The 227,155-nt window shown below is 56.9% G+C and carries 217 protein-coding genes and 16 pseudogenes (2 of these 233 cut by a window edge); 99 read left to right on the top strand and 134 right to left on the bottom strand.

Annotation, left to right across the window (positions count from 1 at the left end):
- The 3 genes from ACZ5FP_RS26440 to ACZ5FP_RS26430 form a co-directional block, all read right to left on the bottom strand.
- Positions 1 to 1,670, bottom strand: partial view of an acetolactate synthase catalytic subunit gene (locus ACZ5FP_RS26440; protein WP_464665416.1) — the 5' portion only. 49 nt of this gene lie to the left of the window's left edge; 1,670 of the gene's 1,719 nt are visible here — the first part of the coding sequence; its start codon is at positions 1,668 to 1,670; its stop codon lies off the left edge, out of view.
- An 18-nt stretch (positions 1,671 to 1,688) separates the two neighbouring features.
- Complete coding sequence (locus ACZ5FP_RS26435) at positions 1,689 to 3,026, bottom strand: aspartate aminotransferase family protein (protein ID WP_464664926.1); 1,338 nt, start codon at positions 3,024 to 3,026, stop codon at positions 1,689 to 1,691.
- Between the two features lie 103 nt (positions 3,027 to 3,129).
- Positions 3,130 to 3,816, bottom strand: coding sequence for a GntR family transcriptional regulator (locus ACZ5FP_RS26430; RefSeq protein WP_464665415.1), 687 nt, complete (start codon positions 3,814 to 3,816; stop codon positions 3,130 to 3,132).
- A gap of 282 nt (positions 3,817 to 4,098) precedes the next feature.
- Between ACZ5FP_RS26430 and ACZ5FP_RS26425 the strand changes: the two genes are divergently transcribed.
- The 5 genes from ACZ5FP_RS26425 (at position 4,099) to ACZ5FP_RS26405 (ending at position 9,638) form a co-directional block, all read left to right on the top strand.
- Positions 4,099 to 5,208 (top strand): ABC transporter ATP-binding protein, encoded by a 1,110-nt coding sequence (locus tag ACZ5FP_RS26425; protein ID WP_464664925.1) that lies wholly within the window; start codon positions 4,099 to 4,101, stop codon positions 5,206 to 5,208.
- A 43-nt stretch (positions 5,209 to 5,251) separates the two neighbouring features.
- Positions 5,252 to 6,121 (top strand): ABC transporter permease, encoded by an 870-nt coding sequence (locus ACZ5FP_RS26420; protein ID WP_464665414.1) that lies wholly within the window; start codon positions 5,252 to 5,254, stop codon positions 6,119 to 6,121.
- An 85-nt stretch (positions 6,122 to 6,206) separates the two neighbouring features.
- Positions 6,207 to 6,968 carry an ABC transporter permease gene (locus ACZ5FP_RS26415; protein ID WP_464665413.1) on the top strand — a complete coding sequence of 254 codons (762 nt, stop codon included), beginning with the start codon at positions 6,207 to 6,209 and terminating at the stop codon, positions 6,966 to 6,968.
- Positions 6,969 to 7,105: 137 nt separating this feature from the next.
- On the top strand, positions 7,106 to 8,110 hold the full coding sequence (locus tag ACZ5FP_RS26410; RefSeq protein ID WP_464664923.1) for an ABC transporter substrate-binding protein: 1,005 nt from the start codon (positions 7,106 to 7,108) through the stop codon (positions 8,108 to 8,110).
- A 31-nt stretch (positions 8,111 to 8,141) separates the two neighbouring features.
- Positions 8,142 to 9,638 carry a M81 family metallopeptidase gene (locus ACZ5FP_RS26405; RefSeq protein ID WP_464664922.1) on the top strand — a complete coding sequence of 499 codons (1,497 nt, stop codon included), beginning with the start codon at positions 8,142 to 8,144 and terminating at the stop codon, positions 9,636 to 9,638.
- A gap of 26 nt (positions 9,639 to 9,664) precedes the next feature.
- Here ACZ5FP_RS26405 and ACZ5FP_RS26400 read toward each other — a convergent pair whose 3' ends face one another.
- From ACZ5FP_RS26400 to ACZ5FP_RS26390, 3 genes are all read right to left on the bottom strand, one after another.
- A complete protein-coding gene (locus ACZ5FP_RS26400) occupies positions 9,665 to 10,177 on the bottom strand; it encodes a GNAT family N-acetyltransferase (RefSeq protein ID WP_464664921.1) in 513 nt (170 codons plus the stop codon).
- 37 nt (positions 10,178 to 10,214) lie between these two features.
- Positions 10,215 to 11,483: an 8-amino-7-oxononanoate synthase family protein gene (locus ACZ5FP_RS26395; RefSeq protein ID WP_464664920.1), complete on the bottom strand. Its 1,269-nt coding sequence runs from the start codon at positions 11,481 to 11,483 to the stop codon at positions 10,215 to 10,217.
- Between the two features lie 247 nt (positions 11,484 to 11,730).
- Positions 11,731 to 12,438: a response regulator transcription factor gene (locus tag ACZ5FP_RS26390; RefSeq protein WP_464664919.1), complete on the bottom strand. Its 708-nt coding sequence runs from the start codon at positions 12,436 to 12,438 to the stop codon at positions 11,731 to 11,733.
- Positions 12,439 to 12,744: 306 nt separating this feature from the next.
- Between ACZ5FP_RS26390 and ACZ5FP_RS26385 the strand changes: the two genes are divergently transcribed.
- Positions 12,745 to 13,038 (top strand): hypothetical protein, encoded by a 294-nt coding sequence (locus tag ACZ5FP_RS26385; protein WP_464664917.1) that lies wholly within the window; start codon positions 12,745 to 12,747, stop codon positions 13,036 to 13,038.
- A gap of 141 nt (positions 13,039 to 13,179) precedes the next feature.
- Positions 13,180 to 13,476, top strand: coding sequence for a hypothetical protein (locus ACZ5FP_RS26380; RefSeq protein ID WP_464664916.1), 297 nt, complete (start codon positions 13,180 to 13,182; stop codon positions 13,474 to 13,476).
- Between the two features lie 50 nt (positions 13,477 to 13,526).
- Here the strand turns inward: ACZ5FP_RS26380 and ACZ5FP_RS26375 are convergent.
- Positions 13,527 to 14,650 (bottom strand): IS3 family transposase gene (locus ACZ5FP_RS26375; RefSeq protein WP_464664915.1). Its coding sequence is split into 2 segments (ribosomal slippage): positions 13,527 to 14,401 and positions 14,401 to 14,650, totalling 1,125 coding nucleotides; the frame shifts between segments, so codons are not numbered across the junction.
- Positions 14,651 to 14,827: 177 nt separating this feature from the next.
- Between ACZ5FP_RS26375 and ACZ5FP_RS26370 the strand changes: the two genes are divergently transcribed.
- On the top strand, positions 14,828 to 15,031 hold the full coding sequence (locus ACZ5FP_RS26370; protein WP_464664914.1) for a hypothetical protein: 204 nt from the start codon (positions 14,828 to 14,830) through the stop codon (positions 15,029 to 15,031).
- A gap of 273 nt (positions 15,032 to 15,304) precedes the next feature.
- Here ACZ5FP_RS26370 and traA read toward each other — a convergent pair whose 3' ends face one another.
- Entirely contained in the window at positions 15,305 to 19,942 is a 4,638-nt protein-coding gene (traA, locus tag ACZ5FP_RS26365) for a Ti-type conjugative transfer relaxase TraA (RefSeq protein ID WP_464664913.1), read from the bottom strand.
- A gap of 219 nt (positions 19,943 to 20,161) precedes the next feature.
- Here traA and ACZ5FP_RS26360 point away from each other — a divergent pair, with 219 nt between their 5' ends.
- The 3 genes from ACZ5FP_RS26360 to traG are packed head-to-tail and all read left to right on the top strand — an operon-like array spanning position 20,162 to position 22,641.
- Positions 20,162 to 20,386 carry a TraC family protein gene (locus ACZ5FP_RS26360; protein WP_464664912.1) on the top strand — a complete coding sequence of 75 codons (225 nt, stop codon included), beginning with the start codon at positions 20,162 to 20,164 and terminating at the stop codon, positions 20,384 to 20,386.
- Between the two features lie 49 nt (positions 20,387 to 20,435).
- Entirely contained in the window at positions 20,436 to 20,699 is a 264-nt protein-coding gene (locus ACZ5FP_RS26355; protein WP_464664911.1) for a conjugal transfer protein TraD, read from the top strand.
- A 22-nt stretch (positions 20,700 to 20,721) separates the two neighbouring features.
- Positions 20,722 to 22,641, top strand: a complete 1,920-nt coding sequence (gene traG, locus ACZ5FP_RS26350) for a Ti-type conjugative transfer system protein TraG (protein WP_464664909.1) — start codon at positions 20,722 to 20,724, stop codon at positions 22,639 to 22,641.
- Here traG and ACZ5FP_RS26345 read toward each other — a convergent pair.
- Positions 22,625 to 23,032 (bottom strand): hypothetical protein, encoded by a 408-nt coding sequence (locus ACZ5FP_RS26345; protein ID WP_464664908.1) that lies wholly within the window; start codon positions 23,030 to 23,032, stop codon positions 22,625 to 22,627. The genes traG and ACZ5FP_RS26345 overlap by 17 nt on opposite strands.
- Before the next feature lie 48 nt (positions 23,033 to 23,080).
- On the opposite strand from ACZ5FP_RS26345, the gene ACZ5FP_RS26340 reads away from it, so the two are divergent.
- From ACZ5FP_RS26340 to ACZ5FP_RS26330, 3 genes are all read left to right on the top strand, one after another.
- On the top strand, positions 23,081 to 24,367 hold the full coding sequence (locus ACZ5FP_RS26340; protein WP_464664907.1) for a DUF1173 domain-containing protein: 1,287 nt from the start codon (positions 23,081 to 23,083) through the stop codon (positions 24,365 to 24,367).
- Between the two features lie 249 nt (positions 24,368 to 24,616).
- Positions 24,617 to 24,871, top strand: a complete 255-nt coding sequence (locus ACZ5FP_RS26335; RefSeq protein ID WP_464664906.1) for a WGR domain-containing protein — start codon at positions 24,617 to 24,619, stop codon at positions 24,869 to 24,871.
- Between the two features lie 152 nt (positions 24,872 to 25,023).
- On the top strand, positions 25,024 to 25,302 hold the full coding sequence (locus ACZ5FP_RS26330) for an HU family DNA-binding protein (RefSeq protein WP_464664905.1): 279 nt from the start codon (positions 25,024 to 25,026) through the stop codon (positions 25,300 to 25,302).
- Positions 25,303 to 25,794: 492 nt separating this feature from the next.
- Here the strand turns inward: ACZ5FP_RS26330 and ACZ5FP_RS26325 are convergent, their stop codons facing one another.
- The 14 genes from ACZ5FP_RS26325 to ACZ5FP_RS26260 all read right to left on the bottom strand — a co-directional run bounded on the left by ACZ5FP_RS26325 (position 25,795) and on the right by ACZ5FP_RS26260 (position 38,849).
- On the bottom strand, positions 25,795 to 26,103 hold the full coding sequence (locus ACZ5FP_RS26325; RefSeq protein WP_464664904.1) for a DUF736 domain-containing protein: 309 nt from the start codon (positions 26,101 to 26,103) through the stop codon (positions 25,795 to 25,797).
- A 689-nt stretch (positions 26,104 to 26,792) separates the two neighbouring features.
- Positions 26,793 to 27,086: a type II toxin-antitoxin system VapC family toxin gene (locus tag ACZ5FP_RS26320; protein ID WP_464664903.1), complete on the bottom strand. Its 294-nt coding sequence runs from the start codon at positions 27,084 to 27,086 to the stop codon at positions 26,793 to 26,795.
- Between the two features lie 109 nt (positions 27,087 to 27,195).
- On the bottom strand, positions 27,196 to 27,441 hold the full coding sequence (locus ACZ5FP_RS26315; protein ID WP_464664902.1) for a type II toxin-antitoxin system VapB family antitoxin: 246 nt from the start codon (positions 27,439 to 27,441) through the stop codon (positions 27,196 to 27,198).
- Between the two features lie 177 nt (positions 27,442 to 27,618).
- Complete coding sequence (locus tag ACZ5FP_RS26310) at positions 27,619 to 28,545, bottom strand: ArdC family protein (protein WP_464664901.1); 927 nt, start codon at positions 28,543 to 28,545, stop codon at positions 27,619 to 27,621.
- Positions 28,546 to 28,870: 325 nt separating this feature from the next.
- Positions 28,871 to 29,458 (bottom strand): hypothetical protein, encoded by a 588-nt coding sequence (locus ACZ5FP_RS26305; RefSeq protein ID WP_464665412.1) that lies wholly within the window; start codon positions 29,456 to 29,458, stop codon positions 28,871 to 28,873.
- 919 nt (positions 29,459 to 30,377) lie between these two features.
- On the bottom strand, positions 30,378 to 32,120 hold the full coding sequence (locus tag ACZ5FP_RS26300) for a ParB N-terminal domain-containing protein (protein ID WP_464664900.1): 1,743 nt from the start codon (positions 32,118 to 32,120) through the stop codon (positions 30,378 to 30,380).
- 393 nt (positions 32,121 to 32,513) lie between these two features.
- A complete protein-coding gene (locus tag ACZ5FP_RS26295) occupies positions 32,514 to 32,858 on the bottom strand; it encodes a RidA family protein (protein ID WP_464664899.1) in 345 nt (114 codons plus the stop codon).
- Between the two features lie 19 nt (positions 32,859 to 32,877).
- Positions 32,878 to 34,332 carry an FAD-dependent oxidoreductase gene (locus ACZ5FP_RS26290; protein WP_464664898.1) on the bottom strand — a complete coding sequence of 485 codons (1,455 nt, stop codon included), beginning with the start codon at positions 34,330 to 34,332 and terminating at the stop codon, positions 32,878 to 32,880.
- A complete protein-coding gene (locus ACZ5FP_RS26285) occupies positions 34,329 to 34,631 on the bottom strand; it encodes a (2Fe-2S)-binding protein (protein ID WP_464664897.1) in 303 nt (100 codons plus the stop codon). The genes ACZ5FP_RS26290 and ACZ5FP_RS26285 overlap by 4 nt, the downstream gene beginning before the upstream one ends.
- Positions 34,615 to 35,736: an NAD(P)/FAD-dependent oxidoreductase gene (locus ACZ5FP_RS26280; RefSeq protein WP_464664896.1), complete on the bottom strand. Its 1,122-nt coding sequence runs from the start codon at positions 35,734 to 35,736 to the stop codon at positions 34,615 to 34,617. Before ACZ5FP_RS26280 ends, ACZ5FP_RS26285 begins: the two co-directional genes overlap by 17 nt.
- Positions 35,737 to 35,806: 70 nt before the next feature.
- Positions 35,807 to 36,631 (bottom strand): lysine/arginine/ornithine ABC transporter substrate-binding protein, encoded by an 825-nt coding sequence (locus ACZ5FP_RS26275; protein WP_464664895.1) that lies wholly within the window; start codon positions 36,629 to 36,631, stop codon positions 35,807 to 35,809.
- Positions 36,632 to 36,658: 27 nt separating this feature from the next.
- Complete coding sequence (locus tag ACZ5FP_RS26270; protein ID WP_464664894.1) at positions 36,659 to 37,441, bottom strand: ABC transporter ATP-binding protein; 783 nt, start codon at positions 37,439 to 37,441, stop codon at positions 36,659 to 36,661.
- Positions 37,438 to 38,157 carry an ABC transporter permease gene (locus tag ACZ5FP_RS26265; RefSeq protein ID WP_464664893.1) on the bottom strand — a complete coding sequence of 240 codons (720 nt, stop codon included), beginning with the start codon at positions 38,155 to 38,157 and terminating at the stop codon, positions 37,438 to 37,440. Before ACZ5FP_RS26265 ends, ACZ5FP_RS26270 begins: the two co-directional genes overlap by 4 nt.
- Complete coding sequence (locus tag ACZ5FP_RS26260) at positions 38,154 to 38,849, bottom strand: ABC transporter permease (protein WP_464665411.1); 696 nt, start codon at positions 38,847 to 38,849, stop codon at positions 38,154 to 38,156. The genes ACZ5FP_RS26265 and ACZ5FP_RS26260 overlap by 4 nt, the downstream gene beginning before the upstream one ends.
- A 150-nt stretch (positions 38,850 to 38,999) precedes the next feature.
- Between ACZ5FP_RS26260 and ACZ5FP_RS26255 the strand changes: the two genes are divergently transcribed.
- Positions 39,000 to 39,905, top strand: a complete 906-nt coding sequence (locus ACZ5FP_RS26255; RefSeq protein ID WP_464664892.1) for a LysR substrate-binding domain-containing protein — start codon at positions 39,000 to 39,002, stop codon at positions 39,903 to 39,905.
- Positions 39,906 to 39,917: 12 nt separating this feature from the next.
- Here ACZ5FP_RS26255 and ACZ5FP_RS26250 read toward each other — a convergent pair whose 3' ends face one another.
- A complete protein-coding gene (locus ACZ5FP_RS26250) occupies positions 39,918 to 40,862 on the bottom strand; it encodes a LysR family transcriptional regulator (RefSeq protein ID WP_464664891.1) in 945 nt (314 codons plus the stop codon).
- A gap of 163 nt (positions 40,863 to 41,025) precedes the next feature.
- Here ACZ5FP_RS26250 and ACZ5FP_RS26245 point away from each other — a divergent pair, with 163 nt between their 5' ends.
- From ACZ5FP_RS26245 to ACZ5FP_RS26230, 4 genes and pseudogenes are all read left to right on the top strand, one after another.
- Entirely contained in the window at positions 41,026 to 42,633 is a 1,608-nt protein-coding gene (locus tag ACZ5FP_RS26245; protein WP_464664890.1) for an ABC transporter substrate-binding protein, read from the top strand.
- A 68-nt stretch (positions 42,634 to 42,701) separates the two neighbouring features.
- Positions 42,702 to 43,811: an NAD(P)/FAD-dependent oxidoreductase gene (locus tag ACZ5FP_RS26240; RefSeq protein WP_464664889.1), complete on the top strand. Its 1,110-nt coding sequence runs from the start codon at positions 42,702 to 42,704 to the stop codon at positions 43,809 to 43,811.
- A gap of 79 nt (positions 43,812 to 43,890) precedes the next feature.
- Positions 43,891 to 44,247 carry a RidA family protein gene (locus ACZ5FP_RS26235; protein WP_464664888.1) on the top strand — a complete coding sequence of 119 codons (357 nt, stop codon included), beginning with the start codon at positions 43,891 to 43,893 and terminating at the stop codon, positions 44,245 to 44,247.
- A 1,668-nt stretch (positions 44,248 to 45,915) separates the two neighbouring features.
- A pseudogene (locus ACZ5FP_RS26230) lies at positions 45,916 to 46,229 on the top strand (Tn3 family transposase); the annotation flags it as partial.
- Between the two features lie 135 nt (positions 46,230 to 46,364).
- On the opposite strand, the gene ACZ5FP_RS26225 reads toward ACZ5FP_RS26230, so the two are convergent.
- The 3 genes from ACZ5FP_RS26225 to ACZ5FP_RS26215 are packed head-to-tail and all read right to left on the bottom strand — an operon-like array spanning position 46,365 to position 49,431.
- Positions 46,365 to 47,330 carry a C-terminal binding protein gene (locus ACZ5FP_RS26225; protein ID WP_464664887.1) on the bottom strand — a complete coding sequence of 322 codons (966 nt, stop codon included), beginning with the start codon at positions 47,328 to 47,330 and terminating at the stop codon, positions 46,365 to 46,367.
- On the bottom strand, positions 47,327 to 48,109 hold the full coding sequence (locus tag ACZ5FP_RS26220) for an HpcH/HpaI aldolase family protein (RefSeq protein ID WP_464664886.1): 783 nt from the start codon (positions 48,107 to 48,109) through the stop codon (positions 47,327 to 47,329). Before ACZ5FP_RS26220 ends, ACZ5FP_RS26225 begins: the two co-directional genes overlap by 4 nt.
- Before the next feature lie 59 nt (positions 48,110 to 48,168).
- Positions 48,169 to 49,431 (bottom strand): MFS transporter, encoded by a 1,263-nt coding sequence (locus ACZ5FP_RS26215; protein ID WP_464664885.1) that lies wholly within the window; start codon positions 49,429 to 49,431, stop codon positions 48,169 to 48,171.
- A gap of 100 nt (positions 49,432 to 49,531) precedes the next feature.
- On the opposite strand from ACZ5FP_RS26215, the gene ACZ5FP_RS26210 reads away from it, so the two are divergent.
- A complete protein-coding gene (locus ACZ5FP_RS26210) occupies positions 49,532 to 50,206 on the top strand; it encodes a GntR family transcriptional regulator (protein WP_464664884.1) in 675 nt (224 codons plus the stop codon).
- A 546-nt stretch (positions 50,207 to 50,752) separates the two neighbouring features.
- Here ACZ5FP_RS26210 and ACZ5FP_RS26205 read toward each other — a convergent pair.
- The 5 genes from ACZ5FP_RS26205 to ACZ5FP_RS26185 are packed head-to-tail and all read right to left on the bottom strand — an operon-like array spanning position 50,753 to position 55,695.
- On the bottom strand, positions 50,753 to 52,216 hold the full coding sequence (locus tag ACZ5FP_RS26205; protein WP_464664883.1) for an aldo/keto reductase: 1,464 nt from the start codon (positions 52,214 to 52,216) through the stop codon (positions 50,753 to 50,755).
- A 2-nt stretch (positions 52,217 to 52,218) separates the two neighbouring features.
- Entirely contained in the window at positions 52,219 to 53,220 is a 1,002-nt protein-coding gene (locus ACZ5FP_RS26200) for a branched-chain amino acid ABC transporter permease (protein ID WP_464664882.1), read from the bottom strand.
- The gene (locus ACZ5FP_RS26195; protein WP_464664881.1) at positions 53,217 to 54,128 is read right to left on the bottom strand and encodes a branched-chain amino acid ABC transporter permease; all 912 of its coding nucleotides are present in this window, start codon (positions 54,126 to 54,128) and stop codon (positions 53,217 to 53,219) included. The genes ACZ5FP_RS26200 and ACZ5FP_RS26195 overlap by 4 nt, the downstream gene beginning before the upstream one ends.
- Positions 54,125 to 54,889, bottom strand: a complete 765-nt coding sequence (locus ACZ5FP_RS26190) for an ABC transporter ATP-binding protein (RefSeq protein WP_464664880.1) — start codon at positions 54,887 to 54,889, stop codon at positions 54,125 to 54,127. Before ACZ5FP_RS26190 ends, ACZ5FP_RS26195 begins: the two co-directional genes overlap by 4 nt.
- The gene (locus tag ACZ5FP_RS26185; protein ID WP_464664879.1) at positions 54,886 to 55,695 is read right to left on the bottom strand and encodes an ABC transporter ATP-binding protein; all 810 of its coding nucleotides are present in this window, start codon (positions 55,693 to 55,695) and stop codon (positions 54,886 to 54,888) included. The genes ACZ5FP_RS26190 and ACZ5FP_RS26185 overlap by 4 nt, the downstream gene beginning before the upstream one ends.
- Before the next feature lie 171 nt (positions 55,696 to 55,866).
- On the opposite strand from ACZ5FP_RS26185, the gene ACZ5FP_RS26180 reads away from it, so the two are divergent.
- The 6 genes and pseudogenes from ACZ5FP_RS26180 to cls all read left to right on the top strand — a co-directional run bounded on the left by ACZ5FP_RS26180 (position 55,867) and on the right by cls (position 61,862).
- The gene (locus ACZ5FP_RS26180) at positions 55,867 to 56,586 is read left to right on the top strand and encodes a GntR family transcriptional regulator (protein WP_464664878.1); all 720 of its coding nucleotides are present in this window, start codon (positions 55,867 to 55,869) and stop codon (positions 56,584 to 56,586) included.
- Positions 56,579 to 56,938: a TIGR04076 family protein gene (locus ACZ5FP_RS26175; RefSeq protein ID WP_464664877.1), complete on the top strand. Its 360-nt coding sequence runs from the start codon at positions 56,579 to 56,581 to the stop codon at positions 56,936 to 56,938. Before ACZ5FP_RS26180 ends, ACZ5FP_RS26175 begins: the two co-directional genes overlap by 8 nt.
- A 9-nt stretch (positions 56,939 to 56,947) precedes the next feature.
- Complete coding sequence (locus ACZ5FP_RS26170) at positions 56,948 to 57,994, top strand: aldo/keto reductase (RefSeq protein ID WP_464664876.1); 1,047 nt, start codon at positions 56,948 to 56,950, stop codon at positions 57,992 to 57,994.
- Position 57,995: 1 nt separating this feature from the next.
- Positions 57,996 to 59,261 (top strand): ABC transporter substrate-binding protein, encoded by a 1,266-nt coding sequence (locus tag ACZ5FP_RS26165; RefSeq protein WP_464664875.1) that lies wholly within the window; start codon positions 57,996 to 57,998, stop codon positions 59,259 to 59,261.
- A gap of 596 nt (positions 59,262 to 59,857) precedes the next feature.
- Positions 59,858 to 60,334: pseudogene (locus tag ACZ5FP_RS26160) on the top strand (transposase); the annotation flags it as partial.
- A gap of 106 nt (positions 60,335 to 60,440) precedes the next feature.
- Positions 60,441 to 61,862, top strand: a complete 1,422-nt coding sequence (gene cls, locus ACZ5FP_RS26155) for a cardiolipin synthase (protein WP_464664874.1) — start codon at positions 60,441 to 60,443, stop codon at positions 61,860 to 61,862.
- 1 nt (position 61,863) lies between these two features.
- Here the strand turns inward: cls and ACZ5FP_RS26150 are convergent, their stop codons facing one another.
- Entirely contained in the window at positions 61,864 to 62,139 is a 276-nt protein-coding gene (locus ACZ5FP_RS26150) for an FCD domain-containing protein (protein WP_464664873.1), read from the bottom strand.
- Between the two features lie 15 nt (positions 62,140 to 62,154).
- Between ACZ5FP_RS26150 and ACZ5FP_RS26145 the strand changes: the two are divergent.
- A pseudogene (locus ACZ5FP_RS26145) lies at positions 62,155 to 62,289 on the top strand (IS3 family transposase); the annotation flags it as partial.
- Positions 62,290 to 62,346: 57 nt separating this feature from the next.
- Here the strand turns inward: ACZ5FP_RS26145 and ACZ5FP_RS26140 are convergent.
- The 9 genes from ACZ5FP_RS26140 to ACZ5FP_RS26100 all read right to left on the bottom strand — a co-directional run bounded on the left by ACZ5FP_RS26140 (position 62,347) and on the right by ACZ5FP_RS26100 (position 72,351).
- Complete coding sequence (locus ACZ5FP_RS26140; protein WP_464664872.1) at positions 62,347 to 63,132, bottom strand: ABC transporter permease; 786 nt, start codon at positions 63,130 to 63,132, stop codon at positions 62,347 to 62,349.
- Positions 63,133 to 63,135: 3 nt separating this feature from the next.
- A complete protein-coding gene (locus tag ACZ5FP_RS26135; protein ID WP_464665388.1) occupies positions 63,136 to 64,314 on the bottom strand; it encodes an ABC transporter permease in 1,179 nt (392 codons plus the stop codon).
- Positions 64,311 to 65,378, bottom strand: a complete 1,068-nt coding sequence (locus tag ACZ5FP_RS26130) for an ABC transporter ATP-binding protein (RefSeq protein WP_464665387.1) — start codon at positions 65,376 to 65,378, stop codon at positions 64,311 to 64,313. Before ACZ5FP_RS26130 ends, ACZ5FP_RS26135 begins: the two co-directional genes overlap by 4 nt.
- Positions 65,379 to 65,551: 173 nt before the next feature.
- Positions 65,552 to 66,577, bottom strand: a complete 1,026-nt coding sequence (locus tag ACZ5FP_RS26125) for an ABC transporter substrate-binding protein (protein ID WP_464665410.1) — start codon at positions 66,575 to 66,577, stop codon at positions 65,552 to 65,554.
- 85 nt (positions 66,578 to 66,662) lie between these two features.
- Complete coding sequence (locus ACZ5FP_RS26120; protein ID WP_464665386.1) at positions 66,663 to 68,048, bottom strand: aspartate aminotransferase family protein; 1,386 nt, start codon at positions 68,046 to 68,048, stop codon at positions 66,663 to 66,665.
- Between the two features lie 121 nt (positions 68,049 to 68,169).
- Entirely contained in the window at positions 68,170 to 69,606 is a 1,437-nt protein-coding gene (locus ACZ5FP_RS26115) for an aldehyde dehydrogenase family protein (RefSeq protein WP_464665385.1), read from the bottom strand.
- Between the two features lie 28 nt (positions 69,607 to 69,634).
- Entirely contained in the window at positions 69,635 to 70,834 is a 1,200-nt protein-coding gene (lhgO, locus tag ACZ5FP_RS26110; RefSeq protein WP_464665384.1) for an L-2-hydroxyglutarate oxidase, read from the bottom strand.
- A 24-nt stretch (positions 70,835 to 70,858) separates the two neighbouring features.
- Positions 70,859 to 71,593 carry an SDR family NAD(P)-dependent oxidoreductase gene (locus tag ACZ5FP_RS26105; RefSeq protein ID WP_464665383.1) on the bottom strand — a complete coding sequence of 245 codons (735 nt, stop codon included), beginning with the start codon at positions 71,591 to 71,593 and terminating at the stop codon, positions 70,859 to 70,861.
- 83 nt (positions 71,594 to 71,676) lie between these two features.
- Positions 71,677 to 72,351, bottom strand: coding sequence for a GntR family transcriptional regulator (locus ACZ5FP_RS26100; protein ID WP_464665382.1), 675 nt, complete (start codon positions 72,349 to 72,351; stop codon positions 71,677 to 71,679).
- 603 nt (positions 72,352 to 72,954) lie between these two features.
- Here ACZ5FP_RS26100 and ACZ5FP_RS26095 point away from each other — a divergent pair.
- From ACZ5FP_RS26095 to ACZ5FP_RS26085, 3 genes and pseudogenes are all read left to right on the top strand, one after another.
- Positions 72,955 to 73,224, top strand: a complete 270-nt coding sequence (locus ACZ5FP_RS26095) for a type II toxin-antitoxin system Phd/YefM family antitoxin (protein WP_464665200.1) — start codon at positions 72,955 to 72,957, stop codon at positions 73,222 to 73,224.
- A complete protein-coding gene (locus tag ACZ5FP_RS26090; RefSeq protein WP_464665381.1) occupies positions 73,221 to 73,646 on the top strand; it encodes a PIN domain-containing protein in 426 nt (141 codons plus the stop codon). The genes ACZ5FP_RS26095 and ACZ5FP_RS26090 overlap by 4 nt, the downstream gene beginning before the upstream one ends.
- Positions 73,647 to 73,701: 55 nt before the next feature.
- Positions 73,702 to 73,821: pseudogene (locus ACZ5FP_RS26085) on the top strand (IS3 family transposase); the annotation flags it as partial.
- 285 nt (positions 73,822 to 74,106) lie between these two features.
- Here ACZ5FP_RS26085 and ACZ5FP_RS26080 read toward each other — a convergent pair.
- From ACZ5FP_RS26080 to acnA, 11 genes are all read right to left on the bottom strand, one after another.
- Positions 74,107 to 74,508, bottom strand: a complete 402-nt coding sequence (locus ACZ5FP_RS26080) for a RidA family protein (RefSeq protein ID WP_464665380.1) — start codon at positions 74,506 to 74,508, stop codon at positions 74,107 to 74,109.
- A gap of 31 nt (positions 74,509 to 74,539) precedes the next feature.
- A complete protein-coding gene (locus ACZ5FP_RS26075) occupies positions 74,540 to 75,838 on the bottom strand; it encodes an aspartate aminotransferase family protein (protein ID WP_464665379.1) in 1,299 nt (432 codons plus the stop codon).
- Positions 75,839 to 75,936: 98 nt separating this feature from the next.
- On the bottom strand, positions 75,937 to 76,707 hold the full coding sequence (locus ACZ5FP_RS26070) for an ABC transporter permease (RefSeq protein WP_464665378.1): 771 nt from the start codon (positions 76,705 to 76,707) through the stop codon (positions 75,937 to 75,939).
- A 44-nt stretch (positions 76,708 to 76,751) separates the two neighbouring features.
- Positions 76,752 to 77,537, bottom strand: coding sequence for an ABC transporter ATP-binding protein (locus ACZ5FP_RS26065; protein ID WP_464665377.1), 786 nt, complete (start codon positions 77,535 to 77,537; stop codon positions 76,752 to 76,754).
- Positions 77,538 to 77,668: 131 nt separating this feature from the next.
- Positions 77,669 to 78,730, bottom strand: a complete 1,062-nt coding sequence (locus ACZ5FP_RS26060; RefSeq protein ID WP_464665376.1) for an ABC transporter substrate-binding protein — start codon at positions 78,728 to 78,730, stop codon at positions 77,669 to 77,671.
- 41 nt (positions 78,731 to 78,771) lie between these two features.
- Entirely contained in the window at positions 78,772 to 79,506 is a 735-nt protein-coding gene (locus ACZ5FP_RS26055) for a maleate cis-trans isomerase family protein (RefSeq protein WP_464665375.1), read from the bottom strand.
- Between the two features lie 21 nt (positions 79,507 to 79,527).
- The gene (locus ACZ5FP_RS26050) at positions 79,528 to 80,694 is read right to left on the bottom strand and encodes an FAD-dependent oxidoreductase (protein WP_464665374.1); all 1,167 of its coding nucleotides are present in this window, start codon (positions 80,692 to 80,694) and stop codon (positions 79,528 to 79,530) included.
- A 22-nt stretch (positions 80,695 to 80,716) separates the two neighbouring features.
- The gene (locus ACZ5FP_RS26045) at positions 80,717 to 82,180 is read right to left on the bottom strand and encodes an aldehyde dehydrogenase (RefSeq protein ID WP_464665409.1); all 1,464 of its coding nucleotides are present in this window, start codon (positions 82,178 to 82,180) and stop codon (positions 80,717 to 80,719) included.
- Positions 82,181 to 82,309: 129 nt separating this feature from the next.
- Positions 82,310 to 83,023, bottom strand: coding sequence for an isochorismatase family protein (locus ACZ5FP_RS26040; protein ID WP_464665373.1), 714 nt, complete (start codon positions 83,021 to 83,023; stop codon positions 82,310 to 82,312).
- Between the two features lie 36 nt (positions 83,024 to 83,059).
- A complete protein-coding gene (locus tag ACZ5FP_RS26035; protein WP_464665372.1) occupies positions 83,060 to 84,436 on the bottom strand; it encodes a dihydroorotase in 1,377 nt (458 codons plus the stop codon).
- A 4-nt stretch (positions 84,437 to 84,440) separates the two neighbouring features.
- Positions 84,441 to 87,116 carry an aconitate hydratase AcnA gene (gene acnA, locus ACZ5FP_RS26030; RefSeq protein WP_464665371.1) on the bottom strand — a complete coding sequence of 892 codons (2,676 nt, stop codon included), beginning with the start codon at positions 87,114 to 87,116 and terminating at the stop codon, positions 84,441 to 84,443.
- Between the two features lie 213 nt (positions 87,117 to 87,329).
- On the opposite strand from acnA, the gene ACZ5FP_RS26025 reads away from it, so the two are divergent.
- The 3 genes from ACZ5FP_RS26025 to ACZ5FP_RS26015 all read left to right on the top strand — a co-directional run bounded on the left by ACZ5FP_RS26025 (position 87,330) and on the right by ACZ5FP_RS26015 (position 89,637).
- The gene (locus tag ACZ5FP_RS26025) at positions 87,330 to 88,016 is read left to right on the top strand and encodes a GntR family transcriptional regulator (protein ID WP_464665370.1); all 687 of its coding nucleotides are present in this window, start codon (positions 87,330 to 87,332) and stop codon (positions 88,014 to 88,016) included.
- Positions 88,017 to 88,045: 29 nt separating this feature from the next.
- On the top strand, positions 88,046 to 88,957 hold the full coding sequence (locus ACZ5FP_RS26020; protein ID WP_464665369.1) for an isocitrate lyase/PEP mutase family protein: 912 nt from the start codon (positions 88,046 to 88,048) through the stop codon (positions 88,955 to 88,957).
- 137 nt (positions 88,958 to 89,094) lie between these two features.
- Positions 89,095 to 89,637, top strand: coding sequence for a hypothetical protein (locus tag ACZ5FP_RS26015; protein ID WP_464665368.1), 543 nt, complete (start codon positions 89,095 to 89,097; stop codon positions 89,635 to 89,637).
- Between the two features lie 548 nt (positions 89,638 to 90,185).
- On the opposite strand, the gene ACZ5FP_RS26010 is transcribed toward ACZ5FP_RS26015, so the two are convergent.
- The 14 genes from ACZ5FP_RS26010 to ACZ5FP_RS25945 form a co-directional block, all read right to left on the bottom strand.
- Positions 90,186 to 90,395, bottom strand: coding sequence for a cold-shock protein (locus tag ACZ5FP_RS26010; RefSeq protein WP_464665367.1), 210 nt, complete (start codon positions 90,393 to 90,395; stop codon positions 90,186 to 90,188).
- Positions 90,396 to 90,624: 229 nt separating this feature from the next.
- Positions 90,625 to 91,044, bottom strand: a complete 420-nt coding sequence (locus tag ACZ5FP_RS26005; RefSeq protein WP_464665366.1) for a hypothetical protein — start codon at positions 91,042 to 91,044, stop codon at positions 90,625 to 90,627.
- Positions 91,045 to 91,394: 350 nt separating this feature from the next.
- On the bottom strand, positions 91,395 to 93,047 hold the full coding sequence (locus tag ACZ5FP_RS26000; protein WP_464665365.1) for an OFA family MFS transporter: 1,653 nt from the start codon (positions 93,045 to 93,047) through the stop codon (positions 91,395 to 91,397).
- Positions 93,048 to 93,623: 576 nt separating this feature from the next.
- A complete protein-coding gene (locus ACZ5FP_RS25995; protein ID WP_464665364.1) occupies positions 93,624 to 94,259 on the bottom strand; it encodes an HAD family hydrolase in 636 nt (211 codons plus the stop codon).
- 347 nt (positions 94,260 to 94,606) lie between these two features.
- Positions 94,607 to 95,185 (bottom strand): dihydrofolate reductase family protein, encoded by a 579-nt coding sequence (locus tag ACZ5FP_RS25990; RefSeq protein WP_464665363.1) that lies wholly within the window; start codon positions 95,183 to 95,185, stop codon positions 94,607 to 94,609.
- Between the two features lie 368 nt (positions 95,186 to 95,553).
- Positions 95,554 to 96,153 (bottom strand): Maf-like protein, encoded by a 600-nt coding sequence (locus tag ACZ5FP_RS25985; RefSeq protein WP_464665408.1) that lies wholly within the window; start codon positions 96,151 to 96,153, stop codon positions 95,554 to 95,556.
- Between the two features lie 105 nt (positions 96,154 to 96,258).
- Positions 96,259 to 96,930 carry a nucleotide exchange factor GrpE gene (gene grpE, locus ACZ5FP_RS25980; RefSeq protein ID WP_464665362.1) on the bottom strand — a complete coding sequence of 224 codons (672 nt, stop codon included), beginning with the start codon at positions 96,928 to 96,930 and terminating at the stop codon, positions 96,259 to 96,261.
- A 171-nt stretch (positions 96,931 to 97,101) separates the two neighbouring features.
- Positions 97,102 to 97,668 (bottom strand): HdeD family acid-resistance protein, encoded by a 567-nt coding sequence (locus ACZ5FP_RS25975; protein ID WP_464665361.1) that lies wholly within the window; start codon positions 97,666 to 97,668, stop codon positions 97,102 to 97,104.
- Between the two features lie 268 nt (positions 97,669 to 97,936).
- On the bottom strand, positions 97,937 to 98,911 hold the full coding sequence (locus tag ACZ5FP_RS25970; protein WP_464665407.1) for a cation diffusion facilitator family transporter: 975 nt from the start codon (positions 98,909 to 98,911) through the stop codon (positions 97,937 to 97,939).
- 245 nt (positions 98,912 to 99,156) lie between these two features.
- A complete protein-coding gene (locus tag ACZ5FP_RS25965) occupies positions 99,157 to 100,380 on the bottom strand; it encodes a mechanosensitive ion channel family protein (RefSeq protein WP_464665360.1) in 1,224 nt (407 codons plus the stop codon).
- Between the two features lie 115 nt (positions 100,381 to 100,495).
- Positions 100,496 to 100,573 (bottom strand): hypothetical protein, encoded by a 78-nt coding sequence (locus tag ACZ5FP_RS25960; RefSeq protein WP_464665406.1) that lies wholly within the window; start codon positions 100,571 to 100,573, stop codon positions 100,496 to 100,498.
- 38 nt (positions 100,574 to 100,611) lie between these two features.
- Complete coding sequence (gene cydB, locus ACZ5FP_RS25955; protein WP_464665359.1) at positions 100,612 to 101,616, bottom strand: cytochrome d ubiquinol oxidase subunit II; 1,005 nt, start codon at positions 101,614 to 101,616, stop codon at positions 100,612 to 100,614.
- 5 nt (positions 101,617 to 101,621) lie between these two features.
- Complete coding sequence (locus ACZ5FP_RS25950; protein ID WP_464665358.1) at positions 101,622 to 103,034, bottom strand: cytochrome ubiquinol oxidase subunit I; 1,413 nt, start codon at positions 103,032 to 103,034, stop codon at positions 101,622 to 101,624.
- A gap of 90 nt (positions 103,035 to 103,124) precedes the next feature.
- The gene (locus ACZ5FP_RS25945) at positions 103,125 to 105,392 is read right to left on the bottom strand and encodes an FdhF/YdeP family oxidoreductase (RefSeq protein ID WP_464665357.1); all 2,268 of its coding nucleotides are present in this window, start codon (positions 105,390 to 105,392) and stop codon (positions 103,125 to 103,127) included.
- A 496-nt stretch (positions 105,393 to 105,888) separates the two neighbouring features.
- Between ACZ5FP_RS25945 and ACZ5FP_RS25940 the strand changes: the two genes are divergently transcribed.
- Entirely contained in the window at positions 105,889 to 106,785 is an 897-nt protein-coding gene (locus ACZ5FP_RS25940) for a bestrophin family protein (RefSeq protein WP_464665356.1), read from the top strand.
- 175 nt (positions 106,786 to 106,960) lie between these two features.
- On the opposite strand, the gene ACZ5FP_RS25935 is transcribed toward ACZ5FP_RS25940, so the two are convergent.
- Positions 106,961 to 108,169: a molybdopterin molybdotransferase MoeA gene (locus tag ACZ5FP_RS25935; protein WP_464665355.1), complete on the bottom strand. Its 1,209-nt coding sequence runs from the start codon at positions 108,167 to 108,169 to the stop codon at positions 106,961 to 106,963.
- A gap of 642 nt (positions 108,170 to 108,811) precedes the next feature.
- Here ACZ5FP_RS25935 and dnaK point away from each other — a divergent pair.
- The 11 genes and pseudogenes from dnaK to ACZ5FP_RS25880 all read left to right on the top strand — a co-directional run bounded on the left by dnaK (position 108,812) and on the right by ACZ5FP_RS25880 (position 119,793).
- Positions 108,812 to 110,713, top strand: a complete 1,902-nt coding sequence (dnaK, locus tag ACZ5FP_RS25930; RefSeq protein ID WP_464665354.1) for a molecular chaperone DnaK — start codon at positions 108,812 to 108,814, stop codon at positions 110,711 to 110,713.
- A gap of 274 nt (positions 110,714 to 110,987) precedes the next feature.
- The gene (locus tag ACZ5FP_RS25925; RefSeq protein ID WP_464665353.1) at positions 110,988 to 111,893 is read left to right on the top strand and encodes a DnaJ C-terminal domain-containing protein; all 906 of its coding nucleotides are present in this window, start codon (positions 110,988 to 110,990) and stop codon (positions 111,891 to 111,893) included.
- 2 nt (positions 111,894 to 111,895) lie between these two features.
- Positions 111,896 to 112,171, top strand: coding sequence for a chaperone modulator CbpM (locus ACZ5FP_RS25920; protein WP_464665405.1), 276 nt, complete (start codon positions 111,896 to 111,898; stop codon positions 112,169 to 112,171).
- A 70-nt stretch (positions 112,172 to 112,241) separates the two neighbouring features.
- Complete coding sequence (locus tag ACZ5FP_RS25915; RefSeq protein ID WP_464665352.1) at positions 112,242 to 113,651, top strand: sigma-54-dependent transcriptional regulator; 1,410 nt, start codon at positions 112,242 to 112,244, stop codon at positions 113,649 to 113,651.
- Positions 113,644 to 115,689, top strand: a complete 2,046-nt coding sequence (locus tag ACZ5FP_RS25910) for a cache domain-containing protein (RefSeq protein ID WP_464665351.1) — start codon at positions 113,644 to 113,646, stop codon at positions 115,687 to 115,689. The genes ACZ5FP_RS25915 and ACZ5FP_RS25910 overlap by 8 nt, the downstream gene beginning before the upstream one ends.
- Before the next feature lie 236 nt (positions 115,690 to 115,925).
- Positions 115,926 to 116,069: pseudogene (locus ACZ5FP_RS25905) on the top strand (Clp protease N-terminal domain-containing protein); the annotation flags it as partial.
- 194 nt (positions 116,070 to 116,263) lie between these two features.
- Positions 116,264 to 116,518 carry a DUF2171 domain-containing protein gene (locus ACZ5FP_RS25900; RefSeq protein ID WP_464665350.1) on the top strand — a complete coding sequence of 85 codons (255 nt, stop codon included), beginning with the start codon at positions 116,264 to 116,266 and terminating at the stop codon, positions 116,516 to 116,518.
- Between the two features lie 448 nt (positions 116,519 to 116,966).
- Positions 116,967 to 118,025 carry a Dyp-type peroxidase gene (locus ACZ5FP_RS25895; protein WP_464665349.1) on the top strand — a complete coding sequence of 353 codons (1,059 nt, stop codon included), beginning with the start codon at positions 116,967 to 116,969 and terminating at the stop codon, positions 118,023 to 118,025.
- An 8-nt stretch (positions 118,026 to 118,033) separates the two neighbouring features.
- Complete coding sequence (locus ACZ5FP_RS25890) at positions 118,034 to 118,834, top strand: family 1 encapsulin nanocompartment shell protein (RefSeq protein ID WP_464665348.1); 801 nt, start codon at positions 118,034 to 118,036, stop codon at positions 118,832 to 118,834.
- A gap of 89 nt (positions 118,835 to 118,923) precedes the next feature.
- Positions 118,924 to 119,220: a hypothetical protein gene (locus ACZ5FP_RS25885; protein ID WP_464665347.1), complete on the top strand. Its 297-nt coding sequence runs from the start codon at positions 118,924 to 118,926 to the stop codon at positions 119,218 to 119,220.
- A gap of 156 nt (positions 119,221 to 119,376) precedes the next feature.
- Entirely contained in the window at positions 119,377 to 119,793 is a 417-nt protein-coding gene (locus tag ACZ5FP_RS25880) for a hypothetical protein (protein ID WP_464665346.1), read from the top strand.
- 167 nt (positions 119,794 to 119,960) lie between these two features.
- Here ACZ5FP_RS25880 and ACZ5FP_RS25875 read toward each other — a convergent pair whose 3' ends face one another.
- From ACZ5FP_RS25875 to ACZ5FP_RS25850, 6 genes are all read right to left on the bottom strand, one after another.
- Positions 119,961 to 120,758 (bottom strand): transporter substrate-binding domain-containing protein, encoded by a 798-nt coding sequence (locus ACZ5FP_RS25875; RefSeq protein WP_464665345.1) that lies wholly within the window; start codon positions 120,756 to 120,758, stop codon positions 119,961 to 119,963.
- 23 nt (positions 120,759 to 120,781) lie between these two features.
- Entirely contained in the window at positions 120,782 to 121,513 is a 732-nt protein-coding gene (locus tag ACZ5FP_RS25870) for an amino acid ABC transporter ATP-binding protein (protein WP_464665344.1), read from the bottom strand.
- Positions 121,500 to 122,150, bottom strand: coding sequence for an amino acid ABC transporter permease (locus ACZ5FP_RS25865; RefSeq protein WP_464665343.1), 651 nt, complete (start codon positions 122,148 to 122,150; stop codon positions 121,500 to 121,502). The genes ACZ5FP_RS25870 and ACZ5FP_RS25865 overlap by 14 nt, the downstream gene beginning before the upstream one ends.
- Positions 122,147 to 122,809 carry an amino acid ABC transporter permease gene (locus ACZ5FP_RS25860; protein ID WP_464665342.1) on the bottom strand — a complete coding sequence of 221 codons (663 nt, stop codon included), beginning with the start codon at positions 122,807 to 122,809 and terminating at the stop codon, positions 122,147 to 122,149. The genes ACZ5FP_RS25865 and ACZ5FP_RS25860 overlap by 4 nt, the downstream gene beginning before the upstream one ends.
- A gap of 66 nt (positions 122,810 to 122,875) precedes the next feature.
- Positions 122,876 to 123,547, bottom strand: a complete 672-nt coding sequence (locus ACZ5FP_RS25855; protein ID WP_464665341.1) for a 3-keto-disaccharide hydrolase — start codon at positions 123,545 to 123,547, stop codon at positions 122,876 to 122,878.
- An 8-nt stretch (positions 123,548 to 123,555) separates the two neighbouring features.
- Positions 123,556 to 124,491, bottom strand: coding sequence for a sugar phosphate isomerase/epimerase family protein (locus ACZ5FP_RS25850; protein WP_464665340.1), 936 nt, complete (start codon positions 124,489 to 124,491; stop codon positions 123,556 to 123,558).
- 123 nt (positions 124,492 to 124,614) lie between these two features.
- Here ACZ5FP_RS25850 and ACZ5FP_RS25845 point away from each other — a divergent pair, with 123 nt between their 5' ends.
- A complete protein-coding gene (locus ACZ5FP_RS25845; protein ID WP_464665339.1) occupies positions 124,615 to 125,562 on the top strand; it encodes a LysR substrate-binding domain-containing protein in 948 nt (315 codons plus the stop codon).
- 36 nt (positions 125,563 to 125,598) lie between these two features.
- Here the strand turns inward: ACZ5FP_RS25845 and ACZ5FP_RS25840 are convergent, their stop codons facing one another.
- Positions 125,599 to 126,483, bottom strand: coding sequence for a DMT family transporter (locus tag ACZ5FP_RS25840; protein WP_464665338.1), 885 nt, complete (start codon positions 126,481 to 126,483; stop codon positions 125,599 to 125,601).
- 249 nt (positions 126,484 to 126,732) lie between these two features.
- Between ACZ5FP_RS25840 and ACZ5FP_RS25835 the strand changes: the two genes are divergently transcribed.
- The 12 genes from ACZ5FP_RS25835 (at position 126,733) to ACZ5FP_RS25780 (ending at position 138,774) form a co-directional block, all read left to right on the top strand.
- Positions 126,733 to 127,470, top strand: coding sequence for an SDR family oxidoreductase (locus tag ACZ5FP_RS25835; RefSeq protein WP_464665337.1), 738 nt, complete (start codon positions 126,733 to 126,735; stop codon positions 127,468 to 127,470).
- Between the two features lie 387 nt (positions 127,471 to 127,857).
- Positions 127,858 to 128,883: a glucokinase gene (locus ACZ5FP_RS25830; protein WP_464665336.1), complete on the top strand. Its 1,026-nt coding sequence runs from the start codon at positions 127,858 to 127,860 to the stop codon at positions 128,881 to 128,883.
- A gap of 363 nt (positions 128,884 to 129,246) precedes the next feature.
- Positions 129,247 to 130,269, top strand: coding sequence for a 4-hydroxythreonine-4-phosphate dehydrogenase PdxA (locus ACZ5FP_RS25825; protein ID WP_464665335.1), 1,023 nt, complete (start codon positions 129,247 to 129,249; stop codon positions 130,267 to 130,269).
- Between the two features lie 204 nt (positions 130,270 to 130,473).
- Positions 130,474 to 131,169: an amino acid ABC transporter permease gene (locus ACZ5FP_RS25820; RefSeq protein WP_464665334.1), complete on the top strand. Its 696-nt coding sequence runs from the start codon at positions 130,474 to 130,476 to the stop codon at positions 131,167 to 131,169.
- 11 nt (positions 131,170 to 131,180) lie between these two features.
- A complete protein-coding gene (locus tag ACZ5FP_RS25815; RefSeq protein ID WP_464665333.1) occupies positions 131,181 to 131,828 on the top strand; it encodes an amino acid ABC transporter permease in 648 nt (215 codons plus the stop codon).
- Positions 131,829 to 131,831: 3 nt separating this feature from the next.
- On the top strand, positions 131,832 to 132,593 hold the full coding sequence (locus tag ACZ5FP_RS25810; protein WP_464665332.1) for an amino acid ABC transporter ATP-binding protein: 762 nt from the start codon (positions 131,832 to 131,834) through the stop codon (positions 132,591 to 132,593).
- A gap of 51 nt (positions 132,594 to 132,644) precedes the next feature.
- Positions 132,645 to 133,439, top strand: coding sequence for a transporter substrate-binding domain-containing protein (locus ACZ5FP_RS25805; protein WP_464665331.1), 795 nt, complete (start codon positions 132,645 to 132,647; stop codon positions 133,437 to 133,439).
- Between the two features lie 147 nt (positions 133,440 to 133,586).
- Positions 133,587 to 134,672, top strand: a complete 1,086-nt coding sequence (locus ACZ5FP_RS25800; protein ID WP_464665330.1) for a YncE family protein — start codon at positions 133,587 to 133,589, stop codon at positions 134,670 to 134,672.
- Positions 134,673 to 134,908: 236 nt separating this feature from the next.
- Positions 134,909 to 135,532 (top strand): triose-phosphate isomerase family protein, encoded by a 624-nt coding sequence (locus ACZ5FP_RS25795; RefSeq protein ID WP_464665329.1) that lies wholly within the window; start codon positions 134,909 to 134,911, stop codon positions 135,530 to 135,532.
- Positions 135,529 to 135,993 carry a D-erythrulose-4-phosphate isomerase gene (gene derI, locus ACZ5FP_RS25790; RefSeq protein ID WP_464665328.1) on the top strand — a complete coding sequence of 155 codons (465 nt, stop codon included), beginning with the start codon at positions 135,529 to 135,531 and terminating at the stop codon, positions 135,991 to 135,993. The genes ACZ5FP_RS25795 and derI overlap by 4 nt, the downstream gene beginning before the upstream one ends.
- Before the next feature lie 95 nt (positions 135,994 to 136,088).
- Positions 136,089 to 137,033 carry a sugar phosphate isomerase/epimerase family protein gene (locus ACZ5FP_RS25785; protein ID WP_464665327.1) on the top strand — a complete coding sequence of 315 codons (945 nt, stop codon included), beginning with the start codon at positions 136,089 to 136,091 and terminating at the stop codon, positions 137,031 to 137,033.
- A 13-nt stretch (positions 137,034 to 137,046) separates the two neighbouring features.
- A complete protein-coding gene (locus ACZ5FP_RS25780) occupies positions 137,047 to 138,774 on the top strand; it encodes a dihydroxyacetone kinase family protein (RefSeq protein ID WP_464665326.1) in 1,728 nt (575 codons plus the stop codon).
- A gap of 65 nt (positions 138,775 to 138,839) precedes the next feature.
- Here ACZ5FP_RS25780 and ACZ5FP_RS25775 read toward each other — a convergent pair whose 3' ends face one another.
- The 5 genes from ACZ5FP_RS25775 to ACZ5FP_RS25755 all read right to left on the bottom strand — a co-directional run bounded on the left by ACZ5FP_RS25775 (position 138,840) and on the right by ACZ5FP_RS25755 (position 142,282).
- The gene (locus ACZ5FP_RS25775; RefSeq protein WP_464665325.1) at positions 138,840 to 139,511 is read right to left on the bottom strand and encodes a GntR family transcriptional regulator; all 672 of its coding nucleotides are present in this window, start codon (positions 139,509 to 139,511) and stop codon (positions 138,840 to 138,842) included.
- 172 nt (positions 139,512 to 139,683) lie between these two features.
- Positions 139,684 to 139,908 (bottom strand): integrase core domain-containing protein, encoded by a 225-nt coding sequence (locus tag ACZ5FP_RS25770; protein ID WP_464665324.1) that lies wholly within the window; start codon positions 139,906 to 139,908, stop codon positions 139,684 to 139,686.
- A gap of 439 nt (positions 139,909 to 140,347) precedes the next feature.
- Positions 140,348 to 141,148 (bottom strand): class I SAM-dependent methyltransferase, encoded by an 801-nt coding sequence (locus ACZ5FP_RS25765; protein ID WP_464665323.1) that lies wholly within the window; start codon positions 141,146 to 141,148, stop codon positions 140,348 to 140,350.
- A 316-nt stretch (positions 141,149 to 141,464) separates the two neighbouring features.
- On the bottom strand, positions 141,465 to 141,644 hold the full coding sequence (locus tag ACZ5FP_RS25760; RefSeq protein ID WP_464665322.1) for a hypothetical protein: 180 nt from the start codon (positions 141,642 to 141,644) through the stop codon (positions 141,465 to 141,467).
- Positions 141,641 to 142,282: an SDR family NAD(P)-dependent oxidoreductase gene (locus ACZ5FP_RS25755; protein WP_464665321.1), complete on the bottom strand. Its 642-nt coding sequence runs from the start codon at positions 142,280 to 142,282 to the stop codon at positions 141,641 to 141,643. The genes ACZ5FP_RS25760 and ACZ5FP_RS25755 overlap by 4 nt, the downstream gene beginning before the upstream one ends.
- 476 nt (positions 142,283 to 142,758) lie before the next feature.
- On the opposite strand from ACZ5FP_RS25755, the pseudogene ACZ5FP_RS25750 reads away from it, so the two are divergent.
- From ACZ5FP_RS25750 to ACZ5FP_RS25730, 5 genes and pseudogenes are all read left to right on the top strand, one after another.
- A pseudogene (locus ACZ5FP_RS25750) lies at positions 142,759 to 143,088 on the top strand (transposase); the annotation flags it as partial.
- Between the two features lie 237 nt (positions 143,089 to 143,325).
- Positions 143,326 to 144,825, top strand: coding sequence for a nuclease-related domain-containing protein (locus ACZ5FP_RS25745; RefSeq protein WP_464665320.1), 1,500 nt, complete (start codon positions 143,326 to 143,328; stop codon positions 144,823 to 144,825).
- Positions 144,826 to 144,935: 110 nt separating this feature from the next.
- Complete coding sequence (locus tag ACZ5FP_RS25740) at positions 144,936 to 145,676, top strand: DUF6088 family protein (protein WP_464665319.1); 741 nt, start codon at positions 144,936 to 144,938, stop codon at positions 145,674 to 145,676.
- A complete protein-coding gene (locus ACZ5FP_RS25735; protein WP_464665318.1) occupies positions 145,657 to 146,751 on the top strand; it encodes a nucleotidyl transferase AbiEii/AbiGii toxin family protein in 1,095 nt (364 codons plus the stop codon). Before ACZ5FP_RS25740 ends, ACZ5FP_RS25735 begins: the two co-directional genes overlap by 20 nt.
- Positions 146,752 to 146,754: 3 nt before the next feature.
- The gene (locus ACZ5FP_RS25730; RefSeq protein ID WP_464665317.1) at positions 146,755 to 147,021 is read left to right on the top strand and encodes an NTP transferase domain-containing protein; all 267 of its coding nucleotides are present in this window, start codon (positions 146,755 to 146,757) and stop codon (positions 147,019 to 147,021) included.
- On the opposite strand, the gene ACZ5FP_RS25725 is transcribed toward ACZ5FP_RS25730, so the two are convergent.
- The 3 genes and pseudogenes from ACZ5FP_RS25725 to ACZ5FP_RS25715 all read right to left on the bottom strand — a co-directional run bounded on the left by ACZ5FP_RS25725 (position 147,015) and on the right by ACZ5FP_RS25715 (position 148,460).
- A complete protein-coding gene (locus ACZ5FP_RS25725; RefSeq protein WP_464665316.1) occupies positions 147,015 to 147,413 on the bottom strand; it encodes a hypothetical protein in 399 nt (132 codons plus the stop codon). The genes ACZ5FP_RS25730 and ACZ5FP_RS25725 overlap by 7 nt on opposite strands.
- Positions 147,356 to 147,742 (bottom strand): hypothetical protein, encoded by a 387-nt coding sequence (locus ACZ5FP_RS25720; RefSeq protein ID WP_464665315.1) that lies wholly within the window; start codon positions 147,740 to 147,742, stop codon positions 147,356 to 147,358. The genes ACZ5FP_RS25725 and ACZ5FP_RS25720 overlap by 58 nt, the downstream gene beginning before the upstream one ends.
- 2 nt (positions 147,743 to 147,744) lie before the next feature.
- Positions 147,745 to 148,460 (bottom strand): annotated as a pseudogene (locus ACZ5FP_RS25715) (hypothetical protein).
- Here ACZ5FP_RS25715 and ACZ5FP_RS25710 point away from each other — a divergent pair.
- Positions 148,413 to 149,091: pseudogene (locus ACZ5FP_RS25710) on the top strand (SOS response-associated peptidase). The pseudogenes ACZ5FP_RS25715 and ACZ5FP_RS25710 sit on opposite strands and share 48 nt — an antisense overlap.
- Before the next feature lie 87 nt (positions 149,092 to 149,178).
- Here ACZ5FP_RS25710 and ACZ5FP_RS25705 read toward each other — a convergent pair.
- Positions 149,179 to 150,302 (bottom strand): IS3 family transposase gene (locus tag ACZ5FP_RS25705; RefSeq protein ID WP_464664915.1). Its coding sequence is split into 2 segments (ribosomal slippage): positions 149,179 to 150,053 and positions 150,053 to 150,302, totalling 1,125 coding nucleotides; the frame shifts between segments, so codons are not numbered across the junction.
- Positions 150,303 to 150,481: 179 nt separating this feature from the next.
- Here ACZ5FP_RS25705 and istA point away from each other — a divergent pair.
- The 4 genes and pseudogenes from istA (at position 150,482) to wrbA (ending at position 154,684) form a co-directional block, all read left to right on the top strand.
- Positions 150,482 to 152,048: pseudogene (gene istA / locus ACZ5FP_RS25700) on the top strand (IS21 family transposase).
- Entirely contained in the window at positions 151,981 to 152,715 is a 735-nt protein-coding gene (istB, locus tag ACZ5FP_RS25695) for an IS21-like element helper ATPase IstB (protein ID WP_464665314.1), read from the top strand. Before istA ends, istB begins: the two are co-directional and overlap by 68 nt.
- An 868-nt stretch (positions 152,716 to 153,583) precedes the next feature.
- Entirely contained in the window at positions 153,584 to 153,976 is a 393-nt protein-coding gene (locus ACZ5FP_RS25690) for a DoxX family protein (protein ID WP_464665404.1), read from the top strand.
- A 110-nt stretch (positions 153,977 to 154,086) separates the two neighbouring features.
- A pseudogene (gene wrbA, locus ACZ5FP_RS25685) lies at positions 154,087 to 154,684 on the top strand (NAD(P)H:quinone oxidoreductase).
- 114 nt (positions 154,685 to 154,798) lie between these two features.
- On the opposite strand, the gene ACZ5FP_RS25680 reads toward wrbA, so the two are convergent.
- Both ACZ5FP_RS25680 and ACZ5FP_RS25675 read right to left on the bottom strand, forming a co-directional pair.
- On the bottom strand, positions 154,799 to 155,713 hold the full coding sequence (locus ACZ5FP_RS25680; protein ID WP_464665313.1) for a DUF5996 family protein: 915 nt from the start codon (positions 155,711 to 155,713) through the stop codon (positions 154,799 to 154,801).
- Positions 155,714 to 155,729: 16 nt separating this feature from the next.
- Positions 155,730 to 156,083: a UBP-type zinc finger domain-containing protein gene (locus ACZ5FP_RS25675; protein WP_464665312.1), complete on the bottom strand. Its 354-nt coding sequence runs from the start codon at positions 156,081 to 156,083 to the stop codon at positions 155,730 to 155,732.
- Between the two features lie 323 nt (positions 156,084 to 156,406).
- Here ACZ5FP_RS25675 and ACZ5FP_RS25670 point away from each other — a divergent pair.
- Positions 156,407 to 156,629 (top strand): annotated as a pseudogene (locus ACZ5FP_RS25670) (IS3 family transposase); the annotation flags it as partial.
- Between the two features lie 411 nt (positions 156,630 to 157,040).
- Here ACZ5FP_RS25670 and ACZ5FP_RS25665 read toward each other — a convergent pair.
- The 10 genes from ACZ5FP_RS25665 to ACZ5FP_RS25620 form a co-directional block, all read right to left on the bottom strand.
- Complete coding sequence (locus ACZ5FP_RS25665) at positions 157,041 to 157,586, bottom strand: TetR/AcrR family transcriptional regulator (RefSeq protein WP_464665311.1); 546 nt, start codon at positions 157,584 to 157,586, stop codon at positions 157,041 to 157,043.
- Between the two features lie 44 nt (positions 157,587 to 157,630).
- Entirely contained in the window at positions 157,631 to 158,167 is a 537-nt protein-coding gene (locus ACZ5FP_RS25660; RefSeq protein WP_464665310.1) for a dihydrofolate reductase family protein, read from the bottom strand.
- Positions 158,168 to 158,596: 429 nt separating this feature from the next.
- Positions 158,597 to 159,739: a PIN-like domain-containing protein gene (locus ACZ5FP_RS25655; protein WP_464665309.1), complete on the bottom strand. Its 1,143-nt coding sequence runs from the start codon at positions 159,737 to 159,739 to the stop codon at positions 158,597 to 158,599.
- 2 nt (positions 159,740 to 159,741) lie between these two features.
- Entirely contained in the window at positions 159,742 to 160,272 is a 531-nt protein-coding gene (locus ACZ5FP_RS25650) for a hypothetical protein (RefSeq protein WP_464665308.1), read from the bottom strand.
- Positions 160,269 to 161,945, bottom strand: coding sequence for a DEAD/DEAH box helicase family protein (locus tag ACZ5FP_RS25645; RefSeq protein ID WP_464665307.1), 1,677 nt, complete (start codon positions 161,943 to 161,945; stop codon positions 160,269 to 160,271). The genes ACZ5FP_RS25650 and ACZ5FP_RS25645 overlap by 4 nt, the downstream gene beginning before the upstream one ends.
- Positions 161,942 to 164,293 (bottom strand): ATP-binding protein, encoded by a 2,352-nt coding sequence (locus tag ACZ5FP_RS25640; RefSeq protein WP_464665306.1) that lies wholly within the window; start codon positions 164,291 to 164,293, stop codon positions 161,942 to 161,944. The genes ACZ5FP_RS25645 and ACZ5FP_RS25640 overlap by 4 nt, the downstream gene beginning before the upstream one ends.
- The gene (locus ACZ5FP_RS25635) at positions 164,290 to 164,724 is read right to left on the bottom strand and encodes a very short patch repair endonuclease (RefSeq protein WP_464665305.1); all 435 of its coding nucleotides are present in this window, start codon (positions 164,722 to 164,724) and stop codon (positions 164,290 to 164,292) included. The genes ACZ5FP_RS25640 and ACZ5FP_RS25635 overlap by 4 nt, the downstream gene beginning before the upstream one ends.
- A gap of 25 nt (positions 164,725 to 164,749) precedes the next feature.
- A complete protein-coding gene (locus ACZ5FP_RS25630; protein ID WP_464665304.1) occupies positions 164,750 to 165,697 on the bottom strand; it encodes an Eco29kI family restriction endonuclease in 948 nt (315 codons plus the stop codon).
- A gap of 74 nt (positions 165,698 to 165,771) precedes the next feature.
- Complete coding sequence (locus ACZ5FP_RS25625; protein WP_464665303.1) at positions 165,772 to 166,941, bottom strand: DNA cytosine methyltransferase; 1,170 nt, start codon at positions 166,939 to 166,941, stop codon at positions 165,772 to 165,774.
- Entirely contained in the window at positions 166,928 to 167,149 is a 222-nt protein-coding gene (locus tag ACZ5FP_RS25620) for a ribbon-helix-helix domain-containing protein (protein ID WP_464665403.1), read from the bottom strand. The genes ACZ5FP_RS25625 and ACZ5FP_RS25620 overlap by 14 nt, the downstream gene beginning before the upstream one ends.
- A gap of 491 nt (positions 167,150 to 167,640) precedes the next feature.
- On the opposite strand from ACZ5FP_RS25620, the gene ACZ5FP_RS25615 reads away from it, so the two are divergent.
- A complete protein-coding gene (locus tag ACZ5FP_RS25615) occupies positions 167,641 to 168,549 on the top strand; it encodes a TniB family NTP-binding protein (RefSeq protein WP_464665302.1) in 909 nt (302 codons plus the stop codon).
- 51 nt (positions 168,550 to 168,600) lie between these two features.
- On the opposite strand, the gene ACZ5FP_RS25610 is transcribed toward ACZ5FP_RS25615, so the two are convergent.
- Entirely contained in the window at positions 168,601 to 169,488 is an 888-nt protein-coding gene (locus ACZ5FP_RS25610) for a LysR family transcriptional regulator (RefSeq protein WP_464665301.1), read from the bottom strand.
- A 158-nt stretch (positions 169,489 to 169,646) separates the two neighbouring features.
- On the opposite strand from ACZ5FP_RS25610, the gene ACZ5FP_RS25605 reads away from it, so the two are divergent.
- Positions 169,647 to 170,543 carry a DMT family transporter gene (locus ACZ5FP_RS25605; protein ID WP_464665300.1) on the top strand — a complete coding sequence of 299 codons (897 nt, stop codon included), beginning with the start codon at positions 169,647 to 169,649 and terminating at the stop codon, positions 170,541 to 170,543.
- 18 nt (positions 170,544 to 170,561) lie between these two features.
- Here ACZ5FP_RS25605 and ACZ5FP_RS25600 read toward each other — a convergent pair whose 3' ends face one another.
- Together ACZ5FP_RS25600 and ACZ5FP_RS25595 are read right to left on the bottom strand one after the other, a co-directional pair.
- Entirely contained in the window at positions 170,562 to 170,744 is a 183-nt protein-coding gene (locus ACZ5FP_RS25600; protein ID WP_464665299.1) for a hypothetical protein, read from the bottom strand.
- 141 nt (positions 170,745 to 170,885) lie between these two features.
- On the bottom strand, positions 170,886 to 171,335 hold the full coding sequence (locus ACZ5FP_RS25595; protein ID WP_464665298.1) for an alpha/beta hydrolase family protein: 450 nt from the start codon (positions 171,333 to 171,335) through the stop codon (positions 170,886 to 170,888).
- Positions 171,336 to 171,522: 187 nt separating this feature from the next.
- On the opposite strand from ACZ5FP_RS25595, the gene ACZ5FP_RS25590 reads away from it, so the two are divergent.
- Together ACZ5FP_RS25590 and ACZ5FP_RS25585 are read left to right on the top strand one after the other, a co-directional pair.
- Entirely contained in the window at positions 171,523 to 172,050 is a 528-nt protein-coding gene (locus ACZ5FP_RS25590; protein WP_464665297.1) for an SMI1/KNR4 family protein, read from the top strand.
- Positions 172,051 to 172,133: 83 nt separating this feature from the next.
- A pseudogene (locus ACZ5FP_RS25585) lies at positions 172,134 to 172,532 on the top strand (FMN-dependent NADH-azoreductase); the annotation flags it as partial.
- A gap of 471 nt (positions 172,533 to 173,003) precedes the next feature.
- Here the strand turns inward: ACZ5FP_RS25585 and ACZ5FP_RS25580 are convergent.
- Positions 173,004 to 174,005, bottom strand: coding sequence for an SIS domain-containing protein (locus tag ACZ5FP_RS25580; protein WP_464665296.1), 1,002 nt, complete (start codon positions 174,003 to 174,005; stop codon positions 173,004 to 173,006).
- 207 nt (positions 174,006 to 174,212) lie between these two features.
- Here ACZ5FP_RS25580 and ACZ5FP_RS25575 point away from each other — a divergent pair, with 207 nt between their 5' ends.
- Positions 174,213 to 175,055 carry a PfkB family carbohydrate kinase gene (locus ACZ5FP_RS25575; protein WP_464665064.1) on the top strand — a complete coding sequence of 281 codons (843 nt, stop codon included), beginning with the start codon at positions 174,213 to 174,215 and terminating at the stop codon, positions 175,053 to 175,055.
- On the opposite strand, the gene ACZ5FP_RS25570 is transcribed toward ACZ5FP_RS25575, so the two are convergent.
- Entirely contained in the window at positions 175,037 to 176,143 is a 1,107-nt protein-coding gene (locus ACZ5FP_RS25570) for a LacI family DNA-binding transcriptional regulator (protein ID WP_464665063.1), read from the bottom strand. The genes ACZ5FP_RS25575 and ACZ5FP_RS25570 overlap by 19 nt on opposite strands.
- 312 nt (positions 176,144 to 176,455) lie before the next feature.
- Here ACZ5FP_RS25570 and ACZ5FP_RS25565 point away from each other — a divergent pair, with 312 nt between their 5' ends.
- From ACZ5FP_RS25565 to lhpI, 4 genes are all read left to right on the top strand, one after another.
- Complete coding sequence (locus tag ACZ5FP_RS25565) at positions 176,456 to 177,325, top strand: transporter substrate-binding domain-containing protein (protein ID WP_464665062.1); 870 nt, start codon at positions 176,456 to 176,458, stop codon at positions 177,323 to 177,325.
- Positions 177,326 to 177,400: 75 nt separating this feature from the next.
- Positions 177,401 to 178,342: an amino acid ABC transporter permease gene (locus tag ACZ5FP_RS25560; RefSeq protein ID WP_464665060.1), complete on the top strand. Its 942-nt coding sequence runs from the start codon at positions 177,401 to 177,403 to the stop codon at positions 178,340 to 178,342.
- Positions 178,339 to 179,109 (top strand): amino acid ABC transporter ATP-binding protein, encoded by a 771-nt coding sequence (locus tag ACZ5FP_RS25555; protein WP_464665058.1) that lies wholly within the window; start codon positions 178,339 to 178,341, stop codon positions 179,107 to 179,109. Before ACZ5FP_RS25560 ends, ACZ5FP_RS25555 begins: the two co-directional genes overlap by 4 nt.
- 28 nt (positions 179,110 to 179,137) lie before the next feature.
- Positions 179,138 to 180,091, top strand: a complete 954-nt coding sequence (gene lhpI / locus ACZ5FP_RS25550; RefSeq protein WP_464665295.1) for a bifunctional Delta(1)-pyrroline-2-carboxylate/Delta(1)-piperideine-2-carboxylate reductase — start codon at positions 179,138 to 179,140, stop codon at positions 180,089 to 180,091.
- A 129-nt stretch (positions 180,092 to 180,220) separates the two neighbouring features.
- On the opposite strand, the gene ACZ5FP_RS25545 is transcribed toward lhpI, so the two are convergent.
- The 8 genes from ACZ5FP_RS25545 to ACZ5FP_RS25510 form a co-directional block, all read right to left on the bottom strand.
- The gene (locus ACZ5FP_RS25545; RefSeq protein WP_464665294.1) at positions 180,221 to 180,349 is read right to left on the bottom strand and encodes a hypothetical protein; all 129 of its coding nucleotides are present in this window, start codon (positions 180,347 to 180,349) and stop codon (positions 180,221 to 180,223) included.
- Between the two features lie 415 nt (positions 180,350 to 180,764).
- The gene (locus tag ACZ5FP_RS25540) at positions 180,765 to 182,321 is read right to left on the bottom strand and encodes an indolepyruvate oxidoreductase subunit beta family protein (RefSeq protein WP_464665293.1); all 1,557 of its coding nucleotides are present in this window, start codon (positions 182,319 to 182,321) and stop codon (positions 180,765 to 180,767) included.
- Entirely contained in the window at positions 182,314 to 184,467 is a 2,154-nt protein-coding gene (locus ACZ5FP_RS25535; RefSeq protein ID WP_464665292.1) for a thiamine pyrophosphate-dependent enzyme, read from the bottom strand. Before ACZ5FP_RS25535 ends, ACZ5FP_RS25540 begins: the two co-directional genes overlap by 8 nt.
- 45 nt (positions 184,468 to 184,512) lie before the next feature.
- The gene (locus ACZ5FP_RS25530; protein WP_464665291.1) at positions 184,513 to 185,304 is read right to left on the bottom strand and encodes a cyclase family protein; all 792 of its coding nucleotides are present in this window, start codon (positions 185,302 to 185,304) and stop codon (positions 184,513 to 184,515) included.
- Between the two features lie 57 nt (positions 185,305 to 185,361).
- Complete coding sequence (locus ACZ5FP_RS25525; protein ID WP_464665290.1) at positions 185,362 to 186,663, bottom strand: cysteine desulfurase-like protein; 1,302 nt, start codon at positions 186,661 to 186,663, stop codon at positions 185,362 to 185,364.
- A gap of 60 nt (positions 186,664 to 186,723) precedes the next feature.
- Positions 186,724 to 187,398, bottom strand: a complete 675-nt coding sequence (locus tag ACZ5FP_RS25520) for an amino acid ABC transporter permease (protein WP_464665289.1) — start codon at positions 187,396 to 187,398, stop codon at positions 186,724 to 186,726.
- 86 nt (positions 187,399 to 187,484) lie between these two features.
- Positions 187,485 to 188,276: an ABC transporter substrate-binding protein gene (locus ACZ5FP_RS25515; RefSeq protein WP_464665288.1), complete on the bottom strand. Its 792-nt coding sequence runs from the start codon at positions 188,274 to 188,276 to the stop codon at positions 187,485 to 187,487.
- Between the two features lie 94 nt (positions 188,277 to 188,370).
- Positions 188,371 to 189,489 carry an aminotransferase class V-fold PLP-dependent enzyme gene (locus tag ACZ5FP_RS25510; RefSeq protein WP_464665287.1) on the bottom strand — a complete coding sequence of 373 codons (1,119 nt, stop codon included), beginning with the start codon at positions 189,487 to 189,489 and terminating at the stop codon, positions 188,371 to 188,373.
- Positions 189,490 to 189,805: 316 nt separating this feature from the next.
- Between ACZ5FP_RS25510 and ACZ5FP_RS25505 the strand changes: the two genes are divergently transcribed.
- Positions 189,806 to 190,480 carry a GntR family transcriptional regulator gene (locus ACZ5FP_RS25505; protein WP_464665402.1) on the top strand — a complete coding sequence of 225 codons (675 nt, stop codon included), beginning with the start codon at positions 189,806 to 189,808 and terminating at the stop codon, positions 190,478 to 190,480.
- Between the two features lie 10 nt (positions 190,481 to 190,490).
- Here the strand turns inward: ACZ5FP_RS25505 and ACZ5FP_RS25500 are convergent, their stop codons facing one another.
- The 4 genes from ACZ5FP_RS25500 to ACZ5FP_RS25485 are packed head-to-tail and all read right to left on the bottom strand — an operon-like array spanning position 190,491 to position 194,474.
- Positions 190,491 to 191,609 carry a DmpA family aminopeptidase gene (locus ACZ5FP_RS25500; RefSeq protein WP_464665286.1) on the bottom strand — a complete coding sequence of 373 codons (1,119 nt, stop codon included), beginning with the start codon at positions 191,607 to 191,609 and terminating at the stop codon, positions 190,491 to 190,493.
- A 16-nt stretch (positions 191,610 to 191,625) separates the two neighbouring features.
- Positions 191,626 to 192,459, bottom strand: a complete 834-nt coding sequence (locus ACZ5FP_RS25495) for an ABC transporter permease (RefSeq protein ID WP_464665285.1) — start codon at positions 192,457 to 192,459, stop codon at positions 191,626 to 191,628.
- Positions 192,460 to 192,468: 9 nt separating this feature from the next.
- A complete protein-coding gene (locus ACZ5FP_RS25490) occupies positions 192,469 to 193,368 on the bottom strand; it encodes an ABC transporter permease (RefSeq protein WP_464665284.1) in 900 nt (299 codons plus the stop codon).
- On the bottom strand, positions 193,365 to 194,474 hold the full coding sequence (locus ACZ5FP_RS25485) for an ABC transporter ATP-binding protein (protein ID WP_464665283.1): 1,110 nt from the start codon (positions 194,472 to 194,474) through the stop codon (positions 193,365 to 193,367). Before ACZ5FP_RS25485 ends, ACZ5FP_RS25490 begins: the two co-directional genes overlap by 4 nt.
- Before the next feature lie 220 nt (positions 194,475 to 194,694).
- Here ACZ5FP_RS25485 and ACZ5FP_RS25480 point away from each other — a divergent pair, with 220 nt between their 5' ends.
- The 4 genes and pseudogenes from ACZ5FP_RS25480 to ACZ5FP_RS25465 all read left to right on the top strand — a co-directional run bounded on the left by ACZ5FP_RS25480 (position 194,695) and on the right by ACZ5FP_RS25465 (position 198,428).
- Positions 194,695 to 195,708, top strand: coding sequence for a polyamine ABC transporter substrate-binding protein (locus ACZ5FP_RS25480; RefSeq protein WP_464665401.1), 1,014 nt, complete (start codon positions 194,695 to 194,697; stop codon positions 195,706 to 195,708).
- A gap of 49 nt (positions 195,709 to 195,757) precedes the next feature.
- Complete coding sequence (locus ACZ5FP_RS25475; protein WP_464665282.1) at positions 195,758 to 196,627, top strand: MurR/RpiR family transcriptional regulator; 870 nt, start codon at positions 195,758 to 195,760, stop codon at positions 196,625 to 196,627.
- Between the two features lie 111 nt (positions 196,628 to 196,738).
- A pseudogene (locus ACZ5FP_RS25470) lies at positions 196,739 to 197,225 on the top strand (DDE-type integrase/transposase/recombinase); the annotation flags it as partial.
- A 219-nt stretch (positions 197,226 to 197,444) separates the two neighbouring features.
- Positions 197,445 to 198,428, top strand: coding sequence for a Dyp-type peroxidase (locus ACZ5FP_RS25465; protein ID WP_464665281.1), 984 nt, complete (start codon positions 197,445 to 197,447; stop codon positions 198,426 to 198,428).
- A gap of 316 nt (positions 198,429 to 198,744) precedes the next feature.
- Here ACZ5FP_RS25465 and ACZ5FP_RS25460 read toward each other — a convergent pair.
- The 6 genes and pseudogenes from ACZ5FP_RS25460 to ACZ5FP_RS25435 all read right to left on the bottom strand — a co-directional run.
- Positions 198,745 to 198,870, bottom strand: a pseudogene (locus ACZ5FP_RS25460) (type II toxin-antitoxin system RelE/ParE family toxin); the annotation flags it as partial.
- 238 nt (positions 198,871 to 199,108) lie between these two features.
- Positions 199,109 to 199,819 (bottom strand): HAD family hydrolase, encoded by a 711-nt coding sequence (locus tag ACZ5FP_RS25455; RefSeq protein WP_464665280.1) that lies wholly within the window; start codon positions 199,817 to 199,819, stop codon positions 199,109 to 199,111.
- 25 nt (positions 199,820 to 199,844) lie between these two features.
- The gene (locus ACZ5FP_RS25450; protein ID WP_464665279.1) at positions 199,845 to 200,006 is read right to left on the bottom strand and encodes a Kae1-like domain-containing protein; all 162 of its coding nucleotides are present in this window, start codon (positions 200,004 to 200,006) and stop codon (positions 199,845 to 199,847) included.
- Positions 200,007 to 200,102: 96 nt separating this feature from the next.
- Positions 200,103 to 201,380, bottom strand: a complete 1,278-nt coding sequence (locus ACZ5FP_RS25445) for a GGDEF domain-containing protein (RefSeq protein WP_464665278.1) — start codon at positions 201,378 to 201,380, stop codon at positions 200,103 to 200,105.
- A gap of 71 nt (positions 201,381 to 201,451) precedes the next feature.
- Positions 201,452 to 202,129 (bottom strand): DUF924 family protein, encoded by a 678-nt coding sequence (locus ACZ5FP_RS25440; RefSeq protein ID WP_464665400.1) that lies wholly within the window; start codon positions 202,127 to 202,129, stop codon positions 201,452 to 201,454.
- Between the two features lie 198 nt (positions 202,130 to 202,327).
- Positions 202,328 to 203,101, bottom strand: coding sequence for an SDR family oxidoreductase (locus tag ACZ5FP_RS25435; protein WP_464665277.1), 774 nt, complete (start codon positions 203,099 to 203,101; stop codon positions 202,328 to 202,330).
- Between the two features lie 140 nt (positions 203,102 to 203,241).
- On the opposite strand from ACZ5FP_RS25435, the gene ACZ5FP_RS25430 reads away from it, so the two are divergent.
- A complete protein-coding gene (locus ACZ5FP_RS25430; RefSeq protein ID WP_464665276.1) occupies positions 203,242 to 204,138 on the top strand; it encodes a LysR family transcriptional regulator in 897 nt (298 codons plus the stop codon).
- Between the two features lie 173 nt (positions 204,139 to 204,311).
- On the opposite strand, the gene ACZ5FP_RS25425 is transcribed toward ACZ5FP_RS25430, so the two are convergent.
- The 6 genes from ACZ5FP_RS25425 to ACZ5FP_RS25400 form a co-directional block, all read right to left on the bottom strand.
- Positions 204,312 to 205,013, bottom strand: coding sequence for an ABC transporter ATP-binding protein (locus tag ACZ5FP_RS25425; RefSeq protein WP_464665399.1), 702 nt, complete (start codon positions 205,011 to 205,013; stop codon positions 204,312 to 204,314).
- Complete coding sequence (locus tag ACZ5FP_RS25420) at positions 204,946 to 205,779, bottom strand: ABC transporter ATP-binding protein (protein WP_464665275.1); 834 nt, start codon at positions 205,777 to 205,779, stop codon at positions 204,946 to 204,948. Before ACZ5FP_RS25420 ends, ACZ5FP_RS25425 begins: the two co-directional genes overlap by 68 nt.
- Positions 205,779 to 206,732: a branched-chain amino acid ABC transporter permease gene (locus tag ACZ5FP_RS25415; RefSeq protein ID WP_464665398.1), complete on the bottom strand. Its 954-nt coding sequence runs from the start codon at positions 206,730 to 206,732 to the stop codon at positions 205,779 to 205,781. The genes ACZ5FP_RS25420 and ACZ5FP_RS25415 overlap by 1 nt, the downstream gene beginning before the upstream one ends.
- A 46-nt stretch (positions 206,733 to 206,778) precedes the next feature.
- Positions 206,779 to 207,720 (bottom strand): branched-chain amino acid ABC transporter permease, encoded by a 942-nt coding sequence (locus tag ACZ5FP_RS25410; RefSeq protein ID WP_464665274.1) that lies wholly within the window; start codon positions 207,718 to 207,720, stop codon positions 206,779 to 206,781.
- Between the two features lie 135 nt (positions 207,721 to 207,855).
- Positions 207,856 to 209,010: a branched-chain amino acid ABC transporter substrate-binding protein gene (locus ACZ5FP_RS25405; RefSeq protein WP_464665273.1), complete on the bottom strand. Its 1,155-nt coding sequence runs from the start codon at positions 209,008 to 209,010 to the stop codon at positions 207,856 to 207,858.
- Between the two features lie 53 nt (positions 209,011 to 209,063).
- Entirely contained in the window at positions 209,064 to 209,741 is a 678-nt protein-coding gene (locus ACZ5FP_RS25400; RefSeq protein ID WP_464665272.1) for a GntR family transcriptional regulator, read from the bottom strand.
- A 185-nt stretch (positions 209,742 to 209,926) separates the two neighbouring features.
- Between ACZ5FP_RS25400 and ACZ5FP_RS25395 the strand changes: the two genes are divergently transcribed.
- From ACZ5FP_RS25395 to ACZ5FP_RS25345, 11 genes are all read left to right on the top strand, one after another.
- On the top strand, positions 209,927 to 210,463 hold the full coding sequence (locus tag ACZ5FP_RS25395) for a cupin domain-containing protein (protein ID WP_464665271.1): 537 nt from the start codon (positions 209,927 to 209,929) through the stop codon (positions 210,461 to 210,463).
- A gap of 121 nt (positions 210,464 to 210,584) precedes the next feature.
- Positions 210,585 to 211,337: an SDR family oxidoreductase gene (locus tag ACZ5FP_RS25390; RefSeq protein ID WP_464665270.1), complete on the top strand. Its 753-nt coding sequence runs from the start codon at positions 210,585 to 210,587 to the stop codon at positions 211,335 to 211,337.
- A gap of 7 nt (positions 211,338 to 211,344) precedes the next feature.
- The gene (locus tag ACZ5FP_RS25385; protein ID WP_464665269.1) at positions 211,345 to 212,160 is read left to right on the top strand and encodes an aspartate dehydrogenase domain-containing protein; all 816 of its coding nucleotides are present in this window, start codon (positions 211,345 to 211,347) and stop codon (positions 212,158 to 212,160) included.
- A 16-nt stretch (positions 212,161 to 212,176) separates the two neighbouring features.
- Positions 212,177 to 213,403, top strand: a complete 1,227-nt coding sequence (locus ACZ5FP_RS25380) for an NAD(P)/FAD-dependent oxidoreductase (RefSeq protein ID WP_464665268.1) — start codon at positions 212,177 to 212,179, stop codon at positions 213,401 to 213,403.
- 13 nt (positions 213,404 to 213,416) lie between these two features.
- Positions 213,417 to 214,418, top strand: coding sequence for a 4-hydroxyproline epimerase (locus ACZ5FP_RS25375; RefSeq protein ID WP_464665267.1), 1,002 nt, complete (start codon positions 213,417 to 213,419; stop codon positions 214,416 to 214,418).
- Between the two features lie 9 nt (positions 214,419 to 214,427).
- Positions 214,428 to 214,742: an NIPSNAP family protein gene (locus tag ACZ5FP_RS25370; RefSeq protein ID WP_464665266.1), complete on the top strand. Its 315-nt coding sequence runs from the start codon at positions 214,428 to 214,430 to the stop codon at positions 214,740 to 214,742.
- A gap of 2 nt (positions 214,743 to 214,744) precedes the next feature.
- Complete coding sequence (locus ACZ5FP_RS25365) at positions 214,745 to 216,526, top strand: cobalamin-dependent protein (protein WP_464665265.1); 1,782 nt, start codon at positions 214,745 to 214,747, stop codon at positions 216,524 to 216,526.
- Entirely contained in the window at positions 216,526 to 217,425 is a 900-nt protein-coding gene (locus tag ACZ5FP_RS25360) for a dihydrodipicolinate synthase family protein (protein ID WP_464665264.1), read from the top strand. The genes ACZ5FP_RS25365 and ACZ5FP_RS25360 overlap by 1 nt, the downstream gene beginning before the upstream one ends.
- Positions 217,426 to 217,428: 3 nt before the next feature.
- Positions 217,429 to 218,460, top strand: a complete 1,032-nt coding sequence (locus ACZ5FP_RS25355) for a proline racemase family protein (protein ID WP_464665263.1) — start codon at positions 217,429 to 217,431, stop codon at positions 218,458 to 218,460.
- Positions 218,461 to 218,470: 10 nt separating this feature from the next.
- Positions 218,471 to 219,265, top strand: a complete 795-nt coding sequence (locus tag ACZ5FP_RS25350) for an alpha/beta fold hydrolase (RefSeq protein ID WP_464665262.1) — start codon at positions 218,471 to 218,473, stop codon at positions 219,263 to 219,265.
- A 201-nt stretch (positions 219,266 to 219,466) separates the two neighbouring features.
- A complete protein-coding gene (locus tag ACZ5FP_RS25345; protein ID WP_464665261.1) occupies positions 219,467 to 219,760 on the top strand; it encodes a hypothetical protein in 294 nt (97 codons plus the stop codon).
- A 161-nt stretch (positions 219,761 to 219,921) separates the two neighbouring features.
- On the opposite strand, the gene ACZ5FP_RS25340 is transcribed toward ACZ5FP_RS25345, so the two are convergent.
- From ACZ5FP_RS25340 to ACZ5FP_RS25330, 3 genes are all read right to left on the bottom strand, one after another.
- The gene (locus ACZ5FP_RS25340; RefSeq protein WP_464665260.1) at positions 219,922 to 220,254 is read right to left on the bottom strand and encodes a hypothetical protein; all 333 of its coding nucleotides are present in this window, start codon (positions 220,252 to 220,254) and stop codon (positions 219,922 to 219,924) included.
- A gap of 73 nt (positions 220,255 to 220,327) precedes the next feature.
- Positions 220,328 to 220,591, bottom strand: coding sequence for a type II toxin-antitoxin system prevent-host-death family antitoxin (locus ACZ5FP_RS25335; protein ID WP_464665259.1), 264 nt, complete (start codon positions 220,589 to 220,591; stop codon positions 220,328 to 220,330).
- 98 nt (positions 220,592 to 220,689) lie between these two features.
- Positions 220,690 to 220,836 (bottom strand): hypothetical protein, encoded by a 147-nt coding sequence (locus tag ACZ5FP_RS25330; protein WP_464665258.1) that lies wholly within the window; start codon positions 220,834 to 220,836, stop codon positions 220,690 to 220,692.
- Between the two features lie 166 nt (positions 220,837 to 221,002).
- Here ACZ5FP_RS25330 and ACZ5FP_RS25325 point away from each other — a divergent pair, with 166 nt between their 5' ends.
- Positions 221,003 to 221,701 carry an IS6 family transposase gene (locus ACZ5FP_RS25325; protein WP_464665257.1) on the top strand — a complete coding sequence of 233 codons (699 nt, stop codon included), beginning with the start codon at positions 221,003 to 221,005 and terminating at the stop codon, positions 221,699 to 221,701.
- 221 nt (positions 221,702 to 221,922) lie between these two features.
- On the opposite strand, the gene ACZ5FP_RS25320 is transcribed toward ACZ5FP_RS25325, so the two are convergent.
- The 3 genes from ACZ5FP_RS25320 to ACZ5FP_RS25310 form a co-directional block, all read right to left on the bottom strand.
- Positions 221,923 to 222,246: a type II toxin-antitoxin system PemK/MazF family toxin gene (locus tag ACZ5FP_RS25320; protein WP_464665256.1), complete on the bottom strand. Its 324-nt coding sequence runs from the start codon at positions 222,244 to 222,246 to the stop codon at positions 221,923 to 221,925.
- Positions 222,243 to 222,467, bottom strand: coding sequence for an antitoxin MazE family protein (locus tag ACZ5FP_RS25315; protein ID WP_464665255.1), 225 nt, complete (start codon positions 222,465 to 222,467; stop codon positions 222,243 to 222,245). The genes ACZ5FP_RS25320 and ACZ5FP_RS25315 overlap by 4 nt, the downstream gene beginning before the upstream one ends.
- A 119-nt stretch (positions 222,468 to 222,586) precedes the next feature.
- Positions 222,587 to 223,438: an alpha/beta hydrolase gene (locus ACZ5FP_RS25310; protein ID WP_464665254.1), complete on the bottom strand. Its 852-nt coding sequence runs from the start codon at positions 223,436 to 223,438 to the stop codon at positions 222,587 to 222,589.
- Positions 223,439 to 223,701: 263 nt separating this feature from the next.
- Between ACZ5FP_RS25310 and ACZ5FP_RS25305 the strand changes: the two are divergent.
- From ACZ5FP_RS25305 to ACZ5FP_RS25295, 3 genes and pseudogenes are all read left to right on the top strand, one after another.
- Positions 223,702 to 223,971, top strand: a pseudogene (locus tag ACZ5FP_RS25305) (recombinase family protein); the annotation flags it as partial.
- A gap of 201 nt (positions 223,972 to 224,172) precedes the next feature.
- A complete protein-coding gene (locus tag ACZ5FP_RS25300) occupies positions 224,173 to 224,781 on the top strand; it encodes a hypothetical protein (protein ID WP_464665253.1) in 609 nt (202 codons plus the stop codon).
- Between the two features lie 729 nt (positions 224,782 to 225,510).
- Positions 225,511 to 225,804 carry a GYD domain-containing protein gene (locus tag ACZ5FP_RS25295; RefSeq protein WP_464665252.1) on the top strand — a complete coding sequence of 98 codons (294 nt, stop codon included), beginning with the start codon at positions 225,511 to 225,513 and terminating at the stop codon, positions 225,802 to 225,804.
- An 86-nt stretch (positions 225,805 to 225,890) separates the two neighbouring features.
- Here ACZ5FP_RS25295 and ACZ5FP_RS25290 read toward each other — a convergent pair.
- From ACZ5FP_RS25290 to ACZ5FP_RS25280, 3 genes and pseudogenes are all read right to left on the bottom strand, one after another.
- Positions 225,891 to 226,175, bottom strand: a pseudogene (locus ACZ5FP_RS25290) (DDE-type integrase/transposase/recombinase); the annotation flags it as partial.
- A 3-nt stretch (positions 226,176 to 226,178) separates the two neighbouring features.
- Complete coding sequence (locus ACZ5FP_RS25285) at positions 226,179 to 226,598, bottom strand: SMI1/KNR4 family protein (protein WP_464665251.1); 420 nt, start codon at positions 226,596 to 226,598, stop codon at positions 226,179 to 226,181.
- A gap of 269 nt (positions 226,599 to 226,867) precedes the next feature.
- Positions 226,868 to 227,155, bottom strand: partial view of an EF-hand domain-containing protein gene (locus tag ACZ5FP_RS25280; RefSeq protein WP_464665250.1) — the 3' end only. 579 nt of this gene lie beyond the right edge of the window; 288 of the gene's 867 nt are visible here — the last part of the coding sequence; its start codon lies beyond the right edge, outside the window — the gene reads right to left on this strand; its stop codon occupies positions 226,868 to 226,870.

The following is a 227,155-nucleotide window of genomic DNA, read 5'->3' as shown; positions in this document are numbered from 1 at the left end:
GCCCCCGGATCGGTCATGACTTCGAGCAATAGCGGGCTTTTACCCTGCAACCCACGCTGCAATTGCCGGGTCAGGTCTGAAGGGTCACTGATGCGCACTGAGGGGCAGCCGCAAGCCTGCGCGATAAGCGTGTGATCCACATTGCCGAGATGACAGGCCGTGGTGTATTTGCCAAACTTGACTGTTTCCGCATCACGCTGAAACCCCAAAATCCCGTTGTTGATCACGACGATCGTCACGGGAAGTTGTTCTCGCACCATCGTCTCGAGTTCAGCCCAACTGTGGCCGAAGCCCCCGTCGCCGACAATGCAGATCACCGGATCGTTTGGTCGCGCGGCTTTGGCGCCAAGGGCAAGTGGTAAACCCCATCCGAGCCCGGCCAGACCGCGGGGCGTTATGAATCGCATACCGGGCGCCAGGGCCCGCAATTGTCCGGCCACCCACATTGACGAATAGCTTGCGTCTGCAACGACCACGGTTTGCGGCGTAAGCAATGCCTGCAACTCCGTCATGATCCGTTCGGGCCGCACCGGGGAGGATGAAGAAAGTGCATTGCTCCGATTATCCGTTTCAAAATTGTCCCAGTAGGACGCAATCTGGTTGATCACCCTTTGACGTGACAGGGCACGCAATGTCAGGTCGCCATCAATTAGGATTGAGCGAAGCACCGTCAATGTCTCACGAATGTCACCTGCAAGACGCAGCGCCTCATAGGTTCGTCCAATCTCGGCAGGATCAATGTCGATGTGAATAATTTTTGTACCTTTCGACAATTGACGCCAACTGTCCGTGCCATTCTGGTTGGTGCGGGTACCTGCAAGAACCACGACGTCGGCATCGGCAACAAGAGCTGCGCTATGACGGCCCAAAGAACCGGGTCCGACCAAAGAGCCAAGCACCCCGGCAGAAAGGGGATGGTATTCATCGACAGCCCCCTTTCCCATATTGGTCGTCAGAACAGGAACGCTGCAATCTTGCTGAAGTGCGGCAAGCGCCGCTGATGCACCACTGCAATGAACCCCGCCCCCCGCAATAACTACCGGCGCGCGGGCTGCACTGATGAACGCCGCCGCTTCCAAAATCAGGGAATCCTGTGGACGAGGACGTTCGAGCGGCCAACTTCCCAATGCGAGGGTTCGCGCAAAGGTGGGTTCAGGCACATTCTCACGCAAAAGATCGGCTGGCAGAATGAGAGCTGTCGGACCCGGCCGGCCCGATCCTGCCACGGTAAACGCGGCATCGATATAATCATCGATCCGTTCAGCAACAACGACCTTTCGAACCCACTTGGTGCAAGGCTGAAAAAGCGCAACGTGATCAAGTTCCTGAAACGCATTGCGGTCTGCCTGATCGCGTTCAACGTCCTGAACAAGGGCAACAACAGGAATACTTGCCTTTAATGCCTCTGCCAGGGGCGGAACAAGCAAAGTGGCAGCCGGGCCATTTTGAGCGGCGACAACGGCGATCTTGCCGCTGCAACGCGCATAGCCGTCTGCCATGGCGCCACCCATATTTTCCTGGCGATAGGCGATCTGACGAATCCCCAGTTCCTCCGCGGCCAATATGACGGCAGACGGTAGGCTTTGCGCAAATATGTGTGTGACGCCATGGCGTTTGAGCGCGAGTGCAATGCGACTCGCAGCGGTATGCTGACTATTGCAATCCATCATCATTTCCCGGGGTGAGGTTCAACGAATGACACTGAGGAAATCATCAAAGGTTCTGATGACTTTCTCAATGTCGTCTTGCGTCATAACGGTCGACAGGCACGCCGCTGCTCCGTTGGGCAGAAAGATTCCCTGCTCGAGAAAAAATGCGGTAAGGCCTGTCATTGTCGCAGCTTCCTTTGCATCCATATACGCTTGCCGAAAATCCCTCGGGATTGCCGGTTTCGGATGTATACGGAAAAGTGAAGCATCGCCGCTGACAGAAAACGCGGCTTTGCGGCGCCTGATGACCGCGCCAAACCCTTCTCGCAACTGTTCGCCCATTGCTTCGAGCTGGTCGAACCTTGTTTGTGTCATGGCTTGCATCGCCACGTGACCGGCGATCATGGAAATCGGGTTGGCCGAAAAAGTACCGCCCTGCGGCAGAGATGGCTTTCCGTTGAGTGCGCTGAAGACATCCATGATCTCTTTGTGTCCGCCGATTGCACCAATGGGAAATCCGCCGCCGATGATTTTCCCCAGGGCGACAATATCCGGCTTCAGCCCGTGGCGGGCACTGGCACCCTGAAATCCCTGGCGCAGATTGAGTACTTCATCGGCAACAATGAGAATATCGTGCCTTTTGGCCACGCGCATCAGCATCTCCAGAAATTTAGGATCTGGACGCAATAACCCGGCTCTGCTTGGCATCGGGTCTATGAGAATGCAGGCGAGCCTGTCCGCGGCCTCGCTCAGACGTCGTTCCGTACCGGCAGTATCGTTTAAACGGCATACGACCATATCTTCACTGACACATTTTGGTGTGCCTCGATAGGTTGGTACCGGTGACGGTTTATCATTAGGACCCCAATTGGAGGGCGCATTGCCCTGCCCGGCCTCGGCCCAATCGTAGGCACCGTGATAAGCGCCTTCGATACGCGCGACACCGGGTTTGCCGGTAAATGCTCGTGCTGCCTTGATGGCAAACATCACCGCTTCTGTGCCGCTGTTGACAAATCTGAGGCGCTCCACAGCGGGAATGCGCCCCGTGAGCAGTTCGGCAAGTGCGATCTCGCTTTCCGTCGGATTGGCAAAACAGGTGCCACTTTCAAGCGCCGTCTTCACGGCGTTGATCACTGGCCTGAAACCATGGCCGTGAATGAGCGTCGTGAAATTGTTGTTTAGATCGAGAAATTTTCGCCCGTCGGCATCGATCAGAAAGGCCCCCTCTCCGCGCGCGGCATAGATCGGTTCGGGGTGCCTTTCTACAGTTGCTCTGGTGGTGCCATCGGGGAATACCCGCAGTCCGCGTCGATAAAGACGTGCCGATAAAGTGCGGTGTTTTAAAGCGCCTGTTTGTTTAACAGCCTCGCCAACCATGATTGTGGCTCCCGTCAATGCGCATTCTCACGCTTGCTCATTTGTTGCAACAAAAAGCATGAATATGACGATGATGCAACAAAAATGTCGCGAATGGATAATTTTAGGGCATTTTGTCGGGATAGTTTGCCTTTTTCAGTCTTCGGAATCCGTCGCGAATATCACTTTCTATCGCGGCACGCAGACTGGAACCGTCACGCTCGGCTATCGCTTCAATCGCAGCGCGGTGATTGTGAACGCCGTATTTGGCTTCCGCGAACTCAGGGTAAAGGTTGTTGAAAGATGCACCTATTCGAAGCCAAAGCGGCTCGATGATGCTCAGTAAGTGAGGCATATCCGCCATCCGATAGATGAGAAAATGAAATTCCTTGTTGTGCCAAAGGGCATCCGTGTAACGCCGTTCATCAAGGGCGGCATTGATCAGCGCTTGAATTGCTTCAAGCTCTGTCGCAATTTGCGCCGTACCATGCGCGGCAGCCTTTTCGGCAGCCAATCCCTCCAACGCCAGACGGATCAACGTAATTTCCTCGAGCGACCGCGCATCAAGGAATGGCACGATGACCGTTTTGGGACCCGTATAGACAAGCGCGCCTTCCAGTGCCAGGCGGTTAATCGCATCGCGCGCGGGGGTAGAACTCACCCCAAGCGCCTGCGCTGCGGCGCGAACAGTGAGCTTATGCCCGGGCTTGAACGCCCCCCGGATCAAACGCTCCTTCAGCGTGTCGTAAGCAATATCACCGAGGCGAGCCTGCTGCCTGCCCGCGCCCTCTAATTCCGGCGATGCACTCATTTCGATTTTCCCTGCGTTGACATTGTGAATATTTTGTTGCATCAAAATGACGAAATCATGTGATGCAACATTTGTGTGACATCACTTCGTCATACCACGTTCTGATACCTCCGTCGCTTTGGCCAGTAAAAATTTACAGACAAGCCGGTCCGAGATGACGTTTTGGTCTCATTTATTCGCCGATGAATACGAACCATCCGAAATTAGACCGCCCGCACGCTCTGCTCAGCCGCCCCATATTGACGACAAGGCGATCAAACATGCTGGAAGAAGGAGACAGGAATGATCGGACGCTCGCTTACCCTCAAGGGGCTGCGCAAACAATACAATCAAACTTTGGCGGTCGCCAATGTATCGTGCGAGATCAAACGTGGTGAGTTCCTGTCAATTCTCGGCCCATCAGGTTCAGGCAAATCAACGCTGCTGACAATGATTGCCGGCTTTGAGACACCCAATTCAGGTTCGATTGCAATCGGCGATGAAGATGTAACATTTCTTGCGCCTCATCGCCGCAATATTGGCATGGTGTTCCAGAAATACGCACTGTTTCCGCACATGACGGTTGGACAGAATGTCGGCTTTGCCCTGCGCATGCGGCGCTTTGGAAACGATGAGATTGTCCGGCGCGTGACGCACGCACTGCAGCTCGTTCACCTTGACGGTCTGGATAAGCGATATCCGAACGAATTATCAGGTGGACAGCAGCAACGTGTCGCCCTCGCCCGCGCGCTTGTTTTTGAGCCGCCCGTGCTTCTTATGGACGAACCGCTCGGCGCCCTCGACAAGAACTTGCGAGAAGCCATGCAGCTTGAAATCAAAACGCTTCAGGAACAAGTCGGTGCGACCGTCATCTACGTCACGCACGATCAGGATGAAGCACTGACAATGTCTGATCGCGTCGCAGTCATGACAAATGGCACAATTGCTCAAGTCGGCAGCCCACTGCAGCTTTACACACACCCGCAAACGACTTTTGTCGCTGAGTTTATAGGCAAGATGAACTTCCTTGAAGCTGAGTATCTTGGATGTGAAGCAGGTCTGGCCGCCATTCGCCTTTCGGACACATCCATAATCACAATGACGTCGCAGGATTGCACGATACAGGCACCCTTGCAAAGCGGCGACTTGGTTCGTGTCGCCGTACGTCCCGAAAGGCTGAAACTCGTCCAGCCGGAACAGGCAAAAAACGCCATAGCCGGGCACATTGAGGGAAGTATTTTCGTGGGTGCTTTTCGCACCATTCTTGTCCGGGTCGCGTCAAGAGGAAATCCTCTCCTGCATGTACATGTCTCGGCAGCCGACCCTTTGCCGTTCGATCGAGTTGGTGACGCCGTCGCTCTGGTTCCCGACGACGGTGCACTGCAAATCTTTCTGACAACAAGGAACGATTGACATGTCTGGAACCAGCAAACATTCAATGAAAATGGAACCCCCAATGCGACAACGCTGGTTTGTTCCACAGTCCTCCAGCCACTATTCGCCTGTCGTGGCACTGGCGCTCTTGCTGCCACTCTTCATTCTATTGTTCCTCGGCTTCGTCTATCCGATCGGCTATCTGGTAAAACTTAGCCTTTTCAGCCCCAACCTCGATTTTTCCCAATACAGACGAATATTTGCTGAGCCGCTCTATCTTGAAGTTATGCTCCGAACGGCAAAAGTGGCATTTGTCGTCATGTCAGCGAGCCTCTTTCTGGGCTATCCCGTCGCTTATGCGATGGCGCGCATCAAAGGACGACTTGCAACAGTTGCGACGGGGTGCGTGTTGGTTGCGCTTTGGTCTCCCGTCCTTGTACGATCTTATGCCTGGATTGTTCTGCTACAGCGCAACGGCGTCATCAATCGCGCCCTCAAAGCAACCGGCATCAGTGATACTGGCTTCAAGATTCTTTATACGGATGGTGCCGTCATGCTTGCTATGACGCACGTTCTCATGCCGTTCATGATCCTGCCCGTCTTTGCAACGTTGCGTTCGATTCCAAGCGAGTATGTACAGGCGGCACGTAACCTTGGAGCCAGCCCTGCCGAAGCTTTTCTTCGCATTACACTGCCCTTGAGTTTGCCAGGCGTATTTGCCGGATGTGTCATCTGTTTCATTTTGGCCCTGGGCTTTTATGTGACGCCAGCGCTCGTCGGCGGGCCCGGCTCATTGATGGCGGCAACGTTGATCGGCCAACAGGTAGCGGTTCTTTTAAACTGGCCCTTCGCCGCAGCGCTCGCAACCGTGCTTCTGCTTCTGACATTACTTCTCGTTCTCGTTTTCAGGCGGGTACTTGCAACCAACAGGGGGTTTCACGGTGTCAACTGAACAAGGCATAATGCCGGATCGTGATGACCACACAGGTGTGGCGGCCTCGATAGGTTCTGGCGGTGCACCAGGTCGCCAAGTGGCAATGATATTTGCCGCGAACTTCACAATCGGACTGATTCTGCTGTTTCTGGTGCTGCCTACACTCATCGTGGTTGGTATTTCACTTGGTACGGCTTCTTATATAGAGTTTCCGCCTACCGGAATAAGTTTACGCTGGTATCAGGCATATATCAGCGATCCTGCTTGGATGGCGGCGACATTCTTCAGCGTCAAAATCGCCTTGGCGACAACAGTTACAGCGACCTTCGTAGGAACACTGGCGGCTATCGCTCTGGTGCGCGGCAATCTACCGGGGACGTCCGCGATCCAGGCTTTCGTCCTCGGCCCCCTGATTATTCCGCACGTTGTGTTCGGTGTTGCACTTTATCTGGTTTTTGCACCGCTGCATTTGACCGGCAATCTCCTTGGTTTTCTGATTGCCCATACGGTGCTTGCTGTCCCCTATGTCGTGATCAGCGTTATGGCGGCATTGCAACGGTTTGATTCCGCACTCGAACGTGCAGCGATGAGCTGTGGTGCCAATCGGATGCAAACCTTTTTCCACGTCACATTTCCCAACATCTTACCGGCCGTTTCGACCGGTGCCGTGTTTGCTTTCCTGTCCTCGTTCGACGAGGCGACAGTGGCTTTTTTCTTGTCGGACGTCGGAGGCAAAACGATCAGCAGCAAAATGTTCGAAGATATCGACTTCAACCTGACACCGGTCATTGCGGCCATATCAACTGGACTGGTCGCAGTCTCCTTCCTGTTGATGAGCCTCATCCATCTGACAAAACGCCGCTGAACGGTTGAGGCGGTTCTCATTCATTCCGGTTCCAGCCAAACGAAAGGAAATCGTCGATGCTATCAACAATACGAATGAGGTCATCGGGGGCAAGATGGCGGCGGGCGCTGTTCGGAACGTGGCTGACATTTTGCGCAATGGCTGACAGCAAGGCAGCGGAAAATGGCCAAGTGATCATTGCAACAACCGGTGGTGCCTATGAACAGGCACTGCGCAAGGCCTGGTTTGATCCCTTCACCAAAGAAACCGGGATAACCGTCGTTACTGTGGCAGGGTCCAATACACAAATGCGCGCCAAGGCCGCCGCAATGGTGCTGGCCGGCAACGTAACGTGGGATCTCTATTTGCAGGGAGAAATCCAGGCAAGCTCCGAACAACATCGCCAATCGGCTCAAGACTTGAGTTCCTTTTGCAGGCAATTTTCTGAACGCAAGGATTTACCCGTCGATGCTTGTGTCGCAGCCGGCGTTCGATTGTTGTCGAATGCCACGCTGCTGGCGTTTCGCAACGACGCATTTGACGGCAGAGCTCCCGAAAGCTGGTCCGATATGTGGGACACCAAGCGTTTTCCCGGCGGTCGGTCATTTCCGAATTTTGATGATCCCTGGCGCGTCATGGCTGCAGCACTCCTTGCCGATGGGGTACCCCGTCAATCACTTTTCCCACTGGATATAGATCGCGCCCTTGCCAAGCTGGAACATATACGTCCGGCAATCTCATTGTGGTGGAAGAGCGGAGATCAAAGCGCTCAAGGGTTTCGCACTGGCGACTATGCCTTGGGGCAAATTTGGCTTACACGCGCCCAAGCGCTGAAGAGTGAAGGCCAGCCGATTTCCTGGACCTATAAGGCCTCGTTCCTTGTCGCAGACCGTATCGCACTGATCAAAAATGCGCCCAACCAGGAAAATGCATTCAAGCTTCTCGCCTATTGGCTGAATTCGCCTCAGGCGCAGGCAAACGTGTGTGAGGCACTGTCATGCACCCCTCCCTCCAGTATTGCTGTTGAAATGATGTCGCCGCGAGCGCGTGCAAGCATGCCCAGTCCTGAGGAAATCAAAGACTATATTGTCGTACCAGACGCCAAATGGATCAATGAAAATGCAGCCGAAATGCTGGAGCGCTGGAATGCCTGGATCCAGTGAAACCACAAACGAGATGAGGGAGATATGAAAAATGAACAACCGTACAGTCAGCGTTTTGGTTGGACGCCTCTGGCATGAGTCAAATGGTTTCAATCCCAACAACACCATGCGCGGCGACTTTCAAATTGTTGAGGGCGAAACACTTCTCAAAACCGTCGCTTCATCCAGGTCAACCCTTTCAGGCATCGTCACGCGCCTGCAGGGGCGGCCGCATGTGCGTGTTATTCCCAGCATATCAGCAATAGCCGCGCCAAGCGGACTTGTTGATCATGCCTTCTATGAGGACGTCAAAGCAAAGCTGATCGCCGACGTCAAACTCCACAAACCCGATGCCATTGCCTTGGAACTTCACGGTGCGATGGCAACGACGAAGCTTGACGACGCTGAGGGTGATCTACTCGCATGTTTGCGCGCCAGTCTGGGCAACGACATTCCAATCGGCATTGGCCTTGATCTGCACGCTCATGTCACGCCAACAATGCTTGAAGCCGTAGATATATGTATTGCCTGCAAGGAGAATCCGCATTCCGATGTTGTCGAATGCGGGCAGAAGGTTGCCGACTGTTTGCTGGCCGTTGTGGAAGGTATTTTGCGTCCCGTAACGACGATGGCCAAAATTTCGATGATCCTGCCTGGAGCAGCGGAAACGGCGACGGGCCCTCTTTTCGAAATTCATCAAGAAGCCAGACGGCTTGCCGACACAGACGAAACCATCTGGGATATCTCGCTTTTCAATGTGTTCCGGTATTCAGATGACGCCGATATCGGCCAAGCTGCCGTGGTGCTTACGAATGGTAAAAGTTTGGGCAGCGAGATCGCCGTTCCACTCGTCGAAGCCTTCTGGCACAAACGCGATCGCTTCCAAGATGATCTCAAGTCCATTGATGATGCGCTATCGATGGTTGCCGCGAGACGTGATCCACTTCCACTTGTTTTGGCAGATATGGGGGATCGTGTCCTGGCCGGCGCCCCGGGTGACAGTACTGCGATCCTCAAAGCCGCGCTGGACGGGTCAGCCAAACTGCGCGGCGCCATTCCTGTGACGGATCCCCAATCGGTCGAACGCGCTTTCCAAGTTGGCTTGGGTCAATCGATCTCCCTTCAGCTTGGCGGCAAGATAACCCCAAGCTTTCAACCTCTTTCCATCAAAGGACAGGTCATCAATCTTAGTGATGGCAACTTTATTCTTGACGGTCCGTTTCAAGGAGGAGAACCGAGTGCGTTGGGCCCAACAGCCACGATTCTGATTGACAAGCGTCTGAGCGTTGTTGTCACCTCAAAACCGGCTTTCAGCCACGATCCCGCAGTCTTTACCAGTCAAGGCATTGATATTCATGGGCAAGACTTCCTTGTTGTGAAATCCGGCTATCATTTCAAGCTCAACTTTGCGGGACGGGCCACTCCTCTTCTTGTCCGCAGCCCGGGCGTTGGCTACTATACCAAAGGCTCATTGACCTACCGAAAAGCTCGCTTTTGGCCAGAACATGATAGCGCTGATGTCGACGTTAGAACTCAAACCTTTGCATGAGAAGTACGATCTAGCGATGTTCCGTTTCATGCGGTTGGCGCCTGTAGTTCGTACCGGCGATACTCGACGCTGCGATGAACGGTCGTAGCCGCGTAATTAAAACCAAGCTTCTCCAGGACGCGTGAAGATTGCGTATTGGCAGGCCTCACCAAGCCGACCAGCTTGTCTATCTCAAAGTGTGAAAAAGCAAGATGGACAATCTGCTCGGCTGCCTCCGTCGCCAGTCCCCTGCCTGAGGCCAGTGCGGTAAAGCAATATCCGATTTCAACACTCACCTCATCAAAATAGCGCAAGCCGCAGCGGCCGACAAAGCCGAGATCACCTCCTGTTCCCTTTTCATAAACGATGAAAAACCCGAAACCATATTCTTGCCATTCGCGCAGGTAGAGTGCCAACCGTTCATCTGACTGGGCTCTCGACATCGCAGTGCCATTTGATGTCAACCGCACCACAAGAGGGTCGCAGTGAAGACAATAGAGGTCGGCCCCGTCAGATAAACGCACAGGGCGCAAATAAAGCCGTCTGGTTTCAATCAACAAGGTCTTTCCCCTTTGCTGGATACGGCTGAAACAGCCCTTACAAGCGATGCGGATTGTTCACCAGACTTGCAGCCGCCATTTGGACAAGGGCTTTGCCAAGCGCATTGATTTCCGCTTCTGTATGACCCGCTGTCGGACAGATACGAAGCCCCGCTCTTCCTTTCGCGACTGTCGGAAAGAATATGGCCGACGTGTAAAAACCCTGCTCCAGCATGAGTCTCGCTGCCCCGATCGTTGCCAACTCGTCGCCAATTTCCATCATCCTTATAGGCAAGTCAGAGCGGGTGATCGGCGTAGAAAATAGGCTATCCAGGAGCCTGGTTCTTTCTCGCAACCGTTTTTGCAGCACGTTCAGTTCGCTCGAGCGGTGCAAGGTCTCAGAGGCCATGGCCGCGCCAATTGCTGCCAGATTGAGCGAGGCGGAAAATGCGTGTGGCAGTGAAAATCGCCGAAAAAGCTCAGCCTGACGCGGCGTGCCCAACATTAATATACCGCCCGATGCACCAAACCCTTTGCCAAGGGACGCAGCAATAATTGTCCGCTCGCCAAGTGCGCCAGGGATGTGCGAACGCGCATAACCTTCTCCCCTTTCGCCAAACAGGGAAATTCCATGGGCATCATCAACATACAGGAAAAGATCATACCGCGCTTGCAGTTCAAGCAGTTGTTCGAGAGGCGCCGCCCCTCCCATCGAATAGACCCCATCGCATATGTAGACGACACAGCGATTTCCACGGCATATCGTCTCCAGCGCATCCAGATCATTGTGCTCGATTGTTCGAACTTCTGTTTCCTCGGCAATTGTTCCTTTATGAAATGCAAGAGTTGCGTGCGCCAAACGGTCGAAGACCATGATGGGCCGGTTGTCATTTGTAAGATGGCCGGAAGCCAATAGGGGCAATGCGCCCATATTGGCTGCAAGCACCGTTGAATAGGCGATGACATGTGCGGAAAAAAGACTCGACAGCGCTTCTTCAAGCTGTCCGAGCAGTTCAAAATTGAGACGCGTGCGGGCACATGACCAATGCAAGGCGCCAGATTCTTGTATTGCGCTCAGTGCGCCTTCAATAATTTTAGGATGGTTGTCCAGGCCAAGGTAGGAACACCGGACAAAATCCACAATCCGGCGGCCTTTACCCTGGCCAGTCGATAACTCCACCGCCCTGCCGGCGAGCGGTCGGGCGTAAACGGCCATCAATCCTGCAACATGTGCCGCGGCAAAATACGGTTCAGCGTAGTCAACCAGCTTCTTTGTATTGCGATGACGCGAGGCTGGTTGCAGCATATCGTTTTGTTGGTCTGCCATGTCTTCCCCCGAATTGGTTGACGAGCATGCGCATATCCATGAAAACACGCGCACCGGGCTGGTCGCGACCTCGGACTATAAGGCAGCTACCGCATACATAATCGAGGGATGGGAGACAAACTGCTATAAACTTCTAAAGAAATTATGTGAATATTTTATAACATACTCAACAACATACGTTTTAATCTATCCTTATTTCAGAATATTAACAAAAAAACTTTAACTATAAAACTAGATATTACTATTCTTATATCAAATTATCCATCGAATATCCTGCTGAGCGCACCGTACGAATATGATGCTTACCGGTTTCTTTTAAAAGTGATCTTCGCAATCTTCCAATGTGAACGTCTACCGTTCGCAGCTCAACATTTATGTTATTTGGCCATGCGGCACGGATCAGCGCTTCTCGACTAAAGACCCGGCCAGGCAGTCTCGACATCTCGCATAAAATCTTGAATTCTATGGGACTGAGCGGAATATCTTTGCCATCGGCTCCTTCGACGCGGTGCTTGTCTGCCAGTATTCTGATAGTCCCACACAAAATAATGTCCCCATCTTCCGGTTCGAAGCCGATCGTGACCGGTTGACGCAGGAGCATCGAATGCAGACAGGTATGTAGCCACTGAGGTGCGATCGGACGCAAAAAAGCTTCATCGACACCGGCTTTAAGCAGTTCAAAGTAGCAGTCTTGGCATCCAGGTGCGGCAATTCCGATAATGGGCACGCCCCTTGCAGTTTCGTTTGACTTGAGCTCGGAGCAAATTCCAGGTGCAAGGCTTGAATTCGGCTGACTATCAAGAATAACTGCCGAGATATCGCGGGCTTCGGCAAGTGTGACTGCCTCTTCGATGGTTTCAGCTATTTCACATTCAAAATTATCGCCTTCAAATATATGCTTTATTACCAGACAGAACTCTGCATCGCGCGAACAGATCAACATCAAACGAGACATATTTTCCTTCCTGTTTGGCTTGAAATGTCAGAGAAATTTAAACGTTTCAATGGCAATTCATATTTTGTTGCAACAAAATATCTTAATATGTAGTGTGTTAAAAGTTATATTTTACAAGGAGGACCACATTATACGCGTTCCGCGGCCTTGCGAAATACCGTTTCGTCTGCCTTGGACCTGAAATTGAACATCGTAAAGCAAAGGGTATTGTACCCACTTCCGCGTTTGAGCGGCTGAACACCTCGACCGCCAGGGACGACACGCAACGAACAGGGCTAATTCCCTGACGTGTCTCACGCAACCGTGATGGAGAACGTCCGGCAATCGAGAAAATCTGCCGGCTTCAAGCGGGAGCCCGACATGTTTAGATGTACTTCGTCACTGACCGATAATGCCAACTCGGTTTGGGACACCCATGATGCAGATGCGGCCGTGACGGCCGCCAGGTCACTGTATGGAAAAAATGCGAGCCTAGCAGCAGCCTGGTGCGCGTTGGCCGCGCGTGGCGATGGCCGCACTGCTGATTATCGGTTTTGGTTCGATATTTTTGAGCGAATCCGCAATGAGGATATTGCCGCACGTGACTTAGCAATGCACTGAGGTGGGACGGCCCGCACAGGAAACATTGGGGCAATTATTCTGCTTCTTCGCAAGTTTTGCAAAGTTGGCGCTGTATCACCGTAACCAGTGCGATAGCTGTGCATACTCGCCTACAATATCTGTGTCGTCGAAAGTCATACAATGCGCATTCTTCTAATTCTTGGGGCTCTCGTTGTTGGAACGATTGCAGGTGTTTATTTGTTTGGGATGATCTGGCGGACAACTGCTCCTGAGGGCGCATTGGCGATGACCGTTGGTGGGGGTACCCCGGTTGTTCTCGGCGCTTTGGCGTTTCTCGGCACAAAGACGGCCGACGGCCAGCGACCAAGCTTCCGCGATGTGCGGACATGGCTCGCTGTATTAGGTATAGCAGCGGCCGCAGCCGGGATTTTCGTGCTCTTGATCGTCGCTCTTTTTCTGGTGGTCCAGCGAGGCTAGAGAGCCCATCTCAAAGTGAAGTGCTTGGGAATTGTGGTCCAGGCCTGGCGTTAGCCTCCAGCTTGGATTCGAGCCTTTGAGGGCATCGAAGTTCTTGCTCCACCAGCATATTCTGCTGGCGTCAAATAGCCAAGGGCCGTGTGAGGCCGGCTCTCATTATATTCCTTTCTCCAGTCCTCAATCCGGGTCTTTGCTTCGGACATCGTTTCGAACCAATGCAGGTTCAGGCACTCGTCCCGCAATGAGCCATTGAAGGTTTCAATAAAGGCGTTGTCGGTCGGCGTGCCTGGGCGCGAGAAGTCTATTTGGACCTTGTGGTGATAGGCCCAAAGATCAACCAGACGGCCCGTGAATTCACTGCCATTATCGGCATAAAGCCGTTCCGGAGCCTTGCGGGAACGGCTCAATCGATTGAGCACGTCGACCACATGTTCTGCCCGCAGACGATGGCCGACTTCGATCGCCAAAGCTTCCCGGGTAAAGACATCGACAACTGTTAATGCGCGGATCTTCTGTCCGTTCGTGAGCTGGTCATGAACAAAGTCCAATGCCCATGCCTGATTGGGTTTCAAAGGCAGGACCTTTTCTTCCCGGTGCGTCGCCATCTTCCGGCGACGCGGTCTTTTCGTTTTTAAAACAAGACCTTCCTCACGATAAAGCCGATAGATCAGATTGCGGCCTGCAGGCCAGCCTTCACGCCGCAGCATGACATGAACACGTCTGTACCCATAACGAATGCGCGTGCGGACAATCTCATGCATGCGCTGGCGAAGCTCCGTTCGAGGATCACGCCGGCTGGGTTTGCGCTGGGTTGAACGATGCTGGCATGTCAGAGCACAGGCCCGGCGCTCGCTGTAGCCGTGATATGCCGTCACATAGGCAACAACCTGTTTCATGAGCGCTGGCCCGGGAACTTTTTTGACAGAACATCCTGCAGAACAGCTTTGTCCAAACTCAGCTCCGCCACCAGTTTCTTCAACCGCGCGTTCTCTTCCAGAACCTGTTTGAGTTCCCGCACCTGATCGGATTCAAGCCCTGCATACTGCTTCTTCCAGCGGTAAAACGTCTGTTCCGATATGCCGACATGCCGGATCAGATCGGCAACCGGCAGGCCAAACTCCGCCTGCTTCAGCACTGAGACAATCTGCGCAACAGAAAAACGAGGTTTCTTCATCGGTAGTTCTCCTTATCAACATCACAAACTGAACCGGAAAACTAACAACAAACATGGACCACTCTAAAAATGTCACCTCAAAAGGCCTTGGATTTCCGCGGCTCAAGCAATATTTCGCCTTTCTGTGGTTAAGCTGTTGGATCGCCTTTTCGAGAAATATAGCTGAGGAAACAACTGATGATCGCAACCTACATCGATGAATTCATTATGCTCTGCGCTGGACTGTGGATGACAGTGGTAGGCTGCGGATACCTGCCCTTTCCGACTTCAAATCAGGGCAACCAAAACGCTTGGCTCACAAGCCTAGTCGCTCATTTCAAATGGATGGGACCATTGTTGATAGCCATAGCTGTCATTCTGGCTATCGCCTCAACAACTTGAGTCACTTGCCCGTTGCGTCGAGCGGCTGGAGCGCACTTTGGCAAAGGGCACCCAGTGGGGTGCTGCCGTCGCCCCGCTGGTGGAGACCGCAAGGCAGAGGCTGCCGCTAAACAGAAGAACAAGCCGGACGAATTTGAGTCCGGGGCGTTCGCCCAAATCATTGCCGGAGCATCTCGCCGCCGACGGTCGCTTCCGTGCAGGCGGCGTGCTTGGCCGGGAACCCAGTTGAATGGTCGTCAGCCGGATCGGTCAGGCCGACCCTTTCATCTGTCGTTATCTGTTAATGCCTTTTGCCTGGCTGAGCGCCCGCATCTGGCGCTCGGCGATGATGTCCTGCGCACGGTCGGCGCGAACTGCCTGTTGCAGCACTTTCAGCTTGGGCTGCATTGCCTCGAAGATCTTGCGCTGCGCCCCCGGCACGCGATCGATGACAGCCTTGTCTCCGCGCCCAACGGCATTCGGCCCGAACCGTGCATCAAGCGCCTTGCTCGCGGCCGCGAACTCCGCCCGCACGCAAGCGTCGAGCCCGCGGACGAGCGATGTCATAGCCTTCGGCGATTTCCCGACGGCGGCCGTGAGGCGCGCAAGTTCCGTCTCGGCGCGCCGCGACAATCCGGGCACCGGCACGCTCATGCGGTTTCTGTCGGCTTCGACCGCGGTCTTCTCCGCATCGAGTGCCGTCCGCCAGGCCTGCCCCATCGAACGGACCCTCGCACCGACTGTTCCAAGAGCCTGCGCGGCCGCCTTGCGTTCCTTTCCGGGCGCCAGCAGGCGGTCCAGGATCCGATCGGAACCGCGCAGAGCCCCATAGGCGGACGGCTCGTTGGCAATCGCCCGCGCGACACGTTCGCCATCCACGCCCTTGGTGAGAAGGTCCTCGATCGTCGAAAGCGAAGTGGCCGGATCGCGCCAGATGCGCTGCGCCACCTCGGCCAGCGCTGCGCGCTGCTGCCTGTAATGACCAACCTCCAGCGCACGAAGCCTGGCCTCCTCATCGATCGAGGACTTGAACTCGGTCACGGCCGCGAGCATCGGCAATACCGGCGGCCTCGACATTTCCGGAGCGAGCGCCGGATCGTAGGCGGCCGGCGCGACAATGCGGGATGGGTCGCGCTTTTCGGCGAGATACTGCATTTCGGTGAAGCGCCGGATTCTCATGAACAGCGTCGCCAACTCGTCGCGGCGTTCCTGCGAGATGCCCTCCGGCATGCGCTCGGCCATCTGCTTTTGCGCATGTTCGTCAGCCTTTGCGGTGAAGGCGCTCCAGCCGAAACGGGCGGTCAATGCTTCGCCGACGGACTTCATTTCCTGCACCAGGGAACGCTCTTCGGCGGCATAGGCGAAGGCGGTCTTGTAGGCACCCTCCCCGCCCTTGTCGCGCACCGCCTCAATCTCGTTCAGCCGTGCCATGGCGTGCGGTGACAGCGCGGGCACCGACAATGACATTGCCGCCCGGCGTGTGTGTTCGCGGCTCTCAAAGCGGCTCTGATCGCGCTTGAAGCTGTCGGCGTGACCCCGCGCCAGCGGTATGAGCTCGGCCATGGCCGCGACGGCTCCGGCCCGTTCCTTGCGGGCCACCTGTCCGTCGACCAGGCTGGCGCTACCGCGCATGACGCCGAACATCGATGGATCGTACGCAAGATCGTCAACAAGCCGGCGCGGATCGATGTCGCTCTCCGACGCTCTTTCATTCAGCCGCGCGAGTGCCGCCTCGGGATCGCGATACATGCGCTCGAGCACGGGAAACAGGATCGCCTCGCGCTCCTTCCACCGGGCCGAGGCCAAATGCCGGAGGCGGGCATCCTCCTGCAGCGAACGGACAAACTTGTCCTGTGGCTCGAGCAGATATCGAGACGTGTCGGGAACAGTCGCAGCCTGCACAGACGCTTTCGCCCGCGTGAGCGCCTCGTCATCATAGGAGAGGTTGCGCTCCTTCTCGATGGCGAAGCCGAGCGCAACACTGGCGCGCTGCCACAAGGTCGCGACACGATTGCGCTGCGCGGCAACCCACGACAATTGCTGCTCCATCCCCGCTTCCATCCCGGCCGCAATCTCGGCGGCATGGTCCATGTTCCGCCGTCGCGCGAAATCGACAATCTGCGCCTGGTAGCCCTCTTCGCTTTCGTAATCGAGGGTGGTGGTCTTGGCGCCAGAACGCGACAGACGCTCAACCAGCTGTTTGAACAGGTCGGGGCGATGGGCTTCCTGCTCGATGCGCTCCTGCCGGGCTTCCGCGGTTTCGACCTGCTCGGCAGTCCAGACGTTGCGCTCGACCTCGCGTCTCTCGACCTGCTTCTTGCCCGTTTCGGGATCGAGGATCGGCACGTTGATGGTGATTTTCTCCACGCCGTCCTTGCGCAAGGTGACCGTATCGCCAATCTCGACGCCGCCAGCCAGGATCGCTTTCGGCAGACTGACACCCCAGACGCGATGGACCGCCCCATCATCGCACCGCACATCGGCGTAGGGACTTTCCTTGGCCTCGACGTCGCCGCGATAATGGGTCTCTCCAATCTCGACCAATTCGCCGGTGACGCCCGCGGCGTGATCGACACGCGACCTGTCGCCCCATTGCTGGCGCGGCGCAAAGTCGTCCTGCGCCATATAGAGATCGGCGCGATCGCGGTGACGGGACATCGCGACATAGGCGAGGTGCTGGTCCATCATGCCGGTGGCAAGAACGAACGTCCGGTCGACCGTCGCGCCCTGTGATTTATGCACCGTCGCGGCATAACCGTGATCGATGTTGCGATAGGTGCCCTGGCCGAATGTGACCTCGCGGCCTGCATCGAGCTTTACGGTCAGCAGCGGGTCACCGCGTTCGGTTGTTGTCGAAATGACCGTGCCGAGCATTCCGTTCTTCACATGCTGGACGCCCAGGTGCTCGGCGCGCCGCTCGAAGAAGCGGGCATTCTCGAGGAAGATCATGCGATCGCCAACCGCGAATTCGCGCACGCCCCGTTCCGTCTGGAACGTACGTTCGTCGCCGAGCGCTCCCTGTTCGGCCATGACCGTGCGGATCGCCCTGTTGAGTGTCATCACATCGTCATTGGTCTGCGCCAGAACGAGCAGCTCGGAACCGCTTAAAGCGCGGTTCCCGGCAGCGGCTTTCGATCGGTAGTCCTCGCGCGCCAATCCCCAGTCTGCGACGATCCGTTCGATCGCGGCATCACGGGTTTCGACGTCAACAACCCGGTCTCTCTGGGCATAGGCGTCGAGCGCCTCCTCGACCTTTCCGCGCGCAAACAGGCGCGAGGCATCGCGCGCCCATTGCTCGCGCTGCCGGCGCACGCCCGTCAACTCGGCGAACCCGATCCGCTCGACGATCGCCCGAAAGGCCGCACCCGCCTGGATCGGCTGCAGCTGCATTGGATCTCCAACCAGAACGGCCTTCGCGCCGGCGTCTTCCACGATTTTCAGAACCCGCGCCAGCTGCTCCGACGATACCATCCCCGCCTCATCGACAACCAGCACATCGCCTGTTTGCAGCCGGTCCTTTCCGTCGGCCCAGGCCAGTTCCCATGCGGCTAGTGTGCGCGATCGGATCCCGGAACTGTCTTCGAGACCTTCCGCGGCCTTGCCGGCAAGAGCGGCGCCAATGACGCGGCGGCCATTGGTCTGCCAGGCAATCCGCGCCGCGTCGAGAAGCGTCGATTTGCCTGCACCTGCAAGTCCGACCACCGCAGAAATGCCGCTGTCACCGGTCACGTGCCGAACAGCATCCACTTGTTCCGCATCCAGCTTGAACGGTCGTTCCGGGTCCCGCGTCTCGACTTTGCGAATGGCGCCGTCGACCTGTTTAGTCGCCACGACAAAGCCGGATCGCCGCGCCAGCGCCGAGGCCGACTGCGCCATGTCATATTCGGTCCGCAGCAGGGCGCGCGTCGTAAAGACCGCGACCTCTGCCACCTTGCCGCTATCAGGATCGATCTGTTGCGGCCTCAGCACGACCAGGTCGGACGACGCCATCAACTGCGCCCGGATATTTGCGAAGACCGTTGGATCCTCGACGCAGCGATGCAGCGCTTTCGCGATCTCACGCTCATCGAAGGTCGAGCGTTCGCGGCTCAGCTGTTTCAGCAAAAGGCCCGGCTCGTCAGCAAGACGATCCGCCATTTCCTGCCGGCGTGCCAGGGCCGCCGGTGCGAAGTACATCTCCCGGCCGCCTCTCGCCAAAGCCGCCTTGGCCGGTCCGAGGTGACTTTGCGCGATACCGTCGAGGCCCTGCGCAACATAACTGCGACCGTCGAGACGGATATCATGCCCGGCAAGCGCCAGATGCTTGGTGGCGGTTTCGGCCCAGCCGATCTTCCAGGCCTTCATGGTTTCCTTGTCGCCAGCCCAGAGCCGATAGACGATCTTGCCCTTCGGCCGATCGGGCGTGACGACGCGCAGCGGCTCACCGTCATCGCCGGAAACCGCTATCTTCTTCTGACCGAACCCGTCATCCGTCAGTGGCCGCAAGGTCGTCATCAGGTGGATATGCGGATTGCCATCCTTGTCGTGATAGACCCAGTCCGCCACCATGCCCTTCGATGTCAGGTGATCACGGACGAACTCCCGCACCAGGGCGATGTTCTCTGCCTTCGACAGTTCCTCCGGCAAGGCAAAGATCATCTCACGGGCAAGCTGCGCATCTGATCTTTTCTCAAAAACATCGACGGCGTTCCACAGCACCTCGCTGGCGCCGGCGATCGGCCGGCCATCGATCATGGTGCGCAGCCAGGCCGGGGTGTCATCCGGTAGCGCCAGTTCCTCATGGACCAGCTCGGACTTGCCCCCCTCATAGCGAAAGCTGGTGCCGGTCTGCTCGTCCACCATCCTCGTACGATGGCGATAGGCGGCGGCCGAGACGACGCTGCGCCCCGCCCCGCGACCGATCACCTGTGCCCGTACGAACATGATCGCCATGCGATCCAAACCTCTCCCAAGCATGTCGCGCTCCGCGACGTATATTGCGCCCTCGAACAGATCGGACCGCAGGCCCGATGCCGCCTTGCGGGATGCGCCCTTCCGGGCGCAGGCCAAAAGTGAGCCGCACGGCTAATGGAAACTAGCATCTTTTACTATGCGTTTATATACTGTATAACTGACCATTAGGAAGAATGCGATCGAAAGGGAAAACAGAAAATGCGCGCTAAATCATCACTTTCCGAGATCGATGACCAGATCGAGAAACTACGCGAAAAACGCCGGTCATTGCTGACAAAGGCCAATGAGCGATTTGCGCGCGCCGCCGCCAAGGTCGGATTGGCAGAGCTGGAGATTTCCGACAGCGAACTCGATGCCATCTTCGGGGAGATCGCCGCGCGATTTCGGCACGGCGTCAAGAGGGCGCCAGGGACATCTGCTTAGGCGCGTCGACCAACGCATCGTGGCCCTTGAGCGGAGGCGGCGGAAGGAAATGGCGGATGACCGGAAAAAGGACACGCGCCAAAAGATCGCGCTTGGCGGTCTGGTCGTGAATGCAGGTCTTCGACAGGCCGACCGCGCGTTTCTCCTTGGGGTGCTCATGGAGGCTGCGAGTATTCGCGTTGGATCGTCGGAGTACCATCGGCTGAAGGCCATGGGCGGGATGGCCTTCCAGGCGGACCGTCTCAAAGACACGCAGGCGAGGCAGCCGCTATCGCCTTCAAGAGACGATCACGAAAAGGCCGCGAACGAATAGCAGCGGATAGGAGGATCCCGGTATGGCGTCAAAGAGCAAGGTCAGGACGGCGCTGCTGTGGGCAATCATGCCCCTCGGCGTCACGGTGATCGCGCTGCTGATCACATCGCAAAGATGGTACACAATGGCGGGCGGCTTTTCACCGCAAACCGCCTATTGGTTCCTGCGCTCTGCCCCACTGCCGAACCTGCTCTTCGGACCCATAGCGGGCCTGATCACGGTCTTCGCGCTGCCGCTCCATCGCCGCCGTCCGGTCGCTATGGTGAGCCTGATCTGCTTCCTCGGCGTCGCCGGCTTTTATGGCCTGCGTGAATATGCGCGGCTGTCCCCATCCGTCGAGAGCGGCGTGGTGACATGGGATGAAGTGCTGTCCTATCTCGATTTCTTCGCCCTCATCGCCGCAGCCGTCGGTTTCGTCATCGTCGCCATATCGGCACGGATATCGGTCGTGGTGCCCGATCCCGTTAAGCGCGCGAGGCGCGCAACCTTTGGAGACGCGGATTGGCTCACTATGCCGTCGGCCGGAAAGCTGTTTCCGGCCGACGGCGAGATCGTCATTGGCGAGCGTTATCGCGTCGACAAGGAGTTGATCCGGGACGTGTCGTTTGATCCAGCCAACCGGGAGACCTGGGGCGGCGGCGGAACAGCGCCGCTGCTCACCTACAAGCAGGACTTCGATTCCACCCATATGCTGTTCTTTGCAGGTTCGGGCGGTTTCAAGACAACGAGCAACGTCGTGCCGACGGCGCTCCGATATACCGGACCGCTGATCTGCCTCGACCCGTCGACCGAGGTCGCGCCGATTGTTGTTGAGCACCGGAGTCAAAAACTCGGCAGACAGTGCATGGTGCTCGATCCGTCAACCCCGGTGACCGGGTTCAATGTTCTCGACTGGATCGAAACGTCCAAACACAAGGAAGAGGATATCGTCGCGGTCGCGCACATGCTGTTGTCGGAAAGCGCGCGTTTCGAATCCTCGACCGGCAGCTATTTCCAGAACCAGGCGCACAACCTGCTGACGGGATTGCTCGCCCATGTGATGCTGTCGCCTGAATATGAAGGCCGGCGCAGTTTGCGCAGTCTGCGCCAGATTGTGTCCGAGCCGGAGCCATCGGTCCTGACCATGCTCCGCGACATTCAGGAGACCTCGAAATCGACCTTCATTCGCGAAACGCTGGGCGTCTTCACCAATATGACCGAGCAGACTTTCTCGGGTGTCTATTCGACCGCGTCGAAGGATACGCAGTGGCTGTCGCTCGACAATTATGCGGCTTTGGTCTGCGGGCGGGCGTTCAAATCGAGCGATCTCGTCACAGGCGAAAAGGACGTGTTCCTGAATATCCCGGCGGCGATCCTTCGTTCCTATCCGGGGATCGGTCGCGTCATCATCGGATCGCTGATCAATGCGATGACGCAAGCCGATGGTACGTTCGCCCGGCGTGCCCTGTTCATGCTCGATGAGGTCGACCTGCTTGGGTACATGCGTGTTCTCGAAGAGGCGCGCGACCGAGGACGCAAATACGGCATCACGTTGATGCTGATGTACCAGTCCGTCGGTCAGTTGGAGCGGCATTTCGGGAAAGATGGCGCGACGTCATGGATCGACGGATGTGCATTCGCTTCCTATGCCGCGATCAAGGCGCTCGAGACGGCGCGCAACCTCTCGGCGCAATGTGGCGAGATGACCGTCGAGGTTCAGGGCAAATCACGCAATGTCGGATGGAGCAATTCCACCAGCGGGTCGCGACAGTCCGAAAGCCTCAACCTCCAGCGCCGGCCGCTGATCATGCCACACGAGATCACCCAGCAAATGCGCAAGGACGAGCAGATTATCATCGTGCAGGGTCACGATCCCATCCGCTGCGGACGGGCGATCTACTTCCGGAGAAAGGACATGGATGCCGAGGCCAATCCAAACAGGTTCGTCAAGACTTCCGCCTAGCGGAAGGACGATAGCGGTCAAATGGATCTTCCGCGCCCGGTGGCGCGAACCAGTCGAGAAACAGATTGTAGCCGACCGCAAAAGCGAAGAGGCCAAGTGCCGACAAAAGGATGAACCACCAGGGCATCGGTGCGGTGCTCGGCTCGATGAAGACGCCGAGCGCCAACAGCAGCATGACAATAGCGGCAACAAACATGAAAGCAGTGAGCGCCCGAAACGCGCAAGCGACGAAGTAGAGGAAATGCCATGCGGTATAGAAGCCGGCCCGGCCGATCGCCTCGAGCACGTTGAAGGGCAGTGCGATCAAAAAGGGCATCGAGCGCAACGTCGCCTGCGGTTCGCCAGGGGCAGCGTGGACGGTCTCTCTATCGCAGTGTGTGGGATCTCGCATCAATTACCCTTTCGCGGAGGTCTTCACTGTACCTGAAATCGGAAGAATTTGAATCGACAAAACCTGGCGGCGCAAAGCCGGTTAACGCGTGATGGGGAGGACGTCTATGATGACGATTGCTGGAACCGCGAGACGATGAGCCGCCACCTCAGCATCGGCGGGATCGATATTGACGTGGATGGGGCCGCGCTCGAAAAGCGGCTGGCGGATGCCTTTTCAAATCGTGAACATCCGCTTTGCCTTTGCGGGGCGCAAGGCGTGCCGATGTATATCGCGCGCCTTGGAGAGCGCCATATCCTAAAACGAATGCCGGGCACCGGATCTCGGCACGAGCCAGACTGTGAATCCTATGAGCCGCCGTCCGGCCTGTCGGGCCTGAGCACAGTCGAGGGTGAGGCGATCGTCGAGAACGTCGAAGACGGCACGACGGTACTGAAGCTTGGGTTCAGCCTGTTGAAGCTCGCGGGACGGACCGCGCCGGCAATCGGCGACAACACCGAGCCGGGTGACGTCGGGACCGATGGCGCCCGATTGTCGTTGAAGGCGATGCTGCATTTCCTGTGGGATCGGGCGCAGTTCAATCGCTGGCGTCCGGCGATGGCCGGTCGGCGCAACTGGGCGGTGATCCGAAAATTCCTGATCGAGGCGGCGACAAGCGCGAACGCAAAGGGAAAGCCGCTTTCGGAGGCACTCTATATACCGGAAATGTTCGACCCGGAGCGTGCCGACGGGATCGTCCAGCGGCGGCAGGCATTCCTGAGCAGAGCGGTTCATTCGCAGGGCAATCGCCGTTCACTCGCGATCCTGATCGGCGAGATAAAGGAAATCCAGCCGACGCGGGGCGGTTCGAGGGTGATCATCAAACACGCCCCGCGTTATCCTTTCATGCTTGCCGATGACGCCACCCGCCGGATGAACAAGGTCTTCGCCCGCGAGCTCGCGCTTTGGGACGCGAGCCCGCAATCGCATCTCATTGCAGCGGCGACATTCGGCGTTGGCGTCTCCGGCATCGCTGCAATCGAGGCGATTGCGCTGATGGTGGTCAGCGAACGGTGGATACCCTTCGAGAGCCACTACGAGGGCATCCTGCTCGACGCGCTCACGAAGAGTGGCTCGGCGTTCGTGAAAGGACTTCGCTACAATCTGCCGCCGACGCAGCCGATGGCAAACGTCATACTGACGCGCGCGAAGGCACAGCCTATCGCGATGTATATCGTGCCCGATGATGCGGACGGCGCCTATCGCGAAGTCTTCGATCTCATGATTTCAGAAAGCGGGATGGCTTCCTGGACATGGGACATCGCGGGAGGACCAATGCCCGATCTTCCCCTATGAGCGACGGCTGAACGCCGCGAGAGGTTCATCATGCCCATGCGCGCAGACCTCTTGGGGATTTCGGGAGCGCCTTGGGCGCGTGTACAGACGTGCTCCAAAGGGGTCTCGCCCAGCCCTTGCCTTCCAATAGCAGGCGACAATCCGTACTGAAACCGATGCACCGGATCCATCACTTTAATGAATCGGTCGAGCCGGACTGATTCATCAAAGTCGTTGGACCTCACTTCCAAAGGAAGCGAGACTCCAGCCATGGATCATGAGGAAGCACGCCCGGTTCACCTCAGACGTATCGACCCGACGCAGAACATGCGGCGCTTCTACACGCTCGAGATCCAGCCGACTCTGTTTGGCGGCGCATCGGTCATCCGCAACTGGGGCCGGATCGGCACGAACGGCCAGTCGATGGTGGAGACCTTCGATACCACAGAGGATGCCATCCGCTCTTCGACGCGGCTCGAACGGTCGAAGCTCCGGCGCGGATATCAGGACAGCAGCACGGACTGAAGCAGGCACACCATGTCGATCCAGCCGACTTCTGGACAATTCAGAAATTTTTGCTGGATACCGAGCGCCACTATCGCTTCCGGCCCTATTGGCGCCGTATCTTCATTGCCATAGAGAATGGATAGATCCACCAAACAGGAGACTTACTTTCTATGACGACAGCAACCGAGATTGCGGACAAGATCGCCGGTGAGCAGAACCTGGCCAAGGCGCAGGCGAAGACCATCGTTGACAGTGTGTTCAAGCAGATCACTGAGGCTGCGAAGGACGGGGCGGAGACGAACATCCCCGGCTTCGGCAAGTTCAAGGTCAAGGAGAAGGCGGCGCGCGAAGGCCGCAATCCGGCGACCGGGGCAACAATGCAGATCGCCGCATCGAAAGCACTGGCGTTCACGCCCGCCAAGGCGGTGAAAGACGCGCTGAATGGCTGATGCCGTCGAGCGCGTCCTAAGCGCGATGCCGCCTGGTGGGGCGGCTCGTTGTTGAAGATGCGTTCCTGCTCGTTCCAAATGGCTTCGCGCTCTACCAGCCCGAGTTCCAGTTCGGCCTCGACTTGCGGCGCCGCGACGGATCGAAGTTGCCCATTTCGGCGCGCAGTTCCTCAATGTGTTGATCGATCGATCATTAGTCATCTCCTTGACGTCGGTGAAAGACGACACCGGCGGTCATGGTGGGCGGGAGACGTCAGGGACCGCGGTAGCGACCGGCGGAGCCGGCGAGTGGGGGAGCCGAAACGCGTTAGCATTTTGGGGCACCACGAAATTCTTGAGATCTTCGGATCGCCATGGCATCCTCGGACGATCTGAGCAGACTTCCCCCACCCTGTTGGCACCAAAAAGCCGGGAGCAGGCTCGATGCCTGTTTCCGGCTTCCTCTTGCGCACGAGGAACCCCGCCTTGCGGCGGGGCCTCTTGCCGGGACGATCAGTCCCGGTTGGACCGGGACCAGATCAGTTGGAGGCCTTCCTCGCCTTCCACTTCGATCAGGGTGGCGTAGATCGGAGCGGGGAAGCTCGGGTCGTCCAGCTTGACCGAGAGATAGTCGCGGCCCTCGTTAGAGAGCTTCTGCCAGGCCGCGCCGAGTTCGACAGCACCGGAGAAGATGCGGAAGTGCGGGCCCTTGTCGGAGGGATTGTCGATGCGGACCAGCTTGGCCTTGACGTTGAGGTTGAGGGTCTTGATCGAACCGGTGAAGCCGTTGCCCGTGGAGGTGAAGGTGCCGATGGTAGCCATCTGTCTTGTTCCTTTGTTGCTCGGGCCGCGCCTATCGCGACCTCGATGACGGTTGACGGATCGGAGGCGATCGACTGGCACCTGAAAGGCTGGAACGGAGTGGAAGGCGGCCGGGAGAGACTTTGTTGGTCCGCGAGGAATGGCGGCGCAGACGCCAGGGGAAGAAAGTCGCGAAGGCCGTTGCCGGGACCAGATCGAGAGCCCCTTGCGGGATCGACCTTCGATCAGACCAGTCACATCGAGGACGCAGATGGACGTGGTTTGTTGCGGGAACAGGAATGAAGACGTGCGCTCCCTCGTCGGCGTTCGCGTCGTGCGACGGCGCCCGTTCGAGGTGTCCGTCTCCAGCGCATGGCAGGCAGCTTGGACACCCTCCCGGGCCAAGAGGCAGGCGCGTGTCCAGTTTCCCTCACGTCGACCTCGCGCAACAGGGACGTCATGGAAAGTCGGCAAGCGAACCGCGCGGCGTCAATTACCAGACTGGCCCAGGCATTGAAATCAAGATGCGACACGGGTGCACTGGGAGGGAAGTACCAGCAGTTGCACATCAGGCTCCCGCTTCAACCGGGATTGGCGTCAGGTAGACGCGACGGTACAGGCGGGGCGTTTCGGGCTGGCTTTTTCCGTCGAATGACGATCTACCGGGTTGGGAACATGCCCCGTCCGCCAGAAAAGCGGAGCGTGCCTCTTCAGGAGACCGTGTCGAGATCGGTTTTCCGAAATTCATCGGCTGTAGCCAGAATCGGGACCTTGAAATACTTCGCGCATGCGTAATGCAGGAAATCGCCAAGGTTGAGGCTGTGGCGGCCGAAGCGATATCGGTCGGCTGCGGACAGGGCGAGCCTAGTGGTATCGGGAGCCAGAGGCAAGTCGCGCACCTCGATCCCGCGTTCGTCGAGGAATTCGCCGACAATCGGCTGCACCTCCGAGACCGCAAGACCGAACTTGTCGGGGCGCGCGAGACCAAGGACCGCCTCCAGCACGACAATTGGCGAGGTGAAGGCTGCCGTCCGGGAAGCGATCGCGTCGGAGACCGCTGTGCTTCCGGCCCACCGGATAGCACAGCGATGATCGCGAACGCGTCGATGAACATCACTCCGTCTCCCACATCTTGTCGGAGGCCTCGCGCGGAAGCGGCTTCTTCGCTGCCTCGCGCAGGGACACGCCATGCTTTTGACGAAGACGCGCCGCGGTCTGAAGCGGACTCTCGGCATCACGGCACCGCTCGATCGCCTCCTTCACGGCAATGACGATGGCGTCGGTTATACTGACACCGGCCATGTGGGCGAACCTGCGCGTTAGCGCATCTGCCTCGGGATTGTTGACATTGATGGGCATGGAAGCCTCCATGTAGATTATGTTGGCCTTTAATGTAGATGCTTCCATCTACATTAAAGGCCCGGAAGCGGAGAGGCGGCTGCCGCCCCACCATTTTCAGGCACTCGATGAACCCCGCCTTGCGGCGGATCAGGGAGAGCGGTGCGCCCTCCCCGGCGTGGATCGGAGCATGCGGCATCACGCAGCCCCCGCGACTTGTACCGCTTTCGGCTGGAGATCATGCAGATAGTTCGCCGCACGCTGGGCATGAGCGGCGGCGGCAAATATGAACCGTTTCTCGTTGCGGAGAATTTCGAGCCAGCTCGCAAGGTAACTGGCATGGTCGGGTCGCGGCTCCAGTTCGGGCACGATGCCGAGATCGGCCGCCAAAAAGCAACCTCCGAGGTCGGCGACGAGCTCTTCGTGGGCGCGAAACGAGCGATCCTTATGATAGCGCGCGAGGTTGCGATCAAGTCGTTTTTCAGCGCCTACCCAATGAGTTAGCTCGTGTCCAAGGGTCGCATAGTAACTCGGCGCATCGCGAAAACTCTCGAACGGCGGCATTTGGACGATATCAAGGGCTGGGTTGAAATATGCCTTGTCACCGCCGTGACGGATGGAAGCGCCGGTATTCGCAAAAAAGATATCAGCATGTTCGATCCGTTCGACCGGATCGGCCACCGGCGTGCAATTCCCGTAATACTGCGCGGGAAGGTCCTCGATCTGGTCGGCGCAGAACACCGTATAGGCCTTGAGGAAGGGAATGCCGCGCTCGACTTCCTCACCACGCGCGTCGGTTTCGGTCCGGGTGAAGCGACTGACATAGACGACCATCGAGCCGGTCTCGCCCTTGCGGACGTGGCCGCCGAGCTCGACGCTCTGTTTGAACGTCATCCAGGTTGGGGAGACAAAACCCCTTGCAACCTTCTCGGACCAGAGAAGCAGCGTATTGATCCCCTGATATGGCAGTCCGTTGTGTCGAAGCGGCCGCGTGAGGCGGTCACCAGTGGTCGCCGCGCTCCAGGGCTTCACCCACGGACGCACGCCCTTTTCCATATCCGCGACGATGCGATCGGTGATTTTCGCGTAGATGTCGACGCGGGGCTTGTTGGTCTTCCTGTCCATTTTCATAACCTCCATTCGAGGCCGCGCCACTCGCGGCCGTCACGAGGTCCGCAGGCGCAGGACCGCAGGTCCGCGAACCCGCACGAGAACAAGGAAGGAAGGGAGATATCCATGCGGGCCGTAACGTCAGTGGAGGACGGCGCAGCCGTTTCGGGGAACGAGGACCGAAGCAGGACCAACATTCGTGACGGCCGCGAGTGGCGTGGCCTCTTTGACCGCTTGCTTTTGGTTCAAGTGCCTTGGCACACGCAAAGGAGCCGGCGTCCAAAAGGACGCCGGCCGTTGTGAGAAGATTGGGCGGAGCCGAGGCTCCGCCCAATGATGGTTAGCCGAGCGCCGCCATCTGGAGATCGGCTGCCTGCCGGCTGACGGTCTGGCCGGGGTTTTCGGGCAGACGCTCGTAGGGCTTCCAGCTCTCGCCGACGATGTGCTCGTAGGCGGCGACGGCCCCCTCTGCCGCCATGCGCAGCGCGTGTGCCTGGAGGCCCATGTCTGCGGCGAATTCGCGTTTGCGTTGGGCGTTGCTGTCGAAACCAACAGGGCCGTCGAGGTCCTCGTCGCGGATGTCGTTGGCGAGCTTGGCCGTGGCATCCCGGGCCTGGGTGACGGCTTTCGAGTAGAACTGGCCTGCCCCGTAGGCGGAGCCGACAAAGGAGCCGACGATCCTTTGCAGATGGATTTGCATGGCCTTTTCGGAAAGCCCTTCGGAGAGGGTGTCGGCGCCTTCGGTCAGGCTGCGCTCGTGGAAGTCACGGATGCCGTCGCTGTCGAGGACAGGAAGGCCGAAGCTCTCGGAGATGAGGGAGGACTGGTTGCCGTCCGGGCAGCAGAGCCGGACCATTTCGAGGGTTGTTCCCTTACGGAGCTGGACGACGCGAGCCTTGGTCTTGGTGGAGCGTGTTGAACTGGACATTGAGCTTACCTTTCTAGCGATGCCCTTCAGGTGATCCGGCCCTTTGCCGGTCTTCCCTGCGGGTGCGGTCAAAAGGAACCGGCGGTAGCTGGACATTTCAGGGTCCGGGATCTGCCAGGCGAGCAAGGTCGGCTTGCGGACAAGCTGGGGCCCGTTCTTCACTGGCCCTTGCGAAGGGCGCGGGCAGGCCTTGGCGAGATCGGCGGGTTCCGGCCGCTTCGCGGCGCGTCAGCGGCCTTGAAGAGGCCAGCGGCAGGTTCAGACCGCAGCAAATCCGCCGGGAAGACCGGCACGGGATGGTCAGGGACACCGGCATGCGGAAGACTAGGCGTCAGTTCGGCTCGCGCCGTCCCAGGGCCATGACTTGCGGCAGTGAACGGCGGGGCGCGGACGATCGGATGGTCCGCCGCTGGACGCGGATGTCGCCACTCCGCAACATGCCAGGTCTTTGGCAGAGTCTGCCGCTGCCATTACGGATCACGCACAAAGCGTTTCCGATTGAAGTCGCTCCCGCGGCACCGTTATCGCGCTTTCCTGCCGCGACAGCTTGCGCAACAAGGCGTCGATGTCCGGTTGCCGCGCGGCGGTAATGGCAGCGAGGTTGGCTCGATACCGTTCGAGGAATGCGCCTGGATCAGGCGCCTTTCCGCGACGCTATCCGCATTGCTTCCGGCCAAGCTGCGGTATCAACGCAGTCATGCGCCGAGTGATGTGCCAGTCTGCCAAGCACGGAGCTTGTTGCGATGCCGCTCGGGCGGACGGGGCGTCTCGTCCGACCAGGCGATGATGGATCCAGTTGGAATATTAAATATGAGATGCGCGGACACTTTATCCTCCATGAGCCGTTGTTGAAAACAGAACCGCCACCGGCATCGTGCCGGCGGCGGGATGATCGTTCGGAAGGAAGTGTTGGATGCGCCTATTCCGCGGCAACCTTGTAGGCCCCGACCTGCTCGTCGGGGAGGTTCTCTTGCCGTGGGGCGAGATCCCCGTCGACGAAATCATGCGAGGGCTCGATGACGGCATCGCCGTCGAGCTCGTCCTGGTCCTCCGGCGTGGCGCCGTCGGGCTGTTCGACCCGCTCATGCTTCTTCAGCCAGGAGCCGAGCTTTGCCGGATCAGGCGCGAACAGCCCTGCAGGATGGACGAAGCGGCCCTCCTTGTAGTGCTCGACCAGGGCCGCACGAGTGTCCTTGACCTTCTGCCGCGGCAGGATCGACATGTCCGCGCAGGACGCTTCCAATGCTGGTCGCGACAGGCACGAGAGGAACTCCTCGATGCCCATGTTCGGCAGGAAGGTGTTCGCGCCGATAACATCGCCGGCGACGCGCGAGACCACGCCGCTGTCGGAACGATTTTCCCTGCAAGACAGGACGTCTATCAAGAGCGAACGCACAGCGACCCGAAGCGTGTCCATATCGAATTCGAGCTTTCCGTCCTGGTCGAACAGGTGCGCGGCATGTTCGCCGAGACCCGCCGCCCCATGGCACGAGATGTCGCTGGTTCCGGATGCCACCGTGACGTTCTGCCCGGCGAATGCGAGGACCAACAACGCCAACAGCGTGTCATCCTCGATCGGTGCTCGAGAGAGCGCCTCGTGCAACGCATCGGTGCGCAGGTCACCTATCATCTCCATACCCTTGCGGGTGACGTCGGGCCGCGTGTTCACCACGATCGGAGCATCGTCACCCTCGACCGATGACGGCTCGCCGTTCTTGCCCTTCGGCTTCTTGGCTTCCGGCATCCGATAGGCCACCGACTTCACCTTGCCGTCGCGATCGAGATACATGGCGGTATGGTGGGATTTGCCGGCCTTGCCATGGACGCGTTCCGCTTTGGGCGGCAGCTTCGGGTCCCCCCACTGCCCAGCCTCGACAATCACGCCGCGCTTGGGCAGATTGTTCGCCATCCATTCCTGCTGCGCGCCGAGGAAAGCTTCGACATTCGTCGTGTAGCGGCTGTCCTCGTCGGCAGGCGCGAACAGGTCCTCGACCCATGCGATGCCATAGGCCTGCGCCAGGTCGTCGCCGAAGCTCGCCTCGCGCGCATACATGCGGATCTTCTGCAGGCCCTGCGCCACGCTCCACCAGGAAACCTGCGGGTCGGCCTTGGACGGCTTGTGCTTTTTCCAGACCTCTTTCTGCTCTTCCGGCGAGGCCGCGGCGATGGTGCGCAGCTGGCTCTCGTTGGGCATGTCGCCCTTGGCCATCTGGTCGAGCATCGCCGGCAAGACATTGGCGAGGAGACGCAGCTTCCGGATCCGGCGCACCGGCAGGGCCAGAGCGGTCGCGATCGCTTCCTCGGCCCAGCCAAGCGCGACGAGGCGTTCGATTGCCCGCCACTGATCGACGGGATTGAGCTGTTCATGCGCCAGCGTTTCGACGAGCGAGCGCATCGCCCCGCCATCCTCGGCGCGATCGATTACCAGAACAGCGATTTCTTCGAGGCCAGCGGCGATAGCCTGTTTCACCCGCCGATGACCGGCGTCGATGACGTAACCGTTGCCGCCCTCCGTTTGCGGAGCCACCACGGGCGGCTGGACGATGCCGACGGCGCGGATCGTCGCCAACAGCAACGCGTCCGCCTGCTGGCCGGACTTCGAGCGCCGCGCCTTGTCAGGGTTTTCGTTCAGCGCACGCGGATCGACAAATTTCAGTTCCATCGGAATGCTCCTTCAAGGGGTTAGCAGACGCCGCCACTCGCGGCGTCCTTTTTCATCTTCTTCTCGAAGACCCCTCCCGGCCCGCGGAGCGGACGGGCCGGTGCAACTGCGGCCGAGCATTCCTGCCGTGCCGATCAAGCGGGGCTCACGGCCCTGCGCGGAGCGAACGGCCGGGATCGCGAGCGGCGCGGTTGAGCGTCGGCGTCAGCGGCCTGCTCGATCTGTGAGCGAATTCTTCAATTCTCCTTCTCACGTCTTCCTTTCTTTTCACCAAATCCGACCGGGATGGCGAGCAGCACGATGCTCCTCAAGCGCTGCGGACGCTGCAGGCACCTCCTTCCAAGGCAGGTTGCCGGGCGAGAATCTCCGCCCGGCTCGACTTCCTGTCAGCCTTTATTTATGCGCTGAAACCACGATCTCGATAATCGTGTCGCCTCCCAAATCGGCAACGCCGACGGTGGCGCGGGCCGGCAGGTTTGCCGGCGACAGCCATTGCTTCCAGACGGCATCCATCTGCGGCTTCTTGCCGAGATCGGTAACGAAGATGCTGGCCGTCAGAAGCTTCGTCTTGTCCGTGCCGGCTTCCGCGAGATAGCGGTCGAGTTTCGCAAGGATCTCGCGGGTCTGCCCGGCCATGTCGAGGCTGTCGTCGTCGCAGGTCGTGCCCCCGACGTAGACGATGCCATTGTGTTCGACGACGCGGTGCATGATCGGGGTTTGAAGGAGACGTTGGACCATTTTTCGATACCTTTCTGGTTCAGTGTTCGGCATGACTGCCCGTCACGGCATAGACGGCCTCAGGCGTGTGGGGGAGCGCCGCGATTTCCGAGAGCGGCACGGGCTTGATCGGCGGGCGCAGGCGATAGGTGCCGACATCGGCCTGAGATCGCTGCTGCGCATCCGCGAGGAGTTCAGTGACGGTCGCCGCGCACATGCGGCCCTGGCAGGGGCCCATGCCACAGCGCAGCATGGTTTTCAGCTGGTTCGGCCCCGCAACCCCGCGGGCGGCGGCCGCGCGGATGGCGCCGACGGAAACCGCTTCGCACCGGCAGGCGATGACGTCGTCATCGGACGGCGCACGGAATGACAGGGCCGGCTCGTAGAGCACGTCAATGAAAGCCCGGCCGCGCAGCGATTTTTTCCGTTGCCGGGCATAGTTCTGCAGATCCTCGGACGGCTCTTTGTCCAGAACCTCCAGCCCCGCCGCAAGGCCGGCAATGCGCCCGTCCAGTTCCGCGACGACGGCTCCGCCGATGCCATTGCCATCTCCCGCAATGAAAATCCCGGGCCGCGTGCTGCGGCCCACTCCATCGATGACCGGTACAAAGCATTTCTGCCGATCGTACCAATCCATCTCGCATCCAGCGGCATTTGCGAGGTTCGTATGCGGAATGATCCCCTGATGGAGAAAGACGGTTCTTGCCGGCAGCGAGAGCGTCCTGCCGCCGGTCGTGAATGTCACACCGTCCGCCCGTTCCTTGCCGGTAATTTCGAGCGCCGCAACGGAGCGGAATATCCGAACCGCTCGTGTTACCTTGAACAGCAGGCCGAGCCCTTTCCAGGCATAGGGGGAAGCCAGAAACGAGAGAAGATGCGGCGCCGCCCGAAACCAGTTGCGGGGCGGCGTGGTGTCGAGGATCGCTTCGATCGTGCCGCCGGCGGCGAGGACCTGGGAGGCATAGAGATAAAGCAGCGGCCCGGAGCCGGCCAGCACCACTGGCCCTTCGGGCAGGAGGTCGGCGGATTTGAGCGCGATCTGCGCGGCACCGATGGACATGACGCCCGGCAGCGTCCAGCCTCGCACCGGCATCGGCCGTTCCGTCGCGCCTGTCGCAAGGATCACGCGCTTTGCGTGAACGATCCGGCTGCGGCCGGAAACGGAGACGTGCAGTGCTGCTTCTTCCCATTGTTGCTCCAGGCTCCAGACGCCAGCGGCGGGAACATAGGTTGCCGCAGTCGCGGAAAACCCACCCCAAAGGCCGCTGCCGCGCCAGTAGTCATCGCCGAGATAAGGGCGCGCAGCGCGCGTATTGCGGGTGATAGCGCGATAAATCTGGCCACCAGCTTCAAGATTCTCGTCGAAGACAACGGTGCTGAGGCCAAGGCTGACGCATTCCGTCGCGGCAGCCATTCCGGCCGGACCGGCGCCGACGACCCCGATGTCATAACGCGCGGCAAGATCGTCGACGTTGTGGATCATCTCAATTGTCATCGCCCGCCGCCCTCCATCGTCCTCGCCCCGCTTTGCGAGGAAATCGTCATGCCGTCGCGGACGGGAACCATGCAAGCCTGGCGGTTCTGCACGCCGTCGATGGTGACGAGGCACTCGAAGCAGATGCCCATCAGGCAATAGGGTCCCCGCGGCTCGTTGCCGACGACGCTGCGGCGTACCGCCGTCATGCCGGCGCCGAGAAGCGCGGTGGCAACGCTTGCCGTCGCATCCACCTCGACGGATTTGCCGTCAACGATGATCGTTGCCCGGTTCTCCGGGCTATCAATGCTGCGGAACATGGAACCTCCGGCCAGAAAAGCGGCTATCGGCAACCAATGCACCGCGGCCGGCAATTGCATCGGCGACCAGAAGCCCGTGATTGGCAGCCAGCGTCACGCCGGAATGGCACATGACCACATAGGCGCCGGGATGGGTGGGCGATGCCTCATAGATCGGCAGCCCATCGGGCGTCTTGACCCGGAAACCGGCCCAGCTGCGCAGCACGTTCACTTGGGCCAGCTGCGGAAAAGTGCGGACCGCGCGGCTTGCCAGCACGGTGCTGATATCCTGACGGGTGGCGATGAAGCTGGTATCAGCCTCCTGGCTGTCGCCGATCATCACGCCGCCCTCATCAGTCTGTCGCAAGGTGGTCGAGGTGTAAGGGAAGAAGGGCTTGCATTTCTCCGTCACGAGGATTTGTCCCTTGCTCTCAAGCGTTGGGGCGGACAGGCCGACCATCGGCGCGAGCTGCGTATTGCCGTTCCCGGCCGCAAGCACCACCCGCCCGGCGAACACTTCGCCCCACGCGCCTTTGAGCAGAAAGCCGCCGTCTTTCGGCAGAATTTCAGTGACGTCGCTGTGGGCGCGATAGTGAGCGCCGAGATTGATCATGCCGGCATGCAAGGCCCGGAAGAGACGCAGGGAATTGACGTCGCCATCGAGCGACGAATAGATGGAGCCGATGACATCCTTGCCGATGGAGGGAACCATGCGCGCCGTTCCCGCGTGATCGAGCAGCATATGCTCAGGCGCATCCTCGCCGAGTGCGGCGGAAACCGACTGGAGTTCCCCGGCCCACATCGCCATCTCGCTGTCGCAAAGCGCGAAAGTGAAACCGCCCCTTTGCCGGAGGCCGACATCAATGCCGGAAGTCTCACGCAGTTGCTGCGCGAAGGTAGGCCAAAGCCGGGCCGAGCCAATCGTCCAGCGGGCATAATGGGAAGCGCCGATGCCCTTGCCTTGAACCCAGATCAACGCGAAATTCGCCCGCGATGCGCGGTGCGCCAGGTCTTCTCCGTCGAGAACGAGCGGAGACAGGCCCTTGCGCGCCAGGCCCCATGCAAGGGCAGCGCCAACGAGGCCGCCTCCAACGACGACGATTTCCTGATCGGGTAGGTTTCGCATACCGGTAATCTGAGACATTGAAGGAAGGGAAAGAGCGTCCACCCGCAAAGCGGATGGACGTGTGAAATCGTCAGTCCTGCGGGCTGACGTCGAGCTTGAACCACTTCTTGGACAGGGTCTTGATCGTGCCATCCGCCCGAGCAGCTTCGATCGCCGTATCGAAATTGGTCTTCAGAGCGGTGTCTTCCTTGCGCAAGCCGATACCGATCATGCCGAACACCTTGCCGGAGAACAACGGGCCGGAGAGTTTTGCGCCGGCCATGTCTTCCTTTTCCAGCGCGGCGGAAAGCACCGTTGCGTTGGCAACAATGGCATTAAGACGGCCGGCGACCAGATCGAGATTATGCTCTTCCGTCGTCTTGTATTCCCTGACGTCCGTTCCCTTGAAATACTGCGTCATAAAGGAGGAGGCAGTGGTCGAGCCCTGCACGCCGACGGTCTTGCCGTCGATCAGCTTGGCGATCTCTTCGAGAACGGGCTTGGCGGCGTCTGAATCTACCGAAAGCGGCTTGCCGGCCATTGGCAGGTTGGCAAGATCGCCGTCGGCGAGGACGGCGAAGGAATTGATTGCGGCGGCATAGGGCTTCGAGAAGGCGATGACTTCCTCACGCTTCGGCGTGATGCTCATGCCGGCCATGATCGCGTCGTACTTACCGGCCGTCAGGGAAGGAATGATGCCGTCCCAGTTCTGGGCGACGATCTCGCAGTCCTTGTTCATGCGTTTGCACAGATCGTTGGCGAGATCGATCTCGAAGCCTTCCAGCGTGCCGTTGGGGCCGGAGAAATTCCAGGGGGCATAGGCGCCCTCGGTGGCGATACGAAGCTTGTCTGCGGCGTGGCTCGGCTGCAGCGAAATGGCAAGCGCCGTGGCAGACAGGATAAGGGTCAATTTCATGCGTTCACCTCTGTTTATTCTCCGGTCTCAATGGGCGTGCTTCGAAATGAACTGCCGGAAACGTTCACTGCGAGGATTGGTAAAGACCTCCGCCGGCGTGCCGTCTTCTTCGATATAGCCCTTGTGAAGGAAGACGACGCGGTTGGAGACATTGCGGGCAAAACCCATTTCGTGCGTCACGACGAGCATGGTGCGGCCTTCGGCGGCGAGATCCTTCATGACCTTCAGGACTTCGGCGACCAGTTCCGGATCGAGCGCCGAGGTCGGCTCGTCGAACAGCATGATCTTCGGATGCATGGCGAGCGCCCGAGCAATGGCCGCCCGCTGCTGCTGCCCGCCGGAAAGGTGGGACGGATAGGTGTTGCGCTTGTCGGCAATGCCGACGCGCTCCAGCAGCGCCTCGGCCTCGGCGATGCAAGCCCTGCGGTTGCGATGCTGGACATGGACCGGCGCTTCGACGAGGTTTTCCAGGATCGTCAGGTGAGACCAGAGATTGAAGGACTGGAACACCATGGTCGCCTGTGAGCGCAATCTTTGAAGCTGGTGCCGGTCGGTCACGCGTGCCGGGTGGTCCGGCCGCTGATCCAGTTTGTATTCTTCGCCAAAGATCGAGACCTTGCCGGCATTGGGCACTTCCAGCATGTTGACGCAGCGCAAGAGCGTCGACTTACCCGAGCCGGATGCGCCGAGGATGGATATGACCTCCCCCTGCTCGGCCTTCAGCGAGATATCATGAAGCACCTTGAGCGAGCCGTAGCTTTTTTCCAGGCGCGCGATCTCCACCGCCGGAATGCTTGTCTGAGCTGTCATGCTTGTTCTCCGGTGACGGCCTGATGCGGGCGTCGGTCGCGGGAAAGCTGGTACTCAAGAAGCCGCAGCAATCGCGTGATACAGAAGTTCAGAAGAAGGTAGATCGCGCCGGCCGCGATGAAGATCTCGACGGGCCGGTAGGTGGCCGAGATCAGCTTGGCAGCAATGCCGGTAACTTCCATCATGGTGATGGTGGAGGCGAGCGCCGTCGATTTCACCACGAGGATCAGTTCGTTCGAATAGGCCGGCAGCATTAAGCGAAATGCCTGCGGCGCGATGATCCGGCGCAGGAGCGTAAGCCGGCCCATGCCATAGGCCCTGGCCGCCTCGATCTGACCGAGCGGCACGGAAATGACGCCGCCGCGAATGATTTCGGCGCTATAGGCGGCCGTATTGAGGCAGAGCGCCAGCGATGCGCACCAATAGGGCTCGCGCAGGAACGGCCAGACGAAACTTTTGCGCAGCTCTGGAAACTGGCTGAGCCCGTAATAGATGATGTAGAGCTGCACAAGCAGCGGCGTGCCGCGGAACACGAAGATATAACCGCGCGCCAGACCATCGAGAACCCGGTTGCCGGAGAGGCGGAAGCTCGCCAGAAGCATGGCGAAGAGCGCACCTGACATGACCGAAAGCAGCGTCAGCTGCAATGTGAGCGGAATACCCCGACAGAGCGCCAGTACATTCTTGGCGAAGAAGGACAGGTCGAACAGGTTCATGACGCCCTCCGGATGCCGCGCATCGCGCGCGTTTCAGCTGCCCGGAAGGCTGCACCGGAAACGAGACTGATCAGCAGGTAGAGCACGCCCGCCGTCAGGAAGAAGGTGAAGGGCTTGCGGGTGGAGCCGGCGCCGATCTGCGCCTGACGCATCAGCTCGACCAGCCCGACGACGGAAATCAGCGCCGATTCCTTCAGCACCAGTTGCCAGACATTGCCAAGTCCCGGTATCGCAAAACGCGCTGCCTGCGGCAGAATGATGCGCCGGAAGCGGAGGAGCGGACCCATGCCATAGGCCTTTGCCGCCTCGATCTCGCCAAGCGACAGCGCCAGCACCGCGCCGCGAAAGACTTCCGCCTGATAGGCACCGGAGACGACACCGATTGCAAGCGCGCCTGTCAGGAACACCGGCGCGCTGACGAACCCCTCGGCGCCGAACAGGTGGCCGAGTTCGGTGATGACGGTGCTGCCGCCGAAATAGAACAGGTAGATGACCAGAAGATCGGGAATGCCGCGCAGCGTCGTCGTATAGCCATCAGCGAGATGGCGCAGCGCCCCGACCTGAGACAGCGAGGCGGCGGCTGAGAGCATGCCGAAAATCGAGCCCATAACGAAACCGGCCAGTGCCACCGCAAGCGTAACGACCGTGGCCCGGAGCATATCGATGCCCCAGCCCGTCTCGGCAAAGCCCATCAAGTTGAAATAAGCGCTCACGCCCTCACCCGTCGCTGGCGCCGGTGACAATGCCGGACGCGTCTATGGGCTTGACTTTGACAGCAGCGGCTCCATACCGTCAAATTCGAAATTCAGGCTAGAGAATAACTAAATATTATGGTGGTGCCGATGAACCTTCGACAGGTCGAAGCCTTTCGGCTGGTCATGCTGACCGGCAAGATGACCGCCGCAGCGGAGTTGATGGCGATTACCCAGCCCGCTGTGAGCAGGCTGATCCGCGATTTCGAGATCGATCTGAAGCTGAAGTTGTTCGAGCGGCGCGGCAATCAGCTCATCCCGACGCCCGAGGCCACGACGCTGTTGAGGGAGGTGGAGCGTGCCTATGTCGGGTTGAACCGGATCAGAGCTTTTGCTGAGGAGATCGGCCGGCAGAATGCAGGCATGTTGCGCATTGCCGTGATGCCGGCGCTCGCCAACGGCATCATGCCGCGCTATCTCGCCCGTTTCCTGAAGGACCGTCCGAACATCCATGTTTCCCTGAGCGGCATTCCCTCGACGATGGTGATCGAGGCCGTCGCCTCCGGTCAGGCCGATCTCGGCTTTGCCGATGGCCCGCTCGACCGGCCCGGTTTCCTGACGGAATCCCGTCCCGTCGCCGCTGTTGTCGCCATGCAGGAGGGTCACCGGCTTGCCGCCTCGCCAAGGATCAGACCGGCCGATCTGGAGGGCGAGCACATGATCACGCTGGAACCCGGTACCCTGTTTGCCATGCGCGTGGAGGTCGCCCTCGCCGGCATCCACCGGGCCTCGACGATCGAGACGAAGCTTTCCCATACGGCCCTGACGCTGGTTTCGGAAGGTGTCGGCATCACGATCATCGACCCGTCCTCGGCAAGTGACTACCAGAACCGCGGGGTCGTGGTTCGACCATTCTCGGAATTCGTGGATGCCGGTTTTCTCGCGATCCGCCGTAGCGACGGCACGGATAATCAGCTGGCCGAGCGCTTCATCAACGGGTTCTGGGATTACCACGAAACCCTGCTTGCGCGGTTTCAGGAGGCGAATCGGGTATAGGCGCGGCGGCAGTCAGTCCGCTCTGGATACCATCAGATCGTCGAGTTCGAGTGGTATGGACGACATCGGCATCTTGCCGAGCCGCAGAAACAGTGCCGTCAGCATGTCTGACAGAAGATCGACGACCAGCGGCGATTGCCGCTGCTTGGCGGTCAGCAGCCATAGATCGACCTCCTCGACCGGCTCAATCAAGCGTCGCACGATCCGCCTCTCGTCAATGTCGAAACCGACGAAGGGCGGGACGATCGTCACGCCCACGCCTTGCGCCACCAACATCGCGGCAGTTTCGGAAAAAGGCACTTCGATCCTGCCCTTGGTCGGTGCGCTGTGGATTTGAAAGACCCTTTCGGCCCGCGTGAACGAACAGTCGCTGGAGGGCAGAGAAATAAAAGTTTCCGAGCGGATGTCGCTGATATGCAACGCCTGTTTCTTCGCAAGCGGATGTCCCGCCGGCAGCATGCAAACGAGCGGAAAGGTGATGAGACGCCGGCTCGCTACATCGGGGTGCTCAACGGGGATGGTGGAGAGACCAAGATCGACCTGCTGGCTCGCGACCAGATCGATTATCTGCGGCGAGGTTCGCGACAGGACCTGGATGCGCAGATCAAGGCGGTTGATATTCCGCGCCAGAATGAGCGGCAGGAACCTGATCGAGAAGGCAGGCGGGGCCGCGATGCAGATTTCGCCCCATTCATGCTCGCGAATGGCCCGGGCAACCTCCTTGATCCGCTTGGCGCCGCTGAAGAGCTTCGAGACCTCCGCCGCAAGCGCCTGCGCCTCCCGCGTCGGCGCGAGCTGGCCACCCCTGCGCTGAAACAGCAGGAAGCCGCAATCTTCCTTCAAGGCCTTCAAAAGCTTGGAGATTGCCGGCTGGGTAATGCCGAGCCGATCGGCCGCCCGGGTCGCCGAACCCGTCTCCATCACCGCATGGAAGGCCTCGAGCTGGCGAATGTTCATCTCAAGGCTCCATGAGTTTTTGTTATAATAGTGCTCCGATTTGATATTTGACAATCATTTTGTTTCGCAGCCCTATAGGCTCGGGTCGAGGCTAGGACACAGCTGGCCGTTGCCATCCCGCAGCGACAGCGCAGGTCCCTGAAGCATTGGAGGAATGCGAAACATGAAGCGATCACTCTTTCTGGCTGCGTTGCTGGCGGGTCTTGCCGCATCGACCGCGATGGCGGCGCCGCTGACGGTGTGCATCGAAGGATCACCGGACACCTTCAATCCGCAGCTGACGAGCAGCGGCACGACGGCAACAGTGCTGGAGCAGATCTATGATGGGCTCGTGGCGGTCAAGCGGGGCGGTGCCGACATCGTGCCATCGCTGGCCGAAAGCTGGGACATTTCGCAGGACGGGCGCACCTACACGTTTCATCTGCGCAAGGGCGTCAAATGGCAAACCACGGCGGATTTCACGCCGACCCGCGAATTCAATGCCGACGATGTCGTCTTCACCTATGATCGCATGATGAAGCCCGACCATTCTTACGCCAAGGTGAACGGCGGCAGTTACATCACCTTCTACACCAAGCTTGCCGATGCGCTTTCGAAGGTCGAGAAGATCGACGATTACACCGTCGCCTTTGTTCTGAAGCAACCGCTGGCGCCCTTCCTCGGCATCATGTCGCACGGCTCGTTGATGATCACTTCGGCTGAGTATGCTGACAAGCTCCTGAAGGCGGGAACGCCGGAGCTCTTCGACCGCAACCCGGTCGGCACGGGCCCGTTTCAGCTGCAGGCCTACCAGACGGATTCGATCGTTCGCCTCGTACCCTTCCCGGAAACATGGGGTGCGTTGCAGCACATCGCCGAACGCACGCCGATGGTGGACGCGATCGTCATGGCGATCAGCCCGGACGCTTCAGTGCGGGTGCAAAGAGCGTTGGCCGGCGAATGCCAGATCGCCTATTTCCCCAATCTTGCCGACGCGCCGATCATTGAAAAGAGTGAGAATCTCGATCTCGAGCGGGTCAAGATTCCGTCGACGGGCTTCATCACCTTCAACTTCGGCATGGACAAGTTCAAGGATATCCGCGTGCGCCAGGCGCTGGCGCAGGCCATCGATATCAAGCCGCTGGTAGACGTGGTGTTCAACGGCATGGGGCATGAGACGGGCGCGCTCGTTCCGCCGGAGCTGTGGGGCACCGCTTCGGACCTGAAGCCCTATGCCCATGATCCGGCAAAAGCCAAGGCGCTTCTTGCCGAAGCCGGCTATCCCGATGGTTTCGAAACCAAGATCTGGGCCGTCCCGGTATCGCGCCCCTATATGCCGAATGGTCGCCGCGCGGCCGAGATGATCCAGGCGGACTGGGCGGCGATCGGCGTCAAGGCCGAGGTCGTCAGCTACGAATGGGCTGAATATATCAAGCGATCGCGCGAGCACGAACCGGAAGTCGGCATGTTCGGCGGCATTTACGATTTCCCCGATCCGAGCCAGATTCCGAACAACTATTTCGGCTGCAATTCCGAAGGCAAGCCGAGCCCGTCCAATATCGGGGCCTGGTGCAACAAAGATTTCAATGGTCTGATGCAGCAAGCCGGAACAATCACCGACAGGACCAAACGCACTGAGCTTTACGAAAAAGCCCAGCACGTTCTCTATGACGACGTGCCGGCCGTCATGTTCGGCAGCTCCGACCAGCTCATGGCCGTGTCGAAAAACGTCAAGGGTTTCGTACCTGCGATCTTCGGCACATCCCGCATGTCCGGGGTAACCGTCGAATAGACGCCCCATGCAGATCAAGCGACGGGCCAAAAGTCCGCCGCCTTGGCTCCACAAGTGAGGAAGACCGAATGCGAGCAATAGTCATTGGCGGCGGCATGTTTGGCGCGAGCGCCGCCTATCATCTGGCCCGAGGCGGCGCCGATGTCACCATTTTCGATCACGTGCATCCAGGCAAAGCGACACTGGCCGGCGCCGGCATCGTCTGCCCCTGGGCAACGCAGATCGAAGATCCCGAATGGTATGCGATGTATGCGGCTGGCGCTCGTTATTACGACGAGTTGATCGCCTATCTCACTTCGGTCGGCGAAACCGATCTCGGCTATCGCAAGGTCGGTGCTCTCGTGACCTCGACCAATGCGGATGACCTGAAAGCCGCCGGCGAGCGCATTGCGCGCCGCGCCGCGCAAGCACCGGAAGCCGGCGACGTCCGCTTCCTGACGGCTACGGAGGCCCGCGCCAAATTCCCGGTTCTGCGCGAGGATGTCGAAGCCTATTTCATTCCTGGCGGCGCCCGTGTCGATGCGCGGGTTCTTTCCGCCGCAATGATCCGCTCGGCGGTGGCCCATGGCGCGCATTATCACAACGACTTCGTGACCCTGGAGTTGACCGGCGACCGAGTTCGCTGCCGCAACGGGAAAGGTGAAACGCTGGCCGCGGATGAGATCATCGTTGCCGGCGGGGCGTGGGCCTCGCAGATTCTCGAACCGCTCGGCTTTGCCCATCCGGTCCAGCCACAGAAGGGGCAGATCATCCATCTGCGCCTTGCCGGTGTGGACACCGCCAACTGGCCGGTGCTGCTGCCGATGACCAGCCACTACATGCTGGCCTTCGACGACAGTCGCGTCGTCGTCGGCGCGACGCGCGAGACCGGTTCCGGCTTCGATTACCGCGTCACGGCCGCCGGACAAGCCGAAGTGCTGGCGGCCGGGCTCGATATCGCGCCGGGGCTGGCATCGGCCGAAATCATCGAAACCCGCATCGGTTTTCGCCCAGCCGGCCCCTCGGTCAAGCCGATCTTCGGGCGCGTTCCCGGCGTTGAGGGCCTGAGCATTGCAAACGGCCTGGGTGCAGGCGGCATCTCGATCGGCCCCTATGCCGGAAAGCTGCTGAGCGACATCGTTCTCGGCAGGACGCCGGAATTGCCGGTTGCCGCTTATGCGCCGCAGGCCCGGGCATAACCAGATCTAAAACCAAACCGGATCGAACGGTGTCCTTTGGGCATCCGTCGGCCGCCTATTGTCTGAAAGGTGAGACACAATGATCAAACGCCACAGAAAAGCCCGCATCATGCACGGCGCCGTCGAGCGCAACGGCCTGCTCTTCATCGGCGGCCACGCTGCCAACAATATCGATCAGGACATGGAAGGGCAGACCCGCGAAGTCTGCGCCAAGCTCGACGCCCTGCTGGCCGAATGCGGCTCCGATAAGAAACACCTCTTGCAGGCACGCATCTACATCACCGATATGTCGAAGAAAGAGCAGATGAACACCGCCTGGCTCGAATGGCTGGAGGATGACGATCTGCCATCGCGGGCAACAATCGGTGTTGCTGACCTGGGCGACCCCCGCCGCCTCATCGAGATCACCGCGATTGCCGGCGTCAAGGGAGCCTGATCCTCCCGCAATTGACCTCAGCGCGTGGCGACACACGTCAGCCGCCACCCGGCAGCAGTTTACGCAACATAAATGTAGCCATTATTCCTGCCGATCAGTGAATTAAGAACGACCAGTTCTCAAGCACACCATCCTCGTTGCAGGTGCTATGTCGATCAGCGTAAAGCATACCAATCTACGACATTTATGCACGGAATATAAGCATCATTCGAGGGGGCGCTTTATCCAATTCGGATATTCGTTTTGTACGCTGACTGTGAAAAGGTTGCATGATTAAACTCTTGTTTACAATGAAATGTCAGGCTGACTCCGCTGAGACCAAGAATCAGCAGCATAGTCCGGTCCGCTTTGGTATCGAGTAACTGGCGGGCCGGATTCTTGAAAATGTTGCGAACAACCCTCAGATTTTCGAGTTTCACTTTTGCTGGCTCGTCGGCGTGCTGCTTGATGCGGCGGAGATTTCTTCCCGCCGGATTTCATAGGTTGCCCCGGACCACGCCGCGTCAAGCATCCATCAAGATAATCCAGGAAGTGGGAACCAGACTTTTTGTTCATCGATTCACTGGTGTCGAACATGCATTGAACATGTTTCAAAAATGCGGTGTCACTAAGCAGACACGGGCCGTATTCTATTGTTCCGATCTGACTGGACTCTTTTCCAGGTATTTGTAATCGTTCATTCCTGTCGGGACGTGGGGTATCAAATAAAAAGAAATGATCCGAGATGGAATTTGTCGCGACCTGCTTCAATATGCAAATGACGTTTCGTCTCCTCTACTCGAGGACAAGAAAAATCTTCTTCTGGAGGCGGCGAGGTCAATCGCATGGGGCTCAAACCTGTTGGCTCTCTCTGGCGTGCGTATTGAAGAGAGCAATTTAGCGGTAAGGCTCGACAATTTCGCGTACGGCATAGAGTTTCGATATGGCGACGAAACAGCTGCCATAATGCAGGAGGCGGCAACAGCTTTAAGACGCCTACGCCTAATGCTCGGATTGAAGAATGAAGACCTCTGATACGCGACGGACTTTTGGATAATGAGTCCTACTGTTGCATTAAGTGAACTGCAGGCACGTCCGTCTTGCGTTATTAGTATTTTGCCTCGTTTACCTACCAGGCTGCGAGTCCCGGCACCCCACAATACTCTTTGCCGGGGCTCGTTCATTCCCGCCTTTGGCGGCCCTGTAAAGTGTTGCGCATGCAGCATGCATACCAACAGCATCCTTTGCCAAAGCGCCTATTATGCCGACATGTCTCATCCCGACGATGAACGCGATGTTGCCATATGGAGCGGGTGCCACTACTGCTGCCGCCAGAACCCGGCGCGTGACGGAGTTGTCCATTGAAAATCACGGGCCTCGGGATGTCGGGCAATTACCGCGATCGTTTCGTAGATTGCCAGACAGCGATCGAAGAAGTGTTTGTTTAACTTGTTAAAGAGCCTAAGCGCGCCAAGGGCACCATGAAGAAGTACTGGCTGCCATAAGTGCAGTGACCGACACCACGGCACTTGCCCTGGATACCAGAGTGTTGATTTCCACTGAGAAGTGACCCGGCATTGGTGTGCCCCCTGGAACTGGACCAACGAGGCGTTCCTAACTAAGCCGCCTATTGGGCAAGTTGGGTTTCAAATTTTTCCGGCGATCGATAGCCGAGCGCCGAATGGAGCTGCTGACCTCAACAAGAGCGAGGCACAGAACACCCTGGCCCGCGCCCTGTTCTTCAACCGCCTCGGCGAACTTCGCGGCAGAATATTCGAAAGCCAGCTCTATCGCGCCTCCGGCCTGAACCCGCTGATCAGCGTCATCGTCTACTGGAACACCCTGCATCTCGAACCGGCATTCGCAAATCTCAATCGCAATGGCGTGCCACTCCGCCGGAGGTTGTCAAGCATATCAGACCCACCGGCGACCCTATCTGGACCTCAACTGAAAACCTCGATCTCAGGCCGCTCCGGAGCGAAACTTCAATCCTCGCAGTTTGATCAGCCTATGTTTTCTAATGTCGAACAGCTTCGGCACTTTCGTGTCGTAACGCCGACCTGCAGCTATGCGAGAAAGCTCAGCCACTCAAGTCAGTTCAAATAAATGTCTCCTCAAAGCATATATTCGTTATCAATTCACGATACTCCAATATGATTAAAACTGTACTTTGGCTTCTCATTCTTCAAGACTGCTGCGACATCGGCAAAGACCTTGTTCCGGACTTCCGCATAGGACTGCTTCGAATAGTGCGCCGCATGGGGAGAAAGCAGAAGATTTTCGACCTTCAGAAGCAAATTGTCTGCACTTGGCGGCTCCTGCGCGAGCGTATCGATGCCTGCCGCGGATAGATGCCCGGACGTCAGAGCATCTGCGAGCGCTGCCTCATCCACCAGTCCGCCGCGGGAAACGTTAATAAGGATCGAACCCTTCTTCATGTGGGCGAGCACGTCTTTCGAGACGATATTCCTCGTCTCCGGCGTCGCGGGGATGTGAAGCGACATGATGTCGGATTGCGCCACCACCTCCTCGAACGATGCAGGTTCGGCACCGGCCTCGGCAATGCGTTCCTGTGTCATATAGGGATCATAGGCGATGATCTTGTAACCAAACGCCGCGGCCTTACGCCCCGTCATACGACCGATCTGGCCAAAGCCGATCAATCCGAGTGTCTGATGCGATGGCCGAATGATGCCCACGCCGTCTGCCATTGCCTGCCAGCGTCCGGCGCGCACGGCGGTGTCGTAGTGCTTCAGCCGGCGTGCGAGCGCCAGCATCATTGCGACAGCATGGGTGCTGACCTCATCCAGGTTGGAATCCGGCACGTAAGTGACTTGCACCCCTGCCCGCGTACAAGCCTCGACATCGATGGAATCCAACCCCACGCCAAAACGGCCGATAACCTTGAGCTTCGGCAACGCCCTGACGACACGCTCGGTCACAGGTTCACGAAGGATCATCAGTGCATCTGCGTCGTGGCAATGCTTGATCAGATCGTCTTCGGTCAGCAAGGTCTTTTCGACAAACTCCGCATCAAGGCCTGCAAGATAAGTGAGCTGTTCCGGCTCGACCGTGAGCAGGCCATCGCACTTGACGATCTTCATGCGGATTTCCTTGCATTTTCAGTGACAGCCGCACGCGCTTGCAGGATGCCTTGCGCCATGGCGGCCCCGAGAAACATCGTATCGCTTGCGAGCAGGTAAAATGAGATACCCTTGCGGCTCCACAAGGCGACATCGCCTGCATCCGGGCGAAAAATGCCGACAGCCTTGCCCGTCGAAAGCGCTGTTTCAGTGATTTTTTCGATCGCGGTAAAAAGCTTCTCCTGGCCATTCGGCCCCATCGCGTCGATGGAGACGGACAAGTCGCCAGGGCCGACGAATATCACATCGACGCCATCGATAGCGGCGATCTCTTCAATATTGGCCAGGCCTTCCGCGGTTTCGACCTGGATTGCCAGAGCGATCGCATCGTTCGCCCTGGTCAGGTAGTCCGGGATACGATAGCCATAGGCAGCGGCACGGCCTGGCCCCACCCCTCGTGCGCCGATCGGCGGATAGCGCGTTGCCTGGACGGCGGCGCGTGCCTGCTCAGCCGTCGAGACGCGCGGCACGAGAACGCCATGCGCACCGGCATCGAGCACTGCCGCAATCGCTTCCGGAGCATGTCCCGGAACACGCACCATTGCCGGAACGGCATGGACATCGCAGGCCCGGATCAGATCCTCGATGCGCTCGCGGCTGATTTGCGAATGCTCCCAGTCGATGCAGACGAAATCGAGGCCAGACGCGGCAGTCACCTCGACTGCGACGGGATGGGGGATAGCGGAAAACGTCCCCATCAGCGGTGAGCGTGCCTTGCAGCGCGCGCGAAAACTTTCCATGAATCTAATCCTTTAAAAGAGGCCTTCGAGAGCGAAGACAACTACCCCTCTGCGCAGGCTCAATGGGCAGCGGCGAGTTGTGCTGAGCGCTGCCGCGCCAGACGAATGTTGACAAAGCTCATCAGACCACCCGAGAGAAGAAAAGCGGCAGCGACGAACAGCGCATATTCATAATTGCCGGTCGTGTCGCGAATGATCCCGAACAGATATGGGCCAGTGAAGCCGCCGAGATTGCCGAGCGAGTTTGCCAGCGCAATTGCCGCCGCGGCCGCGGCACCCGATACAGCCGGTCGCGGCAATGCCCAATACGCGCTCCCACCAGCATAGATGCCTGCAGCCACGCAGCAGAACGCAAACATCGACAGGATCGGGTTTGCCGTCAGGGCACCGATGACAAATCCCATTGCGCCGACGGCACAGGGAATAAGCACGTAGAACAGGCGATCATCAGTATACTTCGTGTAACGGCTCCAGAAGTAGATCGCGAGAGCGGCAGCGACATAAGGCACGGCAACGACCCAGCCCACCATCGACGTCTTGACACCCAGTTCGCGAACGATCTGCGGCAGCCACATGTTGAGCGCATAACCGGTGGTGAGAATGAGAAAATACTGGAATGCGAGAGCAAGCGTCGGCAGATCCTTCAACGCAGACATCGGGGATGCATGCCTGGCAGCAGAATCACCTTCGGCCAGCAATTGTGCGCGCAATTCACTCTTCTGGCTTTCGTCGAGGAATGTCGCGTCCTCGACGCGATCAGGCAGCCTGAGGAAGACGATTATGCCGAGGATAATCGCAGGTATGCCTTCGATGATGAACATCCAGCGCCAATCAACGGCCTCGATCAACGCGGTCGACAGCGGCGCGCCAACCGCATTGGCAATGGGACCGAAGGCAAAAAAGATTGCCGTCGCGCGACCGATATCGCGTTTCGTGTACCACTGATTCAGATAATAGACGACACCAGGAACGAAACCGGCTTCGGCGAGCCCCAGCAGAAAACGGACAGAATAGAACGAATACGGTCCCTGCACGAATGCCATGGACATGGACAGGATGCCCCATGTGAGCATGATACGCGCGATCCATCGGCGAGCGCCGACTTTCTGTAGAATGAGATTGCTCGGAATTTCGAATGCGAAATAACCGAGGAAGAAGATGCCAGCCCCAAAACCGTAGGCGGCTGCTGAAAGACCAATGTCGGCATTCATTGTCAGTGATGCAAACCCGACATTCACGCGATCCAGGATAGACACGAAAAAGCTAATGCCGAGCAGCGGCATTATGTTGCGGGTCACTTGTCTGGTAATGTGCTCATTCATAATTTCCCCTCCATTGGGAATCGATTTTTCGAACTGTTCCCGATATAAAAGTGTCGACATTATTCTTATTACTGTCGACAGTTACAGAAAAGATGGACACATGTCTAACGAAATCGTGCTTGCAGATGACCTCAACAACCAGCAGTTGCGCACAGGCGACATGGTGCACAGCCTAGCTGCCTATCTGCGAGAGAAGATTCTGAGCGGACAGCTTCTCGCGGGTCAGCGAATTCGCGAATCAAGCATTGCGGCAGAGCTGAATGTCAGCCGCGCGCCACTGCGCGAAGCACTTAGGCTGATCGAGAGGGGTGGCCTGATCGAGAAGTCGCCGAACCGATCCTATGTCGTTGCCAGCTTCAACGACCGCGATATCTTCGAGCTTGCGACTTTGCGTACGGCACTCGAAGTGATGGGCGCGCGGCTGGCGCTTCAGAGAAGCTACACGCCATCCGCTCTGGCGGCAGCCATACCCGACATAGCCACAGCCGCCGACAAGCACGATCTTAAAGCATTGGCGGCGGCGGACCGGCGATTCCATGAAGTGCTGGTCGAATGCGCGGAGCACAAGCGTTTGCTGGAATCCTACCGCGCCTTGCAGGACCAGATCGAGCTTGCGATGCTTAACGTGCAAAAACACGAGCGCAACATCTCTGAAATAGCGGACCGTCATACTCGGTTGGTTGCCCATGCCAAGGACCCGGATCGGTTTGTGGAGGAACTCTCCCGCCACATTCGCGAAGGAATGGGCGTGAGCGATATCTCCGTTCTGACCTAATCAAATGCTTTGGCCGCCATCAACGTGCGTAGCGACCAAAACACCTTTTCCGGCGTCGTCTCGCAGAATGGACAAATGCACGCTTGCGCTGGGATACAGTTTTTCATCAAGGAAGCAGGCGACTATTGGTCCGCAGCCTACCACTACTTTGGCAGATTAACCGGCCATTAACGATGAAGCCATCTTTGGAGTGAACCCTTGGAGCTGGACCAGCGAGGCGATCGAAACTAAGCCGCTTGCTCGGCAATTTGGGTTTCAAATTCCTCTGGTGATCGATAGCCGAGCGCCGAGTGTAGACGCCTGGAATTGTAGCCCGTTTGATGAACAGCGGCGACGGGTGCAGGACGGGCGTTTCGTCGATCTTCTCTGACGGTTCCTGAAGGCAGGGCACACTGATCGTGGCCTGTTCACGGCCTCCAGCGAGAGTGTTCCGCAAGATTGCCTTCTGTTACCACTCCTAAGGTAACCGCATTTAAATTAGCTTCTCCATTTAACGTGTAACGGGTTTTGAGCCACTGCAACTGCTAAATACTTAGCCCTATCATATCATACGCAAATAGCCTCAACTTCTATTTCGACTTCATAGTCCCCAACCAGACTACCCGCCTGTAGCAGGGTGTTTGCCGGAAGAACATCAGAAAATACCCTGCCGTGCGCCCGCGATACCGGCTCCCATTTATCAACGTCCCGCAGATAGACACGGGTTCGAACAACGTCGTCGATTGCGCCACCCAATGCGGTAATTGACGCTGCTATCTTGTCGAGAATATAGGTCGTCTGCGCACCGGCATTGCCCGGCGCGATGCATCGATCCAAGGCGTGCGTAGCGGTCGTACCAGACACAAGAATTCTGTCGCCAATACGCACGGCACGGCTGTAGCCGGCCAATGGCTCCCAAATACTTCCCGACGATACCCGCATCCGACCCTGCTTGCCGGGAACAGGCTCAGCTTTGAATATTGATGGGATAGCATCCAGGTGATGGCTGAGATCACCCGACGCGGTTAAAAACGGCGGTTTCCTGTATTCATCACCACAATCACCGGGGATTGGCGACGTTGCAGCAAAGGCCACCTGGAGTAACGCCTTGTCTTCCTCATCCAGTACGAACTGAAAAACATTGAGATTATTGTCGCGATGCTCGCTTTTCCCCAATCGGGCGCCAATGATAGCTGCAGCAACTGCCTCATGCTCCAAGACCCAACGGCTTGCAACATTGGAAATCGAGACGCTATGTTTCCTCGCAATGGAAGCAACTGCTCTGAGAACATCCTGATAGGCTGCCCAGCCACCAGCCACGTCGATGAAACGCTTATATTTCGAGCCGCTCCAGTCTGGAATCGATGCAGGCTCGGGCTGATCCAGCCATTTCTCCGAGAGAAACCCACCGCACAAAGTGCCGTAAGCGAGCAGCTTGACGCCAGTGCTTGCACAAAGTTCAGAAAGAGCGCCTGACGCCCGACGATCAATGAGTGAGAAGGACACTTGATTGGTAGCAATCTTGATACCGTCAGCCAGGGCTACAGCCAGATGCGCCGCATCAAAATTGGTGAGCCCTAACGCTTCAATCTTGCCCTCCTCCCGCATCTTTTCCATCTCATGCAGGGCATCGATCCATGCGGGATGTTCGAAGGTCCACCAGTGAAATTGCAACAGGTCGATCTTTTCAACGCCAAGGCGTGACAGTCGCTCTTCGATGCCGTCGCGCACGATCTGGCGGGTCATCGGACCCGGCTCTGGACACCATTTGGTAAAGGCTACCGGTTTTTTATCAGCGCTTTTGTACCGGGACAGCAACTGGCCGGTTATCAATTCAGCACTACCGTAGTGATCAGCCATATCAAACGTATCAAAGCCTGCCTCGGCATAGGCTTGCAAAGCATCCGCTCCCTTGTCAGGATCGATGAGAGCGCCATCTTTCTCAATATCTGCAATCTGCCATAGGCCACAGACCAGCCGGCTGATTTCAAGCTTTTCTGTCAAGGCGGTGCGTTGTGAAATGGTGGTCATGTTCAATCCTTAGAACGCAAGCTTGAAGCTGGCTCAGCATTCTTGCTTTTGGTTATTTTCCCGATATGCCGCGATATTTGACGCACTTCGCCCAAAATGCCTCTGGGGCGAAGCAGCAGGATGAGGCAAAGCCCAACGCCAATCATGATGATCTGCAGTGAAGCTGCCCGCGCCTGTTGTTCTGGTGGAAAGAATGCGGAAACAGTAGCAGCCGATGACGCCCAGATACCCCAGACCAATATAGCGCCAAGTATGGCGCCACGGTTGTTGCCGGATCCGCCGACGATCAACATGGCCCAAACCTGAAACGTCAGGATGGGCATATAATTATCCGGTGCGATGAAGCCGATGAAATGCGCCTGCGCGGCACCCGCAAGGCCCATAATCGCGCCACCGATTGCAAAGGCCTGCAAACGGAACCGGGTCGGATTTTTGCCAAGCGCCTGCGCCGCTGTCTCGTCTTCACGGATTGCTCTGAGTACTCGTCCCCAAGGACTGCGGACGAGATGCTCCAGCGCCATATAGAGGACGAAGACGACAGCGACCAGAAGGCCCGCGTTGGAAAGTCCGAATGCAAGCGGATTACCCGCGAGGGTAGCAAAAGGTCGCGGAATAAACCCCATTCCAAAAGCACCGCCCGTCAAGCCTTCGAGATTAAGAACACAAAGCTGAATTGTTACAGCGACGCCGAAAGTTGCGATGGCAAGATAATCGGCGCGCAGCCGGATCGTCAGAGCGCCAATGAGATATGATATAACGCCGGCAGCAAGGGCTCCCCCAAACCACCCAACTGCGATCGGCAATTCGAATCCGCCAATACGTCCGACGGCTTCAGGCGTGGTGAGCAAAGCAGACGTATAGGCACCGACAGCGACGAAACCGGCGATCCCCACATTGAAAAGACCAGTTTGCCCCCACTGTACGTTCAGTCCAAGACCCATGATGGCATAGGTCAGGGCCATGGTCAGGAAGAAGGCGCCATAGGCGACGAGATCGAGGATCATGCTTGCCTCCCGAATAAGCCGCGCGGACGTATCAGCAGTACGGCGACAAGGATCAGGAAAGAAATTGCCGCACGCCATTCGGCCCCGATAAGTTGTACAGCGGCAGCTTCGGACAAGCCAACGATCAGGCCAGCCAGCATTGCACCAGGCACGCTGCCGATACCGCCCAATATGGCAGCAGCGAACAGTGGAAGCAGGAGATCATGACCGAGATACGGCCTGATCTGAACCAGAAGGCCGGCCATCATGCCGGCAATGCATGCCAAGCCTGCGCCCACAATCCAGACCGCCTGAATAACCTTGCGAACATCAATGCCGACAACACCCGCAAGAGCCGGATTCTCGCTGACAGCCCGCATCGAACGTCCAATGGCCGTGCGGGTCAGCAGAAGATGAATCGCCACAACAGCGATGGCTGTCAAAACCAGAGCGAGCATCTGGTCTGGCGTTATCCGCAGTCCGCCACCGATGCTGACCGCAATCTGCAAAGACTTGGTGAAGTATGCAGGTTTCGAGGTGAAGATGAACTCGAGCAGACTTCTCAACGCCAGAGAAGCGCCGAAACTCGCCATAACCATAATAATGACGGCACCGCGCTGCGCCCTGAGCCTTCCGAACAGCACCGCATCAAGCAGAAGGGCAAGCATACCCGTGAGCAAAATCGCCAACACTCCTGCAAGCGGAAGGGACCAACCAAAGGAAAAAGGGCCGACCGGCGTCTTCAACGCGCCGAAGAGAAATCCAAGGGCGGCGCTTAACGTATATGCGATGTACGCTCCCCAGGACAGCAATTCACCGTGGGCAAAATTGGCAAAGCGAAGAATAGAATATGTCAACGTAATGCCGATTGCCCCGAGACCAATCATTGACCCGGCGATCAATCCATCCACGAGGAATTGCGGGTTCACGATACACCTGCCTTTCGGGCCGCCGACCCGCCAAGGTAGAGCTTTGCCACGACCGGATCATCGGCAAGCGTCGCGGCAGGCCCCTCATGCCGGAGTTTGCCTTCAACGAGAATGATCGCGCGATCAGCAATGGCGAGCGCCGCTCGCACATTTTGCTCCACGAGAACGATCGTTACGCCGTTTCTGTTGATCTCTTGAAGCATCATGAAAACATCGGAGACGATCTTGGGCGACAGACCTGCGGATGGTTCGTCCAGGATAAGGATCGACGGATGCACAATCAGTGCACGCGCCACCGCAAGCATTTGCCGTTGGCCTCCGGAGAGCTGTCCGGCCAGACGTGATGGCCGGGCGGCCAGATCGGGGAATTGCTCATAAAGCATCGCGATGCGTCGTTCACGCTCTGCTTTCGGTGCCATTGCCGCAGCCAAGAGCAGGTTCTCGTGGATCGACATCGTTGCGAAAATATTCTCGGTCTGCGGAACGAAGGCAAGTCCGCGTCCGATCTTTCCATGAACCGGCACTGCCGTGATGTCTTGACCGCTCAGATGAACCGCTCCTGCATGAATGGAAACCAGACCCGCGATTGCCTTGACGAAGGTGGACTTGCCCGCTCCGTTCGGCCCTAGCAACACAACGAGTTCTCCCGCCATGACCGAGAGATCAACGCCGCGCACGATCGGCATATCAGGCTCATAACCGGCAACGAGGGATCGCGTCTGCAGCGCTGGTATTGGTTTCACGCCATCCGCCAAAATCATGCGCTTCCTCCCAGATATGCCTCGATCACATCAGGGTTGGACGCGACATCTTCGGGCGTTCCCTCGGCAAGGTGTTTACCTGCAGCCATTGCAATCACGCGACTGCAAAGACGCGATACCATATCCATGTTGTGCTCGATCAGGAGTATGGATTTCCCCTGTGAATTGAGCTCCTGCACACGCTCCATAATCGTTTCCAGTAGTGCCGGGTTGACCCCCGCGGCTGGCTCATCCAGCAGAATTGCGGTTGGATCGGCCATCAATATCCGGGCGAGTTCCAGAAGCTTGCGTTGTCCGCCCGAAAGCACCCGCGCCGGTTCGTTTTCCAATTGTGAAAGCGTAACGAATGAAAGAAGCGAACGCGCTTTTTCGACTGCCGCCTTTTCTTGACGGGCCACTCGCCGTGGAGCGAAGAAATTGGAAACCAGGCGTTCGCCGTCCTGTTTTTGCGCGCCGGTCAGAACATTTTCCAGCACTGTCATTTCGGCGAAGGGACGCGGAATCTGGAACGTGCGACCCACGCCGCAGGCTATTCTCAACTCTGGTCTATCTTGCGACACCTCCCGCCCTGAAATCCATATTGCTCCCGACGAGGGTTTAAGACTTCCGGCAATCAAATTGAAAAGCGTCGTCTTTCCAGCTCCATTTGGACCAATCAACCCGACCATTTCACCGCGTCGCAAAACGAGCGACATATCGGCGACGGCTGTCACCCCGCCAAAACGTTTACCAAGTTGGCGCGCTTCAACAACAGGGTCGCTGCTTGGGGAGAACCTTTGATGATGTGGTTCGGTGCGCGTCTGCATGAAATTCTTCTTGAACAAATATTTGATCGGTGATGTTTGATCAAACTTTACGGATCAACAAAAAGCAAGTAGAAATTATGGGAAGACCCAAACTACCTGACACAACGAGAAAGCCAGTGCCATGTCTGAAGATGCCCGCAACTGTTCCGCCACTTCGAACTGGATCGTGGCATGACTTTGGATGAAGGACTTTCACCCGTCGGCCGCGAAACGCTCCATGAGCGCGTCTATGCCCAACTGCGCAGGTCCTTGATCAATGGCATGTTCGACGCTGGAGATTTCCTGCGCATTGTTGATCTTGCCGAAAAACTCCAGACAAGCACGATGCCCGTTCGAGAAGCATTGCGCCGCCTTATCTCGGAACAAGCTCTTGAGGCCCTGCCCAACCGCACGGTTCGTGTGCCATTGATAACCCGGGAACGGCTCGACGATCTCGCCAATGCGAGAATAATGATTGAGGGCAAGATGGTCGCCCTTGCCATCCCTCATCTCACTGCAGAAGACTTTGATCGTCTTCGTCAGATCAACCACAACTGCGACAAGGCATTCGAGGAACACAGCGCAGATGTCGGATTTCTAACATCCGAACTCAATCAACAATTTCACTTCCATATCTATCACGCCGCGCGTTCGAATGTGCTTATACCCATCGTCGAAAGCCTATGGCTGCAATCAGGACCGTATATTCGCACAGCAGCCCACATTCATGAGTGCCAAGGGGGCAAAGCCGCCACCAATCATCATTGGGCTCTGATCGATGCCCTCGAACGCCGAAACGAAGATGCGGCTGTTACTGCACTTTCCAACGACATCGGCCGTTCATTTGATCTTATCCGCGGCACACTGGACACCAGCGCGGCATCAACAACAGAGGCTGCCCGATATGCCTGAAGATAAAAAAGCCATACACGATCTGTTCGAGCTCTATGACCTCAAAGTGGAGGTGGTCGTGCCGGATGGCGGTGTCATTTACTGCGGTGCAAATCCCGGCGATCATTTCGAATTGCGCGGGGAAATGCTTCACCTGCCTGCTGGTCAAGGCTTCTCCATCTACTCATTGTCGTCTGTTATGCCATTGCTCGCGGCAAAACAGCGGCAGACACACCCCAACGACTGGATGACAACCGACGCCGAGATTGCCTGCCCTGACCCGAACTGCTCAAGCAGGTTGCGCATAACGCGCCTTGGCTTACGGCGATTCAGCCATGCTGAAACCACGGCTGTCCCCTTAAAGAACGAATAGGTTTGGTTCATGCAACGCATAAAGCTTGCCGAAAACTATGAAATATCGCGCGTGATCCGCGGCGGCTGGCAATTGGCTGGCGGGCACGGCGCAATCAGCGCGGACGATGCCATCAATGATATGGTCGCCTTTGCCGATGCTGGCATTACCACCTTTGACTGTGCCGATATTTATACCGGCGTGGAGGAGCTCATCGGGCTCTTCCGGCTGCGTTATCGAGCCCTGAGAGGACAGGAAGCGCTAGACCACATCCGCGTCCACACGAAATTCGTGCCGGACCTTGAGGTGCTGCCACACATCGACAAGGCGTATGTCGAAAGCGTCATCGATACGTCGCTCAAGCGGTTGAATCTCGATTGCCTTGATCTCGTACAGTTTCATTGGTGGGACTATGATGTTCCAAAATGGATCGAGACGGCGCAGTGGCTGCTGGAATTGCAGACGGCTGGCAAGATTTCACAGGTCAGCGGTACAAATTTCGATAGCGATCACGTTCAAGCGATCATTGAATCCGGCGTGTCCTTTACCTCTATGCAGCTTCAATATTCCTTGCTTGACCGGCGGCCGGAGAAGGCAATGGCTGCCCTGGCAGCCGAACACGGTTTTTCGCTTCTCGGTTATGGCACCGTGGCGGGAGGATTTCTCGGTGATCGCTGGCTCGGCCAACCAGAGCCGCCCCACCCGCTCGAAAACCGATCTCTGACCAAATACAAATTGATCATTGATGATTTCGGCGGTTGGGACTTGTTCCAGCATTTGCTTGCTACCTTGCGCATCGTCGCGGACCGACATCACACAGATATAGCGACCGTCGCCAGCGGCTACATGTTGACGAAGCCTGGGGTTGCAGCCGTAATTGTCGGGGCACGCAATCGCGATCACCTGACAGGCAACCTTGCGATATCGGAGCTGAAACTCACAGCTCAAGATCATAAGGATATCTGTGCCGTGCTTGGACAGGCAAACGATCTGGATGGTGACGTATACACGCTGGAGCGAGATCGCGAAGGCCGCCATGGGAGAATAATGAAATACAATCTCAACAAAGGGGAATAAAATGCGGAAAACGCTACTTCTAACGACTTTTCTAATGACGGTATCCATATTGAACGCGCCTGCCCATGCAGCCGATTGTGCCATTACGGTCGGTCTTGTCATGGAACTTACCGGACCTGCCGGCGAGTACGGTCAGGCAGGTGCGAAGGCCGTCGAGATGGCCTTCAAGGATTTCAACGATGCCGGCGGCGCCAACGGATGCAAGCTCGTTGCTGACACGCGTGACAGTCAAAGTCAGGGAACTGTTGCCGTCGATCAAGCCACGCAGTTGGTCAATATCAAAAAAGTTCAGGTCATCATTGGCGGCATCATCTCTTCTGTCTCCATCCCGATCCTGACGTCGGTCACCGCACCCGCAGGAATTGTGCAGATCTCCCCCGCCTCCTCCTCGCCCACACTGACGGAGCTTGGCAAACAGGGAAAAACGAATGGTGTGTTTTTTCGCACCATCACATCCGACGCGCTGCAAGGAACAGCGGCGGCAAAATATGCGTTGGATCAGGGTCTGAAGAAGATAGCGATAATCCACGTCAACAACGATTTCGGCGTCAATATGGTTCGCGAATTCAACGCTGCCTACAAGGCACTCGGAGGGACGATCACCTCGACGACCCCGTACAACGAGAAACAGGCGAGCTACTCGTCCGAAGCCAGCGCGGCCATGGCTGGCGATCCGGATGCGCTTTATCTCGTCAGCTACCCCGTGGATGGCGCCACCATCGCGCGCGCATGGATCTCGGGTGGAGGAAAACAAACATTTCTGCTAAACGACGGTATGAATTCAAAGGATTTCATTGAGAGTGTCGGGGCGCAATATCTGGAAAACGCCTATGGCACGTCTTCAGGCACCAGCCCCACAGCATCCACGGAATACTTTAATACCCACTTTGAAACCTTTTCCGGCGGTATTGCGCCAAGCGCACCTGCGGCAGACAGATCTTACGATGCTGGCGCAATTGTTGCTCTCGCCATCGCCAAAGCAGGCAAGGCGGACGCCGCGGCAATCAAGATTGCTATTCCGCAGGTCGTAGCGGATGGCGGAGAGCCCGTTTCCGCTGGCAAAGAGCAATTCGTTAAAGCGCTGAAACTCATCAAGGACGGCAAGCCGATCAAGTATGAGGGCGTCATTGGTCCAGTCAATTTCGACCAGTATGGCGACATAACCGGCCCGTTTCGGCTCTGGAAAATCAAGGGCGGCGAAGTGACGACCGTCGGCGAAATGAGCGCAAGTGACATTGGAAAAATCAAAGCTGAAGCCGGGAAATAATCATTCCCACAAGCGCCGCTTGTAATGAACTGCAAACGGCGCTTGACCGGAACTCCGCCAACCCCAAACACCCCTCTGTGATGTTCTCTTCAGGCCCGCTTTATTGAGCGTATAAACCAATCCTCGGAACTAGTCGGAAGAGAATAATTGGAAACGACAGAGATTAGCAGCCGCAGTAATTTTGCGCTTTGGGCAATCCAGCGCGCACAGGAAATCGTAATGATCGAGGGCGCTTCCTTTGCAATCGCTGCACGCGATATGAACGAGGAAAAGCTCGCGGCAACCGCCTCAACGCTTGGCAAGGCTATCTGAGCGGTTGGTGTTCAGCGAGGTTTCGATGCTTTGACGGAATCGAGCGGATTTTGATCCAGGGGATTGCGCAGGGCTTTGGACCACTGTGTCTCGCAAGTCCACCTCAAGAATTTCCACGCCCCGAGCTGGGGAAGCGTATGAATGACACTCACAAAAAGAGCCTCAAGACCTTTCCGTGCGATGCCTTGAGCCAGTGCCGCATCGAGGACGGCAGCACCAATCTCTATCTGCAAGAACCTCGCGTCATCGGTGATTTCCTCAAAAACGTTGAGCCACGTTACAACGTGGACGCAGTGTCACTGCGGGCGGCAGAACGTGTCGTTGAAGTCCAGATCGAACGCGACGCACATTTGATGAGCGATGAGGCAAAGGCTTTTGTAGCGATTGGAACAAGTTTCGCCGAACACGACACCGTCAAACACTCCAGTGGTGAACATGTCCGTGAGAATGTCCACGTCAATTCGACCGAAGGCTTCAATTCACGTATCAGACACACCATCGCTGGCGTTTTTCATCATATCAGTGCAGGTCATGTGGATCTGTATTTTCATGAGATTGGTTTTCGTTGGTCACAGCGCATTGTCACGCGAAGTGCGGTACGAACATCACGCCACGGGCGGGAAATCAGACACATACATTGGTCACAGGTCCGGCCTGCTTTACAATTGCTGAACGTTTTTCGCTCCGCCACAGGGCGTCAAATGCCCCGCAGTCCAGATGGCGGTCTCATTATCAAATCAACGGTTGCTGTCTTTGGTTGATAAAGGCCGCGTGTCTGGGGGAACAGTTCTTGTTCTGCCCCCTTTCCCAAGGGGTTTCGGGATGGTACGGGATCGGTGACAGGAATGCGACGGACAGAGGTTCGATATGATGTTCATGGCCTTACATCTCATCGTCGTTGCGGCGGCCGCTACGCACATCCTCCTGCGCCCGCATCGCCAGCCGGAGTCGCGCGCGGCTTGGCTCGTGCTTGTCCTGACGCTGCCCTATCTCGGCGCACTGGCCTACCTTCTCCTCGGGCAGACGAGTGTCGGGCGCAGACGGGTGGAGCGGTTGAAGGCCGCCTTTTACGGCCTGCCCCGCCCGGAAGAGGCACCGGGCTGGCCCGCCGCGCCGCTGGCGCCGGACAAGCACGAGGCGCTCTTCACCGTCGGCCGGTCGATCAGCTTCTATGTTCCCGTCGGCGGCAACAGTGCCCGGCTGATGGAGAATTCGAACGCGGCCATCGATGCGATGGTCGCGGATATCGACGCGGCGACTGACCATGTCCACCTCCTGTTCTACATCTGGCTTTCCGACCACAACGGCACCAAAGTCGCCGAGGCGGTGCAGCGCGCGGCGCGGCGCGGGGTGGCCTGCCGCGTCCTTGTCGACGATCTCGGCTCGCGCGATCTGGTGCGCGGCCCGCTCTGGGAGGAGATGGCGGCGGCGGGCGTGGAGGCGCGCCGGGCGCTGGTGATCGGCAACCCGCTCCTGCGCGCGCTCACCGGCCGCATCGACCTGCGCAACCACCGCAAGATCGCCGTCATCGACAACCGCATCACCTATTGCGGCAGCCAGAACTGCGCAGATCCCGAATTCCTGCCCAAGGCGAAATTCGCGCCCTGGGTCGATGTGCTGATGCGCTTCGAGGGGCCGGTGGTGCGGCAGAACCAGCATCTTTTCGCCAGCGACTGGATGGGCAACGGCGGCGGCGATCTCGGCGATCTCCTGCGCCGGCCGATGGCGCAGGCAAGGCCCGGTTTTGCCGCGCAGGTGGTCGCGACCGGACCCACCTTCCGCAATTCGGCCATGCCGGAAATATTCGAGACCCTCATCTATGCGGCGAAGCGCTCGCTCTTCATCACGACGCCCTACTACGTGCCGGATGCTGCCATGCAGGCCGCGCTCTGCGCCTGCGCCAACCGGGGCGTCGAGACGACCATCATCTTTCCCGCGCGCAACGACGATTTCGCCGTCGCGGCCGCGAGCCGCAGCTATTATTCGGACCTCCTTCACGCCGGGGTGACCATCTTCGAATATGAGGCCGGGCTTCTCCACGCCAAGACGCTGACCATGGACGGAGAGATCACGTTGATCGGCTCGGCGAACATGGACCGGCGCAGCTTCGACCTCAACTACGAAAACAACATCCTCGTCGAGGACGCGGACCTGACCGCCACCCTGCGCACCCGGCAGGAGGCGTTCCGCGCGAAAAGCCGCCCGATCCTTCGGGAGGACGTGGAGGGATGGACCGCCCTGCGCAGGTTCTGGAATAACGGGCTGGCGATCGTCGGACCGGTTTTATAGGTTACCAGATCGGCGCCGCGCACAAGGGGAACCGAATTCGCTTCAGCCGGGACCGGATGGATTCGTGAGTTGAGGTCAGGCAGTCATTGGACGAGAGCCCGGCGATGGCAGAATGGATAGCCTGGTTGCGTTTGTAATATTCGAGGCGGTTCCCGGCCGCATAGAACGCCATCATTTCATCATGGAGCTTGCGGACTTTCGAAATGTCCTTGTCAGACGCAATCCGGCAAGCCAAACGCGCCGCTAGGGTCTCAAGGGCGATGAGGACATCGAGCATGTTTCGAACATCCCGCGTGGTCAGTACATGGACATCCGTCCCCATTCATCATTGGGTTACAGATCACCTGCACCCGAGGCCATCGTCTGGTCGCCCCAAAATGGGACAGCCTCAACGCCAGTGATGGCAATCAGACCAAGTCTCCACTAACATTGAACCCGGATCGCCTCATGGGGCAGGCCAGCAACGAAACTCAACAGTCTAGTGTCATTTTGGAATAGCGATCCTATACCGCCGCTTTAAAAGAACAGCGGCAAGTGCCAGTACCATCGTTCCAACAATAAACAAGAAGGCAGCAGCCGCAATTGCAGGGCTTATATTCTCGCGGATTGTTGAGAACATCTGCCGTGCTAGGGTTCGCTGATTAGGACCGGCGACAAACAGTGTCAGCACGACTTCATCGAGAGATGTGGCAAAAGCAAGGACCCCTCCCGACAGAATGCCTGGCAATGCCAAAGGCAGTGTCACCTGACGAAATACTCGTTGCGGTGAAGCTCCCAGACTTGCGGCGGCAAGTTCCACACGTTGGTCGATCCCTTCCAAAGCACTCGATACGCTGACGAGCACAAACGGCATGGCGACGACAGTATGAGCAACAATCACGCCGATGTAGCTGTTTGCAATATTCATGCGGACAAATAGAATCTGCATTCCAACGCCCAATACAACCGCTGGCACCACCATGGGTAGGAGAAACAGGGTTTTAACTGCTCCCGTGAAGGGAAGTATGCGGTGCCTCAGGCCTAGAGACGCCGTTGTTCCGAGAAACATTGCCAGCAGGGTTGTGGCACTGCCGACAATCAGACTGTTGAGAATGGCCCGACGCCAAGCATCGGCAGTCGCCAACTCCTCGAACCAGCGTGTGGAAAAAGCTGGGATCGGGTAGTTCAGGAAAACACTTGAGGTAAAGGCCAGGGGGAGGATTGCGATCAGGGGAGCGATCAGAAAGATAACCACCAATCCGCCAAATATGATTTTTGTCGTTCTGAACATAGATTATGACCTCCTCGTATTATCGGAAGACAACCGGCCATAAACGGCATAAAGCGCGATTGTCACGACCAAAAGGACAATCCCCAGCGCGCCAGCCATGCTCCAGTTTGCAGTGCCCGTCGCGTAGAACGCTATGACCGAGCTTATCATCTGATCACCGGGACCACCAATGAGCGCTGGCGTGATGTAGTACCCGATCGCCGACATGAAAACCAAAAGAGCGCCGGAGGCAATTCCCCTCAGGCTAAGTGGCAGCATCACCCGGACAAACGCCCAGATGGGCGGTGCGCCCAACGATGCTGCCGCAGGCATCAAATTGACGGGAATGGTTACCAGTACACTGTAAATCGGCAGAACCATGAACGGTAGGAGCACATGCGTCATCGCAATGACAACACCTGTCCTGTTGAAGATCAGCGGCACCGGCGTGTTCACGATACCAAGGGCAAGCAGTACCTCGTTGATCAGTCCCTTGTCCTGTAAAACTAGGAACCACGCGGCAGTGCGGACCAGAAGGGAAGTCCACAGAGGAAGCAGCACAGCGCCCAATAGCAGCTGGCGTTGCCAGCCACTGCAAGAGGCCATCAGCATTGCATAGGGAAAGCCAATGGCGATGCATGCGGCGGTCACGATCATCGCAATCCACAATGTACGCGCCATGATCGCACGATTGGCAGAGACCTCGGAAGATACGGTGGTGATATTTCCGGCGTCGTTTCGGGTCAGATCAACGGCGGCCAATAGATTTCGGTCGGTGACCGGAGACAAAGCCCCGACTATTGCGCGCCAAAACTCCGGCTTTTCCCACCGGGGGTCGATCTGCGCGAGGTCTCTTGTGTCGGATTGATCCTGAATGGCCGGTAGTGTTTTGGCCATCAACGTCCGGAAACCGGATTGCGCACTGTTCAAACGCCGCACCATATCCCCGACGGCCTGCGCATCCGTTGCATTTCGCAGATCTCTGATCAGTGCGCTCTTCATTTCAGATGACGGGGCGGATGCTTTATCCCATGTGCTGGATGCACTTGCCGTTTGCGGCAGCAATCGGAGCACGGCGGTATCGGACACCGCCTGGGACATCATCGTAACGAGAGGCCAGAGAAAGAACAGGAAAACAAATAAAAACAAAGGAGTGATCAATCCCGCCGCCCTGACCTTCGCAATAGTGCTCGATCCGGTCATTGTGCAATCATCCAACAGTCCGATGGCTGGAAACAGGCGACAACAGGGGCACCGGTCTCCCATTCAGGTGATCGACGATCAAGCCTTACGACAAAGCGGTGCGCATCCTCATTCAACTGCACCCGCAGATGGTCACCCTGGTAAACGCAATCGCTTATGGTGGCTGACAGTGCGTTTGATCCCGCCGCAGATTTGTTCAGCTCAATCCGTTCGGGTCTGATGGAGACGAGGATATTTTCACCAGGTTTGGTGATGCCGGACGATCCAACGACAATCGAACCGCCGCTTTTCAGCCGGACATGCGCTTCAAAACTGTCCACGCTTTCGACCACCCCCTCAATCAGATTTGTTTCCCCAACAAATTCGGCGACAAAACGGGTTTCAGGTTGATCATAAATCTGTCGCGGCGTGCCAATCTGCTCAATCCGGCCCTTGTTGAAAACCGCGATCCGGTCTGACATGGTCAAGGCTTCCGATTGATCGTGCGTGACAAACACGATCGTCAGCCCAAGCCGGCTATGCAAGGCGCGAACATCGAGTTGCATCTGTTCCCTGAGCTGTTTATCCAGAGCGCCCAGAGGCTCGTCCATAAGAACTACACGCGGTTCGAACACCAAAGCCCTCGCCAGTGCTATTCGCTGCTGTTGACCACCTGATAACTGGGATGGACGCCTGTCACGCAGGTTGGCCAGTTGCACCATATCGAGAGCCTTCGTTACCTTGTGAGTTATCTCCGCCCTTGATAGCCCCCGCATTTTCAGCGGGAAGGCAACGTTCTCGCTCACGCTCATATGGGGAAAGAGAGCGTAGTTTTGAAAGACGACCCCCATATCCCTTTGATAGGTCGGCACATCGTTGATAGGGTCTCCGTCAAGCAAAATCGTACCACTCGACGGCCTTTCGAAGCCTGCCAACATCATCAGCAATGTCGTCTTTCCTGACCCTGATGGCCCCAAAAGACTGACAAACTCGCCCTTGGCTATATCGAGATTCAAATTATCAACGACGCACAGCGCACCAAATGATTTGCTGATCTTGTCAAAACGAATACGGAAGTCAGTCACGGCTTTCTCCATATGGCTCCCGTGCGCGCAAATCTTTGCACGACAGAGAGGAAAGCAAACTGCGAACCACCCGAGCGATTGACGCGCTCGATGTCAGCATGGATGGTATCAGATGGATCATAAAATCCACAGACGGGTGCACAGCATCCGTCCGTGGATTCGAATACAAAATCTTATTTTGCCAACCACGCGTTGAAACGCTGCGTCAGCGTTTCAGAATTATCGATCCAAAAATCGGTATTCAATGAAATAGCATCGGTCATATTCGCGGGCGCGGTTGGTAACTCTGCCTGTTGTTCAGCGGACACGCTGGAAGCAGCTTTTTTGTTCGGCAGACCGTATGCAACGAACTGTGGCAATTTCGACTGGTTTTCCGGTTGGCTGGCAAACTGGATGAACTTCTGCCCGGCTTCCTTGTTTTCCGCATCCTTCAAAATGACCCAGCTATCGACTGCATATATACTACCAGGCCAAACGACCTTGAACTTACGCCCTTCCGTCTTGTTGATGCCGGTGATACGGCCATTATACGCTGAGGCCATTACCACTTCGCCCGATGCCAGCAATTGCAATGGCTGAGCTCCGGATTCCCACCAAACAATATCGGGTTTGAGTTCATCGAGTTTCTTGAACGCGCGATCAATACCTTCCGGTGTTGAAAGCACATCATAAACTTCTGCCGGTTTGACGCCGTCGGCAAGGAGGGCAAACTCAAGCGTATATTTCGGGCCTTTGCGCAATGAGCGCTTTCCCGGAAACTTTTTCACGTCCCAGAAATCCGCCCATGACTTTGGTCCGTCCGCAATTTTCGCGCCATCATACGCAATTGCAGTGGACCATACGATGGCACCCACACCGCATTCGCCAACGGCGGAGCGAAGAAAGGCATCCTTGCCACCAAGCTTATCCCAATCGATTTTCTCAAAGAGGCCATCAGCACATCCAAGTGCAAGCTCTTCCGCCTCCACTTGAACGACGTCCCAATTGGGTGAGCCAGCTTTCACCTTGGCCTGAAGCACCCCGATACCACCGTCCCAAGCTTCGTCCAGAACAGGTTTACCGAGCTTTTCGGAAAAGGGTTTGAAATAAATCTGGCGTTGGGCATCTTGATAATTACCACCCCACGAGACCACGGTGAGGTCTCGCGCGTTTGCCGGGAATGCGGACAGCCCTATTGTGGCCAGCAGCAACCCACCCATCAAAATTGTATTCTTTGCATGTTTCATTTTATTCCCCTTCTTGTTTAACCCGGGCTTTTGCCTCGGGGCATGCTTCAAAAACCAATTACTCCTTGATCGAACCCGCTGGCAGTCCCGCAAGTGTCTCATTCAACGCATGTTCAAACCGCGCGAGCAATTCATCAACTTCAGATTCATTGATGATAAGCGGCGGACAAAAAGCCAATGCATCACCCATGTTGCGACTGATCACACCAGCCTGCTGAAGCGCCGTGTTGGCAAGAACACCCAACTGTCCGGGAGCATCAAGTCCGCATTTTTGCCGCTTGTCAGTCACAAGCTCAACCGCTGCAATGAGCCCGACACCTCTCACCTCTCCCACGAGCGGATGCGTTTGCAGTTTCTGTAATCCCAACCGTAAGCGTTCACCAACGACGGCGGCATGTGCCACCAGATTATCGTCTTCAATGATACGGATGGTTTCAAGTGCTACAGCCGCCGGTACAGGATGACCACCGCCGGTGAAACCATGTCCGAGGGTCCCTATTCTGCCACTTTCTTCCATGATGGGATCAACCACCCTGTCGTTGACAAGAAGCGCTGACGCCGGGAGATAAGAGGATGAGAGCTGCTTGGATAGCACCATTATATCGGGCTTCAGATTGTAGGTCTGACTGCCAAACATGTTTCCGGTACGCCCAAAACCGCAGATAACTTCATCCGCTACCAGAAGAATATTATATTTCTGAAGGACGGTTTGGATTTTGTCCCAATACGTTCGTGGTGGCACCACGACACCGCCCGCCCCCATCACCGGCTCTCCAAAGAAAGCAGCAATCGTTTCCGGCCCTTCCGCAAGAATGACGCCTTCAAGCTCCTCGGCAAGCCTGCTTGCAAACTCTTCTTCTGTTTCCCCCGGCAGCGCTTCTCGCCAATAATGCGGGCATGTCAGCCTCAGAACCCCCGGAACGATAAGATCGAACGATAAATGATTACCAGGAAGGCTGGTCAGACAAGATGAGGCAATTGTGACGCCGTGATAGGCTCGATTGCGGACGATGATCTTCTTTCTGTTTGGCTCACCAAGTGCATTTGAACGATACCAGATCAATTTAAGCGCTGTGTCGATTGCCTCGGAACCCGAGCTTGTGAAAAAGGCCTTGCTCATAGGTACGGGTGCAATTTTGACAAGCTTCTCAGCAAGATCGACGACAGGCCCGTGCGATTTGTGCGTAAAGGTATGGTAGAATGGAAGCTTCTCCATTTGCCGGGTCGCAGCATCAACCAGCCTTCTTTCGCTGAAACCCAGGGCAGTGCTCCATAAGCCGGCCATGGCTTCGATGTAGTCATTTCCGGCGGCATCCCTGACGTAAATGCCTCTGCCGCTTTCAATCACCAGCGGTCCAACGTCCTTATGCTTGATTGCATTGGTGTAGCCGTGGAGATGATAGGCTATATCACGGCCTTCAATCGAATTGGGTGCGGTTTGCATTCTGGCTTTCCCCTATTTGCTCTCCACACTTAATGATGTTTGATGCATCATTTTTCCTAAAGGTGGATGTGTCAAGACATAATTTTTTCAACGTTGGTCATCAGTCCAATGACCAACCCGTTCAAGCGGATGTGTATGCGGTTTTAACGCTCGTGTAGAACTCGCGGGCATAGGAGCCTTGTTCTCTGGGTCCGTATGAGGAACCTTTACGCCCCCCGAACGGCACGTGGTAATCAACACCTGCGGTTGGCAAATTCACCATAACCATCCCTGCTTCCGAGCGATGTTTGAAATCTTCGGCATATTTAAGTGACGTGGTGCAGATTCCAGATGAGAGGCCAAATTGCGTGTCGTTAGCCGTCTCCACGGCCTCTTCATAATCTTTGACCCGTATAATGCTTGCAACAGGCCCGAAGATCTCTTCCCGATTAATCCGCATCCGGTTGTCAGTCTCAACGAGCAATGCAGGTGACATATAGTGTCCAGAATGGTCACGCGTAAGCCGCTCCCCACCAATCGCAAGCCGAGCGCCCTCTCCTTTCCCGATCTGGATGTACTCGATGTTCTGGGCCAGCTGCGCAGCGCTCACGACTGGCCCGATTTCGGATTGAGTATCCAAGGCGTGCCCAACTTTCAGCGCTCCAAGTTTCTCTTCTACGGCTTCGACAAAGCGATCGTGAATGCCATCCTGTACAATCAACCGGCTCGATGCCGTGCAACGCTGCCCGGTCGAAAAGAAAGCGCCGTTGACGGCGGTGTTGACCGCAAGTTCCAGATTGGCATCATTCAGGACGATCAGCGGGTTCTTGCCACCCATTTCGAGCTGGAATTTCTTGCCGCTCTCGAAACTTGCTGCACCAATACGGCGTCCGGTCTGAACCGATCCTGTAAAGCTGATTGCGCAAACTTTGGTTGAATCTACGAGTGTCTGTCCGACCGTTGAGCCCGAGCCAATAACGAGATTGAAGACGCCCTCTGGAAGTCCGGAACGTGATATGATCTCCGCCAGTGCCCAGGCGGATCCCGGGACAAGTTCCGCGGGTTTGAAAACAACGCAATTGCCATAAGCCAATGCCGGCGCGATCTTCCAGGCAGGAATTGCTATCGGGAAATTCCAGGGGGTGATCAATCCTATCACCCCCTCCGGTTCCCGAACGACATCAATGTCCACTCCGCTTCTGACGGACCTGACCCGCTCGCCATTAAGGCGAAGCGCCTCTCCTGCAAAGAACTTGAACACACGGCCTGCACGGACGACTTCGCCAATGCCTTCGACGAGTATCTTGCCCTCTTCGCGCGACAGAAGCGTTCCAAGCTCTTCCCGTCGAGCCAGAATTTCGGTGCCTATTCTATCGAGAATATCCGACCGAACTTCAGGATTTGACCGGGACCATGTTTTAAATGCCGTAGCGGCGGCGTCGATGGCAGCGTCTGCAGATGGACGATCGGCGGAAGCGTATTCGCCTATCACATCATTTGTATCACTGGGGTTGATGTTCCTAGTAGCAGCGCTGCTTTCCTCCCATGCACCGCCAATGAAATTCCTGTTCTGATTCAAGCCGATCCTCCACCGTTAAAATTGACGTTCAATTGATCTTCGTGTCGAAGAGTCGATCCGCGATCATACGGCCAATGGGAATAGCCGATGTAGCGGCTGGCGATGGTGCGTTGCATACATGCAGGATGCGATCGGAGGACTTAAAGAGAAAGTCATGAACAAGCGTACCATCATTCATAACCGCCTGCGCACGGATGCCGACGATGGGGCTCACAAGATCTTTGTGTTCAAGCTCCGGACAATATTTTTGACACTCGGCAAGATATCGCTGCTTCGATATCGAGTTGGAAAACTCGCCGAGAGCCGATCGCCAATTCTGCTTGGCCATGCGCCAGAATCCGGGAAAGCCAATCATCGCACCGATGTCTTTCAGGTCGATGCTTCCCTTCTCGTATCCTTCACGGGCAAAACCTAAAACCGCATTCGGGCCAACCGTTATCCCGCCATCGATAGTTCGCGTCAGATGAATGCCAAGAAAGGGCAAATCAGGATCAGGAACGGGATAGATAAGGTGTTTGACCACCTTCGCCTTGGCTTGCGGCAGGGCATAATATTCTCCGCGAAAGGGTACGATCCTGTGTTCAATTTTCTGACCGGCCAAACGCGCAATTCTATCGGATTGCAATCCCGCACATGCAATAAGTTTTCGGCAGGAAATTGGGATATCTCCTACCCGAATCTCAATGAATTGCTCGCCTTCGTTGATTGCCGTTACACGCGAATTGCAACGGACCTCGCCGCCATTGCGTGCAAATGCCAATGCCATCGCCTGAGATACCTTTCCGTAATCAACGATGCCAGTGGAAGGGACGAGCAATGCGCCCTTTCCCGTCACCCGAGATTCAATGGCCTGAAGCGCATTTTTGTTCAGTCGTGTCGCCGCTATTTCGTTTTGCACAGCGCGCTCTTCGAGCTGATTCAAACGGTCCAGTTCAATATCGTTCGTCGCGATGATAAGTTTGCCGCATTCATCAAATGTGATAGCATTGTCCCGGCAGAACTGCTTTATCGCTTCAGATCCTTCCCGGCACAAACGGGCTTTCAGCGAGCCTGGTTGATAGTAAACACCGGCATGAATCACCCCACTATTGTGCCCTGTCTGATGACCAGCAATTGCCGCTTCCTTTTCGAGAACCAACATGTTGGCGGCAGGCTCCCTTGTTTGAATGGCGAGAGCCGTGGCGAGTCCGACAATGCCGCCACCGATAACACAGAAATCATAGATCATGGCTATCAGCCTTCAAATATGGGATCAAACGTGTTGCCCGCCATTGATATGGATTTCCGCTCCGTTGATGTAGGACGAAGCCTCTGTACAGAGGAAATAAATGGTCTCGGCGACCTCTTTGGGATCTCCCAGACGCCCCATAGGAACTTCGCGGCTGACCAGATCGTCGGTACCGGGCGAAAGGATCGACGTCTCGATCTCACCTGGTGCAATCGCATTGGCACGAACACCTCTTGGACCAAATTCATGCGCCAGTTCCCGCGTCAGCAACCCCAATCCGGCTTTCGAAGCCGCATAGGCCACACCGGCAAAGGGGTGAACACGCGTCCCTGCAATCGAGGTGACATTGACGATCGACCCCTTCGCTGCCTCAAGTTCTGGCAACAGCGCACGGGCGAGCAAAGCTGTCGATACAAGATTGACATTCAGCACCCTTGTCCACGTTTCCGCATCGGAGCCAATGACGCCCAAACGGCTACCCTGCGGTCCTTTGGGCGATATGCCGGCATTATTGACAAGCGCGTGGAGTTTACCGTCTGGCAATCGCTCCCTCACAGCAGCAACAAGCGATGGAATATTGCCCAGATCGGCCAGATCAGCCTGGATATGACTTTCTCTTGCGGACGGCCATCTGCATTCCTCGGAGAAAGGCTGCCGCGAAACCGTGAGAATCCGCCAACCCTTTTCCTGAAACAGTTTTACTGTGGCATGGCCAATTCCCCGGCTTGCGCCAGTTAGCAACATATATCCCGCAGCCATTCCCAATCCGATCTCAATAAGATGTTTGATGCATCATATTTGCTTTTCAGCATTGAGCAAGCGATTTCTGCTTTTCTATCGCATCAGAGAATGGATTTTTCCTCGAACATCGCGATGTGCTTAAGAATGCAATGCGTGCCCTGCTCGATATCGTCCATAATAGCGCGGGCCGCAGCGCCACCATCGCGTCGCTTCAATGCATCAATGACGGGATAGTGATAATCAATCATGGTACGTCCGCCATCCAGGTATGCGTCAGCTATAAGAGGCCCCATCTGCAACCAGAGCCGTCGTAATATCCCGTAGAGTACAGGCAGTTCAGCAATGGTGGACAACTGAAAATGGAATGCCTGATTAAGCTCCGTTCCTCTGATCCTATCGCGCTCCGTCAAAGCCTTCTCATTTTGAACCAATATATCGGTCAGAAGTTCGATATCGGCTTTCGTTGCCAACTCAGCGGCAGTTTCGGCGGCTAATGCTTCAAGTTTAAGGCGGATAGCGCGTATCTCCAGATAGCGCGTCCTGCTCACAACCGGAATTCGAATATGGCGCGCGGATTGGAACTCGATGGCGTCGTCGTGGGTCAGCCGTATGATCGCATCGCGTACAGGCGTCACACTCGTTCCAAGCTGTTCAGCAATCTCCCGAATCTTCAAACGATCACCAGGCTGAAACTGGCCTTTGATCAAAGCATCGCATAGTGTGGCATAGACAGTGTTGCTCAGATTATCATGGTCCAGAACAGGTAAATCGGACATTGTGGGCGCCTTGGTACAATCACTCATTTCGTTATAAGTTGCACCTTATGACTGTATTTGATGCATCAAGCAACATAACCGCACTAAATGGGAGCCATATAGAAAAGTTGTAGGGCGGCAGGTGGCTGAACAACGGCTATTTGTAGATTTGCGCTGAGAAGTGACCCGGGATATTTCCATTGAGAATTGGCTCTGACTCATATGTGGAACGGCCCAGATGGCAAGGGATTGAGTGCGTGGATTCCTGTTGGGTGCGCGGTCATAGGTCCAACCTGTTGATGCGGTTCTCATGTGACCGCTGACCATGATGGTATCTGCGATGCCGAACGCATGATCAATTTTGCGCGCTCAATGGCGCACTGAGTCAGACGGTCTGATCGGCATCGAGGTGTCACCCCCAGGGTAATCACGCTTTCGTACTTGCTGCTCTATCCCGACGCCGAGACACCAGGAATTCTGTTCCTACACCTTCGCCATGATCGCCGGCGCTTGGTATGTGCCACCCTTGACGAGAAGCGCCAATATGGTGCGCGCCACCTTGAGTTGAAGTTGTTTCCATGCTACATAGTCATTATGGTCATAGTAGTCAAAGGAGTACCCGTCATGGGTCCGCAGACCAAATCATCAACGCCAGTCTGGACCGTTGCCGGCGCAAAGGCGCACCTTTCAGAGGTGATTGAACGAGCCCATCACGAACCGCAAACGATCACGCGAAACGGCAAGCCAAGCGTAGTTATGGTCTCTGTGGAAGAATGGGGACGGAAGACCGCTCGCAAAGGGAATTTAGCCGAGTTTCTGCTGTCCTCGCCCTTACGAGGTGCCGACATTGACATCGATCGCGAACGCGACGAACCCCGTGACGTGACCCTGTGAACCTTTTACTCGATACGAACATCCTTTCAGAAGTGCGGCGCCCGCAGCCCGAATTATCAGTTCTGAACTGGCTCGCCGAACTTGACGAAGATCGAGCATTCATCAGCGTCATCTCACTGGCTGAAATCAGGCGCGGAATTGCATTGTTGGAGCAAGGACGCAAGCGTGACGCACTGGCTGATTGGCTTACGAATGAGCTAACCGATCGCTTTTCGGGACGCTTACTTCCTGTTGATCAACAGGTAGCAGTCGCCTGGGGCGATCTGATGGCTGCATCCAAACAGCGGGGGTACGGTTTAGCCTCAATGGATGGATTAATTGCTGCTACAGCACTTATCCATAATTTGACACTCGCCACTCGCAACGTGAAGGACTTTCAGTCCCTTGATCTGCAGATAGTCAATCCGTGGGCCCTTTCCTGACTGCATACTGTTGATTTCCACTGCTCGCGATCTCTTGGTCCCAGATCACAATAGTCGCCGCATCACCGCGATTCTGCATCGTGCGGGTTGGGTAGTGAATGTGAAACGGGTAGAACGGATATGGAGGCGTGAGGGGCTCAAAGTTCCACACGGACAATTCAAACGCGGCCGTTTGTGACTGAATGAGTGTTCGTGCATCCGGCTTAAGCCGGAATATCCCAGCTTGATTCTCCGTACACGAATAGTTTCGCAGACTTAATGTCCGACCGAGCTTCTTTCGCCTCTGCCGGAGGCTCTTTGTTTAACACCCCGCGGGCTGGAGATTGCGAAGGTCCGCTTTGGGTATCCGGCGCATAGTAAGCGACAAGTTGAGGCCGTTCAGGGGCGTAGTTCCGAGGCATGCTGGCCTCAATTTTCGCTGCTGGACCATGCGTTACCAGTGATTTGACACGAGAGCGGATCAATCCCGACAGGGGATGAACGCAATCGCCTTGATTTCAACCAGCAGGTCGGGATGAGCGAGTTCAGCTACACCAATCCTTGTCCATGCGCAGGAGCCGCGGGGAAATACGCGGTTCTTTACTGTCCGAAACAGATCCATATGCTCGCTCATGCACACATGATAGGTGGTCATTTCAACCACATCCTGAAAACTGCAGCCAGCGGCAGCTAGGACTGCCGCCAAATTATCCCAACAGGCTTCAAACTGCCTTTCCGGACCCTTAATGACTTCCAGATCAGCTGTGCGTCCGATCTGTCCGGCACAGAACAGCACGTCGCCTGCCCGTACAGCCGGTGCGTAGCCAGCGCGGTCGACGAGAAGCCGCATGCGTTCTGGAATAATAACCTCATGCTTGATCATAGGCATCAACTCCGGGAATGTTACCAGTGGCTTATGCGCCAGACTTAAAGGACCGCAAGATGTGCGAGAACGCCTCCTTCGTGGCAGCGATCTGTTCTGGCGTATGGGAGGCAGACAGATACATGAGCCCACGCGGTAGCGGGTTGAGCCCGTTCAGAACGCATGCCTCGGTCAGTTTCACCACCTTGATCTTGTCGGCCTTGGCGAGGTCATCAATCCGATCGAGCCGCCGCATGCCTGCGAACAGTTGGATGGCCGAACCAATACGGTTCGCACAAAAATCAAGATCGAGCGCGCGGGCCTCGGTATTAAAATGGCTGGCGATGTCCTCACCCTGCGCCTCCATACGCGGGTAGATTTCCGCGGCATGCGTACGCAGATATTCCACGCAAGCGACGGCCGCGCCCACTGAAAGCGGATTGCCGTTGAAGGTGCCACGATGCAGAACTCGACCGTCTACCAACGGCGCCATGACGGCTCGATTGCCTGTGACGGCGCTGATTGGCAGGCCTGCGCCTAGTGCCTTACCCAATACTGCCATGTCGGGCGTAATGCCATAGACGGCCTGCGCACCGCCAAGCCCCAAGCGGAAGCCGGAGATCACTTCGTCGAAAATCAATACGGCGCCGTGCCTTCGCGTAAGATCGCGAGCGACCTGCAGGAAGCCTGCCGGCGGCGCAAAGCAGCCGGCGTTGATGGCCGCGGCCTCCAGAATGACAGCAGCATATTCGTCGCACAAAACCGACGCCAACGCATCGGAATCGCCCCAGTCGACCAGCGTAACATTATTCGCCGCCTGCGGGTCCTGCCCTGCCGAACTCGGCCCATCATTGCCTGGATTGTTGGCGATGTGAATATTGTCGAACCAACCATGATAATTGGAACGGAATTTGACGATTTTGGTGCGCCCGGTCACCGCACGCGCGATGCGCAGTGCAAGCTGCACCGCCTCTGTGCCGCTGCTCACGAACGATGTCATTTCAGCGCAAGGCACCGTCTCGGCGATCAATTCCGCGAGACACCCCTCGCTGGGGTGGACGCTCGCGGTGCGGAACCCTTTGTCTATTTCAGCTTTCAGCCGCTCGATCACCGGCACCGGACTGTGGCCGAGGATGAGTGGTCCATAACCCATCGTGTAGTCGATGTAATCATTGCCGTCGACGTCGGTGACGACAGCGCCGCGAGCATGCTCGATCGCCAGCGGTACAGGGCGCTGCGCAGCGCGGGGCGTTGAGGAGACGCCGTTGGCAAGATACTGCGAGGCATAATCGCGATAGCGTAGTGAGCCGGAATAGGCGGCTTCGGCGGAGGGAACGATTGCGCGGCTCATAATAGTCATTCTTTCATATCGTGGATTAGAACATGTCCGGAAGCGGTGCGCCTCGGGAGAGGTGTATTAAAGCCAGCGATCGAGGGGCCGAAGCCTCCTCAATGTTCGCCGGCCCAGAAGACTATGCGGCGACGGGCGATACCGACGATGGAATGCATGGTCATTCCGATGGTTGCCAGCACAACCAGAACAGCGAACATGCCTGCAATGTTGAACTGCTCGTTGAATTGCAGGATCATTTTGCCAAGACCCATCTGCGCACCGACGAACTCCGCAACAATGGCGCCAACCAGTGCAAAGACTACGCTCAGACCGAGACCGGCAAAGACATAGGGCATGGCATTGGGTACGCGCACCTTCATGAGGATCTGAAAACGATTAGCGCCAAAAGCCTTCAGCATCTGGATCTCGTCGCGCCCCGAGGCTTGAAGTCCAGCAATCACGTTAACCAACATGGGGAAGAAGGCGATCAACCCGGCCATAACGATCTTTGAAGCGAGCCCGTAGCCGAACCATTGCAGGAAGATCGGCGCAAGCGCCACGCTTGGAATTGTCTGAAAGGCGACAATGTATGGCATCAAGCTCAAGTCGAGCAATCGCACCTGGGAGATCAGCACACCCAGCACCACGGCGATGATGATGCCGAGGAGATAACCCATGAGCACTTCATACATGGTAACCCAGAAATTGGCCCAGAACACCGGGCTCCCCAGCAGAGACCAGAGTTGCGCGCCAACGACTGAAGGGGCAGGCAACACATAAGCAGGCGTGCCGCTCGCCCAGACATAGAATTCCCAGCCGCCTGTCACCAGGAGGAAGACAAGAATGACCAGAACGGCCTGTACCAGTTTGGAGCTATCGCTTTGCATCGGACTATCTCGCTGAAATGGGCTTGGTATGGTGGACCGACATGTCAGTCGATCATCGAACTGTCATTGAAGTGGCCGCGAATGCGGGCCAGCACGTCTCCGGCCCGCGAAAGATCACTTAACTTGCGTTCGCGCGGCAGCATCACCGGGATCACCTCGCTGATGCGGCCCGGCCGCGGGCTCATCACCACCACTCGATCTGCGAGGAATACAGCTTCCGGAATGGAATGGGTGACAAAGACCACGGTCTTACCGCTCCGCATCCAGATGCGCTGCAGTTCGGTGTTGAGAAACTCGCGCGTCATGGCGTCGAGTGCGCCAAACGGTTCGTCCATCAAAAGCACCTTCGGGTCACGCACCAGAGCGCGGCAGATACCGGCTCGCTGACGCATACCGCCCGAAAGCTCTCGCGGATATTTGTTTTCGAATCCTTTGAGGCCGATCATCTCCATTAGCTCTAAAGCACGTTCCGTGTACGTCTTGCGATCCAGCCGCATTAATTCCACCGGGAGAAGGATGTTCTGCAGGATCGTGCGCCAAGGCAAAAGCGTCGGTTCCTGGAAAACCACTCCGACCTCTGGCGCAGGCTTGATGATTGCCTTGTCGCCAAGACGCGCCTCACCGCCAAACCGACCTTCCAACCCCGCCAGTATTTTCAGAAGCGTGGTCTTGCCACACCCGGAAGGCCCAACCAACGCAATGAACTCTCCGTCAACAATGTCCAGATGAACCTTGTCGAGGGCCACCGTGACGTCGCCAGTGCGCGTGTGATATTGTTTGGTCAGCCCGTTGATCCGGATCAGCGGTGTGGAAATACTATTCATCGCCATGTCTTTCAGTCGATGTCTACGGCATTTGCGCTCAGGGTGCGAAAGAGACGTGCCGCAAAATGCGATCAAGGAGGAAAATGGAGCGGCCCCCCGGGACGTTTCCATCCCGGAACTGCTCCATGTCCGGTGTCTTACTTCTTCTCGACAATCGATTTTTCGTCGAAATCATAGATCTTCGGCATTAGCGAGCCGTCCCAGATCTGCGCCACCGTCAGCTTCTTGTCCGTTTGTCCGGTTTCGTGAGCAAAGCTGAGAACAGCATCCCAACGTTCAGCGGGCAAGTTGAGCCACTGACCCCAGCTCGCCGGATCCGCCTTGCCGGATGGAATTGAATCGCCCAACGCGATCTTCATGGCCGCTCCCGTATTCTTGGCATCCTGGCCGTTCGGGTCGCTCGCGCCAGCAAGCTGCGGGAATTCGGCAAAGGAAAGCTTCAGCGCGCTTTCCGGATAAAGCTTGGTGTAGATGATACCCTTATAGGCAGCGCGGGCAAAAGCTGCCAGTTCCGCCGGCTTATCCTTCAGCGTTTTGTCGCTCGTCACCATGGTCACGCTGAAGAGCTTGGTCATCTCGTCTGGGCGCTTCAAGAGATTGAGTTCGACGCCGTTCTGGCTCATCACAGTGAAGCTATCGGAATAGCTGTCGATGGCATCGACCTGATCGGCTTTGAGCGCGGCAGCAGCCCGCGCGCCCGCGCCGACCGGCACGATGGTCACGTCGGTTTCCTTGAGGCCGGCGAGCTTAAGATTGGCACGCAGGTCGGCATATGAGGCAGAAGCAAGGCTAATCACGCCGATACGCTTGCCCTTGAGATCGGTCAGCGACTTGATGGACGAGCTCTTAGGCACGCCGATGAAGTACGGCCACTGCACAGTAATGCCGGCGAAGGCCTTAAGCGCCACGCCCTTGTCGATGGCCGCAGCAATGCTGGCCGATGAGGCATAGCCGATATCGGCCGAACCAGAAGCAACCGCTTGAAGGGCCGCGGTTGAGCCATCGGTCTGCAGGATGGCCGGCCTCAGCTTTTCCTGATCGAAATAACCGAGCTGTTTCGGTACGGCGTAGGTGAATGTTTCCTCGCCGGCGGTGATGGTATTGCGCGCAAGCGCCAGTGTGAAATTGTTGTCGGCCGCCTGAGCGCCGGCCGCGATGGAAAGGCTAAACGCGAGAGCGCTGAGAATAGTGTGTTTCATGGCAGATGGTCCCCTTTTGGTTTCTTTGGGTTGGTATTTATTCATTTCAGCAGGGCCGGCGGCGTGACCGCCCGCATCCAGGAAGACGGCTCGCCCCAGTTCGCCGTCAGGCTCCATATGCTGCAAATGTTGGATGCAAGGACCGGAACCGCGATTTCGCGCCCAGTCGCGGCCAGCATATCGATGGTGCGCATTCCCGTGCCGCTCAGGATGATGGCGCCATCGGCCGCGGCATCCAAGCGCTTCAGCGCATTGCCTATCTCTTCCGGTGTTACGTGATAGGCAACGAGCTTGTCTTCGAATTGACTGACACTATGCACTCCATAGCCAGCATCTTCCCAATATCGGCAGGCAAGCTGGGTCTGATGGTTCGGATATGGCGACATCAGGCTCACCGTATTCACGCCAAGTCTCTTCAACGCCTTGTCGATGGCGATCGTGCCGGTTTCGACCGGAATACCTGCCTTGTCGGAGAGCCGATCACAGAGCTCGCGATCTCCCGTTGGCGACAGCCGGTATTGGGAACCGGTGAGCGCGATGGCGATAGCGTCGAGCTTGAGCGATCCAAAGCCCTTGATCATTTCAGGGAAACTGTCGACATAGCCGCGATTGCGGTCATCAAGATCACCTGGCAATACCGGTAGCCGCATAGTGTGCAAGGCGACATCGGCGGGCAGCAGGACCGGATATTCGATTTCAACCGTCGGATTGGCCGGAGGAACGACGCCACCGAAGCGGAACTTGGGAACGGGAAGCGGTGGAAGCTGAACAGTCATTGAAACGGGTACCTCAACTTTTTAAGGGCGCGTTGGGAGGGCGATCATGTCAAGCATGGCGGTCTGCGCCAGATAGGCGCTGGCCTTGGTCTTGTCCGACAAAAGGCCGTTGACCTTTGCGATCCAGGCCTTTTCCTGCGAGACCATTGTGTCAGTGCGCGGCAAAAGCTCGTCTCGGCTGACGCGATGACGCTCGGACGCCGTCCGGTCGAGCGCGTCTCGGTCGCCTTGGTCGAGCGCCTCAACCATGGCGTTTGCGATAGCGAAGCCGTCGTGGATGCCGCAGTTCATGTTCATGCCGCCGCGCGTATTGGTAAGATGCAGCGCATCGCCCGCAAGATAGACATTTCCAACTGAAGCGCTGGAAGCGAGGCATTTGCGAGCCGCATAGCAATCCTTGTCCACCACAGTCGGCATATAGAAATCGGGTATGAGCGCGCGCAGCCGCTCCAGTGCCCATTCGTCTGTGAGTGCCGTTTCTTCCGAAATCCCTTCCGGCACGCGCAGAATCACGCGCCAGTTATCCGGCATGTGTAAAAAACTGACAGAATGAGTTTTGCCGACCAGATAAGTCACCGGACCGATGTCCTTCACCACATCGCGGATGCTATCGTCGGTCCTGATCCGCAACTGAAAGCCTGGATAGGGAGAGCCGTCGAAGCGGATTCCTGCGGCTTGGCGCACGGCGCTGTGGGCGCCGTCCGCACCTAGCAGAAAACGGGCAGCGACGGTCTCTTCCCGTCCATTGCGGTTGATCGTGACCGAGATGCTATCGCTGCGATCCTGAAGGCTGGAACACCCGGCATTGAAGCTGAAATCGACATTTGGAAACGTACGCAACCGCTCCAACAGGATCGGTGTCAGCACCGACTGCTCCAGGTGCTTGCGGAACGGAAAAGGCGTTACATCCTCAAGCAGCTTGAACGTGAGCTCGCCCAGAATGCCGCCTTCGGTGGTGCGGTATTGCTGACGGTCAATATGGAGTGCCTGTCGGCTGAAGGCATCATACACGCCCACGCGATTGAGAATATCGAGCGTTGGCGCGTGGAAGGTGGAGGCCTTCGATACCTGGTTGAGTTCGTCGCGCTTTTCAAATACGCCAACTTTCAATCCCGCCTGGGCCAGAACAAGCGCCGACACAAGCCCAACTGGCCCGGCTCCTGCCACTACAACATCATAATCCAACATGTTCCGATCTTTCTGTTTGTTGTCAGCGACGGATGAACGGGTTCGGAATGTTGGTTTCCGTGGAAATCCAGACACTTTTCAACTCCATATATTCACGCATACCGGCGATACCGCATTCACGCCCGACACCGCTCATCTTGAAGCCGCCGAAAGGAGAGGTAACGCTGGTGGAGCGGTAATTGTTGATCCAGATCGTTCCGGCGCGCACGCGGTTGGACATGTTGATCGCCCTTCCAATGGATTGGGTCCAAATACCCGCGGCAAGTCCGAACTCAATATCGTTGGCGATCCGCACTGCATCGTCTTCGTCCGTGAAGCGGATGATTGAGAGGATCGGACCGAAGACCTCCTCCTGCGCGATGCGCATCTTGTTGTCGACCTCGATGAACACTGTCGGCTCAAAGAACAAGCCGTTCGGGCAGCCGGGGACATTGGCCGGCTTACCACCGAGCGCAAGTTTCGCGCCATCGGCAAGGGCAATGTCCACATAAGACTTCACCTTTTCGAATTGTGGCTTGGTCGAGATCGGTGCAATTTGCGATTCTGGATCGCCCGGATGGCCAAATTTGGCTTGCTTGACCATGTCCAGAAGACGGGCAACGAAGCCGTCATAAATGCTGTCCTGCACAAGAAGGCGGGAACCCGCGACACACGTCTGGCCGGAAGCCGCGAAAATACCGGCAATTGCGCCTTTCAGCGCGTTGTCCATGTCGGCATCCTCGAAAATGATGTTGGGTGACTTGCCGCCGAGTTCCAATGTCACCCGCTTCATGTGCTTGGCGGCCTTTTCGTTGATCATCCGACCCGCGATCGGACCGCCGGTGAAAGCGATGCGCTCCACGTGCGGGTGAGTGACGAGAGCATCACCTACTTCCGCGCCGAGCCCGGTCACAACATTGATAATGCCCTTAGGGACCCCTGCCTTATCAAAAATCTTCATCAGCTCGATCAGCGAAGCAGAGGTGAATTCCGATGGCTTCAAGACCACCGTGTTGCCAGCTGCAAGCGCCGGTGCGATCTTCATGCTGGCGAGAGGCAGCGGTGAGTTCCATGGCGTGATGCAAGCCACCACGCCGAGTGGCTCATATTTGGTGTAGTTGAGGACACCCGGCTTGTCTGTGGGGATGACCGACCCTTCGATCTTGTCTGCGAGGCCACCGTAATAGTAGTAATAATTCGCCATGTAGCGCATTTGCATCGACAATTCGGCGATGAGCTTGCCGTTGTCGCGTTGCTCGACATAAGCGAGCCAGTCGGCATTTTCCGTGACCAGATCGCCAATACGCCGCAACATCGCCCCGCGCTGACTTGGATTCATTTTTGGCCACTCGCCTTCGTTGAAGGCCCGATGCGCTGCTTTTGCCGCGCGGTCGACATCGCCCGACGTGCCACGCGTGATGCGCGCCCACACTTCGCCGGTCACCGGATCGACGGATTCGATGAGGTCGCGGCCGTCCGTGGCAGTGAATTCGCCATCGATATACATGCCGTAGAGACGCACGCCGTCCACGTCGATCTCGGTCTGCGGCAAAGTTGTTTCAGGTGGTGTGGGCGTGAAGGTTATGGTCATGGTTCATTTTCTCCCAATGATGGGGATGTCTTGTTGAAGGCAAAATCAGTCGCGCTTCGGCAGATCACGTAGGTAATCAGCGACTTCACCGGTTGGGATGACGTCTGCGTACTTGCAATTGAGATCGAACAGGTTAATGGCGTGGCTCGCCTCGAAGCGGTCGAATGCGGTTTCTTCTGGAATGACCACTTTGAAATTAAATGAATAGGCGTCGACGGTGGTGGCGCGCAGGCAACCGGAAGTCGTGCAGCCGACGAGGATCAGTGTGTCGACATCGAGGAAATTGAGCTGACTCATGAAGGTCGTGCCGAAGAAGCAGGACGGCTTCTGTTTGGAAATCAGCATGTCTTGCGGGCGCGGCGCGAGTGGCCCCACAGTACGGGTATCATGGGTTCCAGCGATCACAGTTCTCTCACCGCCGCGATGGTTTTTGGCAACTTGCACACCGCTGTCCAGGAGATCGGGACGCCGGCCACTTTCGGTGTAGAAGATCGGTAGGTTCTTCTCGCGCGCCAGTTCCAAAAGCGGAACAATATGCTCAACCGCCGCCCAGGCCTCGCGACCGCAATGAGTGCGATACTGCTTCAGTCCGTCCAGGATGTCCTGTGGGGTATCACCGCAGAAATTATACTGGACGTCGATGATGAAGAGCGCCGGCCGCTTGCCAAACCCACCGCGTTTTCCATAGCCGGCGGCTTTGAAAACCTGCTTGTCGCGCTCGGTCAGAAAGCGATCCCATATTCTCGTGTTCTCAGTCATCCTACAGCCTATGCGGTTTTGAAAGTTGCGAATGGGTCAAGCGTAGCGGTTGAGATAGCGGCCCCAGGGTGCTTCGCGCGGTTTGTCGGTGATCTTGCCGTCGAGCATGACGGTATGGCCTCGCACCAAAGTGCGCACCGGCCAACCTCTCAGCGTCATGCCCTGGTAGGGCGAATAGTCGGAAAAGGACTCAGAGACGGCATGATCGACCGTGCGTTCAAGGTCGGGATCTACAATCAGCAGATCGGCGTCCTTACCGACCGCGATGCTACCTTTTGAGGGCATGTTATAGATCTTAGCCGCATTTGCTGACGTCAGTTCGACGACGCGCTCGAGCGGCAGCCCGCGGCGATGATACCCCTCATGCAGCATTAACGGCAGTAGCAGTCCGGAACCAGGGAACCCGGCGCTGGCGCTCCAGATGTCCTTATCCTTGGTTTCCCGCTTGCGCGCTACGTGATCGGAACCAATGGTCGTAACGGAACCGTCGAAAACCCCTTCCCACAAGGTTTCGATATCGGCCTTGCTGCGCACTGGAGGGTTGACCTTTGCGAGGCTCCCCGCTCGCCACTCGTCGTCCATGATCAGATAGTGTGGGCAGGTTTCAACATAGATCGGCGGTCCAAGACGACGTTTGCGCATCTGGCGCTGCTGGCGCACGATTTCCAGCGACTCGCTGCTACTCATGTGCACGATATTGACCGGGGTATTCGTCTGCGCCGCGAAATAGCAGACGCGAAACACATTTTCCGCCTCGAGAAAGCCGGGGCTTTGTTCGTTCCATGCCTTGAGATCGTTGCGACCAGCGGCCTTTAACGCGGGGCGGAGCGCCGGAATAACCTCAACATTCTCACAGTGCACGCCCATCACCGCGCCGGGAATAGCGGCAGTCGCCTTGAGTGCGGTGTAAAGCAGCGCGTCATCGATCTCAGTGAAGCCCTTGGCGGCCCCGGCGGCACCCTTGTACATCAGATAGAGCTTGAAGGAGGAGACGCCGAATTGGCGCGCCACCTCGTCGAGCGTCTCGACATGCAGCTGGCTGGTCAGTCCGAAATGCAGACCGAAATCGATACAGCTTTGCGTTTCCGCGCGTCCCTTTACCATTGGAAAAGATTCACGCAGATCCTTAGAACGGTGGAATGACAAAATAGTTGTCGTGCCGCCCAGCGCCGCCGCGCGCGATTCGGTCTGGAAATCGGTTTCGGGGTTACCGAAGTCGAAATGCACATGCGGGTCGACCACGCCAGGCAACAACCATAAGCCCTGACAATCGATGGTTTCGCCCGCACTCAGATCATCGGCCTTGTCAGCGATGATCGCAATGCGGCCATCTTTCACTCCGACCACGCCAGGGATCAATCCGCCGCCCGGCAGAGCCAATTTCGCATTTTTGAGAACCAGATCAAGTGTCATCGCCTTATCCATTATTGCCGCGCCCTGAAGGCGAAAAATCTGTTAGGACCCGCCGGAGTATGCCACCCGCCGCCAGAAGCCGGCGCTCGGCCTCCGTGAGGAGTTGTGGCTTAGCTTCGAAAACGACGGCCCCCTTGTCGCTGGTCGCCGTCACCTGAACCGCTGTGCCGCTACGCACAGCATCCATGATGCCTTGGAAGGAGAAGTTCTCACTCCCGTCGAGCCCAAGCTGACGCCAGCCTTCGCCCGGCAGGAAAGTCAGGGGCAATATGCCCATGCCGACCAGATTAGCGCGATGGATGCGCTCAAAGCTTTCAGCAATCACAGCGCACACACCAAGAAGTGCGGTGCCCTTGGCCGCCCAATCCCGGCTCGATCCGGTGCCGTATTCTTTCCCGCCCAGCACGATCGTCGCGACGCCTTCCCGCTGATAACGCTCGGCTGCCTCGAAGATCGTTGTAACTTCGCCATCTGGGAAATGTCGGGTGAAGCCCCCTTCCACATCCTGCGTCAGTGCATTTTTGATGCGGATGTTCGCGAATGTCCCGCGCTTCATAACCTCGAAATTGCCGCGCCGTCCAACATAGGTGTTGAAGTCCGTTTGCGCGATACCTGCAGCTTTCAGGTATTCTCCAGCAGGTGTATCCAGTGGAATTTCACCGCTCGGCGAAATATGGTCCGTTGTCAGCGAATCCCCGAAAGCGGCGAGTACTCGCGCTTGGTCGAGCCTCTTCACCAGGTCAACAACCGGGTCGCACTCTGTAGCGTCTTTAAAGAAGGGCGGTTCGACGAGGTAATGCGAATGGCGGTCCCAAGGGAAGAGTTGACCGTCCGCCGCGTCAAGCGCGCGCCATGCGGCCGCGCCAGCGGCTTGATGGCCGTAGACTGCTGAAAACAGACCCGGGTCGCTCGCCACGGATAAAAGCGCCTCGATCTCCTCGCAAGAGGGCCAGAGATCGCGTGCATAAACCGGCGCGCCGTTGGCGCCGTAACCGACTGGCTCCTGGTCGAAATCGATGTCGATGCGTCCGGCCAGGGCATAAAGCACGACAAGCGGCGGCGCACCGATATAATTGGCGCGAACGAGCTTGTGAATGCGCCCCTCAAAGTTGCGATTGCCCGACAGTACGGCGGCGGCCACCAGACCGCGGCGCTCGATAGCGTTCGCCACTTCGTGTGGAAGGGGACCGGACTTGCCGCCACACGTCGTACAGCCGTAGCCGATAACGTTAAAGCCGAGTTCTTCGAGGAAAGACAGCAGCCCTGCCTTTTCCAGATAGCTTGTGACCACGCGGGACCCGGGCGCCATCGAGGTTTTGACCCACGCGGGAACTGTGAGGCCGTGCTCTACCGCCCGGCGCGCAACGAGGCCGGCGGCTATCATGACGGTGGGGTTGGAGGTATTGGTACATGAGGTGATCGCCGCAAGCGCAATGCTGCCGTGACCGGGCAGTGCATCGTTTGTATCGGAGTCCGTAAGTTCGGCACCAAAGCCATTCTGCAAGAGCGGTAAGGCCAGTTTCTCACGAAAATCGTCCGCGACGCGGTTGAGTGGCAAGCGATCTTGCGGGCGTCGAGGACCGGCAAGGCTCGGCGTGGCCTCAGAAAGATCGATGTTGATGATACGGTCGTAGCCGGGGCATTCAGCGGCATCTGCGCGCCATAGATGATTGGCCTTACAATAGGCCTCGACCAGATTGATGTGGCTTTCGCTGCGGCCGGTCTGACGCAGATAGACCAGACTCTGAGCGTCAACCGGAAAGAAGCCGCACGTGGCACCATACTCGGGAGCCATATTGGCAATGGTGGCGCGCTCAGGCACAGTCAGATGTGAGACCGCCGAACCGAAATATTCCACCATGCAACCAGCAACACCGGCTTCGCGCAGCCTCTGCGTGACGAGAAGAGCGGCGTCCGTCGTCATGGCGGGCGGACGAATGCGGCCTGAAAGTCGGACACCGACGACCTGCGGACGCGGGAAGATATAGGCCTGACCCAGCATCGCCGCTTCGGCATCCATCCCGCCGACGCCCCAGCCGAGAACGCCGAGGCCTCCGACCATCGGCGTATGGGAATCGCCGCCTATTACGAAATCCGGGAAAGCCCAGTCGTCGCCATTCAGATTTTCCAACGCAACCACGGTTGCAATGCTCTCGATATTAACCTGATGGATAATGCCGGTGCCCGGCGGATGGATGCGCAGTCGACCAAATGCCTGTTGGGCCCATTTTAGGAAGGTGTATCGCTCAGCGTTCCGCTCCAGTTCGCACGCAAGATTTCGCCGCTCAGCTTCGGCGTCGCCCCAAAAATCAACCTGCAACGAATGATCAACAATCAGATCAACAGGGACAAGCGCATCGACCCCACAGACGTCACCGCCGGCACGATGGACGGCGCTGCGCAGGGCAGCGAGATCCTGCAACGCCGGCAAGCCGCTCGAATCCGGCAAAATGACTCGGCTCACATAAAGCGGGAGTTCCGCCTCTCCGCATTCATTCAATAGAGCGGAGACATCTGCATCAGATACCGGGCGCCCCAACAGCCGGCTACGATAGAGATTTTCAAGCAGGATGCGGTGGACATAAGGCAGGCTTCTGATGGATCGGCCGTCGGCTTCCGCGGCTTGTGCCACGTCCGCATAACGGATCGAGCGCCCCATCCATTGAAATTCCTGCTGCATTGCCTTCGTTCCCTGCGGCTCTTGTCCGTCGTTGTCCAATTAAGCGATGCAGTTGCTAAAATGTCAACACTTTATATCGCTTTAATTTGTAATAGCCGATAAATCGTCAAATAGTGTTGACACTATGACGATATGCGCCTAAAGAGTTGACACTTTCACCCAATCAACCCATGGTGGCTGCAGTGCTGAAGGGAATTTGAGGAACCTATGACCATGAGCGTTCAATTCGAAGCAGCAGTCAGCGAGGCGGGAACGCCGCGCTCCGACATGGTCTATCAGGCAATCCTGGACGCGATCTACCAAGGCCGCCTGCCTCCTGGCAGTGTCGTCAATGAGGCGACGCTCGCACAAGAATTCGGCGTCAGTCGCGGCCCGGTACGCGAGGCGATCCGTCGCCTGCAGGGTGTTCAGCTCATCACTCGCGAGCCTTACATCAAGTCCCGCGTTGTTACCTTGAACGCGACGACCGCGCGCGAGCTTTTCGAATTGCGTATGGCGCTCGAGGGCATGGCTTGCAATATCGATGCGCGACGCATGACTGATATGGAGATCGACGCATTGATCTCCGAACTGGAGCGAAGCCGCAATAGCTATGCTGCAAACGCCACAGCGGAAAAAGGCGTCTTCGACTTCCACGAGAGGATCGTGCTCGCCTGCGGCAACGCCCGGATAATCAACCTCCTGTGCGGGGACCTCTATCACCTGTTACGAATCTATCGCCGTCATTCCGGCGCAGTCGTCGAGCGCAAGGAGGAGGCCTATGATGAGCACTGGCAAATCCTGCGAGCCATCAAGGCACGCGATCCACAATTAGCAGAATCATTGATGCGCTCACATGTGCGGAGGGCGGCGCGCAATCTGTTTGATCATCTCGACGGCGAGAATCTTCCCGACATCTGACCCATTGCTAGACTTGGAGTGCAGCCTTTATGACCACAGGTGCCAAAAAATTCCGCGAGATCTTGAGATCGGGAGAGTTCATCATCTCACCCGGCGTCTATGACGGCTATTCGATCCGCCTCGTCGAAGACGCCGGCTTTAAAACCGCCTGTACCAGCGGCGCGGCAATTTCTAACGCTTTGCTCGGCATCGCCGATATTGGGGTCATGGGGCTAACGGAAAACGTCAACCATTGCCGCAACCTTGCGCGTTCCGTATCGATTCCGCTGACCGCGGATGCTGATAACGGCTACGGCAATCCTGTCAACGTTTATCACACTGTCAAAATGTTCGAGGAGGCCGGCGTCGCCGGCGTCAATCTCGAAGACCAGGTCAGCCCCAAACGCTGCGGCCATATGCCCGGCAAGGCCGTCGTGACGCCGGCCGAAATGGTCAAGAAGATCGAGGCGTCCTGTTTGGCGCGTCGTGACGACGATTTCGCCATTATTGCGCGCACCGATTCCTTGGCGATTGAGGGGATAGAAGGCGCCGTTACACGCGCTCGGGCCTACGCCAAAGCGGGTGCCGATATGATCTTTCCCGATGCCGTTCGCAACGAGGATGATATCAAGCGTATCGTTGATGCTGCGGGCATTCCTGTAACTATCAACATGGGCTTCGGCATCCGGCATCGGCCCACAACCCCCCTCATTCCGCTGCCACGCCTCAAGGAAATAGGTGTGCGGCGCGTTAGCCTGCCGCGGATGCTGCCCGCAGCGGCCATCCATGCGATGACAACAGCGCTCTCCATCATGCGGGAAGTCGCCGAAACCGGGCTGCCCGTCAATCGGGAAGATCTCTTGGTCAGCATCGAGGACATCATGAAGGTGATGGACTATGAGGAAATGCGGGCACTTGAGGCCAAGCTAACCACCTTCGATGTCGACGCCGCGTTTGGATAGTTCCCACCTCCTCGGCAATCGTTCCCTCAGGTCCGTTGCCGAAGCTTTTTCCGCAGCGGACAGGTCTATGTTGAATCCACGTGATGGGATGTACTAAACTCGCCTCGTCCGTAAATGATGAGAAAGCGAGTCAAGCCATGTGGAACCTCAGCGCTCCCTATAAGCTGACTATTCAAGAGGTCACCGTCGATACGTCGCACAACCCGGCACAGTTGAACGTGCGCTACGAGGGCCAAAATGCCTCGGCGGTAATCAGCCAGTCCCTCGACGGTGTCGGCGTTCCCGAGCTGATGAAGGCATGCGAAACCATCGCTGGCCGAATCTTTCACGACGAATTCCGTCTGAACAATGCGGTGGAGATGACTTTCACCCTGCGCGACGAGCAGGGACTGTCCCTCCGGCACACACAACCTGCCCTCTACATTCAGTGCCCGCTGACGATGTCTATGAAGTGGTCCTGCCTTCACCTCAGCAATACCTACAAGACCATGACCACGCTTGGTTTAATCGAACTCCCCTCTACTGTTCCACTAAACGGGGATCGTATCGCCGTGAACAGGACCGCACGTGTCATAATGGATTCTATGGCCAACGGTGTAGAATTCATGGGCAGCTTGATGCGGATGCGCAGCACACTGGATCACGAAGCAGCTAAATCCGCGGCGATCAGCCTTCCCTAGAGCAAACGAGCGGAGCTATACTGCCTTTACCCGTTGGTCGTTTCGGAATGTTTTGTTGCCCGTCGGCTTTCAGGGAGCCGCAACATCATTTTACGTGCGCGTGCTCGCTAGCATTCAACATGATGTTCCCAATGGGCTGTATGATTTGTTGTTCTGATATCTTATAATGAATGGTACCTTGATCGGTTCTAATGCCCAAATCAGAGTTCACATGAAACCTGCGAAACCATTTGTCGTTGAAATAAAACGCAACGGTCGGCGAATTGTCGCCCAGGATCGACAACCGCTTTGGGACGCTCAATTGCTCAAATCGGCAACTGATGCTGTCGAGGATAGTCAAAAGACGGATGCTCCCAGCACCGCATCGACCAAGATCAAACGACCTGCAGATCGATAGCACGCAGCGATGTGTGCTCTTCTCCCAACTATCAAGAATCCTTGCCGCACAGTTTTCGTTCACAAAATTCAATTTAATAATAAGCCGGACTTACGTCCGACCTATTTATTTGCCCGAAACCGACCATCATCAATAGGTGAGCTGCGTAGAATTACTGGGTGCTCAGCTTGTCGGCAGACGCTTTACCTGTCTTACGATCCTGCACGAGCTCGTAATTGATCTTTTGGCCATCATTGAGTGAACGCAATCCAGCCCTCTCGACGGCAGAAACATGTACGAATACATCTGCCCCTCCGTCATCAGGTTGAATGAAGCCAAAGCCCTTTGTCGAATTGAACCATTTAACGGTACCTGTAGCCATCGTGTATCCTCCGCATGGCAAAACACTCTTCATCGCGCATGTAGCCCGATGCTCTTCTGCTGATTTCCGGGAAACAACCGGCCTTCAAAGGGTTGGTGCGCGACAACAATCCAACGATCCAAAAACTCAGCGCAGTTATCATAAGATCAGTTTATCACTTCATCAATCCGCTGGCGGCGAACTCGCCTTGGCACGTCTGCATGCGATTGGAAGGTATCTCCCCGAACAACTAGTCTTCGGCGTCACTCCTCTCGTCCGGTATGGCGGATTTCTCGTGCGCGCCAACCGACTGTTCGTGATCAGCGCTCTGGGCAGGCTCACCTGTATCTCCAATCGGAGCATTCGACGCTTTGCTTGGTTCCTCGTTCTGCAAGACACGCAACTTGTTGGTAGCAGCAGTAGAAAGATTGGACCAGATATCAGCGAGCCTGTCGGCTGCACGACGGTAAGACTCATCGACCTCCTCCAGCTTCATCATTTGCAGCACCTGATCAAAATCCAATGCGCCCTTGTTGATAACCGCAAGCAGCCGCGATGCTTGATCAGCTTGAAGACCGGGCCGCTCCAGCGCGTTGGGAACTTCTTTTACCAGTCGCTGCATCAAGTCAGCGTGGCCTTTCAGTCTTGGAAGCCAGTCGAAACTCATCATCCGCCTCGATCACAAAGTTTCAGCTCTACCCGACACTATAGATGATGGAAGGCTCCTCCACCATCAACACCTCAATGATCATAACCGAGAGCTTACTCAATGAATTTGCCAGAACGCATTAGCGACTACTATTCGCCGACTGGACGGCATCGAGAACATGGTCAAGGATCTCGACGCCGTCCAGTCGTTGGCGCGTCATACCGGGACGGTCATATCCATGACCTCTCTTTGCATGGAGATCCACAGGATGCTTGTCTCGTCAGGTCTCGGCGCGGCCGACAACGCTGCACTCATGCTGATTTTACGACGGCCCACGAGCATAAAAGGTTAAGCAGAAGCTATTCTCGATATCAGAACAATGCGGCAGTACTCTTGAGCGTATTCCAGATACCCCACAGGATCGGGATGCCCACGGCCGCCCAGGCGAGCAGCGCTTTGCCATCAAGGCCACCCCTGCCAATACCGAAGGAGCCGGTCGGGCCAGTCTGCGCGGCCGCGGATTTAGCCTGCAGCGCCGTCACTTCCTCATCCAACATGAACCACTTGTCGGCGAGCGGCTTGACCCTTGAATTGGCGATTAGGCCAAGCACCAGCATGCTGGCAAGGATGTACATCGTGAAGTCGTACACCTGTGCCCGCGGCACACCGGCCGCGAGTTGGAACTCGCGGATGTAGTTCACAAGCACCGGGCCGAGGATGCCCGCCGTCGCCCAGGCGGTCAGCAGTCTGCCGTGAATGGCGCCCACGAACTGTGTGCCGAAGATGTCCGCCAGATAGGCTGGCACAGTCGCAAAGCCACCGCCATACATCGACAGGATCACACAGAAGATGCCGACGAATAGAAGCTGATTGCCGGAATGTGCCGCCGTCGGGGCCAGAGCATAGAGTACGATGCCAAGCATAAAGAACGTGTAGTAGGTATTCTTGCGGCCAATTTTGTCGGACGCCGAAGCCCATAAAAAGCGCCCCCCGATGTTAAACAGCGAGAGAAGCCCGGCGAATCCGGCCGCGATCGCGGCGATTGCCGCCTTTTGCTCAGGCGAAAGATCATTGAAGGCGAGTTCCGGGTGACCGAGCAGCCGCCCACCAAAGATTTCCTGAAGCATCGGCGACGCCATGCCGATCACACCAATACCGGCCGAAACATTGAGGCACAGGACAAGCCAAATCATCCAGAATTGCCTGGTCTTGTGGGCATCGCGCAAATGCACGTGGCGCGTGGTGATCATCGACGTCTTGGCGGCGGCCGGCGGCGTCCAGCCTTCCGGCCGCCAGCCCGCGGGCGGAATGCGGTAGCCGAACGCTCCGCACATCATGAACAAAAAATAGATGCAGGCCATGACGATGAAAGTCTGCCACACGCCGGCCGTATCCGGAGTCTTGAAGAGGCCCATCAGAAGATTCGCCAAAGGCGCGCCGATCATCGCACCGCCCCCGAATCCCATGATTGCCATGCCTGTGGCCATGCCACGCCGGTCTGGGAACCATTTGATAAGCGTGGAAACCGGCGAGATATAGCCGAGACCGAGGCCAACCCCGCCAATGACGCCCGCGCCGAGCCACATCAGCCACAGCTGGTGGAAAATGACGCCGACCGCAGCGATCAACATGCCGCCGCACCAGCAGCACGCCGCCACGACGGCAGCCTTGCGCGGGCCGACCGTCTCAAGCCAGCCGCCCCAGATCGCTGCAGAGCAGCCGAGCAAAACGAAGAACAGCGTGTAGATCCAGCCAAGGTCGGACACACGCCAGTTGCAGCTTGTGGTGAACAGCATAGAGATAAGATTCAGGTCGGTGCATCCCGCCGGTTGTTCTGGGCCGAACAGTTGCGACAAGGGCAGCCAGAATACGCTGAAGCCGTAGGCCATGCCGATGCAAAGGTGGATCGCCAATGCGGCTGGCGGCACGAGCCATCGATTGAACCCTGGCTCGGCGATAATTCTTTCTCGATCCAGGACACCGGCCCCGGTTGGCCGGTCAAGCACATCAGCGTCAGTCGTCATGGCAATCCTCCCTCGTGTTTGCCGCCCCACGGCAGCAGTCCGTTTCACGGCAATGCAGATGCGGGTGGGTTGGCTCGGGGACCGCCCTCAAAGTCCTTGGCGCAAATCGGCCCACGCGCGGCCCTCCACTCTTGTCAACTTAAGCAAGCAAAAGGCGTGCCAGTTTAAACATTCAGAAATATCAATGAGTTGGGCGCCCTCCCATATTGACCAATGACAGCATGTCCACGATTGCCCGGACAGGCTGTCCCTCTGGTCCATACGGACGTCGGGAGGCTTCGCAGAAAAGGAAAGCTTGGGAAATCGAGACAGTTCTTGGAACGTGACGGCCAACCGCATTGAACTGGCGCGCAAACCGGCGCCGAGTGTGGCTTCCAACACCAAGCGGTAATTTCCGGGATCGGCCGCGGAAAACGAATATCGTCAGGCGAGCGATCGCTGGCCGAGAACAGGTTGGCAGCTGTTGCGCCGGCAGAATCGCCGCCTTAGGAGGTTGTGCAAATTGATGTGTATGCCAAGGCCTTGTCGAACTTAGTCTTACCCGGGCTTTCGTCGGCGGTCACGTCGATCGGCTGGCTAAGTTAGTCCAAGCAGTGCCCGTGCCTCATCCGCGCTATTGGCGACGAGCGCCCCAGCGGGGCCCGTCGTTGACGCTTCCGGCCAGAAGATAGTGCGCATGCCCGCAGCGAGCCCCGCCGACGCACCGGTAAAACTGTCTTCCATCACGGTCGCATCAGCCGGATCGATTTCGGCCAGCCACGCCGCGCGCAGGAACGGCTCGGGATCGGGCTTGCCTGCTCGAACGTCATTGCGGCTCACGGTTATCAGGCCGGGATATTGCAGGCCGACTGCACGCAGATTGGCGTCGACGATCAGCCGGTCGGAGTTCGATACCACCGCTTGCTGGACGCCAAGCGCTTTCAACTCGCGGAACATCTCAAGAGCGGCTGGCCGTGGCCCCAAAGTGCTGGCGTGTGGCAGATAGTGTTCGTATTTGCGCACGATCCACTCGTCGAACGGCAAGGCCAGCCCGAAATCGTCACGCAGCATCTGGTAGACCGGCCGCGCCGCCCGTCCGAGCACGCGCTCATGCAGATCGGGCGGCGGCGTTATGCTCAAACTGCGCAGCGCGGATGCCAACGCCGCGGCATGCAGCGGCTCGCTATCGACCAGCGTGCCATCCATGTCCCAAAATACTGCTTTCGGCGTCATCGGATTGTCCTGGGTTCGTTGCGTGGGACTCTACGAATGGTCATAAGGTGTTTGAACCGCGAAATAAACCGCAGTTCCAAAGTATCGGCAATGCTGTCACGCGTGACGGCCATATTGTCCCTCCATGGTTTGAATTCAATCATCTCCTGCGGTGTAAGGGCGTCCGGGAATGGCGAAGATGGAGACAGCCCGGTCTTCACCTACAGCCCGCCCAGGGCATTAACAGCAAAGGCCAAAACACCCATATTGAAGACGAACGCAGCCATACAATGTACTGGGTCGCATACTCATTAATTTTGTTGCCGCAGAGAAAGCCTCGCCCACGGTTGTGAAAATCTGGCTATGAGCTATTCCTGCCTTGCGACTTTCGTCAAAGAGCGCCGGTAGTGCATAGCAACAACGCCGTTGCGGAGCGGCTTCGCCGAAACCAATTCGAGCTGGCGCGCGCTCGGCAAGCCGCTCTCGTACAGAGTGGGGCCGTGGCCGACGATCCTGGGGTGAACGAGGAACTTGTACTCGTCGATCAAACCCAGCCGATCTAGCTCAGCCGCGAGCTTGCCGCTGCCGAGGAGCACGCCCGCCGGGGTCGCCCCCTTGAGATTCTGCACGCATGTTCGCAGATCACCGGCGATGTGGTGGCTATTGTTCCACGGGAAGTTGTTTCGCGTTGACGACACCACGTACTTCGGCTTGGCATCCAGCTTAACCGCCCACTCGCGCATCGGCGGCGGTACCTCCGCTTCGCCGCGGGCGACCACTGGCCAGTAGCTCTCCATCATCTCGTAGGTGACGCGGCCCCACAGCATCGCCCCGCTCTCGTCCATGAGGCGAGTGAAGAAGGCGTGTGTCTCGTTGTCGGCGATTCCTTCTTGGTGGTCGACACAGCCGTCTAAGGTGACGTTGGTGCTGAAGATCAGTAGTCCCATGCGACAAGCATACAATCTTCCGATACCGTAGTCACGCGGTTCAGCTGAGGCTGTTGCCGGCCGCAGAACAGCCACTCTAGGTCGCATGTCCATAAGCGATAGGCAAATCGGCTGAAAACTGATTCAAACTCCGAACGGAGTTTACCATGGCCCACGGACGTTATGATCTGGCTGAGTTTAAGTGGAATGTGATCAAGCCGCTTTTGCCAAACAAGGCGCGGGGCGTTCCGAGGGGATGCGCTTGCCGATTGGCGGCAAAGAGGTGTTTTTTGTCATCGTGTTTTATCCTCCGCAAACACTGCCTTCCTGAAGAGCATTGTACAGTCTGGGTAGCGAACAGCGTAGCTGTCTCCGAGGTCTTCGAAGCCTCAGCCGTCTATTACCCCGAGCGTGTGAAGTTCGGCCAAGATCGGGAGCAATGGAAGCCCGAGAATGGTGAAATGATCTCCCTCAATCTTCTCGAAAAGCTGGATACCCTCCCCTTCAACCCCATATACACTCACACTTTGCAGTGCCTTGTCGCCCACGCGGGAGAGGTGGCGACCTATGAAGCCGGGATCAAGCTTGCGCATGGTGAGATTGGCCACGCCGACATGACGCCATATGGCCACGCCGTCGCGCGCGAGTACTGCGGCGCTGTTCAGCTGATGCGTCTTTCCCGAAAGCGCAAGCAGACGTCGCCGCGCAACCTCCATATTTGTCGGTTTGTGGATGATCTCATCACCCCGTGATAGCGTTTGGTCGCACCCGAGAACCAGAACGCCTGGCTGACGTCTGCTCACCTCTGTCGCTTTTCCCTCCGCCATGATCAAAGCGACATCTTCTGGCGAGGTGCCACTGTCTTTGAGTGGTGCTTCCGCGGCCCGCTCGTCGAAATTGGCCGGCACATCCGCCACGGCGACGCCAGCCATGGCCAAAACCGCCTTTGTGAAAGGACTGCCTGAAGCGAGAATGATAGTCTCAGTCATATGTTTGGTTTCCTTTGCGTTGGCCGCCATAACTCGATGGTGCATGCTGGCGCTCGCTGCCACCCTCATCTGGGAGGTGAAGCTTCGGGACGCAATTTTATGGGCTCATTTCTGACGTACGTCGTTGTTTCCTGAAGGCAGCTCGCTTTGCGACCCCCCACGAGCAATGCCGACCTTCGCTGGACGCAACGCGCGCGATCCGATGGAATATCCGGGCTCTACGACCTTGCTGACAGCGCCATCAGGTAAAGAGGTGTCAGGCACTTCGAACAACGCTTCATGGAAGTGCGGGTCAAAACGCTGGCCGACCGGAGAAAGCTTCTTGATACCGTGCTTCTCGAGGACGCGCTGCATCTCTTTCTCCGTCAGCTCCACACCCTCGATCAGTGTCTTGATTCCACCTTCGCCCTGGCGGGCTTCAACAGGGATACTGGCAATGGCACGCTCCATATTGTCGGCCACGCTCAGAATATCTGCGGCAAACTTGGCAATCGCATACTGGCCCATATCGTTGACATCTCTCTCGGCACGCCAGCGTACATTCTCGACTTCGGCCAATGCGCGAAGCAACCTGTTTTTCAACTCGGCATTCTCAGCCTCTAGCTTCGCAAATGCGTCGTTGTCGCCGTCGCTATTCTCGTTTTGATGGATTTCGCGGCTGCCAGAATGATCAGGAGCGATTGCCTCACCCGGGCGGTTTTCAGACGCCTCCGCCCGCGCAGCTTTATCGGCTGCCTTTCGACGATTTTCGACTTCCAATTTGTTCTTTTGAGTCATTTCATCTCCCATCAACTTGTTCTTATTCTTGGCAACACCCTGCTGTCCGGTACCCCAAGGAAGTGATGCACAAAACAGTACTCAAATGATCCGCCCCAATTCAGTTTGCAGACATGATTTTGACTGACTGGTTGAATCCGATGATCACAATCTGCCGATGCCAGTCCCGTTCTAAACCTCTTCCTTAAGCCGCAGACCGAATGCCAAAACCGCGTAGCCCTGGAAAATCAGATCGATAGACAGAACCAATCCAAGCAACCACAAGCTGTTGACTGGCCAACCCAATAGAAGAATAAATCCTGCAACTGTCGTGCCGACGCCGGACACAACGATCCAGCCCCAACCATGTTCATGCCGCGCCATCATGCCGAGCCAGAAGCGCGAAAGGCCGGACGTCGTGATCAACATCCCCAACAACAACGTGAAGACAAACGTCGCCAAGAGCGGGTTTACGAAAGTCGCAACACCGGCTGCAGCATACAGAACGCCGCTTAGAACCCATAAGAAAAATCCGCTCCAGGTCTTGATGCCAAAGGAATGGATGATCTGCACAACACCTGCGACGAGAATGAGCACCCCGACATACTCAATCGTCACTATCGTAGCCAAGAGCAAGTTGGTGATTGCAAGCGCACCTAGGGCAATGAAGATCATCCCGAGGACAACAAACCATCTCCATTTAGTATGCATCTCAGCAAATGTTTCTGAAAGCGCTTTGACTTGATAAACATTCGTCATGAAACATCCTTTTGCTTGGTGAGTGGTTTCTTAAGGCTATCCACATGAGAGTGCCTTCATCAGACAAATAGGAAATTCATCTGATCGGTCTATGCGAATAGCTATCTCCCTTCTGTGGCAATCCTTCATGCCATATGAGATGAAAGCAAAAGGCGTGCCAACATATAAATACTCATTATATCAATGGCTTAATGTAAATCCGCTTTGAAATTGGGACAATCTGTCCAAGCCACCTCGGACAAACTGGAAATCGCGACCTATCCCGCTTTTAGATCGCGGTGTCGCCAAACCGTTTGCGCCGCGCGCGCTCGAACCGTTCCAGCGTTTGAGGTTTCACAAAGAGTGCGACGACATCGGGATGGGCCAATTGGACCCGCCTTTCGATCGCCGCGACACAAGCCTCGATTTGCTCGGTACAGAGCGCGCCATCGAATTCAATGCTGAGCGCAACCACTGCCTGGTCGGGTGCGAGCTGTGTCGTCAATGCGCTGTTTGCATGAATCACGCCCGATTGTTCCTGGGCGATCCGGCAGATTGCGTCGACGAGAACAGGCGTCGCACGTTCACCGATCAGCAGGCTTTTGCTCTCGATCGCCAAGAGAAGCGCGGTGAGTGCGAGAACAAGCCCGATCAGGATCGAAGCGATGCCGTCAAGGATTGGCTTCCCGAGCGTGTCGGCAGCCGCGATGCCCGTTGCGGCAATGGCGATCCCAATAATGGCGGCGCTGTCTTCGAACAGCACCATGAAAGCAGGCGGATCCTTGCTCTGCCGGAATGCTGCCCAGAAACTCAGCCCCCTTCGGACTTTCGCGAAGGTTCGCCATGCGACAATCCAGGACGCACTTTCGAACAAAAAAGAAAGGCCAAGGACGATATAGCTTACCGAGGCGTGTTCGACCGGTTGAGGGGCAATGACATGTCGAAGCCCTTGATATAACGAAACGCCCGCCCCGAGTGCGAATAACTGCAGGGCGACGATGAAACTCCAGAAATAGAGCTCCCGACCAAATCCAAGAGGATGCACGAGATCCGGGCGCCGGGTCGCGCGACGATAGCCATAGAGAAGCAACCCTTCATTGCCGCAATCGACGACCGAATGTACAGCTTCGCTAAACATTGCGGCGCTGCCCGTGATAACGGCGGCGGCAAGCTTGATCACTGCGACAGCAATATTACCAGCCAAAGCGGCGTAAACGACAAGTCTCGCCGACGGCGGTTGGTGTGGAGGCGGATCGGATATCATGATAGACAAAAGATTCTCCCGAATTTCAAAAAGTCGGGGTATGCGCCTAGCTGCTGCAACCCTCTTATGGCTCGAAATTTCTGTGGCTTATCTTGACCTCGCGCACAGTGCGAAGAACGATGAGGTTATTCTTTCTTGACAAGATCGAATGCGACTGAGTTCGATGGATCTTCGACAAAGACGTCGATAATCATGTCTTTTTCCGCCGACTGATGCCCGGTTTCCGGCAAGCCAAACGCTTGGTCCTACTGGTCTGCAGCGGTCTCATTGTTTGTTGTCTGCTCCGGCAACTGCGGTTTTCCATACTCAGATTGAGCCACTGGATCCACGTGATGAAATGGATACAGTTCCGTGCCGGCCGGCATGGTTTCGACATAAAGGGAACGACTCGGGAAGGCGAAAACCGACCCAGCCTTTTCGACCAAGTCCTTGATGGCGTAAGTCAGCGCCTCCTTGATCGCCAGCCATTCGCCCCAATCAGTGGTGCGGGTAAAGCAATAGACCATGATGTCAATCGAGGAGTCGCTGAAGCTGGCGATGCGCACGAAAGTCGGCGCTTGGGAAGGCTGGACGAAGTCCTCGTTGCCTTTGATGTAATTCTCAATGCCGTCACGGATCTGACGAAGCTGTTCGACCGTGGTGCGATGCTCCAGGCCGACGATCCAGGAGATGCGCCGGTAGGTCATCTGTGAGAAATTGGTTAGGGCATTGTCTGCCAATTTAGAATTGGGGACAAATACTGGAGCCAAGTCGAAGCGGCGCACTTTTGTCGTCCGCAGACCGATGGTTTCGATTGTCCCTTCAACGATTCCATCGACCAGAATCCAGTCACCGTTCTGGAACCGCTGCTCACCGATGATGAAGATGCCGGCGATCAGATTCTTGAAGAGATCCTGCGCTCCAAGCGCGACGGCGACCCCAACGAGCCCAAGTCCCGCCAAAAAGGGACCCACATGGATACCCCAGATTTCGAGAATGATCGCGCCACCCAACGACAAGAGGAGGATCTTGGCCACTCGCACGGCCCAGCCGATCATCGTCCCGCTAAAGACCGCGGTGCGAACTTTGAGAAGTGAACATATCGGTGTGATGATCTTAAACAACGCCCAGAAAATCCCGAACACAATGAGTGAACGATTAACCTCGGCAAAAACCTCCTTCACTCTCGGGGAAACGCTCAAGAATGCTGATATGATGAAGATGGCAATCATAATCGGCACAAAGCGAAGGGGCGCAGCCAGGGCTTCAATAACCCCGTCGTCGAGCGTGCTCTTTGTCCGCTTGGACCAAAAACGGATTTGCCGCAACGCTAGATATCCGAACAGCCGTCGCACGATCGCTGCTATCGCCAGTATCAATACAGCAAGAGTAACCTGCCCAATTGTGACCCCAGCAAAACTGTGATCCCACACATTGTCGATGATCGTTCGCATATCTGAAAAACTCTGAATTATGGTTTTAAACTCCATTTGAACCAATTCTCGCAGGTTATTGAGTTTGCCCGCTCAGATCAGCGCTATTGGCCATTCAACCGGGGGATCACCGCCAATTGGTCTCAGCCCAACAGCGCCTGATCCGGTGTTCTCAGCCAGATAGCCACATTCGGATCACACCGGCGACAAGGCCAAGCGCGGCAACACTCGCCGCCCAGATTGCACTCATCCAGGCAAGTCGCTTCCAAAGTGGAGCCTGAGCAGCCATCAGTGGTAGCCATGGATGCCGGCCTTGCCCCGGAACACCCAGTAGGCCCAGCTTGTATAGGCAAGGATCACAGGAATGATGACAAGCGCGCCAAACAACATAAAGATCTGGCTCTGGGGCGGCGCTGCCGCGTCCCAAATCGTAACTGTCCGAGGCACGATATAGGGATAGATACTGATCCCCAGTCCGACAAAGCCCAGCAGGAAAAGCGCAAGGGCCATCAAGAAAGGCGCACGTTCGAATTCGCGTCGCAAGCTCCAGAAGAACGTCACTGCGCATATAACCACCAGCAATGGCACCTGGGCGGTAAGCAAGACGCCCGGCATCGCGAACCAGCGCCGCCAGTAGTCGTAATCCAGGAAAGGAGTGGCCGCACTGACAGCCGCGAGTGCAAGAAGCGTCGTTGCACCAAGCCACTTTGCCGCCCGCCGCGCATGGACCTGGCTCGTTCCTTCCGTTTTCCAAATCAGCCATGTCGCACCAAGCAATGCATATCCGATCACCACGGCGATGCCCGTCAACACACTGAATGGGCTTAACCAATCCAGCCATCCACCCGCATAAGCGTCATTCTCGACGTGAATTCCCTGCAAGATCGCGCCAAGGATCATCCCCTGCGCCAAGGCCGCAACCAAGGATCCCAACGAAAAGGCGAGATCCCATAGCGGACGATGGCGCGGATCGCGCCACCGAAATTCGAAGGCAACACCGCGGAAGACAAGACCAAGCAGCATCGCGACCATCAGCGGATATGTCGCCGGGAGAATGATCGCATAGGCAAGCGGGAATGCCGCGAACAAACCGCCACCGCCCATCACGAGCCAGGTCTCGTTGCCGTCCCAAACCGGCGCGATTGAGTTCATTGCCTGGTCGCGCTCGTCGCCCACGGCAAAGGTTGGAAACAGGATGCCAATGCCAAGATCGAAACCATCCATGACGACATAAGCTAATACAGCGAAGCCAATCACTGCACCCCATACGATAGTAAGATCTATGTTTTCCATGATGCTCAATCCTTACCCGAGAAAGGCGCAGCGACGCTTGGCGCGGGAGTAATCCCGGCCGCCCGCTGCGGCACCGGCGGCAGTTCCGTTTCCCCCCGTTGGGGTGGCTTTGACATCAGGCTCAACAGATAATAGGTGCCTGATCCGAAGGCGAAGAAGTAGACCACGACAAATGCCAGGAGTGACGCTGCGACTGCCGGCGCTGCCAAGGGCGAATGGGAATCCGCAGTTCGCAGCAAGCCATAAACCGTGAAGGGTTGACGTCCGACTTCGGTCGTCACCCAACCTGCAATCACGGCGACAAAGCCAGCAGGCCCCATGGCGATGGCCGCGCGATGCAACCATGGCCAGTCATAAAGCTTCTTTCGGAAACGGGCGAGCAGGCTCCATAGTCCGATTCCGAGCATGGCAAATCCAATCGCAACCATGATCCGGAAGGACCAGAAAACGATGTGAACTGGTGGCCACTGATCGCGGGGAAAATCGGCAAGACCGGGAAGTGGCGCGTACGGATCGTGTTTGAGGATAAGGGAGCCGATATGAGGAATCGATACTTCATAGCGGACGTGTGCCTCATCGTTGCTCGGAAGACCGAACAGAATGAGCGGCGCGCCATTCGGGCTAGGCTGATAGTCGCCTTCCATCGCCAGAACTTTGGCTGGCTGGTGCTCAAGCGTATTGAGACCATGCGCGTCCCCCACCAGAATCTGGATCGGAGCGACGATCGCGGCCATCCACATCGCCATCGAGAACATCTTACGCGCACCAGGATTGGTTCGGTCCCTGAGCAAGTGCCAAGCGCCGACGCCGCCCACGACAAAAGCAGTGGTGAGATATGATGCGACCACGGTATGAACAAGCCGATAGGGGAAACTGGCCGTGAAGATGATCGGCAGCCACGAACCTGCCGGCACAAACTGTCCGTGATCGTTAATGGCAAAACCCGCAGGCGTTTGCATCCAGCTGTTAACGGCGATAATCCAGGTTGCGGAGATGACGGTGCCAAACGCTACCATACAGGTGGCAAAAAAATGCAGCGCCTTTCCGACTTTGTTAATTCCAAATAGCATCACACCAAGAAAACCGGCTTCCAGAAAAAAAGCCGTTAGAACCTCATAAGCCATGAGCGGACCAAGGACGGGACCCGTCTTGTAAGAATAAACCGACCAATTTGTACCAAACTGGTAGGACATCACCACGCCTGAAACGACGCCCATTCCGAATACGATGGCAAATATCTTCAACCAGTAGCGGTAGAGATTGGCGTAGACGCCCTGCCCGGTTTTCAACCACAGACCTTCGAGCACCATCAAATAGCTCGCAAGTCCGATCGAAAATGCCGGAAAGATGAAATGGAAGGAGACGGTGAACGCGAATTGCGCGCGTGCCAATATGACCGGATCAACCTGTTCGAGCAAAGCCCCTTCCCTCCTTCAAGAGTACAGAATCTCGTTTCCCGCAGCGTTAGCGCTGCGGGACCTTGTGTGCATTTTTGATGCCTTATCCGCTCAGACCATGACGACGCGAACGGGTATGGATTTAGCTGCTGGCGTGCCACTGATCCTGTCGTAATAGCCGAGTGGCAAAAGCGGATTGAGTTCAGGATAGTACCCCGCAACGGATCCGCGCGGCATTGGATAGTCCAACACCGTCAGGCCATCGACCCGACGCTCAACACCATCATCACTGATGGTCTCAAGTGCGATACGCGAACCTGCGTCCAAGCCTCTGTCGGCACGATCCTCCGCATTCATGAAAAGAATCATACGATCGTTATAAACGCCGCGGTATCGATCATTGTAGCTGTAGATTGTCGTATTGAACTGATCATGCGAACGCACGGTTGCCAATCGCAGCATTGACGGGTCCGCGACCGGATTGTTTACTTCGAGGCCCGGCAAGCCAAGGAAATTCGCTTTTCCATTGGGAGTTGGCCAGACGAGGCGCCGCGGCGGCACATCCAGATGAAACCCTTTCGGATTCTTGATCTTTTCCGAAAAATCGCTGTAGATCTCGGGATAAACCTCCGCAATCTTGTCACGAATGAGATTGTAATCCTGGATATAGCTTTCCCACGGAACTCTGCTGTTGGGCAGTGACGCCATGGCCATTCGGCAAACGATTTCAACCTCTGGAAGCGCATGCGGGCTGGCGGGTGTCAAGACACCGCGTGAGGCGGTGACGTTCGACATGGAATCCTCGATCGTAACGAACTGCTCACCCGCCTGGGTCCGAATCCACTCGGAGCGTGAGACAACGGGGAAAATAAGAGCATCACGACCATGAACCAGATGTCCACGGTTCAGCTTCGTGGCAATTCCCACGGTTAGTGCCAACTTGCGCATTGCCGCATAGGACCGTTCGGTGTCGGGGATCGCGCGAACAAAATTGCCGCCCATTCCGATAAAAACCTTTGCGGTGCCTTTTTCCATGGCCTCAACCGTTTCCACGGTATGATGGCCAGGCGCGCGCGGCGGCTCGAATCCAAAAACATCCCGTACCCGATCCAGATATTCCTGAGTGGGCTTTTCATCGATCCCCACGGTGCGATCACCTTGAACGTTTGAATGGCCGCGAATAGGCGAAATCCCGGCACCCGGTTTTCCGAAGTTACCACGAAGCAACAGAAGGTTTGCCACCTGCTGGAGAAGCCGCGACCCTTGCTGGTGCTGGGTGAGGCCCATGCCATAGCAGATCATTGTTGCGCGTGATCGAATGTAGATTTCCGCGCAACGGCGGATCTGGTTTTCCTCCAATCCGGACACCCGCACGATATCCGACCACTTCTGCGCCATGACATCATTGCGGATCGCATCCAGTCCGACCGTGTGCTTTTCAATGAAATCGGTATCGATGACCTTTTCGCCTCGAGCTTCGCGCTCGAACATCACCCTCATCATGCCCTTGATCAGAGCGAGATCGCCGCCAATACGGATGTGTACGAATTCGCTCGCAATAGCGGTTGAGCCGAAAGTCGCCATCTGGACCATGTCTTGTGGCTCTGTAAAGCGGATCAACGCACGCTCGGGCATCGGATTGACGGCAACGATCGGGACGTCGCGCTTCCTTGCCTCGACCAGATTGGTCATCATGCGCGGTGAATTGGTCCCAGTGTTCTGTCCGATGACAAATATCGCTTCGGCATGCTCGAAATCTTCGAGAATGACGGTCCCTTTGCCAACACCAATGGCGGGCGGAAGACCGCGGCTCGTCGGTTCATGGCACATGTTCGAGCAGTCGGGAAAGTTGTTGGTTCCGAACTCGCGAACGAAGATCGAATAGAGGAACGCAGCCTCGTTTGGCGTCCGTCCGGACGTATAGAACTCCGCCTGGTGCGGGCTTTCGAGTGAGCGCAGATGCTTGCCGATCAACGCAAAGGCCGAATCCCAATCGCAAGGCACGTAACGATCGGACGCTGCATCATAGCGCATTGGCTCAGTCAGGCGCCCCTGCATCTCGAGCCAATAGTCCGACTGGTCCATGAGTTCCGTCACCGTGTGTTTTTCGAAGAACTCACGGGTTACCCTGAATTTGGTCGCCTCATGGGCAAGGGCCTTCGCACCGTTCTCGCAAAATTCGAGTGTCTTCTTACATTCTGCATCGGGGAAAGCGCAGCTTGGACATTTGAAGCCGCCCGGCTGATTCATCGCAAGCAACGCGCGCGAGCCCTTGGTGATGACACTCTGCTCAAGCAGTACTTTCGCAGTTGCCGCAGCAGCACCCCATCCACCCGCTGGATGGTGGTAGGTCTTATAAAGGGGCTTTTTTTCGGCCATATCGTCAGACACTCCACAGAAGCTATTGGCCACCTAGTAAATCACGTTATCTAGTTGAAATCTATAGACAAATTGTCCTCTCAATTCGGACAAAGTGTCTAAATCATAACGTGACAAAAACCCTAAGCCATTGACTTTGCTCGCTACGCGAATCTGGCACGAGTCATGCACTGGAGCCGGTAAATGACACTTTGAGCACGAGTTGAACCAAAGCGAACAACCACTGGCAAGCACCGAAGGACAAAGAAGTTGGAGCAGCTGAATTGACGTGGGACCAGCCCGCTGATGATTGCCGCAATTGTTCTATTCGACGCTCGATTGAAGCGAGCCGACCTGTGTATCAGCACATAGAACCCGATCAAGCTCGGCTGGTAGATAGGGCTATTCCCGATATGACTGGACCCTTCTGCGGGATCTCAAATCAAATTTGGCGCAACCCGACGACCCGGACGGGACCGGATTGCATGGAACAGCTTATGACCCCACGGATATCGACATGATCATACGGTCGAAGCCCAGCTTCAAAGATATAATGTTCGCAATCAATGGCTCTATTTTGCCGCGGATCGCCATTCACCTAGTCGCGATGATGCTTGTCAGTATAGTGGCGATTTTTGCAGCGCAGGAACATCCGGGTATTTTCGCAAGGATCAGCTCGATTCCCTTTACATTGATTGGCATCGCGCTCTCGGTCTTCATGAGTTTTCGAAACAATGCGTGCTATGATCGCTGGTGGGAAGGACGGAAGCTATGGGGTGAGTTGATCATCGCCTGTCGATCGTTTGCGCGCCAGACCTCAACCTTGGAACAGCATGATCGGCAGTTCCTTCTTCATGGGCTATGTGGGTTCGCCGCCGGGCTGGCAGCACGCTTGCGCGGCCAAGACGAACTGGAGGCAATCAAATGTTGGACAAATGTTTGCGCCTCTTCAAACAATCCAAACCCAACGAATGAGGTGCTCGATCAGATTGGCGAATATTGCCTGGCCCTAATGCATGGCGACCAGATTGGGCCGATCCACTACTCTGTTTTGGAAGGTCAAATCACTGCGCTCTCCGACGTGCAGGGTGGCTGTGAGCGTATTGCTCATACACCCGTTCCATTCGCCTATTCGTTGCTCCTGCACCGCACCGCGCTGGTTTTCTGTCTTACCCTGCCCTTTGCCCTCGCCGGCTCCTTGGACTGGTGGACGCTTCTACCTGTTCTACTTGTTGCCTACACGTTCTTTGGGCTCGAAGCGCTCGGTCATCAACTCGAGGATCCGTTTGGCCTGGAGCCCAATGCTTTGCCGCTGGATGCGATGCGGCGAACGATCGAGCGCGAGTTGCTTTCGCTGCTTGGAAACCAGGATTTGCCCCAACCGATCAAGCCACATAAGAATGTCCTGAGATAGACTATGCATTTTCGCCAGGCGCATGCTGTTGGCGCGATGATCCTCCAAGGACATCGAATGAAGTCGAATGTCCTGGATTGCCCTTTTGTGCGTCACCAAACGTCTGATGTCAGGCGTCTGACCGGCATCCCGTCTCCTGGAGGACGTTTTCGAATACTTGGATTCCTGTAATTTTCTAAAAGTCCAGAACCGGCACCAAGCTATTCGCATCAAGGGCTGGCCCGCCAGCCGGACGCCTGACAAGCATGTCTGCGCTCGCCAGAGGTAGCTGCGCGGAAGCTGATTGCCGTGGAAGAATGCCGACGTGATCATCGCAGCCGCGAGCAAAAAGAAACATTTCCCTCGCGTCCGCAGCTGCTACCGGAGCCGCCAGTGGCATCTGCCGCCAGTTAAGTGCTGCGTCGAACCCTCGCCCCGCCAGCGCGTACAGCAATGGTGCTAGGAAGAGTCTAGCGATGGTTATCGCAGCAGCAGGGTTTCCTGGCAATCCGAGCACGTGCAGCTGTCCGATCCGGCCATGCCATACCGGCTTTCCAGGCTTGATTGCCACGCCAGCAAAACTGAGTTCCAGGCCGAGCATTTTCAGTGCGGGTCTAGCAAAATCTCGATCTCCGTAGGAAGCGCCTCCGGCAATAACGAGCACATCACTGTCACGCCCAGCCATCGTTGCAGCTACCCTGATCGCCTCAACTTTGTCAGAAACGAGTGTCGAATTGATCGGAATGGCGCCCCATTGTTGCGCCATGAGCTGAAGCGGCAGCGTCAGACTGTCGGGTATGCGTGTGTCTGTTATCGCCGCAGATCCTGCGGGCGTCAGCTCATCTCCGCTGGTGATGACACTAAGCCTTGGTCGCTTGTACACCTGGATGCTAGGCTGATCGGAGGCAGCGGCCACCAACAATCGCCCGGGATCCAGCAGCGTTCCGGCAGGGAGAAGTATCTGTCCATTGTTGAACCCCGACCCTTTTCGTCTAACGTGTAAACCCGCTGGAGCAGGCCCCACGATGCTAACAACACCGTTTATTTCTTCGGTGAGTTCAAAGGGGATCACGCGATCCTTGGATTTCGGCATCGGCGCTCCAGTCATGATGCGCACTGTTGTCTCCGGAGAGTTCTCGTGGCCCGCGGCTTCGCCCGGATAGCTTGTTCCAACAAGATTGAATTCACGTCTACCCACCTGAAGGGCCTTATTTTCAACGGCGAAACCATCCATCGCTGCGACGTCTTGTCGTGGGGAGTCTATGCGCGCTTTGACCGGTTCGGCTAATACCCGATGTCCGCCACCTTTGATCGGGATAGGTTCGGTTCCAAGCGGCCCCGTTTGCGAGCGCAGGATTTCATGTGCCGCGTGGAGCGTACATTGCGTTGCGCACGGTGCTGTCATTAGAGGTACTCACACTTCATTACCAGTATTCAGCGGAAATGCGGGAATGACGCCGCGATTGGTACGCTTGCGCTGCACCACGACATCACACGTCATCTGGCCTTGGCGGGTGATGATGAAACGGTCTAAGCAACAATCATGCCAGTTTGGATAGAAGGAATATCAACCCTTTAAACCAGCCTCGATCGCATTTCAGGACATTTTGTCCCAAATGCCTGGAGGCATTGTCTTACGCCGATTGCCTTTCAGAGTGTCGGAAACCAGCGTGCGGCGGGAAGAGCACATGCCATACTACCAACGGTATCGAGTACTCTTGGGGCTGTCGTTAAAGGCACAGATTAGCGCTTAGGGTTTTGCCCGTCATTTAGAGCTTCGAAAATGGCCTGAAGTATAATCAGCACCGCGGACATTTTGTCTGGCATTGGAAGGAATGTTTGTCCTTCTTCGTTCGAAGTAGCGTATAAGACGTTGATTTTACTAGCACCGTGAGTTGGCACGTTTGTTGCTTTGTTTTTCTTGGGCGAGTGACGAGCGCTGAAACAGCGTGAGTTGATGGTGTCGTACAGCCAATGATTTTACTTGCTTACACAGAAAATGTTGGACGTTGAATTGGAACATTCAATTTAAACAAGGAGTATTGTGGTGGCCAAAGTTATCGGAATCGATTTGGGGACAACCAATTCTTGTGTTGCCGTCATGGAAGGCAAGAATACACGCATCATCGAGAATTCCGAAGGCGCGCGCACGACGCCTTCAATTGTTGCGTTCACGAGCAACGGAGAACGCTTGGTCGGGCAGCCCGCCCGGCGGCAAGCGGTAACCAACCCTACCAATACAATCTTTGCTGTGAAGCGTCTGATCGGCCGCCGGTACGACGATCCGACCGTCGAAAAGGACAAGGCGCTCGTTCCCTATACGATTATCAAAGCTGCAAACGGCGATGCCTGGGTTGAGGCCGAAGGCAAGACCTATTCACCCTCGCAAATTTCCGCCTTTATCCTGCAAAAAATGAAGGAAACCGCCGAAGCAAATCTTGGTGAAAAGATCACTCAGGCTGTCATTACCGTTCCAGCATATTTCAACGACGCGCAGCGTCAGGCGACCAAGGATGCTGGCAAGATTGCCGGACTGGAGGTCTTGCGCATTATCAATGAACCAACGGCGGCAGCACTTGCCTATGGGCTTGAGAAGAAAAAACAGTCCAAGATCGCCGTTTATGATCTTGGCGGTGGTACATTTGACATTTCCATCCTCGATATTGGGGACGGTGTATTTGAGGTGAAATCAACCAACGGTGACACGTTCCTTGGCGGCGAAGACTTTGACATGCGCATTGTCACCTTTTTGGCGAATGAATTCCAACGGGACCAGGGAATAGACCTGAAAAAGGACAAGCTTGCTTTGCAGCGGTTGAAAGAAGCCGCAGAGAAAGCCAAAATCGAGCTTTCAACGTCCAACCAAACCGAAATCAATCTCCCATTCATTACGGCTGATGCAGCAGGTCCGAAACACCTCCAGATCAAGTTAACGCGCGCGAAGTACGAGTCTCTGGTCGAAGATCTCGTGCAGAGAACCATCGAGCCATGCCTTAATGCCCTTAAGGACGCAGGCCTTACGGCCAATGAGATCAGCGAAGTGGTGTTGGTCGGCGGCATGACCCGGATGCCGAAAGTTCAGGAAGTCGTGAAGACGATCTTCGGCAAGGAACCGCATAAGGGTGTCAACCCGGACGAAGTGGTGGCTGTCGGTGCCGCAATCCAAGCCGGTGTACTGCAAGGTGACGTCAAAGATGTGCTGCTTCTCGACGTGACCCCACTATCGCTCGGCCTTGAAACACTAGGTGGTGTTTTCACCCGTCTCATCGAACGCAATACGACGGTACCTGCAAAAAAGAGCCAGGTATTTTCGACCGCAGAGGATAATCAAAACGCGGTTACGATCCGTGTTTTTCAGGGTGAACGTGAAATGGCTGCCGACAACAAAATGCTCGGACAGTTCGATCTAATGGGCATTCCATCCGCGCCGCGCGGTGTGCCGCAAATTGACGTGACCTTCGACATCGACGCCAATGGTATCGTCAACGTCTCGGCGAAAGACAAGGGCACCGGCAAGGAGCAACGCATCCAGATCCAGGCTTCCGGCGGCCTCTCTGAAGCTGATATCGAGAAAATGGTAAAGGATGCGGAAGCACATGCCGCAGAAGACAAGAAGCGCAAGGAAGTTGTAGAAGCAAAAAACTCTGCCGAGGCGCTATTGCACGCTGCGGAAAAAGCCATTGCGGAACATGGCAGCAAGTTGGGAGAAGCCGACCGTGGTGCTATCGAGACGGCGATGGCTGCCCTCCGCGAAGCAGCAAAAGAAGACGACGCATTTGCCATCACCACCAGGGTAAACGCTTTGCAACAAGAGTTGATGAAACTGGAAGAAGCTCTCCACGCCGCGTCGCAGACATCATCGGAGAGTTCCGCTTCCGATCCTGGCAATGACGGTGTTGTCGATGCCGAGTTCACGGAGATTGACAATAACGAGAAAAAGTCGACGTGAGATCGGCAACCCAACGCGTGGTTCACTGCGTGAGGGGCAAACCGGACATTACGTTCCCGAGCATTTGGACAGCTTAGAGCGGCAGGGGCAACAGTCGCTCTATCGCCACACGCACATAGGCCTGTCGAACGGTACCCGTGGCTGCTGCGCGTTCACACTGAATGTGCGATGCACTTGTCCTATTGCGTGTTTGAAAGCGCATTTTCATTGATGCCTTTATGACGGAGGTCTACGTTTCGTGGTCAATCAAGTTAGAATTCTGCCGGAGTAAGCTGTGAAAAATCCATATGAGATGCTCGGAGTTGCCCCGACTGCCACGTCATCCGAGATACAAAGCGCGTATCGCAAGCTAGCGAAGAAACTGCACCCGGATCTTAATCCCGGCGACAAGGCGGCGGAAGAAAAGTTCAAGGAAGTTGCAGGCGCCTACGATTTGCTCAGCGATGCCGAGAAGCGAAAACGTTTTGACAATGGCGAAATCGACGCGTCGGGCACCCAACGCCCGCAACACCAATATTACCGTGATTTCGCCTCGTCAGACCAGGAGCACCCCTATGCAGATACTGCCGGCTTCGCAGACTTTATGGATTCCGACGATGCATTCGCGGAACTCCTGAGGCGGGGCCAAAGAGCACATGCAAACCGACCGGGACAGGACATGCACTACCGCCTGCCGATCGAGTTTTTCGAATCAATCATGGGTGCCAACAAGCGTCTGACGCTGCCGGATGGCGGTGTGCTCGACGTGAAAATCCCCCCCGGTCTGGTCAACGGACAAACGCTTCGTCTCAAGGGTAAGGGCGCCCCGGGAGCAGGCAAGGGCGGGCCTGGCGATGCCCTGATCGAGATCGAGGTCCTGCCCGACCATCGCTTCACCCGTGAAGGCGATGATATTTCTTTGGATTTACCCATCTCACTTTCCGAGGCGGTTATCGGCGGGCGGATCCGCGTTCCGACTCCGACCGGAGATGTCACAATGTCCGTGCCAGCAGGGTCCAACACCGGCACGACCCTGCGCTTGAAGGGAAAGGGTGCACCTCGGCGCGGCGGAGGTCAGGGGGATCAGTTTGTGAAGCTGAAGGTGGTTCTGCCGAAGTCTCCAGACCCTGAACTCGAGGCATTTGTGTCGAACTGGGGCAAGGGCAAGGAATTCAACCCACGCGAGGACAAAAGGTCATGACTATGAACAAGCAGGAGTTTCTGGCTTCCTCCGGCCTTAAGGTACAAACGCTCGAAATTTGGCTGGAACAGCGCTGGCTCATTCCGAAGCAGACTTCCGATGGCATTGGGTTTTCCGATATTGACATCGCCCGCGCACGCCTGATCCAGGAACTGAAAAGCGACCTGGGCGCAAATGATGCGGGAATTGACGTCATTCTTCACCTCATGGACCAACTCCATGGGATGCGCCGCGCGCTCGAATACCTGCGAAAAGATATGCAAGGACGCCCGCTCTAGTGAACCTGATCCTTGCGCAAACGCGGCGCAGGGAACTGAGTAAGCAACTGCGGCAATGGATTGAACGACGATGGAAGGAACGTTGATGTCACAGGATCGAATCTACGATACTGCCGAGCCTGTTGCTGATCCGGAGTTTGGGCCATGGCTGGCCCAGGCCTCGATTCTGGTCGTCGATGATGAGCCGGGCATGCGCAACTTTCTGGTCAAGATACTGGGCTCGCGTTGTAATCTGATTGAAGTCGCAGCGGATACCAAAGAGGCTTCGCTGAAACTGGACAAACAGAGCTTTGATGTCGTTATCCTTGACAATATCATGCCGGGCAAGAACGGTCTCGAATGGCTTGCCGAGCAACGGGCAATCGGGTTCTTCGCCGACGTGATTCTCATGACGGCCTATGCCGATCTGGATACAGCGATTGGTGCTTTGCGCGCTGGTGCCGTCGATTTCATTCTTAAACCATTCCGGTCCAACCAGTTGCTCAACGCGGTGGCGCGTTGTCTTGACCGCAAGCGGCTCCAGCGCGAAAATGATGTTCTACGCCATGAGCTGAAATCGCCGTCCCATCAGATCTTTCTGCGCAGCAAATTGCTTGGCACCTCCAAAGCGATCCAACATGTGCGCGAAATCATCGCCCGTGTCGCTCCCCTGCCAACCTCGGTTTTGCTGACCGGCAAGTCGGGAACCGGAAAGGAAGTTGCGGCTCGTTCACTGCACTCCCTGTCCAGCCAATCCGACAAGCTCTTCGTGCCGATCAATTGCGGTGCTATTCCCGCGGATATGATTGAAAGCGAGTTGTTCGGCCATTTGAAGGGCTCGTTTACCGGTGCCGGCCGAGCCCGTGAAGGCCTGTTTATGCATGCGCACGGGGGGACTGTGTTTCTCGACGAGATTGGTGAACTGCCGTATCTGCTGCAAACGAAACTGCTGCGCGTATTGGAGGACCGACGCGTTCGACCGGTAGGTTCCGAGCGGGAACTTCCTTTTGATGCGCGGTTCATTTTTGCAACAAATGCGGATCTGCCGAAACGGGTTGAAGCGGGGACTTTCCGCGCCGACCTTTATTTCCGCATCAATGTGATGCAAATTCACTTGCCGCCTTTGAAAGACCGCGGAGACGATGTGCTGGAGCTTGCAACGCTCTTCATGCACGAGTTTGCTCAACAGCTCGGCGTGCCTCCGGTTGCAATCGATGCAAGAGTACGTGCTTCGCTCACAAGGTATGATTGGCCAGGAAATATCAGGGAGTTGCGCAACTTGATCGAGCGGACAGTGATCCTCGGCGGTTTCCCGGAAGACGTAGAGAGGATTGTTGATGACAGTGACGATGAAAGTGGGGGCCAGAGCTTGGCCGAGGTAGAACGCCGCCACATTTTGTCAGTGCTGCGCGAAGTTCGCGGCGATCGCGAGGAGGCAGCGCGGCGGCTTGGTATTTCTCGCAAGACGATCGATCGCAAATGCGTAACGTGGAATGTCTAGGGAGGCAGAGGCACTAAGGAGGAAGAAAAAATCCGTGCGTTCCCGCCTGCTGGCGATCGCGCTGGTGCCGATGCTGGTTATTCTGCCGCTTCTTCTTGGCATTAGCATCTACCGCTGGAATGCCAAGTTCGATGCCATGACGGTGTCCAAGGTCAATGATGATTTGACGATTGCACACCAATATATGGCACGGATCCTCGACAGTATGGAGGGCCGGCTTGTTTCCGTGAGCGAATCGACACGGTTTCATGAACTCCTTGTCAAAGGGGATTACGCGAACGGCAACCTGGCGGCATATTTCAAGGAGATTGCCCAGGCACGCGGGCTGGATTTTCTCTACGCAATTGGTGATGACGGACAAATCATCGCGAGCGGAAACCCGTTTGCGTCGGCGACCACCCGATGGGATTGGCCGGTCATCAGCTCGGCTCTGATGGGCGGCTCAAAGACGAGCATCGATATTTTTGAAAAAGGAGAGCTTGCTGCGATATCGCCTGAACTCGCTGAGCGCGCGCGCATCGAAATCGTACCGACCCATGCCAGCGCCATCAGCAATCTCACTGAGGAGACGCGCGGCATGGTTCTCCAGTCAGCCAGCGCTCTGACACTGCCCGACGGGCGGCGCGCTGCACTCGTCGGGGGCATTCTCTTGAATCAGAATCTGACCTTCGTCGATACGATCAACGATCTCATCTATCACGGATCCGGCCTGCCGGAAGGCAGTCAGGGAACCGCAACCCTGTTTCTCGGCGATGTTCGCATCAGCACCAATGTACGTTTGTTTGAGGAGCGCCGGGCAATTGGAACCCGCGTCTCGGCGGAAGTGGGGAGCGCTGTGCTCGCTCAGGGACGGACATGGCTTGACAGTGCTTTCGTCGTCAATGACTGGTACATTTCAGCCTATGAGCCGATCGTTGACAGCTACAATCGCCGCGTTGGCATGCTGTATGCGGGATTTCTTCAGAAACCGTTCACGCAAGCAAAATTTGAGACCTTGCTTTCAATCGCTGCGGCTTTCCTGGTCGCTGTTGCTGCGACCGTTCCACTATTTTTGATATGGGCGAGCAGTATTTTCAGACCCCTCGAACGCATGACGGGTACAATCACTCAGGTCAAAAATGGCGATCTCTCCGCACGGACTGGTCCTGTGAAGAATCAGGACGAACTCGGTCAGGTCGCATTCCATCTTGATCATCTTCTTGACCTTCTCCAGGAACGTGAGGGGCAACTGCGACAGCTGAACAATGAACTCAATCAACTGAACGGGGAGCTCAATCAACGTGTCGAACAACGCGCTCTGCAATTACATGACGCGACCCGCCAATTGGAGACGACGACCAAGCAGCTTGTCATGTCGGAAAAGCTCGCGGCAATCGGAGAGATAACCGCGGGGATTGCCCACGAAATCAATAACCCCATTGCAGTCATGCAAGGCAATCTCGAAGTGATCCGCGAATTGATGGGTTCCAATGCTGAATGTGCAAAGATGGAGTTTGAGCTCATTGACCAGCAGATGAATCGCGTCACAGAAATTGTGACCAAGCTGCTCCAGTTTGCCAAACCACAGGAATATGTCGGCTACTCCGAGCACTATACTGCTGCTGGCATTGTCTCTGATACATTGCCACTTGTGCAACATCTGCTCAGGAAGACAACCATCTCCGTCGACAGAGAAGATCGCGCGTTAAGGCCGATCATGTTGAACCGGACGGAACTGCAACAGGTTCTGGTTAATCTGATCGTGAACGCCATCCACGCTATGCCGAATGGCGGCCGACTTGCATTGCGAACATTAGACAGTGATATGGATGGCAAGGCTGGTGTTGCCATCCAAGTCGCAGATACCGGCGTGGGCATTTCGCCGGATGTTATGCAGAAGATCTTTGATCCTTTTTTTACGACGAAAATACGGGAAGGCACGGGGCTTGGCCTCTCGATCAGTCAGATGCTCATGACACGGCAAGGCGGGAAAATCTTGGTCAAGAGCGATCCGGGCAGCGGCACGACGTTCACGATCTGGATGCCAGTGGCACTCTGATTTATCCGAGGGCTCCTTGCGACATTTTGTCGATCCCATTCGTGACAGATTGTCCATCTTAGCCGCGGGCCAAGCCATATCTCCTTGACTTTGTTGACTGTTAAAACTGGCACGTAGATTGCATGGGGATTCCATGCAGCAACAGCACGCCGCGTTCGTCGGCACGTTGCTGATGTCTCGTGCGCTTACAGCGGTACACGTGATTGCCCTTCATTGTCGCCTTGAAAGGTAGCCCGATGAACGTTGAAAAATACACCGATCGCGCGAGGGGTTTCATCCAATCGGCGCAGTCTTTGGCTTCCCGCCAGGGGAACCAGCAATTTACCCCGCTTCACATCTTGATGGTGCCGCTCAATGACAAGGAAGGGCTGGTACGGGGCACGTTTATCTCGCGCCGCAGACCGCACGCCTTTTTACGGCAGCGAAAACAGTCGACGAAGACGATCTGGATCCGGTTTGAGCACGGGTCGTTCCATGATCGTTTCCGGTAATGTCAAAATACGAGCATGCCCCCTGCACCGCTTGGTGGGACAAGGCCAAATGCTATTCGAGTTCAACAAGGGAGACTATTATCATGAACGATAAGATCAGAGAAAACATGGAAGTCATCGGGGCCGATGGTGTCCATGTCGGCACCGTTGATCACATTGAAGGCGCCCGCATCAAGCTCAAAAAGAGTGATAATTTTGGGAAACACGAAGGACACCACCACTATATCGAGCTTGGTTTTGTGGCAGATGTCGAGGGTGAAAGGGTTCGACTTTCGGCAAATGCGGACATTGCCGTGACACTGGAAGAAGAAGCATCCGGGCGGCCCGTCAAACTTTGACCATTGTACACCCTGCAGACGATTGAGCCGAGCGCTGAGGGGCGTGGGAACGTCCCCCAGCCCTAAGCGTCATCATAGAGGGAGTGTGCCAATGCCGGAATACGATCGCTATATAACCATTAACAAGCCTGCTCTTGGCATCTGCATACGTCAAGGTGCCGGTCTTCCTGATTTCGCTGATCCGAAAGAGTGCGTCTTTGACGGGCCTGTAGCACCAAGATCTGTTGTCTCCGAGTATCGTGGAAGGTGTCGCTTGTGATGGGCATGCATTCCGAGACATGGATTAACCCTCCTATGTATGATCGCCCAGGGAGCACCAGGATTGGCCATACACAACAGTGCAAAGCGATATATGCTCTTGCACATCGAAAATTAACCGCGCAACCATTCTCTTGCGACTTTCAAAGAACTCCCGGCACACTTTATTGAAGTTCCAAATGGAGCAATTATGGACTCACCGATACCCTCCTCTGTTTCGCAACCGGTCGTGGCAAAGCTAACACGCGCGGCAATATTTCTTGTTCTGACGATTAAACCCGGACGGGACCACGAGATGGCCACGCGCGCGCTGTGCAGCGATCTGTCAGGACTCCTGCGCGCGGTGGGTTTCCGTGATCTCGAGAGCCGCCTCTCCTGCGTCATGGGCTTCGGTTCTGATTTCTGGGACTGGGTCTTCGGGGCACCCAGACCCAGGGATTTGCACCCCTTCCGTGAAATCCGCGGCCAGCATCACGCCGTTTCGACACCAGGCGACATTCTCCTGCATATCCGTTCGACGCGCATGGATTTGTGCTTTGAACTGGCGACGCAGATCATGTCGCGGCTTGATGGTGCGGTCGCCACCACGGATGAGGTGCATGGTTTCAACTATTTCGATGATCGCGATCTGATCGGCTTCGTTGACGGAACAGAAAACCCCGTTGACCAGGCCGCCCAAAGAGCCACCATCATCGGGGAGGAAGACGCTGCTTTTGCGGGCGGGAGCTACGTGATCGTACAGAAATATCTGCACGACCTCAAACGGTGGAACAATGTGCCGGTCGCTGAGCAGGAGAACATTATCGGTCGGACCAAGCTTTCCGATATCGAACTCGACGATGCCGTGAAACCAACCTCAGCGCACAATGCGCTCACGACGATCATCGAGGACGGCGAGCAGCTTGAAATCCTGCGGGACAACATGCCGTTCGGCGAGGCGGGCAAAGGCGAATTCGGCACCTATTTCATCGGTTATGCCCGTTCGCCGCGCCGGATTGAACAGATGCTCGAAAACATGTTCATTGGGCGCCCGCCAGGCAACTACGACCGGCTGCTCGATTTCAGCCGTGCGGTGACCGGCACGCTGTTCTTCGTTCCCACCGCGACATTCCTGGACAATGTCACGCCCGAGGGTGCCGCCCCTTCCACATTCGCCCTGGCCGGGGATCTTTCCGGGCCGGAAGACATCGTTAAACCGCAACCATCCCGGGGCAACGGTTCGCTCGGCATTGGTTCGTTAAAAAAGTGAGGCAGACAATGAACAATCTCCATCGGGAGCTCGCTCCGATCTCCGGCAGTGCTTGGGCGCAAATCGAGGAAGAGGCATCACGTACCTTGAAACGCCATTTGGCGGCCCGGCGCGTTGTCGATGTTGTCGGCCCCAAGGGCGTCGATTTTTCCGCTGTGGGTACGGGGCATATGAAGCTGATCCAGGGCCTTGGCGACGGAATCCAGTCGACACAGCGCGAGGTAAAGGCTCTCGTCGAGCTCCGGGTTCCTTTCGAACTCACGCGTCAGGCCATTGACGACGTGGAGCGCGGTTCGACGGATTCGGACTGGACACCTGTCAAGGACGCCGCGCGTAAGATCGCGTTCGCCGAGGACCGATCTGTTTTTGATGGATTTGCCGCGGCAGCCATTCACGGCATTCGCGAAGGCAGCAGCAACGCGCCCGTGCCGCTCCCTTCCAGTGTGACCGGTTATCCGGATGCGGTGGCGCAAGCAGTCAGCCAGTTGCGGCTTGCCGGTGTAAACGGCCCCTATGCGCTCGTGCTCGGTTCCGCGGCCTATACCGCTGCGAGCGGCGGAAGTGACGAGGGCTATCCCGTCTTCCACCATATCGACCGGGAAGTGGACGGAGGAATTATCTGGGCACCGGCCATTGAAGGCGGGTTTGTACTGACAACCCGCGGCGGCGACTTTGAACTGGATATCGGCCAGGACATTTCCATCGGTTATCTCAGCCATTCCAGCGCGGCCGTCGAACTCTATTTGCAGGAGACGTTCACATTCCGGATGCTGACGGCAGAAGCAGCGGTCGTCCTGACCAGCACATGACAACGCGTTGTACATAGCATGCTGTCGCCGGTGCCGGCGCGGCAATACCAATCGGATAAATGCGTTCCATTAGGAAAGGAGCATTGGACATGAGCGAATCAATCACTCTCACCGACCATCAGGCAATCCGGGACTGGGTTTCCGCGCGGGCTGGGTCTCCGGCCATCGTCGATACCTCGCCGGAACTCGGCGGGACACCTGTGCTTCGCATCGTCTTCGAACCGGAGTTTGTACCGGATGTTGACCAGCCCCTGGATGAAGGTGGTCTCGAAGTGGTCGAATGGGATGACTGGTTCCGCGTATTCGACGCGCAGAATATGGTTTTTCTGGTCGCCAAGGACCAACCAGGCAAGCTCGATATGTACCACCAGATACTGAAGCCCTAGGCCAGCTGTGGTTATAGCAATCATCCGCTATTGCTCATCCCAAGCGGGAGCATTCAAGAAACCTTATGGTTTCCATTGTGACGGTTGCCCCCCTTATGCCTTTCAGCCGCACACTTAATATGCATAGCAACATTAAGCCTGAAGAAGGAGGACATCATGCCTTACGAGAAAGTTCAGACCAAAGGCGCATATTCTGATTTCACAATCAAAGACGAGGATATCGATAGAGCTTATCGCCCGTTGGAAACGAGCCCAAAATCTGCCGGTAATTGGGTGCTCGGCTTGGTCAACATAACGAATGAATGCTATTCGTTTGCCTCCATAACCGATCAAGATGGCAATTATGGAAAATGGTTTACAATACCTGAAATATGCAAAAACTGTGAGACAAATTATGATGATTGCACGGCTAATGGTGGATGGGGTGCGATTTTATCTATGCCAAGCACCTCGCCACCATTTAGCATTCGCATAGCAACGCAGCCCGATCAGTATGGAAATGTACAGGGAACGGAATTCTTGGGAATTAATCCAAGCCCCGCTTATAAGGGTGCGCTTATCGGGATTTCTTGATCCCTTTGCCAGTATCAGTTCGAACACACAATTCAAAGTATCTGGTTTCTGGCCCTAGAATCGAACATCACAAACCAGCACCGGTCTCTTTACCGCGACAACAAGGCTTGTGATCTGTGTCGACCAGATCGATCGCAGTCTCACCGCGGTCGATCTGTTCTATCGAATTATCGCGACGGGAGAGCCAGTTCCAAAGGCTGCAGCGGCAAATCAAGATACTTCTGGCTGAGCCGGTCGAGATCGCCGTTCAATTGGCTGTAGTAGATGAAGCTGTTCACCCATGCCAGAAGGTTCAGTTCTCCCATCCGCACAGCCATATGGGCCGGCGAGGACCGTAGCGCGATCAGGAGTTCCATTTGCTTGTCCGGGTTTTGCTTCTTCAAAGCCGCTACCGTAGTCGTGCTCGACGTTAGCAAATCAGTTTGTCCGGAGAGGAAGGCCGTCGCGGACGTGGAGTCTGACTCGAACTGTTTTACTTGCGCGCGCGGATTTTTCGACAGGATTGCCTGCGTTGCAGCAGCCCCGCGTGTCGCGGAAACCGTATAGGAACTCAGGTCGTCGAGCTTGGAGACAGGCAAGTCCTTCGACCCAAAGACGCCGAGAACCGTGTTGACATAGGGTGCGGAGTAAAGCACCTGCTTTGCACGCTCTGGCGTCATACCCAGATTGGAGATGACGAGGTCCGCCTTGTCCGTCACGAGGACGGCGACGCGGTTGGCCGACGGCACGCCGACCGTCTCGAGCTTGACGTTCAGCGCCTGCGCGACCATCTCCGCCATCTCGATATCGAGACCGACGGGCTTGCCATCCGCTCCAACAGAGCCAAAAGGCGGACTATCCAGCGATACCGCGACGCGGATGACGCCGTTCGACAGAATGTCCTGAAGCCTGTCTGCCCAGGCGTTGGTTGCTGCACCTGCAACACTGATGGCAACGACAAGCGCCTTGAAGAGTTTCTTTTTCATGAAGTTCCCCTTTTCTTGGTGAGTTAATGGAGGACGGCGCTGAGGAATGCACTCAGCTCCGGGGTTTTCGGATCCGAAAGGACGGCTTTAGCGGGGCCGTCCTCCCACACCTTGCCTTTGTGCATGAACACGGCTCTCGTCCCGAACCGCTTGGCAAAGCCCATCTCGTGAGTAACGAGAATCATCGTCATGCCTGTCGACGCCACATCCTCGAGAACCTTCAGGACCTCGCCAGTCAGTTCGGGATCGAGTGCGGACGTCACTTCGTCGAACAACATCACCTTCGGCTTCATCGCCAGCGATCTAGCGATGGCCACTCGCTGCTGCTGCCCGCCGGAAAGCTGGCGCGGCAGGTGATCCAGCTTGTCTTCTAGCCCCACTCGTCGGAGAGCTTCATGCGCGAGATCGCGCTGCTCACCTTTTGGAATGCCTTGTACGAGCTTGGGCGCCAGGGTGATGTTTTCCGCGATCGTCAGGTGCGGAAAGAGATTGTAGCTCTGGAAGACCATGCCGACCTGCTGACGAAGTTTCCGCAGATCCGTCTTCGGGTCGTTGACGGTGATTCCATCAACGATGACGGAACCGCTCTGAACCATTTCCAATCCGTTTATGCAGCGCAGCATCGTGCTCTTGCCCGAGCCCGACCGCCCGAGGACGGAAACGATTTCGCCCGGCTGGATATTGAGAGACACGTCGTTCAGCACGGTCAGCGAGCCGAAGCACTTCTCCACGTTTTTGAGTTCAACGATTGACATCAAGCTTCCTTTCGAGGCCGCGGCTCCAAGTGGTGAGCGGGTAGCAAATGACGAAGTAGATCGTTGCTACGATCGAGTATGCGAGGAGCGGCTTGTAGGTCGCAGCCGAGAGGTATTGACCGCTCTGGGTCAGTTCGTAGACGCCGATCGTCGAGGCGAGCGACGTGTTCTTGAGCAACTGCACGGCAAAGCCAATCGTCGGCGGGATTGCAATCCGGATGGACTGGGGGAGGATCACCCACGTGAATTGATGGAATACTCCGATACCGAGCGAGGAGGCCGCTTCCCACTGCGTCTTCGGCACAGAACGCAAGGCGCCAAACCAGGTTTCGCCAAGAAACGCCCCGCCGTAGATCGAGAAGCCAACCGAGACGGCGAGCCATGCGGAGATATTGAAACCCAGCGTGGCGAGCCCGAAGAACAGCAGGAATAGCCAGACCAGCAGCGGGGTCCCCTGGACGATCTGCACATAGAGGATCGCGAGCCACCGGACGGGACCGACGCGAGAGAAGCGGAGCCCTGCAATCAGGATTCCGATGAGGGAGGAGCCGACGAACGCCACCAGAGAGAGGAGCAGAGTCGTTCCGGCGGCCTCAACGATCGTCAGCAGGTCAAGTAGTTGGATTTCGCGGATCATTGGTCCCGTCCAAAGCACAGCAGATAAATGGAGACGAAGAGGGCACGGAAAAGAAGGGCCAGTGCGAGGTAGAGTGCGCCTATGAGCAGATAGATCTCAAAGTCGCGGTAGGTCATCGCCTGGACGATCGAGCCCATATGGAATAGGTCCGAAACCGCGATTTGCGATACCACCGAGGTGGACAGCATGAAGAACACGAACTGGCTGGCAAGAGCGGGGAACATGTCCTTGATCGCAGGAACAAGAACGACATGCCGGAACACCTGGTAACCCGAGAGCCCGAGACAGGCACCTGCTTCTTTTTGCGACTGCGGAACGGCCTCGATGCCGGCACGGATGATCTCCGCGAGGTAAGCTCCGAGATAGACGATAAAGCAGATGATCGCCGCATAGAGACCGGGTATGCGAATGCCAAGGCTCGGCAGGCCGAAATAGACAGTGAAGAGCTGTACCAGCAGTGGGGTGTTCCTGATCACCTCGACATAGATGATGACCGTCTTTCGCGCCCATCCAGGCCCATAGATGCGGGTCACGGCGGCGGCGAGGCCGAGCAGCAATCCGCCCGCAAGAGCGACGCCGGACAGTCCCAAAGTGAGCAGGAGCCCCTCAAGGAACAGGTTCCAAGCAGAGAGGACATCCCGGAATTGAAGGTGATACATCGTGAGACCTGCCTACGTCGGTTAATGGTGCATTGGCGCGCGGCAAACGCGCGCCAATGCCGGCGATTACAACGGAAAGACTTCGACCCGTCGAAACTCCACGCGTTGTTCGGTCACTTGCAGCGCGACCTTGCCGTGGTCCGTGGTGCAATCGTAGCCCTCGTTCACAAGGACACCATTCAGCCAGATGCGAAGGGAGTTCCCCTTGCACTCGAATGCCATCGTGTTCCACTCGCCCAGGGGCGCTTCGGCGTCGACGATCTTGACGACATGCCGGCCGTCCTGGTCACCGCCGCCCGGCTTTTGACCCTTTTCCAGCGGCCGCCGCTCGGGATTGTCGCAGAGGATGTTGTCGATAATGCAGTAGATGTCGCCTGCATCATGGTGCCGGATCTTCACGTCCAGCGACTGCGGAAAGATGTTCTTCGATTTCGTCCTAAGCATCCGCAGCTTCGAGACATGGACGAGAATGCTTCCGCCACCGCCCTCCTTGGGCAATCGGTAGTCCACCTCAAGGCGATAGTTCCGAAATGCCTTGTCCGAAACCAGATGACCCACCGTTTTGCCGGGGGTGACGATGATCCCATTGACGATTTCGACGATATCGGGAGCTGACGGATCTTCATCACGCGCCGGGATGTCGGAAAACCATCCCGAAAGATCCTTGCCCTTGAAGAGGACGATCTTTTCTTTCGGCTCGACGATTTCGAGCGCGGACGTATTGGCTGAATTGCTCATCTCTCGCCTCATGTTACGATCAGTTTGGAAAGCGTGTTGTAGCCGAGCCGCAGACCAGCACGTTCTTGGCTGTAGTTGCTGACCACATCGGCTTCCGACTTGATCGAGTGGATCGTCTGCATGCTCGCGAAGATGTCATCCTCATGCTCGATATCGAGATTGCCCTGGTACCCCGACAGAATGACGGCGCTGATGAACTTCGGCCAATCGACCTCGCCCCAGCCCGGTGCGCGCGCGCGCCACCAGCGGCGATCAAGGCCTTTCTTCGGCGCAAACGAGCGCCCTAGTATTCCGCTCCGGGCAAGAATTTTCCGGTCGATCTCCATGTCCTTGGCATGAACATGGAAGACCTTACTCGCATAGTCCTTGATCGCCTGGCAGTAATCAATGCCCTGCCAGACGAGGTGCGATGGATCGAATTCGAGGCCGAGGCGATCCGAGGGAACGACATCGAAAATCACATCCCAGATTTCCGGGCTGTAGGCGATATTGTTGCCCTTCATGGTGACGACGTTGATCATCGGGCAATTTTCGAGGGCGATCTTCACATTGTGTTTTTCCGCAAGATCGCAGTAGCGGGAGAATAGCTCCTTGAAAGCGGGAATGTTCTCCTCGACGTTGAGGCGCGGGTCCTGGCCGGCGAAGGTCCCCACGACCTCGACACCGAGACGAGACGCAAGGTCCATGACCTTGGGTAGGTAAGCCTGTGCCTCCTCGCGTTCGTGGTCGTCAGGATGCTGATAGTTCGGATAATAGCCGAGAGCCGAGATCTGGATGTTCTTGCTGTCGAGATCCTTGCGGATTTCGTCGAGCTGGGCGTCGGTCGTCGTGTTGGCGTCGAGTGCTGAACCCGGCCAAGCGGAGAGCTGAAGACTGGTGAAACCGACTTCATGGGCGAACTCGGCCGTTTCCTTGGAATAGTTCGTGTAAAAACCAATTCTCACGGGGGTGGATCCTTTGGTTTGATGTCTTGGTGAAAAAGCGAAAACGCTGCAGCCGTTTCCATGACCAAACCATTGCCCTGAATATTCTTCCTGGATAGGTGCAAAAAATGCTAACAGGAATGCATGAAATGCACCACACTGCAAAAAATGCATGTGCTAGTTTTTGTTACCGCCCTCTTCTCAATCCATGGTTCAATGCCTCGTAACTTACCACCGTTAACAGCCTTGAGAGCCTTTGATGCCGTGGCACGGCTGGGTAGCCTTCGATCGGCCGCCGAAGATCTCTCCATCCATCACACCGTAGTGGGCCGGCATGTGCGCAAGCTGGAGAATTGGCTCGGGGTAAAGCTGCTCGACAGCAACTTTGCCGAGACACGCCTGACGGATGCCGGAAAGGAGTATCACGAGCGTATTGCGGTCGCGCTCGATCATATCGACGATGCAACCTTCATGCTTCGCCCCTCAGGTCACCAGCAACTGAAGGTCTGGTGCGGACCAGGCCTCAATAAATCGTGGCTGATGCCGCGCATTAAAGAGATTAACAAGGCAGCTCGGGTTGATGTCGTACTCTTGCGAGCGACTGATCACCTTCCAGATTTCAGGCGGTTCGAAGCCGATGTGGCCGTCCACTACGGACGTGAATACATCGCGTATAGTAATTCACTCGAATTGTTTAGGCCAAGACATATAGCTGTCGCAAGTTGTGACTTTCTGGAACGCTACTCAGTGAAGGAGCCCCGCGACCTACTTTCGGTTCCGCTGCTTCACGAGCAAACTACGGACGTCTGGGCAAGATGGCTTCACGCGAACGGCGTCAAAGCGCCTCCTACGCTCGGTGGTCAAAAACTGGGCTATGCGCATATCGTCATCGAGGCGGCTGCAATCGGCCAGGGCGTAGCGCTCGCCAATGAAATTCTAGTTGCGCCCGAGATAGCGCAAGGTCGGCTCACAGAAGCCGTTCCGACCGAAACGTATCTCGACTCCTATTACTTCTACGCCTCCAAGAGCAGATGGAACGAGCCAGCCATCTCGCGCCTTCGACAGTACCTCGTCGATAACCTCGGCGTTTGACGGCCGCACTCGCGCATACAAATCTGTACCTGCCTTTCAGTGTGTGACGCTCTGCTTGGCCCTAATACGTTCTCGGTGAATATTGTAGAGGTTCACCGCGATGATCACGAGCGCTCCGATCAACACATTCGGTTTCACAGGGTCGCTGGAAATCGCGATCCCATAAACGAGCGCCCAAACCAGCATGGTATATTGGAGCGGCGCAATCGCCGAGGCAGGTGCGCGGCGGAGAGCTTCAAGTGAGATGAATTGCGCCAACCCCATAAAGAAACCGGAACCCGCAGCGATCAGCATGACCTCCCCCGTCAATGGCTGCCACTGAGCAAGAGCGCCGGGGAAACCGACAAGAAAAATTCCAAGCAGCACAGCCGCGACCATACTGACACGATCCTCCTCATTGCCAATTTTCCTCATGATCAGGACGACCGCCGCGCTTACCAACACGCTGCCAAAGGCCGCCAAATGCGCCATGGTGAAGTGGGTGGCAACGGGGTCAACCATCACAAGGATGCCCACAAATCCGATCAGGATGGCGGCTATCCTGTGTATTCCCACGGTTTCGCCAAGAACAGGGATCGATGCCAAGGTCACGACAATCGGCGTACAGAATACGATCGCGTAGACCTCCGCCAAGGGAAGCACTGAGAATGCATAAAAGCCGCAAAGCGTATTAGTACCCGCAAGCACACCACGAAGGATGACCAATATAGGATTTTTGATACGGGTTCTAAGACCTCCGCGTCGAAACACGACGAACATGAAAGGTACAAACGCAAAGGTAACCTGGAGAAGGATGATTTGGAACACCGGCACCTGTCGAGTCAGCACTTTGACGAGCATGTCGCTCGTACTGAACAGTAAATAGGCGGCGAGCGACAGTTGGATGCCCGCTAGCGCGGGATTGGTAAAGTTTATGCGCATTGCAGCTCCTCAAACGGGTGAGCCACAATACGAGTGCGTCAACAGGCGCTTAGAGGTGCAAAAAAAGCTCACGGAAATGCAATTTTGTACTCTTCCGTCCGCTTTAGGTTTGGAGACATATATGGACATCCAGCAGCATCCTCTGCGCTCGATACATGAATATACGATTGAGTGTTGGTAACCCGCGGCCAGCGTCCGCAAAGGGGAGCAATCTGACATCGATTTTAACACAAGCACCAGGACGTCAACATGAAAGTCGCAATCGTAACTGGTGGCTCGCGAGGCCTCGGAGCTGGCATCGCTTCCGCGCTTGCTGCAGATGGATACGCAACTGCCGTAACCTACTCGCGCGATCAACGCGGCGCCCAAAAAGTTGTTGAATCTATCATTTCAAAAGGCGGAATAGCAAAAGAATTTTGCTTCGATGTTAGAGACGCGAGCGCGGTCCAGGAGAATATCAATCTCATTTCCGAAACCCTTGGCGATATAGAGGTGATCGTTAGCAACGCCGTTGGAACGCATTCGTCGCACAGCATCGAGAATCAGAACTGGGACCATTATCAGAATTTAATGGATTACTGTGTCAAAGCGCCGCTTTTTCTACTTAAGGCAATTGTCAGAGACTGGAAAGTTAGGCGCAGTGGATGCTTCATCAATATCGGTAGCGAGTCCGTCGATCTGGCGAAGGCGGAATCGGCGCCATATTTGGCTGCGAAAGCTGCGATGGTCGGTACAACCAGATCTTGGGCCCAAGAGCTAGGCCCGTTTAATATACGGGTGAATTTGGTTTGTCCTGGTTTTATTCCAGTTGAGCGCCATTCCGATCTAAGTCAGGAAGTTTTCGATGACTACTCTCGCCAGGTACCGCTTCGTCGTCTTGGTTTACCGTCAGATGTAGGAAACATGATTTCATTTCTCGCATCGACGCGAGGAGCTTTTATTACTGGGCAAACGCTACATGTAAACGGCGGAAGAACAATGACATAGTCGGACTTAGATGGTTGCGGTCAAGCGGAACACCTACCTTGTATCAGTTCGCGCCTTGAGAGATCGTAAGCGCTTTTTGCTGCGCTTGTCGCCCGCTATCGGTGCCGATAAGTCGAATGGCTGCTGCGCGAAGATTTTTTGGCTCATCGCCCTAAGTCGGTCTATTAGCAAATCCGGTACGCATCCTGCGTTCGACACTATGCCGAGCCGTTCTCCGGCGGCCGAGATTTCCAATACATCCAGAGCTTTCGCGCTTGGCATTAGTGTCGTGCGTAGTCCGGCTAAGTGTCGCCCCCATCGAACCTAGCGACCGCCGATCATCTGTTCGAATTTGCTGCGGCACTTCACCGAAGCAACCCTCCACGAGATAATGAACGGGACTTATCGATGATACGGCCGGGCGAAAATCAAGCGAACCTCCCCTTCCCCATCCTCGTCGGTGATATCGGCGGCACCAACGCGCGTTTCGCGCTGCTGGCCGATCCCGTTGCCGAACCGAAACAGTTCCCGATCGTCCAGACGGCCGACTTCAAGAACATCGACGAGGCGCTCCAGCAGTGCATCCTCCACAAGAGCTCAGTGCAACCGCGCTCTGCCATTCTCGCGCTCGCCGGCCCGATCGAGGGCGATGAGGTGCCGCTGACCAATTGCCCCTGGGTGGTGCGCCCGCGCGACATAATCGCCAATCTCGGTTTCGAGGACGTGCTGCTCGTCAACGATTTCGAAGCGCAGGCGCTCGCCGTCGCCTCGCTCGGCGAAGGCGAGCGGGAAAAGATCGGCCCTGGCATCGAGCGGCATGCCGCCTCGCGCAGCGTGCTCGGCCCCGGCACCGGGCTCGGCGTCGCCGGCCTCGTCTATGCCCGCGATAGCTGGATCCCGGTCCCCGGCGAAGGCGGCCACGTCGATGTCGGCCCGCGCAGCGCGCGCGACTACCGGATCTGGCCCTTCCTCGAACCCATCGAGGGCCGCATCTCCGCCGAGCAGCTGCTGTGTGGCCGTGGCATCATGAACATCTATCGTGCCGTCTCGGCCGCCGACGGCCTCGTCGCCTCGCTCACCACCCCCGCGGACGTGACGGCCAAAGCGCTGGCGCAGGATGACCGCGCTGCGATCGAGACCGTCTCGCTGTTCGCCACCTATCTCGGGCGCGTGGCCGGCGACATGGCAATGGTCTTCATGGCGAAGGGCGGCGTGTTCCTGGCAGGCGGCATCTCGCAAAAGATCCTTCCGGCGCTCCGCGGGCCCGAGTTTCGCGCTGCCTTCGAGGACAAGGCGCCGCACAGCGCGCTCCTCAAATCCATCCCGACCTATGTCGTCACCCATCCGGTCGCGGCCCTCGCCGGCCTTGCCGCCTTCTCGCGCATGCCGGATCGCTTCGGCGTTGCAAAGGAGGGACGCTACTGGAAAAGGTGAAGTCTACGGCGGCACTTCACTCCATTGTCGTAAACGGTAAAGGCAAGCGCTTCGTCAGCGAAACTGACTTCAATATCGGAGAAGCTATCGATCGGTGGGATCCAGAGACAGGAGAACAGCACTTGTTCTGACCCCAAGAAACCCAGTCATCCGACTGATCGAAAATACCGTGCTCGAGGACCAGCATCTCGCCCTTCGCATCGAAGACGACAAGCCGAAGCAGATGTCGGGATGATGCCGTTCTTGCCCCAACAGGGCTCTTGCAGCGCAAGGTATAGCACTCACAACAAAATTCTGTATGCAGAATACTTGATGACCTTATTCAGAAGTGCTATAATGGAAAAATACACTCGGGAGGTGGACATGAAGGGCAGCATTCCGACCTTGGTACTGGCGATGGGCGATCCGGCTGGGATCAGCCCTGAGTTGACGGCGCGGGTGCTGTCGTTGAATGAGGTTCGTTCCACGGCAAGGATCGTGGCGATTGGTGACGGCCGGGTGTTGCGTGAAGGTGCGCGCATTGCCGGCGTAGACGTTGATGTCGAGATGATCGATGCGGTGACTGACGCAATCAAACCGTCGTTGAAGCCTGCATTCGTCGATCTTAAACACTGCGACCCCGCGGGCATTACCCCCGGCGAAGTGAGTCTCAAGGGTGGCCAATTCGCCCTTGCAAACTTCCGCGCAGCGATTGAATTCGCGTCGGCCGGTCATGCGGATGCGGTCTGCTTCACACCGTTCAACAAGGCAGCGATGCGGCTGGCGTATCCGACCTATACTGACGAGATCGTCTTCTTGGACGAGGTCTTCGCCGTGAGCGGATCAGCCAGCGAGTTCAACATCCTGGGTTCAATCTGGAATGCACGCGTGACATCGCACGTTCCTCTCAAAGATGTCGCGCCTCTCATCACTGAGGCCAGTGTCGTTCGAGCCATAGAGCGGACACAGGAAGCCATGTTGACGGCGGGCTTTACAAAGCCTCGCATCGCGGTCGCGGCTCTCAACCCCCATGCGGGCGATGGAGGCAATTTCGGTCATGAGGAGATAGATGTCATCACACCCGCAGTACATCGCGCGCAGGCTAAGGGCGTGGCGATAGCGGGACCATTTCCCTCCGATACGGTTTTCCTCCGTGCCAAGGCCGGAGCATTCGATGCCGTCCTGACGATGTACCACGACCAGGGGCAGATCGCGATGAAGCTGATGGGCTTTGACAAGGGCGTGACCTTGCTGGGCGGCTATCCAGTGCCGATTACGACGCCGGCACATGGCACCGCCTATGAGATTGCAGGCAAGGGGGTCGCCAATGTGAGCGCCACGCGCGAGGCTCTCTTGCTGGCAGCCAAGATGGCGATGCACGCTCACCAGCGGGCTATCGCTTCGTAGGTCTCAACAGTTTGAAGGCAAAAGCCTGGGTCGAATTCGCAGCGCCGATATCAAGAAAAGTATCTAGCTGCGGGTGGGAATCGAAATGAACGCCGGAAAGTCCGTACGGGGCAATGGCTTGGACGCTTTCATGGGTGAAGCGTGCATGTACGCTGCTCGATACTTCCATTCTCGATTACACTGGCAGTGCCTACAGGTGCAGGCATGAAGTACAGCTTCGACTTCAGCTTCCTATGGGACCCCAAAAACGAGTATTGGCGGGACCTCCTGCACGGTGCGTTCCTCACTGTAAAAATGACCATGGTCGCGATTGTCCTTGGTTTCGTCTTTGGTACCCTCTGTGCGGTCGCCCGGACAGGGCGGGTCGCCTGGCTCCGGCGGCTGGTCGCGATCTATGTAGAGATCATCCGGAACACGCCGCTGCTCGTACAGACCTTCTGGCTATTCTTCGGCCTAGCCGGTGTTGGCTTCAAGCTTTCGGCCTTCGCGGCAGCCGTGATTGCCTTGACGCTGAATGTCGGCGCCTATTCGTCCGAGATCATCCGGGCAGGCATCGAATCCGTCTGGAAAGGTCAGATAGAGGCGGCCGAGAGTCTCGGGCTTTCAAGGACCAGGATGCTCTTGGATGTCGTGCTTCCTCCCGCGATTGAACGGGTGTTGCCGGCACTGACCAGTCAATTCGTCCTGATGATGCTGGCCACCTCGATCATGGCACAGATATCGGCAGAGGAACTGATGGCTGCGGCTAGCCGGACCCAATCGGAGACATTCCGGGGGTTCGAAATCTACATCGTCGTTGCCGTGATCTATCTTGCGCTTTCCATTCTCCTTCGCTTCGGCATCAGAGGCCTCGGATGGCTTGCGTTTCCACGGCGCCGCCGCCTCGGGACCCCGTTGTAGGAGCGCGCACCATGGCATTCTCGCTCAACCAATTCGTCTTCCTGCTGCAAGGCACATTCTGGACCATCGTTCTGTCGCTGATCGGCTTCATCGGTGGCGGGATCATCGGCATGGTCATCGCGCTGATGCGGGTATCGCGCTGGCGTGTCCTGAACTGGATCGCTGCATCCTACGTGCACGTCGTCCAAGGCATTCCCCTTCCGGTCCTGATGTTCCTGTCCTATTTCGGTTTGGCGATCACCGGGGTGGACGTACCTGCAATCGTCGCTGCCGGCCTCTCCATGACCATCTTTGCAGCCGCGTTCCTCGGCGAGATTTGGCGCGGCAGTATCCAAGCCGTGCCACGTACCCAGTGGGAGGCTGCGGATAGTCTCGCTTTGTCCGGTTTCCAGAAAATGAAGGACGTCGTTCTGCCGCAAGCTGTTCGTCTGTCGATCCCGCCCACGATCGGCTTCATGGTCCAAATCGTCAAGAATACATCCTATTCGGTCGTGATCGGTTTCATCGAGTTGACCCAGTCCGGCAAGATCGTCAACAACGCGATCTTTGAGCCCTTCCTGGTCTTCACGATCGTAGGCGCCATTTACTTCAGCCTTTGTTCACCACTGTCGCATGCAAGTCGCCGCCTCGAAGCGCGTCTTCGTGCCCGGGGAGCCTGAGTCATGATTTCTTTAAGCACCCAATCCGTTACCACGAAATCGATGGTCCGCTTCGACGGTGTCCATAAAAGTTTTGGTTATCTTGAGGTCCTGAAGGGCGTCGACTTCGATGTGGCGAAGGGAGAGGTCGTCTGCATCATCGGCCGCAGTGGCTCTGGTAAGAGCACGGCTTTGCGATGCATAAATGGCTTGGAGCGGATCAACGCCGGAAAGCTCGAGGTTTGCGGACACGAGGTCGGCAGCGATCCCAAAGTCGACCTGCGGTCGGTCCGCAAGGACGTCGGCATCGTCTTCCAGAGCTACAATCTGTTTCCGCACCTGACAGTCGAGCAAAATATCACTCTCGCGCCGCGTCGGGTAAAGCGTATTTCAAACAACGATGCGCTGGCCATCGCGTCTCGCGTGCTCGCACAGGTAGGCCTCTCGGAAAAAGCGCAGAATTACCCCGAACAGCTCTCCGGCGGTCAACAGCAGCGTGTCGCGATCGCCCGTGCACTCGCCATGCAGCCGCAGGTCATGCTGTTCGACGAGGTGACGTCGGCGCTCGATCCAGAGCTGAAGGGGGAGGTCCTCAAGGTCATGGAAGAGCTTGCCGCTGGCGGTATGACGATGGTGCTCGTCACCCATGAAATGACTTTCGCACGCCAAGTCGCCGACAAGGTGATCTTCATGCATCAGGGTCGCGTCCACGAGACGGGGTCGGGGGACATGCTCGCCAATCCACAGACGCCGGAACTGCAGCAATTCGTCGGCACCGGGCTATGACCACGGAGGCGTCTTCCACCACCAACCCAGAAACGAAAAGGGAGAAAATCAATGAAATGGACGAAGATCGCAATTGCCGCTCTTGTAACTGCCATGGCTTTCGGCTCAGCCGTCAGGGCGGATACACTCGCCGACATCAAGGCTCGCAACAAGCTCCTGGTTGCGGTCGATCTGGGCTTGCCGCCCTATGGCACGGTCGATTCCAGCATGCAACCGACCGGCTCGGACGTGGAGGCGGCACGCCTTCTCGCTGCGGACATCGGCGTGCCGCTCGAGATAGTGCCAACAACCGGCGCAAACCGGATTCCGTTCCTGCAGACCAATAAGGTGGACCTTGTCATGTCTTCCTTTTCGGTAACTGAGGAGCGCAAGAAGGTCGTCGATTTCTCGCTTCCCTACGGCATCATTACCGTTCTTTGCGCTGCGCCCGCGGCCACCGAGATCAAGAGCGCCAAGGATCTGGAAGGTAAGACGATCGCAGTCACGCGTGGCACCGGTGCCGACGCGGATGCGACCAAGCTGGCTAAGGCGGACGATAAAATTTCGATTGTCCGTTTTGATGACGATGCGACCCTGATCACCGCCGTGGCTTCGGGGCAGCAGGACATCATCGTCTCGGCTCCCGCGCAGATGGGTGAGATCAACAAGAAGACTCCGGACAAGAAGCTTGAGCAGAAGTTCATCATCCGGACCAACGGCTATGCCGTTGGTATTCGGAAGGACGACGACACGCTGCGGAACGCTGTGAATACCTGGATCGAGAAGGATCTCGCGAACGGCAAGTTGCGGGACGTCTATAAGAAATTCCACGGCGTAGATCTGCCAAGGGAGATGCCCAAAGGCTGAGGGTCGCGCGTCTCCCACTAGATCGCCAACGCAAGACTTCGCGGCACATTTCAAAAGAGCCGCTCATGAACCAGAGCGGGGCGAAGCCTCGGTCTGCGGGCTGGCGCATTGCCGAAAATGCGAACCGAACAATGGAGGAAGAATTCAATGAACAGGCAATCTTGTCTCACTGCGATACTGCTCGCAATAGCAACATTCCCGGTGGCCGGCATCAGTGAAGCTGCTGATGCCGCGCGCGTCGCCACCATCGATATTCCGGGCAAGCCACTCGACAATTTCGACATTGGCTTCGTCGACTCGAAGGCTGGGAGGTATTATTTAGCGGATCGTGCCAACGCGTCCGTCGACGTGTTCGACACAACCAAGAACACATTTCTCTACCGTCTCGACGGCTTCACCGGCTCGGAAAAGGATCACAATGGTCCCGACGGCGTCCTGGTGATTCCGGAGCTCAAACAGCTTTGGGCTGGCAACGGCGACAGCACGGCAAGAATTTACGACATCTCGTCGGAGCCAGCCAAGCTCGTCAAAACAATCAGTACTGGGGGCAAGAAGCGCGTCGACGAGATGGCCTATGACCCGAAGGACAAGCTCGTCGCGATGGCGAACGACAGCGACGAGCCGGCCTTTCTCACCTTCATATCGACCGAAGCCGATCACGCGGTTCTGGGCAAACTCGAACTGCCAGATGCGACGGACGGCATTGAGCAGCCGGTCTATTTCGCGGAGACCGGGATGCTCTATCAGAATGTCCCGATCTACAAGAAGCAGGACAATGTCGGCGGCCTTGCGGTCATTGATCCAGCCAAGCGGTCGCTGGTCAGCATGATCGAGGTCAAGGATTGTCAACCAGCGGGCAATGCCCATGGTCCCGGCACGAATGTCTTGCTTGGCTGCAAGGCAGGCTCCGCCGCCAGCAAGATGCCGGCGCAATCCGTTATCGTTGATGTTGCGGCCAGCAAAGTCGTTGCGGCGGTGAGCCAGGTCGGGGGCAGCGACGAGGTTTGGTACAATCCGGGCAACAAGCGGTACTACCTCGCCGCCCGCGAGAATCCAGGCGGACCGGTGCTCGGCATTATCGATGCCGAAAAAAACACCTGGGTCGCAAACATTCCGACCGCCAAGAATTCGCACTCGGTGGCTGCCGACTCCACAAGTAACCACGTATTCGTTCCGATGATGCCGAACGACGCATGCAAAGCCGGCTGCGTTGCCGTCTACGCGGCGCACTAGGGCGATCTTGCCCCGCCCCACGCCTTCGGGCGTGGGGCTATCCGCGAATGTGTTCCAGGGATCCGAAATGCGCAAACTCGTTGCTGGCACTGGCTGGAAGATGAACATCGGCGCCACGATGGCTCTGCGCTACGCAACAGGACTGCGGCCGCTTCTTTCTGGCATCAACACTGCCGCACTTGAGCTGTTCGTCTTGCCCCCCCTTCACCTCGCTAGCTGCTGCCAAGGAAGGGTTCATGGGCAGCGGTGTTGGTATTGGCGGCCAGAATGTGCATTGGGAAGCATCTGGAGCCTGGACCGGCGAGGTCTCGGCGCCGATGCTGGTGGAGGCTGGTTGCCGCTATGTCGAACTCGCGCATTCGGAACGGCTTCAATATTTTGGCGAGACCTACGAGTTGGTTCGCCTCAAGCTCAATTCGGCCCTCGGTCACGGACTGACACCGATCCTGTGCCTAGGCGAAACCGCCGAGGACAAACGGCTGGGACGTAGTGACGCTGTTCTGGCGGAGCAGCTCCAAACGGCCCTGGCCGACCAGCCGGGCCAGCGCGTGCCCGAGGTCATACTCGCCTATGAACCACGATGGGCCATCGGCACCACCGAGGCGGCTACACCGGACTATATCGCGGCCCGCCATGACGCCTTGCGTGATCTGATCGGCGAGCGCTGGGGCGGGGCGGCGGCGAGCCGCACTCGCATCATCTACGGGGGATCGGTCACGCCCTCGAACGGCTCGGATCTTATGGCGCCCCATAATGTGGACGGACTTTTCGTCGGGCGCGCTGCCTGGTCACCCCAGGGCTTTGCCCGGATCGTCGCGATTGTCAGCGAGGCGGTCGTCAAGAAAGGACATCAAACATGAAACTCGTTCTCGCGGCCGACAGCGCCGGAAAGCCCTTGCTCGATGTCATCGCCGCACATCTCAGCGGAAAGACGGGGGTCGAGATTCTCGACCTCAGCAAGCCCGTTACTGGCGCCACCGAGTATTACGCCGACATGACCGAGCGTGCCGCTCACGCCATCGTTGACGGCCGAGCGCAGCGCGGCATCTTTTGCTGTGGCACGGGCATCGGCGTCTGCATATCAGCCAACAAGATTCAGGGTATTCGCGCCGCGCTCACTCATGACACTTATTCAGCTGAACGGGCCGCGAAGTCGAACAATGCGCAGGTTATCACGATGGGCGCCCGTGTGATCGGTCCCGAACTGGCCAAGGCGATCGTGGACACTTGGCTTGCCGCCAGTTTCGACGAAAGCGGGCCATCGGCAGAAAATGTGCAGGCCATCAACCGCCTCGACCAACGTACTGGCAAAGGGGAATGATGGTCGCCCCCAAGCAAGATGCTGCACGAGCGCTCGGCGCCTATCATCTTCGATCCGCCTAGTTGCTCCCAGAGAGAGAAAGAGAGAGACCCTTCATGCCAAATGCTGCAACAACGACATCGCTCAATCGGGATAACTGGCCAATCGCGGCGGCGATGATCCAGTACCCAAACCTGCTGCCGGACGGCACCTCGGTTCAGAACCAGACGATCGAGCAATGGGCGGCGACCCTTGCTGAGATTGTCGACTCCGGATTCACTGAACTCGATCCCACGGATTCGTGGCTTCGCCTCGCCGATCTCAACCCGGAACGGCTGCGCGACTTTATGGCGCTGGCCAATTCGCTCAATCTGAACATCCCGGCAGTCTCGACGTCACGCCGCAGCGTCATAGACCCCAAACATGGCGACGAATATTTTGCTTACAGCCACCGCGTCATCGATACAGCCGCCGAGATCGGAGCCAAGGCCGTGTCCTTCGGCCTGTTCGGGCCCCTAACCACTGCACAGAAAGCTGCACTCTGGTTCTGGACGGTCGAAGGTGAGCGCAATCCCGATGATACATCGATCAGGAACCTTGCCGTAACCCGCATCCGTGACCTTGGCCGACATGCCGCCGAGGTCGGAATAGAGGTGTCGCTCGAAATGTACGAGGACACCTATCTCGGTACCGCCGACAGTGCGGTGCAGTTCCTTACCGATGTCGACCATCCAAATGTCGGTCTCAATCCGGACCTCGGCAACCTCATCCGCCTTCACCGCCCCGTCGAGCACTGGCTTTCCATGGTCGAGAAAACGGTGCCCTTCGCCAAATACTGGCACGTCAAGAACTACACCCGCTCAGAGGACGCTATGACGGGGACGATTGTCACGAATCCAGCCGCTCTGGAGTTCGGCCTGATCAATTATCGCGTCGCGATCAAGAAGGCGATCGATTGTGGCTTCAAGAGCGCATTTCTCGTCGAACATTATGGCGGCGACGGTATCAGCGTGAGCGCCACTAACCGCGACTACCTCAGACGCATCCTGCCGCGAGCATAAAGGAAGAACGCAGATGACATCGATCCATGATGAACCCGAAACCTTCGCAGCGACCGCACTTGCGGGCTTCTGCTCGATCCACGCCAGAACCGTGCGTCCAGTGTCGGGCGGTGTGGTGCGGTCCACAGCCACTCCGCGCGGCAAGGTGGCCGTCGTTGTAGGCGGCGGCTCTGGTCATTACCCCGCCTTCGCTGGCTATGTCGGTCCAGGCCTTGCCGACGCTGCTGTCGCCGGCGACGTCTTCGCCTCGCCTTCAGCCCGGAATATCGCCAATGTGGCCCGCCTTGCCCATCGCGGTGGCGGCATCCTGCTCGGCTTCGGGAACTATGCGGGCGACGTTTTGAACTTCGGGCTTGCAGCCGAGCGCTTGGCGGCGGAAGGCATCGACGTTCGAGTTCTGCCGGTGAGTGACGATGTGGCTAGCGCACCTGTCGACCAAGCGAAGCTCCGTCGCGGCGTGGCGGGGGACCTTGTCGTCTTCAAAATCGCTGGTGCCGCAGCCGAGGCCGGCATGAGCCTAGCGGATGTCGAGCGCCTAGCCCTGCTCGCGAATGCGCGCACCATATCCTTTGGCGTCGCTTTCAGCGGCTGCACGCTGCCGGGTGCCGTGGAGCCCCTGTTCACTGTGCCGGAACGGCACATGGCTGTTGGGCTTGGCATACATGGCGAACCCGGTATCGCTGAAGAACCGATCCTTCCGGCCTCGGCCTTGGCCAAGCTCCTTGTCGATCGTTTGCTGCGGGAGCGCCCGAATGACGGAACCAGCCGTGTCGCCGTCGTGCTGAACGGCCTCGGTTGCAGCAAGCATGAGGAACTGTTCGTTTTATGGACGGGCATAGAAGCATGTCTGAAAATGGCGGGGCTCGAGATTGTGGACCCGGAGATTGGGGAGTTCGTCACCAGTCTCGACATGGCAGGCTGTTCGTTGACCCTGACGTGGCTGGACGATGAACTCACGGAACTTTGGCGAGCACCCACCGATACGCCGGTTCTGCGCCGAGGTGCAATCATCGCAACCGAGGCCGCTCCCGCCCTCGAAGGCGAGGAGCGGCAGAAAGCGAAAATCCCTCCCGCGTCCGAAGCATCCCGCGTAAGTGGGAGATGCGTGGCAACCCTGATGTCCCGGATCGCTGAGGCCTTGCGGAATTCGGAGGAAGAACTAGGCCGTATCGATGCTGTTGCCGGAGATGGTGATCACGGGCAGGGTATGAGCCGTGGCTCCGCTGCAGCGGCCGAGGCGGCCCGGAAAGCTTCCGCTGCGGGAGCTGGAGCAGCCACCGTTCTGGCTCTGGCGGGCGACGCCTGGGCCGATCGCGCCGGCGGGACATCCGGCGCGCTGTGGGGCCTTGCATTGCGCAGTTGGAGCCGTGCGCTTGGAGACGATCTCGCGATAACACCGGAAGCGGTCGCGGAAGGCGCGGCGGCAGCCTATCAGGCCGTCACCCGTCTTGGTCGTGCGCGGATCGGCGACAAGACCTTGGTTGATGCTCTCGACCCTTTTGTGAAGACGCTGACAATAGAAGTGAAAGAGGGGCAGTCGTTGGCCAGGGCGTGGAGAACCGCGGCCGATGCAGCTAAGGCTGCCGCGGACGCCACCGCGCAGCTCACGCCAAGGCTTGGCCGGGCCCGTCCGCTCGCAGCAAGAAGTTTGGGGCATCCGGACGCCGGTGCGGTTTCGCTGGCAATGTGTGCCCGTGTTGCCGGCGACTTCATCGCATCAGCCACAGGGGATCGGGAGTGATCGCGGCCGGATAGGTCGCGACTCCAAATCAGGTACTCTGTGCCGAGGTCGTGGCAGCAACGAGGTCAGACGATGTCTTTGACCCGATCCCAGGTCCGTTCAAGATGACGCTCCATCACCTCGGCCAGTCGGTCGGCATCGCGCGCCTCAAGTGACACGATCATCTCCTCGTGTTCACCGACAGCTCCTTGCCATTTTTCCAGTTGCTCATTGCCAATAAACCGAATTCGCTTCAGCCGGGACTGGATGGATTCGTGAGTTGAGGTCAGGCAGTCATTGGCCGAGAGCTCGGCGATGGCAGAATGGATAGCCTGGTTCCGTTTGTAATATTCGAGGCGGTTCCTGGCCGCATAGAACGCCATCATTTCATCATGGAGCTTGCGGACTTTGGCAATGTCCATGTCGGGCGCAATCCGGCAAGCCAAGCGCGCCGCCAAGGTCTCAAGGGCGATGAGGACATCGAGCATATTTCGAACGTCCCGCTTGGTCAGCGCACGGACAACCGCCCCGCGGCCGGGGACAAGGTCGATAAGACCCTCGCTCGCTATAAATTTCAGGGCTTCACGCAATGGTGTTCTTGAAACGCCAAGCGCTGCCCCGACCTGGCCCTCGTGAATCCTCGCTCCCGGTAGAAGCTGCCCCTCAATGATCATGTCTCTCAAGCGGCCAACGAGCGCATCGTGCAGTGACCGACGATATACGGGCACGACGTCGTCGAGATTCGAAGAGGTTTGCATTTGGACTATCCGTTCAAACTGGTTTCGAGAGGCATTAGGCATCCTCGCCTGCCCTTGTCATCATAGCGCCGTTAATTTTAAAATACATTACACCTGCATACAGAATATCAGTATTTTCTCCAAAATCTCACGTTAGAGTGTCCCCTGGAACTGGCCAATGAGGCATTCCTAACTAAGCCGCCTGTTGGGCAAGTTGAGTTTCAAATTCTTCCGGCGATCGATAGCCAAGCGCCGAATGCAGCCGCTTGGCATTATAGATTTCGTCGATGAACCTTGGCAATCCGGTTGCCACGTCACCAAACGTCTCATAGCCAACGGTAGAGATGTCTTCGACCTTCAGTGCTTTCATGAAGCTCTCGGCTTGAGCGTTATGATATGGATTGCCGACGGCACTCATAGAGCCACTCAGACCAGTTTGTTCGAGTGCCCTCTGATAGGTCTCACTCGCATATTGGGCAGATTCAAGCGGTCATCGCAACACCTCATACCAGGAGGTGCTTATGGCTACAGGCGTCGAGAATGACCGCCAGATAACAGAAACCAGAGGCAATCCGGATGTATGTGAAGTCGGCAACCCAGACCATATTGGGCCAAAGCAGCGATGGCGCGCACTGCCCGCCCGTCATCGCGTACGAGTAAGCGCCTCCAATTTTGGAGGATACACAAAGAATCCGATTTGGTTCCCAGTGTGCGATGCTTGGACGTGTTGGCGAGATAAAAACCAATAGCCTCGCAAGCTGCTGCAGAGCGCTGATTTCACTCACCCTCAATATCTGAAGTTCCAGCAATTCCCGGGATACGATCGCGATCCGAAGCAGGCACCAGCAAATTAATATTCAGCGCTTGACCAGCCGCGCCACCAAGCCGCGAAAACCGAATGGCAACCAAACCATTTGAATATTGATCTGATCTGACGCAAATGCACTGTTGCTCAGGAAATTCTCCAGTCCTTTCCGGTCAAATGTTTGCCAGGTTTCTGGACCGATGAATTGCAATCTCCTCATAGAAGAGCAATCCGTTGCATAGATTGCCATCGTTCCGCCTGGGCGCAGGACTCGGCGGGCTTCCGCCAAGGCTGTTCCGATAGGCGAACAGAAATAGATAACGTTGACAGCAAGAATCTTGTCCACCGAGGCGCTTTCCAAGGGCAACTGCTCGAAGGTGCCCTGGATTAGTTTCAACATTCCATCTTCAATTGCGGCTCGATTTCGAGACCCGGCCCGACTAATCATTGTCGGTGATCGGTCCACCCCGGTGATCGTACCGCTGCGCGCAAGTTTAGACATTTTCTTGAGTGCCCAACCCGGCCCAAATCCTATTTCGAGCACATCGTCCTGTTCTTTAATATCCAACAGCTCGATAGCCCGCTTGTTAGGCAGGCGGTTTATCAGCTCCATGATTGCGCCGGCCACACGCCCACACATACCCTCCGGCATAGAAAACTGTCGCGCAATAAAGTTGTGCAGGCCCAGCAGGCCTAAATCATCAAGTGTTTCAGCAACTACCGCCTGCGTTGATGCAAAATAAGTTTGCCGGCTATATATATCTTGAGGGGCAAGACCGTCGTCACCGCTGCATGTTTCGTTCCTCGGAACCAATGGTACTACGGGTAGTTTCTGGGCTTTTTCATCTAACATCAATTATTGCTTCCGGTAAAAATCAGATAATGGCTGGCGATGTTTACATTCACATCGCCACTTCCATACCATTTTGTAAACGTTCGCGCGCAATGCAAGAATGCTAAAGTTCGAGCTAACATTAGCATCCAGACGACTTAACTATTGAAGACATGGTCGGGGAGATAGAGCTGTCACTTTTTCGCAGCTTCGTGTGAAAATCGCTAGCAAAAGACCGCTTACGGCGTCATTTCGCCCCGAGCCGGAACCGACCCGTCGTGCCTCCCGCCGCAGGCAGGCGCCGCTGCTGCCGCGCCTAAGCTCAGCCCGTGCCCGCTTATCCGCGATAGCGCTCTGCGAGAACGGGCGTCGGCAAGACCGCGGCCTTGAACACCGCAAGCTGAGCGTCGGTGAGTCGATCGAGGAGCCCCGTGTCCGCGAGGGCCGGCACACAAACCACCTCGCCCTGCGCAAGCCCGGCGAGCGCCCCGGTCACGATGTCCTCGGGCGACATCATCGGGGGTAGCTTGCTGGTATCGATGCCCTGCAATTTATGGAATTCGGTATCGACACGCCCAGGCAGGCCTGCACCCGCACGCCGGTGCCCGTGAGCTCTCCCGCGAGTACCTGGGTAAAGGTGAGCATGAAGCTCTTCGCTGCCGCATAGGTCGCCCGATGCGGCAGCGGATCTGGCGGCAGGGTGCCGCTCAGCGCAAGCAGGGATGCGACGTTTATGATGCCGCCGCCGCCACGCCGGATCATGCCCGGCACCACCGCGCGCGTGAGACGCGCCACGGCGCGCACATGAATATCGATGAGATCGTCCAGCGTATTCGGATCGAGGGAGGCGAAAGGCCGGTAACCGCCGAAACCGGCATTGTTCACAAGGAGCGACAGTGCATCGTCCTCGGCCAGGCGTGCCTCGAGTTCGGCAAGCGCGCCCTTGTCGGTGAGATTCGCGCCGATGACCTCGGCCCGTGCACCGGTGTCGCGCCGCAACCGCTCGGCAAGCGCTTCCAGGCGGTCGCGCCGCCGCGCCACCAGAAGAAGGTCATGACCGGCCGCCGCGAGCCGCTCGGCGAATACCATTCCGATCCCGGCCGAGGCGCCCGTGACGCAGGACCGAGGACGGCTGGCAATGGTAGGAGACGCCATAGGACCATCCTATTCTTGTGATCTGGACAAAAGGTTTCCGATCCACAAACGGAGTGTGCCTCAAAACAATAGCGATGGGAACCCCGACACCGCCCTGGTTAGGCTGCTTCAATGAACGACCGCCTTCCACCCCGAGCGGCCCTTCGGGTCGATAGGGCCAATAACCATGGTCGGTAGCGTTACGAAAATTTTAAGGTAGCTCATCAAAGTCCGGCGCTGAGCACGATCAAATAGCTGGGAATCTAAACCCCGGCCTCATCGAAATAAGGCTTGAGATATCTCAGGTAGAAATCAATCAAACTGTTGGCGATGTACTGAATGCGGCCGGTGTGTTGAGTTTCTTCAGCAATTGATCCATTTTTCCATCTGCGGTTGACCATAGCTGATCGAGATAAGGCGATGATCAATAGAAGGTTTTCGTGAAGTAAGCGGCTCAGCTCCAAATGGCAAAGTGGATCAATCCTGTGCAGAAATCAACACCCGGATCATCCCGGCGCCTGACGCTCGGTGCCGACAAGGCTTACGACAGCGCCGACTTCGTCGAGGATCTGCGCCAGGCCTGCGTCGCTCCGCATGTTGCTCAAAAGGCCAGGTCATCGGCAATCGACGGGCGCACCACGCGGCATCCGGGCTATGCAACATCGCAACGATGCCGCAAGAAGATCGAGGAAACCTTCGGTTGGGCGAAAACTGTCGGGCCAATGGCGCAAACCATGCTGCGTGGCGTCAAGCATGTCGGCGCCCAGTTCACCCTCACCATGGCTGCCTGCAATCTCGCACGGCTGCCAAGGTTGATAGACGCGTAATACATAACCGCCCATAGGCATCAGCGAATGAAAGGATAAAAGCGCTCAAAACCACGCGATCTGCAAGGGCGTTTTCAGCCCGGCTTTCGTCGACTGTGACATAGGGGGAAGAGATGATTAGGTTTTCGTGTTAAATTATAAAACAAATTCAACATGATAATAGACGCTGCAAAAAAGCGGTTCACGCCGCCATGTACGTAAGTTATTAACAGCGCTGTGTGACATCGAGATATTTTGATGAGTGATGCAGTTCTGGATTATCTGTCGGCCCACGGTCCGTCGCTTACAAGCGACGTGACACAGTACCTGATCGACGCCCACGGCTTGAAACCAGATGCTGCTAGGCAACGTGTTTCTCGGACCCGTACCGCAATCAAACGTCTCGCGTACATCACTTTCCCGCGCAAGGCCCGCTTCATCTATTTGCAGCAGCACTACGGCTCTCCGCAATATTGGGAGAAACTCGTCGACGCGCTCATCAGGACACGTTCGGCATATGGATTGGCAATCGAGTCGATTTTGCAACGCGGCGGGCTCATTCCAGCAAAGCACTTTCCGATCGCGTGTGGCGCTCCGATCATGCAGGCACGGCATCTGTCACCAGACACGATCTTCAATCGGCTGAAGCAAGCCCAACTATTGGACAAGGTCCTTGTGAGCGGTCTGGGTGAATGCATCGTGTTCACCCAATACGAGGGCCGCTACGAGTCCCTGGCTCAAGATGTCCGAGCCAGACTGATCACCGAGTCCGTCCTGTTGAAAGCCATCAGCGACTGGAGCAGAAAGCTCGGTCTCGTCAGCTACGAAAAGGTGGCCACACGCGATGGAGAACAAATCCCAAGGGTTGGCACATTTGCGTGGGATCTCACGGCTCCTTCTTACCTAAGCTTTTTAACGAAGGGTGATGGCGAGAAACAGAAGCCAGGGTTTGTCGCCTGCGATATTCTGCTTGGCGAAGAGATTGGTGTTGGGGGAATCCGGCCGTTCCTTCAAAAATGCCACTCGTTGCGAGCCTTGCGAAACGTCGGGCCAACAATCCAGATGTTCGTTGCGGATTCCTTTTCTCATGACGCGTTCATGCTCGCCAAGCAAAATGGGATAATTCCGGCAACACCTGGGAATTTGTTCGGGGAAGAAATCGCTGCCGGGCTAAAGGAACTGACCAGCGTGCTCCGCCAAGCCGCAACGTCTGCGATAGAACCTGAGAAATTCGACGAGCTTTTCAGCAAGCTCGGTAAGATCGAAGGCGCGGCCACACAACTTCGCGGTACGTTGTTCGAATACCTCGCCGCAGATATCGTTCGGAAAACCATTTCCTGGGACATCAAGATGAACCGCATCTTCAAGGACGATACGAACAAGAAGCAAGCGGAAGTCGATGTAGTGGCCGTCAATGGCAACTCCTCGATCCATCTCATCGAATGCAAGGGCTATAGCCCCTATGGCGAGATTCGGGACGGGGAGTTCAAACGATGGTTACAGCACAATGTGCCGACGGCCTTCAGTGCCATCAAAAACCACCCGGATTGGAAGAGCCTGGAAGTCCACTTTGAATTCTGGGCGACTGGATCACTGTCTGCGGAGGCATTAGAAATGTTCGACGTCGCAAAGAAAACGGTCAAACCGAGCCGATATACGCTCGGCTTGAAACTCGCTCCGGCTATCCTTGCCATGTGCAAGCAGACGAACGACAAGGGCCTGACCACAGCTTTTCAAAAGCACTATATGAAAGCATGAGCAATTATCATACTGACCAATACTTAGATACAAAGATTGGTCAGTATGATAATGTTTGTTGCCAGTGACCAGAGTTTGTATATAATCTTCGGTCAGGAAGTAGGATAGCTATGCCGGATCCCACATCGGACACTCTCGAACGCGTTCACCAAAGGATTGCCGGCGCGGCACCTTCGGGCGTTTGGTCGCGCGCCGATTTCCTGGATATCGCAACACCGAACGCCGTCGAAAAGGCCCTGCAGAGGCTGACGAGCCGCGGCGACATCCGGCGTCCTCATCGGGGCCTCTATGACAAGCCGGGTATCAGCCAGTTGACCGGCAAGATGGTGTTTCCGCCACGCGCCTCATTCATCGATGTGATCGCACGGCGCGACAAGCTTCGTGTTTGCGTCGACGGCATGACGGCTGCCAATGATCTTGGCCTGACGACGGCCGTTCCAGCCCGGTCCACGATCTATGCGGACACATACCCTCGAACCATCGAGATCGAGGCCAATGCCGGCGACGCAAAGGCCACAAAACCGGTCATCTATATCTTGGACTTCAAGCGCATTTCGGCAAAGACCGCATTCTGGGCCGGCCGGCCGGCAATGCGGGTGATACAGGCCCTCCACTGGTTTCGCGATGAGCGATCCAATCTGGAGACCGTTGTCGATGGTATCGTCCGTTACATGGCACGAAGCCCGCACAGGCAGCCGATTATCGAGGATCTGCGCGAAAACATCCACGCCATCCCTGCCTGGATGTACCAGGCTATAGAAACGATAACACGCGACCCGCGGCCCCCGGTGGATGAAAACGCTCCAACGGACCAGGATGGGAAAGCTGAACATGCGCCAGAGCTTCATTGACGTCCTTCGCTCAAGCGCTGACGAACGGAGAGCACTATTCTCCGCCGCTGCGTCCGATCTGGAGACGCGAGCCGAGAATATCGAGAAGGATCTCTACGTCTGCTGGGTACTCGACTTCCTGTTCAACCGAAGGCTGGACGATTCAATCGGCCTCTATTTCAAGGGCGGCACCAGCCTCAGCAAAGCGTACGGCCTGATCCAGCGTTTCTCCGAGGACATCGACATCGGCATTTACAAGGCGGACCTGAAAGTTCCGCTCGAGGCCGACATTGCGGCGCTCTCCTCCGTCACTCAGCAACAGAAGGCACTGGCGGAACAGGTGGACGAAGCGGCGCGCCATTACATTTCCGAGCCACTGAAAAGCTCACTGGAGGAGGAAATCGCTGCGGTCGAAGGAGAGATCGGACAGACGGGACATTTCTCGCTCGGCTTCGGGTACGATTCCTACCGGAAGAAGGAGGCGCTCGACGTTCTGGTGCTCGGATACAGAAGCGTCTTTGATACAAGCGGCGGCTATGTTGAGGCGGCGGTGCGCATCGAAGGCGGGGCACGCCCGGATCCCGTGCCAGCCGAGACGCGGCAGATTATACCCTACATCGCATCGGAAATGCCCGCCGGTTCGGATCTCGCGATCTCCAACGTGATGACCGTCAAGCCCGAGCGGACGTTCTGGGAAAAGGTCCTCATCCTTCATGCCATGACGGAAATGACGGAGAAGCGAAACGCGGATCAGAATGCGGAAAGAAAGGTCCCAGACCTCAATCGATACTCGCGCCACTACTACGATGTTCACCAGATCTGGAACAACCCCGACTACGGGAAGACGACCGCATCCATGCTCGATCTTGCCGAAGCGTGCCGGCAGCACAAGAAACTGATGTTCCGCGCACCGGACCATCGATATGATCGGGCAGTACCCGGCAGTTTCCGGCTCGTGCCGACGACCGATATGCGCAAGAAACTGGCGAGCGACTACGAAAGAATGTCGGCGATGATCTTTGCGACGCCGCCTGAGTTCCAGGCTGTCATGACAAGCATCGAGGATCTGGAGAGGTTTCTCAACGAGGAGCGATGACGGTTGATCACGCAGATCGAGACAAGGCCGGGGTCGCGCGACCCGATTTCCGTCGCAATCATCCTGCTTGCGGCCGGTAGAGCGAGCCGCATGGGTGTGGGCGGGCCGCACAAGCTGCTGGCCGAATTCGCTGGCGTGCCCCTCGTGCGCCGATCTGCCGAACGGGCTGTTTCAAGCAGCGCCAACTCTTTGACGGTTGTCACCGGTTACAGGCACGAGGAGATCGAGGCCGCCTTCGCGCTGGATCTTACCGTTGATCGCCATCATTGAGGATCCAAGCACGGTGCGGCGCTGCTTTTCGAACAAGCTTGGCCAGACGACGACATTGGCAACGCCCGTTTCATCCTCGATGTCATGAACATGATCCCCTTGGCACTACCGGGTTTCTGCCGGACGAGGACAAGGCCAGATGTCATGAACCAGCGACCATCGCGGGCCAAGGTTGCCTCAGCGCGGGTGACGATGTTTCGCCGAATGAGATCCTCTCGCAGGAAGCTGACAGGATGGGCACGCAGCGTCACGCCGGTATGGCCATAGTCCTCGACGACATTGGCGCATTCGGTCATCTGCCGAAGCGTCACATCCGGCTCCTGCTGTTCGGCAATCATCGCCTGCTCGCGATCGGCCGCCGCTGCAAACAAGGGGAGTGGTTCATCGCGCAAGGCCTTGATCGCCCACAGCGCATCGCGCTTTCCTGAAACAGCGGCACGCCCAACGTCTTGCCAAGAACAGCCTCGAGTTCCGGCTTCGGATAGACAACCGCCTCCTTGCTTTCGCGCCTCCGAAGATAGGGATGCACCATGTCACCCTGGATCGGATCGGGGCGAACGATCGCCACCTGGATGACCAGGTCGTAATAGGTCTGGGGTTTTAGCCGTGGCAACATCGATATCTGCGCGCGCGATTCGATCTGGAACGTGCCGAGCGTGTCGGCCTTGCGGATCATCGCGTAGGTCGGCGGATATTCCGGCTCGATGGTGGTGAGATCCAACGTTATCCCCTTGTGCTCCTGCAAAAGGGGATAACGTTGGCCATGCAGGTGAGCATTCCCAAGGCAAGCACGTCGACCTTCATGAATTTCAACGCCTCGATATCGTCCTTGTCCCATTCGATCGTTTGTCGATCCTGCATGCGCGCCTGTTCGATCGGCACCAGTTCGTCGAGCTGGTCGTTGGTCAAAACGAAGCCGCCGGGGTGTTGACCGAGATGACGGGGTGCGCCCATCAGTTGCTGCTCCAGCCCCAGCCGCCTGCCGACAACGCCGTGATCATGTCTTCGGGCAGGCCGAGCACCTTGCCGACATCGCGAAGCGCGCCCTTGGCGCGGTAGCGAGTAACGGTCGCGCAAAGGGCAGTCTTTTGCCGGCCATAGGTTTTGTAAATCCACTGGATCACCTCTTCGCGTCTGGCATGTTCAAAATCGACGTCGATGTCAGGCGGCTCGTTGCGCTCGGCTGAGATAAAGCGTTCGAACAGCAGATCGTTGGCGGCTGGATCGATCGCAGTGATCCCCAGCACATAACAGACGGCGGAATTGGCAGCACTTCTACGACCCTGGCAGAGGATATCCTGAGATCGCGCAAAGCGGACGATGCTGTAGACGGTCAGGAAGTAAATGGATTGGAAACTTCGCCTTGACCCGCATTGGATAGGAGGACGGCAATGTGTAATCTCTATAACGTGACGACCTCGCGCAACGCGGTTCTGCAATTTACAAAGGCGTTCCGGGATCGAGCCGGCTGGAATGAAGCCTCCTTCGATGTTTATCCAGGCTATCAGGCGCCGGTTGTCGGCGTTGCCGAGGACGGACAGCGCGAGATTGCCCACGCGACCTGGGGGATGCCGTCACCGCCAGCCTATGTGAAAAATTACGATCCCGGCGTCACCAATATCCGCAATGTGAACTCGCCCCACTGGCGCCGATGGCTTGGCCCGACCAGCCGCTGCGTCGTTCCGTTCACGTCTTTTGCCGAACCGAATCCAGCCAGCAAGGTGGAGGGCTGGCGTGTGCCGAACGCCTGGTTCGCTGGCAACGAAGATCGGCCGCTGATGTTTTTCGCGGGTTTCTGGACGCCTTGGAAGGGCGTGCGGAAAGTCAGGGATGGGCGAGCAGGAATATGAACTCTTCGGATTTCTGACGACCTCCCCCCACGAAATTGTCTCGCCGATTCATCAAAAGGCCATGCCCGCCATCCTTACCACACCTGAAGAAGTCGAGACCTGGCTGACAGCACCGTGGGATGAGGCCCGTCATCTACAGCGCCCGCTACCGGGCAACATGCTGGTGATTGTCCCACCACAGGCCAAACCGAAGCCGGACGAGGAAGGTCTGCTGCTTTGATTGGCCTGCCCCCACGAGGCGATCCGGGTTCAATGTTAGTGGAGACTTGGTCTTGAAGTGCTTGGGAATTGTGGTCCAGGCCTGGCGTTAGCCTCCAGCTTGGATTCGAGCCTTTGAGGGCATCGAAGTTCTTGCTCCACCAGCATATTCTGCTGGCGTCAAATAGCCAAGGGCCGTGTGAGGCCGGCTCTCATTATATTCCTTTCTCCAGTCCTCAATCCGGGTCTTTGCTTCGGACATCGTTTCGAACCAATGCAGGTTCAGGCACTCGTCCCGCAATGAGCCATTGAAGGTTTCAATAAAGGCGTTGTCGGTCGGCGTGCCTGGGCGCGAGAAGTCTATTTGGACCTTGTGGTGATAGGCCCAAAGATCAACCAGACGGCCCGTGAATTCACTGCCATTATCGGCATAAAGCCGTTCCGGAGCCTTGCGGGAACGGCTCAATCGATTGAGCACGTCGACCACATGTTCTGCCCGCAGACGATGGCCGACTTCGATCGCCAAAGCTTCCCGGGTAAAGACATCGACAACTGTTAATGCGCGGATCTTCTGTCCGTTCGTGAGCTGGTCATGAACAAAGTCCAATGCCCATGCCTGATTGGGTTTCAAAGGCAGGACCTTTTCTTCCCGGTGCGTCGCCATCTTCCGGCGACGCGGTCTTTTCGTTTTTAAAACAAGACCTTCCTCACGATAAAGCCGATAGATCAGATTGCGGCCTGCAGGCCAGCCTTCACGCCGCAGCATGACATGAACACGTCTGTACCCATAACGAATGCGCGTGCGGACAATCTCATGCATGCGCTGGCGAAGCTCCGTTCGAGGATCACGCCGGCTGGGTTTGCGCTGGGTTGAACGATGCTGGCATGTCAGAGCACAGGCCCGGCGCTCGCTGTAGCCGTGATATGCCGTCACATAGGCAACAACCTGTTTCATGAGCGCTGGCCCGGGAACTTTTTTGACAGAACATCCTGCAGAACAGCTTTGTCCAAACTCAGCTCCGCCACCAGTTTCTTCAACCGCGCGTTCTCTTCCAGAACCTGTTTGAGTTCCCGCACCTGATCGGATTCAAGCCCTGCATACTGCTTCTTCCAGCGGTAAAACGTCTGTTCCGATATGCCGACATGCCGGATCAGATCGGCAACCGGCAGGCCAAACTCCGCCTGCTTCAGCACTGAGACAATCTGCGCAACAGAAAAACGAGGTTTCTTCATCGGTAGTTCTCCTTATCAACATCACAAACTGAACCGGAAAACTAACAACAAACATGGACCACTCTAAAAATGTCACCTCAATGGAATAGTGCCCCTGTTTGAGGGGTAATGCTCATCCAAATGGGACCCCTTTGTTTTGGGGTTAGAGTGTCTTCGGATTTACCGGAGGCCAGGTTTGGATGCTTGTAGTGGAAACGATTGCCAAGATACGCCGTCTATCCCTGGTTCAGGGCAAATCGATCAAACAGATTTGCCGGGAACTGAAGATATCGCGCAAAGTGGTGCGCAAGGTTCTGCGTTCGGATCAGACAGAATTTCACTATGAGCGCCAGCACCAGCCCATGCCCAGAATTGGCCCATGGCGAGGAGAATTGGATCGTCTTCTGACAGCAAACGCGTCCAAGTCACCTCGTGAGCGGCTGACGCTGATCCGGATTTATGAAGAGCTTCGCGCACAGGGGTATGATGGCAGCTACTCCACGGTTCGCCGCTATGGCCGGGCCTTTGAGAAGGAGCGTGGCCGAGCATCTGCGGAAGCTTATGTTCCGCTGATCTTTGCACCTGGAGAAGCCTATCAGTTCGATTGGTCACACGAGATCGTCATCGTGAACGGGGCGACGATGACAGTGAAAGTTGCGCATGTGCGGCTGTGCCATAGCCGGATGTTCTATGTCCGGGCCTATCCCCGGGAGAGCCAGGAGATGGTGTTCGACGCCCATGATAAGGCATTTGCCTTTTTCAAGGGAACATGCACGCGCGGGATTTATGACAATATGCGCACGGCCGTTGATGCGGTCTTTGTCGGCAAGGAACGCAAGTTCAATCGGCGCTTTGTGCAGATGTGCAGCCACCACCTTATCGAGCCGACGGCCTGCACGCCGGCTGCTGGATGGGAGAAAGGTCAGGTGGAGAACCAGGTAGGACTGGTGCGCGAACGGTTTTACACCGCGCCTGCGCTTCAAGACACTGGAAGACCTCAACGCCTGGCTTGTGGATAAATGCATAGCCTATGCCAAAATCCATCCGCACCCGGAAGTGCCGGAACAGACGATCTGGCAGGCATTGGAAGCGGAACGCAGCAGCCTTGTGCCCTATGCCGGCCGGTTCGACGGCTTTCATTGTGTCCCAGCCTCGGTATCGAAGACGTGTCTGGTTCGTTTTGACAACAACAAATACTCTGTCCTTTCCAGTGCTGTCGGCCGACCAGTGGAGATCCAGGCCTATGCCGAGCGGATCATCATTCGGCAGGATGGTGCCATTGTTGGTGAACATGATCGTGTCTTTGGCCGCGGCATCACGGTTTTTGATCCCTGGCACTATGTACCGGTTCTGGCCCGCAAACCCGGTGCGCTGAGGAACGGCGCACCATTCAAGGATTGGATCCTGCCATCGGCCATGGAGAAGATCCGCCGCCGACTTAAACAAGTCGATAACGGTGACAAACAGATGGTCAGCATCCTCTCCTGTGTTTTGACCGATGGCCTGCCAGCCGTCGAAGCCGCCTGTCAGGAAGCGCTCGCACACAGCGTCTTCTCAGCCGCAGTCATCATCAACATTCTAACCCGCAGCCGCGATCCGGCTCCAACGGTGACGCTTCTCACCCCCCACGCACTTCGTCTGACCCATGAACCGGTCGCCGATTGCGCCCGCTACGACAGTTTACGGAGGACAGACCACCATGGAACGCACGCAGGTTCTGGATTTGATGAGCGAACTCAAACTTTACGGGATGCGCTCTGCCTATGACGAGATCATGGGCAATGCGATCAAACGTCAGCATGAGTCGCCCAAGATTGTCGGTGATCTGCTGCAATCGGAGATTGCCGAGAAACAAGCCCGGTCCATTCGATATCAGCTAACTGTCGCCAAACTGCCGCTGGCCAAGGATATTGAAGACTTTGATTTTACCGGAACGCCCGTCAATGAGGGGTTGATCCGGGAACTCACCGCAGGAACCTTCGTATCCGATCAGCGCAACATCGTACTGGTTGGCGGCACGGGAACGGGCAAATCCCATCTGGCCATCGCCATTGCCCGTGCACTCATCCGCTCAGGCACGCGTGGCCGCTTCTTCAACGTCGTCGATCTCGTCAATCGGCTTGAGATCGAGACCCGCAGCGGTAAACAGGGCCGTATTGCCGACCACCTGACGCGGCTTGATTTTGTCGTTCTTGACGAACTGGGTTACCTGCCGTTCGCCCAGGCTGGCGGACAGCTGCTCTTTCATCTTATCAGCCAGCTCTATGAGCGCACGTCCATCATCGTCACTACGAACCTTGCCTTCGGTGAATGGCCAACCGTATTCGGTGATGCCAAGATGACCACGGCCCTGCTCGACCGGCTCACGCATCATTGCGAAATCATCGAGACTGGAAATGAATCCTGGCGCTTCAAAAACCGCTCTCAAAGCTGAAGTCCAGAATCCAAACTCATCCACACCCGATCAGGCTGCGCAACACAAAACAGCTGCGCCCGATCGGGTGTTCGCCATCGTGCCCAGACCAACCAAGAAAGGGGTCCCTTTTGGGTGCACATCTGGGGTCCCGGTTCCTTGATCATTGACATCATATCGGCAATCGCGGATTTAATGTCTTTATCGACGCTTGTGGTTGACGTTGAACCGAATGAGCCAATGAAATTGGCGCAGTCCAATCTGGGTGAAGGCGGGAGTTGCATTTGATCGTCAGCGATCAACCGAACAGTAATCGTCACGTCAGCGCTCGTTTCAAGTGCGGTTCCCGTAATCTCCCTCTAGCCCATCAAGGCATGGACATCACCCAGCGATAATAGCGCGCCAGGTATGTAAAACGGTAAAAAGACGGTTGCACCCGGACTCACTGCAGGACATCGCGGTTGAGGGTCGGTGACCAAGGACCAGTATGTCGCCGACATCAGCACTGAGCGTTGCATGTCGGCTCGCCCGAGACCGTTGCACGCAAGATCGCCAATACGGTGCGCCTTCCTTCAAGGTCATTCTCGACACTTTGCGTTAGCGAGAAGCATCAGGACTGAGAGACGTTTCCGCTCTGATGAAAGCCTGGTTGTCAGTTCAAATCCTTTCAAGAAGGACCGAGTGTCTCGTTAGGCTTCGCAATTGCTCTCCGGTTCCAAGGCAGTTTGTCCTATCTTTGTCAGACATATTGTCCGGAAAGGTTGCACGTTTCGCTGTTATCTATTTGAAATATCCAGATTTTTTGGTTGGCATGTTCCTTGCTTCACAATGAGATTGGGCTCATGCCGAACCTGTCGGCGGCGAGAAAAAGGTGGGGGACGAAGTGAACATGTACAACGAAGGCCTTGTCATTGCGCGGTTGTTCCTGGGCGTGCCGTTCATTGTGTGGGGAATATTGAAGCTGCGGGGTGGCGAAGCCAAATTGGTGCCGGGCCTTCAGGCCTTGGGGCTGCCCGATGCGGTATTCTTCGCTTATCTTATCGGATTCTGCGAGCTCGTCGGCGGACTGGCGGTCGCTCTAGGCTATCCGGTGCGGACGGCAGGCACCTTGCTCGGTCTCTGGTGCCTTGTGACAGGCTATGATGCCCATAAGGGCAATATTACCGAGTTCTTGAAGAACGTGACCATGGCGGGAGGTTTCTTCGCTCTGGCCACCGTTGGGGCAGGCTCGCTTTCGCTTTTCGGCGGCGTTCCTGACGGCATATTCGCATATCTTCCCTAGGAAGCCGGAATGAGCGGCTCGCTGCCGCAGTTTTTGCGTCGAACACTTGCGCTATTCGGCCTTCGGGTGCCTGCACCCGAATTCAACCGTAGAACTGAAGGGAAGCGACAATGGCAAAAGTTCTCGTGCTCTATTACTCCGCTTATGGCCTCATAGAAGCGATGGCCAACGCAATTGTGCAGGGTGCGCGGGAAAGCCGGCGCCACCGTCGACATCAAGCGGGTGCCGGAACTCGTGCCCGCAGAGGTGGCCAGGGCGTCACACTACAAGCTGGATCAGGCCGCGCCGGTCGCCGAGATTGAGGACCTTGCCGACTATGAAGCGATCATCGTCGGCAGCGGCACGCGCTTCGGCCGAATGTCCTCGCAAATGGCTAACTTCCTCGACCAGGCAGGCGGCCTCTGGGCCAAGGGCGCGCTGGTCGGGAAAGTTGGCGGAGCCTTCACCTCGACCGCGACACAGCATGGCGATCAGGAAACCACGCTCTTCTCGATCATCACCAACCTTCTGCATTTCGGCATGACGATCGTCGGCCTCAATTATGGCTTTACGGGGCAGATGAAACTCGACGAGGTTACCGGGGGTACACCCTACGGTGCCACCACGATCACTGGCGACGGCGCCCGTCAGCCAAGTGAGAATGAGTTGGCCGGTGCGCGCTATCAAGGGCGCGCGATCGCCGAAACCGCGATAAAACTGTATGGCTGATCGGGCGGGGTGCGGTGCCGCCGCCAGCGGGGGCCGCCCTCCGTCATCCGCGAGGTCGCGGGCGCTATCGAAGATGTCCAGGGCGACACAGACGCCGAATGTGGACCTTGGGGTTCATTCCGGGTGGCCGCTGCCCAGCAATCCGGAATCCCAGCCGGCAGCGGTCGCGCCCGCATTGTAGGTGGTTTCCAGAAAGGCCAACAGGTCGCGATCGGAATTGCCGGACTGTCGCAAGTCGTCATAGTCGAGAAGGAATTCGCCCATGCCGGCATCCCAGCGCGCGGCCATGGGACCGATCTTCGCGTTCTCGATGCCTTTCGGCTGCGGGTATGTGAAGGAGTAGAATGCGGCTCGCGGATACGAGGCATCTCCCGACCACCACCCCATTTCCATAAATTCCGCGTTCATCGCATTGCGCCGAATAAAGCCAGTGGTCGACGCGGGCGAGACGGATTTGCCGTTGTAGAAAGCCGCTCGGATGTCCAGCGTCCCCCACATCAGTCCAATAGGTTGGGTCTTGCCGGTGAAGCGGCCCTGAAAGACCTGCATGACGCGTTGAGCGCTGAGGAGGATACGCCACCACGCCTGGACGAGATCGCGATCATAGGGGCGCGGCTCCTTGTCCTCGTCGAACGGGACGGGATTGGGGACCTCGTCCGGCAAGAGCGTAATGGAAGTGTCGATCCCGCCCTGGCGAAGTTGATCGAGAAGAGCTTCGACGAATGTGGCGACGGATGTCGGACCCAAGGGCAATCGTCCCGATGCACCCGAACTGGTGAACCACTGGATTTCGTGCGAGATGAAATCAGCGCGGACCTCGTAGTCGCCGCCGACATAGGGGATGGGGCCAGTGGTCAGGCCTCTTGCGCCGAGCCACAACGGTACCTCGGCCCATTGCGCCTGAAAAGACTTCGACAGCTTGAGCTTGCCGACGGCTTGCAGCGCCATGTGGAGAAAATATCGGGTGGGCTCGAATGCGGGGCAAGAAAAGGCCGGCCAGAGATCGGGAGAATGCGCGCCGGTAGCCATGGCTTGTCCTCGTCACCTAATCATTCAGCAGGGATTGCCAGTTTGCCGGAACGCGCCCGGCCGGACCGGGCACAGGCTGGTCTTCCGGATGGGATGCGGGCGGCGCCAGTGCCTCGCCCCTGACTTCAGCGCTGGTCTGAAAGTTCCAGAACCACGTCTCGCCCGGCTCGAAGCTTCTGATGATCGGATGCCCTGTGGCAAGGTAATGCTTGGTCGCATGCTGGTGGGGAGAGCTGTCGCAGCATCCGATGTGACCACATTCGGCACAGCGCCGCAGGTGGAACCACCACGTTCCCGCCAATAGACACTCCTCACAACCAATTCCGGACGGCCTGACGGCTGGATTGATCCCGCGAACTTTCGCTGCCATGGTGGCCCTCTTTGAAGCGCGCTACTTCCCTATGAATTTCTGCAGGTCATTCCTCATGTTATCTGCAGGTCGGGTGCAAGTCCAGCGCAGTTCCGGCTGCCCGACCGGGTTGCGCGTCTTGGCGGGATAAAGGCGCAAATCCGATTGCATCGAGATGCTGTATCCGAAACTCGCGGCCATTCAGGGCGAGAGCCCGGATCGTGCTTGGAGGCAGACCAATCGATCCGCCACTCCGAGACACCCTCTCCTACTGATTTCAATCCTGAACGGTTTCCGGCTTCAAACCGCGCCTGAGCTGTGGTCACTTTTGCGGCGTGTGCGGCCGGGGCAACTGTCACGACAATGCTGTCGCGGAGAGCTTTTTTCAATCTGTTGAAGCGCGAACGCATTCGTCGCAAAACATACAGAACACGAGGCGAAGCAAGGCAGAACGTATTCGACTACATTGAGATGTTTTATAGTCCGCAGCGCAAACATGCTAGAAACGGTATGCTGTCACCGGCACACTTTGAACGGAACCACAAACTGAAGACGCGGGGTGTCTAACAAACTCGGGGCTATTCATTGTCAGCTTTTCACTGGAAACGAATTGTATTTCTTTCTTATTATTGGCAATGGAAAATCCCTCGCCTATATCGTGCCGCAATCATAATTCCGGGCAGATCGTGAGATTGAGTATCGAAGTTCGCTCGCATCAAAGCTGATTTTAGTTTTGACCTGATCCCCGATTTCCCTCCAGTTTTCATGAGAGTCTTGGGTTTCCGCCTCGAGAGCTGCCATCATGACGGGGACGGCAGCTTCGCGCGCCCACTACGGTCGTTCTGGGCATTTGCCATACCCCTCAAAATCAGTCACCTCGATACAATGGAAGAGTCTGTGATCTGCGCGCTTTTGGCTAGATGGATCGCCTTCTTACTGTGCTCGCAAAGGGACATCTTAAATGCTGAAGAACTTGATCTAGACGCTCGGGTGATCAGAAGAACGCCTGAACGCCTCCAGTAACTCGTCAAGTGCGCTTTCAAAATCAACCAGCATTGCTCCCTGTGGGGGCCGCCCTGTGCTTCCATCCTGGGTAGCTACCGCGAGGGCGGCACCATGAGTGTAGTCAACAAGGATATGCGTCCAGCGCAACGAGCGCTGTGAGGGGTGATTGCGTTCGCTCAAGAAGCTCATCAACTCACGGGTTATCCTCTTGGCGTGGTCGGGGAAAACGGCTGGTTGGGTAAAGATCGCCAAGGTCAGAGCGGGGTAGAGCACCACCTTGGCGTAGTAGGCTGTGAGGAGACTGCGGGCGCGTGCGTGTGCATCACCCGTTTCAGGTGCCGCGACATCCGCATATACCCACTCCGCCAGCGACTTGATCAGCCCATCCCGATCCTTGAAGTGGTGATAGATCGTCATTGGATTGATGCCCACACGTGTTGCCAAAGCGCGCATGCTCAAGCCGTCGAGGCCGTCGGCTTTGAGGATGCTCAAAGCCTCGGAAAGAATGCTCTCCGGCAAAACGGTCTCTCCGCCGGCCGGTGGCCGACCTCGCCCCCTTGCTGTCATATCATGACTTCATAATGAGATTGGACCAGTCCGGAAGGGAAAGACCTTGTGCCCTTGTGCGCAAGCGCCACATCACGCTGACCTCTGCCAAAAAGAGGGCGGCCACAACCGAGCAAGATTGGCACCCTCGTGATCACCATATCGCTGATCATGTCGAGCGCGAGGAAAGATTGAATGATGCGTCCTCCATCCACATAGGCATGTCGTGCGCCCTCGGATTGAAGCATTGCCATCGCTTGTTCAGGTGACTCTGCCGAAAAGCGCACTTTTCCTTCGAGCTCGCAGGGCACTGCCTGTCGCGCAAGCCGCGTCGACAAAACCAGGACCGGGCGGGTATAGAACCAGTCTCCCATGCCTCGGACCGCCTCATAGGTGCCTCGCCCCATTACGATAACGTCGATATCGCTTATGAAATCATTATAGCCATGATCCTCGCCAGTTTGGTCGTGCTTTAGCAGCCAATCGATGTCGCCACTTTCGCGGGCGATAAATCCATCAAGGCTCGTTGCGATAAATACGTGTCCGGTGACCATCTTTGTCTCCATTAATTATACAGCGTATAAATAATGGATCTCTAACTAATGTCAACGCGCTCGACGGTCCGCTCTTGCCCGTGCGCATGAGATCCGGTTCAAGGCTCAATACCCGAGCTACGGCGATGTAGGCGCGACGACCACCGTTGCGTTGCGGTTCTCGATAAATAATCCACTTGCCACGCAACTGTTCTGCTATCGACCGATACTGAGGGCGAAAATGATAACGACGGGTGATCTCATCGTTATAGCCCGAGTTTGCTTTGGTATCGAAGATCCCCTTTCACGGAGTGCGCAAGCTCCGTGAAAGGTGAAAACCCTTAAGCGACCTGAATGTTCTCAGCTTCAGCCGAGGCAACCAAGTCAGAGATATCCCGAGCATCTGCTTCAGATACTGACGGAAATACTCAGCAGTGGCGACTGCTCCATTCATGGATCTCGACCGCCCAATTCATCGCTACCGGTCGGCTCCTCCGGCGAAAAAGTCGTGTCCTCGGTCGAGGACGCGATTGATTCCAATTCGGCATTCAACTCGCTCAGCCGTGCTTTCAATGATGCGCGGTCAACCGTGGTGGCGACCGATACCGCGGCTCCCGGTGCACCGGACAGCAGCCCGACAATTTGGTCCCGTTCGTCTTCGAGTTGCCGCACCCTTGTCCGCGTTTGATTTGCCTCCGCGGCTTCGCTTTGCCTCCGGCGGGCGCGTACATCATCCTCCAGGCTTTTCTCTACCTGACCGACCCCCGCCTTGATCTCGGGGAAACGCTCTCCAGCGAACCGCAAGAATTGGCCGAACTCATAAATATGGAAGTCCTGATCCGAACCGGCTAGAAATTCCTCTATCAGCTCAGGGCGAGGACCCAGCTTCCGACCTTTGTGAATCCACCACCAGTCTTCCTTGGCGTCATCTGAAATGAAAATGATCGACCGCTTATCCGCCTTTGCCTTGCCGATCATGTCCTTCCAAATAATCAGATCACCGTACTTATCGAACTCGCCAACATCCTTTTTCGCGTCCTTGTATCCAGGCGGGATCTTCTTCGCATAGCGATCATCACCCTCTTTCTTAAGTGCGGCGAGCTGTTCGGGCTTCCACTTATCACCAATTCGACCATCCAAGAGTTGCGTCAGGCGAGTGACAGCGGCCGCGATGTCCACGGTCGGGTGGGCAGCCCGCGAGGCTGCCATTCGCGCGCGAAAGTCCGCCGAAAACATATCCAAGGCAGCCAATTCTTTCGGCACGCTTATCGTGGGATGAGCGCGGAGTTGCCTGAGCCGCTCGCGCGCCTTCTCGATCGTCGCTTCCTGGTCTTTGATCAAGACATCGTAAGCATCCTGCGCGCCAAGCTCAACATCCAAGCGATTACGATGAAACTCCAACCCAACCTGATATGGAATCCACAGAGATTCTTTTAGCGCGTCGAACAGCCGCAAAAGTTCTTCGCGAACTGCGGCGGGGTGCCGGAGGCAGTGCAGCAAAACATTCGCGTCAGGGACAAAAATGGCGTTGTCCCACAACGCTGAGGCCTTGACCGCCGACTTTGGATACCAGCCCGGATATTTATCTCTCATGATCACTCCAACCAGGCGAGTTTTTCGATGCCAAGCCTCTGCGCGGCCTCTCTAACAAGGTTGCGGGATCGTTCGGCCTCGGTCTTCCCGCTCTCGAGTAGGACGACACCGAACGACGTAAACGAACTTTGCGCGCGACCGCGCTCGAAGACCGCCATCAAGACAGACTTCCAATCTCGGCTCCGCCCCCAGCCGATTACCCGACCGTCCTCGGTTCTCCGTCCATGTGGCTTGATATAGACGTGAACAACGCGATCGATGGCCGTAAGCCCAAGCAAGCGCCAGACTTCGCCTTCATTTAAGGACAGCCGCGCCCTGACATAGGGCTTCACCAGGGAATCCTTGATATAGACGCGCACCTTCCGGGCATCCATCACATGCGCAAGTTGTCCGCCGATTGAGGCATCCCGTGTCCAAAGCTCATAGTAGCGCGCCCGCTCGACGTCTTGGAGCGACATCCAGCCAAGGTCATCACACTGCTGCCAAAGCTTGTCCCTCAGGTTGTCACGTAGGGCCGTTGAAATGGAAGTCATTGAATACCGCCCCTGGTATAAGGCGCCGGGAAATCGAAGGCAGGCAGTTCTAGTGTTGGATCACCCTCACGGGTGAACAGATCGGCCTGGTCCTTCATCCAATCGAGCATGAATGTACCGGCGCCCTCATCACGGAACTGTATGACGCCTGGCAGACGCAGCCGTTCAACGTCCCCTCGGACAGCCTTCTCAAGCTCTACAACCTCCGCGAGGCGGCGCAGGTCGCTGACGAAATCGAGAACGACGACTTTCTTCTTCCTCGGGCTGATGCGCAGACCCCGACCCAATTGCTGCACAAAGATCCGACGGCTGTGCGTGACGCGCATGAAGACGATCATGTCAACGTCCGGTACGTCGACGCCTTCATTGAACAGGTCGCGAGTTGTGACAACGTCGAGCGAGCCCTTTCGAAAGGCCGCCATTGTCCGATCACGTTCCCGAGGCGTCATGTCGCCGGTGATCGGCTCAGCGCGAAAGCCGAACAGCCTCAACATGGCCGCGAAGCTTTTGGCGTGGGTCACGGAGGAACAGAATATTATCGCCGAGCGTCGGACCTCCTTGTCGAAGGTGTCCCGGATCGCGCGCGCCGCCTCCTCATCACGCGTTGGCAGCAGCAAGAGCTTGTTGAGCTGCGTGATCGAATAGCTGTTGCGCGAGTGCGATCGCACAAACGACCAATCAATGTTGTCGGCGAGCAGCCGGTAATCCGCCTCGCAGAGAAATCCTCGTCTCAGGCCCTCAGCGATACCGATCCGCACGACAGGTGGGCCCAGCAAGTGGTCGATATCATAGCCGTCGCCCCGCCACGGGGTCGCCGTGACACCGCCGATCATAGCCTCGGCCATTTTATCCGTCACACGGCGGAAGGTGTCGGAGCCGACATGGTGCGCCTCGTCGATCATCACGACCCCGAAGTCGGGTAACTCATCGAGGCGAGATACAGCGCTTTGAACGGTCGCGAACGTGATCCCATTCCACTCGCTCGGAAACTCGCCACCGATCAGGCGGTGCGTCGGAACCCATTTTGGAAGCTGGTCCCAAAAAGCCCTCTGCAACTGATCAACCAACTCCCTTGTGCCGGCGAGCACCAATGCCCGCCCCCCGGGGATCGCCTCATCGCGGAAGAGCTGAGCGATGCTCTCCGCCAAGACGACCGTCTTTCCAAGTCCGGTCGCGAGAACGACCTGTCCGCGGCCCGTTTCGCGTAGAGACCCGACAAATCGATCCACGGCTTCGAGCTGATAGTCGCGAAGATCGCGTCTGCTGGGCGGATATTCCGGGCTGCGCCGCGCCATCTCGAGCAAGGTCGCCGGCTCAAGAATACCAATCTGAATGCCGAGCGCTGCCCAACGGCGAACCGACGCATGCATCGCTGGTCCGGCGCGACGGCTTGTGGCGACGTAGAGTCGATCAGCCTGATAATAGCGCGCCGCTTCGCCTACCTGATCCACAGCCGCCGGCGATGGATAACCGCCGGTTGTGAATTTGCACTGGATTACCCACAACTCGGAGTTCTTGACCCCGAGGACGTCGGCACCAGCGTCACCCGAACCACCAATGAGCCTGACATCCTCAAACCCGTTGCACACCAGCAGCCGAGCAACATCCCGTTCGAAGGCTTGCCATGGCCCCTTGAGTAGTCGCTGGGTGTGGAGGAAGGGCTCTGAGGTCACACCGCAACATCCGGTCTGAGGAGCCGGAGCGAACAAGTCGCTCGGATCACGGTGTCGCGTGAGGCGCGCGCCAGGTCCGCTGGCGTTTGATCAGAGAGCCAAATGGCGTCCCCCAGATAGGCGTCATAGCGTGCGACCGTCGCCGCCCTCGCATCGTTCGTCACCTCGTGGGCCCCGAAATCAAGGACGGCGTATGCGTCCTCCCAATACTTTCCATCGAGAAATAGCTCGGGATGTCTTATGAATAATCGGCGGACTGTGCCGCCGTCCGCGTAGTCCCAATATCGGCCGTCCACGATGAGCGCTCGCGGATCAGCGACGCCACGACCAGCCATTCGGCGAGCGATTCCTTCCTTCTCGCGATCCGAGAGCTCACCATACATGGCCTCGGCGGATTGCCCGTTAATAAGGCCGGCCACCGAACGGCAGATATCGCTCAGGATATTACCGGCGAGCGCTATAATTTCCTGCTCGTCCAGCCGAGTATCGCCACAATACTCTGCTCGAAAATCCGCGAGTACACTTGCCGACGTCGCATCTTGGCTATGCCCGCGAAGGAACTCAATCGTCCGATAGGTCAGATCGACGAGCAAGGCGTCGAGGGGTGTCATCGTCGAGGATCGAAAAACGTCGTGGGCTGTATCGACAAGGTAAGAATAGGTGCGTGTCGCAACGTTATCCAAGCGGATCGCCCACGGCTGCCCTGGCGGTAGTTGTGGGTCAGTTGGGTCGACGGCGAAAGCCTCCACGTCAAACTCCGCGCGGTAGGTGGGATGGATGTACTTGCGGGTGAGTTCGAATATCGGCCGCCGCGCCGGGGCCGCCGGCTCGGGTGCTGACGCGGATGCCACAGGAGCCTGTTCGCCGCTGGGTGGGGTGCTGCTTTCGCCACTGTCTGGACCTTCCGGATTGGAATCGCCCCCAAGAAAGCCCGCGGGAATTGCCGCCCCGTCTCCACCGCCAGGCGTGTCGCCGAGGATCTTCACATCCTGCTCCTCGACAAGCTGCCACCAACGCTCGTCCGTCAGATAATCGGCGTCGGCGTTGGCGAACAGGCCGGCCATCTGCTGGGCGCGATCGTTGTCCTGGACGACCATGATACGAGACCACAGACCATTCTTGCCTTGAGGGCTGGTGCGGCGAAACGCCTGGAAAAGCTTGTACAACGGGCTCTGATTGCCATCGAAACCCTTCTGGCGCGCGGTGTTGGGCCGCAGCGGGCCCTCGCCGCGGACCACCCGGAGCATCTCATTCCATGCCGGATCGTCACGCTCGAAACGGTTCTTGGTGTAACTCACCTGGCAATGGTCGAGGTGGATTTCTCCTATGAAGCGACCTCGGCTTCGCGGATCATCGATCGGATACTCGACCTCCTGAGTCTCCCCGTCGTTCCAGATGAAAAGATCCTTGCTTCCAATCTCAATTTTCCGGCCGTTTCTGATAAAGTCGATACCGAAATCGGTCTTGTCCAAGTATCGTTGGATGCCGACCCAGCCTTTGACTCTTCGCGGGGTCTCCACGATGGCGCAGTGGATGCTTCCGGTTGGGCAGTGTTCCTGATCGCTCGTCAACGTACGCATGCAATGCTCGCAATATCGGCGCGGGGCGAGAGCGACATCGAACTGCTCCACCGCGCTGACGGCGGTGCCATCAGGCAGCTCGATCGACCGGCTCGCGTCCCAGACGCAAGGACGGAGCGGTGTGACCCTCGCGCCGCTCAACATCAGTCGGATCGCGCCAGCTTCGGAATTGGACAAAAGCGCCGAATACGTCTTGGCCAAATGTTTCTTAATGGTCGTGCGGTTGTTCGCTCGCGCCAGATAGGCGCGTTGCTCCGGCTTTAGCCGCGTCACGACAATCTCCGTGCCGTGATCCTCATGATTAGCTTTGGCTCGGGTCTGGCGGGGCACTTTGTAATTCCCGGAGGATCGAAGCTCCTCCAGATCAATGCGGACACCGACTTGCTCCGGATCTCCCCGCCGGCTAGTCCAGACCTCGGTTACGACACCGAGACGCGCGGTGGCGATGTTGAAGCCCATGCCAAAAAGCCCGAGCTTCGACAGCGGGTCGTTGCCCGACCAGCCCGCGCGAAGGGCATTTTCCAACGTCTCCAGGGACATGCCAGGCCCATTGTCCTTCACGGACACGCGCGCGTTCTCGGTGTCGGCGGTTGGAATGCTGATCGTGATCTCGGGCTGAGCGATCGGCGTGTCGGCCCTGGCGGCGTCAATGAAGCCATCCATCGAATTATCGATAAGCTCGGCCAGGCATCGCCACTGCTCAAGATTGATTTCGCCGAGCATCTGCAGCACGCGCGGCGCGGGCGTGAGGTCCAGTTCCTGAGTCATTTCCCCACCTTTGCCCCGACCCTTGGTCGGGATTTATCTTCCGCTGTGCCCAGCGCGTTTGATGTCTGAAGTCGCGCGATCAGTCGGAGCAGATGCTCAGGTTTGGTCTCGCACTCCCAAACCTCGACGACGATCCAACCTTCTGCTTCGAGCGCGGATCGGTTTTTTTCGTCCCGCAACCTATTGCCCTCAAGTTTTGGGCGCCAGAAATCGAGCTTCGACTTCGGCATTCTTGAAAGCTTGCAATTCGGATCCGGATGCTGGTGCCAGAAGCACCCATGGACAAACAGAGCTATCCGCCGGCGCCGAAAGACAAGATCAGGCTTTCCGGGCAAATCGCTCGCATGCAGACGATATCGCAATCCCGCCGCGTGAAGCGCCCGACGCACGCGCATTTCTGGCTTGGTGTCGCGCCCCCGAATGCGAGACATCTGCGCGCTTCTCGCGGTATCCGTCTCATTCGTCGTCGACACCGCCAGCCTCATCCGGTTCGGGACCCGCGACGTTCTCACCCACCGGCGGAATGTCGGGTTCCACTGACACGGCATCGTCCTGACGAAATCCGGCCAACATCTCCTCCAGTAGCACGGCATGATCCTGTCGTGCCGGCACCCGCTCCAGGGTCGCGACGATCCGCTTGGCGATTTCATCTGGCGTCAGCGAATCCGCCAGCCGCTCATCCAATGCCCAGAGCCGCCCAGGATGCGCGACGTCCCATGGAGAGCGCTTATTGGCTCGCGTGGTCGCCGCGTCACCATGCTTGCTCATTCCCCAGCAGGCCTTGGTCTCCGAGTTCCAGATTGGCCAGAATGTCCGAATGAGATGCTTCTCGGCGACAAGTTGGGCATTCGTCGCGCACACGAGGCGGCGGCAGACAAAGTCCGCCAATTCTATGGACGACAAATGGGATGGAAGCTTGTCAGCATAGGCTTCCGCTGTGCCGATCGTCCCAGCGTGCTCTAGTAGACGCGCCGTAAGCTTCGCGCCCTGTTCCCGCGTGGTACTGGCATCATCTTTCGCCGGGTCGGCCTTGCCGACATAGATCGGTGTCTCGGATCCAGAGATGCCGGCATAGAGCGGGTGATTGCCACGATAGTAGATCGCGTAGACGCCAGAACCGTATGCCGGCCGGACATCTGTCAATGCGACCAGAGGCTGCGCAATGAGCGCGATAGAGACCATTCGGCCGATCGCCTTGGGGTCGGCGGGATCGAAGGTCGCGCGAGGCATGCGAACTGGATCGGTAGCCGAGCGCGCCGCTTCCACCGCGTCGGCGTGTATGGCCAGACCTTCACGAATCCGTCGAACAACCGCCTGAGGAGGATTGCTGCCGGCCGCCGCGAGCACCGCAGCAAGCGCGTCCTCAAGTGCCTTAATCGCGGCTCGATCTGGTGCCAACGCCATCCACTAAACCCCCTCGATAGCCGAAACGAGGTCTAACGGCCGCGACTCGCACTCCGACTGATATAAAACCAAAATTACGCCGCGCGGCGAGCGGAGGCCAGGCCACCGCTGGCCCTTCCACCATCAAGCTGCGCGGCCAGCCAACCACCAGCCGCGGCTCCAAGAGGAGCCGGGACCGCATTGCCTAGCTGCCGCATGCTCTCTGTCCACGACCGCGGAAACTCGTAGTCATCCGGCAACCCCACCAGTCGCGCGGCTTCACGCGTGGTGAAGTAGCGAACCGACCCATCGTCGCGAACCATCATATTCTCGCCGCCGGGAACACCATGATCGCCCGCTTTCAAGGCCTTCGAGGGAAGATCCAAAGGACTTCCTGTGTGGCCCGGATACACCCGCGCGCCAACCTGAAGGACGTGGTTACGCTTTCCGTTCGGTTCGCCGAGGCCCCTTAACGCATCACGGAGGGTGACCCACGGGGCTCCAGCCGGCTCGACGTCAGCCCGCTTCAATCGCTCAACGCGCGCGCGATCCTGCAGCAGAATTGGAGCGCGGCCGCTCTTCAGGCCATGTCTCGTCCAATATTCACCAGTGATGTACTGCTCCCAGAGAAGTCGGTCACGGCTATGGGTTGGCATCATGGGAGTCGGGAGAACATCGAGATCGCTTCTGATTCCAAAAATCAACACGCGGTGCCTGATCTGGGCCGCGCCAAAATCGGCGGCGTTCACAAGCTGCCAAACAACGTTGAATTCCTTGCGAGTCCTCGACGCCGTCAGCCGCGCGCGATGCTCCGCGTGCGATTCATCTGATTTGCGGACCATGCCCGGCCGCTCCAGATGCGAGACGATCCACTCTAGGTAGGGGCGGAAACGGGGACCAGCGAGGTTCCTGACGTTCTCGAATAGAAACGACCGAGGTTTTGCCTCCCGCGCCGCTCGAATGGCTTCCGGCCACATGTCACGACGATCGTCCTGACCATGTTTCTTCCCGCCAATTCCAAACGGCTGGCATGGGGGGCCACCTGAAACCAGATCGAGGGAGGTCAGCTTCTTCCAATCGATCTCCCGCACATCCTGAAGACCCATCGGCCAATCGCGAACGTGCTCCACGCCCTTTGCCTTGTTGTGCAGGACCGTCGCGACAGCGTCATGATCGAACTCCGCCATGTGCTGATGCCGAAATCCCGCTTGCGACATTCCGAGCGCCAGCCCGCCACAGCCGGCGAAGAGTTCAGCGCTTTGCATCTTCGCCCCCTTTTAGATCCAGCGGCAACATCGGCCCGCCCGCGGATTCTTCCAAAAATCTGTCGACTGCTCGCCGGACCAGCCAGGCTACTTTCACGCCTTGCGCTTTCGCAAGACGATCAAGCTCCGCCTTCTGCGTCCGCGTCAGTGTGGTAGTTACGCGCTCGGCGTCCCGACCGTCCTTGCCCAAATTCGGCCTCCGCGGCATTCCGCGGCATTCCGCGGCGGAGTTACCTTGCTGCAGACTCATTAATATTTCAACCACAAAGTAACCTTACGCACTGCTTTGCACACACGCCCTAGCCTGACAGAGCGCGACCACCCTGGAGTTGGCCATCGAAATCACAAGACCGATATATCAGGCGACTTGGAACAAATCAAGAACAAACGGTCACACTTCCAGCGAGACAGGCACCCCTGAGGCCCATTATTGCCCCCCCGCGACGAAGAGGTCCGGGATGAGGTAACCGTTGTTGGCAAAACTTCAGTCCTTGGAGCGATAATTGGAGAGACCCTCGCTGTCACTGAGAGCGCGGAGGCGGAGGGGGAAACCGGAGTCGGACGACTCCGTGAACAGAGTGAGGACGCCAAAGTCCCCCCTGCATATGCCGAACTCAATCGTACCCCGACGCGTGTCGCGGCCCTTAGCTTCTATTGGAGTGCCCTGAGCGCCTCGAAACCACCGTCACAGAAATCGTCGTGGGCGGCAAGCGTCCGATGCAGGACGGCAAGCCAATAGTTCTCACCGGCAAGCGCAAGTTCGCTCGCAACACGCTCCGCCTCCTCGCCCGGGCCATAGGCTCGCTTCAGCGCGCGGTACTGGCCACCCAAGTACTCCAACGCTATCCGCCGATAGCGATCGGCAAGATGAAGCAATCTGAAATGCGACCGGAGGCGCTGGAAGGTCGCAAGAGCCATTCCCGCGGGCCTCGATACCCGAAAGCCCGGAGCGATGGCGTCTGCCCGGAGATCGACATCGGGAGCGAGAAAGAGAGTTGTCGGTATTTGATCGAAGTATCGATGGACGAACAGACGCGCAAACGTGATCATCCGCCAGTCATCGATCATACCACCGGCACGGAGACGATACCCGTGCTAGCGATTACGTTGACCTCTCGCCCTACCGAACGCAGGATATATGGACAGTTGCTCATGGCTATGGGTGCCAATGTCCACGAACGTTTAACTCTCATGGAGCTAGAGATAAGAACTGTCCTAAAGCTGAAAAGCCACAACGTACGTGTTTTGGTGTTTGACGAGGTCCACAATCTGCTCGCTGGAACTCCCAGAGAACAGCGCGTAATTCTCCAGCTCTTGAGATATTTGCGCAACGAGATCAAAGCTTCCCTCGTTTCTCTTGGGGTGTCCGAAGCGCGTGATGCGATCGCGGGTGACACACAACTAGCACGGCGTTTGGATCAATTTGTGCTTCCAAGATGGAAGGCTGACGAAGAGTTTCAAGAATTCGTAACTGCGATCCCACGCAGCCTGCCTCTCAAACTTCCATCTGTTATATCCAGCCAAAGTCTCCGTCACCTTTCGCGCCTCACCGCGAGTTGCATGTCCGCTTTTAACAGCATCAAGCGCCAATTGCGACGGCCGGGATGAGGTCGGTAGAGTTGCCGGACGGTGACGCGCCCCTTTGCAGACGCACTCATATCAGCCACTCAGTGCCAATCCACCCTGACGACCAATGTCCCTCTCGATTTCCGCGACCAGGCTATCGAGAGCCGGATTTCTCGTCTTACGTGCCCGCCGAACGACGTAAGCCAAGGATGGCGGCACAGGCAATCGGTCGGTCATTATCTGCATCTCGCCACGTATATGGCGGTCACTCAGCAACGCCACACCCATTGTCGCGTTGACGGCGGACACAATCCCAGCAGCGCTTGAGCACTCGAACACGGTTTCGAGAACTGAGTTCTCCTGGCCGACGTCGAGTGCCCATTGTCGATAGAAACATTCGTCATCGAACGACAAAAACGGTATCGGTTCATCCTGCCGGATCATCAACTCGGGATGCTTCACCCAGTGAAGGTCCTCTCTGTAAAGGACCACGTCGCCCGGTCGCGCCTCGTGGCTGAAGACCTGGACGATTGCGGCATCAAGTTCTCCGCGCTCCAGCATGGCGCGGAGGACCAAGCTCATGCGGACCTTGGTTCGGACCGCAACGTTTGGGTGAAGCCGCCTGAAGCGGCCGAGGATGCGAGCGAGATCAGTACATGCAGTGTCTTCGGTGAGCCCCAGTAGAAGTCTTCCGGCGAGTGGTGTCTTGGACAGACTTATCAGCGCCTCGTCGTGCAGCCCAAGGATGCGGCCAGCGTAGTCCAGCAGGTCTTCGCCAGCGGCTGTGAACATCGGTCCTCCCGATTTCCGTCCGAGCAGCTCGCAATCTAGGCTAACCTCAAGCCTTTTGATTTTATGGCTCACGGCGGATTGGGAGAGACCGAGAGCGGCGGCGGCTCTTGTAATGCCGCCATGTTGGCGGATTGCGCAAAGCGCCCGCAGAGCGTCGATTTCGAGGCGGCGACTGTTCAGCTCGTTCATGGCCGTATCCGTCTGATTGTCCGTGGAAGGAGCCTACCACGAACCTCGCAGATCATGACAGCAATTTAAGGAATGTCATGCGCACATCGATATTTGTCATGTGCGGTTTCTGCGCTTTCCCCGTACCAGTAGATCGTGTTCCTCGTGATAGAGCCCCAATGACCGACACCTCTCTACTTTTCGTCGCTGCCAGTCGCCATCCTCTGTTATGGCCATTGCTCGCCACGCTTCTCATTATCGGATGGAGTTCGGGCTTCGTCGGTATTCGATATGCGAACCAGGAGGCGAGCGTCATGCTTCTGCTCTTCTGGCGGACTTTGCTGTCCGGCCTAATCCTTTTGCCATTCGCGTTGGCCATCGGACCAAGGATATCGATGCGTGCGGTCAGGGATCAGGCACTGTTCGGTATCATGGCGGTTTTCCTTTATCTGGGCGGCTTCGCGCTTGCCATCGAGCAAAAGGTGCCAACCGGGCTGGTCGCGCTCATCGCCGACCTTCTTCCGCTGGCCATTGCCGCCCTTTCACAACCTGTCCTCGGTGAACGGCTGACGCACCGGCAATGGCTGGGCACCATGATTGCCGTCGCCGGCGTCTTGATTGTATCCTTCGACAGCCTCAGTTTCGGCACCGCTCCGATCTGGGCGTACGGTCTGACGGTCGGTTCGATGCTGGTGTTCGCCGTCGCCTCGGTCCTGCACAGGAGACGCAAGACGCAACATATGCCGGTCCATCAGAGCCTCTGCATCCAGACCCTGACAGGTTCGGTTCTCTTCGGCCTGTGCGCTTTGACGCAGGGTAGCCTTGCTCCACCGATGACCCGAGACTTCGCAATCGGGATGGCCTGGCTGGTGTTGATCGCAACGTTCCTCGCCTATGCGGTCTACTATACCAGTCTTCGGCTGTTCCCGGTTGCCAGGGTGAGCGCCGCCATCTACCTCAGCCCACCCGTGACAATGCTATGGGCATGGATATTGTTCTCGGAGCCTCTGACTTTCGCGATGTTCGCCGGGCTCGCGGTGACGTTGGTTGGCGTATGGATGACCTCACGCGGCTGACCAATTCATAATCGGTGGCTACAATGCAATCGGAAGCAGATTTGTGAGGGCCCATGGCGATCCCTGACCCACTTGTCGCCAGGACGGGGTATCCGCCGGCAATCCTTTTTTGGCAATGTCCTGCCCGATTTTTTTGTCCAAAAGCCTGATCGTCTTGTGGGTGACGATCATCCCTTTGGACGCCAGCACGTCTTCAACCATGCGAAAGCGCAGAGGAAAGCGGAAGTACGGTCATACCGCTTCGACGATGATTTCGGCTGAAAAACGATGACAGCGATAGAACTGGTCGCGAATGTTGATCATCACCCATTGTCGGTCAACGGTATGACTGGCAAGTTAAGTTTACAGCGCCATTTTACAAGCAGGGGGCAGCTGCGCTTCGGAGCTGCATTGCGCTTCCCTCAAGGGATGAGGCTGGCCAACCAGGGCCGCGCGCAAAAAACTCAACATGTGACGTCGGAGATCTACCCCGTGCCACGGCTCACGACTGACCGTCGCAAGAAAATTGTAAGCTGTGTCGTCGTGACTTTCGCGCGGACACACATAGAGCGCGACTGGTGCGCCATATTGCTTCAGAACGCGCCACAACTCCATGGATTGGCCCAGCGGATCCGTCTCATCTTCCTCTCCATGGAAAAGCAAAAGCGGAGTCTTGGCGTACTTCGCATAGGCGATAGGGCCCTGCTTCCAGACATTCTCGAAATCATCCCGCGGCCTGCCGTAGTGCCAACGATCACAAACGCCGAACCGCTTAAATCGACAACCGGGCGAGCCAGAAACTCCCTTATTCAATAACCAATCTGGTCTCAAATTATCTGATGACGGACAGGGTCGAAGAGGGCCTCGCGAGCAATAAAAATTGGCAAGAGGAGTGGCGGGAACGTATGCACAATTTACCGCCGGCTCGTGCCGTTGTTATTGATCTTCAACGGTTCAGTGCAGATCAATCGCAAGAAAATGTAGATCGGTCGCGGTCTAAATGAATTTGGAGACGACAGCGCGTGGCTTTTGTCGCGCAACTCCTGAAAATCTAACCATCGGACAGAAAGATTTTACGGAAATGCTTATCGATCAGATAGAAAGCGAAATCGGAAGGGCGTTGCCAGATTCATATAGAAGTTTCCTGACTGTTTTCGATGATTATTGCTATGTGAGCTACAACGAATTCAAAGATGAATTCCCGGATTCGACCGGCACTCCATGGTTCTTCTGGAGTGAAGAAAGGCTGGGCGAAATCTCCTCCATTCACGGCGCGGCGAAGGACCGGATGGCATGGGAAGTGTTGAAATCATACGCGGAGATCAACGCCTCAAAAGGTGAAAAGCAAAAATCGTTCCTTGAGCGCACGCAATTTCTCGTCGCCATGGCTGAGGACGACGGCGACATACTCTTCATGGACGCGTCAGATGATTTTTCGGTTTCAGTCTATATGCATGACACCGGTGAGTTGAAACGCTTGGAAGGCAGCTTTGAGACGTGGCTGGCAAGCGCCTCTGTGCAATCATAAGCTTTCCCCTGCGCAGTCGGGGAAATCCTGACTTTCCAGGATCGTGCGGCAGTCCCTGGGGTCTGGGTAGATGCCGTAATGGGCGTCTTTCGGACGAGCTTGTGGCCGAACTATTGGAGGCCGACCACATCGCGATCGGCACGCAGGTCTACAACTATAATATCCCCGCTGTGCTCAAGGCTTATATCGATCACATCGTGCGCAAGGGGGTGACGCTGAGTTTCAATGGCGAAGGTCTCGTACATGGTAAATCATGCACGATCCTCTTGGCGTCAGGCGGGGTCTATGCGGAAGGCTCTCCGATCCGTGATCGCGATATCGCGACGAACTATCTTCGACTGATTCTCAAAGTCATTGGCATCGAAGACGTGGCGGTCGTTGCAGGCGGCAACGCAAAGGCGGTCGATACGGGGCAAATTACGCGCGAAGACTTCTTGCAGACGTTCGCGCTCGAAATAGCGGAGGCTGCGGCCAAGGTGTGATGGCGTCCATGTTTACCGCCACTAGATCGTATCCATGATAGATGGCTATTGCACGCCAGGCGAGGTTTCTCAGATGGCCAAGACATTCGCAGCGGTGCGGTACCAGACTAGTCACAGCTGTTGCTGTGCTTGCTTTCTCGATAGGCAATCGACATCATCAAGGGCGAATTGAAAAAATCGCTGGGCTTGTGTCGTTTGCTTGGCATTCTCGATATCCCTATCGGCTCAAAAGCCATACTTCATAAAGGATCACTTTGCAGGGGATCTCAGACAAATTGCTAATGCGTTTGCGATAGAGCCCTTTATACAGTCCCCGTAAAACGGTAATTCTTGTAACTGATAGAGACAGTGTTCATACCCAACCGATTGTACAAGATCGATTAACCCGTCAACAACGTGACAGCGCCCGGGGTCTACTGGCTCCACACTTCGGAGTCATCCGGCAGACGGGCGGCCTGCCGGATCCGGCGATCAGTAGTCGCTGATCTTCTTCATGTAGCGGCGGGCTTCCAGCATGGTCTGGTTGCGGTGTGCGGCGAGCTTATAGGCGAATTTCCAGAGAGCATCGAAAAAGATGAGAGGTACCAGATAACCTTGGAACTGGTCGTCGATTCCAGCAAGATCCAGATCCTTGGCATCGAGCACCAGTATGTTGTCCTTGTCCCCGAAACGATAGAGGAAGTCGCGTGCCCGCTCTTCCAAGCGGCGGGTATCGTCGAGGCCGATCATCGTGATGAAGCATGTATCCTTGTCGACGACTTCGAACGGTCCATGGAAGAATTCGTTGGCATGGATAGCCTGCGAATTGATCCACTGCATTTCCATCAAGACACAGATTGCAAAGGAATAGGCGGCGCCATAGTTCGCGCCGCTCGCCGTCGTATAGATCACATCGCGATCCTTGAAACGCTCGGCAAAGCTCGTGAACAGATCGGCGTACCGCACATGCGCCGCCTCGATGGCCGGCTGCAGGTTGCCGAGGCTCTTTAGCAGAGAAGGCAGATAGTCGGCTCCGTCGGCAATCTTTACCAGGCCGGCGAGCAGCATGTAGAGGATGGCGTAGTTGCTATCTGCAGCGTCGATGGCAATGCCTGTCGTGTAGGACGCTTGGTAACGCAGCACGAAATCGGCCGCATCGGCGAGCGGCGATGACGGATCGAGCGTCATGCCGATCACGGTTGCACCCTTTTCCTTGGCATGTCTGGCGGCGCGCACGGTCTCGCGGGTTGTTCCCGTCTGCGAGCATAGGATGACGATGGCGTCGGCATCGAGTTTCATCGGATCGCGGCAGACGAATTCATCGCCATTGTAAACATCTGACGTGATGGTCTTTGAATGGCGGTCGAGAAAATACTTGCCCGGATGCATGATGGACAGCGAGCCGCCGCAGGCGACAAGAAAGACTTGGGAAACAGGCTTTTTCGCGAGCGCCTCAAGCGCTTTGGCGATATCCGGACTAAGGGTAGCTTTCATAGAATCCTCTTGGGTATTGGCGCCGTCGCGGCGCTGCTTTTGAAATCCGGCTGTCGAACATTCTTCCTGTCCTGGCGCGGTTGGAAGCGCTGCCGGAGGGCATTTTCATTCCGACATTGCTACCAACCGTCCCGATCATCGTTCGCGTTGACAGCTTTTACGCAATGTGCGAACGTTCTCACAACTTGTCAATCGGAAAGACTCCAGATGATCAAAATTGCTGCGATGGGCGACAATGTCGTTGATTGCTACATTTCCAAAGGCGCGATGTTTCCCGGCGGAAACTGCCTCAACGTTTCCGTGTTTATCCGGCGTTTTGGCGGATACTCAACCTATATCGGAGCCATTGGCCAAGACGCAGCAGGCAAACTGATAGAGGCCGCGCTCCTTGATGAGGGCGTGGATCTGACGAGGCTGCGCATCCTTGACGGACCGACTGCATATTGCATCATCGGCCATCGCGATGCCGACCGGGTCTTTGTGCGCGCTGACCTCGGCGTATCGATGTTTTCACCGGTCGATAACGATATCGCGTTCCTCAAGGATTTCACAGCCGTGCATATCGGGCAATCGAGCGGGCTGGACAACCATGTTGCGGCGGCGGCGGCACAGACATTGCTGTCCTATGATTTCTCGACCCGCCGCGATCCCGGTCATCGCCGCGCGATTGCGCCCCATTGTTTCCTGGCATCGGTCTCCGGCGGCGACCTGACGAGCGACGAGGCGGTGGCCGTGGCAACCGAGCTCCGTGCGGGGGGCGCAAAATGGGCTCTGATCACACGTGGTAGCAAGGGCGCGATACTTCTGGGAGCTGAAGGCCAGTTCGAGGTTCCCGCCTCCCCCGCCGAACTGGTCGATACACTCGGCGCCGGCGACACCTTTATTGCACGCACGCTTTACGGACTGGTTGCGGGTGAGACGCCTCAGATTCTGCTCTCGGCAGCCGCAATCGCAGCCGCCGAAACATGCCGCTATTTCGGGGCCGTCGGCCATGGCGCGCCGATCGCACTTTCGGGGGACGTGCCGGAGCTTCAGACTCTTTCGGCCTGAGGCGCCGTGACCGAACCGCGCAGCGCCAGCCTGTGCTTCAACACCTGGTGCTGCTCTTCGCCACACTCCCCGCCGATCCGCGCGAGAATGAGGCGGGCGGAAGCCTCTCCCATCTCGGTCAAGGGCTGCGCGATCGCCGTGATGCCAGGCTTCAGGAAGCTCATCCAGTCGAGATCGTCAAAGCAGATCAGTGAAAGGTCTGTCGGGATCTGCAGGTCGAGCGAGGTGACCGCATCCATTGCAACAGCCGACATCAATCCGTCTGCGGTAAACAGCGCCGTTGGCCTATCGGGACGCGAAAGAAGGTCCATCGTCGCCGTTCTTGCCGCCGTCACCGAATAGGTTCCCACCCGGCCGATGAGGCTGCGGTCGATCGAAAGTCCAGCCGCACGGTGCGCCTCAATATAGCCAAACAAGCGTTGCCAGCTGGGAAACAGGCTTGCGGGATCGATCGATCCCTCGATGACCCGGTCGATGAAAGTTGCCATATCCCCGAATTCCCAGCGCTCCAACTCGGCCACCATGCCGATCCGGCGGTGGCCCGCGGCAAGCAACTGCGCGACACTCTCGCTCGCCGCCCCGCGGTTGTCTAATGTCACCGAATCGGCAGGAAGCCCATTGACGCGTCGGTCTATCTGGACGATCGGGCAGCCTGAGGCAGCGGCAGCATGCAGATGGTGCGAAGCGGATGTGTCGCAAGGTGCGACGATCAATCCATCGATCTGTTTTTCGAGCAGCAGTTGCACAGCTTCGAGCTCGCGCTCCAGTAGTTCGTCGCTGTTGGTCAGCAGTACACCGAAGCCCTGGGCACGTGCAACGTCGGCGATCCCTCGCAGGATGCTGGCATAAAACGGGCTTTGGATATCGCCTGCGACGACGCCGATTGTCTTGGTTTTGCCAGTGATCAGGCTGCGGGCGAGCAAGTTGGGACGGTAACCCAAAGCCTCGGCGCTGCGGCGCACCCTTTCCTTGTTTTCCTCGCTGGTATAACCGTAACCGCCCAGAACGCGGCCCGCCGTTGCTGTGCTCACTCCAGCCCGCTTCGCAACTTCGGTAATCGTCACTTTGTCAGCGCGTTTGTCTGCCATTCCACTTTCCCGTCACTGACTGCATCAACATCTTCACCGCTGAAAATCGACCGGACCTCGGCGGGAATGAAAGCGACGAATGCGGTCGGTCGGTTTCGGATACAACGCCAGGCCTATATTTGACAGGCCCCTTTGTTGGAATTTCCAGACGAAATGGCATTCGTGAACTTTATCCCTTGACGGATGCGAAAAACAGATGCTTGTATTGTGAGAACGTTCGCACAATTGGATCACAGGTTCAATCTCCAATTTTGAGTGGCCTGTTTCCGGTGCGAACCGGAGGAGCAAATAAAGACAAGAAAGGGGAATGACATGACGATCAAAGCTCTTGCCAGCAAGCTTCTTGCCGGAACGGTTCTGGTCATCGCCATAGCGGCATCAGCCAATGCCGCGGGCGTCGATCAGAAATTGCACGGCGCAGTTCCGTCGGAATACCAGAAGAATGGTGTCAATGTGGCTGCGTTTAACGACTGGCCACCCGATGAATTCGTCGAAACCGGCGAGTTGAAGGGATGGAGCATCGATATGGCGAAGGCCATGTCGGAAAAGCTCGGTGTCGAATTCAAGTTCACGCCGACGAGTTTCGATGCCATCATTCCAGGGCTGGCTAGCAAGCGTTTCGATGCTGGTTTCTCCTCCTTTGGCGTCACCGAGGAGCGGCTTGAGGTCCTTGATTTTGTACCACAACGCAAGGAAGGAACGGCCTATGCGTTCCTTAAGGAAAAGAGCCTGGACATCCAATCGGAGAAAGATCTTTGCGGTCATTCCGTTGCTGTTCTGACCGGTGCCTGGGATTTCCAATACTTGACCAAGGTCAGCGTTGAAACTTGCGCCAAGGAAGGTGCTGCGTCGATCGACCTGCAACAGTTCACGACACAAAATGCGGCGGAGCTAGCGGTTTCGTCTGGTCGTGTCGAAATGGTCGCGGCAGGTTCGGCCAAATTGCAGTATCTTGCCAAACAGACCGGCCGCTTTGGTGTATCGAAGCTGACCAGCAATGCCGTCTTCAACGGCATCGGCGTGCGCCGTGACGATCCGCTTGGGCCAGTTCTCAGGGACGCGCTTCAAGCAATGATCGACGACGGCACCTACACGGCGCTGATGGCGAAATGGGGTGTCGACGGTTCCGGCATGCTCGACAAGGCATTGCTCGTCAATAAGGCAAACCCTGTCACGAAGTAAGGGTGGATGATCCGCTCGATTCAATATCGCGGAGCCGTATGCAGCGGCTCCGATCCTTTTCTGCCAGAGGTGCAAATGGCTCACGACAAGAAACCCCCAGCATCGGCGCGTCCCAATATTCACGAGACCAAACCGGTGCCACTGCGCCATCCATCCTGGTGGATTGGCGGGGTTGCTCTTTTGATCTTCGTGGTCATGTTCATTCGCCTCCTGGTCACGAATGAGAACCTGCATTGGGAGGTCGTCGCGCAATATATGTTCAGTGCGGAAATCCTGGCTGGGCTCGGACGCACTCTGCTGCTGACCTTCATCGCCATGATCATTGGCCTTGTAATCGGAGTGGTGCTTGCCATCATGCGTCTGTCGCGCAATCCAGTGTTCCAGACCGCAAGCTGGGTCTGGATCTGGTTTTTCCGTGGTGTACCGCCCCTCGTTCAACTGATCTTCTGGTACAATCTGGCGCTGCTGATCCCGACTGTGTCGATTGGTGTTCCCTTCGGACCTGAACTCTGGTCCGCCAGCATGAATTCGCTGATCACGCCCTTCAGCGCAGCCGTTCTCGGACTGGCCTTGACTGAAAGTGCCTATGCCGCCGAAATGATCCGTGCCGGCATTCAGGCAGTCAACGCTGGACAAACGGAGGCGGCCGCAACGCTCGGGATGACCCGCTCCCAAACGCTGCGGCGCATCGTGCTGCCGCAGGCGCTGAAAATCGTCATTCCGCCGATCGGCAACGACACCATCTCCATGCTGAAATTCACCTCGCTGGTCAGCGTGCTCGCGCTTCCGGACCTGCTTTATTCCGCGCAGATGATCTATTCGCGCACCTATCAGACCATCCCGCTGCTGATCGTTGCGACGATCTGGTATCTGGTGCTTTCAACTATCCTGACCCTTATTGAGCATTACATCGAACACCGTCTGAACGACGGCAAGTCGCTGGAACTCAGCCTTGTCCTGTCGTCCCTGTTTTACAGCAAGTTCTGGGCGCCGCGCCGCGCGAAGGTTTCCGCATGATTGCCACCATGCCTCTGCTCAATGTCGAGCGCCTCTCCAAGAGTTTCGGAACGCATCGGGTGCTCCACAGCATCGATATGAGCGTCAAGCTGGGCGACGTCACCTGCATCGTCGGGCCGTCGGGCTCCGGTAAGAGTACGCTGCTGCGCTGCCTGAATTATCTCGAAGTGCCGGATTCGGGCGTCGTTTTTCTCGACGGGAACCCTGTTGGCATGCGCTGGCACGGCGACACGCTGCGTCAGATGTCGTTCAACGAACTGGCAATCCAGCGCCAGCGCATGGGTATGGTTTTTCAGAGTTTCAACCTCTTTCCGCACAAAACCGCCCTTGAGAACATCATCGAAGCGCCGATCATCGTCCAGCGTCGCAAGAAGGCTGAAGCCATCGAGGAGGCGGTAGCGCTGCTCGACAAGGTTGGCCTTAGCGATCGCGCGCACTACTATCCGAAACAGCTTTCCGGCGGGCAGCAGCAGCGCGTGGCGATCGCCCGCTCGCTCGCGATGCGGCCAGCGGTGATGCTCTTCGACGAGCCGACCTCAGCTCTCGATCCGGAACTGGTAGGTGAGGTCCTGGCCGTGATGCGTCAGCTCGCAGAGGACGGCATGACGATGGTCGTCGTCACGCATGAAATGAGCTTTGCCCGTGACGTTGCCGATCACCTGATCTTCATGGATGGTGGCGTCATCGTCGAAGCAGGTCCGCCGAAGGAGGTGCTGTCCAATCCGCAGCACGCTCGTACAAAGTCTTTCCTCGCTCGCGTGCTCTGAGCCAGATATCCAAATCCGAAAGCGCCCCATGCAGCATCTGAATGCCGATACCGTCCATGCCCTGCTCGACTATCCCCGCCTGGTCGAGGCCCTGCGTCGTGCCCACCGCGATGGCACGATGCCCCAATCCCGCCTACAGGTTCTGAGCGACACTGGCAACGAGGCCAACAAATTCGTTTCTCTGATCGCCTGGGCGTCAGGGGACGTGATTGCGATCAAGCTTGTCGGCGTGTTTCCCGACAATCCTTCGCTCCCGGTTCCAGAGCCGTCGGTACAGGGTCTGGTCACGCTGATCAACGGCAAGACGGGCGCGCCGCTGATGACCTGCGACGGTGCGGCCCTCACCTTCCGCAAGACGGCGGCCGACTCGGCACTGGCCGTCGATCTTTTGGCCCGCAAGGATGCCGAAGTGCTGCTCGTTCTCGGTGCCGGCGGTCTCGCGCCGCACGTGATCGAGGCGCATATGACCGTGCGCCCATCGATCACCCGGGTAATGATCTGGAACCGGCATCCGCAGAAGGCGACCAACCTTTCGGAAAACCTCAGACATCTGCCTGTTGACATATCTGCCGTCGATAATCTGGACAACGCCCTGGCGCATGCCGACATCGTGTCCTGTGTAACCATGGCGACGGCCCCGCTCGTGAAGGGTGCCTTGCTCAAGTCCGGCTGCCATGTCGACCTGATCGGCGCCTACATGCCCGAGATGCGCGAAGCGGACGATCAAGTTGTACGGCGAGCCGGCCGCATCTTCGTTGATACCCGGACCGCCTGCGAAGGATCCGGTGACGTGGCCGAACCGCTTGCCCGTGGGCTGATAACGCGCGAGCAGATCGTCGCCGACCTGTTCGATCTGTGCCAGGGTCGACATCCAGGGCGCAGCGACAATGACGAAATCACAATGTTCAAAAATGTCGGTGGCGGTCATCTTGATCTCTTCACCGCGCGCCACTTGCTTGGTCGAGCAGACATTGTCGGATGAGCCGTTGCAGCTTACTCGCGTCAGGAAGGGTTCTGATGGGTGGAGTGACCCCCTGGGGCGGGACCAGCGAGGCGTTGCTAACTAAGCCGCCTGTTGGGCAAGTTGGGCTTCAAATTCTTCCGGCGATCGCTAGCCAAGCGCCGAATAGAGCCGCTTCGCATTGTAGATTTCGTCGATGAACCTTGGCAAGCCCGTTGCCACATCAGCAAACGTCTCATAGCCAGCAGTGTAGATGTCTTCGACCTTCAGTGTTTTCATGAAGCTCTCGGCCTGAGTGTTATGATATGGATTGCCGACGGCGCTCATAGAGCCCCTCAGAGCAGCCTGTTCAAGTGCCCTTCGATAGGTCTCACTCGCATATCGGCATCCACGATCCGTGTGGTGAATGCATCCTGGTGGCGGTCTCCTGCTCTGCAGGGCCGAACAGCCTGCCGCCGCCCGACATGATGGGGGCTTATATGCGCAACCGCCCGGTAATCCGGGTTCGTATTAGTGACTATCTGGTCTGATTGCCACCACTGGCGCTGAGGCTGGTCCATTTTGGAATGGCCAGACGATGGCCTCGGGCGCAGGTGACCTGTAACCCAAGGATGAACGGCGGCAGGCCACTTGATGCGATCATCTTCAACAAAGGGTTGACGATACCGACGGACCAGGCTTTCGCGACTGCGGTTCAACTGCTGAAAGACGCAATGGTTTTCAATGCACCGTCGAGCGCGGTTCCCTTCTCGTCCTTGAGCGCCGCCTCGCGCAACCGTCTGATCCAATCAGCAGCATCAGCACGCCCTCTCAAGCCATCAAGGCTCGAGAGCACGCGGTCAAACTTCGACTGCCCGCGCACATGCGTATCGCTGTACCCCTTGATCAACCTGCGGCAACCAATGATTTCGACACCAAGCGCGTAATCATCCGCCGCATGATCCAGCGCGAGCTTATACCAGCGCTGGAGATGGTCCATCTCTACCTGATGGCGCAGGAGCGAGCGGCGCCAGCGGCGCAATCCGCCGACGAACCAGAGCATGGCAAAGCCCGACATGCTGTCCGTCCGGATATGCCGGCCGCGATTGATGCGCCGGTCCACCCAGGCAAAGAGTTTTGGCCGCCTTTCAATATACCGGCCGATAGCCAATGGTAGCGTGCCGCAAAACTCTTCCGCGCGCGGATGAAAATACTCGGTCAGCTGCAATACAGTTGTATCGGTGATGCCGACTTCGGAGCGAACACGGCGATCCCGTTTGGACCGCGTTTTCAGATCAGCCACCCGGATCATGTCGTCATAGCACATGGCATTGGCAAGATGTTTTGCGGCAGCAATCGACAGCGCGTAGGCTTCCGCCGCAAGGTCCGCCTTGACGGCCAGATCCAGACGATCGAGATATTCCGACCCATAGGCAATATCCTGATAATCCGTGACTTTGCGCAATCCGCGCAGCGCCATGTCCTGAACGGGCATCGGGTAGGCCGCAATGCGCGCATTGAGCTGTTGCCACTGTGCGAGAAGCCGAGCGGGGCCCTTTGCCTGTTTCCCCGTTGGCTGAGCTTTTGATGCCCCTGCCGGTTCGGTTTGGCCCTCCTTGCTGGTTTGGTCATACGCTGCTCCGAACGCCCGCATGCTGGCGGCTGCGCCCCGGCCCGAACCATTGAGGACGCCCTCATAGCTCTCGCGGCCAAATGGCAATGCACCCGATGCGGCCAGCGCACCGAACAGACTTGCCGAGATCATCGATCCTGCCTCAAGCGCGACTTTCTCCAGATCAAGACAGACCAGATGCCGCGCGGCAGTCTTCATCGTTGCCATCACCTGGTCCGACGGTGCCCGCCCGTCGCCGGGCTCGATCTTTTCCGAAACCGCAGCGATGCGGTGAGAAGAGGCAATCAGTGTCGTGCGGTTTGGCGTGACGAACCCCCGCATGACGGCGCGTCCCGCCTCCATCAGCTCAGCCGCAATCAGGATGTCCACATCCCCATGAGCCGGCGCCAAGGCAAAAACCGGCATGCGGCCGGTGTCCCGGCACATCTCGACATAATAAATGGTCGCCCCGGTACGCTGCGCGACACCTGCCACCGATGTGGACTGCGCCCGATAGCCATTGTGTTCGGCAACGGCGGTGATCCAGTCTGCCAGCACACCGCCGCCCTGGCCACCAACCGCCAGTATGGCGAGTTTGATGATCTCACCGGTTTCCTGCTTGGTATTGCTAGTAGCTAATGGGCCAGCCATGTCACGCATCCATAAACTCCAGCCGCCGCTTCTCGCGCCTGTTTTGCATCGTTCTGATTATCTTCCGGCGCAGCCGGTCGGCGAACCGCCGCCATGGACCGGGATTGTGAACTACGTCGGCCCTGTAGAATGATGGGCACAACACGGCGGCATCCGCTACCTCCCCGCAATTGCCGCAACCAACGCAGCTCTGGTCAATATGGGCGACAGGATCATCCCTGAGCGGATCATCCAGCGTTTTGACCGACAGTGACGGGCAGCCGGACAATCGCATGCAGGCGTGGTCACCGGTGCAGATATCTTCATCGATGCCGAATTTCGGTTTGACGACGGTCCGCCCCGCCTTGATCGCCGTGTCTATCAGGGGTTTTTCCCGGCGTTGCCGGTTCAACATGCACTCGGACGACGCAATGATAACTTTCGGGCCGGTTTCAGGCGTAGACAGCGCCTCACGCAAGGTGTTGCGCATCGCGCTGACATCATAGGTGTTTTCAATGTGGCGAACCCATTTGACCCCCATGCCCTTTACGGCTTCGGTGATCGGGTGTTTCGTCGATTTCGACCGGTTGCTGGCGCGCGACGAAAGGATGTCCTGACCGCCGGTCGCCGCGGAATAATAATTATCGACGATAACAATGACGCCGTCATTGCGGTTGAACACGGCGTTGCCGATGGAAGAGGTCAAGCCGTTGTGCCAGAACCCGCCATCACCGACAAACGATATCGAACGGCGCCCGGCGTCCGGAGAATTGAAGGCAGAGGCCGAAGCCGGGCCCAATCCGTAGCCCATCGTCGTTGCCCCAAGCTCGAATGGCGGCATGATCGAAAACAGGTGACAGCCGATATCCGATGCGATGTGGTGCGGTCCAAGTTCCTGCTCGATCAGTTTGGTTGCAGCAAAGATGGGCCGCTCCGGACAGCCGGTGCAAAAGCCGGGTGGCCGTCCCGGCACGATAGCGGCCAGATCGGAAATGTCCTGGGAAATCTCCGTCGTATTGGGTGCCCGGATGTGAGCGGGCAGCAACTGCGATGCGCGCTCGCGCAGGAACGTGCCGATGCCATCGAGCATGACCTGCCCTGTGTATTCTCCGGCCATCGGCATGACTTCCTTGCCGATCACCCGTGTGGTGTGGCCGGCCTTGTGCAGCATGGACGAGAATGCCTGCTCGATATAGTTCGGCTGCCCCTCCTCAATGACAAGCACCGCATCCTTGCCGTCGCAGAAATTCAGGAACTCGTCTTCAATCAGGGGATAAACGGCATTCAGCACATAAAGCGGCACGCTGGTCTCGCCGTAGAGACCGGCAAGGCCAAGGCGCTGCAGGGCACGAACAACACCGTTGTACATGCCGCCCTGAAGCACTATCCCGACCCGCGCGATATCCGGACCAAAGACTTCATTGATCTTGCGCGAGCGGATAAACTCCACGGCTGCCGGCCAGCGCTTCTCCACCTTCTCCTTCTCATGCAGGAAGGAGGCCGGCGGAAGAACAATGCGCTTGGTGTCCCGCCTTGGCGCATCCAGCGCATCCGCCACGGTCATCCGAGGGCGCTGATTGTCCTTGGCAATGAATTGCCCATGGACATGGCAGCAGCGAATGCGCACCTGCAACATGACCGGCGTATTGGATGCCTCGGAAAGCTCGAAACCATCCTCCACCGACTTTACGATCGATGGAAGGTTGGGGCGCGGATCGAGCAGCCAGACCTGGCTCTTCATCGCAAAGGCATGGCTGCGCTCCTGCATGATCGAGGAGCCCTCACCATAGTCTTCGCCGACGATGATCAGTGCACCGCCTGTGACGCCGCCCGACGCCAGATTGGCAAGGGCATCGGAGGCCACATTGGTACCAACAGTGGATTTGAACGTTGCAGCGCCCCGAATGGGATAATGCACCGAGGCCGCAAGCATTGCCGTTGCCGTGGCTTCGGACGCACTCGCCTCGAAATGCACCCCCAGCTCGCCAAGAATATCCTGCGCATCGGCAAGAACGTCCATCAGGTGACTGATCGGAGCCCCCTGATAGCCGCCGACATAACCGACACCGCACTGGAGCAGAGCCTTGGTGATCGCAAGAATGCCCTCACCGGAGAATTCCTCGCCCACGCCGAGCCGAAGTTTCTCCACTTCCTTTGCAAAGGATCGTTCAGCCATCGGAAAGTCTCCTGTATCAGATTACCAGTCCGTGCACCGCTCTCCCTACGCCTTGGGTATGAGCGCCAGCACGCGGGTCGGGCTGCCGGTGCCATTCCTGATCTTCAGCGGCGCCGCGATGAGGATCGCACCCTTTGCTGGCAAACGATCCAGATTGCACAGGCTGGCAAGGCCGTAGCGGTTGGCCTGATGCATCAGGCTGTGCGCTGGAAAGGGCGGGGTCATACCGCCGGCCTGCCCGGCGTCAGTGCCGATGGTTTCACTGCCCCAGCCGACTGCTCCCGTCGCAATGATGTACTGAATGGCTTCGGCCGTTGGTCCCGGTGTATGCGGACCCGTCTCGTTGGCATTGAGGAAATCAGCTTCCGAGCCGTTGCGCTTATACCAGTCCGTGCGCATCACGACCCACTCGCCGGCACGGATAGCGCCATGCTTTGCCTCCCATGCCTTCACATGATCGGCGGTCAGAAGGAAATCATGGTTTTCAGCGGCTTCCCTTGAGCAATCGATGACGTTGACGGGCGCGACGAAGTTTTTGACCGCGATGGTATCGGTCGACCCGTCGGCGTGATCCTTGCCGGTTATCCAATGCCGCGGCGCATCAAAATGCGTGCCGGAATGCTCGCCGAGTTTCAGCCAGTTCCACGCCCACCACGGACCATTCTTGTCATAGGCCGATATCTCGTGAATCTCGATCTTTGGCGTATCCACGGCAAGTTCCGGCGGCAATTTGATCAATGGCGTTTCCGGACTGAGTTCCGCTGCAAGGTCGACGACCTCCACGCCGCCGGACAGCAGCAGTTCAGCCAATTGGCCAAGCAATTCATTGGTCTTCATTGAAGTGTTTCCTCTCGTTTTCCGCGCTCTTTCAGTCGCTGTTCCCGCCGGTCGATGCTACCGCGCAATGGCAGCCTTTGCACCTTGTGATTGCGTTCCATGCCGGTTGATCAGGATGTGGAGCGCCTTCTCGAACCGGTGGATTTCCTCCATCGTATTGTAGTGCACGAGGGAGAGCCGCACTGCTCCGCTGTCCATGCTCAAATTCAGCCGCTTCATCAGGCGCGGTGCATACATGTGACCGTCGCGGATGCCGATCATCATGCCGGACATTTCTTCGGTGACGAGCTTGGGCGACAGATCACCAATATTGAAGCAGAACGTCGGAACCCGCTGATCGATACGGGCCATGTCGTCAATGCCGTAAATCGTTGCGCCGCAATCTTTCAGAACGCGCAACATCTCCGCGGCGAGCTGAAGTTCATAGGCACGGATTTTATTCATGCCGGCGACAATGTTGTCGCGGCGCTGCCTGTTGTTGGACGGGGCAAAATTGCGGCCGACGGATTCGAGATACCGGACCGCGGCATCCATTCCGGAAACATTCTCGTAGATGAATGTTCCGGCCTCGATCTTATGGGGCGGCACATCGGGAATGAAATCCTCGCGAAACGTCGGCAGACGCTTCAGCGTTTCGAAGCGTCCCCAGAGAAAGCCCATATGCGGCGAAAAATTCTTGTAGCCAGAACAGACGAGGTAATCACAATCCCACGCCTGGACATCGATCAGCCCATGCGGCCCGTAATGCACACAATCAAGGAACACTTCCGCGCCTGCCGCATGGGCAACCCTGGCAACCGACGCGACATCGACGATCGACCCGATCGAATGGGCGGTAACGGTGCAGGCGACGAGCCGGGTGCGGCTGGTCACCAGCGGCACGAGATCGTCAACATGCAGGTTGCCGTCTTCGCGCATGCGCCACCAGACGAATTTTGCCCCGGCCGATTCCAGCGCCAGCCAGGTGGCGATATTGGCATCATGATCCATGTCGGTGACGATGATTTCATCGCGTTCATCCAGCATCTGGCCGATGCCGAGACTGACCAGGCGGATGAAGGACGTCGCATTCATCCCGAAACAGACTTCCTGCGGGTCGCGCGCGTTGATCAGCAGCGCCACACTTTCCCGCGCGTCGGCAACAGCCTTGTCGACCTGCACGCTGCGCCCATAACGGCCGCCGCGTTGAACATTGAAGTCGACCAGATGCGATTGAACGGCATCGAGCACGCTTTGCGGGATCTGTGCCCCGGCCGCGTTGTCGAAGAAGATGAATTCGCCTGCCTTCCGCAAGGCGGGAAACATCGATCGCACGGTGCTGACCGGAAACTCAAATTCATTGACGTTGGCATGGGGCATGACGGGTTCCTAAGTGTTCGGCGTTTGAGCCTATGTGTCGAATTCTGGCGTAGTCGCTTGCTATCTCGAACGCTGCTGCTTGCTCCGCTCCTCAAGATGGCTGACCAGCCGCACCAGCGGCCAAAGGAATGCGAGATAGATGATGGCTGCTCCGACCAGAGGTGTTGGATTGGCCATGAGTGCCTGGGCATCGGTCGCCTGCTTCAAAAGATCCGGCATGGCGACGACGGAGGCGAGCGACGTATCCTTGTAGATCGACACGCAATTGCTGGTGAGCGGCGGAATGACGATCTTGATCGCCTGCGGAAGTATGACCTTGCGCATGGTGATCCAGAACGGCAGGCCGAGCGCGGAGGCCGCTTCGAACTGCCCGCGCGGGATGTTCTCGATGCCGGCACGGCATACTTCGGCGGTAAACGCCGCCAGCACCATGGACAGGGCGATCGTGGCGGACGTGAAAGATGTGAAGCGGATGCCCGCCAGGGGTAGCGCGTAATAGATCAGGATGAGGATGACCAATATCGGCAGGGCGCGGAAAATATCGATGTAGAAGACCGCCGCATATTTCAGCCAACCCGGCCCATAAAGCCGCGTCAGGCACAGGACAAGGCCGCCTGCGCAGCCAAAGACGATGGCGGCACACCCCAGAAAGATGGTGTTGCCAAGCCCGCGCAACAGGATTGGGAATGACTCGACCAGAATTTCCCAGTTGAAGAATGTATTGATCAGTTCCATCGAATTCCCTGCGCCTTGAAGAGGCCCCTGGTCAGCACGCGGTTAACCTGGCCGGCATGGAAGCCGGCCAAATAGTGTGCCAGTCGCTATTCCGCTTTGGGGACCGGCAATACGCTCAGCGTGCTGGTACCCGGCTCCGGCGCGGTGCCGAACCATTTCTTATGGATCCCGGCCATTGTGCCATCGGTTTTCATTGCGGAAATTGTCTCGTTGACCTTCTCGATCAGCGGGCTCGTTTTCTTTGCCATCATCGCAAAACGCTCGCCAGTGGGAATGCGCACCAGTATCTGCAGTCCCGGCATTTTTGTCATGGCATATTGAAAGCCGGCAAGTTCGCCTGCGCCCCCGTCAATCCGCCCGTTTTGTACTTCCATGAGGAGGTCTTGCTGTGTGTTGTAACTCTTGACTTCGGTGATCCCGAGTTTCTGGGAATTGGCCTTTGCCCAGGCATCCCCGGTCGATCCGGCAACGACGCCGATGGTCTTCCCCTTCAGCTCATCGAGTGATTTCAGCGCTGAGCCGGATTTCCCGACCACGGTGCCATCGCTGTCATAATAGGGCTGGGTGAAAGACTGATTCTTCAGCCGCTCATTCGTGATCGAGATCGAGGAAATCGCAAAATCGATGCGGCCGGAATTTGTCGCCGCAAACAGCGCCTGAAAACCCATATCCTGGAAATCGGCTGTCAGTTTGAGGCGCTTGGCGACCTCGCGCACCACATCGATTTCATATCCCTCAAAATCGCCGGATGCTGTCTTGTATTCCCATGGCGGATTTGCCGGATAGGCTCCGATGACGATTGATTCAGCGCTCGCCGAGGCGGCGCCAAAAAAACTTGCTGCAATAAGGATTCCCATTAGACGTGAACGGATCAGCATTTTTGTTTCCCTCTGTTTTACCGTTTCTGTTGTCTTTTCTCTGCCTGTGCCCTCATCTCCATTCGGGCGTCATTTTCTCCATCAGGCGTCCACTTCATTGGATCAACTGCTTGAGCGAATGGCACAGCTCGTCAACGTCGCTGCGGCTCGTCACAAATCCGGGGGAAAGACGCAGGGTCGATCCGCGCGCGTCACAATAAAGGCTTTGCTCGCGCAAAGCAGAAACAAGACGGATTGCATCAATATTCTCCGGCAATGAAAGCATGACGCTTCCGCCACGCTTGCTCTCGTCCAGCGGCGAGCCCAGGGCCCAGCCGTATTCCAGAGACCGCTCCACGACAAGATTGGTCAGGGCAGCATTCTGGGCTGCGATGGCATCAACGCCCGTGCCGATCGCCCATTCAAGGCCCGGCAGGGATGCTACAGACGCCAGTATGGCTGGCGTCCCATGATCAAAGCGGCGGGCATCCGATGCGTAGGAAAAGCGGTTCAGGTCCCAGGAGAAGGGGTTTTCCTGGCTGAACCAGCCGCGAAGTTCCGGCTCGCAATCGGCAAGCAGCTCCGGCTTTACCTGCAGAATACCGGCACCCGAAGTTCCGCACAGCCATTTGAGCGAGGTGGAGACAACAAAATCCACATTGTTTGCGGTGAGCGAGAAGGGCGCAACGCCGACGCCTTGCGTGATATCGGCACCGACAATCGTGCCCATGCGGCGTCCATGCTGTGCCAGCCGCCCGATGTCGGAACGATGGGAGGCAGTGGAGGTCACGAATGTCAGTAGCGCGACACCGACGTCGTCCTGCCAGCGCGCAAGGATATCGTCATCGCGAACCCATTTTTCCCCCGGCCGCAGCGGCACGGTATCGAGAACGAAGCCAAAACGACCGGCAATTCTCGCCAGCATGAAATGCAGGCTCGGAAAGCAGTCCTCGGCAATGAGGAAACGGCGGCCTGAAAGTGCCGCTTTGGGAAGACTGCCAATCAGACTGTACAGGGCGGTCGTCACATTCTCTGCAGTTGTGAGCGAGCCTGCAGGTGCGCCGATCAGTCCGGCCCATGCATCGATGAACCGCTGCCGAGCGGCGAGTGCCGCAGGCCACTGCCCGTCATTTTCCGCACACCATACTTGCGAAAATTCCGTCAGCGCCATGCTTACGGCGGCTGCCTTGCCGGGAAACGTGCCGATCGAATGGTAGAGAAAATAACCTGACATGCACCGCCTCTTGTCAATTTGTGATCATTTGATCACAAATCCAAAAAAGCGTCAATTGCCCCCTCACCTGCATCTTGCAAAAACGGTTCTGCGCATTCAGCTTTACGGGCAAGATGTCAGGCGGATATGCTGCAGCCTTGGGTTCCTCAAAGAGTTTCAGTCCTCTCGGACTTGCAGTGCCTCGTGACAGCTTTGCTTGATTGTAATCGTCACCCGTTTCAGGCTATCAGCCATGAATTGAACAGCCCGGCGGATCTGTTCCTGAACGCAAGGGAACACACGCTCGCGCAGCGAAGAAGGAAATGTCCAGGTGGAAATGAGTTTTGGGCCGGTTTCTTCACGCACCACCATTCAGGATGGCGTTTATCAGCAATTGCGCCAGGCTTTGATGAATGGACAGTTCGATCCTGCTCAAAGCCTGACCATAGCCGGCCTGGCCGAGACCTTCGGCACCAGCAACATGCCGGTGCGGGAGGCACTTCGCCGCCTTGCCGCAGAAAATGCGCTGGAGATTGCCTCGAACGGTTCAGCGCGGGTTCCCATCGTCACCGTCGCCCGGCTTGACGATCTTTGCCGGGCGCGCATTGCCGTGGAGGCTTTGGCAACGGAACTTGGAGCTCCGCTTTTAACGGAAGCGGATCTCGAGGTTCTGGAAAGGATCGTTGCGGAGCAGCGGGCAATCGGCCGACAGGAAAACATCTACACGCTCATCGGCAAGAACCAGCAGTTTCATTTCACCATATACCGGGCTTCCGGGTCCGACGTCCTCAATCAGCTTATTGAAACATTGTGGCTGCGTTTCGGACCTTACATGCGCATGCTCTCGACCCATGTGGCACCCTTGATCCGTGCGGGCGAGTCAGAACCGTCCGGACGCCACGCCACCATTGTCGAGGCCCTGCGGCAGAAGGACTTCGCTCGCGCCAGGGACGAAGTCATTGCCGACATTCGCGCCACGCAGGATGTCTTGCGCGCCCTTTGCCCGAAATAGCAGGCAGCGTTCAGAGACGCTGATACCGCGCAAGCAGATCCACCAGCGTCTTGGCATTGATCGCATCGACCCGGACCCGGTCATATGAGGTCCCCCCCAGGCTTTCCGCAGCCAGCATCGCGTTGACGACAGCCTCTTCAACACAGTCGACAACGGCGGAGTAAATTGGGTCAAACCGTTCGTCATTGATGATCTCGAGCGGCAGGTGCGTCCCGGATTTGTGGCGCATCGGCTGTTTGTTGGCCGTCGAGAAGGCGAGGAAGATGTCGCCTGAATTATTGCCGCCCGGCGTACCGTTCCGGCCAATTCCGATGGTGCAGCGGCGTGCGATACGTTTGAGCTGGTGCGGCGCCAGCGGCAGATCGGTCGCCACGACGACAATGATCGATCCGCGCTCCCTGAGCTGGCTGGCCGGCGTGCCGTCACGCAGATGTTCTCCAACCGGAACGCCGCAGATCGTCAGCCAATCACGCTGGCCGTGATTGGCCTGCACCAGCACACCCAATGTGTATTCCGTGTCGCCGACCTCTACGAGGCGGGAGGAAGTCCCCGTTCCACCCTTGAAGCCGTAGGTGATCATTCCGGCGCCGCCGCCGCTGTTACCCTCGGCAACGCGACCCGTGGCGGCTGAATTCAACGCGGAAAATACATTCTCTGCGGTCACATGCTGGCCATTGATGTCATTAAGCAGGCCATCATAGGTTTCCGCAACGACCGGCATCACCCAGAGCAGGTCCCTGGCATTATAGGTATCGGGATAGCGTTCAAGCATCCATTTGATGGCGGCATGATGGGCAATCCCGACACTATGCGTATTCGTCAGCAGGACCGGTCCGAGAAAATAGCCGCCATCCTCGATCCAATGCGACCCGGTCATCTCGCCATTTCCGTTGTACCGGTGGATTCCGGCATACACGATCGGGGGCTCGGCATCCTCGGCATGCGGTATGATTGCCGTCACGCCCGTACGCACCGGCAGCCGGCGGCCTGCCCGCGGAGCATTCTCGATGAGCGTCTCGAACCCTACCTTTATCCCCTTGACATCGGTGATCGCATTGAACGGTCCGGTTCTTCCCTTGAAAGGCAATCCCAGCTGGCGAGCGCGCAGGGTTTCGTTGTCGTTTGTCATGATTGTGTCTCGTCGTTCAGGATTTTTGGCGGGAACGGAAATAGAGGCCCAAAGAGGCGATGATGACGGAGAACATCAGCATCATCACCGCAATGGCATTGATTTCCGGCTTTATTCCACGACGCATCATGGAAAAGATGAACATCGGCAGTGTCGTGACGTCGACGCCCGCGATGAAATAGGTGATGACCAGATCATCCATCGAAATGATGAATGCCAAGAGTGCCCCGCCGATGATCCCCGGCATCAGCTGGGGCATGACCACGCGCCTGAACGTCATCCACTCATTGGCGCCAAGATCGGCCGAGGCGTGTTCTAGCGTGCGGTCCATTCCGGCCAGACGCGCCGAAACCACAATGAACACATATGAAATGAGAAACGTGCACTGGCCGATGATGATGGTTCCGATGCCAAGGTGAATTCCGGCCGAAACGAAGAAGATGAGCAGTGCAATTCCGAGCACGATATCCGGCATCAACATGGGCAAGAACAGGAGAACGCGATAGAGCCTCTTGCCGAAGAAATGGAAGCGGTGCACGGCAAGCGCAGCGGCCGTGCCGAAGAGCGTCGCGACCGCTGTCGTTGAAAGCGCGATCAGCAAACTGTTGCGCACCGCCTGAAGCAGTTGATCTGTCGATTCCAAATAGAGCGCATTCTCCGAAATCGTCGTCTTGAAGCCGAGAACCTGAGCATACCACTCCGTAGTAAAGCCGGACCACGTCATCATGTTCACAGGATTGGCGTTGAAGGAATAAACAATGATCAGGAGCAGCGGCAGGTAGACAAAGACAAAGAACAACACCGTGTAGAATGCAAGGGTGCTGCGTCCGATGGATCTCATCAGTTTCATGGTTATCTCCTACCGGCCGGATGCAGGGACTTGGCTGCCACGGCTTTCCTGCCGGACATAGAAAAACAGGAGGACAAGCATGACACTCATCACAAGCATCGCCAGCGCGGAACCGAACGGCCAGTTTCGGGCGGACAGAAACTGCTGTTCGATGAGGTTGCCGAGCATCTGAACCTTCGCACCGCCCAGAACTGCCGGGACGACAAAGTTTCCAAGCGCCGGAATGAACACGATGATCGAGCCGCCGATGATACCTGGTAGCGTGAGTGGCAGGATGATCCGCAGGAAGGTGCGGACCGGACCGGCCCCCAGATCCTGCGATGCCCGGACGAGCGACCAGTCGAGCTTTTCGACACTTGCATAGACGGGCATGAACATGAACGGAATGAAGATGTAGACCATCCCGACAATGATCGCGCCGTCGGTATAGATCATCTCGAGCGGTCGATTGATGAGACCTGTTTTCAGGAGAAGCTCGTTGATGAGACCGGTCTGCCGCAGGAGCAGAACCCACACAAAAAGCCGAACGATCAGACTTGTGAAGAACGGCAGCGTGATGAGGAACAGGCTGATGTTCTTCCAGCGCTCGGACAACCGGCTTATCTGGAATGCGGCGGGATAACACACCAGAAGCGTAACGACGACCGTCAGGGCTGCAATCCGGATCGACCGGAGAAAGATCGCGATGTAGATCGGATCGTATTCCTCAAAGGCCGGATCAGCGAACCCGAGGATGCGCCCGAAATTGTCGGGGTAGAAGTGCCATTCGACGCCGCCATAAAGACCCGGCGCCAAAAAACTCGTCACCATCATGATGAAGAGCGGCCCAAGGAAGAAAATGGTCAGGAACAGGCTCAATGGGCCCAGCAAAGTTCCGAGTTGAAGGCGGTCGCGCGTCTGGAGATTCATGCGGAAACCTCCCCTTTGGCATTGCCGGGCATGAGATGGACGGCGGAGGGATCATAGGTCAGCACCGCCTTGCGCTCCTGCTCCACCGCCGCAATCCTCGTCGTATAGGCAGCGGGGATGGTCGCCGACAATTTGCGCCCCCGCGCGGTGTGCCCCAATAATTCGAATGACGATCCGACGAACACGATCTGCTCGACCTCGATTTCGATGGAAGGACCTGCTGTACCGGTTGCGGAAAGCGAGAGCTGTTCGGGACGTATCAGCGCAGTCACAGCATTGCCGCCGTGGGACGCCTCGACACCGTGCAGGCAATGAATGACATCGCCGTCTCCCGTCATCACAGACTGTCCGCTGACAGTTCCTTCGAAGAGATTGCTTGCGCCGATGAAGCTGGCAACAAAGGGATTGGCTGGCTTGTCGTAAATCTTGCGCGGTGTATCGAGCTGCTGGATCGTGCCGCCCTGCAGAACCGCGATGCGATCCGACATGGTCAAGGCCTCCTCCTGATCATGCGTGACGAAAATGAATGAAATGCCCAGTTCATGCTGGAGCGTCTTCAATTCGATCTGCATGGCCTGGCGCAGGTTGCGGTCAAGCGCCGACAGGGGTTCGTCAAGCAACAGCAATTTTGGCCGGGCAACGATGGCGCGCGCCAGGGCGACCCGCTGCTGCTGGCCGCCCGAAAGCTGGCGCGGACGCTGGCGTCCCAGATCTTCAAGGCCGACCATACGCAGGGCCGCATCGACGCGCTGCTTGCGTTCGCCCTTGGGAACACGGGCAACCTCCAGCGCATAGCCGGTATTCTCACCCACGGTCATGTGCGGAAACAGCGCATAATTCTGAAAAACCGTATTGACGGGCCGCCGATGGGGCGGCGTATCGATCACGTTCTCCCCGTCGATCATGAGACGCCCCGCATCCAGCGCGACGAATCCATTGATGGCCTGCAGCAATGTCGTCTTGCCGCAACCCGATGGTCCCAACAGCGTCAGAAATTCGTTGCGCCGAACGTTAAGATCAATCCCGTTCAGGGCATTGATCGTCCGGCCTCCCGGAAGCGAAAATGACTTTCGCGCGCCCTCCATTCGAACAATGGAATCCTGCATCTTTATTCCCCTTTGGCATGTTACTTAAATAACTCTTGCGCCTTTCTGATATAGAGATATCATTTATCAGGTGAAGTCAACGGCTCGTCAGAAGTCGGCACGAGACACTCAAGGGAACCAAGAACTGGCACAAGTGCCGAATGAGGAGAACTGAAAGATGGCCCAAAAAAGTTATGCATCCAGGCTCGGCACAGTGCGCCGGCATGCATTCATCGCAGTGATGACCGGCACGATGCTGGCCGGCTGGAGCGCGGGCGTTCAAGCAGCCGATCAGTTGAACATCTATAACTGGGGTGAATACATCAACCCTGAAGTCCTGAAGAAATTCGAGGACGAGACCAAGATAAAGGTCAATCTCGCCACTTACTCCTCGAACGAGGAAATGCTTGCCAAGATCCAGGGCGGCGCGACGGGTTATGACATCGTATTTCCCTCCGTGCACATGCAGGACATCATGGCCAAGCTCGATCTTCTGCAAAAGACCGACATCAATCAGTATGAGGGCTTCAAGAATATCGATCCATCGTTCCTGCGCACCAAGAGCGACACGAAGGGTGAATACTGCCTGCCCTATGCCTGGGGTTCGGTCGGCATCATGTACAATCGCAAGATTCTCGGCAAGGACATCACCGGATGGCGTGACCTCCTGGCAACTGTGAAAGAGAAGAAACTGAAATTCACACTGCTCGACGATATGCGCGAAGTGCTTGCGGTTGGCCTCATCCTCAATGGCAACAGCATCAATTCCACCGATCCCAAGCAGCTGCAGCAGTCGGCCGACACGATCATAGCGATGAAACCCCAGGTCGCGGCATTCACCTATGATTCACGGCCATTGGTGCAATCGGGTGATGTCGCGGCGGCACATTTTTTCGTCGGCGCAATGGTTGATGTATTTGGCAATCAAAAAAATCTCGGCTATGTCATTCCGGAAGAGGGAGCCACGATGTATCAGGAAGATATGTGTGTGCTCAAAAGCGCGCCAAACAAGGACAATGCGATCAAGTTCCTGCAGTTCTATACGCGGCCGGAGGTTGCAGCGTTGAATGTTTCCCAACAAACCAATGGTACGCCCAATGTCCCGGCACGTGCACTCACACCGGACAGGATCAAAAACAGCACAGAGATCAACCCTTCGACGGAAACAATGAAGCATCTGCAAATATTCGAAGATCTCGGCGCGAACCTGCGTCAGGTTGATCGGGTCTGGACCCGGGTCAAAACTGCGCAGTAAACATACGCCATCCGGCCAGCACCTCGAACCTGGCCGGAACTCGATCAAAATGGAGGAGCCGCACGTGAGCAAGCTCATACTGGAACGCGTCAGGCACCAAGAGATGCGGCAATCCAATTCGGACAAGCTGATTTCGAGCTACCTCGAACGCAACATCAATGAATTACCGTTTGAAACGGCACGGTCAATTGCCGGCAGGGTAGGTGTTAGCCCCATGACAGTGGGCCGCTATCTGCGGCGCCTGGGTTTTGAAGGCCTCGACCAATTGAAAGATGAACTCAGGCGCGGGAGCAGCAATCCCGCATGGCAGGTCAAAGGGCCTCTCGAAGGCCTGCAGGCAAACATTCGTGATGGCGAATTGCTGGCCGGCCTCATCAAACAGCAGATCGACAATCTCGGCCACATCTACGAACTGACGACGAAGGCCGAATGGCGCCACGCCGTGACGACGCTGATAGAGGCTCAGGAAGTTTATGTGGCAGCCTTTCAGAATGTACGCGGCATCGCACAGTATTTCGCCGCCCAGCTTTCCTATGCGCGGCCGCGGGTGGAATTCATCGACGGCCTCAACGGCACCTATGCAGAATTGCTCGACGGCTCCGTGGAGAACCGGTGCCTGTTTCTCTACGACGTGCGCCGGTTTGCGGCAAAGGCACGCCCCTTGGCCATCGAGGCTCGCAAATCCGGCGTCAAGGTCATTCTACTAACCGATGAATTTTGTCCGTGGGCAGAAGATGTAGCTGACGTCGCCCTCATCCTGCCCGGTACTCACGGACCGCTGTGGGATGGCGCCGCAACCATTACCGCCGTTCTGGACCTGATGGTCAGCAATGTCATTGTGCTCTTAGGCGAGCAGGTCAATGAACGCGTGGCCAAAGTGACAAGGTTGCAGGATTGCTTCGGAGATTTCGAGGCATAGACATTACCCTGACCCGAATGCTCCTCCCGAACGGGAAATAAAGCAACCGGGTCTTGCGATGTGGAGGTTCATCTGTCTGATAGGGTACATCGCATTCATCAATCGTTTGTCAGATGCGGTTATCGTTGCATCACAGCGATGCTGCACCGTGCGGATTGGGTGGTTAACCAAAACGGATTGAACGGATATGGCAGCGTGAGGGGCCCAAAGTTCCACACAGACAACCCAAACGCGGACGGTTGTGGCTGAATGAAAGCTCGTGCATCCGGCTGCGTCCGGAATATTCCAACCATGTCTGGTCCTATGACTTTGTTGAAGCTAGCACGCACAATGGAAGGAAAATCCGCATGCTTCGCGATAAACGCTTTGCGTTTGCGCCGACGTGATCGATGAGTTCACACGGGAATGTATTGCCATCAGGGTCGACAGAAAGCTGAAGCCGATAGACGTCATCGACGTTCTGTCCGATCTGTTTATTCTGCGATGAATTCCTTGCCATGACCGATCCGAGAACGGCCCTGAATACGTCGCAAAGGTCTTGAGGGATTGGATTGCTGCTGTCGGTGCCAAAACCGCCTACATCATGCCGGGCAGTCCATCATGATACCGGAAATATTCAGGGGACAGAATTTCTCGGAATCACTCCAAGTTCAGCTTATAAGGGTGCTATTATCGGAATTTCTTGATAATCAGACCTGATGCTGCGGAGACAAGCTCAGACACTGTGTTGGTCGAGTTGCTAACTGGGCACCGCGACCAACCGGCATGTGATGACTTGAAGAAAATTCCCAATAAATAGCAAAGCGGAGAGCGTTGGATGTCGGACAAGAGCTGGGACAGAGTGCCGATTGACGCGCAAAGTATCGACGCACCGCTGTCACAAGCGGCAGTCTTTCTTGTTGTCACCGTTGCAGGTGATCCAACCGCTCTTGCAAAAGCGTTCACGGTACTCGGTGGGCTCGACGATCTCGTCAAGACAGTTGGATTCCGTGATCTGTCTGGTCGACTGTCGTGCATTGCCGGGATCGGTCGCAATCTGTGGGATCGTGTTGATTCAGAACAGCGGCCAAAGGAACTAAAACTGTTTGCGTCGACTGCGGGGGCGGTTCATACGGCGCCATCGACACCGGGTGACCTTCTCTTTCATATCAGATCCGAACGCCCCGATTTATGCTTTGAGTTTGAGCGTATTCTGCTCGACAGTCTTGGCGATGCGGTGAGCGTCGTCGATGAAGTCTCAGGCTTTCGCTATTTCGATGCGCGTGACCTGCTTGGCTTTGTCGACGGGACGGCCAACCCGACCGGTCTCGATCTGCCTGCCGCAGCGCTTGTCGGCAATGAAGATTTCGAGTTCGCCGGAGGTAGCTATGTCGTTGTCCAGAAATATCTCCACGATCTCAACGCCTGGACGCGAACGCCGACGCCTGTGCAGGAGGCGATCATCGGGCGCACGAAGATTGACAATATCGAAATCGATGACGACGGCGCGCTGCGCAAATCGCACAAGTCTTTGGCAACCATCGTCGATGCCAAGGGTGTCGAACACGATATCCTGCGCGACAACATGCCCTTCGGCCGACCGGGGCAAAAAGAATTCGGAACCTACTTTATTGGCTATTCCGGGCGCCTTTGGGTAATCGAGAAGATGCTGGAGCGAATGTTTATCGGTGACCCGCCGGGAGCTTACGACAGGTTGCTTGATTTCTCGACGCCACAAACAGGTACGACGTTCTTCGCCCCTACACGATCGACGCTGCAAATGCTTGTCAATAAGGTGCAGCAGAAGCTGACGACCGCTTGATCGCCCGATGCATCATAACGTTGAAAACACAACGCTGATTTTGGGCGTCACCTGCACTTGGATAGGATCTTAAGTCTACGTGGACACTGACCACTCAACACCAGAAAAGCTAGGCGACGGTAATCTCTCGGATATCGTTATGGGAACACATAGCATGCATGTGAAAAAGCTCACGTCTATGTCTGGGCACTCCAGCGGATTGGATGGGTTCCTTTGTTTATGCCGATAACAGGCGATTTTTGGTGGTTTTGATCGCGGACAAAATTCCATGTTCACTCATCCGCGCCTTCGGATCAGCCGTATAAACTCTCATCATTCAACGGTCTTCGCGCGTATGCCATATCCGCAAAACGTAGATTGTCACATTCTGGATTTCATAGCGCATCTCATAGCGGCCAATCAGAATCCGGCGAACCTCACGTGGCTGAAATTCATCTACCCGACTCATGGAAACGAGATAAAGTTGCTTGGAAACAGGTCGTGACACTGCTTTCCATGTTCCGAAAGCGTATTGTTACGCAATCGGTGGCCACGATTTTGTTTGAATACGCGTTGAGATAGGAGCAGTGAGACGGCTCTGGCGCGTCTGGGCCAGTGCCGTAAGAATCTCTCTGATTTGAAATGCTCGATGTCTGCCAATAGCCGAAACCAATTCGGCGTGTAATGTGGTCCGGTGATGTTCAGACACGGACAGACAACCGCTCGATGAATAGCTGATCGCCAGGCCGGCACGAAAGAACGGCGACGCCGGAGCTGCCGATCTGTACTTCCACGCCCTCGAAATCGGAAATGACGAACTTTGCGCCGCTCTTTATCAGGTCTTCTCCGCCGATGCCAACGCAGTAAGCACCGGCGGTGACCGCTGAGGTGACACCGCTGATAGCGTCCTCAAAGACCATCGTCCTTGAGGCGGGAATGCCTAGGCGCTTAGCTGCAAGTAGATAAGGATCCGGATGGGGTTTCCCACGAGCCACATCATCGCGTTGGACGATCACTGAGAAAGACGACTGCGCCTGGAGTAATTCAAGCACGCGATCTATTTTGTACTGCCATCCGCTGGTGACAAGGCCGATCGTAATCCCGGCAGCATGGAGGCGCGTGATAAGCTGTTTGACACCTGGGATGGGCTCGTAGTCAGCCGTGTTTTCGACATGAATGACGTGCGCCTGTATCTTCTCCTGATCGGAGCGCGGGAGATCGCCAAACAGAGCACGAATGGTATGCGGACCCGGCTGTCCGTGGATTTGGTTGTGTATGTCCTCCTCGGTGATCCGGCGACCACAGAGTTGCGCTGCCTCACTCCACGCACGTTCAATGACGGCTTTAGAATCAACGAGAACGCCGTCCATATCGAACAGAACGGCAGATACGCTGACATTATCTTCACTCATCTTAGCCTCATCTATCAATTGAGCTTCACACGATTCCGCGGACAGCTGCGACCAATACCTGACCGAGCGAGATGCCGTCGTCGTTTGTTGGTACCAGTTGATTGCAATATGGTTTGAAGCCACGCGCCTCAAGATCCTTCAGCGTGTTGACCAATACCAACTCGTTGGAAAAGACACCACCGCTCATCACGATCTGTTTGACCCATAGCGCCCAACAAGCCGGTAACGCGCCCTGATCAAAGATCGTGCTGATGCGTCGCTTGAGGAATTCCCCGAGAAACGGTCACAGCTTGGAGCGCTGTCCTGCTGCGGCCGCGTTGAACACCCGGTTCCGGCCGAGTGCCTTCGCTTCATAGAGTGCGGCGTCGGCACGCATCAGCAGCTCGCGAAAATCCTTCGCATCTGCCGGAAAGGTCGCGATGCCTATACTGACGGTGACCGGCCGGTCGAGACCGGGATGCGAAACGGCTGCCACGGCTGCGAGGATACGTTCGGCCGTCGCTATTGCCCCCGGCGGCGCCTCCGGGCAAAGCAGTGCGAACTCCTCGCCACCATAGCGAAACAGTTCGTCCGCTTCGCGCTTGTTGCCCATGATCATATCGGCCACCGCCCGGATAACACTGTCTCCCTGGGGATGCCCATGCCGATCGTTGATCGCCTTGAAGTGGTCGATGTCGATCATCATCAGGCTGACCGACAGCTCCGATCGTAAGGCCGCCTGCACCATGGCCGGCGCTTTCGTCTCGAACCGCCCCCGATCCTGCGCTCCGGTCAGGGCATCCCTGCCGATCCGCTCGACTAGCTTTTCGTAGCGATGACGATAGGTCAGGCGATCGAACACATCGACGGCGCCGTGCGGGCGAGTACGAACGGCGGTTGTCTCGACGAAGCGCAAATAGAGCGTCAGCATGAGGCTAAAGAAGCCGGCGGCGCCGATCTTGGCGATCCAGCCACCGTAGAACGCCGAGAGCGGGACGCCGGACAGGAGACGAAGACCCGCATAGAAGAACACCTGATCGAAGCTCAGCACGATTGCCAGGCTCATGAAGATCCGGCCCGGAATCGTGTTGGTCACCAGCGTCCCGAGCCGTTCGTAGATGACGACCAACGCGAACAGGTCGACAAAGAGCAGGACCGTGCCCCAGATCATGAGCAAGCCGATCTGGTCTAGGAAGCGAAGGTCCGGATTGTAGTCCGGCAGGCGTGCCGGATCGCTGTAGACACGCAGAACCATCGCCAGCACCACCATAAGAATGTTGCCGATCAGCAGCCCGTAAACGGGCTGGCGCATGCTCTCTGCATCCTCCTTAATGTAGAGCAGCAGAAAGAAGGCGAGCTTGCCCGCGAACATCACTGTCGAGCCCGGCGAGATCAGCCCAAAAGGCAGCTCGATGAAGAAAACTGCCGCGAGGTAGGTCTCAAGGAAATGCATCGCACCGAGAACGCAGTAAAAGACCCCGATCCCAATCGCTGTCCTGAAATAAAAAATGACCGCCATGGCGGCAAAGTAAATAGCTGCCTGAGTCAGAAGGACTAGAAAACCTGTCATATCGTCAATCAAACCCCAACCTCAATCCGTGCTCAGTTTCCTTCCGCTGCTGTTCTGGCCGTGTCGCTTAGGCGACCACGCCTCTATCCGCGAAAGCCCCCATTGCGCAGGAACGCGGCTTCCTCCCGCGTTGTCTCGCGCCCAAGCATCGGGTTGCGGTGCGGAAAGCGTCCGAAACGACGGATGACGCTGCGATGGCCTTCGGCATGGGAGATCCACGGTTCGCCAAGCTTCGCATTCAACATCACCGAGACATCCTGATCGGCAATTTCTTCCGAATGAGCGTAGGGTAGGCACAAGAATAGCCGCAGGTCAGGTTCGATGCGCTCCATATATCCAGCCGCTTGTGCCTGCCGGGCATAGTGCCGGGCAAGCAGATCCGTCGCGTACATATGACCGGTGCCGCGAAAGGCGTTGCGCGGAAACTGATCAGTCAGGATCAAGAGCGCCATTGCGCCATCGGGTGTTTCAGTCCAGCTGTCGTGCCGCCGTGCTGCAACTTCCATATGAAGGTCAAGAAACCGGTCGCGAAAGCGCTTATCGAACCCCTTGTCCTTGGCGAACCATCGGCCTCTCGTTCCCGCGTCCTTCCAGAAGCGGATAACGGCATTGATGCGCTCCGCATCAATAACCGGACTAAATGCGCCAACCAGGCCGTCGGCATGGCCTGTGTTGGTGGCAACTGCAGCGGCTTGAAGCGCGCGAGGTAAAGAGGTCGCCATTGGCCTATTCCTTCCGATCTCGAACGGCTCATGCCGCATGGCGATCAAGTCCTCGCCGGTTGCCAAACGGCGATAACCGCAACGGCAGCAGGAACGGCGAACACCGTGAGCAACTGCTGCCCTGCTGCGATAGTGAGGAGCATGTGCATGGTGCGCCTTTCTGTTTCCCGGTTGCATTTTAATCGGAGCGGCCGCCGATTGCCGACCGCAGGCCCGCCACGATCTTCCGCACCGCGACTACTTGGTGGTGTACCCGCCATTGACGAGGATCGTCTGGCCGGTCATCCACCAGCCGTCCGAGACAAGGAAGCGGATATAGGGGACGATATCCTCGATATCGGTCAGGCCGGTCTTGGAGAACTTCGACAGCGCCGCCGCCGTCTTGTGATAGGCGACCGCGTCCTTGCCTTCCGCCGGATAGAAGAAGGACGTATCCATCGGTCCGGGACCGATCGCCGTCACCGAGATTCCTCGCTCGCCGAACTCCTTCGACGCTGCCCGCGTGAAATGCTCCACCGGTGCCTTGGTGCCAGCATAAGCCGCATAGAAAGGTGTATAGGCACCGAGCAGCGAAGTGACGAGCGTGCAGATCTTGCCGTCGTCGCTGAGATGCTTGCCGGCTTCCTTGATGAAGAAGAATGCGGATTTCGCGTTCACATCCGTCATCTCATCATATTCCGCTTCGCTGATCTCGACGATCGGCTTCTTCAGCACCTTCCCGACGGTATTGATGGCGATGTCGGGCTCGCCGATCGCCGCGATCGAATCCGCGAAGAACCTTTCCATTGCGTTGGCCGTGGTGAGGTTGGCCTGGAAGATGGCGGCTTCCGCCCCACTGGCCCTGACAGCGGCGGCGGTTGACTCCGCTTCCGCCTTCGTGGCGGCGCTGTTGTAGTGGATCGCGATCGCCTTGGCGCCGTGCTCAGCGAGATCGCGCGCGATCAATCCGCCGAGGTTCTTCGCGCCACCGGCGATGATGACGGTCTTTCCCTTGATGCTGTGATCGGTCATGGCGTCAGCTTCCTCGTTCTTGCACGACCACGCTATGCAGCCGCTTTCGAGAATGAAGGATATCGTCTATATCTATGCTATAAAGGCGATCATTCTGACATCACTTGTCGCCAATTTCGAACAATGGAGACTTCCCCCACTTGGATCGCATCGACCTCTTCCGCATCTTTGTCCGCGTCGTTGAATGCTCAAACTTTACCCGCGCGGCGGATACGCTCGGTATGCCGCGCTCGTCGGTATCGGCGGCCGTGCAGGAATTGGAGGGCCGTGTCGGAGCAAGGCTCCTACACCGGACCACGAGAGTGGTCTCGCCGACACATGACGGCTCGGCCTTCTATGAGCGCTGCCTGCGGCTGATCGCGGATGTCGAGGAGGCCGAAAACACTTTCCGTCAATCTGCAACGCCCTCAGGCAGGTTGCGGATAGACGTTCCGGGCCGCATCGGACGCCTGATTATTGCACCTGCATTGCAGGCCTTTCTCGACGCCTACCCGGACATCGACATCGATCTCGGCGTCACCGACCGCACCGTGAATCTCGTTGAGGAAAGCGTCGACTGCGTCCTGCGCATCGGGCCACTGGCTGATTCCGGCATGATCGCGCGTTCGATCGGTGAGCTTCGGCTGATCAATGTGGCAAGCCCGGCCTATCTGGAGCGTTGTGGCCTGCCCCAATCGCCTGACGACCTGCAAAACCACCTGGCGGTCAACTACACCTCACCGTCGAGCGGGCGCGTTGAGGCCTGGGAGTGGGTCGAGAATGGGGTGTTGCGATCGATGCCAATGCTCGGCCGCGTCGCGGTCAACAGCGCTGAAGCCTATATTGCCTGTTGTCTGGCGGGCATCGGCCTGATTCAGATTCCTGCCTATGATGTCAGGCGCCATCTCGAAGCCGGCGAGCTCGTTGAGGTGCTGCCGTCGTACAGCGCGGAGCCTATGCCAATGACACTGCTCTACCCGCATCGTCAGCATCTTTCCCGGCGGGTCCATGTTTTCGCCGACTGGCTGGAGAGCCTTCTGAAGCGCGAAGTGCAATGATCCCTGTATTGGAAAGACACGCCTATGAGGTCCGCGGTATTGAAGCTCTCGGCGCACAGCACAATCGATACGATGAGCCACTGCAAGTCCGTTGGTTATGTCGGCGGCAAACTCAAGTTAAGGCGATGTTGCCTCTCAAATGCTCCTGAAGTAGTCGTTCGGTCGTCTGGATACTATGTAGGCAAATAGATCTCACGCACGCGCGTGTCCCTTGAAAGTTTTCCGGCCGGACCGGACACATGGATCTGCCCATGTTCGAACGCATACACGTAGTCCGCGATTTCAAGCGAGAGGTCGACATTCTGTTCCACCAGAAGGATCGATACACCGGCTTCCGCAAGCTTGATGATGATCTCGAATATCTGGTGAATGATGATAGGTGCAAGGCCTAGCGACGGTTCATCAAGCAACAGCAATACGGGGCTGCCCATCAATGCGCGTGCAATGGCCACCATCTGCTGTTGACCGCCCGAAAGACGCCCTGCCTGGCTTTTCCTGCGTTCGGCGAGTACTGGAAACAGACCATATACCTCGTCGAGAAGCTCGGCCTCCGATTTGCCACGCCCTTCCAAATAGCCTGCCATCAGGTTTTCCTCAATGGTGAGATGTTGGAAGACTGCGCGCCCTTCCGGGCAATGACCAAGACCGCGCATGGCGATCTGGTAGGGCTTCAGCCTGTCAATACGTTCACCCTTGAAGCTTATTTGACCCGTCGTGATGGGGCAGACACCGCTGATGGAACGCATAAGCGTGCTCTTGCCAGCTCCATTGGGGCCTATGAGCGAGACGATCTCGCCAGCATGCAGCTCAAGGCTGATGCCACGCAAGACTTTCACCCGCCCGTATCCGGACTCGATTTGCTCGACCGCGAGCAGCGGCTTCGATCTCGCTGATTGCACCTGGCTGGCCAAGATAAGCCTCCTGTACTTGCTGATTGTTGCGGATCTCGGCCGGCGTTCCATGTGCCAGCACGCTACCACGGTTCATCACGTAGATTTCGTCAGAGATTGACATGATCAATTTCATGTCGTGTTCGATTAGGACGACGGCGATCTCCCCCGTCTTCAAATCAAGAATATGATGCTTAAGCTGTTCTGTTTCGCCATGATTGAGGCCTGCGGCAGGCTCATCAAGTAGGATGGCATGCGGCTTGTTGACCATCGCTCGGGCAAGCTCGACCAGTTTCTGTTGACCGTAAGCCAGTGAACCGGCCAAACGGTTGGCATGGTGGGCAACGCCCAGTTTTTCGAGCAGCTCATGACATAACTCACGGCGGTGTCGCTCCGCACTGCGCCCCGGCAGTGCGTCCGCGATCAAGGCCCCAAGCGTGCGGGGAACAAGGGCTACTTCGAGATTTTGCATCACCGTCATGCCGTCGAACAATCGTATGTTCTGGTAAGTGCGGCCAAGCCCGGCATGCGCGACCTCATGCTTATGCAATCGCTGAAGCTCGATGCCGTCAAGGACAATCCTGCCCGACGTCACCTGATAGGAGCCCGCAGCCATGTTAACGAGCGTAGATTTACCCGCGCCATTCGGTCCGATGATGGCTGTGATCTTGCCCGATTGCATGACCAGCGACGCATCATCGACAGCCTTGTGTGCACCGAATGCTTTGGTGACATGTTCGAAGACAAGCATCAGCGCCTCCCTAGTTTGGCGGCAAGCCACGATGGGCCATATTGACGGCTGATAATACCCATTGGTCGCAGCAGGATCACTGTGACCAGTGCCAGACCGAAGACCAACTGACGGTAGTCCGCGTATTCGCGCATGAGTTCAGGGATAAGAACCAGAATGGCGGCACCCAGCATGGCTCCAAATGGATTGCCCAGTCCACCAACCACCAGAACCAGAACGATGGTGAGCGACTCCCAGAAAGAAAAGCTTTCAGGACTGACGAAGCGCTGCATAGACGCGAATACGACACCGCAGATGCCACCGATCACGGCACTTGTGGCGAAGGCCACGAGCTTCACTTTGGTGGTGTTGATGCCGCAACCACGTGCTGCATCCTGATCTTCACGGACAGCCGAAAGAGCGATGCCGAGTGCGCTTTGTTGCAACTTCCAGACGAAGAGAAAAGTAATGATCAACAGCCCGATCAAGAAGTAGAGAAAGTCGAGTGGAGTCGAGATCGTCCAGCCTAGAAGATTTGGTTCATCGATACGCGCAATACCCTGCGGACCATTGGTGAGCCAGTTCAGGTTATTCATGAGAACGCGAATGATCTCACCGAAGCCAAGCGTGACAATTGCCAGATAATCGCCACGCAACCGGAGCACCGGCAGCCCCAGAAGGAGCCCGGCCATGCCTGCCAGTACAGCCCCGATCACCAGAATGACGGGAAATGGAAGGTGCAGTCCCAACTGGTCAGACGCCAGCAATGCGTAGGTATAGGCCCCGATCGCATAAAAGGCGACATAGCCGAGATCGAGAAGGCCAGCATAGCCAACGACGATGTTCAGTCCCATGGCCAACACGGCGTAGAGCAGGATCGTATCGAGGATGCGTAGCGGATAGGTAGGCAGAAACTGCCCTAAAATGATGAGCAGCAGCGGAAATATTGCAAGCACCAGTGCTGTGCGTCCCATGGAAGTGGCGGATGTTGGCGCGGTGCCCGCGTTTAAGGAAGGAGCTTCAGAAGTCACTTTTGTACACCATCGTTTCTTCGCTGACCTTGGCGCCCAGAAGACCGGACGGACGGAACAGCAGGATGAGAACAAGGACGGAGAATGCGAAAATGTCGCGATACTCCGTGCCGATGACGCCGTTGGTCAGACCAGGCAGGAGGGCTGTGGCGAATGTCTCGATGAAGCCGAGCAGGATGCCGCCGAGCATGGCGCCGGGTATGGAGCCGATGCCACCGAGAATTGCGGCAGTGAAGGCCTTCATGCCTATGACGAAGCCCATGGTGAATGTCGCAACGCCATAATAAGAAGCATAGAGCAAACCTGCCACAGCGCCGAGACCGGGTCCGATGAAGAAGATGGCGGAGATCGGGATATTGGGATTGATGCCAATCAGCGATGCCGTATTGGCGTTTTCCGCAACGGCGCGAATGCGGATACCCATCCGGCTGCGGTTGACGAACAATTCCAACGCCAACATCAGAACGAGAGCAATGGCAAGGATCGTGATCTGCTTCCAGGTGATCATAATGCCACCAATCTCGATCACACCGCGTGGCAGCATCGATGGATAAATGATCGGGCGGCGGCCAGCAAGCAGCATAACCACGTTCTGGATGATGACAGCCATGCCAAGTGCCGACAGCATCGGCGCGAGACGCGATTTATTGCGTAGCGGCCGATAGGCCGCGACCTCAATCGTCATGCCGAGAACGCCGATGATCACGAAGGCCAGAATACCCACGACAACGGCTGCGCCGGGAAAGCCGCCAATGCCGAGCGATCCCGTCAGAAAAACCGCAACGAACGCGCCCGACATAAACATTTCGCTGTGCGCGAAGTTGATGAGGCGCAAGACGCCGTAGACCATCGTATAGCCCAGCGCGATAAGGGCATAGATTGAGCCAACCGTCAGCGCGTTGACGGTTTGCTGAACTAGAAAGGAAGACATCTGCGAACCCTCGATTTTTAAGGAGCACCGGAGAAACACATGATTGAGCCATGCTGGCGTATTCCCTGGCGCTCCGATTTCAGCCTTGAAAGAACGAGCCCTCCCAAGGAGTGGCCCCGACTTACAAGGGTCGCGTTACTTCACGAGCGCGAACTTGCCGGCTTCAACCTTGTAAAGGAAGATGAAGGGGTTGGTGAGTTCGCCATCCGGTTTGAAGGTCACGGTGCCGACCATGGTTTTCAGGTCGGTTTTAGCAATCTCGTTCGAGATGGCTTTGCGTGTAAGCGGTGCCGGCAGCTTCTTCATTGCTTCGAGGATGATGGAGGTTTCCACAAAGCCATATGCAGAGTAAGGCCCTGGCTCTTCACCAAAGGCTTCCTTATATGATTTCGCGAAAGTTTGCAGATCTGGCGAGGAATCGTAGGGAGGGGCCTGGAATGAAACGACGGTGTCTTCCGCGCTTTCGGCGCCAGCGACGTTAACAAAGTCGGGCGCAAAGGCAGAGTCAGCGGCAAAGACCGTGGCCTTGATCCCGAATTCACGAGCTTGCTTCACGAATAGGCCGACGGCAGGCATGACGCCGCCAAAATAGATGACGTCAGGATTCTCCGACTTGATACTCGTCAGAAGCGCGGAAAAATCCACATCCGTCTGCGTGATGCCGGAGAAAGACGTTACCTTGCCACCATCCTTGATAAAGGTATCGCGGAAGACCTCTGCCACGCCCTGTCCGAACGCCTGCTTGTCATGGACAACGGCAGCGGCCTTGGCTTTGAGTGTATTCACCGCGTAATTGGCCGGGGCCGACCCTTGCGAGAGATCGTTTGCAATCGGACGGAACAGATTCTTGTAGCCGGATTTGGTTACTTTCGGGTTCGAAGCATTTGTCACCTGAGGCATATCGCAACGATGATAGACGTCGGATGAGGGAATGGTCACGCCGCTGTTAAAATTGGCAACCACGCCGAGCATAGCGGAATTGTCGCAATGTTTCTGGGCAATCAATGTACCCTGCTTGGGGTCGGCATTGTCGTCATCGCGTTGCAAGACGATTTTTTCGCCGTTGATGCCACCGGTTTTGTTGACCTGGCGGATTGCGAGTTCCATTCCGTTCATCCACGTCACGCCGAAAATGGATTCAGCGTTGGTGAGCGGACCTGCCGCTCCGATGACGATATCCGCATATGCGGCACTCGACAGGCCGACTGCCGCGATGGTTGCGGCAAGAAACTTCTTGTATGCTTTCATGTTGTTACCCTCTTTTGATTTTTTCTGGCCTTCATGGGCCATTGCTTTTTATAATGCTGCGGGTGGGCCGTTTTCCCACCGACACTCCTTTGCATTCAGGCTGTTTTCGTATTCCGGCCTTCCGATCGGTTCTCGATCAGGGATTTCATCAGACTGTTGGCCACGCGCTGAATGTGCATGCGCAGCATCTCCACGGCGCGTTTTGTGTCCCCCAGGCGCGCATAGGCGACGAGCGTACGGTGATCGGCAAGCTCCAGTTCAACGTTCTGGGCGACTGCGATCTGCAGGTTGATGTAGCGGTTGGCATTGTCGTGCACGCTTTTGAGCAGCTTCAGAGCAACGGTCCGACCGCTCGGCGCATAGAGCGTTTCGTGAAACTGCCAATTCAGTTCACCCCAGTTTTCCACATTGCCAGCGGTCATCGTATCATCCGTCAGCCGCTCAGCCTGGCGCAGATCGTCATCCGTCAGGCGCGGTATCGCCATTTCGAAGAGCCAGGTTTCAAGATGGATGCGGATGTCGAAAAGCTCTTGAATTTCGGCAAGCGAAAGAGCGCGAACGATGGTTCCCTTGTGCAATTCGGATTGGACGAAACCTTCCGCCTCCAGCTGGCGAATGGCTTCGCGAATTGGAATACGCGATACGCCCAGTTCGGTTGCCAGAGCCTCCTGCCGTAGTGGGCTGCCCTCGGGAAGTTCACCGGCAATGATGCGTCGGCGAAGCTCCACGACGATCTGATCCGTCAGCGACTGTCGTCCAATCTTGCTTGTCATCGAACTCTCCATTTATAGATTGGATATGATATACAAAACTCTAAGTCAATAATGAAAAAATGGCCAGAGTAGCGGATTTTTATCAAAAATTGCCCGCAATACGGCATTGACGTGGGTAATTTTTGAGCTACGATTGTATATCGTATCCAATATTGATGAACTTAAGTTCGCATCAGGGGAATGAAATGACCAAAAAGGAAACGCGGGCCGTCGCTGGTGAGGGTCTTTGCGGAGAGGTGCTTATCGTTCAGCCGGGCAACGCCGAGAGCTATTGGCAGCCGGTGCCTGCCAACGGTTCCATTGATGTTATTTTCGCGCCGCACACGGTTCCGATGGATCATCCGATTGGCTTTGGAACGCAAACGGTTCCACCCGGTGGTTATGTCCGCGAGCATGCCCATGACCAGAACGAGGAAGTGATCTTTGTCGTTTCGGGCAAAGGCCGGGCAGTGATTGACGGCGAAGGCCATGAGATGAAGCCGGGATCAGCCTTCTTTATTGGCAAGAACCGTCGTCACATGTTCATCAATGAAGGTGACGCCGACATTTTCTGGACCTGGTTGATCGTACCCAATGGTTTGGAGGATTTCTTTCGGCTGATTGGTCGTAACCGGAGTGACGGTGAACCTGCGCCTGAGCCATTCCCACGACCGGAAAACGTTCTGCAGATCGAGCGCGACACTGTTTTCGCGGCACCGCCGTCCGATCCTTACAAGGTTTGACCCAAACAATCCGGCTAGCAGCAGTCTTTAACTGCGCACGGCTCTGCTGGCGTTTTACCAATGCATCCGACGGGCCATGGAAATGCGGACCGTTGAGCATGCCTGATTTTCAGAGGAAAAAATGCGTCTTAAAAACAAGGTTGCGATCATCACAGGTGCGGGTGCCGGTATCGGCAAGGCCGCCGCCGAGATATTCGTTCGCGAGGGGGCCAAGGTTCTGGTGGCGGATCGCGACGGTGTAAAAGCCGCTGAGGTCGCGGCCGCCTTGGGCGATGCGGCCCTTTCTTTCATGGTTGACGTTTCCCGAGCCGATGAAGTCAAGACAATGATTGACACCGCAGTTGAACGTTTCGGTCGTCTGGATATTCTGGCCAATAATGCAGGCTACGGTATTCCGGGCACGGTCGTCAGCACCGATGAAGATGATTGGGATGCCTTGATGGCGGTCAATCTCAAGGGTGTCTATCTGTGCTGCAAGTATGCTATCCCGGTCATGGCCGCGCAGGGCGGTGGCACTATCGTTAACACCGCTTCCAATGTTGCGACTGTTGGCATTTTCGACCGCGCGGCTTATGTGGCGTCGAAAGGCGGCGTTGCCGCTTTGACAAAGGCCATGGCGCTTGACCACGCCAAGGAGAAAATCCGTGTCAATTGCGTGGCGCCGGGCGTCACGTGGTCAAGCTATTTCGAAAAAATGGTAGAAACAACGCCTGACCCGGACGCTTTCAAATCTGCCCTCAAGGCCCGTTCGCCAATCAACCGTTGGGCTGAGCCGCACGAAATCGCCAATTGCATCCTTTGGCTCGCTTCGGATGAGGCGTCCTTCGCCACAGGTGCGATGTTCACCGTCGATGGCGGCATGTCAGCCTGGTGACCAGATCATGACGGCGACAACCGACATCACACCTCACATCGCGGTTTTGGGTTTCGGCGCAATTGGGAGAGATTTGTGCCGCAAGCTTCAGGCCCATGGTTGGCAGGTCAGTGTGCTTTTGCGCGAAGGTGCAGCAATACCGGATCAGCGCCCCCAGGGAGTCCGGTTTGTCGATACAATCGATGCGTTACTGACATCAAAGCCTTCCGTTGTCGTCGAAGTTGCCGGACAAGGTGCCTTGCTGGCGCTTTGTCTGGACTTTCTCAACAGCGGGCTTGATGTCATTGCCGCATCTGTTGGCGCGGTCGGTGTCGATGGCTTCATGCAAAGGGTCGACGCAATCACGCAGAGTGGAGGTGGGCGGCTTATCCTTCCGACGGGAGCAGTCGGTGGTATTGACTATCTCAATGTCGTGGCGACGGCAGATGATCTTTCAGTAATATATATCTCGCGCAAACCTGCAGAGGCGTGGAAAGCCGAACTTGAAACACTGGGGCATAATCCCACCGCGCTTAAGAAAGAAGTCACGCTTTTCGAAGGCGATGCAATTACCGCCGCGCGTCTTTATCCCCGTAACCTCAATGCTGGTCTGACCGTTGCGCTGGCGGCTGGCATAAAGCGCACGACTGTTCGGGTTATCGCGGACCCACAGGTCAGCCTTAATACCCATGAGATACTGGTGCACAGTGCTTTTGGAACTGCATCCATGCGCTTCGCCAACAAGCCTTCGCCAGACAATCCCAAGACATCGGCCATTACAGCTGCAAGCGTGATGGTCGAAGTGAAACGTTATCTTGCCGGGCAATTGCATCCGGCGCATTGAATGGATGGAGTGCTGAATGAGCAATGTACTCATTGCCGGTGCCGGAATTGTGGGACTGAGTACCGCGCGAGCGCTTTTGGCGGATGGTCATAGTGTAACTGTCGTGGACCGCGATCCGGCAGGCGACAAGGCATCCTTCGGCAATGCCGGAGGGCTCGGTGTTACTGAAATCGTTCCTGCCAGCGTCCCCGGTCTTATCTGGAAAGTGCCAGGCTGGCTTTTTGATCCGCTCGGCCCGTTGTCATTGCGCCCCGCTCATTTTCCAAAGCTTGTACCCTGGCTCGTCCGCTTCCTGCGTAGCGGTTCGCAATCCGAGATGCTGCGTATCACCAAAGCGCTCGCCGCTCTAACCGCTCCTGTCTATGACGACTATCTGCCGCTGCTTGACGAGTTGAAACTGACATGTGAGCTTCATCAGGTTGGAGCGCTATGGGTTTACGAAACTGAAGCAGCGTTCAAGGCGGATGCAGCGGATCGTAACCTGCGCCGCAGCCATGGCGTGATCTTCAACGAAATGGATGGCAGCGAAGCCCGTAAGCTCGAACCGGCATTGAGCAAGGCGGTCGTGCGCGCGGCCATGACGCCGCAATGGTCGCATTTTTCCGATCCCAAGCGGGTCGTCGACCGTCTGCGGGAACTGGTTATCGACAAAGGCGCCAAGATCGTGACCGGCGAGGCTGTCGCCATCGAGGGCACGGCCTTGCGCCTGAATGCTGGCCAAGCGCTGCCGTTTGACCAACTCGTCATTGCAACCGGTGCCTGGTCGACACGTCTGACGAGCACATTCGGCGACCATGTTCTTATGGAAAGCGAGCGTGGGTATAATATTACACTGCCGCATTCGGGCATCAAACTCACGCGTGAAGTGATTTTCGCCGAGCGCAAGTTCGTTGCTACACCAATGGATATGGGTGTGAGGATTGGCGGTGCGGCTGAATTCGCCGGACTGGATGCGTCCGCCAATTTCAAGCGCAGCGACACGCTGGCAAAACTTGCCCGCATCTATCTGCCGGATCTGAAGCTGGACAATGGCACCAAGTGGATGGGGCATCGCCCTACAACACCGGACAGCCTTCCAGTCATCGGACGCTCCACCCGCCGTGCCGATATAATCCACGCTTATGGACACGGTCATGGCGGTCTGACGCTTGGTCCGACAACCGGCAGGCTTGTGGCCGACCTTGTTGCCGGGCGCACCCCGCCCATTGATCTTTCACCCTTCGCAGTCAGCAGATTTTCCTGAACGGAGCCTTGTCATGAACCCACATACTTTTCTTTGCGTCGACGCCCACACCTGCGGCAATCCCGTGCGTGTTGTTTCCGGCGGTGCACCGATGCTGCCCAATGTCAGCATGGCCGACAAGCGTCAGATTTTCCTCAAAGATCACGACTGGGTGCGCCAGGCGCTGATGTTCGAGCCGCGCGGGCATGATGTCATGTCCGGCTCCATCCTCTACCCTTCATCACGTGATGATTGCGATCTAGGTGTTCTCTTCATCGAGGTTTCGGGCTGTTTGCCCATGTGCGGCCACGGCACCATCGGCACGGTTACCGTGGCGCTCGAGCAGGGCTTTGTCGTTCCAAAGAGCGAAGGCAAACTGGCGCTCGAAGTGCCGGCGGGCCGCGTTGAGGTCGAGTACAAGCGCAACGGACGCTTCGTGGATGAGGTCCGCATCTACAATGTGCCTGCCTATCTCCATGCCACCAATGCAAGAATCAATGTTCCCGGTATGGGGGAACTGGTGGTCGACGTGTCCTATGGCGGTAATTTCTATGCCATCATCGAGCCGCAGAAAAACTGGTCGGGTCTCGATGCCATGACGGCTGACGATATTTTGAAAATCAGCCCGCTGGTTCGAAAGCTGGTTCAGGAGGCTGTTGCGCCGGTTCATCCCGAAGATGACCGCATTGCGGGCGTCAGCCACGTCATGTGGGCCGACAAGGCAAAGCATCCCGAAGCCGATGCGCGCAATGCAGTCTTCTATGGCGAGCGCGGTATCGACCGTTCGCCATGCGGCACCGGCACTTCTGCGCGTATGGCCCAACGTGTCGCCAAGGGTCTTCTCAAGGTTGGCGATACCTTTGTTCACGAATCGATCATCGGCACCCTGTTCCATGGCCGCGTGGAAAGCACTGCAGACATTGCAGGACGCCCTGCCATCCGCCCGAGCATCGGCGGCTGGGCACGCGTGACCGGCTACAACACCATCCTTGTCGATGAACGCGATCCGCTCGCACTCGGCTTTCAGGTCAAATGAGGTGGCGCGATGATTCTTGAAGAACGCGACTATCACATCGTGTCAGGCCGCATGGGCGAGTTTATCGCCACCTATGAAAGGCTGGGGCTTGCCATCCAGAAAGAAATGCTGGGCGGGTTCGTCGGGCATTTTGTTACCGACATTGGCGAACTCAATCATGTCGTCTCGCTCTGGCGCTACGAGGATATCGCCGAGCGGGAGGCAAAGCGTGCCCGTATGCTGGTTCACCCCGGATGGCAGTCTTATCTCGACGCCATCAAAGGCATGATCACGCAGCAGAATATACGCATCCTGAAACCCACTGCTTTGTCACCGATGGTATAGTTATGAAAACCGTTCTGCCTGCCCTTGCCGATCTTGTCCCCGAACGCATGCAGCCGGGAGCCGATCTGCTCGCGCAAGGCCGGCGACTTGCGCGAGATTGGCGAGTCGGACGAAACGCCTTTCTTGATGCGAACGGCGTTTCGAGCGAAGCTGAATACAAGCGCCGCGAAGCCGCCGAAGGTCGCATGATGCAGCATGCGCATATCGGCTTTCGCAGCGTCGAGCGTACTGTGGAAGCAATTGCCGAGGTGCATGGCACTTGCGCGCGGCGCGGCGTTACCGTGGATCGTTTCGGGATCACGCTCGACTGGTCAATGGGCTATCCTCCAGCTCTGCGCAACGAACGCCCCAAGGGGACGGGCATTGTTCTGAACGGGCCTGAAGATTTCGCGCGCATCACCAATGCTGCTCCGGCCGCTGCCCATTTCGGCGATTTCATGCTGGGTTTGCCCGGCGCAATAGAGAACACCAAGGGCGCCCTGGCAGCCGGGGCCACTTCAATTGCCAATCTCGGGCAATATTTCACGTTTCGCCTGCCTTACTGGGACGACGATGTCGCAACGACAGAAGCGGCGGTAACCGCGCTTGGCCTCATCGCCGCGCAAAATGAGGAAGTTCTTGTTCACTCCAATCTCGATGATGGCTTTGCAGGTCTGTTCGCCGATATGAGTTCGGCGCTCGGCATGGTGTTGATCGAGCGACATATTGTTGAGAACCTGATTGGCGGACGCATGTCGCATTGCTTTGGTCACCACTATACAGCGCCGCTCATCCGCATGGCCTTTCACAAGGCTTTGTCCGAACTCAGCGTCGCACCCGGCACGATGCTCTTTGGCAACACGGTGAGCTACAAATCCACGCCTGCGGGTAATTTCGCCAGTCTGGCGAGCTATCTGCAGGCCGACATCTGGGCTTTGACACGCCGCCATACCGGCCATGCAATCAATCCGGTTCCCGTCACGGAAAACCAGCGCATTCCCGATATTGACGAAATCATTGACGCGCAGACATTCGCCGCCCGCATGGCGGAACACGCCATGGCAACGGCAGATCTGATCGACCTGGAAAAAGTGGATACTGCCGCGAACTCGCTTGTTGAGGCTGGAAAGCGCTTCAGCGACAATGTTCTGACCGGTCTCAGCAATACGGGCATCAATATCAATGACGCGGCCGCTTTGATGCTCGCGCTACGCCGCATCGGCCCAAAGCGGCTTGAAAATCTTTACGGTGCCGGCAGTGAAGACACCAATGCATGGGGTGGACGCCGTTCCGTCATGCTGGCCGAATGGGTTGAAGAGCTCGAAGAAAGTGCGCAAGAATGGGTGGAACGCATTGCGCCTGCCGCACGCAAAGAAATTGCAGCAAGCGGGCTTAAAGCCTGTGTGGCGTCGTCCGACGTGCATGAGCATGGCAAGAACCTGATCGAGCGCATTCTGGCCATAAGTGCTGTCGGTGTGATAGATGGGGGCACATCCGTAGACCCTGAAACCGTCGTTGCCGTGGCCCTGGCGCAGAAGGCCGATTTCATCGCCGTCAGCACCTATAACGGCATCGCGCTGCGCTACGCGCGGGATGTTTTGACCGCTCTTGAGACGGCAGGCGTGAGAATGCCGGTGCTGATCGGCGGCAGGCTGAACCAGATTCCGGAAGATTCCAATTCGGGCCTGCCAGTCGATGTCAAAGCGGACATCGAGGCGTTGGGCGCATTGCCCTGCGAAACGCCTGAAGCGATGACCGGTTTCATTGAAAAATTCATAGAGAAATCCAGAGAGGAAATAGCATAATGACACGTTGGACAGGCGTTTTTCCGGCCGTTACAACCAAGCTGAAGCAGGATGGCGGTCTTGACCTTGACGCCACTGGCGCATCGATCGAACGGCTGATAACAAATGGGGTTTCCGGCATTATCGTTTTGCCCATGCTGGGCGAAAACGCTTCGTTGAAGGCCGAGGAACGCGATCAGGTTATCCTTGCCGCCAAGGAAGCAGTGGCAGGTCGCGTGCCGCTCCTGTCTGGTCTTGCCCAGATTTCGACTGCCGATGCAGGTATGGCAGCGCGCCATTATGAAAAGCTCGGGGCTCAAGGCCTGATGGCTTTTCCGTCGCTTGCCTACAAGTCTGATCCGCGCGAAACGGTTACCTGGTATAAGTCGCTTGCCGCCAGCAGCAGCCTGCCGATCATGATCTACAACAACCCGATTGCCTATGGTGTCGACGTCACACCATCGATTCTGAAAGAGCTGGAAGACACGCCGTCCATCGTATGCATCAAGGAAGAATGCGGCGACGTCCGGCGTATCACCGACCTTTATAACGCTTGCGGTGACCGCTTCTCCGTCTTCTGTGGCGTAGACGATCTGATCGTCGAAAGTCTGGCGCTTGGCGTAACGGGCTGGGTTTCCGGCATGACCAATGCATGGCCCGCAGAATGCGTGAAACTGTTCAGTCTCGCGTCCTCAGGCGACTTCTCGGCTGCCCGCAAACTCTACCGGATTCTGACGCCGTCTTTCCATCTCGATACCCATGTAAAGCTGGTGCAATACATCAAGCTTGCTGAACAGCTCGTCTATGGCGCCCCCGAATGGGTTCGGGAGCCGCGCCTGCCGCTCGTCGGCGATGAACGCAATCACGTCGAAAGCGTCGTCAACGACACCATTGCCGCCCTCGCAGCCATGAAGGACTAAACAATGCGCTTTTCAAGAATGATCAACATCGTCGGCGTGCACGCGGCGGGCGAGTTGAACGAGGTCATTACCGGTGGCGTTCTCGATGTACAAGGTGCGTCAATGTTCGAGAAAATGCAATATCTTGAACGGAAGGGTGATGACCTTCGCAATTTTCTGCTCAATGAACCGCGCGGACGCGTAACACAATGCGTCAATCTGGTGCTGCCAGCCACTAGACCGGAGGCTGACGCTGGGTTCGTCATCATGGAATCGGATTTCTATGTGCCGATGTCCGGCACCAATACGATCTGTACCACGACGGCTCTTCTTGAAACCGGCATGATCCCCATGCAGGAACCGGAAACAAAGCTGGTGCTCGAAGCACCGGCTGGTCTGGTCCCTGTAACCGCGCATTGCAAGAACGGGAAATGCATCAGTGTGACTTTTGAAAATGTGCCGTCCTTCGTTTTTGCATTTGACGCGAAAGTGGATGTGCCCGGCCTTGGCGAGATTACCGTCGATGTCGCCTATGGAGGCATGATCTATGTGCTGGTCGATGCAACGGCCATAGGCTTCAATGTCGACAAGACCGAAGCGGCAAAGCTGGTGGAAGTCGGCGAACGGATCAAGAAGGCAGCTGCCGAACAGATCCCTGCAGTGCACCCGGAAAATTCAGAGATCCATACGATCAACCAGACGCTTTTTGCGGGACCTCTGGAGATACGCGGCGGGGTAAAGCGTTCACGCAATGCCGTGATCGTGTCGCCCGGACGCATTGACCGGTCTCCGTGCGGCACCGGCACCAGCGCGCGTTTGGCCGTCATGCACGCGCGTGGACAGATCGCCACCGGCGAAACGTTCATACATGAATCAATTATAGGCACGGAATTCATCGGCCGCGTGCTTGAAACCACGACCTGTGGCGGCAAGGCCGCAATCCGTCCGGCAATCACCGGTCAGGCATGGATCACGGCATTCCATCAATATGTTCTTGATCCAACCGATCCGTTCCCGACCGGCTTCCGTCTGGGCGATACGTGGCCGGGCAACTGAGGGGACGACCATGAGCATAGTCGAAGCCGATGATGGCTGCCGTCTTTTCTACGATGTAAAGGGCAGAGGCACGCCGTTGGTGCTGATTCCCGGCCTTGGCGGAGATGGTCGCTTCTGGGCTGGGGTCGAACAACATCTCAAGGAGCTTTTTCGCCTAATTACGGTTGATCATCGTGGGGCCGGACGCAGCGATCGCCCGGAAGGCGCTTACTCCATTGACCGCATCGCAAAAGACGTTGTCTGCATTCTCGACGCTGAAGAGGTCGATGCTGCCCATATGGTGGGACACTCCACGGGCGGCACGGTGGTGCAAGCGCTTGCGCTGGACGCCCCCAAAAGGGCCAAAAGCCTGACGATCAGCGGTAGTTGGGCCAGGCCTGACGCCCGGTTTAGGGCGCTCTTCTCCGCACGGTTCGAACTCATGAAAAAAGGCGAAGTGGAAGCCTACCAAAACCTTACCCATGTGCTTGGCTATCCGCCGCAATGGATCGCGGCAAACGAGAACGCACTTGCTGCGGCAGTGGCCAGCGCCGCGGCAAGCCTTGCTCCATTCGCAGTCACGGCGTCACGTATTCGCATGCTGCTCGATTTCGACAGGTCCGCAGAGCTGGAAACAATAACGCAACCAGTGTTGCTCATCGGTGCGCGGGACGACACCATGATCCCATTTGACAGAACCGAAGAACTGGCGTGCCTTATCCCGCATGCGACGGTCAGCGAAATCACCGGAGGGCATTTCTATCCACGCGTCGATCCGCAGGCTTTCGCGCACCGTGTTGCAGAATTTGTTGCCAATAAAAGCTGAGGGCAGCATAAACTCAACCGATTGCCGAAGATTGTGTTTCGGCGTGGAATGTTGCCCCCTCAACGGCTTGGGTCAACACGAAATGGTTTCTGGTCGTTACAGGAACCGTTTTTGGATTGATGGCATTTCCAAGCCTGACCAAGCAGACGTTTGTTGCCACAACTCCGCCGCCTCCCCTCGGACCGCTTTCGGATGAAGAGCGTGGCTCGATCCACAGCGATGTGTTGGACCTGCCTAAGCAGTTGGTCGAACATACAGCGTTTGCTCGCATCAACGGTCGATAAAGATCGTCTGACGTTTCACTACACACTAAACCAGGCCGCCGCCAATGGCTTCGATGCGACAGAACGCAGGACCGAGGTATTCGATCAGTTCTGCAATCTGATCCAGGGCATGTTTGCCAAAGGCAGGCACACTGAGATTGAAGCAAAATATCTGATCGACAACAAACCGCAAAGTTTTGTCATTACTCGAATGGATCGTGCAAACAGATAGCGCCAGGGATCAAAACCAAAGGGCCCGGCAGCCAAACGCACCGGGGCCTTTTGACTGAAGCTGCGGGAGAGACGTTGGCTTGGGTGAAAACGGGCAGAAGCGGGCTCGATGGCCGCCACCTGCACGAGGACGGGCGCTTTGCCTGGAGGCATCGCCCCTGCTCAACTGGTTCTGTCGATCCTGCCTCTTGCCGATTGCAACAGTGGCCGCAAGGCGCGCTGTATTTCGAGCAGGAACTTATTGCTGAAGCGACCTTGCGGCTCTTGGCTCCGATCAAAATGATAGGATCGCTCGGCAACGTCGTAGTTGTATTCACTGATGGTCAGCCACGCCCGCTTATGCTCCCGCAGGCCTGCCCGTCGTATCTCAAGCGCAGGAATTTCTATTGCGGCTTGTTCGTCCAGTGGTGATGTCCCGGAGATTGCCAAGATAACCAGATGGGTCAGGGAACGCCATGGCGAGGCAAACGGGTCGGTTTTTTTCACCGTGTTCACGGCCTTTCTCTGATTGCCAGCGCCACACAGATACGGATAGCGGACAATTGATCCGCTGCTCTAGCGAGCTCGGTCACTCATCGGTTTTGGCCTCTAGATCGGCGATTTGGCTGTTCAGACCGTTCAACAGCACTTCTGCCAAGTCTGCAGGCGTCTCTCCCAAGGCAAAAACGCGGCGAGGATCAGCACTGTCCATCATGCGTTCAAATGCCTCCTTGGAAAGAACAACAACGGTGTCCCGGCCATGTTTCGTGAGCACAATAGGTTCCCTTTGGGCCTGATCATGAAACCGGCCAAAATGGCGGATAAATTCAGCAGTCGATACTTTTGTGGCCATGTCGTCCTCCTATTCTGTATTTTCTGTATAATACAGAATATCGCAATTCGTTCAACAATAATCGGCAACGAATGGGCGGCTTTCGCCGCCCTCGCCGGTTATTCCGCCGCCTGTTCGCAATCGTCCGCGTCGAAGCTATCTGTCTCAGACGGCTCGATATCGCCATCATCTTCGATGTCATTGATGCTTTCCAGATCGGCAACAATGGTTCCGTTCAGCGGTTCGATACGTACATATTTTGGCAACCAGTTGGTGTCCCTTACCAGTCGTTCGGCAATGACAACGGCTTCGGCCTTCTTCTTGGCACTAGCAATCGCGCTTGCCGCTGGTTCTCCAGCCGCTGGTTCTGTCGCAAACTGATTACTTACCGTTCGTCCGGCATAAAGCTACCGACAATTATGGGAGCTTATCATGTTCAAGGGCCGCCATTTCGACCAATCAGTGATCTTGCGGTGCGTACGTTGGTATCTAGCCTATAGTTTGAGCCTGCGGGATCTGGAGGAAATGATGGCTGAACGCGGCTTGAGCGTCGATCACTCCACCGTACATCGCTGGATCATCCACTACTCGCCAAAGCTGCCTGACTGCTTCAACCGGCGCAAACGCATTGTCACGGGTAAATGGCACATGGATGAGACCTACATAAAAGTTCGCGGGCAATGGATGTACCTTTACCGCGCCATCGATAGTGCCGGCGACACGGTGGAATTCAGGTTCAGCGAACACTGCGACTTGCTGGCAGCGAAACGGTTCTTCCGACGAGCACTGGAACACCACGGCCGACCGGACCGTGTTGTCATTGACGATAGCCAAACCAATCATGAGGCGATCGTCTCATGCGACACTGCCCATCGCCTTCAAACCAACGCGAAGCATTCTATAAAGCCGGTCACAATTCGCCAAAGTCAGTATTTGAATAATCGGATTGAGCAGGATCACCGAGCGATCAAAAGGCGTGTTCGGCCGATGCTCGGCTTCAAATCCATGGCATCAGCGAGCGTCATTTTATCCGGCATCGAGATGATTCATATGATGCGAAAGCAACAGCCGAGGTTTGCCTTCAATCCCACGCCGTCTATCGCAGAGCAGTTCGAAATCCTCGCTTCATAAAATGCGATCGGTTCAAGCCGACAACCCTTGATGACGTTTGCAACAGAACCCTCAGAATGGCCGTGTGATGCCCCACAATTGTATACGGTCCCCATCTTGGCAAAGGCTTGATCATAATCGCTGCAGTTGCGTTCGACCGTCTACGCCACAACGGTTGACTCAACCCATGCGCACGACTGCACTGTCGCGAAACTCCTGGGTTTTCCGTGCGGGATTAAATCTCAGGCAAGGCCGAGAAAGACGGCCAGTGACCGCGTGACGGAAAGCATAGTTTCGTCATCAAGCCGCCCGAAGGACGGCCCGAGTTTGTCGCGCTTCACCGACATCGCCTTGTCGATCATTACTTGTGACGGCTTGTGCAGTCCGTTCTCGGGCGCCGGGCGCACGGTTGGTCGGATCAGGGGAGCGTCCACCAATGTTCCCGACACCAGCAGCACCGTCACCGTGCCGGTGTCCTCGAACTGATCAGCCTGGATAATGAGGGCCGGGCGAGGTCTCCCGAAATCCCCCGGCATGGCGACGGTAACGAGATCACCACGCCTCACGCATCGGCCTCGTCGTCCAGATCAGCAAGCACGGCGTCCATGAAGGCGTCCAGATCGCGGTCTGTTGTGTCAGCAGCAGCGACCGCCTGTGCCTGGCGGCGGCATTCGTCGGCAAACCCCGGACGGCGCGTGTCAGGAACCCATATCTGCACCGGACGCAATCCAGCAGCTCGCATCGCGTCCCGGCGCTTTTGGACCCGCTGCGTTACAGGGGTTGGCATGACTAAATCTCCACTCAATTGTTACATGTAACAAATAGGCGAAGAACGGCCTCTCGTCAAGCCAAGTGTCGCAAAAGTCAGTCGCGAAACTTAGGAATTGCGCGACAGACCCCTGATCGCTACCTCTGCTGAGCATCCTTCATGAGCGCAATTATTGCGCTGGTCAGAGACATGTCGGCGGTATTCACCGCGTAAATCTCGGACATATGGCTATGATCCTTGAGGGATACGAAGGTCGGACAGTGCCCTTTCTCGCACAGCGCAGTTTTCAACGCCTCGGCTTGCTTGATGTAGTAGGGAACGTCGATCTCACCATGAGCAACCAGAAGCGGCACCGTAGAGTTGGCTAGTCCACGGATTGAAGACCGCTCGGACCAAAGACTCGTATCTCCGAAATAGGCTTTCTGACCGGGCTGTTCGGCATTGGGGTCGAGAGCGAACGTTCCTGACAGCAGGATGCCCCCCTTCACGGCCGGCGAACTGCCGCGAGCAAGATAGCCGCCAACATGCGTCGCGCCCGCCGAATGGCCGAAAATGAAGATGCGCCCTGGGTCTCCACCGTACGCCTTGATATTGGCCTCAGTCCAAGCAACGGCAGCCGCGACATCATCGGTTCCGGCCGGCCAGGATGCCGCCGGAGCGAGCCGATAGGTCATATTGACCCCGACCATGCCGTTGGCGACCGCCCAGAGCATGACGTTGTCGTAGAACGGGCTCGTGCCCGTCCGCTTATCGCCGTGCTCATACCCGCCGCCGTGAAGGAAGATCAGCACCGGCTTCAAGCTGGCTACCTCGGACGCCCGAAAGACGTCGAGCCGGTTACGATCATGCGGGCCATATTTCTGATCCCGTGCGACGACGACGTTCTGATACGGCTCCTTGGCGTGCATCGCCTCATAGAGCTTGATCGTCTCGGGCGGATTTATCACAGGCCCGATCTTCCGCACCGTTTCGGCGATCTCCCGAGGCATGTCGGCGAAGGTCGGCGTTACAGCGCTGAGTGCTGCCGCCGCGTGTCGTCTTTGATTGATACGACCATGCCATCACGCCCCATTGTTGACGCTGCGGCGTGAAGTTTTCCTGAATATCTGCGTGGCCGCAATAGCGTTGTCGCGGAATTCCCGATTTCTGTTCGAGTTTCGCGTCGGATATTTGCTCCTTTGCACAATAGGGATTTCCGCGACAGGTTGCACGCGGTAGATTCCGGGCGATTTCACCGCGGCCGCAAGCCGCCTTGCGCATCGGATATGCCCGCGTTTCGACCGACGACCAGACCCTTGATCAGCAGCGCGCGGAGCTTAAGGCGGCTGGCAGCAAGCGGGTCTGTGAGGAAAAGATGTCCGACGCAAAGCGCGATCGGCCGGAGCTGGCGAAGGTGCTTGAAAATCTCCGCGCCGGCGACGTGGTGACGATCACCAGGCTTGACCGTCTTGCCCGATCGACGCGCGATCTTCTCGATATGCGGTTTTTGCGCTTGAAACCGGTCCAATTTGGAGTGAGAGCAAGATCAAATTGTAGGACGACAGCATAGGTACCCCCACAAAAGCTTATGCTCCCCTAGTTCTAAAGGACTGCTTTCTCGCGGAGATGGAAAGGGGTAGCATCGTCGCTGTTCCAGAGGGGATGAGGCGGTACAACTGGCCGCGCAATCAGCATTTTTCCGCCTCGGTCTTGCACGGCCAGATCAGAAATCTGGGAGGAATGCATGACAAGCACAGCCAGCCTTGGGCGCTGCGGCGTCCTCGCTTTAGCAGGTCTTGTAGGCGTCTGGTTGGGCGTCTCTACGGCTCGGGCCGAGGACGCCAACAAGGCCGCCATCGATGCCTTGAAAAAGTCGCTCGCCAAATATGAGGACTACACCGCCGCCGTCCGCGACCTCTATCTGTCGACAGTCGGCTGCGTCTACTACAGCGGAGAAAAGATACCGGGCGCGATGGATTACCCGAAAGGCGCCATGGGTATCCATTTCGTCAACGTCCCAAGCGTTGGCCAAAAACTCGATCCGATGCGCCCCAATGCGCTGATCTACGAACCGACGGAAAAAGGCCTGCGCCTGGTCGGGGTGGAATGGCTGGTGCCGCTGACGCCTGACATCAAAGAGGCGCCGACGCTGTTTGGCCAAACCTTCCAGGGACCGATGGAGGGACACTATCCGCTCATCCCGAGGGAGTTCGTCCATTACGACCTTCACGCCTGGCTGTTCAGGGACAATCCGAACGGCATGTTCAGCTCCACGAACCCGAACGTCAAATGCAACAAGGCCGAGTTTCCGATGCTGGAGAAACCGACCAAGATGATGCCTGGGCCAATGTAACGGGCGAGCCAAGCTTATGCGTGTCGCCCTAATGTGCTGATAGCTTTTGGGATACGACGTGCCTAAAACAAAGACTTAAAGCGCGTCGCTTGAAACCGTTCAAACGCGGCGCACTTTAGGAGCTTACCGAGCGGGCAAGCCGGACGGCTGGCTTGCCGCCGAAAGCGATCGGTGATCAGACCTTGGCGACGATGCGCATGAAGGCCGGCATGTCGTCACCGAAGCCGACGGTCGCGTCATTGTCTTCTTGATGGTGGCATGCAGCGGAACGGCTGCTTGAGGGAAACCCGTGGGGTTTTGAACTGCTGACACACAATGTCGCGCAAACTTTGAATATTCCGGCAGCGCCGGTGTCTGCCTGCACTCACGTCGACCAATGATCGAGCTTGCGCCCGATGGAAAACTGATCGGCATCCGCTTTAACAACCGTTCAACGGCGGCGATCACCGACGTGCCCTATGAGGATATGGCTGGAGTGCCTCCCATTTCGTCGGACTGTTCAGCTATTGAGATAATGCTTTGATGAACTGCCGAGGGGAAGTCATCTTCATCCCTCACGCGACTTTGCTCATTCGTGGAACGGTGAGCGGGCCGCTCCAGCCCTGTAACCATTCAGCTACCCCGGCCCGCATTGTTCGCCTGCGGTAACGGGCGTATAGTTTTGGCGACGGGGAGCGAAGGAACAATTCGCGGCCACCGGCGCTGGCCGCGCCGCACGGGAGGTGTGAAATGACCACATATGTGATGCTCATCAACTGGACCGAACAAGGTGTCAAGAGTGTGCGCGAGTCGCCGGCAAGGCTCGATGCGGCGAGGAGGCTGCTCGCGGAAATGGGTGGATCCTTCAAGGAATTCTACCTCACCATGGGCGAATACGATATGGTGGTGATAGGTGAAGCGTCTGACGACGCGGTTATGGCTCGGTTCGCCCTTTCCCTCGGCATGAAAGGCAATGTGCGCACGCGTACACTGAAGGCCTTCCCCGAAGCAGCCTATCGCGAAATCATCAACTCGCTCGGCTAGGCGCAAACCAGATGCCCGGCGCGTGAAGGAAGGCGGCGATGTCACGTTAATCTAAATTGTGGGCAACAACACCCGCAGCTCCGATTTCAGGCGGTCGCTCCAGTCACGGCTTTCCACTCTGCCATTGCATGAAGCCTGTGCCGGTGGATAGCGAAAGCGGTGCGGTTGTGATGGAGCGGAACGAACAGATTGCGCAAGGTTGAGAAGATCGAAACGAAGCGTTGCGCTCCACCCGGAGATCGAAAACCTTGCATGGACCATTCCCGTTTTCGTAGAGGCACATGAGCACTCTCGGCCCGGTTGTTAAGACCCTTGTGCGAACGATGTTCGACATTGGGCATGATCTGCCGCTTTGCTGCACCATAGGAGCGTTATCAATTGCCGTTGATGAAGCTGTCCACAATCCAATCGGAAAGGTCCGGCCAGTGTCCCTCGAAGATCTGATCGTGAGACCAAAGCTGGACAGACCCATCCGGTAAAAGACAATAATAATCGCCGTTGTCCCGGCAGATAGGCAACCAGTCGCTCGGGACGCCCAACTCCCGAGCGCTCGCTACGCTCGGAAGAATATTACACCGTCCTTCCCTGTCGGCACGAAGATAGAGCAGCTCTTTGCTCAAAACGATATTCCCGGCGTTTTGGACGAGATATCGGTAATCGGCCGATAGCTTTAGGCCAATCTCGTCTTCGACATACCGGATGACATCGTCATCGGGAAGTGGGATTGGTGAAACAAACCGGTCATCATGGGTCTCGATAAGCCTGACCGCTTCCCGAATTTCGGCTGACAGCATGAATATACCCTGAGATCCTTTCGTCCTGAAACATATTAAGCAGATTGCCATCCGGAGCAAGGCTGCAACGGCGGTTGATAATAGCATCCAATGAACTGCTGAAGGACCGATAGCGGACTTCACCCGTTTGACCAGATGAACGATTTACGGCGGCGAAGCCGCTAGGTTTTCCTTGTCGGCGCCCCATTAGGTTAGTTCGGCCCATGTCAGACGCCAATCCAAGCGACCTTCAGAAAATCCGCGAAGATGCGAAATTTTGACGTCATCCGTCAGACCAAAAGTCGTGCGAGTGCTTCATCCACCACAGGGCGCATCAAGGTATAGCCGCGATAGTTTGGATGGACGCCATCCGGCAGAACGTCGGTCTTCGTCGAGCCGTCGCTGTTGCGATAGGCCGAACAGTAGTCTGCAAGGATATGCCCCCGCTCCTTCGCTACCTTTGCTAACCATTCGTTCAGGCGGCCGTCCTTGTCATAGCCTTGAATGTTCTCGTTCGTCGAACCATCGGCATTGGTAATGCTCGTCCGTTTCAGCACGTAGCCGTTGGATTCAGACAC

It is taken from the genome of Phyllobacterium sp. T2-21 (assembly GCF_055378485.1).
The sequence above is the reverse complement of the archived record's forward strand: the minus strand, read 5'-3'. Positions and strand labels throughout refer to the sequence as shown.

Coding starts and splice junctions, on each gene's coding strand:
- ACZ5FP_RS26435 (WP_464664926.1), bottom strand. CDS start 3,026: ATGGTTGGCGAGGCTGTTAAACAAACAGGCGCTTTAAAACACCGCACT.
- ACZ5FP_RS26430 (WP_464665415.1), bottom strand. CDS start 3,816: ATGAGTGCATCGCCGGAATTAGAGGGCGCGGGCAGGCAGCAGGCTCGC.
- ACZ5FP_RS26425 (WP_464664925.1), top strand. CDS start 4,099: ATGATCGGACGCTCGCTTACCCTCAAGGGGCTGCGCAAACAATACAAT.
- ACZ5FP_RS26420 (WP_464665414.1), top strand. CDS start 5,252: ATGCGACAACGCTGGTTTGTTCCACAGTCCTCCAGCCACTATTCGCCT.
- ACZ5FP_RS26415 (WP_464665413.1), top strand. CDS start 6,207: ATGATATTTGCCGCGAACTTCACAATCGGACTGATTCTGCTGTTTCTG.
- ACZ5FP_RS26410 (WP_464664923.1), top strand. CDS start 7,106: ATGGCTGACAGCAAGGCAGCGGAAAATGGCCAAGTGATCATTGCAACA.
- ACZ5FP_RS26405 (WP_464664922.1), top strand. CDS start 8,142: ATGAACAACCGTACAGTCAGCGTTTTGGTTGGACGCCTCTGGCATGAG.
- ACZ5FP_RS26395 (WP_464664920.1), bottom strand. CDS start 11,483: ATGGCAGACCAACAAAACGATATGCTGCAACCAGCCTCGCGTCATCGC.
- ACZ5FP_RS26390 (WP_464664919.1), bottom strand. CDS start 12,438: ATGTCTCGTTTGATGTTGATCTGTTCGCGCGATGCAGAGTTCTGTCTG.
- ACZ5FP_RS26385 (WP_464664917.1), top strand. CDS start 12,745: ATGGAGAACGTCCGGCAATCGAGAAAATCTGCCGGCTTCAAGCGGGAG.
- ACZ5FP_RS26380 (WP_464664916.1), top strand. CDS start 13,180: ATGCGCATTCTTCTAATTCTTGGGGCTCTCGTTGTTGGAACGATTGCA.
- ACZ5FP_RS26370 (WP_464664914.1), top strand. CDS start 14,828: ATGATCGCAACCTACATCGATGAATTCATTATGCTCTGCGCTGGACTG.
- traA (WP_464664913.1), bottom strand. CDS start 19,942: ATGGCGATCATGTTCGTACGGGCACAGGTGATCGGTCGCGGGGCGGGG.
- ACZ5FP_RS26360 (WP_464664912.1), top strand. CDS start 20,162: ATGCGCGCTAAATCATCACTTTCCGAGATCGATGACCAGATCGAGAAA.
- ACZ5FP_RS26355 (WP_464664911.1), top strand. CDS start 20,436: ATGGCGGATGACCGGAAAAAGGACACGCGCCAAAAGATCGCGCTTGGC.
- traG (WP_464664909.1), top strand. CDS start 20,722: ATGGCGTCAAAGAGCAAGGTCAGGACGGCGCTGCTGTGGGCAATCATG.
- ACZ5FP_RS26345 (WP_464664908.1), bottom strand. CDS start 23,032: ATGCGAGATCCCACACACTGCGATAGAGAGACCGTCCACGCTGCCCCT.
- ACZ5FP_RS26335 (WP_464664906.1), top strand. CDS start 24,617: ATGGATCATGAGGAAGCACGCCCGGTTCACCTCAGACGTATCGACCCG.
- ACZ5FP_RS26330 (WP_464664905.1), top strand. CDS start 25,024: ATGACGACAGCAACCGAGATTGCGGACAAGATCGCCGGTGAGCAGAAC.
- ACZ5FP_RS26325 (WP_464664904.1), bottom strand. CDS start 26,103: ATGGCTACCATCGGCACCTTCACCTCCACGGGCAACGGCTTCACCGGT.
- ACZ5FP_RS26315 (WP_464664902.1), bottom strand. CDS start 27,441: ATGCCCATCAATGTCAACAATCCCGAGGCAGATGCGCTAACGCGCAGG.
- ACZ5FP_RS26310 (WP_464664901.1), bottom strand. CDS start 28,545: ATGGACAGGAAGACCAACAAGCCCCGCGTCGACATCTACGCGAAAATC.
- ACZ5FP_RS26305 (WP_464665412.1), bottom strand. CDS start 29,458: ATGTCCAGTTCAACACGCTCCACCAAGACCAAGGCTCGCGTCGTCCAG.
- ACZ5FP_RS26300 (WP_464664900.1), bottom strand. CDS start 32,120: ATGGAACTGAAATTTGTCGATCCGCGTGCGCTGAACGAAAACCCTGAC.
- ACZ5FP_RS26295 (WP_464664899.1), bottom strand. CDS start 32,858: ATGGTCCAACGTCTCCTTCAAACCCCGATCATGCACCGCGTCGTCGAA.
- ACZ5FP_RS26290 (WP_464664898.1), bottom strand. CDS start 34,332: ATGACAATTGAGATGATCCACAACGTCGACGATCTTGCCGCGCGTTAT.
- ACZ5FP_RS26285 (WP_464664897.1), bottom strand. CDS start 34,631: ATGTTCCGCAGCATTGATAGCCCGGAGAACCGGGCAACGATCATCGTT.
- ACZ5FP_RS26280 (WP_464664896.1), bottom strand. CDS start 35,736: ATGCGAAACCTACCCGATCAGGAAATCGTCGTCGTTGGAGGCGGCCTC.
- ACZ5FP_RS26275 (WP_464664895.1), bottom strand. CDS start 36,631: ATGAAATTGACCCTTATCCTGTCTGCCACGGCGCTTGCCATTTCGCTG.
- ACZ5FP_RS26270 (WP_464664894.1), bottom strand. CDS start 37,441: ATGACAGCTCAGACAAGCATTCCGGCGGTGGAGATCGCGCGCCTGGAA.
- ACZ5FP_RS26265 (WP_464664893.1), bottom strand. CDS start 38,157: ATGAACCTGTTCGACCTGTCCTTCTTCGCCAAGAATGTACTGGCGCTC.
- ACZ5FP_RS26260 (WP_464665411.1), bottom strand. CDS start 38,849: ATGGGCTTTGCCGAGACGGGCTGGGGCATCGATATGCTCCGGGCCACG.
- ACZ5FP_RS26255 (WP_464664892.1), top strand. CDS start 39,000: ATGAACCTTCGACAGGTCGAAGCCTTTCGGCTGGTCATGCTGACCGGC.
- ACZ5FP_RS26250 (WP_464664891.1), bottom strand. CDS start 40,862: ATGAACATTCGCCAGCTCGAGGCCTTCCATGCGGTGATGGAGACGGGT.
- ACZ5FP_RS26245 (WP_464664890.1), top strand. CDS start 41,026: ATGAAGCGATCACTCTTTCTGGCTGCGTTGCTGGCGGGTCTTGCCGCA.
- ACZ5FP_RS26240 (WP_464664889.1), top strand. CDS start 42,702: ATGCGAGCAATAGTCATTGGCGGCGGCATGTTTGGCGCGAGCGCCGCC.
- ACZ5FP_RS26235 (WP_464664888.1), top strand. CDS start 43,891: ATGATCAAACGCCACAGAAAAGCCCGCATCATGCACGGCGCCGTCGAG.
- ACZ5FP_RS26225 (WP_464664887.1), bottom strand. CDS start 47,330: ATGAAGATCGTCAAGTGCGATGGCCTGCTCACGGTCGAGCCGGAACAG.
- ACZ5FP_RS26220 (WP_464664886.1), bottom strand. CDS start 48,109: ATGGAAAGTTTTCGCGCGCGCTGCAAGGCACGCTCACCGCTGATGGGG.
- ACZ5FP_RS26215 (WP_464664885.1), bottom strand. CDS start 49,431: ATGAATGAGCACATTACCAGACAAGTGACCCGCAACATAATGCCGCTG.
- ACZ5FP_RS26210 (WP_464664884.1), top strand. CDS start 49,532: ATGTCTAACGAAATCGTGCTTGCAGATGACCTCAACAACCAGCAGTTG.
- ACZ5FP_RS26205 (WP_464664883.1), bottom strand. CDS start 52,216: ATGACCACCATTTCACAACGCACCGCCTTGACAGAAAAGCTTGAAATC.
- ACZ5FP_RS26200 (WP_464664882.1), bottom strand. CDS start 53,220: ATGATCCTCGATCTCGTCGCCTATGGCGCCTTCTTCCTGACCATGGCC.
- ACZ5FP_RS26190 (WP_464664880.1), bottom strand. CDS start 54,889: ATGATTTTGGCGGATGGCGTGAAACCAATACCAGCGCTGCAGACGCGA.
- ACZ5FP_RS26185 (WP_464664879.1), bottom strand. CDS start 55,695: ATGCAGACGCGCACCGAACCACATCATCAAAGGTTCTCCCCAAGCAGC.
- ACZ5FP_RS26180 (WP_464664878.1), top strand. CDS start 55,867: ATGACTTTGGATGAAGGACTTTCACCCGTCGGCCGCGAAACGCTCCAT.
- ACZ5FP_RS26175 (WP_464664877.1), top strand. CDS start 56,579: ATGCCTGAAGATAAAAAAGCCATACACGATCTGTTCGAGCTCTATGAC.
- ACZ5FP_RS26170 (WP_464664876.1), top strand. CDS start 56,948: ATGCAACGCATAAAGCTTGCCGAAAACTATGAAATATCGCGCGTGATC.
- ACZ5FP_RS26165 (WP_464664875.1), top strand. CDS start 57,996: ATGCGGAAAACGCTACTTCTAACGACTTTTCTAATGACGGTATCCATA.
- cls (WP_464664874.1), top strand. CDS start 60,441: ATGATGTTCATGGCCTTACATCTCATCGTCGTTGCGGCGGCCGCTACG.
- ACZ5FP_RS26150 (WP_464664873.1), bottom strand. CDS start 62,139: ATGCTCGATGTCCTCATCGCCCTTGAGACCCTAGCGGCGCGTTTGGCT.
- ACZ5FP_RS26140 (WP_464664872.1), bottom strand. CDS start 63,132: ATGTTCAGAACGACAAAAATCATATTTGGCGGATTGGTGGTTATCTTT.
- ACZ5FP_RS26135 (WP_464665388.1), bottom strand. CDS start 64,314: ATGACCGGATCGAGCACTATTGCGAAGGTCAGGGCGGCGGGATTGATC.
- ACZ5FP_RS26125 (WP_464665410.1), bottom strand. CDS start 66,577: ATGGGTGGGTTGCTGCTGGCCACAATAGGGCTGTCCGCATTCCCGGCA.
- ACZ5FP_RS26120 (WP_464665386.1), bottom strand. CDS start 68,048: ATGCAAACCGCACCCAATTCGATTGAAGGCCGTGATATAGCCTATCAT.
- lhgO (WP_464665384.1), bottom strand. CDS start 70,834: ATGATCTATGATTTCTGTGTTATCGGTGGCGGCATTGTCGGACTCGCC.
- ACZ5FP_RS26105 (WP_464665383.1), bottom strand. CDS start 71,593: ATGGCTGCGGGATATATGTTGCTAACTGGCGCAAGCCGGGGAATTGGC.
- ACZ5FP_RS26100 (WP_464665382.1), bottom strand. CDS start 72,351: ATGTCCGATTTACCTGTTCTGGACCATGATAATCTGAGCAACACTGTC.
- ACZ5FP_RS26095 (WP_464665200.1), top strand. CDS start 72,955: ATGGGTCCGCAGACCAAATCATCAACGCCAGTCTGGACCGTTGCCGGC.
- ACZ5FP_RS26080 (WP_464665380.1), bottom strand. CDS start 74,508: ATGATCAAGCATGAGGTTATTATTCCAGAACGCATGCGGCTTCTCGTC.
- ACZ5FP_RS26075 (WP_464665379.1), bottom strand. CDS start 75,838: ATGAGCCGCGCAATCGTTCCCTCCGCCGAAGCCGCCTATTCCGGCTCA.
- ACZ5FP_RS26070 (WP_464665378.1), bottom strand. CDS start 76,707: ATGCAAAGCGATAGCTCCAAACTGGTACAGGCCGTTCTGGTCATTCTT.
- ACZ5FP_RS26065 (WP_464665377.1), bottom strand. CDS start 77,537: ATGGCGATGAATAGTATTTCCACACCGCTGATCCGGATCAACGGGCTG.
- ACZ5FP_RS26060 (WP_464665376.1), bottom strand. CDS start 78,730: ATGAAACACACTATTCTCAGCGCTCTCGCGTTTAGCCTTTCCATCGCG.
- ACZ5FP_RS26055 (WP_464665375.1), bottom strand. CDS start 79,506: ATGACTGTTCAGCTTCCACCGCTTCCCGTTCCCAAGTTCCGCTTCGGT.
- ACZ5FP_RS26050 (WP_464665374.1), bottom strand. CDS start 80,694: ATGTTGGATTATGATGTTGTAGTGGCAGGAGCCGGGCCAGTTGGGCTT.
- ACZ5FP_RS26045 (WP_464665409.1), bottom strand. CDS start 82,180: ATGTATATCGATGGCGAATTCACTGCCACGGACGGCCGCGACCTCATC.
- ACZ5FP_RS26040 (WP_464665373.1), bottom strand. CDS start 83,023: ATGACTGAGAACACGAGAATATGGGATCGCTTTCTGACCGAGCGCGAC.
- ACZ5FP_RS26035 (WP_464665372.1), bottom strand. CDS start 84,436: ATGACACTTGATCTGGTTCTCAAAAATGCGAAATTGGCTCTGCCGGGC.
- acnA (WP_464665371.1), bottom strand. CDS start 87,116: ATGCAGCAGGAATTTCAATGGATGGGGCGCTCGATCCGTTATGCGGAC.
- ACZ5FP_RS26025 (WP_464665370.1), top strand. CDS start 87,330: ATGAGCGTTCAATTCGAAGCAGCAGTCAGCGAGGCGGGAACGCCGCGC.
- ACZ5FP_RS26020 (WP_464665369.1), top strand. CDS start 88,046: ATGACCACAGGTGCCAAAAAATTCCGCGAGATCTTGAGATCGGGAGAG.
- ACZ5FP_RS26015 (WP_464665368.1), top strand. CDS start 89,095: ATGTGGAACCTCAGCGCTCCCTATAAGCTGACTATTCAAGAGGTCACC.
- ACZ5FP_RS26010 (WP_464665367.1), bottom strand. CDS start 90,395: ATGGCTACAGGTACCGTTAAATGGTTCAATTCGACAAAGGGCTTTGGC.
- ACZ5FP_RS26005 (WP_464665366.1), bottom strand. CDS start 91,044: ATGATGAGTTTCGACTGGCTTCCAAGACTGAAAGGCCACGCTGACTTG.
- ACZ5FP_RS26000 (WP_464665365.1), bottom strand. CDS start 93,047: ATGACGACTGACGCTGATGTGCTTGACCGGCCAACCGGGGCCGGTGTC.
- ACZ5FP_RS25995 (WP_464665364.1), bottom strand. CDS start 94,259: ATGACGCCGAAAGCAGTATTTTGGGACATGGATGGCACGCTGGTCGAT.
- ACZ5FP_RS25990 (WP_464665363.1), bottom strand. CDS start 95,185: ATGGGACTACTGATCTTCAGCACCAACGTCACCTTAGACGGCTGTGTC.
- ACZ5FP_RS25985 (WP_464665408.1), bottom strand. CDS start 96,153: ATGACTGAGACTATCATTCTCGCTTCAGGCAGTCCTTTCACAAAGGCG.
- grpE (WP_464665362.1), bottom strand. CDS start 96,930: ATGACTCAAAAGAACAAATTGGAAGTCGAAAATCGTCGAAAGGCAGCC.
- ACZ5FP_RS25975 (WP_464665361.1), bottom strand. CDS start 97,668: ATGACGAATGTTTATCAAGTCAAAGCGCTTTCAGAAACATTTGCTGAG.
- ACZ5FP_RS25970 (WP_464665407.1), bottom strand. CDS start 98,911: ATGATATCCGATCCGCCTCCACACCAACCGCCGTCGGCGAGACTTGTC.
- ACZ5FP_RS25965 (WP_464665360.1), bottom strand. CDS start 100,380: ATGGAGTTTAAAACCATAATTCAGAGTTTTTCAGATATGCGAACGATC.
- ACZ5FP_RS25960 (WP_464665406.1), bottom strand. CDS start 100,573: ATGAGTGCAATCTGGGCGGCGAGTGTTGCCGCGCTTGGCCTTGTCGCC.
- cydB (WP_464665359.1), bottom strand. CDS start 101,616: ATGGAAAACATAGATCTTACTATCGTATGGGGTGCAGTGATTGGCTTC.
- ACZ5FP_RS25945 (WP_464665357.1), bottom strand. CDS start 105,392: ATGGCCGAAAAAAAGCCCCTTTATAAGACCTACCACCATCCAGCGGGT.
- ACZ5FP_RS25940 (WP_464665356.1), top strand. CDS start 105,889: ATGATCATACGGTCGAAGCCCAGCTTCAAAGATATAATGTTCGCAATC.
- ACZ5FP_RS25935 (WP_464665355.1), bottom strand. CDS start 108,169: ATGACAGCACCGTGCGCAACGCAATGTACGCTCCACGCGGCACATGAA.
- ACZ5FP_RS25920 (WP_464665405.1), top strand. CDS start 111,896: ATGAACAAGCAGGAGTTTCTGGCTTCCTCCGGCCTTAAGGTACAAACG.
- ACZ5FP_RS25915 (WP_464665352.1), top strand. CDS start 112,242: ATGGAAGGAACGTTGATGTCACAGGATCGAATCTACGATACTGCCGAG.
- ACZ5FP_RS25910 (WP_464665351.1), top strand. CDS start 113,644: ATGTCTAGGGAGGCAGAGGCACTAAGGAGGAAGAAAAAATCCGTGCGT.
- ACZ5FP_RS25900 (WP_464665350.1), top strand. CDS start 116,264: ATGAACGATAAGATCAGAGAAAACATGGAAGTCATCGGGGCCGATGGT.
- ACZ5FP_RS25895 (WP_464665349.1), top strand. CDS start 116,967: ATGGACTCACCGATACCCTCCTCTGTTTCGCAACCGGTCGTGGCAAAG.
- ACZ5FP_RS25890 (WP_464665348.1), top strand. CDS start 118,034: ATGAACAATCTCCATCGGGAGCTCGCTCCGATCTCCGGCAGTGCTTGG.
- ACZ5FP_RS25885 (WP_464665347.1), top strand. CDS start 118,924: ATGAGCGAATCAATCACTCTCACCGACCATCAGGCAATCCGGGACTGG.
- ACZ5FP_RS25880 (WP_464665346.1), top strand. CDS start 119,377: ATGCCTTACGAGAAAGTTCAGACCAAAGGCGCATATTCTGATTTCACA.
- ACZ5FP_RS25875 (WP_464665345.1), bottom strand. CDS start 120,758: ATGAAAAAGAAACTCTTCAAGGCGCTTGTCGTTGCCATCAGTGTTGCA.
- ACZ5FP_RS25870 (WP_464665344.1), bottom strand. CDS start 121,513: ATGTCAATCGTTGAACTCAAAAACGTGGAGAAGTGCTTCGGCTCGCTG.
- ACZ5FP_RS25865 (WP_464665343.1), bottom strand. CDS start 122,150: ATGATCCGCGAAATCCAACTACTTGACCTGCTGACGATCGTTGAGGCC.
- ACZ5FP_RS25860 (WP_464665342.1), bottom strand. CDS start 122,809: ATGTATCACCTTCAATTCCGGGATGTCCTCTCTGCTTGGAACCTGTTC.
- ACZ5FP_RS25855 (WP_464665341.1), bottom strand. CDS start 123,547: ATGAGCAATTCAGCCAATACGTCCGCGCTCGAAATCGTCGAGCCGAAA.
- ACZ5FP_RS25845 (WP_464665339.1), top strand. CDS start 124,615: ATGAAATGCACCACACTGCAAAAAATGCATGTGCTAGTTTTTGTTACC.
- ACZ5FP_RS25840 (WP_464665338.1), bottom strand. CDS start 126,483: ATGCGCATAAACTTTACCAATCCCGCGCTAGCGGGCATCCAACTGTCG.
- ACZ5FP_RS25835 (WP_464665337.1), top strand. CDS start 126,733: ATGAAAGTCGCAATCGTAACTGGTGGCTCGCGAGGCCTCGGAGCTGGC.
- ACZ5FP_RS25830 (WP_464665336.1), top strand. CDS start 127,858: ATGATACGGCCGGGCGAAAATCAAGCGAACCTCCCCTTCCCCATCCTC.
- ACZ5FP_RS25825 (WP_464665335.1), top strand. CDS start 129,247: ATGAAGGGCAGCATTCCGACCTTGGTACTGGCGATGGGCGATCCGGCT.
- ACZ5FP_RS25820 (WP_464665334.1), top strand. CDS start 130,474: ATGAAGTACAGCTTCGACTTCAGCTTCCTATGGGACCCCAAAAACGAG.
- ACZ5FP_RS25815 (WP_464665333.1), top strand. CDS start 131,181: ATGGCATTCTCGCTCAACCAATTCGTCTTCCTGCTGCAAGGCACATTC.
- ACZ5FP_RS25810 (WP_464665332.1), top strand. CDS start 131,832: ATGATTTCTTTAAGCACCCAATCCGTTACCACGAAATCGATGGTCCGC.
- ACZ5FP_RS25805 (WP_464665331.1), top strand. CDS start 132,645: ATGAAATGGACGAAGATCGCAATTGCCGCTCTTGTAACTGCCATGGCT.
- ACZ5FP_RS25800 (WP_464665330.1), top strand. CDS start 133,587: ATGAACAGGCAATCTTGTCTCACTGCGATACTGCTCGCAATAGCAACA.
- ACZ5FP_RS25795 (WP_464665329.1), top strand. CDS start 134,909: ATGGGCAGCGGTGTTGGTATTGGCGGCCAGAATGTGCATTGGGAAGCA.
- derI (WP_464665328.1), top strand. CDS start 135,529: ATGAAACTCGTTCTCGCGGCCGACAGCGCCGGAAAGCCCTTGCTCGAT.
- ACZ5FP_RS25785 (WP_464665327.1), top strand. CDS start 136,089: ATGCCAAATGCTGCAACAACGACATCGCTCAATCGGGATAACTGGCCA.
- ACZ5FP_RS25780 (WP_464665326.1), top strand. CDS start 137,047: ATGACATCGATCCATGATGAACCCGAAACCTTCGCAGCGACCGCACTT.
- ACZ5FP_RS25775 (WP_464665325.1), bottom strand. CDS start 139,511: ATGCAAACCTCTTCGAATCTCGACGACGTCGTGCCCGTATATCGTCGG.
- ACZ5FP_RS25770 (WP_464665324.1), bottom strand. CDS start 139,908: ATGAGTGCCGTCGGCAATCCATATCATAACGCTCAAGCCGAGAGCTTC.
- ACZ5FP_RS25765 (WP_464665323.1), bottom strand. CDS start 141,148: ATGTTAGATGAAAAAGCCCAGAAACTACCCGTAGTACCATTGGTTCCG.
- ACZ5FP_RS25760 (WP_464665322.1), bottom strand. CDS start 141,644: ATGATGTCGCCCGAGGACATCGTGACCGGGGCGCTCGCCGGGCTTGCG.
- ACZ5FP_RS25755 (WP_464665321.1), bottom strand. CDS start 142,282: ATGGCGTCTCCTACCATTGCCAGCCGTCCTCGGTCCTGCGTCACGGGC.
- ACZ5FP_RS25745 (WP_464665320.1), top strand. CDS start 143,326: ATGAGTGATGCAGTTCTGGATTATCTGTCGGCCCACGGTCCGTCGCTT.
- ACZ5FP_RS25740 (WP_464665319.1), top strand. CDS start 144,936: ATGCCGGATCCCACATCGGACACTCTCGAACGCGTTCACCAAAGGATT.
- ACZ5FP_RS25735 (WP_464665318.1), top strand. CDS start 145,657: ATGCGCCAGAGCTTCATTGACGTCCTTCGCTCAAGCGCTGACGAACGG.
- istB (WP_464665314.1), top strand. CDS start 151,981: ATGGAACGCACGCAGGTTCTGGATTTGATGAGCGAACTCAAACTTTAC.
- ACZ5FP_RS25690 (WP_464665404.1), top strand. CDS start 153,584: ATGTACAACGAAGGCCTTGTCATTGCGCGGTTGTTCCTGGGCGTGCCG.
- ACZ5FP_RS25680 (WP_464665313.1), bottom strand. CDS start 155,713: ATGGCTACCGGCGCGCATTCTCCCGATCTCTGGCCGGCCTTTTCTTGC.
- ACZ5FP_RS25675 (WP_464665312.1), bottom strand. CDS start 156,083: ATGGCAGCGAAAGTTCGCGGGATCAATCCAGCCGTCAGGCCGTCCGGA.
- ACZ5FP_RS25660 (WP_464665310.1), bottom strand. CDS start 158,167: ATGGTCACCGGACACGTATTTATCGCAACGAGCCTTGATGGATTTATC.
- ACZ5FP_RS25655 (WP_464665309.1), bottom strand. CDS start 159,739: ATGAGAGATAAATATCCGGGCTGGTATCCAAAGTCGGCGGTCAAGGCC.
- ACZ5FP_RS25650 (WP_464665308.1), bottom strand. CDS start 160,272: ATGACTTCCATTTCAACGGCCCTACGTGACAACCTGAGGGACAAGCTT.
- ACZ5FP_RS25640 (WP_464665306.1), bottom strand. CDS start 164,293: ATGACTCAGGAACTGGACCTCACGCCCGCGCCGCGCGTGCTGCAGATG.
- ACZ5FP_RS25635 (WP_464665305.1), bottom strand. CDS start 164,724: ATGTCTCGCATTCGGGGGCGCGACACCAAGCCAGAAATGCGCGTGCGT.
- ACZ5FP_RS25630 (WP_464665304.1), bottom strand. CDS start 165,697: ATGGCGTTGGCACCAGATCGAGCCGCGATTAAGGCACTTGAGGACGCG.
- ACZ5FP_RS25625 (WP_464665303.1), bottom strand. CDS start 166,941: ATGCAAAGCGCTGAACTCTTCGCCGGCTGTGGCGGGCTGGCGCTCGGA.
- ACZ5FP_RS25620 (WP_464665403.1), bottom strand. CDS start 167,149: ATGCCGCGGAGGCCGAATTTGGGCAAGGACGGTCGGGACGCCGAGCGC.
- ACZ5FP_RS25610 (WP_464665301.1), bottom strand. CDS start 169,488: ATGAACGAGCTGAACAGTCGCCGCCTCGAAATCGACGCTCTGCGGGCG.
- ACZ5FP_RS25605 (WP_464665300.1), top strand. CDS start 169,647: ATGACCGACACCTCTCTACTTTTCGTCGCTGCCAGTCGCCATCCTCTG.
- ACZ5FP_RS25600 (WP_464665299.1), bottom strand. CDS start 170,744: ATGGTTGAAGACGTGCTGGCGTCCAAAGGGATGATCGTCACCCACAAG.
- ACZ5FP_RS25590 (WP_464665297.1), top strand. CDS start 171,523: ATGAATTTGGAGACGACAGCGCGTGGCTTTTGTCGCGCAACTCCTGAA.
- ACZ5FP_RS25580 (WP_464665296.1), bottom strand. CDS start 174,005: ATGAAAGCTACCCTTAGTCCGGATATCGCCAAAGCGCTTGAGGCGCTC.
- ACZ5FP_RS25575 (WP_464665064.1), top strand. CDS start 174,213: ATGATCAAAATTGCTGCGATGGGCGACAATGTCGTTGATTGCTACATT.
- ACZ5FP_RS25570 (WP_464665063.1), bottom strand. CDS start 176,143: ATGGCAGACAAACGCGCTGACAAAGTGACGATTACCGAAGTTGCGAAG.
- ACZ5FP_RS25565 (WP_464665062.1), top strand. CDS start 176,456: ATGACGATCAAAGCTCTTGCCAGCAAGCTTCTTGCCGGAACGGTTCTG.
- ACZ5FP_RS25560 (WP_464665060.1), top strand. CDS start 177,401: ATGGCTCACGACAAGAAACCCCCAGCATCGGCGCGTCCCAATATTCAC.
- ACZ5FP_RS25555 (WP_464665058.1), top strand. CDS start 178,339: ATGATTGCCACCATGCCTCTGCTCAATGTCGAGCGCCTCTCCAAGAGT.
- lhpI (WP_464665295.1), top strand. CDS start 179,138: ATGCAGCATCTGAATGCCGATACCGTCCATGCCCTGCTCGACTATCCC.
- ACZ5FP_RS25545 (WP_464665294.1), bottom strand. CDS start 180,349: ATGAAAACACTGAAGGTCGAAGACATCTACACTGCTGGCTATGAGACG.
- ACZ5FP_RS25540 (WP_464665293.1), bottom strand. CDS start 182,321: ATGCGTGACATGGCTGGCCCATTAGCTACTAGCAATACCAAGCAGGAA.
- ACZ5FP_RS25535 (WP_464665292.1), bottom strand. CDS start 184,467: ATGGCTGAACGATCCTTTGCAAAGGAAGTGGAGAAACTTCGGCTCGGC.
- ACZ5FP_RS25530 (WP_464665291.1), bottom strand. CDS start 185,304: ATGAAGACCAATGAATTGCTTGGCCAATTGGCTGAACTGCTGCTGTCC.
- ACZ5FP_RS25525 (WP_464665290.1), bottom strand. CDS start 186,663: ATGCCCCATGCCAACGTCAATGAATTTGAGTTTCCGGTCAGCACCGTG.
- ACZ5FP_RS25520 (WP_464665289.1), bottom strand. CDS start 187,398: ATGGAACTGATCAATACATTCTTCAACTGGGAAATTCTGGTCGAGTCA.
- ACZ5FP_RS25515 (WP_464665288.1), bottom strand. CDS start 188,276: ATGCTGATCCGTTCACGTCTAATGGGAATCCTTATTGCAGCAAGTTTT.
- ACZ5FP_RS25510 (WP_464665287.1), bottom strand. CDS start 189,489: ATGTCAGGTTATTTTCTCTACCATTCGATCGGCACGTTTCCCGGCAAG.
- ACZ5FP_RS25505 (WP_464665402.1), top strand. CDS start 189,806: ATGAGTTTTGGGCCGGTTTCTTCACGCACCACCATTCAGGATGGCGTT.
- ACZ5FP_RS25500 (WP_464665286.1), bottom strand. CDS start 191,609: ATGACAAACGACAACGAAACCCTGCGCGCTCGCCAGCTGGGATTGCCT.
- ACZ5FP_RS25495 (WP_464665285.1), bottom strand. CDS start 192,459: ATGAAACTGATGAGATCCATCGGACGCAGCACCCTTGCATTCTACACG.
- ACZ5FP_RS25490 (WP_464665284.1), bottom strand. CDS start 193,368: ATGAATCTCCAGACGCGCGACCGCCTTCAACTCGGAACTTTGCTGGGC.
- ACZ5FP_RS25485 (WP_464665283.1), bottom strand. CDS start 194,474: ATGCAGGATTCCATTGTTCGAATGGAGGGCGCGCGAAAGTCATTTTCG.
- ACZ5FP_RS25480 (WP_464665401.1), top strand. CDS start 194,695: ATGACCGGCACGATGCTGGCCGGCTGGAGCGCGGGCGTTCAAGCAGCC.
- ACZ5FP_RS25475 (WP_464665282.1), top strand. CDS start 195,758: ATGGAGGAGCCGCACGTGAGCAAGCTCATACTGGAACGCGTCAGGCAC.
- ACZ5FP_RS25465 (WP_464665281.1), top strand. CDS start 197,445: ATGTCGGACAAGAGCTGGGACAGAGTGCCGATTGACGCGCAAAGTATC.
- ACZ5FP_RS25455 (WP_464665280.1), bottom strand. CDS start 199,819: ATGAGTGAAGATAATGTCAGCGTATCTGCCGTTCTGTTCGATATGGAC.
- ACZ5FP_RS25450 (WP_464665279.1), bottom strand. CDS start 200,006: ATGAGCGGTGGTGTCTTTTCCAACGAGTTGGTATTGGTCAACACGCTG.
- ACZ5FP_RS25440 (WP_464665400.1), bottom strand. CDS start 202,129: ATGCGGCATGAGCCGTTCGAGATCGGAAGGAATAGGCCAATGGCGACC.
- ACZ5FP_RS25435 (WP_464665277.1), bottom strand. CDS start 203,101: ATGACCGATCACAGCATCAAGGGAAAGACCGTCATCATCGCCGGTGGC.
- ACZ5FP_RS25420 (WP_464665275.1), bottom strand. CDS start 205,779: ATGCTTGTCTTCGAACATGTCACCAAAGCATTCGGTGCACACAAGGCT.
- ACZ5FP_RS25415 (WP_464665398.1), bottom strand. CDS start 206,732: ATGGGACGCACAGCACTGGTGCTTGCAATATTTCCGCTGCTGCTCATC.
- ACZ5FP_RS25410 (WP_464665274.1), bottom strand. CDS start 207,720: ATGTCTTCCTTTCTAGTTCAGCAAACCGTCAACGCGCTGACGGTTGGC.
- ACZ5FP_RS25405 (WP_464665273.1), bottom strand. CDS start 209,010: ATGGCCCATGAAGGCCAGAAAAAATCAAAAGAGGGTAACAACATGAAA.
- ACZ5FP_RS25400 (WP_464665272.1), bottom strand. CDS start 209,741: ATGACAAGCAAGATTGGACGACAGTCGCTGACGGATCAGATCGTCGTG.
- ACZ5FP_RS25395 (WP_464665271.1), top strand. CDS start 209,927: ATGACCAAAAAGGAAACGCGGGCCGTCGCTGGTGAGGGTCTTTGCGGA.
- ACZ5FP_RS25390 (WP_464665270.1), top strand. CDS start 210,585: ATGCGTCTTAAAAACAAGGTTGCGATCATCACAGGTGCGGGTGCCGGT.
- ACZ5FP_RS25385 (WP_464665269.1), top strand. CDS start 211,345: ATGACGGCGACAACCGACATCACACCTCACATCGCGGTTTTGGGTTTC.
- ACZ5FP_RS25380 (WP_464665268.1), top strand. CDS start 212,177: ATGAGCAATGTACTCATTGCCGGTGCCGGAATTGTGGGACTGAGTACC.
- ACZ5FP_RS25375 (WP_464665267.1), top strand. CDS start 213,417: ATGAACCCACATACTTTTCTTTGCGTCGACGCCCACACCTGCGGCAAT.
- ACZ5FP_RS25370 (WP_464665266.1), top strand. CDS start 214,428: ATGATTCTTGAAGAACGCGACTATCACATCGTGTCAGGCCGCATGGGC.
- ACZ5FP_RS25365 (WP_464665265.1), top strand. CDS start 214,745: ATGAAAACCGTTCTGCCTGCCCTTGCCGATCTTGTCCCCGAACGCATG.
- ACZ5FP_RS25360 (WP_464665264.1), top strand. CDS start 216,526: ATGACACGTTGGACAGGCGTTTTTCCGGCCGTTACAACCAAGCTGAAG.
- ACZ5FP_RS25355 (WP_464665263.1), top strand. CDS start 217,429: ATGCGCTTTTCAAGAATGATCAACATCGTCGGCGTGCACGCGGCGGGC.
- ACZ5FP_RS25350 (WP_464665262.1), top strand. CDS start 218,471: ATGAGCATAGTCGAAGCCGATGATGGCTGCCGTCTTTTCTACGATGTA.
- ACZ5FP_RS25335 (WP_464665259.1), bottom strand. CDS start 220,591: ATGGCCACAAAAGTATCGACTGCTGAATTTATCCGCCATTTTGGCCGG.
- ACZ5FP_RS25325 (WP_464665257.1), top strand. CDS start 221,003: ATGTTCAAGGGCCGCCATTTCGACCAATCAGTGATCTTGCGGTGCGTA.
- ACZ5FP_RS25315 (WP_464665255.1), bottom strand. CDS start 222,467: ATGCCAACCCCTGTAACGCAGCGGGTCCAAAAGCGCCGGGACGCGATG.
- ACZ5FP_RS25310 (WP_464665254.1), bottom strand. CDS start 223,438: ATGCCTCGGGAGATCGCCGAAACGGTGCGGAAGATCGGGCCTGTGATA.
- ACZ5FP_RS25300 (WP_464665253.1), top strand. CDS start 224,173: ATGACAAGCACAGCCAGCCTTGGGCGCTGCGGCGTCCTCGCTTTAGCA.
- ACZ5FP_RS25295 (WP_464665252.1), top strand. CDS start 225,511: ATGACCACATATGTGATGCTCATCAACTGGACCGAACAAGGTGTCAAG.
- ACZ5FP_RS25285 (WP_464665251.1), bottom strand. CDS start 226,598: ATGCTGTCAGCCGAAATTCGGGAAGCGGTCAGGCTTATCGAGACCCAT.